Origin of the sequence: Moritella sp. 24, assembly GCF_018219155.1 — a bacterium.
Lineage (GTDB): Bacteria > Pseudomonadota > Gammaproteobacteria > Enterobacterales > Moritellaceae > Moritella.
The window spans coordinates 461,373-692,058 of record NZ_CP056123.1 but is presented as its reverse complement, the minus strand read 5'-3'; the positions used below and the strand labels follow the sequence as shown (position 1 = coordinate 692,058).

Annotated in this window: 208 protein-coding genes, 18 tRNA genes and 1 riboswitch (2 of these 227 only partly in view); of the genes, 72 read left to right on the top strand and 154 right to left on the bottom strand. The window is 40.4% G+C overall.

Features of this window, described 5'->3' with window-relative positions; all coding sequences use genetic code 11:
* The 14 genes from leuS to lipA form a co-directional block, all read left to right on the top strand.
* Window positions 1-1,389 carry the 3' portion of a leucine--tRNA ligase gene (gene leuS, locus HWV00_RS03230; protein ID WP_211684680.1) on the top strand. The gene continues 1,203 nt to the left of window position 1, outside the view, so the window shows 1,389 of its 2,592 coding nt (coding positions 1,204-2,592); the start codon falls outside the window, past its left edge; its stop codon occupies window positions 1,387-1,389.
* A gap of 153 nt (window positions 1,390-1,542) precedes the next feature.
* A complete protein-coding gene (gene lptE, locus HWV00_RS03225) occupies window positions 1,543-2,076 on the top strand; it encodes an LPS assembly lipoprotein LptE (protein ID WP_211684679.1) in 534 nt (177 codons plus the stop codon).
* Window positions 2,076-3,113, top strand: coding sequence for a DNA polymerase III subunit delta (gene holA / locus HWV00_RS03220; RefSeq protein ID WP_211684678.1), 1,038 nt, complete (start codon window positions 2,076-2,078; stop codon window positions 3,111-3,113). Before lptE ends, holA begins: the two co-directional genes overlap by 1 nt.
* A gap of 9 nt (window positions 3,114-3,122) precedes the next feature.
* Window positions 3,123-3,773 carry a nicotinate-nucleotide adenylyltransferase gene (nadD, locus tag HWV00_RS03215; RefSeq protein ID WP_211684677.1) on the top strand — a complete coding sequence of 217 codons (651 nt, stop codon included), beginning with the start codon at window positions 3,123-3,125 and terminating at the stop codon, window positions 3,771-3,773.
* 101 nt (window positions 3,774-3,874) lie between these two features.
* Complete coding sequence (gene rsfS, locus HWV00_RS03210) at window positions 3,875-4,204, top strand: ribosome silencing factor (protein ID WP_211684676.1); 330 nt, start codon at window positions 3,875-3,877, stop codon at window positions 4,202-4,204.
* Between the two features lie 4 nt (window positions 4,205-4,208).
* On the top strand, window positions 4,209-4,679 hold the full coding sequence (gene rlmH / locus HWV00_RS03205; RefSeq protein WP_211684675.1) for a 23S rRNA (pseudouridine(1915)-N(3))-methyltransferase RlmH: 471 nt from the start codon (window positions 4,209-4,211) through the stop codon (window positions 4,677-4,679).
* 5 nt (window positions 4,680-4,684) lie between these two features.
* The gene (gene mrdA / locus HWV00_RS03200; protein ID WP_211684674.1) at window positions 4,685-6,544 is read left to right on the top strand and encodes a penicillin-binding protein 2; all 1,860 of its coding nucleotides are present in this window, start codon (window positions 4,685-4,687) and stop codon (window positions 6,542-6,544) included.
* On the top strand, window positions 6,544-7,644 hold the full coding sequence (gene rodA / locus HWV00_RS03195; RefSeq protein WP_211684673.1) for a rod shape-determining protein RodA: 1,101 nt from the start codon (window positions 6,544-6,546) through the stop codon (window positions 7,642-7,644). Before mrdA ends, rodA begins: the two co-directional genes overlap by 1 nt.
* A gap of 9 nt (window positions 7,645-7,653) precedes the next feature.
* Window positions 7,654-8,649 carry a lytic murein transglycosylase B gene (gene mltB, locus HWV00_RS03190; protein ID WP_211684672.1) on the top strand — a complete coding sequence of 332 codons (996 nt, stop codon included), beginning with the start codon at window positions 7,654-7,656 and terminating at the stop codon, window positions 8,647-8,649.
* On the top strand, window positions 8,639-9,430 hold the full coding sequence (locus HWV00_RS03185) for a septal ring lytic transglycosylase RlpA family protein (RefSeq protein ID WP_211684671.1): 792 nt from the start codon (window positions 8,639-8,641) through the stop codon (window positions 9,428-9,430). Before mltB ends, HWV00_RS03185 begins: the two co-directional genes overlap by 11 nt.
* A gap of 145 nt (window positions 9,431-9,575) precedes the next feature.
* Window positions 9,576-10,742 (top strand): D-alanyl-D-alanine carboxypeptidase family protein, encoded by a 1,167-nt coding sequence (locus HWV00_RS03180; RefSeq protein ID WP_211684670.1) that lies wholly within the window; start codon window positions 9,576-9,578, stop codon window positions 10,740-10,742.
* Between the two features lie 93 nt (window positions 10,743-10,835).
* Entirely contained in the window at window positions 10,836-11,105 is a 270-nt protein-coding gene (ybeD, locus tag HWV00_RS03175; RefSeq protein ID WP_211684669.1) for a DUF493 family protein YbeD, read from the top strand.
* Window positions 11,106-11,188: 83 nt separating this feature from the next.
* Window positions 11,189-11,845, top strand: a complete 657-nt coding sequence (lipB, locus tag HWV00_RS03170; RefSeq protein ID WP_211684668.1) for a lipoyl(octanoyl) transferase LipB — start codon at window positions 11,189-11,191, stop codon at window positions 11,843-11,845.
* Window positions 11,838-12,803 (top strand): lipoyl synthase, encoded by a 966-nt coding sequence (gene lipA / locus HWV00_RS03165; RefSeq protein WP_211684667.1) that lies wholly within the window; start codon window positions 11,838-11,840, stop codon window positions 12,801-12,803. Before lipB ends, lipA begins: the two co-directional genes overlap by 8 nt.
* Before the next feature lie 133 nt (window positions 12,804-12,936).
* Here lipA and HWV00_RS03160 read toward each other — a convergent pair whose 3' ends face one another.
* From HWV00_RS03160 to gpt, 5 genes are all read right to left on the bottom strand, one after another.
* A complete protein-coding gene (locus HWV00_RS03160; protein ID WP_211684666.1) occupies window positions 12,937-13,668 on the bottom strand; it encodes a hypothetical protein in 732 nt (243 codons plus the stop codon).
* A gap of 96 nt (window positions 13,669-13,764) precedes the next feature.
* Entirely contained in the window at window positions 13,765-15,021 is a 1,257-nt protein-coding gene (locus tag HWV00_RS03155) for a glutamate-5-semialdehyde dehydrogenase (RefSeq protein ID WP_211684665.1), read from the bottom strand.
* Between the two features lie 10 nt (window positions 15,022-15,031).
* Window positions 15,032-16,135 (bottom strand): glutamate 5-kinase, encoded by a 1,104-nt coding sequence (proB, locus tag HWV00_RS03150; RefSeq protein WP_211684664.1) that lies wholly within the window; start codon window positions 16,133-16,135, stop codon window positions 15,032-15,034.
* Window positions 16,136-16,323: 188 nt separating this feature from the next.
* Complete coding sequence (gene crl, locus HWV00_RS03145) at window positions 16,324-16,734, bottom strand: sigma factor-binding protein Crl (RefSeq protein ID WP_211684663.1); 411 nt, start codon at window positions 16,732-16,734, stop codon at window positions 16,324-16,326.
* 271 nt (window positions 16,735-17,005) lie between these two features.
* The gene (gene gpt, locus HWV00_RS03140; RefSeq protein ID WP_211684662.1) at window positions 17,006-17,467 is read right to left on the bottom strand and encodes a xanthine phosphoribosyltransferase; all 462 of its coding nucleotides are present in this window, start codon (window positions 17,465-17,467) and stop codon (window positions 17,006-17,008) included.
* Window positions 17,468-17,791: 324 nt separating this feature from the next.
* Here gpt and HWV00_RS03135 point away from each other — a divergent pair, with 324 nt between their 5' ends.
* From HWV00_RS03135 to HWV00_RS03125, 3 genes are all read left to right on the top strand, one after another.
* The gene (locus HWV00_RS03135; RefSeq protein ID WP_211684661.1) at window positions 17,792-19,249 is read left to right on the top strand and encodes an aminoacyl-histidine dipeptidase; all 1,458 of its coding nucleotides are present in this window, start codon (window positions 17,792-17,794) and stop codon (window positions 19,247-19,249) included.
* Window positions 19,250-19,399: 150 nt separating this feature from the next.
* Window positions 19,400-19,840, top strand: coding sequence for a phosphoadenosine phosphosulfate reductase (locus HWV00_RS03130; RefSeq protein ID WP_211684660.1), 441 nt, complete (start codon window positions 19,400-19,402; stop codon window positions 19,838-19,840).
* A gap of 133 nt (window positions 19,841-19,973) precedes the next feature.
* Complete coding sequence (locus HWV00_RS03125) at window positions 19,974-20,375, top strand: hypothetical protein (RefSeq protein ID WP_255554887.1); 402 nt, start codon at window positions 19,974-19,976, stop codon at window positions 20,373-20,375.
* A gap of 72 nt (window positions 20,376-20,447) precedes the next feature.
* Here the strand turns inward: HWV00_RS03125 and HWV00_RS03120 are convergent, their stop codons facing one another.
* From HWV00_RS03120 to HWV00_RS03110, 3 genes are read right to left on the bottom strand one after another with little or no spacing between them, the layout of a single operon-like run.
* On the bottom strand, window positions 20,448-21,209 hold the full coding sequence (locus tag HWV00_RS03120; protein ID WP_211684659.1) for a phosphoadenylyl-sulfate reductase: 762 nt from the start codon (window positions 21,207-21,209) through the stop codon (window positions 20,448-20,450).
* Complete coding sequence (gene cysI / locus HWV00_RS03115; protein WP_211684658.1) at window positions 21,202-22,890, bottom strand: assimilatory sulfite reductase (NADPH) hemoprotein subunit; 1,689 nt, start codon at window positions 22,888-22,890, stop codon at window positions 21,202-21,204. Before cysI ends, HWV00_RS03120 begins: the two co-directional genes overlap by 8 nt.
* The gene (locus HWV00_RS03110; RefSeq protein ID WP_211684657.1) at window positions 22,890-24,686 is read right to left on the bottom strand and encodes an assimilatory sulfite reductase (NADPH) flavoprotein subunit; all 1,797 of its coding nucleotides are present in this window, start codon (window positions 24,684-24,686) and stop codon (window positions 22,890-22,892) included. Before HWV00_RS03110 ends, cysI begins: the two co-directional genes overlap by 1 nt.
* 242 nt (window positions 24,687-24,928) lie before the next feature.
* On the opposite strand from HWV00_RS03110, the gene HWV00_RS03105 reads away from it, so the two are divergent.
* Complete coding sequence (locus HWV00_RS03105) at window positions 24,929-25,702, top strand: enoyl-CoA hydratase (RefSeq protein ID WP_211684656.1); 774 nt, start codon at window positions 24,929-24,931, stop codon at window positions 25,700-25,702.
* A gap of 217 nt (window positions 25,703-25,919) precedes the next feature.
* Window positions 25,920-26,270, top strand: a complete 351-nt coding sequence (locus tag HWV00_RS03100) for a DUF3802 family protein (RefSeq protein ID WP_211684655.1) — start codon at window positions 25,920-25,922, stop codon at window positions 26,268-26,270.
* Window positions 26,271-26,351: 81 nt separating this feature from the next.
* Here HWV00_RS03100 and ilvN read toward each other — a convergent pair whose 3' ends face one another.
* The 5 genes from ilvN to HWV00_RS03075 all read right to left on the bottom strand — a co-directional run bounded on the left by ilvN (window position 26,352) and on the right by HWV00_RS03075 (window position 32,969).
* Window positions 26,352-26,846: an acetolactate synthase small subunit gene (gene ilvN / locus HWV00_RS03095; protein WP_211684654.1), complete on the bottom strand. Its 495-nt coding sequence runs from the start codon at window positions 26,844-26,846 to the stop codon at window positions 26,352-26,354.
* Window positions 26,843-28,570, bottom strand: coding sequence for an acetolactate synthase 3 large subunit (locus HWV00_RS03090; RefSeq protein ID WP_211684653.1), 1,728 nt, complete (start codon window positions 28,568-28,570; stop codon window positions 26,843-26,845). Before HWV00_RS03090 ends, ilvN begins: the two co-directional genes overlap by 4 nt.
* Before the next feature lie 373 nt (window positions 28,571-28,943).
* Window positions 28,944-30,539 carry a bifunctional diguanylate cyclase/phosphodiesterase gene (locus HWV00_RS03085; protein ID WP_255554884.1) on the bottom strand — a complete coding sequence of 532 codons (1,596 nt, stop codon included), beginning with the start codon at window positions 30,537-30,539 and terminating at the stop codon, window positions 28,944-28,946.
* Between the two features lie 267 nt (window positions 30,540-30,806).
* Window positions 30,807-32,615 (bottom strand): long-chain fatty acid--CoA ligase, encoded by a 1,809-nt coding sequence (locus tag HWV00_RS03080; RefSeq protein ID WP_211684652.1) that lies wholly within the window; start codon window positions 32,613-32,615, stop codon window positions 30,807-30,809.
* 204 nt (window positions 32,616-32,819) lie between these two features.
* Complete coding sequence (locus HWV00_RS03075) at window positions 32,820-32,969, bottom strand: 2-isopropylmalate synthase (protein ID WP_211684651.1); 150 nt, start codon at window positions 32,967-32,969, stop codon at window positions 32,820-32,822.
* Window positions 32,970-33,262: 293 nt separating this feature from the next.
* On the opposite strand from HWV00_RS03075, the gene leuA reads away from it, so the two are divergent.
* Both leuA and leuB read left to right on the top strand, forming a co-directional pair.
* The gene (gene leuA, locus HWV00_RS03070) at window positions 33,263-34,828 is read left to right on the top strand and encodes a 2-isopropylmalate synthase (protein WP_211684650.1); all 1,566 of its coding nucleotides are present in this window, start codon (window positions 33,263-33,265) and stop codon (window positions 34,826-34,828) included.
* A gap of 36 nt (window positions 34,829-34,864) precedes the next feature.
* The gene (leuB, locus tag HWV00_RS03065; protein ID WP_211684649.1) at window positions 34,865-35,962 is read left to right on the top strand and encodes a 3-isopropylmalate dehydrogenase; all 1,098 of its coding nucleotides are present in this window, start codon (window positions 34,865-34,867) and stop codon (window positions 35,960-35,962) included.
* A 114-nt stretch (window positions 35,963-36,076) separates the two neighbouring features.
* Here leuB and HWV00_RS03060 read toward each other — a convergent pair whose 3' ends face one another.
* Window positions 36,077-36,367 carry a PilZ domain-containing protein gene (locus HWV00_RS03060; RefSeq protein WP_211684648.1) on the bottom strand — a complete coding sequence of 97 codons (291 nt, stop codon included), beginning with the start codon at window positions 36,365-36,367 and terminating at the stop codon, window positions 36,077-36,079.
* Between the two features lie 183 nt (window positions 36,368-36,550).
* Window positions 36,551-36,664: riboswitch (TPP riboswitch) on the top strand.
* A gap of 38 nt (window positions 36,665-36,702) precedes the next feature.
* On the opposite strand from HWV00_RS03060, the gene thiB reads away from it, so the two are divergent.
* The 3 genes from thiB to thiQ are packed head-to-tail and all read left to right on the top strand — an operon-like array spanning window position 36,703 to window position 40,067.
* Window positions 36,703-37,716: a thiamine ABC transporter substrate binding subunit gene (gene thiB / locus HWV00_RS03055; RefSeq protein ID WP_211684647.1), complete on the top strand. Its 1,014-nt coding sequence runs from the start codon at window positions 36,703-36,705 to the stop codon at window positions 37,714-37,716.
* A gap of 13 nt (window positions 37,717-37,729) precedes the next feature.
* A complete protein-coding gene (gene thiP / locus HWV00_RS03050; RefSeq protein WP_211684646.1) occupies window positions 37,730-39,334 on the top strand; it encodes a thiamine/thiamine pyrophosphate ABC transporter permease in 1,605 nt (534 codons plus the stop codon).
* On the top strand, window positions 39,327-40,067 hold the full coding sequence (gene thiQ, locus HWV00_RS03045; RefSeq protein ID WP_211684645.1) for a thiamine ABC transporter ATP-binding protein ThiQ: 741 nt from the start codon (window positions 39,327-39,329) through the stop codon (window positions 40,065-40,067). The genes thiP and thiQ overlap by 8 nt, the downstream gene beginning before the upstream one ends.
* 114 nt (window positions 40,068-40,181) lie before the next feature.
* Here the strand turns inward: thiQ and HWV00_RS03040 are convergent, their stop codons facing one another.
* The 5 genes from HWV00_RS03040 to HWV00_RS03020 all read right to left on the bottom strand — a co-directional run bounded on the left by HWV00_RS03040 (window position 40,182) and on the right by HWV00_RS03020 (window position 43,022).
* Window positions 40,182-40,511, bottom strand: coding sequence for a hypothetical protein (locus HWV00_RS03040; RefSeq protein WP_211684644.1), 330 nt, complete (start codon window positions 40,509-40,511; stop codon window positions 40,182-40,184).
* A 15-nt stretch (window positions 40,512-40,526) separates the two neighbouring features.
* Window positions 40,527-40,895 carry a cytochrome C gene (locus HWV00_RS03035; protein ID WP_211684643.1) on the bottom strand — a complete coding sequence of 123 codons (369 nt, stop codon included), beginning with the start codon at window positions 40,893-40,895 and terminating at the stop codon, window positions 40,527-40,529.
* Window positions 40,892-42,115, bottom strand: a complete 1,224-nt coding sequence (locus HWV00_RS03030) for a sulfite oxidase (RefSeq protein WP_211684642.1) — start codon at window positions 42,113-42,115, stop codon at window positions 40,892-40,894. Before HWV00_RS03030 ends, HWV00_RS03035 begins: the two co-directional genes overlap by 4 nt.
* A gap of 12 nt (window positions 42,116-42,127) precedes the next feature.
* Window positions 42,128-42,430, bottom strand: coding sequence for a c-type cytochrome (locus tag HWV00_RS03025; RefSeq protein WP_255554883.1), 303 nt, complete (start codon window positions 42,428-42,430; stop codon window positions 42,128-42,130).
* Between the two features lie 328 nt (window positions 42,431-42,758).
* The gene (locus HWV00_RS03020; RefSeq protein WP_211684641.1) at window positions 42,759-43,022 is read right to left on the bottom strand and encodes a YihD family protein; all 264 of its coding nucleotides are present in this window, start codon (window positions 43,020-43,022) and stop codon (window positions 42,759-42,761) included.
* A 259-nt stretch (window positions 43,023-43,281) separates the two neighbouring features.
* Here HWV00_RS03020 and HWV00_RS03015 point away from each other — a divergent pair, with 259 nt between their 5' ends.
* Window positions 43,282-45,174, top strand: a complete 1,893-nt coding sequence (locus HWV00_RS03015; protein ID WP_211684640.1) for a methyl-accepting chemotaxis protein — start codon at window positions 43,282-43,284, stop codon at window positions 45,172-45,174.
* 139 nt (window positions 45,175-45,313) lie between these two features.
* On the opposite strand, the gene HWV00_RS03010 is transcribed toward HWV00_RS03015, so the two are convergent.
* The 12 genes from HWV00_RS03010 to HWV00_RS02955 form a co-directional block, all read right to left on the bottom strand.
* Window positions 45,314-46,198 carry an ABC transporter substrate-binding protein gene (locus HWV00_RS03010; RefSeq protein ID WP_211684639.1) on the bottom strand — a complete coding sequence of 295 codons (885 nt, stop codon included), beginning with the start codon at window positions 46,196-46,198 and terminating at the stop codon, window positions 45,314-45,316.
* Window positions 46,199-46,204: 6 nt separating this feature from the next.
* Complete coding sequence (locus HWV00_RS03005; RefSeq protein ID WP_211684638.1) at window positions 46,205-47,080, bottom strand: metal ABC transporter permease; 876 nt, start codon at window positions 47,078-47,080, stop codon at window positions 46,205-46,207.
* Window positions 47,080-47,820 carry a metal ABC transporter ATP-binding protein gene (locus HWV00_RS03000; RefSeq protein ID WP_211684637.1) on the bottom strand — a complete coding sequence of 247 codons (741 nt, stop codon included), beginning with the start codon at window positions 47,818-47,820 and terminating at the stop codon, window positions 47,080-47,082. The genes HWV00_RS03005 and HWV00_RS03000 overlap by 1 nt, the downstream gene beginning before the upstream one ends.
* Window positions 47,821-47,822: 2 nt before the next feature.
* Window positions 47,823-48,818, bottom strand: a complete 996-nt coding sequence (locus HWV00_RS02995; RefSeq protein WP_255554882.1) for a metal ABC transporter solute-binding protein, Zn/Mn family — start codon at window positions 48,816-48,818, stop codon at window positions 47,823-47,825.
* Window positions 48,819-48,881: 63 nt separating this feature from the next.
* On the bottom strand, window positions 48,882-49,499 hold the full coding sequence (locus HWV00_RS02990; RefSeq protein WP_211684635.1) for a hypothetical protein: 618 nt from the start codon (window positions 49,497-49,499) through the stop codon (window positions 48,882-48,884).
* Complete coding sequence (locus tag HWV00_RS02985) at window positions 49,496-49,825, bottom strand: hypothetical protein (RefSeq protein WP_211684634.1); 330 nt, start codon at window positions 49,823-49,825, stop codon at window positions 49,496-49,498. The genes HWV00_RS02990 and HWV00_RS02985 overlap by 4 nt, the downstream gene beginning before the upstream one ends.
* A 126-nt stretch (window positions 49,826-49,951) precedes the next feature.
* Window positions 49,952-50,818, bottom strand: coding sequence for a DUF4198 domain-containing protein (locus tag HWV00_RS02980; protein ID WP_211684633.1), 867 nt, complete (start codon window positions 50,816-50,818; stop codon window positions 49,952-49,954).
* 16 nt (window positions 50,819-50,834) lie between these two features.
* Window positions 50,835-51,404, bottom strand: coding sequence for a DUF2271 domain-containing protein (locus HWV00_RS02975; protein WP_211684632.1), 570 nt, complete (start codon window positions 51,402-51,404; stop codon window positions 50,835-50,837).
* 9 nt (window positions 51,405-51,413) lie between these two features.
* Window positions 51,414-52,037, bottom strand: coding sequence for a PepSY-associated TM helix domain-containing protein (locus HWV00_RS02970; RefSeq protein WP_255554881.1), 624 nt, complete (start codon window positions 52,035-52,037; stop codon window positions 51,414-51,416).
* Window positions 52,038-52,252: 215 nt separating this feature from the next.
* Window positions 52,253-52,513 (bottom strand): hypothetical protein, encoded by a 261-nt coding sequence (locus HWV00_RS02965; protein WP_211684631.1) that lies wholly within the window; start codon window positions 52,511-52,513, stop codon window positions 52,253-52,255.
* Between the two features lie 37 nt (window positions 52,514-52,550).
* Entirely contained in the window at window positions 52,551-52,940 is a 390-nt protein-coding gene (locus tag HWV00_RS02960; protein WP_211684630.1) for a Tfp pilus assembly protein FimT/FimU, read from the bottom strand.
* A 275-nt stretch (window positions 52,941-53,215) separates the two neighbouring features.
* Window positions 53,216-54,610 (bottom strand): PhoH family protein, encoded by a 1,395-nt coding sequence (locus tag HWV00_RS02955; RefSeq protein ID WP_211684629.1) that lies wholly within the window; start codon window positions 54,608-54,610, stop codon window positions 53,216-53,218.
* Between the two features lie 160 nt (window positions 54,611-54,770).
* On the opposite strand from HWV00_RS02955, the gene HWV00_RS02950 reads away from it, so the two are divergent.
* Window positions 54,771-55,196, top strand: coding sequence for a tol-pal system YbgF family protein (locus HWV00_RS02950; protein ID WP_211684628.1), 426 nt, complete (start codon window positions 54,771-54,773; stop codon window positions 55,194-55,196).
* 83 nt (window positions 55,197-55,279) lie between these two features.
* On the opposite strand, the gene HWV00_RS02945 is transcribed toward HWV00_RS02950, so the two are convergent.
* The 3 genes from HWV00_RS02945 to HWV00_RS02935 form a co-directional block, all read right to left on the bottom strand.
* Window positions 55,280-56,170, bottom strand: a complete 891-nt coding sequence (locus HWV00_RS02945) for a prenyltransferase (protein WP_211684627.1) — start codon at window positions 56,168-56,170, stop codon at window positions 55,280-55,282.
* Between the two features lie 236 nt (window positions 56,171-56,406).
* A complete protein-coding gene (locus HWV00_RS02940; RefSeq protein ID WP_211684626.1) occupies window positions 56,407-56,757 on the bottom strand; it encodes a RidA family protein in 351 nt (116 codons plus the stop codon).
* A gap of 116 nt (window positions 56,758-56,873) precedes the next feature.
* Window positions 56,874-57,677 carry a transporter substrate-binding domain-containing protein gene (locus tag HWV00_RS02935; protein ID WP_211684625.1) on the bottom strand — a complete coding sequence of 268 codons (804 nt, stop codon included), beginning with the start codon at window positions 57,675-57,677 and terminating at the stop codon, window positions 56,874-56,876.
* Window positions 57,678-57,883: 206 nt separating this feature from the next.
* Between HWV00_RS02935 and rcsF the strand changes: the two genes are divergently transcribed.
* Genes rcsF through HWV00_RS02920 form a run of 3 tightly spaced genes read left to right on the top strand, consistent with a single transcriptional unit; the run spans window position 57,884 to window position 59,653 of the window.
* Entirely contained in the window at window positions 57,884-58,270 is a 387-nt protein-coding gene (rcsF, locus tag HWV00_RS02930) for an Rcs stress response system protein RcsF (protein ID WP_211684624.1), read from the top strand.
* Between the two features lie 2 nt (window positions 58,271-58,272).
* Window positions 58,273-59,022 carry a tRNA (N6-threonylcarbamoyladenosine(37)-N6)-methyltransferase TrmO gene (tsaA, locus tag HWV00_RS02925; protein WP_211684623.1) on the top strand — a complete coding sequence of 250 codons (750 nt, stop codon included), beginning with the start codon at window positions 58,273-58,275 and terminating at the stop codon, window positions 59,020-59,022.
* The gene (locus HWV00_RS02920; protein WP_211684622.1) at window positions 59,015-59,653 is read left to right on the top strand and encodes a DapH/DapD/GlmU-related protein; all 639 of its coding nucleotides are present in this window, start codon (window positions 59,015-59,017) and stop codon (window positions 59,651-59,653) included. Before tsaA ends, HWV00_RS02920 begins: the two co-directional genes overlap by 8 nt.
* Before the next feature lie 60 nt (window positions 59,654-59,713).
* On the opposite strand, the gene HWV00_RS02915 is transcribed toward HWV00_RS02920, so the two are convergent.
* Complete coding sequence (locus HWV00_RS02915) at window positions 59,714-60,328, bottom strand: hypothetical protein (protein WP_211684621.1); 615 nt, start codon at window positions 60,326-60,328, stop codon at window positions 59,714-59,716.
* Between the two features lie 173 nt (window positions 60,329-60,501).
* Here HWV00_RS02915 and HWV00_RS02910 point away from each other — a divergent pair, with 173 nt between their 5' ends.
* The 5 genes from HWV00_RS02910 to HWV00_RS02890 all read left to right on the top strand — a co-directional run bounded on the left by HWV00_RS02910 (window position 60,502) and on the right by HWV00_RS02890 (window position 65,366).
* A complete protein-coding gene (locus HWV00_RS02910; RefSeq protein ID WP_211684620.1) occupies window positions 60,502-62,223 on the top strand; it encodes a proline--tRNA ligase in 1,722 nt (573 codons plus the stop codon).
* Between the two features lie 238 nt (window positions 62,224-62,461).
* On the top strand, window positions 62,462-63,004 hold the full coding sequence (locus HWV00_RS02905; RefSeq protein WP_211684619.1) for a Tfp pilus assembly protein FimT/FimU: 543 nt from the start codon (window positions 62,462-62,464) through the stop codon (window positions 63,002-63,004).
* A 118-nt stretch (window positions 63,005-63,122) separates the two neighbouring features.
* On the top strand, window positions 63,123-63,650 hold the full coding sequence (locus HWV00_RS02900; RefSeq protein WP_211684618.1) for a Tfp pilus assembly protein FimT/FimU: 528 nt from the start codon (window positions 63,123-63,125) through the stop codon (window positions 63,648-63,650).
* A 14-nt stretch (window positions 63,651-63,664) separates the two neighbouring features.
* Window positions 63,665-64,060, top strand: coding sequence for a DUF3465 domain-containing protein (locus HWV00_RS02895; protein WP_211684617.1), 396 nt, complete (start codon window positions 63,665-63,667; stop codon window positions 64,058-64,060).
* 178 nt (window positions 64,061-64,238) lie between these two features.
* Window positions 64,239-65,366, top strand: coding sequence for a patatin-like phospholipase family protein (locus HWV00_RS02890; protein ID WP_211684616.1), 1,128 nt, complete (start codon window positions 64,239-64,241; stop codon window positions 65,364-65,366).
* Window positions 65,367-65,368: 2 nt separating this feature from the next.
* Here HWV00_RS02890 and HWV00_RS02885 read toward each other — a convergent pair whose 3' ends face one another.
* A complete protein-coding gene (locus HWV00_RS02885) occupies window positions 65,369-67,333 on the bottom strand; it encodes a cation:proton antiporter (protein WP_211684615.1) in 1,965 nt (654 codons plus the stop codon).
* Window positions 67,334-67,562: 229 nt separating this feature from the next.
* On the opposite strand from HWV00_RS02885, the gene HWV00_RS02880 reads away from it, so the two are divergent.
* The gene (locus HWV00_RS02880) at window positions 67,563-68,438 is read left to right on the top strand and encodes a GGDEF domain-containing protein (RefSeq protein ID WP_211684614.1); all 876 of its coding nucleotides are present in this window, start codon (window positions 67,563-67,565) and stop codon (window positions 68,436-68,438) included.
* 57 nt (window positions 68,439-68,495) lie between these two features.
* Here the strand turns inward: HWV00_RS02880 and HWV00_RS02875 are convergent, their stop codons facing one another.
* From HWV00_RS02875 to rplU, 7 genes are all read right to left on the bottom strand, one after another.
* Entirely contained in the window at window positions 68,496-70,826 is a 2,331-nt protein-coding gene (locus HWV00_RS02875) for a zinc/cadmium/mercury/lead-transporting ATPase (RefSeq protein ID WP_211684613.1), read from the bottom strand.
* Between the two features lie 203 nt (window positions 70,827-71,029).
* A complete protein-coding gene (locus HWV00_RS02870) occupies window positions 71,030-71,656 on the bottom strand; it encodes an HD domain-containing protein (RefSeq protein WP_211684612.1) in 627 nt (208 codons plus the stop codon).
* 47 nt (window positions 71,657-71,703) lie between these two features.
* Entirely contained in the window at window positions 71,704-72,048 is a 345-nt protein-coding gene (locus HWV00_RS02865; RefSeq protein ID WP_211684611.1) for a helix-turn-helix transcriptional regulator, read from the bottom strand.
* Window positions 72,049-72,262: 214 nt separating this feature from the next.
* Window positions 72,263-73,612, bottom strand: coding sequence for an NCS2 family permease (locus HWV00_RS02860; RefSeq protein WP_211684610.1), 1,350 nt, complete (start codon window positions 73,610-73,612; stop codon window positions 72,263-72,265).
* Window positions 73,613-74,026: 414 nt separating this feature from the next.
* Window positions 74,027-75,208 (bottom strand): Obg family GTPase CgtA, encoded by a 1,182-nt coding sequence (gene cgtA / locus HWV00_RS02855; RefSeq protein ID WP_211684609.1) that lies wholly within the window; start codon window positions 75,206-75,208, stop codon window positions 74,027-74,029.
* 276 nt (window positions 75,209-75,484) lie between these two features.
* Window positions 75,485-75,742, bottom strand: a complete 258-nt coding sequence (gene rpmA, locus HWV00_RS02850) for a 50S ribosomal protein L27 (protein ID WP_019441736.1) — start codon at window positions 75,740-75,742, stop codon at window positions 75,485-75,487.
* A 16-nt stretch (window positions 75,743-75,758) separates the two neighbouring features.
* A complete protein-coding gene (rplU, locus tag HWV00_RS02845; protein ID WP_006034531.1) occupies window positions 75,759-76,067 on the bottom strand; it encodes a 50S ribosomal protein L21 in 309 nt (102 codons plus the stop codon).
* 316 nt (window positions 76,068-76,383) lie between these two features.
* Here rplU and ispB point away from each other — a divergent pair, with 316 nt between their 5' ends.
* Complete coding sequence (gene ispB, locus HWV00_RS02840) at window positions 76,384-77,355, top strand: octaprenyl diphosphate synthase (RefSeq protein WP_211684608.1); 972 nt, start codon at window positions 76,384-76,386, stop codon at window positions 77,353-77,355.
* A gap of 242 nt (window positions 77,356-77,597) precedes the next feature.
* Here the strand turns inward: ispB and HWV00_RS02835 are convergent, their stop codons facing one another.
* The 5 genes from HWV00_RS02835 to HWV00_RS02815 all read right to left on the bottom strand — a co-directional run bounded on the left by HWV00_RS02835 (window position 77,598) and on the right by HWV00_RS02815 (window position 82,655).
* On the bottom strand, window positions 77,598-78,896 hold the full coding sequence (locus tag HWV00_RS02835; RefSeq protein ID WP_211684607.1) for an adenylosuccinate synthase: 1,299 nt from the start codon (window positions 78,894-78,896) through the stop codon (window positions 77,598-77,600).
* Window positions 78,897-79,046: 150 nt separating this feature from the next.
* Window positions 79,047-79,229, bottom strand: coding sequence for a DUF2065 family protein (locus HWV00_RS02830; protein ID WP_211684606.1), 183 nt, complete (start codon window positions 79,227-79,229; stop codon window positions 79,047-79,049).
* Between the two features lie 122 nt (window positions 79,230-79,351).
* Window positions 79,352-80,677: a branched-chain amino acid transport system II carrier protein gene (gene brnQ / locus HWV00_RS02825; protein ID WP_211684605.1), complete on the bottom strand. Its 1,326-nt coding sequence runs from the start codon at window positions 80,675-80,677 to the stop codon at window positions 79,352-79,354.
* A 215-nt stretch (window positions 80,678-80,892) separates the two neighbouring features.
* The gene (locus tag HWV00_RS02820) at window positions 80,893-81,636 is read right to left on the bottom strand and encodes a tRNA1(Val) (adenine(37)-N6)-methyltransferase (protein WP_211684604.1); all 744 of its coding nucleotides are present in this window, start codon (window positions 81,634-81,636) and stop codon (window positions 80,893-80,895) included.
* Between the two features lie 50 nt (window positions 81,637-81,686).
* A complete protein-coding gene (locus HWV00_RS02815) occupies window positions 81,687-82,655 on the bottom strand; it encodes an inverse autotransporter beta domain-containing protein (RefSeq protein WP_255554880.1) in 969 nt (322 codons plus the stop codon).
* Window positions 82,656-82,976: 321 nt separating this feature from the next.
* Between HWV00_RS02815 and srmB the strand changes: the two genes are divergently transcribed.
* The gene (gene srmB, locus HWV00_RS02810) at window positions 82,977-84,242 is read left to right on the top strand and encodes an ATP-dependent RNA helicase SrmB (RefSeq protein ID WP_211684603.1); all 1,266 of its coding nucleotides are present in this window, start codon (window positions 82,977-82,979) and stop codon (window positions 84,240-84,242) included.
* A 1,499-nt stretch (window positions 84,243-85,741) separates the two neighbouring features.
* Window positions 85,742-86,770 (top strand): nitronate monooxygenase family protein, encoded by a 1,029-nt coding sequence (locus HWV00_RS02805; RefSeq protein WP_211684602.1) that lies wholly within the window; start codon window positions 85,742-85,744, stop codon window positions 86,768-86,770.
* Window positions 86,771-86,837: 67 nt separating this feature from the next.
* Here the strand turns inward: HWV00_RS02805 and HWV00_RS02800 are convergent, their stop codons facing one another.
* Complete coding sequence (locus HWV00_RS02800; protein WP_211684601.1) at window positions 86,838-87,509, bottom strand: general secretion pathway protein GspB; 672 nt, start codon at window positions 87,507-87,509, stop codon at window positions 86,838-86,840.
* Window positions 87,506-89,152 (bottom strand): ExeA family protein, encoded by a 1,647-nt coding sequence (locus HWV00_RS02795; protein ID WP_211684600.1) that lies wholly within the window; start codon window positions 89,150-89,152, stop codon window positions 87,506-87,508. The genes HWV00_RS02800 and HWV00_RS02795 overlap by 4 nt, the downstream gene beginning before the upstream one ends.
* 259 nt (window positions 89,153-89,411) lie before the next feature.
* Between HWV00_RS02795 and HWV00_RS02790 the strand changes: the two genes are divergently transcribed.
* Window positions 89,412-90,581, top strand: coding sequence for a multifunctional CCA addition/repair protein (locus HWV00_RS02790; protein WP_211684599.1), 1,170 nt, complete (start codon window positions 89,412-89,414; stop codon window positions 90,579-90,581).
* Between the two features lie 103 nt (window positions 90,582-90,684).
* On the opposite strand, the gene HWV00_RS02785 is transcribed toward HWV00_RS02790, so the two are convergent.
* The 3 genes from HWV00_RS02785 to folB all read right to left on the bottom strand — a co-directional run bounded on the left by HWV00_RS02785 (window position 90,685) and on the right by folB (window position 92,506).
* On the bottom strand, window positions 90,685-91,539 hold the full coding sequence (locus HWV00_RS02785) for an undecaprenyl-diphosphate phosphatase (protein ID WP_211684598.1): 855 nt from the start codon (window positions 91,537-91,539) through the stop codon (window positions 90,685-90,687).
* A 92-nt stretch (window positions 91,540-91,631) separates the two neighbouring features.
* Window positions 91,632-92,138, bottom strand: a complete 507-nt coding sequence (gene folK, locus HWV00_RS02780; RefSeq protein ID WP_211684597.1) for a 2-amino-4-hydroxy-6-hydroxymethyldihydropteridine diphosphokinase — start codon at window positions 92,136-92,138, stop codon at window positions 91,632-91,634.
* Window positions 92,138-92,506: a dihydroneopterin aldolase gene (gene folB / locus HWV00_RS02775; protein ID WP_211684596.1), complete on the bottom strand. Its 369-nt coding sequence runs from the start codon at window positions 92,504-92,506 to the stop codon at window positions 92,138-92,140. The genes folK and folB overlap by 1 nt, the downstream gene beginning before the upstream one ends.
* Window positions 92,507-92,695: 189 nt before the next feature.
* Between folB and plsY the strand changes: the two genes are divergently transcribed.
* From plsY to purD, 3 genes are all read left to right on the top strand, one after another.
* On the top strand, window positions 92,696-93,292 hold the full coding sequence (gene plsY / locus HWV00_RS02770) for a glycerol-3-phosphate 1-O-acyltransferase PlsY (protein ID WP_211684595.1): 597 nt from the start codon (window positions 92,696-92,698) through the stop codon (window positions 93,290-93,292).
* Window positions 93,293-93,680: 388 nt separating this feature from the next.
* Window positions 93,681-95,273: a bifunctional phosphoribosylaminoimidazolecarboxamide formyltransferase/IMP cyclohydrolase gene (gene purH / locus HWV00_RS02765; RefSeq protein WP_211684594.1), complete on the top strand. Its 1,593-nt coding sequence runs from the start codon at window positions 93,681-93,683 to the stop codon at window positions 95,271-95,273.
* 150 nt (window positions 95,274-95,423) lie between these two features.
* A complete protein-coding gene (gene purD, locus HWV00_RS02760; RefSeq protein WP_211684593.1) occupies window positions 95,424-96,716 on the top strand; it encodes a phosphoribosylamine--glycine ligase in 1,293 nt (430 codons plus the stop codon).
* Between the two features lie 92 nt (window positions 96,717-96,808).
* Here the strand turns inward: purD and HWV00_RS02755 are convergent, their stop codons facing one another.
* From HWV00_RS02755 to HWV00_RS02735, 5 genes are all read right to left on the bottom strand, one after another.
* Window positions 96,809-97,438 carry a DUF4136 domain-containing protein gene (locus tag HWV00_RS02755; RefSeq protein WP_211684592.1) on the bottom strand — a complete coding sequence of 210 codons (630 nt, stop codon included), beginning with the start codon at window positions 97,436-97,438 and terminating at the stop codon, window positions 96,809-96,811.
* A gap of 82 nt (window positions 97,439-97,520) precedes the next feature.
* The gene (luxS, locus tag HWV00_RS02750) at window positions 97,521-98,030 is read right to left on the bottom strand and encodes an S-ribosylhomocysteine lyase (protein WP_211684591.1); all 510 of its coding nucleotides are present in this window, start codon (window positions 98,028-98,030) and stop codon (window positions 97,521-97,523) included.
* Window positions 98,031-98,278: 248 nt separating this feature from the next.
* On the bottom strand, window positions 98,279-99,871 hold the full coding sequence (gene gshA / locus HWV00_RS02745; RefSeq protein ID WP_211684590.1) for a glutamate--cysteine ligase: 1,593 nt from the start codon (window positions 99,869-99,871) through the stop codon (window positions 98,279-98,281).
* Window positions 99,872-99,958: 87 nt separating this feature from the next.
* Window positions 99,959-102,862 (bottom strand): pitrilysin family protein, encoded by a 2,904-nt coding sequence (locus HWV00_RS02740; protein WP_211684589.1) that lies wholly within the window; start codon window positions 102,860-102,862, stop codon window positions 99,959-99,961.
* A gap of 39 nt (window positions 102,863-102,901) precedes the next feature.
* Entirely contained in the window at window positions 102,902-103,321 is a 420-nt protein-coding gene (locus HWV00_RS02735) for a YqaA family protein (RefSeq protein WP_211684588.1), read from the bottom strand.
* 258 nt (window positions 103,322-103,579) lie between these two features.
* On the opposite strand from HWV00_RS02735, the gene HWV00_RS02730 reads away from it, so the two are divergent.
* Window positions 103,580-103,747 carry a hypothetical protein gene (locus HWV00_RS02730; RefSeq protein WP_211684587.1) on the top strand — a complete coding sequence of 56 codons (168 nt, stop codon included), beginning with the start codon at window positions 103,580-103,582 and terminating at the stop codon, window positions 103,745-103,747.
* Window positions 103,748-103,784: 37 nt separating this feature from the next.
* Here HWV00_RS02730 and HWV00_RS02725 read toward each other — a convergent pair whose 3' ends face one another.
* The 24 genes from HWV00_RS02725 to murJ form a co-directional block, all read right to left on the bottom strand.
* Window positions 103,785-104,180: a DoxX family protein gene (locus HWV00_RS02725; protein WP_211684586.1), complete on the bottom strand. Its 396-nt coding sequence runs from the start codon at window positions 104,178-104,180 to the stop codon at window positions 103,785-103,787.
* 121 nt (window positions 104,181-104,301) lie between these two features.
* Window positions 104,302-104,393 (bottom strand) — tRNA-Ser (locus tag HWV00_RS02720).
* A 75-nt stretch (window positions 104,394-104,468) separates the two neighbouring features.
* Window positions 104,469-104,545: transfer RNA gene (locus tag HWV00_RS02715), tRNA-Arg, on the bottom strand.
* A 24-nt stretch (window positions 104,546-104,569) separates the two neighbouring features.
* A tRNA-Arg gene (locus HWV00_RS02710) sits at window positions 104,570-104,646 on the bottom strand.
* Window positions 104,647-104,722: 76 nt separating this feature from the next.
* Window positions 104,723-104,799: transfer RNA gene (locus HWV00_RS02705), tRNA-Arg, on the bottom strand.
* Window positions 104,800-104,868: 69 nt separating this feature from the next.
* Window positions 104,869-104,945: transfer RNA gene (locus HWV00_RS02700), tRNA-Arg, on the bottom strand.
* Between the two features lie 48 nt (window positions 104,946-104,993).
* Window positions 104,994-105,070 (bottom strand) — tRNA-Arg (locus HWV00_RS02695).
* A gap of 89 nt (window positions 105,071-105,159) precedes the next feature.
* Window positions 105,160-105,236 (bottom strand) — tRNA-Arg (locus tag HWV00_RS02690).
* A gap of 86 nt (window positions 105,237-105,322) precedes the next feature.
* Window positions 105,323-105,414, bottom strand: a tRNA-Ser gene (locus HWV00_RS02685).
* A gap of 201 nt (window positions 105,415-105,615) precedes the next feature.
* Entirely contained in the window at window positions 105,616-105,807 is a 192-nt protein-coding gene (csrA, locus tag HWV00_RS02680; protein ID WP_006033372.1) for a carbon storage regulator CsrA, read from the bottom strand.
* A 120-nt stretch (window positions 105,808-105,927) separates the two neighbouring features.
* Window positions 105,928-107,151, bottom strand: a complete 1,224-nt coding sequence (locus HWV00_RS02675) for an aspartate kinase (RefSeq protein WP_211684585.1) — start codon at window positions 107,149-107,151, stop codon at window positions 105,928-105,930.
* A 136-nt stretch (window positions 107,152-107,287) separates the two neighbouring features.
* Window positions 107,288-109,909 carry an alanine--tRNA ligase gene (alaS, locus tag HWV00_RS02670; RefSeq protein ID WP_211684584.1) on the bottom strand — a complete coding sequence of 874 codons (2,622 nt, stop codon included), beginning with the start codon at window positions 109,907-109,909 and terminating at the stop codon, window positions 107,288-107,290.
* A gap of 249 nt (window positions 109,910-110,158) precedes the next feature.
* On the bottom strand, window positions 110,159-110,497 hold the full coding sequence (gene glnB, locus HWV00_RS02665) for a nitrogen regulatory protein P-II (protein ID WP_006033375.1): 339 nt from the start codon (window positions 110,495-110,497) through the stop codon (window positions 110,159-110,161).
* A 116-nt stretch (window positions 110,498-110,613) separates the two neighbouring features.
* Window positions 110,614-111,042: a type IV pilin protein gene (locus HWV00_RS02660; RefSeq protein ID WP_211684583.1), complete on the bottom strand. Its 429-nt coding sequence runs from the start codon at window positions 111,040-111,042 to the stop codon at window positions 110,614-110,616.
* Entirely contained in the window at window positions 111,042-114,953 is a 3,912-nt protein-coding gene (locus HWV00_RS02655) for a pilus assembly protein (protein WP_211684582.1), read from the bottom strand. Before HWV00_RS02655 ends, HWV00_RS02660 begins: the two co-directional genes overlap by 1 nt.
* 9 nt (window positions 114,954-114,962) lie before the next feature.
* Complete coding sequence (locus HWV00_RS02650; protein ID WP_211684581.1) at window positions 114,963-115,403, bottom strand: hypothetical protein; 441 nt, start codon at window positions 115,401-115,403, stop codon at window positions 114,963-114,965.
* On the bottom strand, window positions 115,400-116,377 hold the full coding sequence (locus HWV00_RS02645; protein WP_211684580.1) for a PilW family protein: 978 nt from the start codon (window positions 116,375-116,377) through the stop codon (window positions 115,400-115,402). The genes HWV00_RS02650 and HWV00_RS02645 overlap by 4 nt, the downstream gene beginning before the upstream one ends.
* The gene (locus HWV00_RS02640) at window positions 116,374-116,817 is read right to left on the bottom strand and encodes a prepilin-type N-terminal cleavage/methylation domain-containing protein (protein WP_211684579.1); all 444 of its coding nucleotides are present in this window, start codon (window positions 116,815-116,817) and stop codon (window positions 116,374-116,376) included. Before HWV00_RS02640 ends, HWV00_RS02645 begins: the two co-directional genes overlap by 4 nt.
* A 245-nt stretch (window positions 116,818-117,062) precedes the next feature.
* Window positions 117,063-118,007 (bottom strand): 4-hydroxy-3-methylbut-2-enyl diphosphate reductase, encoded by a 945-nt coding sequence (gene ispH, locus HWV00_RS02635; RefSeq protein ID WP_211686292.1) that lies wholly within the window; start codon window positions 118,005-118,007, stop codon window positions 117,063-117,065.
* A 12-nt stretch (window positions 118,008-118,019) separates the two neighbouring features.
* Window positions 118,020-118,466, bottom strand: coding sequence for an FKBP-type peptidyl-prolyl cis-trans isomerase (gene fkpB, locus HWV00_RS02630; RefSeq protein WP_211684578.1), 447 nt, complete (start codon window positions 118,464-118,466; stop codon window positions 118,020-118,022).
* Window positions 118,456-118,968, bottom strand: coding sequence for a signal peptidase II (gene lspA, locus HWV00_RS02625; RefSeq protein ID WP_211684577.1), 513 nt, complete (start codon window positions 118,966-118,968; stop codon window positions 118,456-118,458). Before lspA ends, fkpB begins: the two co-directional genes overlap by 11 nt.
* 234 nt (window positions 118,969-119,202) lie before the next feature.
* Entirely contained in the window at window positions 119,203-122,022 is a 2,820-nt protein-coding gene (gene ileS / locus HWV00_RS02620; protein WP_211684576.1) for an isoleucine--tRNA ligase, read from the bottom strand.
* A gap of 60 nt (window positions 122,023-122,082) precedes the next feature.
* Window positions 122,083-123,015: a bifunctional riboflavin kinase/FAD synthetase gene (gene ribF, locus HWV00_RS02615; RefSeq protein WP_211684575.1), complete on the bottom strand. Its 933-nt coding sequence runs from the start codon at window positions 123,013-123,015 to the stop codon at window positions 122,083-122,085.
* Window positions 123,016-123,088: 73 nt separating this feature from the next.
* Window positions 123,089-124,648, bottom strand: a complete 1,560-nt coding sequence (gene murJ / locus HWV00_RS02610; protein ID WP_211684574.1) for a murein biosynthesis integral membrane protein MurJ — start codon at window positions 124,646-124,648, stop codon at window positions 123,089-123,091.
* 199 nt (window positions 124,649-124,847) lie between these two features.
* Here murJ and rpsT point away from each other — a divergent pair, with 199 nt between their 5' ends.
* On the top strand, window positions 124,848-125,108 hold the full coding sequence (gene rpsT, locus HWV00_RS02605; RefSeq protein ID WP_211684573.1) for a 30S ribosomal protein S20: 261 nt from the start codon (window positions 124,848-124,850) through the stop codon (window positions 125,106-125,108).
* A 94-nt stretch (window positions 125,109-125,202) separates the two neighbouring features.
* Here the strand turns inward: rpsT and nhaA are convergent, their stop codons facing one another.
* Complete coding sequence (gene nhaA / locus HWV00_RS02600; RefSeq protein ID WP_211684572.1) at window positions 125,203-126,414, bottom strand: Na+/H+ antiporter NhaA; 1,212 nt, start codon at window positions 126,412-126,414, stop codon at window positions 125,203-125,205.
* 157 nt (window positions 126,415-126,571) lie between these two features.
* On the opposite strand from nhaA, the gene HWV00_RS02595 reads away from it, so the two are divergent.
* The 4 genes from HWV00_RS02595 (at window position 126,572) to HWV00_RS02580 (ending at window position 131,231) form a co-directional block, all read left to right on the top strand.
* Window positions 126,572-127,597, top strand: a complete 1,026-nt coding sequence (locus HWV00_RS02595; protein ID WP_211684571.1) for a M14 family zinc carboxypeptidase — start codon at window positions 126,572-126,574, stop codon at window positions 127,595-127,597.
* Window positions 127,563-128,378 (top strand): alpha/beta fold hydrolase, encoded by an 816-nt coding sequence (locus HWV00_RS02590; protein ID WP_211684570.1) that lies wholly within the window; start codon window positions 127,563-127,565, stop codon window positions 128,376-128,378. Before HWV00_RS02595 ends, HWV00_RS02590 begins: the two co-directional genes overlap by 35 nt.
* Before the next feature lie 95 nt (window positions 128,379-128,473).
* Window positions 128,474-130,213, top strand: a complete 1,740-nt coding sequence (locus HWV00_RS02585; RefSeq protein WP_211684569.1) for a GNAT family N-acyltransferase — start codon at window positions 128,474-128,476, stop codon at window positions 130,211-130,213.
* Window positions 130,214-130,379: 166 nt separating this feature from the next.
* A complete protein-coding gene (locus tag HWV00_RS02580; protein WP_211684568.1) occupies window positions 130,380-131,231 on the top strand; it encodes a thymidylate synthase in 852 nt (283 codons plus the stop codon).
* Window positions 131,232-131,328: 97 nt separating this feature from the next.
* Here HWV00_RS02580 and HWV00_RS02575 read toward each other — a convergent pair whose 3' ends face one another.
* The 3 genes from HWV00_RS02575 to rppH form a co-directional block, all read right to left on the bottom strand.
* A complete protein-coding gene (locus HWV00_RS02575; RefSeq protein WP_211684567.1) occupies window positions 131,329-132,921 on the bottom strand; it encodes a bifunctional diguanylate cyclase/phosphodiesterase in 1,593 nt (530 codons plus the stop codon).
* A gap of 256 nt (window positions 132,922-133,177) precedes the next feature.
* On the bottom strand, window positions 133,178-133,993 hold the full coding sequence (gene lgt / locus HWV00_RS02570) for a prolipoprotein diacylglyceryl transferase (RefSeq protein WP_211686290.1): 816 nt from the start codon (window positions 133,991-133,993) through the stop codon (window positions 133,178-133,180).
* Between the two features lie 265 nt (window positions 133,994-134,258).
* Complete coding sequence (gene rppH / locus HWV00_RS02565; RefSeq protein WP_211684566.1) at window positions 134,259-134,765, bottom strand: RNA pyrophosphohydrolase; 507 nt, start codon at window positions 134,763-134,765, stop codon at window positions 134,259-134,261.
* 383 nt (window positions 134,766-135,148) lie between these two features.
* On the opposite strand from rppH, the gene HWV00_RS02560 reads away from it, so the two are divergent.
* The 3 genes from HWV00_RS02560 to mutH all read left to right on the top strand — a co-directional run bounded on the left by HWV00_RS02560 (window position 135,149) and on the right by mutH (window position 139,168).
* On the top strand, window positions 135,149-136,561 hold the full coding sequence (locus HWV00_RS02560) for an amidohydrolase (protein WP_211684565.1): 1,413 nt from the start codon (window positions 135,149-135,151) through the stop codon (window positions 136,559-136,561).
* A gap of 319 nt (window positions 136,562-136,880) precedes the next feature.
* Window positions 136,881-137,927 (top strand): hypothetical protein, encoded by a 1,047-nt coding sequence (locus tag HWV00_RS02555; protein WP_211684564.1) that lies wholly within the window; start codon window positions 136,881-136,883, stop codon window positions 137,925-137,927.
* A 563-nt stretch (window positions 137,928-138,490) separates the two neighbouring features.
* On the top strand, window positions 138,491-139,168 hold the full coding sequence (gene mutH, locus HWV00_RS02550) for a DNA mismatch repair endonuclease MutH (protein WP_211684563.1): 678 nt from the start codon (window positions 138,491-138,493) through the stop codon (window positions 139,166-139,168).
* 100 nt (window positions 139,169-139,268) lie between these two features.
* On the opposite strand, the gene rplS is transcribed toward mutH, so the two are convergent.
* The 5 genes from rplS to ffh all read right to left on the bottom strand — a co-directional run bounded on the left by rplS (window position 139,269) and on the right by ffh (window position 142,929).
* A complete protein-coding gene (gene rplS, locus HWV00_RS02545) occupies window positions 139,269-139,628 on the bottom strand; it encodes a 50S ribosomal protein L19 (RefSeq protein WP_211684562.1) in 360 nt (119 codons plus the stop codon).
* Between the two features lie 30 nt (window positions 139,629-139,658).
* Complete coding sequence (trmD, locus tag HWV00_RS02540; protein WP_019628943.1) at window positions 139,659-140,405, bottom strand: tRNA (guanosine(37)-N1)-methyltransferase TrmD; 747 nt, start codon at window positions 140,403-140,405, stop codon at window positions 139,659-139,661.
* Between the two features lie 24 nt (window positions 140,406-140,429).
* Window positions 140,430-140,957: a ribosome maturation factor RimM gene (rimM, locus tag HWV00_RS02535; RefSeq protein WP_211684561.1), complete on the bottom strand. Its 528-nt coding sequence runs from the start codon at window positions 140,955-140,957 to the stop codon at window positions 140,430-140,432.
* A 23-nt stretch (window positions 140,958-140,980) separates the two neighbouring features.
* Window positions 140,981-141,229 carry a 30S ribosomal protein S16 gene (gene rpsP, locus HWV00_RS02530; protein WP_006033748.1) on the bottom strand — a complete coding sequence of 83 codons (249 nt, stop codon included), beginning with the start codon at window positions 141,227-141,229 and terminating at the stop codon, window positions 140,981-140,983.
* A gap of 299 nt (window positions 141,230-141,528) precedes the next feature.
* The gene (ffh, locus tag HWV00_RS02525) at window positions 141,529-142,929 is read right to left on the bottom strand and encodes a signal recognition particle protein (protein ID WP_211684560.1); all 1,401 of its coding nucleotides are present in this window, start codon (window positions 142,927-142,929) and stop codon (window positions 141,529-141,531) included.
* A 218-nt stretch (window positions 142,930-143,147) separates the two neighbouring features.
* Here ffh and HWV00_RS02520 point away from each other — a divergent pair, with 218 nt between their 5' ends.
* Complete coding sequence (locus HWV00_RS02520) at window positions 143,148-143,939, top strand: inner membrane protein YpjD (protein WP_211684559.1); 792 nt, start codon at window positions 143,148-143,150, stop codon at window positions 143,937-143,939.
* A 70-nt stretch (window positions 143,940-144,009) separates the two neighbouring features.
* Entirely contained in the window at window positions 144,010-145,302 is a 1,293-nt protein-coding gene (locus HWV00_RS02515) for an HlyC/CorC family transporter (RefSeq protein ID WP_211684558.1), read from the top strand.
* Window positions 145,303-145,398: 96 nt separating this feature from the next.
* Here the strand turns inward: HWV00_RS02515 and HWV00_RS02510 are convergent, their stop codons facing one another.
* From HWV00_RS02510 to HWV00_RS21390, 3 genes are all read right to left on the bottom strand, one after another.
* On the bottom strand, window positions 145,399-145,683 hold the full coding sequence (locus tag HWV00_RS02510; protein ID WP_211684557.1) for an HU family DNA-binding protein: 285 nt from the start codon (window positions 145,681-145,683) through the stop codon (window positions 145,399-145,401).
* Between the two features lie 255 nt (window positions 145,684-145,938).
* Entirely contained in the window at window positions 145,939-146,523 is a 585-nt protein-coding gene (locus tag HWV00_RS02505; protein ID WP_211684556.1) for a YjaG family protein, read from the bottom strand.
* 75 nt (window positions 146,524-146,598) lie between these two features.
* Window positions 146,599-146,724, bottom strand: a complete 126-nt coding sequence (locus HWV00_RS21390) for a hypothetical protein (protein ID WP_255554879.1) — start codon at window positions 146,722-146,724, stop codon at window positions 146,599-146,601.
* 359 nt (window positions 146,725-147,083) lie between these two features.
* Between HWV00_RS21390 and traF the strand changes: the two genes are divergently transcribed.
* The 3 genes from traF (at window position 147,084) to HWV00_RS02490 (ending at window position 150,548) form a co-directional block, all read left to right on the top strand.
* Window positions 147,084-148,388, top strand: coding sequence for a conjugal transfer protein TraF (traF, locus tag HWV00_RS02500; RefSeq protein WP_211686288.1), 1,305 nt, complete (start codon window positions 147,084-147,086; stop codon window positions 148,386-148,388).
* A 247-nt stretch (window positions 148,389-148,635) separates the two neighbouring features.
* The gene (locus HWV00_RS02495) at window positions 148,636-149,814 is read left to right on the top strand and encodes a conjugal transfer protein TraF (RefSeq protein WP_211684555.1); all 1,179 of its coding nucleotides are present in this window, start codon (window positions 148,636-148,638) and stop codon (window positions 149,812-149,814) included.
* Between the two features lie 125 nt (window positions 149,815-149,939).
* The gene (locus HWV00_RS02490; RefSeq protein WP_211684554.1) at window positions 149,940-150,548 is read left to right on the top strand and encodes a PepSY domain-containing protein; all 609 of its coding nucleotides are present in this window, start codon (window positions 149,940-149,942) and stop codon (window positions 150,546-150,548) included.
* 127 nt (window positions 150,549-150,675) lie between these two features.
* On the opposite strand, the gene recA is transcribed toward HWV00_RS02490, so the two are convergent.
* Window positions 150,676-151,734, bottom strand: a complete 1,059-nt coding sequence (gene recA, locus HWV00_RS02485) for a recombinase RecA (RefSeq protein ID WP_211684553.1) — start codon at window positions 151,732-151,734, stop codon at window positions 150,676-150,678.
* A 178-nt stretch (window positions 151,735-151,912) separates the two neighbouring features.
* On the opposite strand from recA, the gene mutS reads away from it, so the two are divergent.
* On the top strand, window positions 151,913-154,480 hold the full coding sequence (gene mutS / locus HWV00_RS02480; RefSeq protein WP_211684552.1) for a DNA mismatch repair protein MutS: 2,568 nt from the start codon (window positions 151,913-151,915) through the stop codon (window positions 154,478-154,480).
* A 20-nt stretch (window positions 154,481-154,500) separates the two neighbouring features.
* Here mutS and HWV00_RS02475 read toward each other — a convergent pair whose 3' ends face one another.
* From HWV00_RS02475 to rlmD, 14 genes are all read right to left on the bottom strand, one after another.
* On the bottom strand, window positions 154,501-155,184 hold the full coding sequence (locus HWV00_RS02475; RefSeq protein WP_211684551.1) for an RNA polymerase subunit sigma: 684 nt from the start codon (window positions 155,182-155,184) through the stop codon (window positions 154,501-154,503).
* Between the two features lie 171 nt (window positions 155,185-155,355).
* On the bottom strand, window positions 155,356-156,315 hold the full coding sequence (gene rpoS / locus HWV00_RS02470) for an RNA polymerase sigma factor RpoS (RefSeq protein WP_211684550.1): 960 nt from the start codon (window positions 156,313-156,315) through the stop codon (window positions 155,356-155,358).
* Between the two features lie 69 nt (window positions 156,316-156,384).
* Complete coding sequence (locus tag HWV00_RS02465; protein WP_255554875.1) at window positions 156,385-157,350, bottom strand: peptidoglycan DD-metalloendopeptidase family protein; 966 nt, start codon at window positions 157,348-157,350, stop codon at window positions 156,385-156,387.
* The gene (locus tag HWV00_RS02460; RefSeq protein ID WP_211684549.1) at window positions 157,347-157,988 is read right to left on the bottom strand and encodes a protein-L-isoaspartate(D-aspartate) O-methyltransferase; all 642 of its coding nucleotides are present in this window, start codon (window positions 157,986-157,988) and stop codon (window positions 157,347-157,349) included. The genes HWV00_RS02465 and HWV00_RS02460 overlap by 4 nt, the downstream gene beginning before the upstream one ends.
* Window positions 157,985-159,040: a tRNA pseudouridine(13) synthase TruD gene (gene truD / locus HWV00_RS02455; protein ID WP_211684548.1), complete on the bottom strand. Its 1,056-nt coding sequence runs from the start codon at window positions 159,038-159,040 to the stop codon at window positions 157,985-157,987. Before truD ends, HWV00_RS02460 begins: the two co-directional genes overlap by 4 nt.
* A 65-nt stretch (window positions 159,041-159,105) precedes the next feature.
* On the bottom strand, window positions 159,106-159,585 hold the full coding sequence (gene ispF, locus HWV00_RS02450) for a 2-C-methyl-D-erythritol 2,4-cyclodiphosphate synthase (protein ID WP_211684547.1): 480 nt from the start codon (window positions 159,583-159,585) through the stop codon (window positions 159,106-159,108).
* Window positions 159,586-159,597: 12 nt separating this feature from the next.
* The gene (gene ispD, locus HWV00_RS02445; RefSeq protein ID WP_211684546.1) at window positions 159,598-160,293 is read right to left on the bottom strand and encodes a 2-C-methyl-D-erythritol 4-phosphate cytidylyltransferase; all 696 of its coding nucleotides are present in this window, start codon (window positions 160,291-160,293) and stop codon (window positions 159,598-159,600) included.
* Between the two features lie 9 nt (window positions 160,294-160,302).
* Entirely contained in the window at window positions 160,303-160,581 is a 279-nt protein-coding gene (ftsB, locus tag HWV00_RS02440; protein WP_211684545.1) for a cell division protein FtsB, read from the bottom strand.
* 125 nt (window positions 160,582-160,706) lie between these two features.
* Window positions 160,707-162,008: a phosphopyruvate hydratase gene (eno, locus tag HWV00_RS02435; protein WP_211684544.1), complete on the bottom strand. Its 1,302-nt coding sequence runs from the start codon at window positions 162,006-162,008 to the stop codon at window positions 160,707-160,709.
* Between the two features lie 70 nt (window positions 162,009-162,078).
* Window positions 162,079-163,716 carry a CTP synthase gene (locus tag HWV00_RS02430; protein WP_211684543.1) on the bottom strand — a complete coding sequence of 546 codons (1,638 nt, stop codon included), beginning with the start codon at window positions 163,714-163,716 and terminating at the stop codon, window positions 162,079-162,081.
* A gap of 152 nt (window positions 163,717-163,868) precedes the next feature.
* The gene (gene mazG / locus HWV00_RS02425) at window positions 163,869-164,663 is read right to left on the bottom strand and encodes a nucleoside triphosphate pyrophosphohydrolase (protein ID WP_211684542.1); all 795 of its coding nucleotides are present in this window, start codon (window positions 164,661-164,663) and stop codon (window positions 163,869-163,871) included.
* A gap of 203 nt (window positions 164,664-164,866) precedes the next feature.
* Window positions 164,867-168,088 carry an HD domain-containing phosphohydrolase gene (locus tag HWV00_RS02420; protein WP_211684541.1) on the bottom strand — a complete coding sequence of 1,074 codons (3,222 nt, stop codon included), beginning with the start codon at window positions 168,086-168,088 and terminating at the stop codon, window positions 164,867-164,869.
* Between the two features lie 349 nt (window positions 168,089-168,437).
* Window positions 168,438-170,684, bottom strand: coding sequence for a GTP diphosphokinase (gene relA, locus HWV00_RS02415; protein WP_211684540.1), 2,247 nt, complete (start codon window positions 170,682-170,684; stop codon window positions 168,438-168,440).
* Between the two features lie 45 nt (window positions 170,685-170,729).
* Window positions 170,730-172,064 carry a 23S rRNA (uracil(1939)-C(5))-methyltransferase RlmD gene (rlmD, locus tag HWV00_RS02410; protein WP_211684539.1) on the bottom strand — a complete coding sequence of 445 codons (1,335 nt, stop codon included), beginning with the start codon at window positions 172,062-172,064 and terminating at the stop codon, window positions 170,730-170,732.
* Window positions 172,065-172,183: 119 nt separating this feature from the next.
* Here rlmD and barA point away from each other — a divergent pair, with 119 nt between their 5' ends.
* Entirely contained in the window at window positions 172,184-174,919 is a 2,736-nt protein-coding gene (gene barA, locus HWV00_RS02405; RefSeq protein ID WP_211684538.1) for a two-component sensor histidine kinase BarA, read from the top strand.
* Window positions 174,920-174,995: 76 nt separating this feature from the next.
* Here the strand turns inward: barA and pdxJ are convergent, their stop codons facing one another.
* The 10 genes from pdxJ to rpoE form a co-directional block, all read right to left on the bottom strand.
* Window positions 174,996-175,733, bottom strand: coding sequence for a pyridoxine 5'-phosphate synthase (pdxJ, locus tag HWV00_RS02400; RefSeq protein ID WP_211684537.1), 738 nt, complete (start codon window positions 175,731-175,733; stop codon window positions 174,996-174,998).
* A gap of 89 nt (window positions 175,734-175,822) precedes the next feature.
* On the bottom strand, window positions 175,823-176,530 hold the full coding sequence (gene recO, locus HWV00_RS02395; protein ID WP_211684536.1) for a DNA repair protein RecO: 708 nt from the start codon (window positions 176,528-176,530) through the stop codon (window positions 175,823-175,825).
* 13 nt (window positions 176,531-176,543) lie between these two features.
* Complete coding sequence (gene era, locus HWV00_RS02390; RefSeq protein ID WP_211684535.1) at window positions 176,544-177,455, bottom strand: GTPase Era; 912 nt, start codon at window positions 177,453-177,455, stop codon at window positions 176,544-176,546.
* Window positions 177,452-178,123 (bottom strand): ribonuclease III, encoded by a 672-nt coding sequence (gene rnc, locus HWV00_RS02385; protein WP_211684534.1) that lies wholly within the window; start codon window positions 178,121-178,123, stop codon window positions 177,452-177,454. Before rnc ends, era begins: the two co-directional genes overlap by 4 nt.
* 2 nt (window positions 178,124-178,125) lie before the next feature.
* A complete protein-coding gene (gene lepB, locus HWV00_RS02380; protein WP_211684533.1) occupies window positions 178,126-179,040 on the bottom strand; it encodes a signal peptidase I in 915 nt (304 codons plus the stop codon).
* A 7-nt stretch (window positions 179,041-179,047) separates the two neighbouring features.
* A complete protein-coding gene (gene lepA, locus HWV00_RS02375) occupies window positions 179,048-180,844 on the bottom strand; it encodes a translation elongation factor 4 (RefSeq protein WP_211684532.1) in 1,797 nt (598 codons plus the stop codon).
* 92 nt (window positions 180,845-180,936) lie between these two features.
* Complete coding sequence (locus HWV00_RS02370) at window positions 180,937-181,416, bottom strand: SoxR reducing system RseC family protein (protein WP_211684531.1); 480 nt, start codon at window positions 181,414-181,416, stop codon at window positions 180,937-180,939.
* Between the two features lie 87 nt (window positions 181,417-181,503).
* Window positions 181,504-182,544, bottom strand: a complete 1,041-nt coding sequence (locus HWV00_RS02365) for a MucB/RseB C-terminal domain-containing protein (RefSeq protein ID WP_211684530.1) — start codon at window positions 182,542-182,544, stop codon at window positions 181,504-181,506.
* Window positions 182,545-182,559: 15 nt separating this feature from the next.
* Window positions 182,560-183,108 (bottom strand): sigma-E factor negative regulatory protein, encoded by a 549-nt coding sequence (locus HWV00_RS02360; RefSeq protein ID WP_211684529.1) that lies wholly within the window; start codon window positions 183,106-183,108, stop codon window positions 182,560-182,562.
* 41 nt (window positions 183,109-183,149) lie between these two features.
* Complete coding sequence (gene rpoE, locus HWV00_RS02355) at window positions 183,150-183,728, bottom strand: RNA polymerase sigma factor RpoE (RefSeq protein ID WP_211684528.1); 579 nt, start codon at window positions 183,726-183,728, stop codon at window positions 183,150-183,152.
* 235 nt (window positions 183,729-183,963) lie between these two features.
* Between rpoE and nadB the strand changes: the two genes are divergently transcribed.
* Window positions 183,964-185,568 carry an L-aspartate oxidase gene (gene nadB, locus HWV00_RS02350; protein WP_211684527.1) on the top strand — a complete coding sequence of 535 codons (1,605 nt, stop codon included), beginning with the start codon at window positions 183,964-183,966 and terminating at the stop codon, window positions 185,566-185,568.
* Window positions 185,569-185,634: 66 nt separating this feature from the next.
* Here the strand turns inward: nadB and HWV00_RS02345 are convergent, their stop codons facing one another.
* The 4 genes from HWV00_RS02345 to HWV00_RS02330 all read right to left on the bottom strand — a co-directional run bounded on the left by HWV00_RS02345 (window position 185,635) and on the right by HWV00_RS02330 (window position 188,840).
* The gene (locus HWV00_RS02345; RefSeq protein WP_211684526.1) at window positions 185,635-186,156 is read right to left on the bottom strand and encodes a PaaI family thioesterase; all 522 of its coding nucleotides are present in this window, start codon (window positions 186,154-186,156) and stop codon (window positions 185,635-185,637) included.
* Between the two features lie 66 nt (window positions 186,157-186,222).
* Complete coding sequence (locus HWV00_RS02340; protein WP_370630478.1) at window positions 186,223-188,154, bottom strand: alkaline phosphatase D family protein; 1,932 nt, start codon at window positions 188,152-188,154, stop codon at window positions 186,223-186,225.
* Window positions 188,155-188,197: 43 nt separating this feature from the next.
* Window positions 188,198-188,611 (bottom strand): protein YgfX, encoded by a 414-nt coding sequence (locus HWV00_RS02335; RefSeq protein WP_255554874.1) that lies wholly within the window; start codon window positions 188,609-188,611, stop codon window positions 188,198-188,200.
* Window positions 188,589-188,840, bottom strand: a complete 252-nt coding sequence (locus tag HWV00_RS02330; protein ID WP_211684525.1) for a succinate dehydrogenase assembly factor 2 — start codon at window positions 188,838-188,840, stop codon at window positions 188,589-188,591. Before HWV00_RS02330 ends, HWV00_RS02335 begins: the two co-directional genes overlap by 23 nt.
* A gap of 120 nt (window positions 188,841-188,960) precedes the next feature.
* On the opposite strand from HWV00_RS02330, the gene ygfZ reads away from it, so the two are divergent.
* Window positions 188,961-189,947 carry a tRNA-modifying protein YgfZ gene (ygfZ, locus tag HWV00_RS02325; RefSeq protein ID WP_211684524.1) on the top strand — a complete coding sequence of 329 codons (987 nt, stop codon included), beginning with the start codon at window positions 188,961-188,963 and terminating at the stop codon, window positions 189,945-189,947.
* A 134-nt stretch (window positions 189,948-190,081) separates the two neighbouring features.
* On the opposite strand, the gene lysS is transcribed toward ygfZ, so the two are convergent.
* The 6 genes from lysS to xerD form a co-directional block, all read right to left on the bottom strand.
* Window positions 190,082-191,590 carry a lysine--tRNA ligase gene (gene lysS / locus HWV00_RS02320; RefSeq protein WP_211684523.1) on the bottom strand — a complete coding sequence of 503 codons (1,509 nt, stop codon included), beginning with the start codon at window positions 191,588-191,590 and terminating at the stop codon, window positions 190,082-190,084.
* Between the two features lie 17 nt (window positions 191,591-191,607).
* Window positions 191,608-192,706 (bottom strand): peptide chain release factor 2 gene (gene prfB / locus HWV00_RS02315; protein WP_211684522.1). Its coding sequence is split into 2 segments (ribosomal slippage): window positions 191,608-192,630 and window positions 192,632-192,706, totalling 1,098 coding nucleotides; the frame shifts between segments, so codons are not numbered across the junction.
* A 317-nt stretch (window positions 192,707-193,023) separates the two neighbouring features.
* Window positions 193,024-193,437 carry a CBS domain-containing protein gene (locus HWV00_RS02310; RefSeq protein ID WP_211684521.1) on the bottom strand — a complete coding sequence of 138 codons (414 nt, stop codon included), beginning with the start codon at window positions 193,435-193,437 and terminating at the stop codon, window positions 193,024-193,026.
* 133 nt (window positions 193,438-193,570) lie between these two features.
* The gene (gene recJ / locus HWV00_RS02305) at window positions 193,571-195,301 is read right to left on the bottom strand and encodes a single-stranded-DNA-specific exonuclease RecJ (RefSeq protein ID WP_211684520.1); all 1,731 of its coding nucleotides are present in this window, start codon (window positions 195,299-195,301) and stop codon (window positions 193,571-193,573) included.
* The gene (dsbC, locus tag HWV00_RS02300; RefSeq protein WP_211684519.1) at window positions 195,298-196,101 is read right to left on the bottom strand and encodes a bifunctional protein-disulfide isomerase/oxidoreductase DsbC; all 804 of its coding nucleotides are present in this window, start codon (window positions 196,099-196,101) and stop codon (window positions 195,298-195,300) included. The genes recJ and dsbC overlap by 4 nt, the downstream gene beginning before the upstream one ends.
* Before the next feature lie 106 nt (window positions 196,102-196,207).
* Window positions 196,208-197,098, bottom strand: a complete 891-nt coding sequence (xerD, locus tag HWV00_RS02295; RefSeq protein WP_211684518.1) for a site-specific tyrosine recombinase XerD — start codon at window positions 197,096-197,098, stop codon at window positions 196,208-196,210.
* A gap of 238 nt (window positions 197,099-197,336) precedes the next feature.
* Between xerD and fldB the strand changes: the two genes are divergently transcribed.
* Window positions 197,337-197,858 (top strand): flavodoxin FldB, encoded by a 522-nt coding sequence (gene fldB / locus HWV00_RS02290; protein WP_211684517.1) that lies wholly within the window; start codon window positions 197,337-197,339, stop codon window positions 197,856-197,858.
* A 117-nt stretch (window positions 197,859-197,975) separates the two neighbouring features.
* Here fldB and hflC read toward each other — a convergent pair whose 3' ends face one another.
* The 8 genes from hflC to tsaE form a co-directional block, all read right to left on the bottom strand.
* The gene (gene hflC / locus HWV00_RS02285) at window positions 197,976-198,851 is read right to left on the bottom strand and encodes a protease modulator HflC (protein WP_211684516.1); all 876 of its coding nucleotides are present in this window, start codon (window positions 198,849-198,851) and stop codon (window positions 197,976-197,978) included.
* A gap of 3 nt (window positions 198,852-198,854) precedes the next feature.
* Window positions 198,855-200,018 carry an FtsH protease activity modulator HflK gene (gene hflK / locus HWV00_RS02280; protein ID WP_211684515.1) on the bottom strand — a complete coding sequence of 388 codons (1,164 nt, stop codon included), beginning with the start codon at window positions 200,016-200,018 and terminating at the stop codon, window positions 198,855-198,857.
* 49 nt (window positions 200,019-200,067) lie between these two features.
* On the bottom strand, window positions 200,068-201,357 hold the full coding sequence (hflX, locus tag HWV00_RS02275) for a ribosome rescue GTPase HflX (RefSeq protein ID WP_211684514.1): 1,290 nt from the start codon (window positions 201,355-201,357) through the stop codon (window positions 200,068-200,070).
* A gap of 59 nt (window positions 201,358-201,416) precedes the next feature.
* Entirely contained in the window at window positions 201,417-201,659 is a 243-nt protein-coding gene (hfq, locus tag HWV00_RS02270; protein WP_211684513.1) for an RNA chaperone Hfq, read from the bottom strand.
* 84 nt (window positions 201,660-201,743) lie between these two features.
* On the bottom strand, window positions 201,744-202,634 hold the full coding sequence (gene miaA, locus HWV00_RS02265) for a tRNA (adenosine(37)-N6)-dimethylallyltransferase MiaA (protein ID WP_221344647.1): 891 nt from the start codon (window positions 202,632-202,634) through the stop codon (window positions 201,744-201,746).
* Window positions 202,635-202,659: 25 nt separating this feature from the next.
* Window positions 202,660-204,717, bottom strand: a complete 2,058-nt coding sequence (gene mutL, locus HWV00_RS02260; protein WP_211684511.1) for a DNA mismatch repair endonuclease MutL — start codon at window positions 204,715-204,717, stop codon at window positions 202,660-202,662.
* Between the two features lie 7 nt (window positions 204,718-204,724).
* Window positions 204,725-206,074: an N-acetylmuramoyl-L-alanine amidase gene (locus HWV00_RS02255; protein WP_211684510.1), complete on the bottom strand. Its 1,350-nt coding sequence runs from the start codon at window positions 206,072-206,074 to the stop codon at window positions 204,725-204,727.
* A gap of 13 nt (window positions 206,075-206,087) precedes the next feature.
* A complete protein-coding gene (tsaE, locus tag HWV00_RS02250) occupies window positions 206,088-206,564 on the bottom strand; it encodes a tRNA (adenosine(37)-N6)-threonylcarbamoyltransferase complex ATPase subunit type 1 TsaE (protein WP_211684509.1) in 477 nt (158 codons plus the stop codon).
* Between the two features lie 209 nt (window positions 206,565-206,773).
* On the opposite strand from tsaE, the gene queG reads away from it, so the two are divergent.
* On the top strand, window positions 206,774-207,916 hold the full coding sequence (gene queG / locus HWV00_RS02245) for a tRNA epoxyqueuosine(34) reductase QueG (protein ID WP_211684508.1): 1,143 nt from the start codon (window positions 206,774-206,776) through the stop codon (window positions 207,914-207,916).
* 104 nt (window positions 207,917-208,020) lie between these two features.
* On the opposite strand, the gene HWV00_RS02240 is transcribed toward queG, so the two are convergent.
* The 13 genes from HWV00_RS02240 to orn all read right to left on the bottom strand — a co-directional run bounded on the left by HWV00_RS02240 (window position 208,021) and on the right by orn (window position 212,430).
* Window positions 208,021-209,367: a sodium:proton antiporter gene (locus HWV00_RS02240; protein WP_211684507.1), complete on the bottom strand. Its 1,347-nt coding sequence runs from the start codon at window positions 209,365-209,367 to the stop codon at window positions 208,021-208,023.
* Between the two features lie 325 nt (window positions 209,368-209,692).
* The gene (locus HWV00_RS02235) at window positions 209,693-210,184 is read right to left on the bottom strand and encodes a DUF4442 domain-containing protein (protein ID WP_211686279.1); all 492 of its coding nucleotides are present in this window, start codon (window positions 210,182-210,184) and stop codon (window positions 209,693-209,695) included.
* A 210-nt stretch (window positions 210,185-210,394) separates the two neighbouring features.
* A tRNA-Gly gene (locus tag HWV00_RS02230) sits at window positions 210,395-210,470 on the bottom strand.
* A 58-nt stretch (window positions 210,471-210,528) separates the two neighbouring features.
* Window positions 210,529-210,604, bottom strand: a tRNA-Gly gene (locus HWV00_RS02225).
* A gap of 58 nt (window positions 210,605-210,662) precedes the next feature.
* Window positions 210,663-210,738 (bottom strand) — tRNA-Gly (locus tag HWV00_RS02220).
* A gap of 79 nt (window positions 210,739-210,817) precedes the next feature.
* Window positions 210,818-210,893, bottom strand: a tRNA-Gly gene (locus HWV00_RS02215).
* Between the two features lie 71 nt (window positions 210,894-210,964).
* Window positions 210,965-211,040 (bottom strand) — tRNA-Gly (locus tag HWV00_RS02210).
* 71 nt (window positions 211,041-211,111) lie between these two features.
* A tRNA-Gly gene (locus tag HWV00_RS02205) sits at window positions 211,112-211,187 on the bottom strand.
* Window positions 211,188-211,245: 58 nt separating this feature from the next.
* Window positions 211,246-211,321 (bottom strand) — tRNA-Gly (locus HWV00_RS02200).
* 71 nt (window positions 211,322-211,392) lie between these two features.
* Window positions 211,393-211,468, bottom strand: a tRNA-Gly gene (locus tag HWV00_RS02195).
* Window positions 211,469-211,539: 71 nt separating this feature from the next.
* Window positions 211,540-211,615, bottom strand: a tRNA-Gly gene (locus HWV00_RS02190).
* A gap of 33 nt (window positions 211,616-211,648) precedes the next feature.
* A tRNA-Gly gene (locus HWV00_RS02185) sits at window positions 211,649-211,724 on the bottom strand.
* Window positions 211,725-211,863: 139 nt separating this feature from the next.
* Window positions 211,864-212,430 carry an oligoribonuclease gene (gene orn, locus HWV00_RS02180; protein WP_211684506.1) on the bottom strand — a complete coding sequence of 189 codons (567 nt, stop codon included), beginning with the start codon at window positions 212,428-212,430 and terminating at the stop codon, window positions 211,864-211,866.
* Window positions 212,431-212,559: 129 nt separating this feature from the next.
* Between orn and rsgA the strand changes: the two genes are divergently transcribed.
* The 4 genes from rsgA (at window position 212,560) to mscM (ending at window position 219,125) form a co-directional block, all read left to right on the top strand.
* A complete protein-coding gene (gene rsgA / locus HWV00_RS02175; RefSeq protein ID WP_211684505.1) occupies window positions 212,560-213,600 on the top strand; it encodes a small ribosomal subunit biogenesis GTPase RsgA in 1,041 nt (346 codons plus the stop codon).
* Window positions 213,601-213,783: 183 nt separating this feature from the next.
* Entirely contained in the window at window positions 213,784-214,644 is an 861-nt protein-coding gene (gene asd, locus HWV00_RS02170; RefSeq protein WP_211684504.1) for an archaetidylserine decarboxylase, read from the top strand.
* 219 nt (window positions 214,645-214,863) lie between these two features.
* A complete protein-coding gene (locus tag HWV00_RS02165; protein ID WP_211684503.1) occupies window positions 214,864-215,721 on the top strand; it encodes a DMT family transporter in 858 nt (285 codons plus the stop codon).
* 71 nt (window positions 215,722-215,792) lie between these two features.
* Window positions 215,793-219,125 carry a miniconductance mechanosensitive channel MscM gene (mscM, locus tag HWV00_RS02160; RefSeq protein WP_211684502.1) on the top strand — a complete coding sequence of 1,111 codons (3,333 nt, stop codon included), beginning with the start codon at window positions 215,793-215,795 and terminating at the stop codon, window positions 219,123-219,125.
* A gap of 76 nt (window positions 219,126-219,201) precedes the next feature.
* Here mscM and epmA read toward each other — a convergent pair whose 3' ends face one another.
* Window positions 219,202-220,176: an elongation factor P--(R)-beta-lysine ligase gene (epmA, locus tag HWV00_RS02155; protein ID WP_211684501.1), complete on the bottom strand. Its 975-nt coding sequence runs from the start codon at window positions 220,174-220,176 to the stop codon at window positions 219,202-219,204.
* Between the two features lie 254 nt (window positions 220,177-220,430).
* Window positions 220,431-220,997 (bottom strand): elongation factor P, encoded by a 567-nt coding sequence (efp, locus tag HWV00_RS02150; RefSeq protein ID WP_211684500.1) that lies wholly within the window; start codon window positions 220,995-220,997, stop codon window positions 220,431-220,433.
* Between the two features lie 105 nt (window positions 220,998-221,102).
* Between efp and epmB the strand changes: the two genes are divergently transcribed.
* Window positions 221,103-222,083: an EF-P beta-lysylation protein EpmB gene (gene epmB, locus HWV00_RS02145; protein ID WP_255554872.1), complete on the top strand. Its 981-nt coding sequence runs from the start codon at window positions 221,103-221,105 to the stop codon at window positions 222,081-222,083.
* Between the two features lie 96 nt (window positions 222,084-222,179).
* On the opposite strand, the gene HWV00_RS02140 is transcribed toward epmB, so the two are convergent.
* Entirely contained in the window at window positions 222,180-223,475 is a 1,296-nt protein-coding gene (locus HWV00_RS02140) for an NAD(P)/FAD-dependent oxidoreductase (protein WP_211684498.1), read from the bottom strand.
* A gap of 308 nt (window positions 223,476-223,783) precedes the next feature.
* Between HWV00_RS02140 and HWV00_RS02135 the strand changes: the two genes are divergently transcribed.
* From HWV00_RS02135 to HWV00_RS02115, 5 genes are all read left to right on the top strand, one after another.
* The gene (locus tag HWV00_RS02135) at window positions 223,784-224,131 is read left to right on the top strand and encodes a hypothetical protein (protein ID WP_211684497.1); all 348 of its coding nucleotides are present in this window, start codon (window positions 223,784-223,786) and stop codon (window positions 224,129-224,131) included.
* 547 nt (window positions 224,132-224,678) lie between these two features.
* Complete coding sequence (locus HWV00_RS02130) at window positions 224,679-225,905, top strand: OmpP1/FadL family transporter (RefSeq protein ID WP_211684496.1); 1,227 nt, start codon at window positions 224,679-224,681, stop codon at window positions 225,903-225,905.
* Window positions 225,906-226,485: 580 nt separating this feature from the next.
* Window positions 226,486-227,733: an OmpP1/FadL family transporter gene (locus HWV00_RS02125; protein ID WP_211684495.1), complete on the top strand. Its 1,248-nt coding sequence runs from the start codon at window positions 226,486-226,488 to the stop codon at window positions 227,731-227,733.
* Between the two features lie 155 nt (window positions 227,734-227,888).
* On the top strand, window positions 227,889-228,524 hold the full coding sequence (locus tag HWV00_RS02120; protein WP_211684494.1) for a TetR/AcrR family transcriptional regulator: 636 nt from the start codon (window positions 227,889-227,891) through the stop codon (window positions 228,522-228,524).
* Window positions 228,525-228,675: 151 nt separating this feature from the next.
* Entirely contained in the window at window positions 228,676-229,671 is a 996-nt protein-coding gene (locus HWV00_RS02115) for an MDR family oxidoreductase (protein ID WP_211684493.1), read from the top strand.
* 71 nt (window positions 229,672-229,742) lie between these two features.
* Here HWV00_RS02115 and HWV00_RS02110 read toward each other — a convergent pair whose 3' ends face one another.
* Window positions 229,743-230,686, bottom strand: partial view of a bifunctional UDP-sugar hydrolase/5'-nucleotidase gene (locus HWV00_RS02110; protein WP_211684492.1) — the 3' portion only. It continues 1,051 nt past the right edge of the window; 944 of the gene's 1,995 nt are visible here — the last part of the coding sequence; the start codon falls outside the window, past its right edge — the gene reads right to left on this strand; it ends in the stop codon at window positions 229,743-229,745.

The window sequence follows — 230,686 nt, the reverse complement described above, 5'->3', positions numbered from 1 at the left end:
ATCGCGGCTAAATTAGAAGCAAACGGTCAAGGCACGAAGAAAGTAAACTTCCGTCTACGTGACTGGGGTGTTTCTCGTCAACGTTACTGGGGCGCTCCAATCCCAATGCTAACGCTTGAAGATGGTACTATGGTTCCAACACCAGCTGACCAACTACCAGTTATCCTACCTGAAGATGTGAAAATGGACGGTATTCAAAGTCCAATTAAAGCAGACAAAGAGTGGGCTAAAACAACATTCAACGGTCAGCCTGCACTACGTGAAACAGATACATTTGATACCTTCATGGAATCATCTTGGTACTATGCACGTTACTGTAGCGCGACATCAGAAACTGAAATGCTTAACCGTGAAGATGCAAACCACTGGTTACCAGTAGATCAGTATGTGGGTGGTATTGAACACGCATGTATGCATTTATTATATGCACGTTTCTTCCATAAATTGCTACGTGATGAGCAAATGGTTGATAGTAACGAACCGTTCAAACGTCTACTTTGTCAAGGTATGGTACTTGCTGACGCATACTACTACACGAACGAAAATGGCGGCCGTGTTTGGGTTTCTCCATTAGATGTAACTGTTGAGCGTGACGAAAAAGGTCAACCAACTAAGTATATCGACAATGAAGGTAACGAACTTGTTTATACAGGCATGACTAAAATGTCTAAGTCTAAAAACAACGGTATCGACCCGCAAACAATGATCGAACGTTTTGGTGCTGATACAGTACGTCTATTCATGATGTTTGCAGCTCCAGCTGACCAAACGCTAGAATGGCAAGACTCAGCAGTAGAAGGCGCACACCGTTTCCTACGTCGTATCTGGACACTTGCTTACAGCCACATCAGCAAAGGCGAAGTTGCAGATCTAGACGTTGCAGCACTTAACGGCAAGCAAAAAGAACTACGTCGCGAGCTTCATAAGACAATTGCTAAGGTATCTGATGATATCGAACGTCGTCAAACGTTCAACACGGCGATTGCTTCTGTAATGGAACTAATGAACAAGCTAACTAAAGCACCTCAAGAAGCAGAGCAAGATCGCGCACTACTTCAAGAAGCATTAGTGGCTGTTATCCGTCTACTTGCACCAATCACTCCGCACATCTGTTTTGAACTGTGGGGCAAATTAGGTCAAGAAGGTAACATCGACGAAGCACTATGGCCTGTAGCAGACCAAGCTGCAATGGTAGAGTCTGAAAAACTAATCATCGTACAAGTAAACGGTAAGCTACGTGCTAAATTAACAGTACCAGCAGACGCAACTCGTGAAACAGTTGAAGCACTTGCTAACGCTGACGAAAACGTGACTAAATTTACTGATGGTAAAACAGTACGTAAAGTTATTTTCGTACCAGGTAAACTATTAAACATTGTTGCAAACTAATAGTTGCTAACTAAGCTAGCAAACTAAAACGTTTTATAGACAAATTGTAAGCCCTATATTCTGCTTTTATTCTTATAGTAGAGTATAGGGCTTTTTTGTTTTTAGATTACGTGTAAAATTACCTACAATTAATTTATATATTTTGTAGGCATTATGATCGCATCCTCACAGTATCAAGGTTTTACTCGACTAATTTGCATCTTTTTATTCACCGCTATGCTTGGCGGCTGCGGCTTTCATTTAAAAAATAGTGAAGCTATCCCGAGTGAATTAAGCGAGTTGACATTAGTTTCTACAAAATATTCAGAACTAACAAGACTGATTAAAACGCAACTGCGCTACAACCAGATTAACTTGACCACGTCACCTACGCTTAATACTCCAATACTCAAAATTGTGTCAGAAACGACAGATACACGTACCGTATCATTATATTCTGATGCGACCGCCGCTGAGTACGAGTTAAGCTATGTACTTAAAATGGAAGTACGCTTACCAGATCAAGACCCACAATTTTTCACGATTGCCCTACAACGCGATCAATTAAACAACTCACAAGAAGCATTAGCCCGTTCACGTGAAGCTGAATTGCTAAAACAAGAGTTACGTGAAGCAGCTGCACAGCAAGTTGTTCGAACATTAAGCCAAGTGATTATTGAGCCAAAAACAGAGTTTGAAACTAACTAATGCGCGTTTATCCAGAACAACTCGAACAGTACTTAAAGACTGAACTCAAACCCTGCTATTTAATATTTGGTGAAGAACCATTATTAAAAATGGAAGCGATTGAGCAAATTAAAGTCGCCGCGAAAAAAGTCGGTTTTGATGAACATCATAAGTTTCATGCTGAACCAACAATGGATTGGCCTGCCGTGTTTAACGCATGCCAATCGATGTCACTGTTCTCTAGTCGTCAAACCGTCGAACTTATCTTTGATAAGCGACCGACTAAAGAAGATATCAGCCAACTGAATGATTTATTTAAACTACTAAATCCAGATCTGATTTTAATTTTTAGTGGCCCGTATTTGACCAAAGCACAGCAAAGCGCGAAGTGGTTTACCCAGTACTTCAAAAACGCACTTTACATCCCAGTCGGTCATCCCGAAGGGCGCTTTTTTGCCAACTGGATGCGTCATCGTCTTAAGCGTGCCAATTTAGATGCACCCGCAGATGTAATCACCCTACTTTGCCGCAGTTTTGAAGGTAACTTACTGGCTGCAAAACAAGAAATAGATAAGCTATCACTGCTTCATCCGGGGCAAACATTAAGCCTTGCGCAATTGCAGCAATCGATTACTCAGCACTCGCACTTTAGTAGTTTTCAACTGGTTGACGCGCTACTTGCAGGTAAGGTAAATCGAGGCCAGCGGATCCTGCAACAATTACAAGGTGAAGGGGTTGACCCGATAGTCATCAACTGGGCATTAAATAAAGAAATAAATCAGCTTTATAATTACAGCCTACTACAACAGCAAGGTCTATCTGTCATTGATGAAATGAAAAAGCAGCGTTTATGGACAGGTCGCCAGCAAATAATTAACACCTGCTTAAGCCGTTTATCATTAAGTAAAATAGAGCAAATGTTAGTGCTATGTTCAAGTGTCGATAGCGCAATTAAGACCAGCACGACGATTAACCCTTGGTTATCATTACAAATGCTTTGTATTAGTTTTGCCGATTCAACATTATTGCCAAACTACCATCATTCCGAAATTAATTAACGGCTATTTATGACTGACTTTATTCCTACTCGCGCCATTGGTATTTTAGGCGGTACATTTGACCCTATTCATTATGGTCATCTACGCCCTTGCTTAGACTTATTACAACAGCTCAATTTGGCTGAAGTAAGATTAATGCCCAATCATATTCCGCCACACCGCGCTGCACCAGGATCGAATTCAGAACACCGATTAGCGATGGCTTCATTAGCTGTCGCCCATTGTGACGATTTGAGTATTGATACCCGTGAGTTAACGCGTACAACGCCTTCTTATACGATTGATACCTTAATTGAGCTTGCAGCTGAAAACCCAAACACACCCGTGTGCTTTTTAATTGGTCTTGATTCACTTAATAGCTTACATACTTGGTACCGTTGGGAAGAGTTACTCAACTACTGTCATCTCGTCGTTAGTTATCGTCCTAACTACGAATTAACATTAGCACCAGAAGTGCAAAAAATATTGGAACAAGTACAAACAACTGATGTCGAAGCCCTACAGCAGCAAAAACAGGGGCGTATTTTGCTGTGGCCAAGCACACAGTTAGAAATATCGGCGACACGGATCCGTCAGTTAATTGAAAATCAGCAAAGTCCTCAATATCTACTACCCGATAATGTGCTGTCTTATATACAGAAAAACAATTTGTATACGTAAACGACTGTAGATACTAGCTCAAGAACAAGCTAGGTATATATTTAGACATTATTCGCTGTTATAATTCGCGGTTAACTCGATAAAGTTCCTCTGGAGGACCCTTGCAAATTTCTGAGCTGCAAGCATTTGTACTAGATAAAATTGAAGACATGAAAGCCCGCGACATCCAAGTTGTTGATGTTAAAGGTAAATCACCAGTAACAGATTTAATGATCGTATGTACTGGCACGTCAAAAACTCACGTGAAATCAATTTCTAACCACCTTTACCTAGAAGCTAAACGTCACGAAGTATACGTGATGGGCATTGAAGGTACGGAAGATAGTGAATGGGTTTTAGTTGATATGGGTGATGTTGTTGTACACATCATGCAACAACAAACGCGTGATCTATACCAACTAGAACAACTTTGGCAGTCTGCAGGGGCATAGTCAAATGAAGATTCAGCTAGTTGCAGTTGGCACTAAGATGCCAGCATGGGTAGAAACCGGGTATAAAGAATATGCACGTCGCTTCCCTAAAGATATGCCTTTTGAATTACTTGAGATCAATGCTGGTAAGCGTGGTAAAAACGCAGACATCAAGCGGATCTTAGAACAAGAAGGTGTAAAGACGATGCAAGCGATTCCGAAAGGTAATCGTATCGTTACTCTGGAAGTTACCGGTAAGCCTTGGACTACTGAACAACTAGCCGTTGAACTAGATAAGTGGAAACATGATGGTCGAGACGTTAGCCTATTAATCGGCGGCCCAGAAGGACTTGCACCAGAATGTATCGCGGCATCTGAACAGCGCTGGTCGCTGTCACCACTAACACTACCACATCCGATGGTACGTGTAGTGGTAGCCGAAGCGTTATATCGCGCTTGGAGTGTTACAACAAACCATCCTTATCATAGAGAGTAATATTGGTGGCAAGGAAGCGTATAACCTTACGAGACCATTCTGCGGAAACAGCATTATTTAGCCGCCGCATCTTGGTCTCATTTATTTTTGTCCTCTGTATAATCTGTTTATTATTAAGTAATCTTTATTACTTACAAGTAGACTCATATCAAGCTTACAAAACCCGTTCGAATGAAAATCGAGTCAAATTAGTTCCTATCCCACCTAACCGTGGACTTATCTATGACCGTAACGGTATTTTATTAGCTGAAAATAAACCCGTCTACAGCTTAGATATGGTACCGGAAAAAATTACCGATATTGACGCGACAATTATCAAATTAACCACCTTATTAAACCTGACTGAAGATAATATCGATGATTTTCGTACTCGCTTAAAGCGCCAACGTCGTTTTAAACAAGTTTCGATATTAACCAACCTGTCTGAAGTACAAGTCGCCCTATTTTCAGTACAGCAACATAAATACCCCGGTATTTCAGTTAACGCACGTTTAAAACGTTATTACCCTTTTGGTGATGCACTAACGCATGCCCTTGGTTATGTTGCTCGAATCAACAGTAATGATCTTAATCGTTTAGAAAAAAGCGGTTTACGTACAGCCTATGCTGCTACACATGATATCGGCAAGCAAGGTATCGAACGTTATTACGAAAACACGTTACATGGCGAACCAGGCTTCAAAGAAGTCGAAGTTAATAACCGTGGCAAGATCATACGAACACTCAAAATAACACCACCAGTACCCGGTAATGATCTGTACTTGAACATCGATATTCGCTTGCAACTTAAAGCACAAAAAGAACTTGCTGGTCGTCGTGGTGCGATTGTCTTACTTGCACCAAAAACAGGTGAAGTACTCGCGATGGTTTCAAGCCCGAGTTACGATCCAAACTTATTCGTGCATGGCATTAGCAGCAAAGATTACAACCGCCTCTTACAATCAAAAGATCGCCCGTTAATTAACCGAGCAACACAGGGCCGCTACCCGCCAGCATCAACGGTTAAACCACAGTTAGCGATCTTAGGATTAGAAGATGGGGCAATAACACCAAGTACCATTATTAATGATCGCGGTTGGTTCCAGATCCCAAATACCAAACGTCGATTCCGAGATTGGAAACGCTGGGGACACGGTAAGATCAATGTCTACAAAGCCATTGAACAATCATCAGATACCTTCTTTTATAACCTCGCTTATAACGTCGGTATCGATAAGATTCATAGCTTCATGACCGAATTTGGTTTTGGTGAATATACCGGTATTGACGTAAAAGAAGAAACAAATGCCATTATGCCTTCACGAGACTGGAAACGAGGTCGCTACAATCAACCTTGGTATCAAGGTGATACGATTTCAGTTGGTATTGGTCAAGGGTACTGGTCTGCAACACCAATCCAACTTGCCAAAGCCACTGGTATTGTTGCGAGTCGAGGTTTACGCCCAGTACCGCAGCTAATCAAAGATATTAAATATACCAATGGCGACATTTATAAACCGGTTGTGGAATTACCACCAATCAAGTTGAAAGATCCAAGCAACTGGCAAGTGGCTAAAGATGGCATGCATGGTGTGGTAAGTAAAAGTAACGGTACCGCACGTCGAGCGTTTGCTAAAGCAAACTACACAGCGGCAGGTAAATCGGGGACAGCACAGTTATACCAACTCGGTGAAGAAAAATACGACGCCAGTAAGATCCGAGAACGATTACGTGATAATGCCATGTTTGTTGCTTATGCACCGTTTGAAGAACCGGAGATATCAGCAACTATCATTCTTGAAAATGCCGGTGGTGGTAGTTCACAAGCCGCGCCATCAGCACGTCGTTTATTTGATGTCTACTTTGACAATAAAAAGGAAAATTAATGCCAGATCGTCGTCATAATCAAAGTATTTGGTATAAATTACACATCGATTTTCCGTTACTATTTGGCTTATTAAGTCTCATGGGCGTAAGTCTCGTGGTACTTTATAGCGCAGGTGGTGCAGATATAGCGCTTATGGAAAGACAAGTTATTCGAATGCTACTCGCGCTCGGAGTCATGTTTGCACTAGCACAAATTTCACCCTCGACTTATCGACGATGGGCTTTCCCCATTTTTGTCATTGGTACTATTTTATTAATCGCAGTATTGTTATTTGGTCACGTTGGTAAAGGTGCGCAGCGCTGGATTGATCTTGGCTTTACCAAGTTTCAGCCTTCCGAGATAATGAAGGTTGTCATGCCATTAGCAGTAGCTCGTTACATGAGTAACCAACCTATTCCACCCAGCTTTAGAACCATTATCACCGCATTAATCATGGTTTTGGTTCCGACACTATTGATTGCTAAACAGCCCGACCTAGGTACTTCGTTACTGGTCTCTATCTCAGGTATCTTCGTTATTTTCTTAGCGGGTATGTCATGGCGGTTAGTGATGATTGCATTTGGACTGGTTTCAGGCTTTGCACCTATTCTTTGGTTTTTCTTAATGCACCCTTATCAAAAACAACGGGTGTTAACCTTCCTCAACCCAGAGACTGATCCATTGGGTTCTGGTTACCATATTATTCAATCTAAAATTGCGATCGGCTCAGGCGGGTTCTGGGGCAAAGGTTGGTTATCAGGCACCCAGTCACAATTAGACTTTTTACCAGAGCGTCACACCGATTTTATTTTTGCGGTATTCAGTGAGGAATTCGGTTTATTCGGCGTGATCTTACTGCTGTCACTTTATTTATTTGTAATCTGCCGCGGCTTAATTATTGCGATGCAAGGCCAGCGCGTGTTTGAACGCCTTATTGCTGGCAGTATCACCATGACATTCTTCATTTATTTGTTCGTAAATATCGGAATGGTAAGCGGATTGTTACCTGTAGTGGGCGTACCACTGCCTTTAATTAGCTATGGTGGCACTTCGATGGTGACATTGATGGCTGGTTTTGGCATTCTAATGTCTGTAAGAACACACCGTCGCTTAAGTTGAGGAATTCAGATGCTAGGTAAAAAAGTATTATTTCTGCTAGGTTTAGCAGCGTTTCAAGCTAATAGTGCTGAGTTAAGCAGTGAGCACAAGACTTGGGTTGAAGAGCTAAGTACAAAATATGACGTATCAGAAGAAAAGCTTACCGATGCCATCGGCCAAGCAAAATTTGATGAAAACGTATTAACCAAAATTCAAACACCATGGGAAAAGAAACCTTGGTATAAATACGCACCGATCTTTATTACTGAAAGTCGTATTAACAAAGGCGTCGAGTACTGGAAACAATACGAAGATACGTTTGCTAAAGCCGAAGCTGAATACGGTGTCCCAGCACAAGTTATCGTGGCAATTATGGGCGTTGAAACCTTCTATGGTAAATACAAAGGCAACATCTCAGTATTAGATTCACTCTATACGCTCGGTTTTAATTATCCATCCCGTGGTAAATTTTTCCGCCAAGAGTTTGCGCAATACATTAAATTAAGCGAACAACAGGGTTGGAAACTAACTGAAACACAAGGTTCATATGCTGGAGCAATGGGCTTAGGTCAATTTATTTCATCAAGTTATACCCATTACGGTGTTGATTTTTCTGGTGATGGTAAAGTTGATATGATCAATGATCCTGTTGATGCTATTGGTAGTATCGCCAATTACTTTAGCAAGCATAAATGGACGACTGATGCATCCGTCGCTTATCCAGTCAAAGCAGACAGCGAAAAAGTGGCAGCATTACTGAGTTCATCATTAAAAATCAAACACACATGGGCAGATCTAACAGCTGCGGGTGTCGAATTAAAAGAATCAGATGATCGCGTACCAAGTATCACGATAGAAGACTCAAGCCCTGCAAAACTACTCAAACTGCAACAGCTTGATAGTGATGAATACTGGGTTTACCTAGATAACTTCTACACCATCACGCGTTATAACCACAGCCCATTGTATGCAATGGCAGTATTCCAACTAAGTGAAAAGATTAAACAAGCTAAACATGCGCAATAAACAACGTTTAACCCTACTTTGTATCTGCGGCCTATTGGCCGCATGTTCTTCTTCTCGTTATGAGTACAGTGATGATCACGCACCAGAGAATATTCCTCAGCTTGAGGATATTGCTGATGCAGTGCCAACACCACAAACTTATAGTCGCTACGCGAATCGTGACTATCAAGTACGCGGTATTGATTATGAAGTATGGCGTGATATAAAAACCTTAACGCAAGAAGGTAAAGCATCTTGGTACGGTAACAAGTTTCATGGTCATAAAACCTCTAATGGTGAGATTTATGACATGTTCTCTATGTCTGCTGCACACAAAAACTTACCACTCCCTAGCTTTGTTAAAGTAACCAATTTAGGGAATGATAAAACAGTTATTGTACGCGTTAATGATCGTGGTCCTTTCCATCCAGAACGTATCATAGATCTGTCTTACGCTGCAGCCTATAAACTCGATATGCTGCAATCAGGTACCGCTAATGTACGTGTTGAATTAATTATTCCCACGACTGATAACAGCAGCTTATTTACGCCTAAACCACAATGGTTTATTCAAGTATTAGCATCGAGCAGTGAAACTAAAGCACAGAAAATTGCCGATACGTTGGGCACTCAATACAGCACTGAAAACCGCTTGGTCATCAGTGGTAAGTTCCATCGCGTTCAACTTGGCCCTATCACCGACAATGATAAAGCACAGGCACTTTTAGCTAAAATCCAAAAAAATCATAAGAATGCTTACTTATTGAAGGAACTTTCCAGTAAAACTGTATCTAATAAATAAACTTTAAATAATAAGACATAGAAACAGCTAGTTTGATAGACTAGCTGTTATTATCGAATAATCTTGATCAACAAGTGCTTGATTAAGATTATTTAATTAAGTTATCAATAACTTAATTCCAACTTTAATCATAGTGAAGTGAAACGTGGCCAATCAATTAAAAAAACTTATCTTAACGAGCCTAGCAATGGCGAGTTTTTCATTAAGTGCAGCACCGAGTGTTATCCCAGATACTCCAGTCGTTGCAGCTAAAGCATTCATATTAGTTGATTTTGACTCAGGTAAAGTAATTGCAGAAAAAAATGCTGATGATTCATTAAAACCTGCCAGCCTAACTAAAATGATGACAAGTTATGTTATTGGTCAAGAAATCCAAGCCGGTAATATCAGCCTAGATGACGAAGTTACCATCAGTAAAAATGCATGGGCTAAAAATTTCCCAGACTCATCAAAAATGTTTATCGAAGTTGGCAAGACAGTTACGGTAGAAAAACTGAATCAAGGCATTATTGTTCAATCAGGTAATGATGCTTGCGTTGCAATGGCTGAACACATCGCTGGTACAGAAAGTGCGTTTGCACAATTAATGAATTCATGGAGCAAACAGCTTGGTATGGATTCAACGCATTTTGCTAATAGCCACGGTCTAGATAGCAAAGAGCAGTACACTACCGCACGTGATATGGCGACATTAGGACAAGCACTTATCCGTGATGTACCTGAAGAATATCGCATTTACTCACAAAAGAAATTTAGCTACAACGGCATCACCCAATATAACCGTAATGGCTTATTGTGGGATAAGAGCATGAACGTTGACGGTATTAAAACCGGTCATACTTCGGGCGCGGGCTTTAACCTAGTGTCTTCAGCAACCAAAGATAACATGCGCTTAGTTGCTGTTGTACTTGGTACTAAAAGCTCAGATGCACGTAAAGCTGAAAGTAAAAAACTACTTAACTTTGGTTTCCGCTTCTATGAAACAGTAACACTACACGAAGCAAACTCGAGCATCGTTGAAGAACGTGTATGGATGGGTGAGCAAGAGCAAGTTAAACTAGGTCTAGCAAATAAATTAACGCTAACAGTGCCACGCGGCCAAGCGAAAAACCTAACAGCTGACTTTGAAATTGAAAAAGAGCTAAGTGCACCGATTGCTAAAGGCGATATCGTCGGTAAAGTGTTCTATAAATTGAACGACGAAGAAATTGCACAAGCTGATTTAATCGCGCTTGAAGACGTTGAACTGGGTAGCTGGTTTAGCCGTTTAATTGATTATTTCAAATTATTATTTGCCGGTTGGTTTGGTTAATCCTTTCCCTGACACCGTTACCCGATTATAATGACGAATACAAAGGAGGCAATTGCCTCCTTTGCCATTATTTCTAAGGTACGAGAAAAACTAATGTCTTTAAATACCAAATTCGACGAATTACTTGATTTCCCTTGTCTATTTAACTTTAAAGTTATCGGTAATACCGATCCAAAACTAGAAGATAATATTGTTGCTGTTGCCCAAAAGCACGTGTCAGGTAACTATGCTCCGACATCTAAAAAGAGCAGCAAAGGCACTTATAACTCTGTAACTATCAAAGTTAAAGTACAAGACAAAGATCAAGTAGAAGGCTTATATGTAGCTTTCGGTGCGATCCCAGGTGTGATCCGCGTTTTATAATAAATAATACTAATATCAAAAATCTAATCAGCTTTGCTCATTAGATTTTTGTCGTTGGTGTGAATCACATAGAGGAGCATATTTTGTCAGAACATAGCATTATTATTCGTCAACTTAATCGCCAATCTTACAGCACTATATTTGACGCGATGAAATCGTTTACTGATAACAGAGACGAGAACACTGAAGATGAACTTTGGTTTGTTGAGCATGATCCTGTATTTACACAAGGTCAAGCAGGTAAAGCTGAACATATACTCGCCACTGGCGATATTCCAGTCGTGCAAGCCGATCGTGGTGGTCAAGTTACTTACCATGGTCCGGGTCAACAAGTAGTCTACTTCTTACTCGATATTAAACGCCGTAAACTGGGTGTGAGAGAACTTGTTACCCATATCGAAAATGGTATTGTTGCTTCGCTGGCAGAATCAGGTATTGAAGCCTACCCACGCGCAGATGCACCCGGTGTTTATGTTGCTGACAAAAAAGTTGCTTCATTAGGTTTAAGGATCAGAAAAGGCCGCTCATTCCATGGTTTAGCACTTAATGTAAACATGGACTTATCGCCTTTCCTGCGTATTAACCCTTGTGGTTATGCGGGTATGGAAATGACCCAAACAAGTGATCTTGGTGGTGCTACCAGCTTAGGCGAGATACAACCTAAGCTGGTCGAGCACCTATGTTCCCTGCTAGAATACACCCAATTAACTTTCAAAGATGGATTAACAGAGCATGAGTAAAACCGTTCGATTAGAGCCTGGCGTTAAACTTCGCGACGCAGATAAAATGGCTAAAATTCCAGTGAAAATCATTGCTACTGATAATGATGAAATCCTGCGTAAGCCATCGTGGATGAAAATCCGTCTACCGAAAAGCTCTGCTCGTATCCAAGAAATTAAAAATGTGATGCGTGAAAACAATCTGCATTCAGTATGTGAAGAAGCATCATGTCCGAATCTTTCGGAATGCTTTAACCACGGTACAGCAACCTTTATGATCATGGGCGCTATCTGTACGCGTCGTTGCCCATTCTGCGATGTTGCACATGGTAAGCCATTACCACTTGTTGCCGAAGAACCGCTAAAACTTGCACAAACAATTGCAAAAATGAAGTTAAAATACGTGGTAATTACGTCTGTAGATCGTGATGACTTACGCGACGGTGGTGCACAGCATTTTGCCGATTGTATTCGTGAAATTCGCCTATTAAACCCTGAAATCAAAATCGAAATTTTGGTGCCAGATTTTAAAGGACGTATGGATAAAGCATTAGATATCTTTAAAGATACACCACCAGATGTATTTAACCACAACCTAGAAACTGCACCGCAACATTACAAAATGGCGCGTCCAGGTTCAGATTACCAGTGGTCTTTACGTTTATTAAAACGCTTTAAAGAAATGCACCCAACTGTTCCAACTAAGTCAGGTCTCATGATGGGCTTAGGTGAAACAAACGAAGAAATTGCACAAGTAATTAAAGATCTTGCGGAGCACGGTGTAACGATGCTAACACTAGGTCAATATTTACAACCTAGCCGCCATCACTTACCAGTGAAACGCTACGTTCATCCTGATGACTTTGATGCACTAGGTGTACTTGCGAAAGAAGTTGGCTTTGAGCATGCAGCTTGCGGCCCGTTCGTTCGCTCTTCATACCATGCAGACTTACAAGCACAAGGTAAAGAGGTTACTTAACCCTTTCCAGTGTTTTATCAAAGCTAGCACGGAATTTCCGCTGTTAGCTTTGATTACTGACTCAATATCAAACATAAAAACACCCTAGCATTCGCTTATAGCACCTCAGAAATCCTCTGCAACGACTCTATTTTTATTCACCACCTTTTTCATCGCCTTCAAAATAAGTACCTGGTGCTGTAAATAATCGCTTCGTCGCATCAACCGGCATTTCTAAAATACCTTTAATGGCACCTTTCGTCGCACCCTTAGACGCATTTTCACCAATCTTATCACTGGCTTCAACCAAAGCTTCGACACGTGTTAGCGTTGGTGGTATATCCAGACGCACTTTTTCAACTTGCGCTAAAATAGGTGGGACTAATTTGTTAATATCATCCACCCGCTTGTTCACCTCATCAACTCGCGTCAGGACCGCAGGGATCCGATTATTGACTGCGTTAACTTGTTTTAACAACGCCGGTAACTCAGCCCTTACTGCTGCCACTTCAGCGAGAATAGGCGGCACCGCTAAACGAATCGATTCAAGTTCTTGTAACATTGGCGGAACACTCACGCGGACAGATTCAACCTCAGTTAAGATACTTGGCACACTATCCCGTACGGCGGCAACTTCAGTTAATATATTCGGAATGCTTTGTTCATTAATCAATTCTACTTGCGCAACTATCGCTGGGATTTGCACAGCAATATCATCAATTTCCTGCAATATATCAGGCAACGCTTTACGTACTTCAGACACCTCTTTGGTCAAATTCAGTACCGCATACGAAAAATAACTTAAGCTCGCAGCAATTAAACCTGCAGCTAAGACTGCTGAAAAATTAAATCGTGAAGCCGCTTTATCTACCGCTTGTTGAGCCATAAGCCCTCCGTATTTAATTACCCGAAATATAAAAAAGGCAGCCACACATTACTGGACTGCCTTAAGACTTAATCAAATTAACGACATGCTAAACGCTTATGGGCGAATTAAACCATCGCCAATCGCGATCCATTTATACGTTGTTAACTCTTCTAAACCCATTGGGCCACGCGCATGTAGTTTCTGCGTTGATACAGCGACTTCAGCACCTAAACCAAACTGACTACCATCGGTAAAGCGTGTACTTGCATTCACGTAAACAGCTGCTGAGTTAACCGCATTTAAGAAACGTGTCGCGTTCGTTAAGTTATCCGTTAAGATCGCATCAGAGTGCTCTGTCGAATGCTCACGGATATGGACAATCGCTTCTTCAACGTCATCTACCACTTTCACACCTAGAATAAGCGCTAGCCATTCTTGGTCAAAACAATCGGCAGTTGCAACATGCAAGTTTTTAGCATTTACATTAGATAGTGCAATGTGTGCTTTCGGCTCGGCACGTAATTCCACACCACTTTTTTCCAAACGTTCAGCAACGAGTGGCAAAAATGTGTCTGCAATATTCTTATGTACTAATATCGTATCCAGCGCATTACATGCTGAAGGACGTTGTACTTTTGCATTTTCAATAATCGCAATCGCATTTTCAACATTAGCAGAGGCGTCAACGAACGCATGACAAATGCCCATACCACCCGTAATAACAGGGATAGTGCTTTGCTCTTGGCATAAACGGTGTAAACCTGGACCACCACGCGGGATGATCATGTCGACATATTTATCCATTTTCAATAATGCTGTCACCAATTCACGGTTAGGATCTGCAATAACTTGAATGGAATCTTTTGGTAGTTTAGCCGTTTCTAATGCCGCTTGAATAACATTAACTAATACAACATTCGAATGAACCGTTTCTTTACCACCACGTAAAATCGCAGCATTACCTGTTTTTAAACTTAATGCCGCAATATCAATCGTCACATTTGGACGGGCTTCATAGATAACACCCATTACGCCGAGTGGAATACAACGCTTTGATAAACGTAAACCGTTTTCTAGAACCTTACCTTCAGACTCTGCGCCAACAGGATCTGGTAAAGCAATAACGCTACGCACATCAGCAATAATTGCAGCAAGTCTTGCTTCTGTTAATAATAGACGATCAAGTAGCGCATCCGTTAAACCATTTTGTTTACCGGCATCAATATCTTTCGCATTAGCAAGTAAGATTTCTGCTTGGCTATTTTCAAGCTCGCAAGCAATACACTCTAATGCATTATTTTTTTGTGCGGTTGTTAGCGTTGCTAATTCATAACTCGCCGTTTTTGCTCTTTTTCCTAATTCTTGTAACACGGTATCTTCCTTAAAATAAAACTAAATCATCGCGATGTATCGCTACAGCACCATAGCCGTAACCCAACTTGCTTTCGATGTCACATGAATGGCAACCTGCAATCGTCGTTAACTCATCACTGGTATAGCGACAAATACCACGACCAAGTAGTTTGCCTTGTAACGTTTGTAGCTGTACAACATCACCACGTTTGAAAACAGCTAACACGTCAGTAATGCCTTTCGGTAACAGGCTACTGCCTTTTTGTTTCACAGCATTAACAGCACCATCATCAATCACAATAATACCTGATGGTGGTGGCCCCGCAAGGATCCACTGTTTGCGGCTTTCTAATGGGGTGATATTTGAAGGAAATAACGTACCAACACGCTTACCTTCAGCTACACGTAATACCACATCTTCAGCAACACCCGCTGCAATAACAACATCAATGCCTGAACGACATGCGATTTCTGCAGCTTGTAATTTCGTTGCCATGCCACCAGTGCCTAAACCACCCACTGTACCACCTGCTAATTGACGTAATTCGTCATCAATAACATCAACAACTTCAATTAATTTTGCGTCAGGATTACTGCGAGGATCTGCCGTAAATAAACCATCCTGATCCGTTAACAACATCAGTGTATCTGCATTAGCTAAAATAGCTGCAAGTGCCGATAAATTATCATTGTCACCCACTTTAATTTCAGTGGTTGCAACAGCATCATTCTCATTAATAATCGGTACAATGCGGCTATCAAGTAATGCACGCATCGTATCGCGTGCATTTAAAAATCGTTCACGATCATCAAGGTCTGCACGTGTTAACAGCATCTGACCGACATTTAAGCCGTAGATATTAAATAGACTCTGCCAAATAAAAATAAGCTGACTTTGACCTACTGCGGCCAACATCTGCTTATTTGCCATGGTGGGGGCTAATTCAGGCGCACCTAAATGCTCACGTCCAGCAGCAATCGCCCCTGACGTTACAACAATAATGTCATGCCCTTGTTTGTACAATTGTGCACACTGACGAACCAATTCAACCATATGCGCACGGTCTATTTTAGACGTGCCACTGGTTAATACACTGGTTCCTAACTTCACCACGATGGTTTTCTTAGTCATTTAACTCATTCTCGTTACTTACTTAACAAGTATTTTGACCTGAGAATTGAATTTATACAATAGGGAAAGCTTGATAGGCGGGGAAAGTACAGCGAAACACTGCACTTTTACTCGATCCAACGTTACATTTGTTACCAAACCGTAGGATCAAGCAGAGTTAACTAAAAATAAAGTACTAAGGCATTACATTAAGCGGCAGATAAAACCAAGGTTTTAGCTAGAATAGAGGACGGTTTAAGGTTGAATTTTAGCTGCTCAGTTAAACAAATTGATAACTTTTCATAAAATTGATTGAGCGTTTTTGTCACATCGTGCTGATACTGTTTTGGTATGGGTTTTTCCACCCAATTACCCGCTTTATTATAAACACCAAATTGATAATGATACTCGAATGTTTCATTGACCAATTCCATCTCTAACCACCAACCATGAAATTCACGCTCTTCAGGTTCAATATTTGCGTCAATACAAATACTAAAGCAATCAAAATAAAAGGACGTAGGCTGGCAATTGTTTTCTCTTAAATAAGGACCAAGTGCATTTAAAATACGAATTCGTTTACGGAAATAGATCAGATTTGGATCATTCGGTATTGGCATAATGATTTCTCTTATTTGCTTGTAGTTACGAATTAAAAGCGGTAATACCAACGCATTAAATAAACGCTCTATTTATTGTAAATTGGTATAGATGAGTCACTATAAATGTCAGGAATAACTGTTAAGCATAGCTAACAATCAAATTTGGTCAAATAATAAAACTGAAATAGTACTATTTTGCAGAATATAATATCAAGAAATGACAGCGTTATAATTTACAACGCTGTTTAATAACGAGAACACAAGCTGAAGTGCATTCTCGATATGTTAATTAACCTTGTTTGCAGATTGGATCTACAAATTCAATAGCCATATCCCAAGGTAATTCAATCCAAGTATCTTGGCTAATCGCAGTAACAAAATCGTCTACTAGAGGCTCGCCAAGTGGCTTAGCATATACAGTAACGAATTTACCTTTAGGGTACATTTGGCGAATTTTCTTCGCTGTCTCACCACTATCAACTAAATCATCAATAATAATAAAGCCTTCACCGTCACCCGGTGCTGATTTTAGTACTGTCATATCACGCTGATGATCGTGGTCGTAGCTTGAGATACATACAGTATCAACATGACGCAAATCTAGCTCACGAGCAAGAATTGCTGAAGGTACTAGACCACCACGGCTAACCGCAATAATACCTTTCCATTGTGTCGCAGGAAGAAGCTTACGAGCAAGTTTACGCGTATCACGCTGTAAATCATCCCAAGATACTATAAATTTATCACTCATTTAACCAACCTCTATATACACTTAGCGAACAAACTAAGGCATAGCTATTTAAAATCATCAACGAAGGGTTTACGTACAAAAACACTGAATATTGTACACTCAATTTGTAACCCGTAAAGATACCAGCACTTGACTCTCAGGACAAGTTATTGACCACTATTTACTCCTTATTGAGTACCGATATAGTGAAACTTGTTTACAGTATCGCATAACCATATATTAGCACTGTATCTTTGGAACATTCCTCTTTACTATCTTAAAAAACTAGAACATCCTTTGTATCATGCTAAATATAATAACTAATTCCAATTAAGGAGCTACCAAGTGGCAAATTTAAGTAATTTAGAACCGCAAGTTGTTTGGAATATTTTTGAGCAAATGTGTGCAAACCCACGCCCTTCAAAACACGAAGAAAAAGTATCAGCGTGGATCCAACAATTAGCAAAAGATCACAACGTTGAATGTAAAGAAGATAACGTTGGTAACCTCATCTTACGCAAAGCTGCAACCGCAGGCATGGAAGACCGTAAAGGTGTCGTTCTACAAGCACACATGGACATGGTTCCACAAAAAAATTCAGATACCGAGCATGACTTTATTACAGATCCAATCGATGCTTATGTTGATGGCGAGTGGGTAACTGCACGCGGTACAACACTTGGTGCCGATAACGGTATTGGTCTTGCTGCAAGTCTAGCTGTTATTTTCTCAGACGATATCGAGCATGGTCCACTAGAAGTACTAGTGACTATCGATGAAGAAGCAGGTATGACTGGCGCATTTGGTCTTGAAGCGGGTTGGTTAGAAGGTGAGATCCTACTAAACACGGATTCAGAAGACGAAGGCGAAGTTTACATGGGTTGTGCTGGCGGTATCGATGCCACAGTGTCTTTCCCTATCGAGCGCGAAGACACACCAACAGATCACCAAACATTTGAAATATCTATTTCTGGCCTAAGAGGCGGTCACTCTGGTGTTGATATTCACCTTGGTCGCGGTAATGCGAACAAACTACTGGCTCGTTTCTTAAAAGAAGCTGGTCGCGATATGGGTGTTCGCCTTGTTGAGATTAATGGTGGCTCACTACGTAACGCAATTCCACGTGAAGCTTTTGCAGTTATTACTGTTGCACCAGCACAACGTGAAGAGTTTAAAGCATGTTTAGAATTCTTTGCTAAAACAATTAAAAAAGAGCTTACAGCGACAGAACCTGATTTCTCAATCTCACTGTTCCCAGTTCCAAATGAACCAACAGTGATGACTCAAGATTGCCAAACTCGCCTTGTTGCAGCACTTAACGGTGTCTTCAATGGTGTAATGCGCATGAGTGATGAAATCGAGGGCGTAGTTGAAACATCATCTAACCTTGGTGTTATTCAATCACGCGGTAAAACGGTACATATTCAATGCTTGATCCGTTCTTTAGCTGACTCTTGCCGTCTTGATGCACAAGAAATTATTGCATCGGTATTTGAACTTGCGGGTGCCGACGTAAAATTTGATGGTGCTTACCCAGGTTGGAAACCAGACACAACTTCACCAGTGATGCAGATCATGCGTGACGTATATGAAAAAGAGTTTGGTTCTGTACCAAAAATCATGGTTATCCATGCTGGTCTAGAATGTGGTTTATTCAAAACTTCATACCCAACCATGGACATGGCATCATTTGGCCCAACAATCTGTTTCCCACATTCTCCAGATGAGAAAGTGAACATCGAAACAGTTGGCATGTTCTGGAAATACTTACTTGCGATCTTAAAAGCGATCCCAGCTAAGTAAGCTAAAACACGCTATATCGATTAACTCATTTACGTTGAGTCTTCGAACCGTTATCACAAAGCCAAGTCTCGTACTTGGCTTTTTTGTAGCTAACATACTAATATAACGTCAATATCACCTTCTTAAAAAATCCATTAGCGGTGTACACCTATGAATGAGATCCTCGAACTGCAGACTAATCAAGTTTCTTTTATCAGTGGTTTAATGGCTGGTTTCTCTTTATCTATTGCAGCGCAAATTTTACGACATCAACGTAAAAGTATCTATAGTACGATTACACTTTTAATGTTCACACTCACGTCGTTATTATTCGTTGTCGCGCTATATATTGATGTTCGCCTCAGTATTGAGGTCGCAACGATCACGACGTTCTCCCCAGCAGTATTAGAACAAATCAGCCAAGTACGTGCGATCGGAACAACCTCTGCGAGTATCGCCCTATTTCTCTTTATTATCGCAATAGGTATGCTGACGTGGCTACAGGGTAAAATAGCAGGTATATGTGGAACAGTACTCGCCTTCACAACCATATTGTTGATCATTATCGCTAAATACCAAATAGATGCGATAGCACAACGGCTACACATGTAACATTCATCCTAGCAGCAACAAGCATGCCCTTATACCCATTGGGGGATGCCGTATTGATGCAATATTTGTTACAATTTAACAGTATTAACGATTCTATTTATATTAGTTATCCTATTTAAAGAATAAGCGAGTGATGATGAAAAAAATTTCCATTTTAATAATCAGCCTAGCAAGTTGCTTTTCGACATTTGCAGCTCAAGCAAACAGCGCAGATGACGCATGGGATGCTTCTAAAGACGCAATGGGAGAAGCATGGAATAAAACCAAAGAAGCAACAGAAAAAGCAATGGAAGCCGCGAAAAGTAAAACGGATGAGCTATTAGAAGATAGTGCGGATAACAGCGATGAATGGCTTGAATCCTTAAAACAAGGTGCAGAGGCAGGCTGGGATAAAACCAAGAAAAAAGTAGAAGAGTTGCAAAAAGAATTAGATGAAGCCAAAAAATCGTCATCAGAAGATGAAACAAAAGAGACACAGCCAACACCAGAAGCAGCGCCGATTGATAACGCTATTCCTGAATGGCAAAAAGCTTAGTTCCAACGTATCAGAACTAAGCTTTATTAACGTAACGATTGAAAGTCAAAAATCGCTACAGCAGATTAACGGTTAAATACCACTGCCACCGACTTCATCATTGTCTTCATGTAAACCACACTCACGCTTCAAGCCAAAGAAGCGTGTTTCTTCTTCCGACATGCCTGCTTGTAATGGCTGAGATGTTTGCACATCGCCAACAGAAACATAATTTTGTTCCCATAACGGATGATAATTCAACTCGTTATCTTTGAGATAATAATGAATGTCTTTATTCGTCCAATCAATAATAGGCAAAAATTTAAAACAGCCATTTTGAATGGATAAAACCGGTAATGCTTCACGACTTGATGACTGACTGCGGCGTAATCCGGAAAACCATACTTGCGCATTCAATTCTTTTAGCGCGCGTTTCATCGGCTCTACTTTATTAAGCAAGTTATATTGCGTTATACCTTCAACACCCTGCTCCCACAATTTACCGTAACGAGACTCTTGCCACGCAGGTGACTGTGGTGCGGTATATATTTTCAAGTTAAGGCTAAGCTGCTGCGTTAACTCATCAATAAACTGATAAGTCTCAGGAAATAAATACCCAGTATCCGTTAGAATCACCGGAATATCAGGCTTAAACTGCGTTAATAAATGCAAACAAACCGCTGCTTGGATACCAAAACTTGATGATAATACTAATTTATCGCCAAGTTCGGTTACCGCCCAATCGACACGTTGCTGCGCAGTCATTTCCTCTAGCTGAGCATTAACCACAGCTAAAGCTGCTTTCTGGCTCGCTTTATCTAACGTTAATAATTCATCTAGGTTCAATTTAGCCATGAAAATCTCTCGACGCAATAATGACAGGTTTAATCACTTCACTGCGTACAACGAAATCACCAAAACGTTCGTCTGGTAGTCCACTTGTTGCCCACGCTGCAATTAATTCATCTAGAATCGTTAAGATCTCAGTTTCACCGATATTCTCACGATACATTTTGTTTAAACGCATGCCGTTGTTTTTCGCACCCAAATACATATTGTATTTACCTGGGCCCTTACCAACAAAACCAACTTCCGCTAGGAATGGACGGCCACAACCATTTGGACAACCCGTCATTCGCATCACAAAATGCTCTTCTGGAATACTATGTTTCGCCAGTAAACCTTCAACTTTCGTCACTAATGATGGTAAATAACGCTCTGCTTCAGCCATAGCTAACGCACATGTAGGTAGTGCAACACACGCCATGGAGTTTAAACGCTGTTGGCTTAACTCATCAGAATACAGACCATATAAGCGTGCAAGACGCTCTATTTGTTCTTTATCTTGCTCTGCAACACCTGCAATGATTAAGTTTTGGTTTGCTGTCATTCTAAAATCACCATTGTGGATCTTAGCAATTTCAACTAAACCTGTTTTAATCGGGTGTGTTTCAGTGTCAACAATACGGCCATTTTCAATGAACAGGGTTAAATGCCATTTATTATCAACGCCTTTGATCCAACCAAAACGATCACCACGCGTGGTAAATTCGATTGCTTTTGGCGTTTCAAATTTGATACCTGAGCGTAGTTCAACTTCAGCGCGGAATTTATCAACGCCGTTGTCTTCCATTGTGTATTTCAAACGCGCTCGTTTACGGTCAGTACGACAACCCCAGTCGCGCTGTACTGTCAGTACCGCTTTCGCGATTTCAACAGCGTCTTCGGGTTTAACAAAACCTAAGTCATCCGCTAAACGAGGGAAGGTATTTACGTCGCCATGCGTTGTACCCATGCCGCCGCCAACTAATACATTAAAACCAGCTAATTTACCGTTATCACCAACTGCAACAAAGTTTAAATCATTGGCATGAATATCCACATCATTGTGTGGTGGGATAGCCACTGCAATTTTAAATTTACGGGGTAAGTAAGTTGGCCCATACATAGGTTCAACTTCATTACTTGTTACTTTTTCGCCATCTAGCCATAACTCTGCATACGCATTCGTGTTTGGTAATAAATCATCACTTAAACGAATTGCCCATGCATAAGCTTCTTGATGCAATTCTGATTCAACTGGATTTGGCGTACACATTACATTACGGTTCACATCACCACACGCGGCAATAGAATCAAGGTTAACCGAGCCTAATGCTTGAATGAGTGGTTTCACCTGTGGTTTCAAAATGCCGTGATACTGGAACGTTTGACGCGTCGTTAGACGAATGCTGCCATAAATAGTCAGGTCACTGGCAATACGATCTATCTCTAGCCATTGCTCAGGCGTGCAAATACCACCTGGAACACGTGCTCGTAGCATGAAACTATGGCGAGGTTCTAATTTTTGTTTCTGACGTTCGGCACGAATATCACGATCATCTTGTTGATAAAAACCGTGGAATTTTGTTAATTGCATATCATCATCTGACAGTCCGCCAGTGATTTGATTTGCAAGACCTTCAGCAATGGTGCCACGTAATAAATTACTTTCCGTTTTGATGCGTTCGTTAACCGCTAATTTCTTGTCGCTCATCAGTAAACATCCCTCTGATAACGTTTATTTCGACGTAGTTCAGCTACATACTCTTCAGCTTCACTGCGCGCTAATTTACCTTGCTCTGCTACAATTTCGATTAATGCTTCGTTCACATCTTTCGCCATTCTGTCGCCATCACCGCAAACATAGACATGGGCACCTTGTTCTAACCAACGATATACTTCAATCGCATTCTCACGTAAGCGATCTTGCACATATACTTTCTCTGCTTGATCGCGAGAGAAGGCTACATCCATCTTGGTCAGCACACCCGATTTTAGATAGTCTTGCCATTCAGTTTGATATAAGAAATCATCTGTAAAGTGCTGGTTACCAAAGAACAACCAGTTGCTACCAGACGCTTCTCGAACATCTCGTTCCTGAACAAACGCACGGAATGGCGCAATACCAGTACCAGGACCAATCATGATCACTGGTGTTTCATCATTACTTGGTAAACGGAAATTATCGTTATGCTCAACAAAGACTTCAACTTCAGCGCCTTCTTCAAGTCGTTGAAGGAAGCCAGAAGCACCACCAATACGTTGCTCACCACCTTGCTGATAATCAACAACTGCAACAGTTAAATGAACTTCACCCTCCGCTTCATTCGGACTTGATGCGATAGAATAAAGACGAGGGGTTAATTTACGTAAACCACTCAGCAGTTGTTCTGCCGTTAATTTTGCTTTCTTTTCATCAATGACATCTAAGATTTGGCGTCCATAACAATAGTTACGCAGCGCTGCTTTATCATCGAGTAATTTAGCTAATTTTTTCGAACCTGACAGCTCAGCATATGCTTGAATAAAACTTGGGTAACTCTGTGTTAACTCAAAACGATTAATCAATGCTTCACGTAAACTTTCTGTTTCGTTAGCCACCGTCACGATTTCAGCACCATCGAGTTCTAACTGATCTAAAATTGCATCAACTAGAACAGGATCATTTTTAAACCAGATCCCTAATGCATCACCTGCTTGGTAAGTAATGCCTGAATCTTCTAATGCTATCTCAAAATGACGGATGTCTTTACTTGAGAAACGACCCGTGATCTTTTGATTCACGAGTAATTCTGTTTTAAATGGGTTCTTTTTTGAATACGTATTAGCGACATGGTTAGTTGCGACAGCTGCAATGGGTGCAGCGGCTGACGTCGCTTCTTTTAGCGTAGCTTTTACAGCTGCAAGCGCTAATTCACTCCATGCTGTTACTGCATCATCATAATCAACATCACAATCAGCGCGAGCAACAACAGCTTCGCCGCCTAGAGCAGCTAAACGTTCATCAAACTCTAAGCCAGTCTGACAATAAAATTCATAACTAGAATCACCTAATGCACATACGCTGTATTTTAGCTCTGGTACTTTAGGTGCTTTTTTAGAGGCTAAAAATTCATGGAAAGTAATAGCATCATCAGGCGCTTCGCCTTCACCATTCGTACTTGCGACAATCAGCAAGTGTGATTCTGTTTTAAGTTCCTTGGCTTTATAATCAGCCATGTTCACAAGTCGAGCGGCGATACCTTGCGCTTGCGCTTGCTCATAAAGCTCTTCAGCAACACCTTTGGCATTACCGGTTTGTGAACCAAATAAAATAGTCAAACGTTGACCAGGTTGCGCAACGGCTCCCTGCGTCTGTACTTGACCTCCAGATGCTTGACTTATCCCTGCCAAATACCCACTTACCCACGCAGTTTGCGTCGGTGACAAATCATTAAGTGCTAATTGCAATTGTGATAATTGCATTTCACTCAATGGACTTGTCAATGATGATAGTTCCTTTAATAGCATATTACGGCTTCCACTGTGCTGAATTAACTAAAGGTTAACGACTGTTAAGGATAACCACAAAGAATAAATAACGATTTTTTATTCCATTTAGTTATATAACAACAAATATCTTAGTGCATGTATAACCACTACACCCAAAAGCCATTAACACAAGCACCACTTAACATTAACATTTATCATTCAAATTAGAGGCTTTACATGGCAAAATAGTTGTTTCAAAAAACCATCATCAGGATGATAAAATGGCTACTTATTTACTAACACAACTAAATGAACAAGGTGTATTAACCTTAACCCTTAATCGATTAGATAAGCTCAATGCATTCAATGGTGCTTTTTATACTGAACTCGCCGATGCTTTTCGCCAAGCAGATGCTAATCCAGCAGTAAGAGTGGTGATATTGAGGGGTTCAGAAAGTTGTTTTTGCGCTGGTAATGACATGGCTGATTTCATGAATGGCATGGATTTTTCTAAAGACCAACCTCTTGTTCAGTACATGCTCGCACTATTACATTTTTCAAAGCCAGTGATCGCTGCGGCAGCGGGGCCAGCAGTGGGAATTGGAACCACAATGTTAATGCATTGTGATTTAGTTTACCTTGCCGATAACACCGTATTACGCTTACCGTTTACCGACCTTGCTGCTGTACCAGAATACGCAGCAAGTCTTATATTACCACGTATAGCGGGCCATCAGCGCGCGTCAGAACTCATGCTACTTGCCGATAAGTTCGATGCTCAGACAGCATTAGAGATTGGTCTAGCGAATAAAGTATTACCCGCAGACGAATTATTTGCGATGGCAGAAAAAAGCGCATTGAAATTAGCAGCAAAAGCACCGGCATCACTACGTAACACGAAAAAACTAATGAAAGCTGAGCTAATTAGCCAAATAGAAAAAGTTATCCATGTTGAGCTCGAGCACTTTTCTGCCGCGCTGGAAAGTGAAGAATCAAAAGAAGCCGTTAGCGCATTTATGCAAAAGCGCAAACCAGACTTCTCAAAATTCAATTAACTGCGGGACTTAAATACCACGTAATACCTAAAAATAAATGACCAATATAGAACAGAAAATAGCACTTTATTTTCTGTTCTACTTTACCTATCGACACGGTCAGCGCATAATCAAGCCTTATACATGTTTATACCCCAATAGAACCACAACACCTTAAATTGTTAGTTATATTCGGTGCAATAGCATGTCATCCTTATATTTAAATCGGTAAATACTTATGATTACAAACAGTGATGGTTATATTCAGCTAATCCACTTTTTGGCTAATAACTTGGCTATTTTTGAACACCACACTCAGCAAAAAGTGTCTATTACTGACACCATCGGAGATATCTTTTCAGAGCATATCGCGAGTAATACCATGGCAGTTTGTAATCAACATAAACAACTCACAGAAAAACATCGTTTTGTTATTATCCGCGAAATCGATGCTATTGTTGGGGATTTAGAAGAAGTATTGTCAAGTGTTTGGGACGTTTCGCCAAGTAACCAGCAGATGGAATTTATCGAAGAGTTTACGGGTTTAATGAAAAACTTATTTGATAGTGAAATATCTAAATTAGTCTAAAGCGACTCAAATATAAAATAATGCCAAATAAAAAGCCAGCTCATAAGTGAACTGGCTTTTTTGATTCATACAAAAACTAAATTATGCTTTTAAACAACGATCACCGCGGGCGATACCACAAACACCACTTCGCACCACTTCTACAATCTCGGTATGCGACGCTAATGTTTGGATGAAGGCGTCAAGCTTATCGCTATCACCTGCAAGTTGTACTGTATAAAGAGAATCTGTAATATCAACAATTTGACCACGGAAGATATCTGACGTGCGTTTTACTTCTGCACGAACAAAACCAGCCGCCTTTACTTTAATCAGTAGCAACTCACGCTCAATATGTGCGCCTTCAGTAAGATCACTTACTTTTAACACATCAATAAGCTTGTTAAGTTGCTTCATGACTTGCTCGATAACAGCACGGTCACCGTTTGTTACCAGCGTCAAACGCGATAATGTTTCATCATCCGTTGTTGAAACGGTTAATGATTCAATGTTGTAACCACGTTGTGAGAACAGACCAACAATACGTGACAAAGCACCAGATTCATTTTCTGTTAATATTGAAATTATACGTCTCATGATGTGGTTTTCTCCGTCTTACTTAAATACATATCGTCCATTGCACCGTATTTGATTTGCATCGGATATACATGTTCTTCTGGATCAATAATGATATCCATGAATACAACACGGTTTTTATTTTCTTCCGAGAAACATTCAGCAAAGGCTTTATCAAGATCTTCAGGTTTACTAACTTGAATACCAACGTGATGATAAGCTTCAGCTAATTTAACAAAGTCAGGCATAGACTCCATATAAGAATGAGAGTGACGACCATCATAGAACATCTTCTGCCACTGCTTAACCATGCCTAATGCACCGTTATTCAGGGTTATAATCTTAACGGCAATACCATACTGTAGACACGTTGATAACTCTTGGATGTTCATTTGAATAGAGCCATCACCCGAGATACAACATACTACTTTTTCTGGGTGTGCAATTTTAGCACCCATTGCAGCAGGGAAACCAAAGCCCATCGTACCTAGACCACCAGAGTTAATCCATTGGCGCGGCTTATCATACGGGTAATACAAAGCACCAAACATCTGATGTTGTCCAACATCCGATGCAATAATAGCTTTACCATCAGTATGCTTATACAAGGCTTGAATTGCAGCTTGCGGCTTAATTGATGTGCCAGTTTCATAACTTAAGCATTGCTTAGTACGCCAGCCATCAACTTGTTTCCACCAAATCGCACGTTCTTCTTCATTCGCTACTACGTCTAGCTCGTCAATAATATCAAGCATCTGCTCAACAACGACGTCGATAGAACCTACAATAGGAATATCAGCATGTACTGTTTTAGAGATTGATGTCGGATCAATGTCAACATGGATGATTTTTGCTTCTGGGCAGAATTTATCAATCGCATTCGTTACACGATCATCAAAACGTGCACCTAAACAGATAATTAGATCTGAGTTATGCATCGTTTTATTCGCTTCGAACGTACCGTGCATACCTAACATACCTATATTCTGAGGGTGTGTGCCAGGGAATATACCCAGCCCCATCAAGGTATTTGTAACGGGTAGATTTAACTGCTCTGCAAATTTCAATACTTGCGTTTCTGCATTAGCAAGTACAGCACCACCACCAACGTATAACACTGGTTTTTTAGCAGTTGAAATTGCTTTAACAGCTTTACGTACTTGCCCTTTATGACCCGATTTAACTGGGTTATATGAACGCATAGAAACGTTTTCAGGGTACTTGTACGGAAATTTAGCTAACGGGTTTTGTGTATCTTTTGGCAAATCAATAACAACTGGCCCAGGACGACCTGTTGACGCGATGTAAAACGCTTTTTTGATTGCATCAGGAATATCAGCAGCTGTTTTACATAAAAAACTGTGTTTTACGACTGGACGAGATACGCCCATCATATCTGTTTCTTGGAATGCATCATTACCGATCATTGATGTCGGAACCTGACCTGATAATACAACTAGAGGAATTGAATCCATATACGCTGTTGCAATACCAGTAATACAGTTTGTAGCACCAGGTCCTGATGTTACAAGGACGGTACCAACTTTCCCTGTTGAACGTGCATAACCATCTGCAGCATGTACTGCAGCTTGCTCATGACGCACTAAAAAATGTTCAATTTGACTTGATTCGAATAACGCATCATAAATATCAAGAACAGAGCCACCAGGATAACCGAAGATATGCTCAATACCCTCATCTTCCAGTGAGCGGATTACCATTTCGGCACCAGACAACATTTCCATAAGCAGGCCCTCCCGGCCCATATCCTAATTCTAGTTTGACAACTGTTCACATTGTAACAAATTGATTACAACTTTAAACTTCCCATTGAATTAGATTTAACTTTATTTTTATTGGTTTATTTATAGAAATTAACAAAATAAAATCATCTTTAAAAGTGATATGAGAAATTAAATATCAAAAAAAATCGTCATTATCACTAATAACGATATTTTTCAGTCTTAAATATGGGGTAAATCAACAAAAAAAAGATACCAAGCAATTGATTTTAAATAAATAATTCTCACCATTGGTATATCAAGCACAACATGATGAGACATAAATAAAAAAGGTCATTCAAACTATCACTAAAATATGAAATATATTTAACGATGTTTACGCTTGATCAATAACATCAATGGCAACATTTTCATTTCTATTTGCTAACCACATGTTTAATGTCGGCAATGACATCGGTTTTGCATACCAATAACCTTGCACTTTAAAACAACCTTGCTTTAATAAAAATTCAGCTTGCTCAGGTTGTTCAATTCCCTCACCAAGTAATTCAAGCTTCAATGCATCCCCCATAGCACAAATACCTTTAACGATATTTTGACTACGTTCCGAATCGACAACCCCTTCTATGAAACTGCGATCTAGCTTGATCCCATAGAATTGGAACTTGTGTAGATAACTAAATGAAGAGTAACCAGTACCAAAATCGTCAATCCACAATTTAATACCTAAATTATTTAATTCACGTAACACACCTAAATTATCACTGTCAGCATTCATTAATGTCGTTTCAGTAATCTCAAAATGAATCTGTTTCGGTGATAAAGAATGGCTAGCCAAAATACTTCTAACATGATGTACAAAGCCATGATCTGCCAATTGTTGAGGAGCAATATTAATCGCGATGTAATATTCCGGATTCGTTACCTGCAATAACGATAAATCGCTACACACTTGCTGAATGATCCACTTGCCCATAGGAACAATCAATCCCGTTTGTTCTGCAACAGGAATAAAATCATCAGGCGGCACAAGTCCTCTAACAGGGTGATGCCAACGAATTAACGCCTCAAAGCCAAGCTCTTTCTCTGTCGCAATATCAATGACAGGTTGGTAATAAATTTCAAATTCGCCACGTTGAATCGCTTGCGTTAGCTCTTGCTCTAAATGCACTCGATATTCTAGTTCTCTAAGGTATTCAGGTTTAAAAAATGCAATGCCATGCTTTCCAGATTCTTTCACCTTATACATCGCCATATCGGCTTTTTTCAATAGCGAATCGCTGCAAGTCCCGTGTTCAGGACTAATACTGACCCCTATACTGACCCCAACCGATATCCTCTCACCAGATAATTCGATTTTACGACGGATGTTTTTAAGTAATTTTTTCAATATAGGAGCGATATCTTTAGCACCTGAAATGCCATTAATAAGAATGGCAAATTCATCTCCACCAATGCGGAATATATGCGTTTCAAAGATGTCTGCACTGTCGTTATGTTCTAACGACAGTTTAATTCGCTGCGCGATAATAGAGATAACTTGATCGCCAACATGGTGACCGAGTGTGTCATTGATATTTTTAAGGTCATCTAAATCTAAAATACACAGGGCCGTATTCCCTTGCCCTTCCGCCATTGCCGTATCAAGCATTTCTAAAAATTTAAATCGATTAGCCAACCCGGTGCCATTGTCTAAATAGGCAGACAGGTCCAACTCTACAAGCTGCCCTTGCAACCTGTGTAACTCTAAATTAGTTTGACGTAGGACTCGCCGATAGTTGTACGTCTTGTAGATATAAATAACACTGAACACACTGACGATCGCGGTAATAACAAGGTAAGTAGGCGTTTCAATAACGATGTGACGTAACTCCAGCAAAAAGAACCACAAAGTATCGCTTGAAAACGCTAAAAAATAGACGCAAGAAAATAGAACAAGTAACCCACTACCTATAATTAAGGTTCGTATCACTGTATTCCATTGATGTGAAGAGTTTCTGGTATTAAGCCTGTTCATATTAGCACTATCCGTTGTTACCAATCTGCTTACCCATATTAGGTTAAGGTTAGTCCAGAAAAATAACAATGGCGTGAATAATTGACGACGCTTAGTAATAAACAGAGGAAAGTGTTAGGGCTATAAAGTTTTGCTCAGTAAGAAGTGTGATCCCTGAAATAAAAATCCCGCTGTCATTCAATAAAAATGCACAACGGGATTATATAGAATAAATACTAAGGCTTAATGCTTGGCATTTTTTCCTTTTTTAACAGTGCTATACATACTTTCAATTAAACTACTGTAGCGCTGTTGAATCACCTTACGCTTTAGCTTAAGTGTTGGCGTTAGCTCACCTTTCTCATTTGTAAAAGGCGATGCCATCAACTTAAATTTCTTCACTTGCTCAAACTTAGCAAGCTCTTTTTGCATCTCTTTAACACGCTCATCAAGCAATTCAACAATCTTGGTATGCTTGAGTAACTCAACATATGATTCATATTTCAAATTAAGTGTTTTTGCATGCTCTTCGATCGCTTCCTGTGCTGGAACAATCAAGGCTGACGCATACTTTCTTGCATCAGCAAATACAGCAACTTGTTCAATGAAACGATCGCGACCCAATGTGCCTTCAATTAGCTGTGGTGCAATATACTTACCGCACTCTGTTTTCATTAAGTCTTTTAAACGGTCAGTAATATACAAATAACCATTTTCATCAATCGCACCCGCATCACCCGTTTTTAGCCACTCACCCTCGAAGGTTTTTGCTGTTTCTTCAGGCTTGTTAAAGTAACCACGCATTACAGTCGGGCTTTTGATCAGAATTTCATTTTCATGACCTAATTTGACTTCAATACCCGGTAACACAGAGCCAATAGACCCTAATTTATAATTTTTAGAATAACAACTAACTGTCGCAACAGTTTCTGTCATGCCGTAACCATATTTAAGATGAATACCAATCGATTGGAAGAATAAATTTACTTCATCATCAAGCTTCGCACCTGAACAAGGGAAGAAACGTACCTTGCCACCAAATACAGCGCGTAATTTGCTGAAGACTAACTTATCAGCAATCGCATGCTGCAGTTGTAATAATGGCGAAACAGACTTACCTGCTTGCTTAACTTCAAAGCATTTTTTACCAATACCAACAGCCCAATGGAATAATTTTTTACGTGCTGTCGGGGCATTTTCTACTTTATTCATCATCGTAGTATGAATTTTTTCATACAGACGCGGAACTGCACACATCACTGTTGGTTGTGTGTCTGTTAATGCTTTTTGAATACGGGCTGGATCTTTCAAATATGTATTTTCAGCACCCCAAAATAACGCATTAAACGTCCAAATACGTTCAAACACATGACTTAGCGGTAAAAATGCCAATGACACATCATCTTCTTCTAAACGCGTTTCAGGTTCATTAAATGCTAACGCAGACTGGATATTTGTATAATCAAGCATCACACCTTTAGGTTCGCCAGTAGTACCTGATGTATAAATCAAGGTAACTAGATCATCCTTTTTAGCTTGTTCAATACGCAGTGAAAGTGCCATTGATGATGAGCTACCAGGCGTAAACTCGAGCATATCAGCATACGCAACAACACGCGGGTCATCAGGTAACGTGACAGCCGAAGAGAAAACAATAAGTGACGTTAATGATTCACATTTATCTAATAATGGCAGTGCTAGTTTTAGCTCTGCTTTATCACCAATAAACATACAAGTAATACTCGCATCATTAATGATATATTCTGCTTGTGATGACGTGCTACTTGGATACAGTGGCACAGATACAGCACGACACTGCTGTAGAGCTAGATCGGCAATAGTCCACTCTGGTAAGTTGTTTGACCAAATACCCACTTTTTCTTGAACTTGAAGGCCGCGGCTTAATAGATTATTTGCAAGCCCTTCTATTCTTTCACCCATCTGCTTCCAGCTGATACGATCCCAGCCAGCTTTAGTCTTACTCTTAAGGGCTGTTTTGTCTTGGTACTTTTCAATCCTATCTAGGATCTGATTTACGAAATGCTGACTCATGTCTATTTCTCATGTTAATGCTGGCGCGAATTCGACTCGGCTTACAGTTGTAAGCCCGAGAGGGTAGCCTGTAAAATATCATTTGTAAAATAAATGAGGATTTTATAACCTATTTAACACAAAAAAAGCGAATAATAACGGCATTTTAATTAAAAACGAGAACTTATCGCCGCAATTAACAACATTTTGAGGCATTAATCATATCTAATGATTAGCTAAATGTGACCAACTATCGAGTGGCTCATCGCAGTCATTCTCTACTAAGGAAATATCAATCCCCATCTCGGTTAACTCTTTCAATGTTAAGTCATCGGCAAGCTCAACCATTTCACCATTTTCATTTTTAAATAACATAAACCACCTCATGATCAAAAACCTATTTTAAGTGTGGCATAGATCAAGAAAAGGTCTAATATTCCGGCATAATAAAGGCAATGTGAAATTACCCCTATAAAAACAAGCTTTTTCCCCTATCTGTACATATACGAGCTCAAACTAAGTCACCCCAACACCCAATATCAACCACTCACTTCGCCATAAATTAATTGACAAAAAACAACCAAGCCTGTAAAGATTAAGACATAAAATTAATTTATACATATAGATGGCTAAAGCACATTTATATAACGGCAATTGAAGGATTCATAATGTCAGACCAGGTTATTATTTTTGATACGACCTTAAGGGATGGAGAGCAAGCATTATCTGCAAGCTTAACCGTAAAAGAAAAATTACAAATCGCCTTCGCGCTTGAGCGTTTAGGTGTTGATGTAATGGAAGTTGGTTTTCCAATTTCATCACCTGGTGATTTTGAGTCAGTACAAACTATCGCACGTAATATTAAAAACAGTCGCGTGTGTGCACTGTCTCGCGCTCTTGAAAAAGATATTGATGCTGCAGGCCAAGCGCTGTCTGTCGCGAAAGACTTCCGTATTCACACCTTTATATCGACTTCTGATATCCATGTACAAAGTAAGTTAAAGCGTAGCTTTGATGACGTACTAGGGATGGGCCGTCATGCAATCAAACACGCACGTAAATATACTGATGATGTTGAATTTTCGTGTGAAGATGCAGGTCGTACACCAATCGATAACTTATGCCGCATGGTAGAAGAAGCGATTAAAGCAGGTGCTACCACGATTAATATTCCAGATACTGTTGGTTACACTGTGCCATCACAATTTGGTGGCATCATTACTAATCTATTTAATCGCGTTCCTAATATAGATCAAGCTGTTATCTCTGTGCATTGCCATGATGATCTTGGCTTGTCTGTCGCAAACTCAATTGCAGCAGTAGAACAAGGCGCACGTCAAATTGAATGTACTATCAATGGCATCGGTGAACGAGCAGGTAACTGTTCGTTAGAAGAAATTGCGATGATCTTGCATACACGTCAAGATTTATTAGGTAAAACGACTAATATCAATCCACAAGAAATTTACCGTACCAGCCAGCTTGTTAGCCAGTTATGCAACATGCCAGTACAGAGCAATAAAGCGATTGTCGGTGGTAATGCATTTTCACATTCATCAGGTATTCACCAAGACGGCATGTTAAAAGCTAAAAATACCTATGAAATCATGACTCCAGAAAGCATAGGCTTAACTCAAAATAAACTAAACCTGACATCGCGTTCAGGCCGTCACGTCATCAAACACCGTATGGCTGAGCTTGGTTATAGTGATAATGATTATAGCCTTGATGAACTATACGAAAGCTTCCTGCAGCTTGCAGACAAAAAAGGTCAAGTATTCGATTATGATCTTGAAGCCTTAGTTTTCTTTAATAATTTACACGAAGATGAAGAACACTTTAAATTAGATTATCTCAGCGTCCAGTCTGGTTCAGGCGTAACAGCGACAGCTACTATTTGCTTAAAATCGCAATTAGCCACAAACGACGAGACGCAATCAACAACCGAAGCCGCGATTGGTAATGGTCCTGTTGATGCAGTTTATAAATGTTTAAGCCGTATCTCTGGCTTTGATATTGATATCGCTGATTACCACATTACCGCAAAAGGTGAAGGTAAAGACGCATTAGGTCAAGTAGATATAGTGGCTACATATGAAGGTCGTAAATTCCACGGTATCGGTCTAGCGACAGATATCATTGAATCTTCTGCGCTGGCTTATATTCACGTAATGAATAATATCCATCGCGCAAATGCGGTAGAGCAACAGAAACTTAAAAAACAAAATCAATAATAGTAATTTAATAATAAATAGAAAAGGCGGCTAAGGATGACTGTAACAAAACACAATATTGCTGTATTACCAGGTGATGGTATCGGTCCAGAAGTAATGGCAGAAGCAATTAAAGTACTTGCTGCTGTGCAAAGTAAGTTTAATTTAGAACTAACCTATGACTTTAATGATGTTGGTGGTATTGCGATTGATAACCACGGCACACCATTACCAGCAAGCACACTAACAGCGTGTGAAAACTCAGATGCGATCTTATTCGGCTCTGTCGGTGGTCCAAAATGGGAAGGACTTCCACCACAAGAACAACCTGAACGTGGCGCATTATTACCATTACGTGGTCACTTCAAATTATTCTGTAATCTACGTCCAGCAAAAATTTACGCAGGCCTAGAGAAATTCTCACCACTACGCGCAGATATCTCAAATAACGGCTTTGACGTAGTTGTAGTACGTGAGTTAACAGGTGGCATCTACTTTGGTCAACCAAAAGGTACTAAAGGCGAAGGCGCTGATGAAACAGGTTTTGATACGATGTTATATAGCCGTGCGGAAGTTGATCGTATTGCTCGCATCGCCTTTGAAGCAGCAAAACTACGCGGTAATAAAGTAACATCTGTTGATAAAGCAAATGTACTAGCAACATCAGTATTATGGCGTAAAGTGGTACTTGAAGTAGCACAGGATTACCCTGAAGTTGAACTAGAACATATCTATGTAGATAATGCTGCAATGCAGTTAATCAAAGACCCATCGCAATTTGACGTGCTACTGTGCGGCAACTTATTCGGCGATATTATCTCTGATGAATGTGCAATGATCACGGGTTCTATGGGCATGCTACCGTCAGCAAGTATGAATGATTCTGATTTTGGTTTATACGAACCAGCGGGCGGTTCTGCACCAGATATCGCAGGTAAAGGCATCGCTAACCCAATTGCTCAGATCTTATCTGCTGCAATGATGCTACGTTATTCTCTAAAACAAGAAGAAGCTGCACAAGCAATTGAACAAGCAGTTTCATTTGTATTAGAAGAAGGCTATGCGACTGGCGATCTACACAGCGATACAAATGCTAAACCAGTACAAAACACATCACAGATGGGTGATTTAATCGCGGCTAAAATCAGCGCTTAATTCCCTCTAGATTAACGCCGTCAATTTCATTTCGATTGGTGTTAATCGCAAAAAGGCCGATAGATGATATATTCACTATCGGCCTTTTTAGTATTCTAATATCAATAATTTTCATTATGTGAAATTAATAAATTCGACACCTATTTGATAAACATCGCTACTGTGTTCAATGCGCGTGACTTTTGCTTCAGCCTGCAAAGGTGGTACTCGCGTATCCCCTGTAGGTAAAAAGATACTGACATTGTCATTCAAAGAGAAATAACTATCAGATATATCTAAAGACATCCCACTGGCACTTAAATCACGGCAGATAGCAGTTACATTTTGTTGTTCATCGGTTATTTGAACTGGCGAATCGATTAACATTCGATGATAACTGCGTCGTTCCAAGTTAGCTTTTAGCACATCAATATCCCTCTTGTTGCTATAGTTTATAAATGATTCGAATCTATGACTAATTCGTCTCTTTTTATTAGTATAGTCATCATTTATTAACTCGGGCTATTGAAGAGTAATAATGCGATCAACATAGCTATTTTCGCCCTAATAATTAACTAGCACTTTAGAACAAATAAAAATACAATGTGCGCTCACTCATCGGGGTGCTACCAGACTTTTCATTGAAGAGTCAGCGTGGCTGAGATAACACCCGTAATAACTTGAACCAGATAATGCTGGCATAGGAATGAGATTCGACCAACTGAGTCATAAGTTCTATGCTTCACATTCTAGGAGTAACCGTGAAGCACACTATCAAAAAATTAACTCTTTGTACTGCCCTGCTATTACCCGCACTAACAACACCACTGGCTAACGCAGCCGATAAGCCTGTATTAAATGTGTATACCTATGATTCATTTGCGTCAGATTGGGGACCGGGTCCAAAAGTAAAAACAGCATTTGAGGCGGAGTGTAATTGCGAACTTAATTTAGTTGCGCTTGAAGATGGTGTGAGTATTCTTAACCGCGTAAAACTAGAAGGTAAGTACACCAAGGCTGATATATTATTAGGTCTAGACAACAACCTAATGGCTGAAGCAGAAAAAACTAAACTGCTTGCACCGCACCAGCAAGATACCAGCGTACTATCATTGCCAAATGCATGGACAAATAAATACTTTATTCCATTCGATTATGGCCACTTTGCATTTATCTACGACAGTGAAAAACTAGCAAATCCACCAGCGAGTTTGGCTGAACTGGTTGAGCGTAAAGATCTCAACATTATCTATCAAGATCCACGTACCAGCACACCTGGTCTAGGGCTCATGTTATGGGTTAAAGCCGTTTACGGTGATAAAGCACCACAAGCATGGCAACAAATTGCAGATAAAACAGTGACGATCACAAAAGGTTGGAGCCAAGCATACGGCATGTTCTTAAAGGGCGAAGCGGATATGGTATTAAGCTATACCACATCACCGGCTTACCACATGGTTGCAGAGAAAGAATTCAAATATAAAGCAGCAGAGTTTAGTGAAGGTCACTACCAACAAACAGAAGTTGTAGCTCGTTTGAAAGATGCAGCAAATCCGAAACTTGCAGATCAATTTATGGCATTTGTACTAACGCCAGCATTCCAAGATGTGATCGCAACAGGTAACTGGATGCTACCAGCAAAACAAGCGGCAGCACTACCAAGTGAATTCGATAAATTAATCACCCCAGCAAAAACCCTTGAATTCACACCTGAAGAAGTGGCTGAATCACGCAAATCTTGGGTTAAAGAATGGCGTAATGCTGTTACTCAGTAATTAGCAAATTGATATGATTTCCAATTCACATAAATACTGGTGGTGTAGCGCTTTGCTCGCCATCAGCATCATTTTAATTCTTGTAGGCGGTAGCTTTACCGCCCTCCTTAACTTTTCACAAGCAGAGTTAGACTTTAGCAGTGTACTTGCTGATTCTTACACTCAGCATGTTATCCGCTTTAGTTTTTATCAGGCTGCATTATCCACGGTATTGAGTATTGGCTTAGCCATCCCTCTTGCACGTGCATTTTCCCGCAGAGAGTTTATTGGTAAACAATTCATCATTAAGCTATTTAACTTGTCGTTAGTCTTGCCAATTATTATCGCGATCTTTGGCATTGTGGCTGTACATGGTAAAAATGGTTGGGTAAACCAACTGCTTAGTTTTGTTGGTCTCGATGCAGGTCATTACATTTATGGATTAACCGGTATTTTACTCGCGCACCTGTTTTTTAATGTACCGTTAGCCACCCGTATTTTATTGCAAACATTAGATTCCATTCCGAGTGAATCTTGGCGATTAGCCAGTCAACTTAACTTACAATCTCGCCATATATTTATCACCTTAGAATGGCCAAAGATAAAGCAACAACTCCCCTCGTTAATCAGTCTTATTTTTATGCTGTGCTTTACCAGTTTTGCGATTGTTATGTCTCTCGGTGGTGGTCCTGACTTTGCCACGCTTGAAGTTGCTATCTATCAAGCCCTCAAGTTTGAATTTGATATAGAGCAAGCCGTGGCACTGGCGATTATTCAGGTCGCGATTACTGTCGCGTTGATGATTTTTAGTGCCATTTTCTTAAAATCGCAACCGATGTCAGCACCTTCAGGTAATTACTTTCGTCGTCCAGATTGCCACGCGTTAAGCAGCAAAATTAGCGATGGAATTAGCTTTCTACTTGCAGCCTGTTTGTTAGCACCACCTATACTGGCTATTCTGCTCAGTGGTATTAATAGTAATACACTCTCGGTTATTCGCGACCCCATGTTATGGCAAGCCACTGGTATCTCGCTGCAAATAGCAATAAGTTCTGGCTTGTTAAGTTTGCTACTGGCCTGCGCAATCTTATTTTCGACACGTATCTTAAAAGTACGTTTTAAGTTAATGGCGCTGGCTTATGGTATCGAAAATATTGGCGCTATTATTTTAGTCGTGCCCGCATTGGTACTTGGAACGGGTTTGTTCCTATTATTACGCCCGTTCGTGGATGTATTTAGTATTGCGGCTTGGCTGGTAATTTTAGTGAATGCCTTAATGTCGTTACCTTACTTACTGCGTGTATTGAATCAACCGATCCAAGATAGCTTCGCATCATACGACAAACTTGCCGTCAGTTTAGGTCTATCACGTCTGCAACGGCTACGTATTATCGAATGGCCGTTATTACGGAAACCGGTGGCGATGGGACTAGGACTCGCCTGTGTTTTATCATTAGGTGATTTAAGTGTGATTGCATTATTCGGAAGTCAGGACATACAGACATTACCCCTCATGCTGTATCGTCAACTGGGCAGCTATCAACTCGATGCTGCGGCAGTGACGGCTATTTTTCTATTGACGCTCTGTGGTGTTATTTTTTATCTGTTTGAACGCATTATTGGAGGCAAGCATGCCTAATACAATCCCCCTTGATCGCGCTGATAAGCAAGTGTTATTACAGGTAGACAACATTACCTTTGCCTATGAACAAATGCAGATGCAATTTGACTTAACGGTGAATAAGGGAGAAACCTTGGCAATTCTGGGGGCGAGTGGTTCTGGTAAATCGACCTTGCTTAACTTGATTGCCGGTTTTAATCATCCCTTGTCTGGTGATATTCGATTTCAATCAGACTCAATCATTAAACAAATGCCTGCACAGCGACCAATAACAACTTTATTCCAAGAGCATAACCTGTTTAATCATTTAACGGTAAAGCAAAATATTGCCATTGGTTTAGCGCCAAACATGAAATTGGATAAGCACCAACAAACTGCGCTTGAAAAAGCCGCACAGCAAGTGGAGATAACCGAATTACTAAACCGTCTTCCTGGTGACCTGAGTGGTGGCCAGCGTCAACGCGTTGGTATTGCCCGCTGTCTCGCACGTAAACAACCTTTACTACTGTTAGATGAACCGTTTAGTGCGCTCGACCCTGCATTACGTAAAGAGATGTTACGTTTAATCGACAAATTAAATAACGAACATGACATTACCGTACTGATGGTGACACATAACCCGGATGATGCCCTGCAGATTGCAGATAATATTGCGTTTGTAGAAGACGGTAAGATAGCACTTCATGCACCCGCGGCTATTTTAGCTGATAACAATGCGCCTGAGATGTTGAAACGTTATTTAGGGAAGTAATCGATAATAGATGTAGATTGTAGATTGTAGATTGTAGATTGTAGATAAGATTCGGATGAAACGAGCCTATACGCAATGTATAGACTCGTTGCATGTGAGTCTTCTTAGCGGTGATTACAGTTTCTTTGGCTGAACGCTAAAGAAATAGGCAACATCAACCATATCTTGGCGAGTTAGATACGCGACTTCGCCTTCCATAAATGGACTTTTACGTAAGCCCAATTTAAAGTTATTCAATTGGCGAACGATGTATTTATACTTCTGCCCTTCCAGATACGGAAAGTAATTAAACTCTTCCAATCGGCTCTCGTTGTGACATGCTAAACAACGCTCAGAAAGCTGTTTGCCATTAGCTAAATTAGGCTTAATGATATCAGCATCAGATGCCATCGCAGTTGCAGAACCCAACAATAAAGCAGCAGTGAATGCTATTTTTTTGATCATGATTTAGTACTCACTCTATTTTGCCACAGGGGGTTGATATTCAACCGCTAACGGTAATCGTCTAAACGTGGTTAAGTCGATTTCTTGCTGGTTATAATAAGTCGATAAATAGTCTAATACCGGTTCCCAAGTATCACTTAAATCCCACAACCCTTGGCTATCAACCATCCACTGGATAGTTTCTCGCCATTCTTCTTTATTACCTTTATTCTGAGTAATAATTAAGCTGGTGTGACAAGCATTACATTGTTTATTAACCACTTCCCAGCCTGGTGCCATGATCAGACCAGACTTTTCATCGACTAAGTAATTTTCAACTTTTGCCGCGGCAGTTGTACTCGCGCCGAGCAAAAATAATAATATTAAATAGCGGAGTTTATTCATTTTTGCACCCGAACCGCAATACGGTGACAACCGTTAAACATGTAACCTTTTGGATTCCACTGTGGTTGTACTACAGGTTGCGTCTTACCTTCGCTATCGGTCGCTTTTGACCATATTTCGTAATAGCCGTGTTGTGGTAAATCAAGTTCGATTGACCAATCTTGCCACGCCATTTTATTTGGCTGTTTTTTCAAATCCGCAACATGCCAAGTCGTGCCATAGTCGTAGCTGACTTCCATCTTAACAACCTCAAGTGGACCCGCCCAAGCATGACCACGAACAGCTGTCTTCTGACCTAATTTAAATTCACTGCCTGTTTGTGGATGCGTGATTAATGATTTAACGATCATGTGTTCAATGATTTCAAAATCATCTAATGGCACTTTCTCGCCCGGTGCAACTGGGTATTTAGGGACACGATAAGCAGGTGATTCCATTTTCTTACCATCATGTTCAACATTACGAATACTGATACCCGTTGCTGCTTTTGATGAGATAGACGCAGGACGACCACCAAATACGATACGTAACGGATAACCGTGCATATAAGGAATTTCGTCACCGTTCATCGACCAAGCAATCAATGCATTATCTTCTAATGCATATTGAATTGGTACACCACGCGAAATCGCATCACCTTTACCACTTAAATGGCGATCAATACTGTGATGGCCGGTATAGACTGCATCGTCTTTAATACCACAATCTTTTAATACATCACTCACCAATACCCCTGTCCACTCAGAACAATAAACAGCAGAGTCAGTCCACTGATTACCTTTCGCTGACGGGTAGAAGTTCTTACGGCTGTTACCACCACACTCTAGCGTTAACGCATAAGTATGATGTTTAAATTTGCTTTTCAAATCTGCAATCGTATATGTTTTTGGCTGCTCACAAGATTCACCATCAACAGTGAATTCCCAAATTTTTGGGTCCATCGCTTTAAAGTCAGGTAATAAACCATTCCAACGTACAAACGGTACATTCGCAGGAGTCACCGTTGGATCTAACATATGATCAGCGACATAAGCATTTAGCGGGTTACTGTTCAGCACCTTATAATACTCAGGTAAGTCAGTTACCGACGACCATGTTAGCGAATCCACTTCCAGTGGCGATAGGCCTTTTGGTAAATTGCCAGCAAATACCCAATTAACCGGTAACATAGCACTCGCGCCGACAGCAAATGTGCCTTTAATAAAATCTCTACGTTTCATTGCTTATAAACCTTACTGTTCACTGAAGTATTTGGTGAGCTTATTGATGTCATCATCAGAAAGTAACTGTGCAACTTTGCTCATCGTTATATCTTGGCGTTCGCCATTTTTGAAAGCTGCCATCTGATTTCTCAAATAAACTAAGCTCTGGCCTCGCAGATCGGGAATTGACTGATAAGGATTAACACCGTTATCGCCATGACATGCCATACACATGTTTTGCAGTTTATCTAGATCTGCAGATGCCGCTGAAAATGACATAATGCACAGATAAAAACCCGTCAAAAAATATCGAGAGACTCGCTTGTTCATCATTTACAACCGCTATTAATTTCAAAAAAAAGGAGTCTATCAAGTGACTTTTTTTGCTGCAATACAGAGAAATACAGGAACACACAAAACAATTTAAACGTTTGATTTAAGTAGAGTAGTTTTTATGTATTTAATTGGTTTTTATTAACTTAATTGGTATAAATTAACCGATGAGGACGTTGATTCAAAATAACAGGGGATTGATGTAGATCAAACAAGGCGAGAAAATAATGACCAGAATATAAATCTACAATGAATATTCTAGTCCAGTACCACGGCATTAATTTCAGTTCATTCAGCAACGATAGTAATGTGAATATAACGATTTTTATTACATAAAACCACGTGCTTTAAGTAGTGCAGTTTTAAAATCATCTTCTTGGTCTTTAGCTAACCCAGGAATCATTGCATCTTTCGCACTATTGCGCATTTTAAGATGATAAATAAGGGCATCATCAGTCAATGTTTCTAGCTGACCTTCTAACTTCATTTCTTCAGCAAGTGTCACTAAGAATTGCAGTAAATCTACATCTGGAGTTTTCTGCCATTCAGGTTGTAATAATTCGATAAGTTCATTAATACGATGGTACTTCACGCCATAACCTCATTATAAATAAGGTTATTATACCTACTCGTAGGCATAAGTGTAAGACCATGATGCAGTAATAAACCATATCACTACAAAACAACTAAAAACAATATAATATTCAATGGAACAATATCACTTTATCTGTTTGAAAAGATTCACTTTAAATTATTATTTTTTCCTATACATTGCTCAAGTAAATGCTTGTTCTGCCGATAAAAAACGAATAAATATAACATTGCCAATATGTGTTTCAAGAGGTAACGAAGTGACGTTAAAAAATAAATTCGCATTAATTAATTCAATATTACTGATTATAGTTGTTATGGTTTTATCAACCTCAAGCTATATGAGTTTTAGAAAATCAAGTGTCCAAAATTTTGAATCTAAATTATATGAAAACTCAACACTAGTAGGTCGAGCATTAGATGAAAAAATAATGCGCTACTTTGATGTACTAAACTCAGTAGGTAATTTTTCACTTAACTTTGATGCTGAAGGTTACTTAATGGAACCAGATAAGATCGAACTTTCTCTTGCAAGACTACAGAAAACACTGGGTGTTGATCGTGTATTCATCGGCCTACAGTCAGGTGAAGCATTTATCGATACTGGCTATATCGCAGGTTTTAATGCCAGAACATTAAACCGTGATTGGTATAACCAAATATTTAGGCAAGGTCTGGACAACGTCATTACCGAAAATTATAAAAATACATCGAATCGTGATGTGATCGCACTTGCAGTGCCTATCATTAAAAATGGCTCAACAGTCGCGACAATTGCACTTGAATTACAAATCTCTGAAGTAACGCGTTTTATCGAAACATTATCAGAGAATAACAACATGTTTGTATTCCGTAATAATGGTTTTATCATTGCAGCGAGTGATGTTAATCATATTACTAAAAACATCTTTCAACTCCGCCCTGACTATAATGCATTTAAAACCCCTGAAAGCGCTGATATCCACTATACCGCACCAACGGGAATCGAATATTTTGCAGTAAGTAAAAAAATGCATGCGTTCCCTTGGACCGTCGTTAATTACGAAACGGTTGAAGTTGTTGAACAAGATAGCCAAGACACGCTTGGTTCAACCATTATCATCTCACTCGTTTCAATCATGATATTCTTATTATGTACCTATGCCATTGTAACCAAATTAGTATATGGACCTATTGGTGGTGAACCAGAAGAGATATCAAAATTAGTACAAAGAGTGTCGAATGGTGACTTAACAATGCGCACGACTACTACAGGTGGCGAAACTGGCATCTATTACAACGTGCTTATCATGATTAATAATCTAAGAAGTATGATTGAAGAAATCAATCAGACCACAAGTGAGTTAAATCAATCATCACAAACGCTATCATCATCTGCAACAACAATCAGTGATGGTTCTAAGCTGCAAACCGAACAGCTAGAGCAAACTGCAACAGCAATGAATGAAATGACAGTAACCGTTGATGAAGTGGCCCGTAATGCACTACAAGCATCTGATGCAGCGAATGATGCTAACGAGAGTTCTGCAACGGGTATTTCTGTTATAGAAGACATGAACGATAACATCCAAACACTCGTTTCTAACATCGGCAATGTAAGTGATGTCATCATGAACTTGGAAAAAGAAACGGAAAGCATCGGCAGTATTCTTGATGTGATCAGAGGCATTGCTGACCAAACCAACCTACTCGCACTTAACGCTGCCATTGAAGCGGCACGCGCTGGTGAACAGGGTCGTGGTTTTGCCGTGGTAGCTGATGAAGTACGTAGCCTAGCAAGTCGAACTCAACAAAGTACCGAAGAAATCCAAGTGATGATCGCTAAGCTACAATCAGAAGCGAAGAAATCTGTCGACTTAATGATTAATAATTCCAATGATGCCAAAGTAACATCAAGCAAAACATCGGAAGCACAAACAGCATTAAGCGCGATTTTAAACTCGGTATCGGTGATTCAAGACATGAATAATCAAATTGCGACAGCAGCTGAGGAACAAAACCATGTTGCCGCAGATATTAACCGCAGTGTAGTAGAGCTTAACGACTCAGCCAAGCAATCGCACACAGATTCTGAGCAAACAACCGTATTAGCGAGAGAACTCGGTGGTATGGCGAATAGACTTGACGGTATTGTTAGTCAATTCCGTTTATAAGTCTTTAATTTAACAATATATAAAGTAATAGATAAAATAATAGCTAAAACAAAACGCCCCGTATGATCGACTTAATTACAGTCTGATTATACGGGGCGTTTCTTTTCTAAAACCATATCAGTAACGAGATATTAAAACCCTAGAGCGTTAACTGCCAGCGTTGTAATGGCTTGTCAGCCTTAATCCCTCGGCCCCAACGGTCGATACTATCAATCGTTAAAATACGAGCTGGATTAGGCACTAATGCTTTAAGTTGCTTGCTCGCTCGTTTCGATGTCAGCACCCATAAACTATCATCTTCAGTTAACAGTTCAACAAACTGCTGTTTATCTTTTGCAGTCCATTCCAATTCAGGTTTGGTTAAACGTTCAACCACAAATAACTGGTTACCCGACGCAAAATCTTCTAACTCCGTTGATAACAACACAACAGAATCAATTTCATTATCTAACAACATAGCTTGTTGTTGATTAATCAAATGGCGTACCGACATCATCAAAGCTTGTTGATTACTGGCAATTGTAGCCGCTTCTTGTGGCCATACTTGTTGTAAATCCTGACTCACAATCGCAGTCATACGGGTTAAATTAGTTGGATTAAGCCAAGTATAAGGCGAGATACTACCATCCTCTAAACGCAGTGCTGCAACCCCTTGAGCACGAGGTGAAATAGCTTGTGACGCATCCACTTCAATCATGCGAATATTGCCTTTACGCGCATGGACAAATAATGGGTCTTGCGACCAAACAGCACCTAGGGTAATACTCACTTGTGCATCAACTGCCGCTTTTTCTGTTAATGCCGCCCCTTTCGAACTAAACCAGTTCGGTAAACGCGATAAACCGTAACGCTTTGGAGGCAAATACTGCGTGGTAATATCTGTACCTTTAGTTAACTCTGTCGCTAACATATAAGTTACGGGTGTCGCTGTAAGAATATCAGCGGCACTTACCTTTTGGCTAAAACCAAGCATTGATGTTAGCAACAATACAGCGGTGCTGACGGTTAATAATCGAGAAGTCATAATCAGTTATCCTTTGCGTACAATACGGTAGCAAGTTGCCGTTAAGAAGAAGCTGGTCGACACAATAATAATTGCGGCACCAGAAGGAATAGGCAGTTTTAATTCCATTGGTAAAACCGTACCGACTAAGCAGCTTATCGTGGCTAATAACGCAGACATAAGTACAAAGCTACCCATATTTTTTGTGAGTAAACGGGCTGTCGCACCGGGGATCAATAGCAATGCGCCCACTAATACCGCACCGACAATTTTCACCGACGCGATCGTCACTAGCGTGATCATCATGACAAAAAGATAATCATAAAAGTTAGTCGCGTAACCACGTACTTTGGCAATGTCAGGGCTGATACAGGTTAATAAAATACGGTTAAAGGTCGGTATCAAGACCAATAAAATAACCCCGCAAGTAACAGCTAAGATCAATAAGTCATAATCGGTGATCGTTAAGATCGATCCGAACAACACATTCTCTAACATATGAATGTTAATCTTACGGGCCACATACATGAGTAATGCTGCGCCGACTGCTAATGCAAAGGCAAGGAATACGCCAACTAAGGTATCGTAAGGCACGTTTGTACGATTACGAACAAAGTGCAGCAGTAAAGCGAAGATCATACAAAAACTGAATAAGCCAATAATCGGGTTTTCTGCTGGTTCGCCTAATAATACGCCTAAGGCAATACCCGTTAATGCCGCATGACCTACCGCTTCGGAAAAGAAAGCTAAACGCTTAGCAATCACTAACGTACCTAACCCACCAAGTAAGGGGCCAAGTAATAACGCTGCGACAACCGCATTCACCATAAACGAATAAGAGAAGCTCTCACTCAACCAACCAGCATCAACACCCAGTTGTGCCCAATGACGAATAGTATCCATTATTTAACTCCTTGAGCAGAATTAATGTCAGAGATATTACCGCCGGTATAATGATTGAATAAACGCTCGATCTTATCGTCTCTTAACACATCAGACACAGCGCCAGAATCAACTAACTGACGATTCACCACATGTACTTGACCATCTAAACGGCGCACAGCACTCACGTCATGATGCACAGCTAAGATGGTTTTATTTTCACGTACTAACTCGTGGATCAACGACTCAAGGTAACGAACACCTTGCTCATCCATGCCCGTTGTTGGTTCATCAAGTACGAGCAGATCTGGGTTATCTAATAATGACTGAGCGAATAGCACACGCTGCTGCTCACCACCTGATAACTGCCCCATACGACGGTCAGTACGATTTGCCATACCGACGCGATCGAGCTGTGCCAGTGCGTGATCTTGTTCTTTTTTACGCTTTCGCCAAAATAACGGATTACGGCTCTGATTTAGCAAAATAAAATCCATCACCGTAAACGGTAAACTCGACTCAAACGTGGCTTTCTGCGGTACATAACCGATATTGCCTTTATGCTTAGGCCATTGAATATCAATATTACCAGTGAAAGGAGTCAGCCCTAAAATAGAGCGCAACAATGAGGTTTTACCACCACCATTTGGCCCCATGATCACATGGCACTGACCCGCTTCTAGATAATGTGAAATGTCTTCTAAAATGACATTATCACCATATTTCAAACCAACATTTTGTAAACGTATTGCAGGACCCACGATTAACTTCCTTGCTTGATATTTGTAGCTGTATTAAGTGCAGCGTTAGTCGTTGATTCATCTGCGTCAGCAAGCGAGCGTTTAGCCGCAAACTTCATTGCTTCTACTAATGTTGTCAGGTTATTTTTCATTTCAACCGCTACTTTGCTTTCTTCATATGCACCATGTGTCATGTGTGAGAAACGGTAAAGTTGTACACCTGTTGCCGCTTCAATCGTTTCAACATAACGACTTGGCATATTTAATTCGTAGAACAACACATCAATCTTTGACGCGCGGATCTTCTCAATAGTTTCTTGTAACTGGCTCGCACTTGGTTCAACACCGTGAGCAGGTTCAATCACAGCCGCCACGTCTACACCAAACTCTTGCAAGATATAACCGTAAGCATTATGTGTTGTAGCCACCAGCATGCCCGAGGTATCTAAATCCCCTAACGTTAACATCGCTTGGCGTTTCATTTTACGGAATTCTGTTGCGTATTTACGGGCATTTTTACGATAAGTACGGGCATTGTCAGGGTCAATTTTCGATAACTCAGTGGCGATGGTATATACCTTCTGAATTGTCGTTGATAGGCCAACAAAGGTATGCGGGTTTACAGCGCCTTCACCAACAGATTGACCAATAGCAGGTAATAGCGGCACATCTTTATTGGCTTTTATCACAATAAGATCATCACGGTTTGCTGCTTTAATCACTTTTAAAGCAAAATCATCATGGCCAATCGCATTCACCACGATCACATCCATCTGTTTAAGACGGCGTAAATCATTCGGTTGTGGCTGGTAGTTATGCGGGTTAAAGCCTTCATCAACCAGCGGTAATACATCCGCCTTATCACCCACAACCGCTTTCACATAGCTGTAGTAAGGTTGCAGCGTAATACCAATAGTCAACTTATCCGCCGCTTGAACTTGCAAGCTCATTAACAATACAGCCGCAGTCGTGCATGCAGTGATTAGTTTTTTACACATGTGACTGATTACGTTATTCATTCTGCTTCTTTTCATCATTACAGTTTTCATTGTTACAACTCTCATTATCACTACCGTCGAGCCTTAATGGCTGTCGTTATCTGCGTGTTCTGTATTTTCTGACGACGCATCACCAGCAAATACCACTTGTTTCCAGCCCGCATTAATCAGCGCTGTCGTATCAAGTGATCCAGACTCATTTATAAGATCGTTTTCTACCACCGGGGTTGGTACCGGCATATCAAGTGCTAACCACACATCAGGTCGTGTGTCTTGGCTATTCAATAACACAGCAGCGCTACCCGTTGTTAATGCTGGTATACCTTGATATAGAGCCGGAGCAACTTTACGCCACGCATGCTTACCTTTACGTTCCCAGCTTTTATCAATGATAAATGGCGCTAACCACAACTCATCTAATTCAGCCATATCGGGCCAAACATCGACATTTTCTAGTTCAAGACTGTCTTGATGAATATTGCGGATCTCTTCGTGCGCTAAACGTAATTCAGCGATCATAGCCAGCTCAACCGAAGGTAAATCTTTAATTGATACTTGATGACTCGCCAGTTCTTGCTCGCTCGATGCGGTTTGGTGATAAGGTAAAAGTAGCGCGGCAGTAACAAGAATGGTGATGATGATTAACGCCACCCACTTACCTTCACGACCGCCATCATCTGGATGGACTGATTGACTGATCATTTTTCACTAATCTCAACAACGTCAACTTCAACTGGGTTTTCATGGCCCGCATCGAATACTAAATAAAAATCAGTATCCGGTTTGCTAAATTCAGCTATTGAGCGCTTATCTGTCATGCCTTTTGCAATTAAGTTATCGTCGTAGTCATACATGTTTACAGCGTAATCTACAGCGGTACTAGCATCACTGTAACCAGCTTCGCAAACTACGTTGTCAGACTCGAACCAGCAGGTCATTAATGGAAAATGAGCACGCGCGGTACCTGAGAATAAACCAGTGATTAATGAGAGCGCGAGTAGGGTCGGTTTGATTGCCATTTTTGTCATGAAAACCTCAATACGAAATAGACTCATACAAAATAGATAAGTCGTGAATAAATAGAGCGAAAAAGCCTGTAATCAGCTCAGGTCTCATTACAGGCTAGTAAGATAAGGAATTAACAATAGTCAGTACTACTGTAGTAACGCCTCAAACGTGAAGTGGACGTTTACACTTGCTTTGTCAGCCATTGGATCATTTTTCAACTCACCTTTGTAGTTGGCTTTCATCAAGTAACGGCCAGCCACATTTGGTGTGAATGTCACTTTACCGTCTTTATCACTTACAACATCAATTTGCTCTTGATGATTGCGGTATAACGTACCTTCACGGGTAATATCAGCAGTAACGCCCGCTTGTGGTTCGCCGTTAAAGAAGAACTGGAAGCTTACCTCTTCGCCTTCAACAATGTCTGACGGGTGTGTCAGTGGACGCATTTCTAGGTATTTACCTTCGATTTCTAATGCTTTTTCCGTTGGCATACCAACCGTTACATAACTTTCTGCACGGGTGTAGCTTAATTGCGTGCTAACGTCGCGTGATTTTTCAGGAATCAAATTTGCGCGTTCAGCTTTGTTCGCTTTTACACGTTTAATTGTGTCACGACGACCCGCTTTATACGCTGTGTAGTAAGACGGTACATTGTTGATAGCCACTTTATGCGTACCTTCTTCCTCAAAGTAGAAGTCAAAGATAGAACGACGCTTACCGCGGATCACAAAGTTAGGACGTTCTTTACGACCATCTGGCATTGTCACTTGTGCAAACTCGCTGCCCGCAGGTTTATCAAATACGAATGTTCCGTGTGATGCAGTTACGTCGAACGTTAACCAGTCACCACCTTCTTTCGATACAGTGAAGTGTGATGGTAATACCCAACGTGGATGTGCGTTTGCCGTTGTTGTTGCCGCTAATCCAGCGATAACCGTGCAGGCTAAACCTAATACTTTAAATTTGCTTATTTTTAAATTCTTTTCTTTAAAAGACTGAACTGTAGACATTATCTTTCTCGCTATATTATTTAATTAGGTAGTTGATGCGGATATCGCCAGTTTCTTCTGTCGGCGCAATGCTGTGACTAAATGGCTTATCGCCTAACGTCATTTTTTGGCGGATATAATTACGCCCACCATGTTCACGTACCACTTCAACATAAAATGTATAATTACCCGCTTCAACGCGGTTGCCATCATTATCTAAACCATCCCAAGTGAAACGATAATCACCTGCTGGTCGTGTTGCTGATGTCACGCCGTCAACTAAAGCGCGATCATAACGACCCACTTTTCGCCACCAGCTACGTAAGTCCTTTAGCCATTCATCTTTACCAACCCACAATTCGACAGTACGTACTGATTTACGCTTTGAGTTCTCGATCCATATCGCGACATAAGGGCGCGCATACATAGTGGTATCAATCTTCGGTAAACTAAATTCAACAGCCAGTTCAGCGTTCGCAGGGATCGGTGCCGCGCTTGCCGAAAAAGTCGGAATGAGCAGGCCGCTTAATAATGCAATAGATAATGCAATAGATAATGCAATAGATGGTGCAATGCACTGACTAAAACGTTTAAATAACAAAGTCATACTATATCCTTAAGGGACGGCTACGACAAAAATAGCCAAAGTAACGAGCGAACCAAACAAGGTCCATTTTAATGAGGTTGCAAAGGTTTTCTTTTTCGGCACCAATAAACACACACCGGTTAATACAAAGAACACCATCAACAGTGCCGTGATATCGATAAATAGCTTCCATACATCACCACTGTTACGTCCTTTATGCAGATCATTTAATACTGCGATAACACCGTAATCGGTTTTCTCAATCACCGCTTCAGTCGTAGTCATGTCGATAAATACAGCCACGTTGTAACCCGGACCTTTGTAGTCCATGGCGATCTCACCTTCGATTAATTCACCGTCTTCAACTTCAGTAAACACGTCTAATGCAGAAGGTTGACCAGAAAGTTTGGCGTGTTCGGTCAGGTAATTGACAATGCCTACTTTATCTACAGCAACATTGCCATTGGCGTCACTAAATAAGACTTGTGGTAAGGTCAGAATGGTTTCTTGAATATCAGGCTGGCTGCTAACAAATAGACTTGGACGGTTTAGCGTAATACCCGTGATTGAAAAAAATAGCACCACCAGCAACAGCGCCATCGAAATATAGATATGCAGACGACGTGCCCATAATTGCACTTGCTTGTTTTTCAAAAACGTTTTGTTTTTTGATTTTATTTTTTGGTGTTTCGATCTTGTAGGTGTCTGGGGAAAGGGTTGACTAAGAGAAGACATGATCGTAATAACACTGCTTGGTTTATGGGATTAAAGTACAAGCAATGTAATTGATAATGGTTTTCATTGGCATTGAATTTACATTATTTACGTTAAATCAATGCCTTCATCATTAAAGGCGCAATAAGACCTTATCATTCTTCATCATCGATAAATAGATCACTATCAATGATCTCACAATACGCCTTTACTTCGGCTTCGGTATGTTCAATTTTTGCAGCATCAGCAAGTTCCCATGAACGTTCACAGGTTTGGGTTCGCTCACACCATAAATACCCCGCAGCTGGCAAGCATCCATGTTCATCTCGATCGCCTCCGATGGGCTCTGGTTCAGAATGGCTACATGCCGTGATCGTCGCTAATAATAAGATGTATAAACTATTCCTAAAAAACATTGTATGCTCCTGCAATTATCTCTGTATTAATATTGGTTCACAGTGATGTTCCTTGCATAATAAATGTCATACTTTTAGCAGAATCTATATGCTTTATCGTACAGGTTACAGCCATACTACTAGCAATATCCATTGGCGTAACGCTGTAGCCAAGTGGTAATGACGAACCAGTTAACAAACTACCTGCATCATCACAATTATCAATAGTGACTACCTCATCTGTCGATAGTCCCGATCTAGAGATAAAACTAGCCGCATAATTTAAGGCGCTTGCGCTTTCAATACCCCGCGCAATATTAACGACACTGACATCTAATGCGGCATCAGCAAGATCAATAAATCGAGGAACAGCCATCGCACCCAATATAGAAGATATAACGACAACAGCACTTAATTCAACTAACGTAACGCCAGCTTGTTTCTTCATTTTTTAGACCATCCATGATCACGATTCCATTATTTTTTCTGCTGGTAAAGATAGACAGCAAAAGCTCACTGCCAATTACGATATTAAGGGACAAAATACGCTAACGACTAAGAGTAAGACCTACAAAACAACAAAGCATAACCATTGATATATAACTGGTTTTATACCTAGTAACTGTAGTTATACAATTTTTGTTTTGCATTCTAAAATTAAAAAAAATCACAAAAAAACGGGCTAAAAAGCCCGTTATCGGTATCATTAAATCTGATTATTAATTACATATTATGCTCAGCAAAAGAAGCTAAACGGCTACGTTGCACTCCTTTAAGGAACACATTCGCACTACCATCGAAATTTTTGAACCGCTCTACAACGTAAGTAAGGCCCGAAGTCACTGCGGTTAAGTAACTGCTATCAATTTGCGATAAGTTACCTGAACACACAATTTTAGTCCCTTCACCGCAACGTGTAATAATAGTCTTAAGCTGTGCAGCGGTGAGGTTTTGACATTCATCCAATAACACAAAGGCATTTTGAATAGACCGACCACGCATAAAGTTCACCGACTTAAATTGTAAGTTCGCTTTCTGCTTAATGTACTCGACAGAACCATCCTTACATTCATCGTATTTATGCAATACTTCCAGTGTATCTGTTACAGCCGCTAACCAAGGCAGCATTTTTTCTTCCTCTGTACCGGGTAAGAAACCAATACTTTCAGCAATTTCAGGGGTGTTACGTGTAACAATCACTTTGTCATACATCTTCCGCTCAACGACTTGTTCTAACGCCGCTGCCATGGCTAAAATGGTTTTACCACTCCCCGCTGGCCCAGTCAAAATGACCAAATCGATATGCGGATTCAATAACGCTTCCATCGCCATACCTTGGTAAATATTTTTAGGGTGGATACCCCAGGCTTTTTTCGACATCAAGCGTTCACGACCTAAATCAACAAAGCTAATTTCACCATTTTGATTACCGACGACCCGTGCAGCAAAGTGGTCAGTTTCATCAATCAGGTATTGGTTAACAAAACTGTCTTTCAGTAACTCTGTTTCGACCGTGTGAATGGTCTTTGAGCCCATCGTTTCACTTTTCATGCTTTCGCTGTGGCACTCTTTAATTTCCTGCCAAAAATCACCGCTAAATTTATGAAAACCTGTCGCCAGAAACTTAATATCGTCAATCAATTGATCTGAACGATAATCTTCAACACGATTAAGCCCTGCTCCTTTCGCTTTCAGTCGCATATTAATGTCTTTCGTCACTAATACCACTTCGCGATCTGACTTGTTTTGTAAGTACAGCGCTGCATTAATAATGCGATTATCAGGCTCATTATCGGTAAAGAAAGCATCTTGCTTCATTACGCTATGATCAGCAAAAATTGAAATTTTACCCAGCTTATTTTTACTTTCTACTTTTTGAAGGGGAACACCTTGGCTGATTTCATCAGGAGTTGCATTAGAAAAAATATCTTCTAACGCACGAATTGCGACACGTGCATCCCGACTGACATCCCTGCCTCTATCCTTAATATTATCGAGCTCTTCTAGAACTGTCATGGGGATCATGACATCGTGCTCTTGAAAGGTGAAGATAGACAAAGGAGCATGTAACAACACATTGGTATCGAGAATGAAAACTTTACTATTGGTACTTTCCATAGAAACACCTCATTAAGTTCGGTTAGCCATTAAAGCGTAACCGTCGACCTTGTTGATTTCATTTTTAGCCATTTTTTTACAATATCTGTGCTGCAATACGATATACTTACAAAATACATATCTCTGATGACCCTATCAGGCTTTTATTACGGAAATAAGAATGACAGCAACCAAGACAGCACTTGACCCTAAGCTATTTAAAAAAATCGAAATCATTTGTGAAAAAGGTGAAGAGCAGCTCGAAGCTGAAGACTATAAAACTGCGATCGAAACCTTTATGCAAGCTTATGATCTTGTTCCAGACCCGAAGATCCATTGGAACGTTTCAACATGGATCCTAACTGCACTAGGTGATGCTCACTTCATGCTAGGCGACTGGGCATCATTAGAAGAAGCAACAGGTTTTGCAATGTTATGCCCTGAAGGTGCCGTAAATCCTTACTTACACCTACGTTTAGGCCAAGCACACTTTGAACTAGGCAATATGGAACCAGCTAAAGAGCAATTAACAAAAGCGTTTGAAGCTGAAGGCGAAGAAATATTTGGTGATGATGATCCAAAATATATCGCTCTTGCAAAAAGCTAAATAAAACAATAATGCTACCACCGACTATAACAATTATAGTGGGTGGTTATTATTCTGACCAAGATATCAATACGACTCGATCACTAATCTAAAATTAATGTTAATCCTAATAGCGCTGGCGTCGCCACTGTCGCAATTAAGTTAGAACGTAAAAATTTAGGTTGTTGGGCGATATTCTTACCAAATTTAATCCCACCATATAACGCATAAAATGCTAACGGCATCGGTATTAGCGCAATCAGACTTAATACAGGCAGATAGCCAATGACCACATACAAGATAATCATTAACGTTGCTAATGTCGCAAATACGGCATAAACATAATTACTGACTTTGATCCCATAGGCCATTGAGAAATCACCATGACCACTCTCATCAGCAGACGCCTTCATGTCACCGTAATTATTTAACAACCAAAGATTATTTACCAAGAAAAATGGGATCATCGCAATCACCCAGACCAATTGCGTGTATTGCCCTACTAAGACATATTCTGTACCTAATGCAATTAATAACGCAAAACCAAATCCAGGTGCTAATAATGAATAAATAGGGTGCTTTTTAATAATGCTGCTGTAGCTCAACAGCACCATCAAACCTATAACGCCTATCGGTAAAATGCCTAAACCAAATTGAACCACTAAAAATAAACCACATGACAAACTCACGATAAGCGCAACAAGTCCGGCTAGGAATGCAGAGTTCACCTGATCTCTCGCTCGAGGATGACCATGATGCTTTTTACTGTTTAGTTTAAATGCCCAGGTATGTTTTAAATCTGAATATTCGTGAAATGTACAAAGACTGAAGTGACCAATAAATGCAGCAACACAGGCTGCAATTAATAAATAACCATTTACATCACCATGATTTGCTATCACAGCGCTAAATCCTAAAAAAATACAAACAACCGTTAACAGTAAATACGATAAATTTATCGTTCGTAATACTGCTTTAAACCTGAATGCCAACATAATTACACCCTCAAATTACTCACTTAGGGTTATTTTAGCGTAACTAAAAGCAGCTGAATTTGATCTAAATCTAAAGATGCTCCGGATTTAAATTTAGTTGTAAGGAAGACGTCTCGATAACAGTTTATAAAGAAAAGTGTTATCTGGCAGGATAAGAAATAAATAGATAGGGATAAAAGAGCAGTTAATACTAAAAATAATCAACATATCGCTGCCCTTAATATTCGCGTTAGCGTTTATACAATCTCAGCAGCAACCACTGAAATTTCAACTAATAACGCTTCACGCGCCATGCTTGCTTGCACACATGCACGTGCTGGTGCATGACCTGCAGGTACCCATGCATCCCAAACTGCATTCATTACAGCAAAGTCTGCCATGTCTTTAATATAAAGCGTTGCCGATAACATGTGCTCTTTATCACTGCCAGCTTGTGCCAATAGATCCGTCACTTTTGCTAGCATCGTTTCTGTTTGCTCTTTGATACCTTGTGTTGCATCTGCACATACTTGGCCACATAAGTAGATAGTGCCATTATGTTTAACAATACGGCTCATTCTTGGTTTAGTTTCCATACGTTCAATCATGCTAAATTCTCTTCGTTAAATAGTTTAGGTAAACACCCAGCCTGTGGGCTAATCGGTTAGTTTACCTTGTCTTACCGATAAATGAAGAGTTAAGGGGATGATGAACAGCCTAAACTTTAGTAGTTATGCTCCAAACTCCATTTACGTAAAATTTTGTTTTCGTATTTAGGCTCTATTTGCATAATCGCCTTGTCTAATATTTTACGTAACATGGCTTGGTCTTTACGTACGCCAAAACGATAACGATTTACATATTTAGTGCGTCCAGAAACGGTCAAGTTCTTTAATCCGAGCTTGGCTATTTTGTAACGTAATACAAATAATGACTCTATTGTAGCGACGATCTCACCATTGGAAGTTTTTCTTAGTGCATCATCCGTGCTGTCGACTCGACTGACGATCACTCTTGGGTAGTTATTACGTAAATATTCTTCATAAACATACCCTTCTACAACGGCGACTGTTTTGCCTCTCAATGATTTTAAATTACGGATACCGTGTACATTTTTTTTCGTTGCCAGTGCCGCTTCAGCTTCAACATAAGGTGCTGTAAATATCAGCCACTGTGAACGTCTTGGGGTTTGGTTAAGAAAAGACAATACGTCACACCCTCCATTACGGGTGACATCTAAGCTTTGTTGCCATGTCTCTGTTTCTCTTACTTTAAACTCAACATCTAACATCTGAGAAAACACCGCTATATAATCCGCTGCAATACCTATGTAACCACGCTTAGGATCCCACGCTTCATAAGGCATCCAATTAGGATCGATACATAGTTTTATCGGGGCTCGCGCAGAAAGATAAGTCCGCTCTTCTGCAGTAAGACGGATTTTATCAATACCTGCATGGGCAGATAGACCAATACTGGCTAAACTTAGTGAACATAATACAGCGATAATACAGCTCGTTTTTGTCATCGTCTTGCTTACCTCATATTGCGTTTATCCAATATAAGTTAAGACTATAAATCTCTAGCTATCTAGTAAAACATCACAATTATTCATCTGTAATGCTTATATCTTGCCTCATAGAAGTAACTAACAACAAAATCAGCCCAAAAATAAATGTCTTTAAGTCAGTGATAGAATTATAATTAAAGCAAATATCATTCGATCAAAATGCCATGAAATATTTAATATTACTGACCATACTACTGAGCGGTTGCAGTAAATATCCGCTACAAACAAATCTAGATAAAGATAACTTTACCAACTATTTCTCTGTTTCAAGTGTTGAATATTATACCCCAAGTGAGCTGCAAAACTATCAGGTAGAAAAACTGGGATTAGTAGAAGGCGAGAGCTGCCAAGATGCTGCCAACCTACCACCAGCAGAAGAAAAACAAGCACAAATTGCCGCAAAACGTAAAGCAGCGGCGCTCAATGCAAATGGCATTATTATTCGTTCGTGCATTGCACCACCTGCATCAAAAGCCTGCATCAGCAGCTACATTTGTTATGGCGATGCAATCACTGTAATACCTTTAATCAACCGTGATGACAGTAACTAACCATGAGTATACAGCTAGAAACCGTTGGTATTATTCATACCCCTTATAAAGAAAAATTTGCGGTTCCCCGTCAACCAGGCTTAGTGTCGGCAGCAAAAGCACAATTGATTCTTAGCCCACCATTTGATGAAGCTGACGCATTACGTGGACTGGAACAATTTAGTCACGTTTGGCTTATTTTTGCGTTTCATGAAACCATGGACAAAGGTTGGAATCCAACGGTACGCCCACCACGTTTGGGCGGTAACGAACGCTTAGGTGTCTTTGCAACACGTTCCACTTTTCGCCCTAACCCATTAGGTTTATCAGTCGCGAAACTTGATGGCATCACGATTAAAAACAATCAGTGTATCTTAAATTTGTCCGGCATTGACTTAGTCGACGGCACACCGATTTTAGATATCAAACCTTACGTGCCTTATGCCGACAGTTTACCTGATGCGCAAGCCGGTTATGCCAGTGATGTACCGATTGCCGATATGCCAGTATTATTTTCCGATGAAGCAGTCACCCAAATTACAGCACAGCATAGGAAACACCCAGAATTACGAGATTTTATTGCACAGGTATTAGCGCAAGATCCACGTCCTGCTTATAAAAAGAATAAAACCACTCGTCAGGAGTACGGGGTTAAGTTATACGATTTTAACGTACGCTGGGTAGTCGAAAGTGATATCACCACAGTCGTTTCTGTCATTAGAACCGCAGATGAAGTAACGACAGTAACGGAATCGGAAAGCAACAATGATTGATTATATCGCTCAGCATAAACGTCGATTAGCTTGGATGCCGGGTTTATATTACAAGTTAAAACCCAAAGCATTAAGCTGGGCAAGACCTTGGCAAGCAGAGTTACAGTCTTATTTAATGGCAGTGGAAACGGTCGAGTTTGGTGACAACTGTTTCATTGCCCCTGATTGCCACATCTTTGCTGAACCAGGACGTAAAATCACCACTGGCGATAACTGTTTTTTTGCTTCAGCAAGTTTTATTCATGGTCCGATGACTCTCGGAAACAACGTGGCAATTAACCATAGTTGCTCTTTCGATGGTGGGAAAAACGGCATTAGCATTGGCGATGATACCCGCATCGCCAACAATTGCCGTATCCACGCATCCAATCACGGTATGCATCCTGACCAAGTTATCTGGCAACAAGCATCGACCTCACAAGGAGTGACGATAGGTAAAGATGTATGGATTGGCGCGAATGTCGGGATCGTCGATGGCGTCACGATTGCGGATAATGCAGTGATAGGCATGCAGAGTGTGGTGACGAAAGATGTGCCTCAGTGGGCGATAATGGCTGGTAATCCCGCGCGTCAAATCGGTGATAGACGGGATAAAAAAGACAGTCTGCTAAAACAAACTCAAGCCGAATAACTCATCATAGAAAGAAGAAAATCGGCCTGAATGCTATTCATTTAATATACGTATTCAGGTCTATAAGAAGAATAAGCGCCATAGCCAGTTAGAATCTAAATCCTCTTTACAGGTACGATATTGACCTGCATAGCGTAACGAACGTTGATCAACTTTTTTAGCGACTTTCTTCAACCAAGGTTTCTTGTTATAGCTTTTATTCTTATAACCGCCCCACCCTTCGTGGTAATTCAAGTATTGCTGTTCGGCACTCCACTTCGATACGCCATTGATTTTTTGAGTTTTATTCATAAACCAACCCATGAAATCCATGGCGTCATGGAAATTAGAACGACTTGACCAGCTATTACCTGTTTCCCTCACGTAATCATCCCAGGTCATGGTTTTTGCTTGTGCATAACCATAAGCAGAACTCGCGCGACCCGTTGGAATGATCCACCAATACTGCATCGGCGGCTGTGCATTATGTTTAAATGAACTCTCTTGATACATCATTGCCATTGGCACATGTACAGGCACACCCCATTTTTCGTTGCTGTCCATGGCGGCTTCATACCAATCGTATTTTTCAATAAAGATATCGCAAATATTTTCCGGATTACTCGGTTGTGAAGCACAACCAAACAATACGCTGCTAACCATTATAAGTGCAGCTAATCTCAGTATTTTTTTCATTTTAAATAGCACAAATCCAATTTTGGCAGCCAGTATATGACCTCCGAGAAACGAATAAAAGGACAGCAGTCAAAAATAAATAAAACTAATCACTAACTTTTACTGTTTACTCTGGCTGTGCCCTGTTAAAATCGCTCCCTTATATCGATTTTATTAGTAAATAAAGGAACGTTATGCGCAGCAGCAATTACTTGCTTTCAACTTTGAAAGAAACTCCAAATGACGCAGAAGTAATTAGCCACCAGCTAATGCTTCGTGCAGGTATGGTTCGTCGTCTTGCATCAGGTCTATACACTTGGTTACCGACAGGCTTACGAGTTTTACGCAAAGTAGAAAACATCGTACGTGAAGAGATGGACAAAGCAGGTGCTGTTGAAACTCTAATGCCAATGGTTCAACCAGCAGATTTATGGCAAGAAACAGGCCGTATCGATAAGTTTGGTCCTGAACTGTTACGCATTAACGATCGCCACAACCGTCCTTTTGTTTTAGGTCCAACGCACGAAGAAGTAATCACTGACATCGCGCGTAAAGAAATCAACAGCTACAAACAACTGCCGTTGACGCTTTACCAGATCCAAACTAAATTCCGTGATGAAGTTCGTCCTCGTTTCGGTGTGATGCGTTCGCGTGAATTCCTGATGAAAGATGCTTACTCTTTCCATTTATCAGATGAATGCCTAAACGAAACGTACAAAAAAATGCACACAGCATATTGCAACATCTTCGAACGTATTGGCCTAGAGTACCGTCCAGTACTTGCTGATACTGGTTCAATTGGTGGTGCAGTGTCTCACGAATTCCACGTACTTGCAGAAAGCGGCGAAGACGATATAGTATTCTCTGACGGCAGCGATTACGCAGCAAACATCGAAAAAGCAGAAGCACTAGCACCTGCTGGCGAACGTCCTGCAGCAACGCAAGCATTAACAGTTGTTGATACGCCAGATGCACACAGCATCGAAGACGTTTGTAAATTCTTAAGCGTTGACGCTACACAAACAGTGAAAACACTGCTTGTTGCTGCTGAAGCTGAAGAAGGCGAAGCACAAGGCGTTATCGCTCTTGTACTACGCGGTGATCACGAGCTAAACGAAGTGAAAGCAGAGAAAATTGCAGGCGTTGCAGCACCGTTAACATTTGCTAACGAAGCACAAATCCAAGCAGCAGCAAACTGCGATGCGGGTTCTATCGGTCCTAAAGGTCTGAACTGCCCTGTTGTTGTTGATCGCAGCGCGGCACACCTAGCAGACTTTGTTTGTGGTGCTAACGTTAATGGTCAGCACATGACTGGCGCTAACTGGGATCGTGATATTGCAGAATACACAGTTGCAGATATCCGTAACGTTGTTGAAGGTGAAGCTAGCCCATGTGGTAAAGGTACACTTTCTATTAAACGTGGTATAGAAGTAGGTCATATCTTCCAACTTGGTACTCAATACGCAGAATCTATGGGTGCTGGCGTACTGAATATGCAAGGTAAGCAACAAACGATGACAATGGGTTGTTATGGTGTTGGTGTTTCTCGTATCGTTGCTTCTGCAATCGAACAGAACCACGATGAAAACGGTATTATCTGGAACGAGTCAATCGCACCATACAAAGTATCTATCATCCCAATGAACATGCATAAATCAGCAGAAGTTAAAGAAGCAGCAGAGAAAATCTACGCTGACCTTCAAGCAGCTGGTATCGAAGTATTGTTTGATGATCGTAAAGAACGTCCAGGTGTTATGTTCGCAGATTCTGAACTTATCGGTATCCCACACAACATCATCATCGGTGATCGTAGCCTTAAAAATGGTCTAGTTGACCACAAACTACGTACAACTGGTGATAAGACTGAGATCGCACTGACAGACATCGTTGAACACGTTAAAAGCCTACTAGCATAAGCTAATACGCGATTAACTGACTCAATATGTGAAGTCAGATAGTGAATATTAAAAGCCAAGCAGATGCTTGGCTTTTTTGTGCCAGTAAAACGTCGAATACCATTCCAAATAAATACACAGTCAAGCTTTTACCGCGACTTATGCCGGAACCGGACTAAACTCGCACTTTACATTCCGCATTAATTTACCACCTTAATTTGGGTTGTTAACATCTTCATTCGACAATAAGGCGGATGTGATGAACAAGCAGCAAGGATTTACATTAATCGAACTAACCATAGTAACTATCATACTCGGTATACTTGCTGTATCTGCAATACCAAAATTCACTAATTTATCATCTGATGCTCGCCTCGCTACACTGAAAGGCATGGAAGGCGCACTACGCAGTGGCGTAAACTTAATTCACGCTAAGGCAGTCATCACTCATCAAGATGTTAACCCTATAAAAAATAAGTTCATTGTCGCTAATATAGACGGTATTAAAATGACATTACACAGTGGCTACCCCGATGGAAATTGGATTAACGGTGTTCGCTACGCCATTAGCTTAGATGACGTTGATTTCTTAAGCTCTCCGAATCTTATATGCGATGCTGACTGGTGCGGCAGAGGTGATCAAAAACGATTGCCCAGTACTGGTGAGGTCATCATCCACGGACAGATAGCAAAGGTTTATCCACGAGGTTATAGCTGGAATAACCAATGTGGTGTTTACTATATTAATCGTTACGACGGTTCTAAACCTGAAATTGGCTTAGAAACAAAGCATTGTAAATAAGCTAAATAGATCATGACGCCAAGTTTTCGCTTGGTTATTTACTATCTCGCTGATAGCTAATTTACAGTATTACGTTGTGCTGTTAATATTCAAGTATTACATAGCAATGGCGAATACGATGAATAAACAGCAAGGTTTTACATTAATCGAATTAGTAATCGTGATTATCGTCTTAGGTATACTCGCTGCCGTTGCAATACCAAAATTTATCAACTTATCGTCCGATGCTCGTATTGCCTCTCTAAAAGGAATGGAAGCAGCAATGCGCAGCGGAGCCAATCTAATCCACTCTAAAGCAGTGATTAATAATCAAGATGTGGGTTTGATCATGACCGATATTGGCGGTGCTAAAATACAGTTACACAGTGGTTACCCTGTCGGTAATTGGATGAATGGTATTCGTTACATTGTTAACTTAGATACTGTCGAATTTTCCAAGAACAACGCAATATGCACAACGGATTGGTGCGGTATGGGTAATGCGAGGACGATACCGAGTGGTATTATCAGCACGACGCTTCCCGGCCGTATCGGTAAAGTATTCCCTCGCGGTTATCGCTGGAGTGATCAATGTGGCGTTTATTACGTTAATCACGAAGATGGCTCTAAAGCTGAGATTGGCTTAGAAACTCAAGATTGCGAGTAATAGAGGAAAGCATAATGAAACGGACTTTTACTCACTTCTTCATATTGTTAAGTTTATTATCTTGCTCCGTATGGGCCAATGATAGCGTCTTGAAACATGCCTATGACGCTCGCCAAAGTGATATTCAAGTTCAAGGGTCGGGTAAGGTAACGCGTATACTTGCCGATGATAATAAAGGCTCCCGCCATCAGAAATTTCTGTTACGTTTGAACAACCGCCAAACTATCTTAGTTGCGCATAATATTGATTTAGCACCACGTATTAATGATTTAAACGTCGGTGACACAGTGCAATTCTATGGTGAATATGAATGGAATAGCAAAGGTGGCGTTATCCATTGGACCCATAAAGATCCACGTAATAATCATCAACACGGTTGGTTGAAACATCGTGGTCGGATTTATAACTGATAGACTTCAGTTTCCATGACGCGAATTATCAAAGCCAAGCACTTGCTGGCTTTTTGCCCTCAAACGCCCCCTCAATACCACACGATTAACTTGGCGAAGCCGCCAGTCTTTAACAATAATTAATAAAGGACATTTCATCTTTGATTAAATAGGATTTTACCTATGAGTTTAAACGGTAATGGCAGGGACTAAACAAGGATTGTTACTCACAGGCGGTGGCGCGAGGGCTGCGTATCAAGTCGGTGCGTTGAAAGCCATTGCGGAATTCTATCCCCGTAATCACGGTTCACCTTTTAAAATCATCACGGGAACATCCGCAGGAGCAATCAATAGTTGTGCAATAGCTTGCTATGCCAGTTGTTTTCGCTTAGGGGTAAAAAAACTCGAATATATCTGGAATAACTTTCACGCTAATCACGTATTCCAGTGTAGTTTTAATGAGATATCCCGACATCTGCTACTGACTTTTTTATCCAAATTTCAATCACCGCACATGGTACGACAGCCAGTATCTCTATTTAACAATAAACCTTTGCACCAATTATTAGATCGGTATTTAGATATGCGCCGTATCGACCTTAACATTCAACGCCAACACCTCGATGCGATTTCGATCACTGCATCGGATTATAACAGCGGTGATTCAGTTAGTTTTTTTGAAGGTAATCAACATCTGCAAGAATGGCAGCGTGCTCGTCGTTGCGGTCGTCGAACACGCTTAAATACCCTACACCTATTAGCCTCAGCCGCAATACCGCTGGTATTCCCTTGTGCTCAAATAGGTCAGGATTTTTATGGTGACGGTTCAGTACATCAATTATCGCCATTGAGTCCCGCTATTCACCTTGGGGCCGAAAAACTACTCGTGATAGGCGCAGAACAACCCCCACAACAGCTGAAACCGGGAGCGTTACGCCAAACCCCATCCGGAGCGGATATTGCTGGCCATCTGCTTGATACTATTTTTACTGATACCCTAAATTCGGATATCGAACGACTAAACCGCGTCAATGAAACCCTCGCACTGACTCCAGAAACACAGCGACCCGCTTCAAGCATGAAGTATATCGAGTTATTCCGCCTCGCTAATGAACATGATATTAATGCCATTGCCGATGAGTGTTTCTACGAATTACCGATCACTATCCGCTGTCTATTACACGCTATTGGTGTAAATCAACACAGCCAGTCTTCAATCACTTCATACTTAATGTTTGAACAAAACTGTACTCGACGATTAATTAATTTAGGCTATCAGGATGTGCTCAAACAAGAACAAGCATTAAGACAATTTTTAAATATATAACACTAGCCAGCCCAACCGCCTAACAAACAATGCTCTGCACGTTTCACATAACGTGATGGCCCACAGATAAGTACCACATCTCCAATTTCAAAAATAAAATCCTGATGTACTTGAGTGAGCTCTATGCCTTGCCGACGTACCGCACGATAACTGACTTCTTTTAATTTTATCTCTACAACTGATTTACCAATGGCATAAGCACCAAACTCAAGTCGAATAGCGTGTAATCGTTCGAGTACTTCGCTTTCTTCAAAAGACACATTACTTTCACCACCAAAATAAAAGCCGTGTAAATGGTTATAGTGGCCCTGACGTTCATGCTGCAAGCGCTTTAAAATCCGTTTAATCGGTACACCTGATATCGCTAATACATGAGAGACCATCATCAAACTGCCTTCTAGTGATTCAGGCACGACATCACTTGCTCCTGCATTATGCAATTTTTGCATATTGCTATCATCAGTAGTCCGAACCAATACTTTAGCGTCAGTTAAGGGTTTAACAATCTTTAACAGTTCGATAGCTTTTTCGGTATCTTTAAAGGTAATAATAATTGATTTAGCTTTCTCGGCACCCAGCATCATCTGAATTTCACGACGGCTGGCATCACCAAATTCAATTTTTTCCCCACCATTCAAGGCTTCCTGCACTCGAACAGGGTCACGGTCGATAACAATATAAGGAATGCCTTCAATTTTTAAGAATCTCGCGATAGTTTGTCCGCCCCGACCGTAACCACACACAATAACATGATCAATGTGTTGCCCCGGTAGAGGGGGTAATAATCCACTTTTTCGTCGAGGCTTCGTCTTGAATAATAATCGCCTAACAATATCTTGATGACATTCGATTAGCCAAGGAGTCATCGCCATGCTTATCACACCCACACCAACCAACGTCGAGATGAGCTCTGCGGGCAATAACTCAAGCTTGCCGGCTAACGCTAATAATACAAACCCAAATTCCCCCATTTGCGCGAGAACTAAACCAGTACTCAAAGCATTGCTGTTACTCTCGCCTAAAAGCTTAGCGAGAATAAAGACTAAGGTGATTTTACTCAGCATCATCACTGTCAATATAATGAGTAAACGTGGCCAATCCACCAATAGGTCTGCCACATTGAGCAACATACCGATAGTGATAAAGAAAAGTCCCATCAATACATCACGGAAAGGGCGAATATCCGCTTCAAGTTGATGGCGATAAGGCCCCTCACCTAACATCATTCCGGCTAAAAATGCGCCCAAGGCCATCGATAATCCTAACCAATGAGTCATCAACCCTGCAATCAAGGCCACGAGTAATGTCGACATCACAAACAATTCATCAGAGCGGGTTAATGCGATCTCTTTAAATACTGTCGGCAATATCCAACGGCCTACCGATAAGATCAGAAACACAGCGAGTAAGCCTTTAACCAGCGCCCAGCCCATTTGCTCTGCAATAAACACAACGTCGCCATTTTGCTGAGCCAATAAAGGGATCATGATCAAGAAAGGAACAACGGCAATGTCTTGGAATAACAACACACTGATCGACAGCTTAGACATGCGTGTATTAAGTAGTTTTGATTCAGCCAGTTGCTTAATCACAATAGCGGTAGAGGACATTAACATCGCGGAAGCGACAACAAATGCTTGCGGCCAATAGAGCGACGAAAAAAGCCCGAGCAACATAAATAACACGCCAACACAGAGAACTTGCCCACCACCTAACCCCAATACCAAATGGCGCATCGACAATAACCGCGGTAAAGAAAACTCTAACCCCAGCGAAAACATGAGGAAAACAACGCCCAACTCGGCAAATAGCTCAATATCAGCTTGCTCGACAATTAATTGAAAACCATAAGGCCCAGCAATAACCCCCGTAGCAAGATAAGCCAAAATAGGTGGTAGATGAATACGTTGGAATAACGCCACAAGTCCAACCGCAAGGGAAAGCAATAAGATGATATCAATAAACAAAATATTACCTCCGACGTGATCTGGTGAGCGGCGTAAATAAAGTAACTAAGATAATAAAAAACAATGCTTCTAAAGAATACGTACTAGCGCACAATTTAACAAGTTGTCACCTTTATGTTCGGTATTGAACACACAGGGTTAATTAACCATAAAGCTTTTTAAATATGGTACGAAACGTGCATAAATTAATACTACACTGAACTATGTAATTTTTTTGACAGAGGTACAAATGGATAACGTAAGCATCATCAATACCCCTAAAATGCATACTAATTATGGACTTGCGATGCCAAGACGGCAACAAAAGTTAACGTCTGCACAAACCATTGCGACCTTAAAAAAATTACAAACTAGTTTAGACGTCGAATCCTTGTTACATAACTTTGCCGCCATAGCGGCACAACATGTCCAATTTACCGGTTTAAGCTTTACTGATGCGGTAAACAATATCCATATTAAGACAGATCAAACCGCCACGTTTCAACAAAATTATCATTTGTCGGTACAGGATAAAGATCTCGGCACGCTACTTTACAGCTCAACAAAACCATTAAAAATTAACGAACTCAGTTTATTAAAAGAACTACATCAACTATTAACAACAAACTTGATGCATGCGTTAATGCTGCAAGAAATGCAAATTCGCATTATGAAAGACCATTTAACAGGTCTTAATAATCGCGCGAGCTTTGATGAGAACATCCAACGTTCTTACAGTCTGTGTCAGCGTCATAAATCTAATATGGCACTACTCATTACAGATTTAGATGATTTCAAACGTATTAATGATACTTATGGTCATCAGTTTGGTGATCGTATTTTGAAACATTATGCGTATGTATTACAACGTAGTATTCGCAACAGTGATCTTGCATTTCGATTAGGCGGCGATGAGTTTGCGATTATCTTACAACCCGCTTCATCACAATCAACGGCATTAGTAATAGAACGTATTTATACCGAAATTAAAAATGACGTATTACTTAGTGAGTTCCATATTACCTCTGCGATTGGCTCGGCAACATGGCGATCTGGTGAAACGATAGAGAGCTTATTTAAAATTGCTGATGAAGATCTTTACAACAGTAAATTGAATAACAAATAAAAAAGCTCACCAAATTAAATTTGATGAGCTTTATAAGTATAGAGTAAAACGGTTTAATTATTTACGTAATAGTCTTAATGCATTCGCTGTCACTAAGGCAGTCGCCCCTGAATCAGCTAAAATAGCAACCCACAGACCTGTAAAGCCTAATAAAGTCGTCACTAAGAATACCGCTTTAAGTCCAACCGCTAAGGTAATATTTTGCTTAATATTAGCTAATGTAGCCTGACCTAAACCAACCATTTGTGGTAATTCAACTAAGCGATTATGCATTAAAGCAACATCCGCCGCTTCTAACGCAACATCCGTACCACCGCCCATCGCAATACCTAATTTCGAACTCTTCATCGCTGGTGCATCGTTAATACCATCACCAACCATCGCGGTATCTTTACCTTGATTAAGTTCACCGACAATACGCGATTTGTCTTCCGGTAATAGCTCTGCACGATATTCCATACCTAACGAATCAGCTATCACTTTAGCAGTACGACGGTTATCACCCGTTAGCATTACAGTGTTAATACCCAGTTTTTGCAATTCTTCAACAGCCTGACGCGCATCTTCACGGATACTATCAGCCAGTGCAACCAAGCCAATAACCTGTTCATTTTGTAGTACAACAACCGTTGTATTTCCGCCATTTTCAAGTTCTTCAATTGCACTACGTACTTCTGGTAATTGTGCTAACAAAGCAGTCATATGATGAGGTGCTAGCAGTTTAATGAGTTGCGTTTCACCTTCATCTTGAACTTCACCTTGCACACCCAAACCAGCTAATGTTTGATCATTCGTCACTGTTAATAGCCTAACTGACTTTTGTTCAGCATGCGATAATATCGCGGTTGCTAATGGGTGATTTGACGTTTGTTCAATGCTTGCTGCAAGCTGTAAAACCTTATTTTTATCATCAATAAAGCTAACCACACTTGTGACTTCAGGAACACCTTGCGTTAATGTACCGGTTTTATCAAAAGCAATCTGCTGAATGCGACCAATTTGCTCTAGTGCTGCACCGCCTTTCACTAATACACCACGTTTACTGGCTGCAGATAATGCCGATGTCACTGCAGCAGGTGTTGAAATTACTAATGCACAAGGACATGCAATCAAGAGTAATGTCAGACCTTTATAAACCCACTCAGTCCAATCTCCGCCAAATAATAATGGAGGCACAATCACAACAATTAATGCTAATAACATCATTGCAGGTGTGTACCAACGACTGAATCTATCAAGGAAACGTTCGATTGGGGCTTTGTTTTCTTCTGCTTCTTCAATCAGGTGTAAGATACGATCAATGGCGTTGTTACCAGACTCTGACACCACGCGTAATTGCGCAAGTCGGTTAACCGCTAGGCTACCCGCCATCACGATATCTTCAGCTTGATGTTCAACAGGAACAGATTCACCAGTTAATGCGCTTTCGTCAAAACTAATACCTGAAGATAATAAAGCGCCATCAGCTGGTAGACGATCTCCCGGTTTAATTTCAATAATATCACCCGGTTGTAGGTCACCAGCAGCAACGAGTACACGCTTGTCACCGACAATTTTAGTTGCCTCTTCCGGCACTAATGACATTAATGATTTAACACCTTTACGTGCCTTACCTGCGGCAAACGATTCCAGTTTCTCACCAATCATGAACAGTACTAATACCATCGCAGATTCAGCTGTTTCACCTAGAATAAGGGCACCAACAGTCGCCACTGACATTAGTGTTTCGATAGCAAACGGTGTACCTGAACGCGCTAATTTAATCGAGCGGTTAATAACAGGAATAACACCGAAAACGCTGGCAAAAGTAAATAACCATTGACTAGCATCACTGTTAAATTGAGTAAGGATCGCAGCAATAACGATAGCGCTCACGAGCGTTATTGCATGCCAATGCTCACGTAAGTTTTGTGATAGAGAATTATCTTCTTCAATGTTTGCCGCTTTTTTTCCCACTTCTTGTAACTTGAATCCAGCACTCACAACGGCATTAATCACGTCTTGCTTTATGCTATCAAGTGTATTGGTATTGCTATCTTTTTCGATATCAACAAGGAGCTTTTCGGTGGCAAATGCGACGCGGCATTGCTTAACTTGCGGTAATGCTTGAACGGCTTTTTCTACTTTACGGGCACAACTTGGGCAGTCCATGCCTGTAACTAACCAGGATAAACGAGCGGTTAAACTACTGGACTCAGGTTCCTCATCGTCAGCAATAACCTCGTTAGATTCTGAATTGGCACAGCAGGAATCACTACTTGCAGATGCAACATGATGCTCATCTGTATGTTGATGTTCGTGTACGTGTGTTTTGCTGTGATCACTGCCACAACATCCTTGATTTGATTTTTGTGCGACTGCTGTTGCAGTATTGCCTTTACATGACATGGGTTTATCCTCGTAAATAGAATTGAAGTTAGTAATATAAATAACAGTTAAAGCGTTCAAGCCAATTAACTTACATATAAATATATATTCATATTAACTTTCATTCAAGTGTCTTTACAAAAAAAAGCTAACCCATTCGTTATCCTTCACGAAAAATGAGTTAGCGGTCATGTTGTTAAACTATATATTTAGGTGTTAATACCCTACTCTTGCGTCAATAATTCTGACTGCAACTGCACTAAGAAATCGCGCATATAGATACTGCGTCGTTGTGCTTCTGCCTTTGCTGCCTGTGTTTGCATACTCTCGCCCAATGTAAGCAACTTAGTGAAGAAGTGATCAAGAGTATACACATCATCATTCGGTTCACGATCAACACACAATGGATCAATGCTGCTATACAACTGCCGATTAAGCTTGCCACCAACTAAAATACAGCGGGCAATACCAATCGCGCCCAGCGCATCCATACGATCAGCGTCTTGCAATATTTTAGCCTCAAGGCTTTCAGGTCTTATATTGGCGCTAAAGCTGTGTGCGACGATGGCATGATGAATTGCGCTAAGATATTGCGAGGGATAATTAATCTCTTGTAAGAACTCAACAGCGCGATCTGCGGCTAATAAAGATGCCTGCTTACGTTGCGGATGGTCTTTGGCAACAGAAACACAATCATGTAGCCAAGCTGCGGGTTCTAATACCGCTAGTTCAGCCCCTTCTCTTTTGCCAAGCTGTCTTGCTGTCGCAACAACACGTTCAATATGATCGATATCATGCGCACGATCAGCGCTACCAAGTTGTGTTAAAAATTCGATAAACAAATGTCGCATGATTCACTCTTTAAAATTAGGTCTATTAGATTAGGTTTAGGTAATTTTTAATGCTCAGTAACGTGACAGGCAAGATCGTGCACAACATGACGAATATGGTGATCATCAAGTCGGTATAATATCTGTTTACCTTGACGCTCCGAACGTAAAATACGCGCTTCACGTAGGTGGCGTAAATGGTGGCTGGTAAGCGATTGTGACATACCCGTTGCCGCAGATAGATCTGATACCGCGACAGGCCCGCCCATACAAGCAAGCACTAAACGTATACGTCCTTCATCGCCTAATAAGTGAAACAAATGCGCCAGTGAAGCAATGTGCTTATCATCTAACGCGGGTAGCTCTGCACTACATTGCGGTTCAGGGCAACATTGAGATTCTAATTTTGGCATTATGCCTCGCTTATAATTATTTGAAGTATCTGAAAGTGTAACACTTAAGATCCTAGGGGCAAGATCAAAAAATGCCAGCGTCATACAGGCGAATGGCGCGTAATCAGCTGGCATTTTTTCATATCAACGCTTCTATTACATTAGCGCTATCATATTGACAGTATCATCGTACTGTTGGCAAAGGTATTACCAACAGCAGAGATATAGGTTCAAATTAGATAAACGCTAGTTTTGCAATAAACACGATAGCAAGTACATTCATACCTAGAGATACGTCAGCAGAACGACCAGTAGCATGTTTAATGATAGCGAATGATAGGAAACCTAAGATGATACCATCAGCAATAGAGTACGTTAACGGCATCATGATTGCTGTGATTGCAGCAGGAACGTAGTCAGTGAACTCATCCCAGTTAACTTTATGCAGGCTACCAACCATTAAGAAAGCAACATAGATTAACGCGCCCGCAGTTGCGTAGCTTGGTACAATCTGAGCAATCGGTGCAAAGAACATTGCCGCTAAGAATAGTAGGCCAACAACAACAGCTGTTAAACCAGTACGACCACCTTCAGCAATACCCGCGTTACTTTCAATGTAGGTTGTTACTGGTGGGCAACCAATTACTGCACCTGCAACACTTGCAACACTGTCCGCAGTTAATGCTTTGTTTAGGTTTTCAATTTTGCCGTCTTTGTTATACATTTCTGCTTTTTCAGCAACACCAATCATGGTGCCAGCCGTATCAAACATGTTAACAAATAGGAATGCTAGGATGATACTCACCATAGATACGTCTAACGCACCCATCACATCCATTTGCATGAATGTTTTTGATAAGCCAGTTGGTAGTGATACTACTTGCTCAGGTAGACTAACTAGTCCCATTACCGCACTGATTGCAGTTGTAATAACAATACCGATTAATACCGCACCGAACACTTTACGTGTTGCTAAAATAGCGATAATTAAGAAACTTAGTGCACCTAAGATAACTTTAGGGTCATGGAAATTGCCTAGTGTTACCAACGTAGCTGGGCTTGCAGTGATGATACCCGCCGCTTTAAGACCGATGATACCTAAGAACAGACCAACACCTGCAGTCATTGCATAACGTAAGCTGCTTGGAATACTGTCGATGATCCAACCACGTAATTTAGTCACACTCATTAATACAAATACAATACTTGAAATGAATACTGCACCTAATGCAACTTCCCAAGTGTATTCCATGCCTTTTACAACGGCAAACGTGAAAAATGCGTTTAGACCCATACCCGGTGCTAGACCTACAGGCCAGTTCGCGTATAAACCCATAAAGATACAGCCAATCGCAGCACTTAGTGCAGTAGCAACGAATACCGCTTGGTAATCCATGCCAGCAATAGACATGATGTCAGGGTTAACAAATAGGATATAAGCCATGGTAACGAAAGTCGTTAAACCTGCCATTACTTCTGTTTTGATCGTGGTGTTATGTGCTTTTAGCTTAAACAACTTTTCCATTAAAGTCGCAAAAGCAGAAGTGTTCGTTGATGCAGGGGTAGACTGACTTGCAGAATTCATTAAGGTACTCACTTTTGGCTTTGTTCATCTTACTCACTGTAAACAGCGGCTGTTTGTACTTATTGCTCTTTCATGCAACTGATAGATACAAACTAAGATGACTGGCTTTTAGTAAATGGCTGTCGCGTAGCGGAAAAGTGGTAAGTTCTAAGCTGACAATTACTAAATAACCGGATTTAAAATAATAGGTAATCATTACCTGCTTGGTTCATATTATGAACGGGCCGGATTATCTGCTAATTGAAGCTAAATTGGAAGTTTTTTGTCAAAAAACTCTAATCTTATTAGGTAAAACCATGATTTCAGAGCATTTAGTGTAGCAAGTGCCTAAAAGTATAATTTTAGTTAAAAAAATACCAGCGCTAGGCTGGTATTTTCAATGTAAAATCTTATAAGATCAATGTCTTAGTATGATTAGTCACGAGCATAGATAACGTGGCCGTCATCTTCTTCGTCCCAATCATCCCAGTCATCATCATCATCGCCGTCTTCGATAACTGCGTGATTTGCAATTTGATCTTTATGGTATTCATCCCATAAGAAACCAACATCGCCATCATCTTCCACAGGCATTTCGATTTTCGGACGAGGCATAGATTCAATTTGTTCCATCATTGCGCGAACAAGATCTTTCGTGCCAATGCCACTTGAAGCAGACATTGTATGAACTTCGCCTTCCCAATTAATCGCTTCCACAACGTTTTTAATTGTTTCTTCAGCTTCGTCATCTAATACAAGATCGGTTTTGTTAAATACTAACCAACATGTTTTAGCAGCAAGTTTAGTGCTGTATTTTTCCAATTCGCTAACAATAACTTTTGCGTTGTCTACTGGATCACTCATGTTCTCAGGTAATAGGTCAACAATGTGAACCATTAAACGACAACGTTCTAAGTGACGTAGGAAACGGATACCTAGGCCAGCACCATCAGAAGCACCTTCAATAAGACCTGGAATATCGGCAACTACAAAGCTACGCTCTGGACTTGCACTTACTACACCTAGGTTAGGTACTAATGTTGTAAACGGATAGTTTGCTACTTTTGGTTTCGCAGCAGAAATTGCACGAATAAAAGTAGACTTACCAGCATTTGGTAAACCTAATAAACCAACATCAGCAAGTAGCATTAGTTCTAAACGTAAGTTACGAACTTCACCTGGCGTACCTAGCGTCTTTTGACGAGGCGCGCGGTTTACACTACTTTTAAAACGTGTGTTACCAAGGCCGTGGAAACCAGCTTTAGCAACCATTTTACGTTGACCGTGCATAACAAGATCGGCAATAACTTCACCAGTATCGTCATCTGCTACACGCGTACCAACAGGAACACGTAAAGTGATATCTTCACCACGAGCACCAGTTTGATCTTTTGGACGACCATTCTCACCACGTTCAGCTTTATGGAAGCGGACAAAACGAAAATCGACTAGCGTATTTAAGTTTTCATCTGCAATCATATATACATGACCGCCATCGCCGCCGTCACCACCATCAGGGCCGCCACGAGCAACATATTTTTCACGGCGGAAGCTTACACAACCACTGCCGCCATCACCGGCTTCAACTTTGATTCGGGTTTCATCTACAAATTTCATTTCGCTATCGCTCCTACAAATTAGGAATGCAGTTAGTTGCACGGATTAACTAATCAAACACAGATGTCATACTCACCATCAGGTGAATTAATTAATCCGTGCAACTATCAACTTTTAATGGAGTCTAATGACTAAGCAAGCTTAACCAGCTTGTATGGGCCAATAATCTCTCTCAATGTTTACTATTTTATTATCTTTTATTACTAATATTAATTTTAGCAATAAAAAAACCCCGCCATATAGGCGGGGTTTTAAAATTCTTAGTTTGTACTGAAATTATTCAGCTACAATGCTAATGAACTTACGGTTTTGTGGTCCTTTAACTTCGAACTGCACTTTACCGCTAGCTTTAGCGAATAGAGTGTGGTCACGACCACAACCTACGTTTGTACCAGCGTGGAATTTAGTACCACGTTGACGAACTAGAATGTTACCCGCAAGAACTGATTCACCACCAAAGCGCTTAACACCTAAGCGTTTACTTTCTGAATCACGACCGTTGTTGGTACTACCACCAGCTTTTTTATGTGCCATCTTTTAGTACTCCTAATTAAGCGATTTTAGTAATCTTAACTTCTGTAAACCATTGACGGTGACCCATCTGTTTACGAGAGTGCTTACGACGACGGAACTTAAGGATTTTAACCTTGTCCGCACGACCATGAGATACCACTTCAGCAGTGATTTTCTTACCTTCAAGGTAAGGTGCGCCAACTTCGATATTCTCGCCGTTAGCTACCATTAATACTTCGTTAAATTCGATGCTTGAACCAGCTTCAACGTCTAGAAGTTCTAGACGAAGAGTTTGACCTTCAGCAACACGGTGTTGTTTACCACCGCTAAGGAAAACAGCGTACATGTTTTCTGACTCCGATCCGTGTCCAACTTGCCTTAGGCAGCGACACGTCATAATAATTTATAACAATGGCGCGAATTCTACTCAAAACTTCCCGGTTAGGCAAGCGCATTTTCAAAATAAATATAAATAAGCTAGAAACTAGTGCATCCCTGTCGCTTAATCCTTTCGGCAATTATAATTTAGTGTACAATTACGACATAAATTTGACGAGGATTTTACCTTACCAGACACTACCAAAATAGAGTTACGGTTCTATATAAGTATTGATAGTGTTTAAAGTCGTCATACAACTATAAAAGCACGGAACTTATTACACATGGACATAAAAGCCATTCAAGCGTTATCGAAACAAGATATGGACGCTGTCAATGAACTCATTTTAGATCGACTGCAATCGGATGTTGCCCTCGTAAATCAAGTGGGTTATTACATTGTAAATGGTGGCGGTAAGCGCATTCGTCCACTAATCGCAACGTTAAGTGCTCGCGCATTAGGTTATCAGGGGCAACAGCATGTTGATGTAGCTGCTATCATCGAATTTATTCATACTTCTACATTACTGCATGATGACGTCGTTGATGAATCAGATATGCGTCGTGGTCGTGAAACTGCGAATGCTGCATTTGGCAATGCCGCAAGTGTATTAGTTGGTGACTTCCTATACTCTCGCTCTTTCCAAATGATGGCGAAACTTCAAAACAGTAGAATTATCGATATTTTATCTGATGCAACCAATGTGATTGCTGAAGGTGAAGTATTACAACTAATGAATTGTAATGACGCAGACACTGACGAAAAACGTTATATGGATGTCATCTACTACAAAACAGCCAAGCTATTTGAAGCGGCGACTCAGCTTGCAGCGGTTATCTCAGATCAGCCAGCAGACATCGAACAAGCGATGATTGATTATGGTGTACATTTAGGTGCTGCATTCCAACTTATCGATGATGTGATGGACTACACTGCCGATGCACAAGAAATGGGTAAAAATGTCGGTGACGACCTTGCAGAAGGCAAACCAACATTACCGCTTATTCATGCAATGCAAAATGGTACTGAGCAAGAAGCATTGATGATACGAGAAGCTATCGAAAAAATGAATGGCATGGATAACCTTGATGAAATTCTGGCTATTCTTGAGCGTAACGGTTCTCTTAACTATTGCTTTGATAAAGCACAACAAGAAGCTGAATTAGCCGTTAAATCAATTGCTGTACTACCTGAATCAGAATACAAGCAAGCGCTTATCTCATTGGCCTATATTGCAGCAAACAGAAATAATTAACACACCCATTATTAACGCGAAGAAACAAAGTTAATCTGGAAGTAATCAGTTTAGATACTAAAAAGCCGCATGAATTATCATGCGGCTTTTTTGTATCTAAAATTCAAAAAACTAAACTTATCCGACCGTAAAATCATTAGCTCATAAAAATAACTAAATCATCATGCCGCTAACGTTAATAAATTCAGGTATAAAAAAGGCCGCAACAGCGACCTTTTATTTATCAGTTTAACCAGACAGACTTATACGTCGTATGGGTTAACTAATACCATTGTTTCGTTACGATCTGGGCCAGTTGATACGATATGAATTGGCACGCCCGTAATTTCTTCAATGCGCTTGATGTAAGCGATTGCAGCTTCTGGAAGTTGCTCTAGAGAAGTAGCACCGTATGTTACGTCGCTCCAACCAGGCATTTCTTCGTATACAGGTTCAACAAGTTCATAACCGTCAGCAGCCATAGGTGGCACGTCAAGGATTGAACCGTCTTGTTGCATGTAGCCAGTACAGATTTTCAACGTTTCTAAACCGTCTAGTACGTCTAGTTTAGTTAAGCAGAAACCTGTGATGCTGTTTAACTGGATTGCACGTTTCATTGCAACTGCGTCAAACCAACCACAACGACGTTCACGTCCTGTAGTTGCGCCAAACTCATGGCCTTTAGTACCTAGGTGGTTACCGATTTCATCGTCAAGTTCAGTTGGGAATGGACCAGAACCAACACGTGTAGTGTAAGCTTTAGTAATACCAAGAACATAATCGATGTGACATGGACCAAAACCACTACCAGTAGCAACGCCACCTGCAGTTGTGTTTGATGATGTTACATACGGGTAAGTACCGTGATCGATATCTAGTAATGTACCTTGAGCACCTTCAAACATGATGTCATCACCGCGGCGACGTGCATCATCAAGAAGTGAAGTTACGTCTACGATCATGTCTAGTAGGATAGGTGCAACTTCGTGCATCTGTGCTAGAACATCTTCGTAGCTTACTTCAGGTTCATTATAGTAATGCTGTAGTTGGAAGTTATGGTATTCCATTACTTCTTTCAATTTAACAGCAAATTGTTCCATGTTGAATAGATCGCCAACACGTAAACCACGACGCGCTACTTTATCTTCGTAAGCTGGACCGATACCACGACCAGTTGTACCAATAGCTTTTTTGCCACGTGCTTTTTCACGAGCAGCATCTAAAGATACATGATACGGTAGGATTAGCGGACACGCTTCACTGATAAGCATACGCTCACGAGCAGGAATACCACGCTCTTCAAGCATTTTAACTTCAGTCATTAACGCATCTGGCGCTAGAACTACACCATTACCAATGATACATTTTACGTTTGAACGTAAAATACCAGATGGAATTAAGTGAAGAACTGTTTTTTCACCATTGATTACTAGTGTATGACCAGCATTGTGACCACCTTGGTAGCGCACAACATATTTAGCTCTGTCAGTTAGTAGATCAACTACTTTACCTTTACCTTCGTCACCCCATTGAGTGCCGAGAATAACTACATTCTTTCCCATGATACCGTCGCGGTTGTTGGTTAAAAGAGGATTCTAGCAAAATTTAAATCAAAATGTTTAAAAAATTTGATATCAATCTCATTAAAATCGGAAAATATAACTTTACTTATTGTTCTGCTGTACAAAAATTTGTTCTGCTGTACAAAAAAATTACAACATAAACAATAATATGGTGCCAGTTACAACTAAGCAACCAGCATATTTACGTACTTTGTCAGCAGGTTGTTGGCTAATGATAGTAAGCATTTGCTGCCACTGTTTAGGTACCAACATCGGCATTATACCTTCGATGATAAATACAATCGCTAATGCTAACCACAGTTCATTACCCATCAAACCACCTCATTATAGTGCGACTAAACGTAAGCACCAAAAAAAAATCATAAAAAATCCGCTCTCTCAGGAACGGATTTTTAATTAGCCTAACCAAATCTCATTTAGAGCATATGTTCAAACTATTTTGCAGTCGCTGTATTCACACTTGTTTGTGGGCGCATTACAAAAATCGACACTATGATAGCAAGAGTTGTAGGTAATACCCAAGCTAAACCTTGATCAAATAGTGGTAAAAATTCAAAACCGCTCATTGCCAAGCCTGCTACCTTCATGCCATCTAATACACCAAACATGAATGCAACAACCATCACTAAACGGAATGCAAACTGTGGATTAGGGAAACGCTCTTGCAATAAGATAAGCGCAACAATCGCAATCGCAAGTGGATATACAGCAAATAATACCGGTACAGAAATACTGATCAGTTGTGATAAACCAACATTCGCAACAATCGCGCACACGATGCAGTTAATGATAACTAACATTTTGTATGACCATTGTGGCTTTAATTCGTGGAAGAACTCTGCAACCGCACTTGCTAGGCCTACAGCCGTAGTTAAACACGCTAATGTCACTACTGCAGCCAGAATGTATTGACCAGGCATACCAAATAACGCTTGAACATAAGTTGCTAAGATCATAGCACCATTAACGTCAGCACCAACGGCAATAAGAGATTGGCTCGTCGCACCTAAATAGAACAGTGAAATATAAACAAATGCAAGACCAGCAGCAGCGATAGAACCAGCCATCACTAAATACTTAAATTGACCTTCTTTATCCGTTACGCCTTTGCTTTTAAGTACGTTGATAATCAACATACCAAACATTAACGACGCAAACGTATCCATGGTGTTATAACCTTCAAGGAAACCTTTAGTAAATGGGCTCTCGATATACGCTTCACGTGCAAGACCGATCTCACCTTGTGGCATGATAAATACCGCAATAGCTAAAACAGTTAATAATGCAATTAATGCCGGAGTTAAAATCTTACCGATATTATCAATTAACTTACCTTGGCTCAGTGAGAAGTAAGCAGTGATAATGAAGAACGTAATAGAATACAACGCTAATGTTGTATCATTAGCCGCATCACCTAGGAAAGGTTTAATACCCATCTCATAAGCAACAAGGCTCGTTCTTGGCGCTGCAAACGCAGGACCTATAATGACATAAATCGCCACAGCAATTGCAGTTGCAGCCATTGCAGGTAAAAAACGTGTCATGGTAATTAAACCACCACCCGCTTTCGCGACTGCAATTATCGTAATCAGTGGCAAACCTACAGCAGTGACAAGGAAACCAAACATTGCAGGCATAAATGATTGCCCAGCAAGGTTACCTGCTAAAGGTGGAAAAATGATATTACCAGCGCCCAAAAAGAAGGCAAATGTCATAAAACCGATGGCTAAAACATCAGCTGTTTTTAACTTTATAGTCATTAATATACTCTCTGCTTAGATATTGTTGTGTGTTCATTTATCAACTTCTTCCGTGAAGTAAGCATGGAGAAATCAACTCCCCCAGCCGGTGTAGCACAAAGTATTATAATTATATTCTTTTGAAGAATTTTGTATTAGCCACTCACCCGTTAATGATTGATACTAACAATCTGGTAATTAAGTGCAAGCGTAAATCCGACCTAGATATAATGAAACTACATGTTTAAATAAAAATCTTTAGTGATTAATTGATAATCATTCGAGTAGCTACCGTCGGGATTATGAACAGTAAGCGACTGTTCTTCCAGTGTAGAATTACCACGACTGATACTCATTAGCATGCGTTTGTAAGGCTTTGTAGGCGTGGTTTTTATATTTAGGCAACTTATTTGTAAATTACCCAATTGTTGGCAATAAGTAACAAGTTCACAACCTGAATCATAAGGCAATACAAGCGCAATACGACCATTAGGTGCTAATAACTCTAGCGCACAACTAACCAATTCTTGGTGGGTTAAACTGCCTGTATGTCTCGCCGTTTTACGGGCGTCATCAGCAAAATATTGGCCGTGAACAAAATAAGGAGGGTTAGAAACAATAAGATCAAATTTAGCAGCTTCTACTTTATATTCCTGAGTGAAAGCCTGCAACGCAACATGTTTAACTGTAATTAATGAAGGCCATGGTGAGTTATCTACATTGCGTTTAGCTTGCTGACATGCAGACTCATCGATATCAATTGCGACTGCTTGTATATTGCCTTCGCAACGTTGGGCTAACATCAAGCTGATAAGGCCCGAACCAGTGCCAATATCAAGTGCTTTCAATGGCACTGATGATGGCATGTTTACCTTAGTCCAGCCACCGAGTAAAATACCATCAGTGCCGACTTTCATCGCACAATCAGCATGTGAAACATGAAATTGCTTGAAGCTAAACCCGTCATTTTTATTTGTCACTGTGTTCCCCACACTTTATCTGCGCGTATAACGATGACGGGTACTTTACACTAGTTTCCAGTACGCGGAAGTACTTTAGAACGCGAGAATGGAATCATTTGATGCATAGAAAAATCACTATCTAAAATAAGTTCGAGCTGTTCATTAAATGGACGCCACGGATCATAATTGAAGTAAAGGTAGACACCATAGCCAACTTCATGATCTTTCACTTTTGTCGCTTCAACACCAAATTGTAATAATGGGATTGGCGTGTAATCAAGCCCCGCAGTCAATTTATTACTATTATTCGTTGGGTCATAATCCTCAGTCACTTGAATATCATCACCAAAAAAGTATTCAAACGAACTATGGAATTGTAAAGTGGGAGTAATTGCCCCTTCAGCACGAATATCCATACTGTTAACTAAGTCATCTTCACTGCCTTTACCTGATAATGGAAAATAAATATTCGATGACAGATTGAAGATATAATTCGGATCATCATATTTAGCACCCACCGATAAACGATGATTTCCCGAGTTTAATTCTACGTCCCAAAATGCGTTAACACCCACACCGATAAGGCTATCTTCAGGTAATACACCAATGCCGTTAGAAATTAACACATCATCATTTTTGTAATCTACATTTGCTTGCCAAACGAGATCATCGGTAAAAACATTATCGACAACGTAATCTATACCAGGATTATTAGCTAAAGAAGTACCATGTCTATCATAGTCTTCATAGTTACTGTGTAACTGTAAGCCAAAGCTAATATTAGAATAAAGAGGTTCAGGAAATAGAAAGGGTTCAAATGCAGGTTCTTCTGGCTCTTCTACAACAGGTTTTGGCTTTCGCTGCTCTTCACCGCCAAGATGTCCACGCTGTTTACCCCAGTAACCTTTGTTGGAAATTTTATCGTCATTTTCAGAATAGTATTTATCATCAGCGGCATGAATCGGAATAGATAAAACAGAAAATAGCACAATAGAAGATAATGCAACTAGCCGAGGGATACCAAGTGAGAAAATCAATCTGAACACCTTAAATGTAATTAATATAGAGTAAGATAGCACCAATGAAAATATCAGGCCAATGAATAATACCAACAAGTAAGTAGGCAATATTCAATAATAGACATGATTAACCTAAAGCACGGGTTAACTTACTTAAAAAGAAAAATAAACAGTATTATAATAACAATTATTTAAACGCTAGAGTAGAAAACAAATACCCTCAAGCCTCCATATCTGCCATAATGGCTGATTAACGATCAAAAATTTGACGTGTCATTGTTCCAATATTGTAAATGATAACTTCATCTTCCTTTTTAACCTCTTGTTATACGGTGTTTTATGGACTTCGAAAGTCTCGATCTAGACCCTGAATTAATTGCAGCACTTACTGATAATAATCTTGTTCAACCAACATTGATTCAACAGCAAGTATTGCCAACTGCCATGGAAGGTAGAGATATCCTTGCATCTGCACCGACAGGTACAGGTAAAACGCTGGCGTTTTTATTACCAGCTGTTCAGCATCTGCTTGACTTTCCACGTCGTGAATTAGGTCCTGGACGAGTACTGATTTTGACGCCAACGCGAGAACTCGCGAGTCAAGTATTCCAACAAGCTAAAATGCTAGCTGCCTATACTGATCATAAAGTATCGATGGTAACGGGTGGTGTTGATTACGCACTACACGCTGAAGTACTAAAAAATAGCCTTGATATTGTCATTGCTACACCAGGTCGCTTACTAGAATACATCCGTCGTGATGCATTTGAATGTGCAGCCGTTGAAGTACTAATCTTAGACGAAGCCGACCGTATGTTAGATATGGGCTTCTATGAAGACGTGAAAAAAATCACTGATGAAATGACTCGTCGTCAACAAACAATGCTATTTTCTGCAACCCTAGAAGGTCGTGGTATTGAGCGTTTTGCTGAAGAACTATTGAAAGAGCCAGCTGAATTTACAGCGAATCCTTCACGTAAAGAAAAAGCAAAAATTCATCAATTCATGCATTACGTTGATGACCACGCACACAAGCAAGCTTTGCTAGTGCACTGGTTACGTGATGAGAGCACAACTCGTTCTATCGTGTTTGTAAAAACCCGTGAACGTTTAGCTGACTTAGTTAGCTACTTACAATCTCAGGGTATCCCGTGTGCTTATTTACGTGGTGAGATGGATCAAGCAAAACGTACTCGTTCATTAAATCAATTTAAAAACGATAAAGTAAAAGTACTGATTGCTACTGACGTTGCCGCTCGCGGTATTGACGTTCAGGATGTAAGTCACGTATTTAACTTTGATTTACCACGTAGTGCTGAAGTGTATGTTCACCGTATTGGTCGTACTGCACGTGCTGGTAAAAAAGGTACAGCAATTTCATTAGTTGAAGCGCATGATCTACGTATTTTTGGTAAAATCGAACGTTACACTGAAGAAACGATTAAACGTCGTGTAATTCAAGGTTTGAAACCAAACAATAAAATTGCAGTATCGAAAACGAAGAAAAAAGCAAAAGTAGCCGCAACTGGTAAAAATAAAGCATCAGCAAAAGCGAAACTTAAAGCTAAGAAACGTATCAAGAAGAATAAGTCTAAAAGTAAATAGTCGCTCCAAGAACGATAATTTAAATTAGCAAAATCAAAAGGCGTTAAATTTGTTTAACGCCTTTTTTATATCTACATTTTACATCTAGATATTAAATGTAGATATTAATGGCTAACGATCTGAGGTTAGTTATAAAGCTAAACATACAATGAATTCTGTCATGTATAGGCTAATAAGAAGTATCAATAATGGGAGATGTCGTAGGCAGAACGCCAAAATAAACGATTTATTAAATTCCAGATATAGAAAAGGCGGCACACTGTGCCGCCCTAAAGTCTATACTTTCAATCCGTGAAACTTGTAGCAACCCTGCTAAATCCTGACTCTATTTATTCCGTTAAATTTCCACTTCCCAATCCGTCGGAGTGTCCTTTTGCCTTCCTAGCACAACAAATCGATCCTGATTTATTTCTGTGTTACATCCTATAACATAATCCTTTGGTCTTCTTCCTGAAGCTGTCCTTGTGTCGCATCCTGCAACTTAATCCTTTAATCTTCTTCCTGAAGATGTTCCTTGTGTCGCGTCCTGCAACTTAATCCTTTGGTCTTCTTCCTGAAGCTGTCCTTGTGTCGCGTCCTGCAACTTAATCCTTTGGTCTTCTTCCTGAAGCTGTCCTTGTTGTCGCGTCCTGCAACTTAATCCTTTGGTCTTCTTCCTGAAGCTGTCCTTGTGTCGCCTCCTGCAACTTAATCCTTTAGTCTTCTTCCTGAAGCTGTCCTTGTCTCGCGTCCTGCAACTTAATCCTTTAGTCTTCTTCCTGAAGCTGTCCTTGTGTCGCGTCCTGCAACTTAATCCTTTAGTCTTCTTCCTGAAGCTGTCCTTGTGTCGCGTCCTGCAACTTAATCCTTTAGTCTTCTTCCTGAAGATGTTCCTTGTGTCGCATCCTGCAACTTAATCCTTTAGTCTTCTTCCTGAAGATGTTCCTTGTGTCGCATCCTGCAACTTAATCCTTTGGTCTTCTTCCTGAAGCTGTCCTTGTGTCGCATCCTGCAACTTAATCCTTTAGTCTTCTTCCTGAAGCTGTCCTTGTGTCGCGTCCTGCAACTTAATCCTTTGGTCTTCTTCCTGAAGATGTTCCCGCCTCGTCCTTGTGCTTATAAATATACGTTAATAATGCTGATCAACAACCGCGAAAAAATGATTAAATTACATAATTTTACAAAGAATAAAACGACCACATACATAAGCCATTGATAATTATGAGTATACAATATATTTAAGAGTGTAAGACTAGGCACGATATCGAGATAAGCATAGGTACGTAACGACTATATCCCGACACCTCAATAGTCGATGTCTTACACGTGAAATTGGGGTTCCGTAGTAGATAATATGGTGGATAAAAAATACACAGAATATACCCAAACTAAAGTTGTGATCGTTAAAATTTTACGATAAATAATTTTGTTAAAAATAAACATACCATTAACATCTGTATGTATTAGTGTATTTATGCTAGTTTATTTTTCCAACCTTCTTGCATCTTTGGGATAAAGTGATGAAAACACGGATTACAGAATTATTAGGCATTGAGCACCCTATTGTCTTACCTGGTATGAGCTGGATATCAAAACCAGAACTAGTTGCTGCCGTTTCAAATGCCGGTGGTTTAGGTATTCTTGCAACAGGCCCTCTAAGCCAAGAAGAAACCCGAGCTTCAATTAAAAAGATCCGTGAACTAACAGATAAACCATTTGGTATTGGTGCAACACTACTAATGCCGGGTGCAAAAGAGAATGCAAAGGTCGGAATTGAAGAACAAGTACCTGTGATTAACTTTTCATTAGGTAAAGGTGATTGGATCGTTGAACAGGTACATGCTTACGGTGGCAAGGTGATTGCCACTGTCGTCAATGAAAAGCATGCTAAATCAGCACAGGCAGTTGGCGCTGATGCCTTGATGGTAACAGGCCATGAAGCAGCTGCACACGGCGGAGACGTTACCTCACTTGTGCTTGTACCAGCCATTGCGAGAGCTGTCGATATTCCCGTTATTGCAACTGGTGGTTTTGCCGATGGACGCGGGCTAGTCGCCGCACTCTCTTTAGGCGCTGATGCTGTAGCCATGGGGTCTCGCTTTGCGACAAGCCAAGAAAGTGCATTACACAATGACGTTAAGCAAGTGATCACCAGTAAATCAGAAAACGATACTATCTATTCTAAAAACTTTGATGGTCTTCATGCTCGTGTACTTAAAACACCAGCCTCAATCAAAGCAACAAAAAAACCAATGAATTTTGTTTTAGCATTACTCAAGTCAGTGAAAGCTGCAAAAATGGTTGATTTACCCTTCTGGAAATTAGCAGCCGGTGTTTTTATACAGTTCGATAAGATAAAACAATTGTCTTACTTCGGTGCTGCAACTGAAAAGCTTGAGGCCGCGACCATCAATGGGGATTTAACTACTGGGGTGCAATTTATTGGTCAATCACAAGGACTGATTAATGATGTGCCAAGCGTGGCCGTTATCGTTGAACGAATTATCTCTGAAGCTGATGAAGTGATAAATAAGTTAGCTAAACAGTAATATGGTCGATAAGGGAGTTCGAGACTCCCTTATCGACTATTTAAACGCTTCGTTAACTAATCAATAATTAAGCCGACCAATCAGATAACGCTTTAAGGCTAAAGCTCTGCGCACCAACACGCATTATCACTTCATTTTGTAATATCTCTAGTATTTCAACATCATCACTTAACCAACTGCCTTCACGTAAATCTCTATTATTAAGGCGAACACTGCGGTTTCTTGATTTTGATGAATACACATGAGAACTATAACTAATATCAGGAATTTGCGCACGTAAATGCGCTGGTAGATCAGCAATTGGTACAGCATTAAAACTTTCTTCTTCAGCCTCATTCACTGGGGCATTATCTGTATTACTTGTCGCCGTTAATGCACGATTAAATTTAGCGAGTAAATCAGCAGATACCTGCTCATTCGCTAATTCATCATTCATGGTTAGTCGTTCTGATTTACTCGCAGCCTTAAGAGGTGTACTTGGCACGACAATCGCTGCGATATCATTAGCAGAACGCGAAGGAATATCCACCTTATCTGGTATAGTCACAATAGAAAGGGAGTGCTCAAATTGAATATCAGGTAACTTTAAAATAATTAAAGGATCTGTTTGTTCAACACCCGATGAAATAGTCGTTACGGTACCAGCATTCGCAAATAAGATTGGAGACCAGAGAACACTTGCAATAACGCTCATACTTACCGTGAACTTGCTTAACGCTTTACCTGCTACAAAGTTCATTTCACTTCCCCTAAGTGTGTCGCCACATTCAATTTTGGAACAGTACTGTCAGCATGGTGAACAACTGTCATCATCGTTTGAGGGCCTACGATACCATCCGCTGTTAGATCTGATTGTTGCTGGAAACGCATCACCTTTTTCATTAATACCGAATCAAACCTCGTGCCTGATAATGCCTTTTCGCCTAGCGCAGCACTTACATTGCGATCTAACCAACGTATTAATTCGCCTTTATCATTTTTCTTTAAGCTATTCTTAAATCGACTTGGTGCAGTCCAAAGTAAGGTAAAATCACCACTCCAGTATTTTTCAAACCATGCTTGGCTTACCAATATATGGCTTTTGTTTACTTGCAGTTCTACACCTGCAGGCGTAACACTCAATAATGTCGCATAGTAGCCTTCACCAAGATTATCTAACAAACGAACAACCGCAGGTAAATTATATTGGACTAACTGTGCATAGTTTCCTTGTCGCTGTAGGCAACGTAAATTAGCGTATTGTGCATTACGACAAGTCGCATCTTTTAATGCAATATTATAGCCCCACTCTTTATATAGAAACTGGGTTGCAGCATCACGGTGTCGTGTCGACTTAATCTCCGCTAGCAATGCCTTATCTGACATCACTTTATCAGTCGCCATACTAGTATCAATATTATCGACATGACTATTCGCAATAACAGGGACTGCGTTATCAACTTGCGCAGCGACCACTTTATCCTCTGGTAAATTAATCCAACCAAGCTGAAATGCCGTAACGCCAGCACCCAGTAATAACAAGGTAGCAAGAGCTGTAAAGACTCCAGACTTACTCGATGTTGGTTTATGCGACTCTGTAACAACGACAGCCTTAAGTGCATCTTGCACATGCTGATACGTGATTCTATCCGCTCTTGCTTTAAACGCATAATACAGCGCTTTATCACAAACAAGATTAACTAATCGGGGGACACCTGCAGTATGCTGATGAATACGTTTCAATATTTTAGTACTAAATAACCCAGGATTTCCCGATGCGATACTTAAACGATAAGCCACATAACTGGTCAACTCGAGTTCGGTTAAGGGTAATAAATGATAGCGGGCTGTAATGCGCTGTGCGAGTTGACGTAACTCCGGTTGTTTTAGCTTTAGCTGTAATTCAGGTTGGCCAATCAGTACGATGTGTAGCAACTTTTTATGGTCAACATCAAGGTTTGTTAACAAGCGTAACTGTTCAAGCGCTGCCGTTGATAATAGCTGTGCTTCATCAATGATCACAACACAAGGTTTTCCTTGTTTGCAATGATTTAAAAGGTAATGATGCAGTGAATCAAACAGTACTTTTAAACTTAAACTCTGCTTATCATAATCAAGCTTAAATTCATCGCAAAGTGTGGCTAATAATTCAAGTTCACTCATTGCTGGGTTATGAACATAACCAATAATTGTGTCCTTGGGGAGTCCTTGTGCTAAGGCGCGTGAGACAGTTGTTTTACCAGTCCCAACTTCCCCGGTTAGCATGACAAAACCACCCGCACCTTGTAAACCATAAGTCAGGTGTGTCAACGCTTCTTTATGACGATCGCTCATAAAAAAGAAACGCGGATCAGGCGCAATAGAAAAAGGCACTTCTTTTAAATGAAAAAACTCAGTATACATCTATGATTATCATCCTATGATTGATGCTTCACGTTAATAGTTAGACAACTAAATGTCAAAAATAGGCGATAAAAATAGGACTTTATTCATGAATAAATCGCCTTATGGTAATTAATCATCCACTAAACCTGAATTACAGCGGATTAACAACGACTGCTAACCAGCAAATATCGAGTTTCTAAATAGTTAAGGTATAATTAACAGATATCATGTGATCATCTTAAAGCCATCATTAAAGTAAAGTAACAGGGGGTATTTAGTGCAAATATATTTAGTCGGCGGTGCTGTTCGTGACAAACTATTATCTTTACCGGTAAAAGATAAAGATTTTGTTGTTGTTGGTGCGACACCAGCTGAAATGCTTGAACAAGGTTACCAGCAAGTCGGTAAAGACTTCCCTGTATTTTTACACCCAAGCAGTAAACAAGAATATGCACTGGCGCGTACCGAGCGTAAAAGTGGTTCGGGCTATACTGGATTTACGTGTTATGCAGCGCCAGATGTAACCCTTGAGCAAGATCTTGTGCGTCGAGACCTCACAATAAACGCGATGGTTGAAGACGAAGATGGTCAATTCATTGATCCACTCAATGCCAAAGATGATTTAGATAATCGAGTACTCCGTCATATATCAATAAGTTTTAGCGAAGATCCATTACGAGTCTTGCGCGTGGCGCGTTTTGCAGCTCGCTTTCACGACCTTGGCTTTACCATCGCAGATGAAACATTGCAGCTAATGCAAGACATGACTCAAGCTGGTGCTCTTGCAGAGTTAACACCAGAGCGTGTATGGCAAGAAGTTGAGAAAACATTATCAGCAGCGAACCCAGCTGTATTTTTTCAAGTATTAAAAGACATTGGGGCACTAGCCGTCATTTTACCTGAACTTGACGCCCTCTTTAATCTCGCACTCGATATAAACAGCGAAGTCGAAAATGACGTTAATAACCTTGGTCAACAGGCATTATGCCAATTAAAGCACTCTGCATCCTGCTCCCCTGATTTAGCCATTCGCTTTGCCGCATTAATGCAGCAACTTAATAATCACCAAACCAATATTAAAGCCCTCGCTAAGCGCTGTAAAGTACCAAACGAGCACCGCGATTTAGCATTATTAGTGAGTGCGCAACAAAGTAATATTCATCGTGCGTTATCCTTAACACCAACAGAAATTATCAGTTTGTTCGATAATACGGATGCATGGCGTAAGCCAACACGTTTTCAACAAATATTACTGACCTGTTCAAGTAGCCAAGTTTGTCAGTTAACCGATGAGTATCAACCGACTCAGCACCTAACAAAAATGCTGATTGCCGCTTGTGATATAGCAGTACAACCTATTATCGCAGCTGGATTTCGAGGGGCTGAAATCAAGCAGCAATTGACTGCACAACGTATTTCAGCATTAACAGCGTTGCAATCTCAATAAGTAGGCGTCGTTAATAAGATCAAAAAAGGGCTGTTATCGATCTGATAACAGCCCTTTCTACTTTCTACTTTCTACTTCAATTGAATCATCGCGAATCGAGAAGTTAAAGCGCCTGGGTATAAATTAAATAAAACAGACCAGTACCGAGTAGTAAACGGTAGATAACAAACGGGAACATGCCCAATTTTTCTAGTACTTTCAAAAATACATGGATACACGCAACAGCACTAAAGAAAGAAACAACGATGCCTAATCCCATCGCAAACCAATCTACAGGACGTACGGTTGTAATGATTTCACCAGCTTGTAGTGTTTCAACAACATCACCATTAAGCACTAATTTAAGCGTTAAATAACCACCCGCCATTGCAATAATAGGAATCGACATCAAGAATGAAAAACGTGCAGCAGCACTACGCGTTAGACCTAGCATTAAACCAGCCGTAATAGTAACACCCGAACGAGAAGTACCCGGGATTAACGCTAGCATCTGTGCAAAACCAATGATTAGCGCGCCTTTCCAACCCGTTTTATACTCATCTTTTATTTGTATCGCTTTAGCATCTGCCCACCACAACAATAAACCAAAGATGATTGTAGTCGTCGCAATCACAGTTGTACTACGCAAATATAACTCAATTAAGTCTTTACCAAAGAATCCAAATAACGCAGCCGGTATCGTCGCTAATACAATGCACCATGCCAACTGACTATCTTTAGTATGGTCACCTTTAAATAAAGAGCGCACCCAAGCAACGGCCATAGTACCCACTTCTTCACGGAAATAAATAAGTACTGCAAGTAATGTACCTATATGCACGGCAACATCAAAAGCAAGACCTTGGTCTGCCCAACCTAATAATTGTGACGGTAAAATAAGGTGAGCTGAGCTTGATACTGGTAAAAATTCAGTTAATCCTTGAATCAATGCCAGAACGATCACTTCCAAAGTACTCATTAATATGTCCTTTATTGTAATAATGGGAAATAAGATAATTAGTTAATAAGGCGAATATTATACGCACTAATATTCGCCTTTCTTTTGTATTGTTAAGCTAATTCAGTAATTTGTGGCCATTGCCACTCAGCAAGCTTTAATACCTGCGTCGATTTATCAAAATCGTGCCATAGTTGCGCCATCGAAATACCTAATTCAGGATGTAATAAATCAGGCGCAAATTCCGCTAACGGCCATAACACAAATGCATGATGAAGAATTTCGGGACGAGGTAAAATAGGGGCTGTTGATTGGATGATATTATCAAACAATAATAAATCCAGATCTAACGTTCTTGGTGCATAACGACGGTCCGTCGCTTTACGTCCATGTGTGATTTCAAGATCTTTTAAACGCTGCATTAAAGCAGTAATCGATAACGACGTGGTAAATTCAACCACTAAATTATAATAGTTATCGCCACTGCAGTTAACTGCTGCACTTTCGAAAATCGGTGAAATACGGCAGTTATCAAAAATCTGTTCAAGATCTTGCAGCGCATTCGCTACATGATACTCTTTATCAATATTACTGCCGATGCCGATATACACTAAAGCCATTACGCTAGCGTTCCATCGCGCTGACCACGTTCAATATATACACCTACGGTTGCCGCATTTGCGACTGCTCCGGGTTTACTCAATTTGAGGCTAATCCAAGGTATACCAAACGTCTTCATTAATAGTTCAGCAACTTGCTCTGCCATTGTTTCAACTAATTCAAAGATATTACCCTGTGCAAAATCAGTCACTACTTTAGATACAGCTGAATAATCAAGTGCTTTGGTAATATCATCCGTCAGTGCTGAAGGACGGTTATCATGTGCCATTTTCAAATCAAATACTAATCGCTGAATGATCTCTTTTTCCCAATCATATACACCGATCGTCGTAAAAACTTCCAATTTTTCAATAAATACAATGTCCATGAACTCGCCCGTAATAAACTTAATAGAGGTCGGATACCCTCGCGAATATAAAACGCGTATGATAGGTTTCTCAATTTTTATTTATATCCAAGATAAACTACGAATTTGTAAGCCTTCTTACAGCACGTAATTTATTAATCGATATAATAATGCAATAATACAGCAAACCTAGAGAAGAATTAATCAGTAATGACCCTATTGAGCTTAATCTTTATCATTTTCGCCTATCTACTAGGTTCGATTTCTTCCGCTATTCTAATTTGTCGGCTATTTCGCCTGCCTGATCCACGGAAATATGGATCACTCAATCCCGGCGCAACCAATGTATTACGTTCAGGAAATAAAATAGCCGCTGGATTAGTGCTGTTTTTTGATATGCTAAAAGGCGCATTACCGGTATGGTTGGCGTGGTATCTCAATTTCACCCCCTTTTATCTTGGACTTATCGCAATAGCTGCATGCCTAGGTCATATTTATCCAATCTTCTTTCACTTTCAAGGTGGTAAAGGTGTCGCAACTGCATTTGGTGCACTGTTAACTATCGGTCTTGATCTTGGCGCATCCATTGTCGTTAGCTGGTTATTATCATTAGCAATTACAGGTTACTCTTCAATTGCAGCTATTTTCACTGCGCTTTTTGCACCTGTTTATACCTTGATATTCAAAGCCCAATATACGTTGCCTGTCGCCATGCTATCTTGTTTAATTATTTTACGTCACTACGACAACATCATACGTTTGTTACGCGGCGAAGAAACTAAGATTTGGCATAAAAAGAAAAAATAATACAGGTAACAATTTACGATTAATCGATGCAACACGTTGTAATAACTGACTTACAAGTCAACTATTATTAATTGTACTTACCTGCTATACAATGTTGTACTCAGCCTATCGTTTGATTGTATTTTGATTGTGCTGAGTTAATTCAATTCAAAATATAAACATACTGTTCGTGAATTTTTTATGAAAAAATCGACACAATGAATTAATTTTCAGTTAGAATGCCCCCCATCTGCGGTACGTTATATATCTAGAACACTTTAGCAAGCAAATTGCTGCGTAAAGTTAGTAGGTATAGAAGGAACATAGTGCAGGATGTTTCCGTAAAAGGCCGAGCTGACCTTTTCCGAAAACATCCTTCTATATAAATGTACTTTGAGGTAATCGTAAAATGGACAACGCTCGACCTATTCGCCGTGCACTTATCAGTGTGTCTGATAAAACTGGTATTGTAGAATTTTCTCGTGGCCTAGTAGAACAAGGTGTCGAATTATTATCGACTGGTGGTACTGCTAAATTATTAGCTGAAAATGATATCCCAGTAATAGAAGTTTCTGACTATACAGGTCATCCAGAAATGATGGATGGTCGTGTTAAAACGCTGCATCCAAAAGTACATGGTGGCATTCTTGGCCGTCGTGACATTGATGTTGAAGTCATGTCAGAACACGGTATCAATCCAATTGATATTGTCGTTGTTAACCTTTACCCATTTGCCAACACTGTTGCCAATCCAGATTGCAGCCTTGCTGACGCCGTTGAGAATATCGACATCGGTGGTCCAACTATGGTTCGCTCTGCAGCTAAAAATCACAAAGACGTGACAATTGTCGTTAACGCGAGCGATTATGACCGTGTATTAAGTGAAATGTCTGCAAATAATACCTCACTGACTCATAAAACACGTTTCGATCTTGCTATTGCAGCATTTGAGCACACAGCTGCTTATGACGGTATGATCGCAAACTACTTCGGTACTATGGTTCCTAGCTATGGTGACAATACTGAAGGTGACGAAGCATCTAAATTCCCTCGTACATTCAATTCTCAGTTTATCAAAAAACAAGACATGCGTTATGGTGAAAACAGCCACCAAGATGCAGCATTCTATGTTGAGAAAAACACAACTGAAGCATCTGTTGCAACTGCGACTCAGTTACAAGGTAAAGCATTATCTTATAACAACATCGCAGATACAGACGCAGCATTAGAGTGTGTGAAAGAATTCGATGCTCCAGCCTGTGTTATTGTTAAACACGCAAACCCATGTGGTGTTGCTATTGGTGAAGATATTTTAAGTGCTTACGACAGTGCATTTAAAACAGATCCAACATCAGCATTCGGTGGCATCATTGCATTCAACCGTGAACTTGATGCAGTAACGGCACAAGCAATCGTTGATCGCCAATTCACTGAAGTAATCATTGCGCCATCTGTAAGTGCTGAAGCTAGCGCTATCGTTGCAAGTAAGAAAAATGTACGTTTACTTGAATGTGGTGAATGGACAGCTAAAAACGGCGAGTTCGATATCAAACGTGTAAACGGCGGCATCTTAGTACAAGATCGTGACCGTGGCATGGTAGGCCTAGACGACTTAACGGTTGTATCTGAGCGTCAACCAAGTGAACAAGAACTAACTGATTTACTATTCTGCTGGAAAGTGGCTAAATTTGTTAAATCAAACGCGATTGTTTACGCAAAAGACGGCGTAACTATCGGTGTAGGCGCAGGTCAAATGAGCCGTGTTTACAGTGCTAAAGTTGCTGGTATTAAAGCGGCAGACGAAGGTCTCGTTGTTGAAGGTTCAGTAATGGCATCTGATGCATTCTTCCCATTCCGTGACGGCATTGATGCTGCAGCGGCTGCGGGTATTAAATGTGTTATCCAACCAGGTGGTTCAATCCGTGATAATGAAATTATCGATGCGGCTAACGAACACGGTATGACAATGATCTTCACAGGCATGCGTCACTTCCGTCACTAAGCCTGTAAGAAAAAACACATACATTAAAATACAATAAGGGTAGCGACACACACAGCCCTTATTGTACTGCTCTCATTCAATTATAAATCTTGATAAGTATCGTAGAGTACCCCCAAGATTAGCGCATAAAGTAAAAGGAATAACATCATTATGAACGTATTAATTATTGGTGGCGGTGGTCGTGAACACGCCCTAGGTTGGAAAGCGGCTCAGTCTAAAAATGTTGAAACGGTATTTATCGCACCAGGTAATATCGGTTCTTCACTAGAAAACAAATGTAAAAATGTACCAATCCAAGTTGAAGATATTCCAGCATTGGTTGCATTCGCAAAAGAAAATAACGTTGAATTAACGATTGTAGGCCCTGAAGTACCACTCGTACTTGGCGTTGTTGATGCATTCCAAGCAGAAGGTCTTGCTATCTTTGGCCCAACACAAGGTGCAGCACAACTAGAAGGCTCTAAAGCATTCTCGAAAGACTTCTTTGCACGTCATCATATTCCAACAGCGGCATACCAAAACTTCACTGAAATCGCACCAGCAAAAGCGTATGTAAGTGAAATGGGTTGCCCAATTGTAATCAAAGCAGACGGTCTAGCTGCAGGTAAAGGCGTAATCATCGCTGAAACTGAAGCACAAGCATTCGATGCAATTGATGACATGCTGGAAGGTAACAAGTTTGGCGATGCTGGTGCTCGTGTTGTTATCGAAGAATTTCTAACAGGTGAAGAAGCTAGTTTCATTGTGATGGTTGATGGCGAGAATATTCTTGCGCTAGCAACGAGTCAAGATCATAAAGCGCGTGACAATGGCGATAAAGGTCCAAACACAGGTGGTATGGGTGCTTACTCACCAGCACCAGTGGTAACGCAAGCTGTTCATGACTTTGCAATGAATGAAGTAATTCGTCCAACTGTTGATGGTATGAAAGCAGAAGGTAATACCTATACAGGTTTCCTATATGCTGGCCTGATGGTTGCACCAGATGGCACTGCAAAAGTATTAGAATATAACTGCCGTTTTGGTGACCCTGAAACACAGCCGATCATGATGCGTTTAAAATCAGATCTTGTTGAACTTTGTCTTGCTGCCGTTGCAGGTAAACTAGACACAGTGACTGCAGATTATGACGAACGTGCAGCGGTTGGTGTTGTGATTGCGGCTGGCGGTTATCCTGCTGACTACGCAAAAGGCGATATCATTACAGGCCTACCACAAGCTGACTCAACGGAAAGTAAAGTTTTCCATGCTGGTACAGCATTGCAAGGCGATAACATCGTGACAAGTGGTGGTCGTGTTCTTTGTGCGACAGCACTGGGTAACACAGTGACAGAAGCACAAGAAAATGCATATAAGCTAGCAGCTCAAATCAATTGGGAAGGTGCTTTTTACCGTACCGATATTGCTTATCGTGCAATTGCGCGTGAAAACCAGAATAAATAATTCGCGTTATACACGGTTATAATGTTATAAAAAAATGAGCAGCCTAGGCTGCTCATTTTTATTTCTAAAACAACGTATTCTTTATGACCATGTTACATATTGTAATGGGTATTTCGTTTCACCGTTTGCTTTGCTTCAGGTGGGAACTTAACTAAAATACTCTTTACCACGTCTGCAACTAGCTTATCCATTTCAGCCGCATCTGCCGATTCAGGTAAACGTTTACTACCAATACCGCGCCAAATTAATTCTAAGCTTGTTGGATCGATAATATCAATGATTAGACTACCTTGCTGATAGTCGTCAATGCGAGTTTCAGTTTGTGTACTGAAGGCCATACCGCGATGGCCATAACCGACACCCCAACCCCAACTCGGCCCATAACCTGAATAACTGTCATAGGTACGAATATCCGTTTTATTTTTTGAGGTAATATTATAGTTCACATAAAAATCAGGGGCTGTCGAAAAAGTAAATCCTTGAGCAACTAACTGCTTATCAACCGCCTTGGTAATACGGACATCCATAATACGATTATTAAGATAGGCACTCTCTTTTTCAAGCTTTTCTGTTTTTGGTAACCAATTAAACCCTTTTAGCGCAGTAAAATCGGCACTCTGATCATAATCAGTGCTCACCTTAACTGTTGAACATGCAGTTAATACCAAGCTAAATAGTGCAACTAGACAGCCCTTTTTATTCAGTAAATACTTCGCTTTCATAACACTCTCCATTTCATTAAATACTGTCTATTGAAAGGAAACTGTAATGATAAAAAAGGCGACTCAATGGTCGCCTTTCATATTACAGTTTATTCAGAATTTCATCTGCTAACAGCAAGTCATTATTTTTGTTCACACCAATACCAGCACTGATGATTACCTGTGCTATTTGCTTTGCTTCGTCTAATGAATGCATCACATAAGTACCACACTGGTATTCATTCAATTCTGGAATATCACCTTGGCTTTTAACGGCAAGAACATCCTGCATTGATGCTAACCATGCGTCAGCAACTTGCTGTTCTGTTGGCGCGCCAAGTAAGCTCATGTAAAAACCAGTACGGCAACCCATTGGCGAAATATCAATAATTTCTACCGTTGAAGAATTAAGGTGGTCACGCATGAAACCAGCATAAAGATGTTCTAAAGTATGAATCCCTTTTTCGCTTAAAATATCTTTATTTGGTGCACAAAAACGCAGGTCAAACACAGTAATCGTATCTTTACTTGGTGTAGACATGGTCTTGGCAACACGCACTGCAGGTGCATTCATGATGGTATGGTCAACCGTAAAACTATCCAGTAATGGCATTATTAACACTCCGTTGAAATAATTTAGTAAACAAATAATAATTTTATGAACCATTGCTTAATGCTGTAGTCAGATTAAGTGCAAGAGTTGTTTTTTCATTTTTTGGGAGCCCTATTAAGGCTCCTTTTTTTTATCTCTTTTTCAACTTTTACAAATATTTATGAACCATACTTCAATCTAGTAGTCTGATTCATTGCAAGAGTTGTTTTTTCATTTTTTGGAGCCTTATTTGGGCTCTTTTTTTTTGTCTATTTTTTAATATTAGAAAAATAGTCAGCTAAAAACGCATCGAAATCGACGGTATCAGCAGCTTCAATTTTTTGTTGCTCTGCGACTGAGTCACGTTGCATCTGGTTGAAGTAAACATCATCCCAATGCTCATAGTCTGTCGCAATCAATTCCTTCTTATATTTATTTGCTAAATTTAAAATGAAATCATTATGCTCCAAACCTTGCTCTTTCATTGTAGCGAGCACCTGACCTGACAATAGTGCATCAGGGTTATTAATTAATGCTTGTTGAGCACAAACAGCGTCAGCGAAATTACTCGCAGCTGTATTTGTCGCTAACTGAGCACCATCTAATAACTGTGCAACCTGCTGAACTTCAGCAAGGATATGAGTCGCTACATCAGTCAGAGATTGAGGCTTATCATCTAACATTAATGTTAAACCAGGCTTACGCCCTTCCATCACCACTTTCGTGCTGTTATCACGGCATACCGCCATTTCATCAGCAGTCATCGGTGCAGATGGTTGTAATGCCATCCAAACTAACAAACTATCTAATACTGACATCTGTGCTGTCGTGATACCCGTAGCTGTAAATGGATTTACATCTAAAGAACGGATTTCAATATATTCGATACCACGCGCAGCAAGTGCTTCAGACGGTTTTTCGTTTGATTTAGCAACACGTTTGGGTCTAATAGGTGCATACAACTCATTTTCGATTTGCAGCACATTGTCATTGAGCTGACGGTATTCACCATTAACTTTAATGCCAATATCTGCAAATTCAGGCGCTTTGCTTTTAATTGCTTTTTTCAAACTATTCGTATATTTGTCTAACGTATTATGACAAATCACCAAATCGTCTTGCGCATTGTTCGTATAACCCAAATCACTCATACGTAACGATGTTGCATACGGCATGTATATCGTGCTCTCACCTAATGACGAGAATGATTCTTGCTTTTCTGCTGGTAAAAACGAACGATTTAACGCAGGTGATGCACCAAATAAATAAGGTACTAACCAACCATAACGATAGAAATTACGGATCAATCCCATATAACTATGAGAAATAAAGTCTTGTAACTCGCCAGTTTCACCTTTGATATCATACAATTTTTGCCACAATGCCATTGGTAATGACACATTATAATGCAAGCCAGAAATGATCTGCATGCTACTACCATAACGGTGTTTTAAACCAATACGGTATGTATGCTTCATTTTTCCTGTATTCGATGTACCGTATTTAGCGAGCGGTATATCGTTTTCATCATTAACCTGACAAGGCATACTTGAAGGCCAGAATAACTCGCCGTCCATATTTTTTGCTACATGGCGATGAATATCACTCAGTTGCTGTTGCGCTGTTGCGGCACTATCGCTAACAGGCGTAATGAACTCTAATAAGCTTTCAGAATAGTCTGTGGTAATGTGCTGATGACTTAATGCCGAACCAAACGCTGCTGGGTGATCGCTCTGAGATAAATCTCCGGCTTCATCAACACGTAAACACTCACGTTCGATGCCGCGAGTAATACCGTTTAGTGACTGTATATTGCTTGGCTCTGATAATTTTGAGATCAGAGATTCAAATGTAACGTTCAAATTAAATCCACCAATGAACTATATAAAAGTAGCACCTTAAAGATAGCGCAGTCTTTGAGCCTATCTTTAAGGGTAACTGAAGGTCTATTATTTATCTAACAGGTCGAATATTTTAATATCGAAACCAAAATCTTTCACCTGCTTTTCAATCAACTGACGATCTCCGACCACAATAACAGAAAATTGATCGCTCGATAAGTAAGTCTTTGCTAATGCCTGTATTTCAGACTTATCCATAGCTTGAATTATGTCTGCTTGTTGGTCGACAAAATCAGGCGATAAATCCAATAATAATAACTGCATTAAGAAATTAGACTTTTGCGCAGGTGTTTCATAAGACAAGGCTTCTTGTTGTGAAACCGCACTCTTCATGTAATCCAGTTCTGAATCACTAATACCTGCATCCGTGTAACCTTTTAATTCTGCTAATGTTTCTTTAATCGCATCGCCGGTCACCTCAGAACGTACATCTGCAGATGCTGAAAAATAACCATACTCTCGGTCAGCATAAAATCCTGTAGTCGCACCGTACGTGTAACCTTTATCTTCACGTAGATTTTGATTTAAACGACTATTAAAATTGCCACCCAAATTAAAGTTCATCAGGTTTGCTTTAAAGAAGTTACCTGTTACATCGTACGAAATTGCAGGTGATACAACCTTAATGACAGATTGTACGGCGTCAGGTTTATCAACAATATAAAGCGTATTAGGCTGCCATTTTGGTGCTTTTGCTAACGCAGGGTAAGTGACGGCAGGTAAATGCGCCCCTTGCTGTAAAAAGCCTAACGATTCTGTAATGTTTTTTTCGCTAACATCACCCACAACGACAACTTTAGCCTCTGCCAAATTATAGTACAGTTGGTAATATGTCTGAACATCATCGCGTGTTAATGCTGCTTGGTTTTTTAACGTGCCTGATGATGGATTACCTGTTACTCGCTCATCACCGTATAAGATACGCTGTGTAGCAAGCTGCCCTAACCAACCAACGCGTTGTTGATTTTGTAACGAAGCCTGTCTTGATTGCGCTTTAATACGTGTGAAATCAGTATCGATAAAGCCTGGTTTAAATAACTTTTCTTCTAATATAGCCAATGTTGCTGGCAAATTTTTAGCTAAGCTATTCACGCTAATCACAGTCCCGTAAAGCCCTGCAGAGAAATTGATACTACTGCCCAGTGATTGTAATTGATCATTAAGCTCTGCAGATGAATGTAACTCAGTAGACTGATTCATCATTGCCGCAGTTAACCTCGCAATCCCCTGCTTATCTAAACTCTCTACACGTCTTCCGCCTTTCAAGTTTATCTGAATACTCACCGTTGGAGTTTCATCGTAAACAGTGCCAAGTACTTGAATATCATTCGCTAATGATTGACGCCAAAGCGTCGGCAATGTTTGTTGTGGGTTGCTACCAGCTTTAGGCATTACCGAACGGTCAAACACATCTTTCGTCTCTCGCACACTCAATGTTTGAGTCAATTTAGTTTCTTGTTTATCAATATCACGCGGCGCGGGTGTGAATGTCGATGTGTGCGCAACATATTGTAGCTGGCCTTTAGGCACAACACTCATGATCACCTTTGGTTTGTTCTCAAGGTATTTTTTATATCCAGCAAGTCCTTTCTCTGCGGTTATCGTACTAAAACCCGCTAAACCTTTAGTTAAATAGTTCGGATCATTCATCAAAGTTTCACCGAGAGCGAGTTCTTTCGCTTTACCAGCCACACTTTGCATGCCAAATACCGTCGAACTTTCAATAATTGAACGTAGTCGCGTTATTTCAGAGTCTGCAATGCCTTTTTCAGCAAGTTCTTTTATGGATGCATTCACTTTTTCTAATAACGGTGCTAATTCCATCCCTTTCGCCGGGTTAGGTTGTGTATAGATATCAAAACTACAGCTTAATTCACTGCAACTATGGTATGCAGCCACCGTTGTTGCATAACCCGTTTCAACTAAATTTTTATATAACAGTGAATTTTTACCACCGCCTAATGCATACGCGAACAAATCCAATGGTGCTTCATCTTCATGACCCATATAAACCGTTGGGTAGCTCATATAGAGCATAGGTTGAGGTACATTATCTTCTAAGGTTATGTAACGATCTTTATCAAGTGTCACAGGCTCTGGTTCAACGTCTTTTACTTCAGGGCCGGTTGGAATAGTTGAAAAATACTTATTAACCCAAGCGAGTGTTTCTGCTTTATCAAATTTACCCGCAATCGTCAGCGTTGCATTGTTAGGACCATACCAACGCAAGAAAAACTGTTTTAAATCATTAACATCAACACGATCCAAGTCTTCAACATAACCAATTGGCTGCCAAGAATAAGGATGGTCTCGTGGATATAATGCTTCGCCAACACGCTCACCTAATAAGCCATAAGGACGGTTGTCGACACGCTGTGAACGCTCATTCTTAACCGTTGCACGTTGGATTTCGAATTTACGTTGATCGACCGCATCTAATAAGAAGCCCATACGATCTGCTTCTAACCACAACATTTTTTCTAATTGATTTGCAGGTACTGTTTGATAATAGTTGGTGCGATCTTGATTGGTACTGCCATTCATCGAGCCGCCAGCTTCATTTACAATTTTAAAATGCTGCTGATCACCGACATTTTTACTGCCTTGGAACATCATATGCTCAAAAAAATGGGCGAAACCTGATTTTCCAATCTCTTCGCGCGCAGAACCAACATGATAAGTCATATCAATGTAAGTTAAAGGATCTGAATCATCTTCATGTAAAATCACTGTTAAGCCATTACTGAGCTTATATTTTTCATAAGGAATCAGTAAGCTATCCGCTATTTTTTCTTGCTGAGCAACGAATGTCATTCCTGCTGGTAAGGATAAGGTGCTCACATCATCATCTGTGTTCAATAAAGAACAACCACCAAGTAGCGTAATAGACGTACTCAGTACGATTATCGAAGATCTTCGTACTAGGGCACGATAAAAATAATTAAAACGCATCAAACATTCCTCGTTGGATTAAAGTTAAATATAAAATCATTAGCTAATAGCACCCATAAACCAAATAATAACGGCATAGCGAACTGACTTGCCTAACATAATTGCGATAAAAGACAGAACCGGATTTAAACGTAACCAACCCGCTAATAAACAAAAAACATCACCAAAAACAGGTAGCCAACTAAATAGCAAGCTACTCCAGCCCCAGCGTTGGATCACGCCATGTACACGGCGGTAATGCTTATTCTCAGAAAAATCGATTGGTTTTTTCGCATAAATAAAATACCCCATATAAAATGTCAGGATAGATCCTAATACATTACCACTCGTGGCCATCACAAAAAGTTGCCAGTGCGACCATGAACCTTCAACTAACATCGCGGTTAATAAGATTTCTGAACTACCAGGTAAAATAGTCGCAGACGTAAAACTGCTTAAAAATAATAACCAAAGACCCATCTAACCCTCTATATTTCATTTACCTACAATATTATTCGCACTCGTCAGCAGTAAGAGAATTAAGTCACACTATATATTGAAGTTAGACGTATAATCAAAGTTAAGCATGCTGACGCTATGTCTTGGCATATCTGTGGGTACACTGACTGATAACATTTGCCTGATATGCAAATATTAAGTGCATAATTAAAAGTGGTAGGACAGTTTAGCTACTATATAATTCAATAAACAGTGATTAATCGCTATGTTGGGGAGTTTATGTTTAAATTTTTTCTATTACCTTTAATACTGAGTATCTTGTGGTTTGGGTTCTTGCAATATAACAACTGGACCATACAGCAAGGTAAAAAAGGCTTCATCTATATTATTGGCGGCACAACAGCCATCATCCTATTCCTCAGTTTAATGATGTACCTTACTCGTTGACCTGACGAAAGTAGCGCCTTATATACTCATTGCCTTATTACTTCACTTTATTATCTAACGAAAAAGCCCCTGCACCGTGGGCAACTAAAAATAAAAAGCCTCCGGCAAGCGCCATATTTTTAGAAAACATGATCATCTGTGTCGTATCGCTAAAATCAGCATGGAATAACACGGCTGTTAATACACAAAAACCAGCTAAGGCAAAAGCCGCTATTCGGGTATGATAACCAAGGATCACAGCGAGTCCACCACCGATTTCGGCGATGATCACTAAGGGCAGCAATATGCTAGGTACGCCCATGGCAAGCATATAGTCAGCAGTTCCCGCATAAGAAAAAATCTTTCCTAACCCAGCTTGTACAAATAAGATACCAATAAGAAAGCGACCAAGCGGTGCTGAGAAACGTTGAATTGTGTGCGTTAATTGAAACATGATAAACAAGCCAATAGAATAGAGTGTTTTTTAAGTTTAGATTAATAACGCGACGAGCAGATAGTTGATGAGGTAAATTTTAGGCATAAAAAAACCGCTATTAAGCGGTTTATTTATTTAATGGCGGAGAGGGAGGGATTCGAACCCTCGATGGGATTTAAAGCCCATACTCCCTTAGCAGGGGAGCGCCTTCGGCCACTCGGCCACCTCTCCACACAAACCCTATTATTATGAAAAACATCGACAATGTAAAGACTTACATCGGAAAATTCATAATAATATAATAAATGGTGCGGATGGGAGGATTCGAACCTCCGACCGCCTGGTTCGTAGCCAGGTACTCTATCCAGCTGAGCTACATCCGCACAAAATTTATATTATAAAATAGATGGTGCGGATGGGAGGATTCGAACCTCCGACCGCCTGGTTCGTAGCCAGGTACTCTATCCAGCTGAGCTACATCCGCACATTTCTATTTTAAGAACTTGTTGTATTTTACCGTTTAACGAATTAAACCATAAAAATTAATCGTTTTGAACAAATGGTGCGGATGGGAGGATTCGAACCTCCGACCGCCTGGTTCGTAGCCAGGTACTCTATCCAGCTGAGCTACATCCGCACATAATTTGTTCTGTTAGGTTTACGTTCTACAACGTCTAGTTTTAAATCTCTAGGTGATTTGAATAAATGGTGCGGATGGGAGGATTCGAACCTCCGACCGCCTGGTTCGTAGCCAGGTACTCTATCCAGCTGAGCTACATCCGCACATAATTTATTCTGTTGTTTGCCGAGCAAACGTTGTGTTAAAACCAATGGTGCGGATGGGAGGATTCGAACCTCCGACCGCCTGGTTCGTAGCCAGGTACTCTATCCAGCTGAGCTACATCCGCACATATTTGGTCTAACGTATAATTTTTATAACTAGATTAAGTGTTTTCAACTTCTACTAATTACTTAGAATTAATTCTAATCGAAATAATGGTGCGGATGGGAGGATTCGAACCTCCGACCGCCTGGTTCGTAGCCAGGTACTCTATCCAGCTGAGCTACATCCGCACAACAACTATTTCTTACAACGTCCAAAAAGCCGACCAAAACACTATAACACATTTTACAACATGTGATAGATATTAGGACAACAATGGCGGAGAGGGAGGGATTCGAACCCTCGATGGGATTTAAAGCCCATACTCCCTTAGCAGGGGAGCGCCTTCGGCCACTCGGCCACCTCTCCGTGTTGTTGGCGCTCATAATACGGATACTGAAAAATAAGTCAAATATTAATTAACAGCACTCTAGCAACTGTTTAAGTTTCAAACAACAAAACTACTATTGCAGCAAAAATGGGATAAACGTCCCAATTTTGTCAAAAAACAGATAAAAAAAGGGCTTAGCCAACGCTAAACCCAATCTGTAATAATTTTATTATTCTAATTTAGAAGTTGCCTTCAGGGCTTTCGCCTTTTTCTGCTTGAATTCGCATGTAGATCTCTTCACGGTGAACAGATACTTCTTTAGGCGCATTAACACCGATACGAACTTGATTACCTTTAACACCTAATACAGTAACTGTAACTTCATCACCGATCATAAGTGTTTCGCCAACACGGCGCGTCAATATTAGCATTAATTTATTCCTCAACTAATTTATTATATTTTTGTTAAGCCGCTTATTATTCTATTAAAAGCTTCAATGTAAAACAAGAAAAGAATGATTAAGACCTAATTTGTTGTTAATTCACTCAGTTTAAGCCACATCTAAGTTGAATGCAGCGTGCAACGCACGAACGCCAAGCTCTAAATACTTTTCGTCGACGATAACTGAGATCTTAATTTCAGAGGTTGAAATCAACTGCATGTTGATTCCTTCATTGCCTAAAACTTCAAACATTGTTTTAGCGACACCTGGATGATTCCACATACCGACACCTACAATAGAAATTTTAGCAATACGATCGTTACCTTGCACATCTTTTCCAGATAATTCTTCGCATGTCTTTACCAATAGCGCTTTTGCTGCTTGGTAATCATCACGATGAACAGTAAAGGTAAAATCAACAAGGCCATCTTTGCCGTGTGCATTTTGGACGATAACGTCAACATCAATACCTGCATCACCAATTGGCGTTAGGATATTAGCTGCGACTAAAGGTTCATCAGGGATACCTGATATTGTTAAACTTGCTTCATCGCGATTAAACGCAATGCCAGATATGATTGCTGATTCCATTTTTTTTACGTCCTCGTAAGTAATCAATGTCCCTTCACCCTCTTCAAATGAAGATAGTACACGTAAAGGTACATTGTATTTCCCTGCAAACTCGACTGAACGAATTTGTAATACTTTGGCACCTAAGCTCGCCATTTCAAGCATCTCTTCAAAAGTGATGCAATCTAATTTCCGTGCGCGCGGTTCAACCCGAGGGTCGGTGGTATAGACGCCATTAACGTCAGTATAAATCTGACATTCATCAGCTTTCAGTACAGCTGCAATTGCAACTGCGGTAGTATCCGAGCCACCGCGTCCTAACGTCGTGATATTATTATCTTCATCACGACCTTGGAAACCTGCGACTACGACCACTTTACCTTCATCTAGATGACGTTGTAAGTTGTCTGTTTCAACGGTTTTGATGCGAGCCTTACCATGGCTGTTATCGGTTTTCATTTGAACTTGATCACCCGTCATTGATATCGCATCGACACCTGCTTTTTGCAGGGCAATGGTTAACAATGCAATAGTAACTTGTTCACCAGTTGAAACTAATACATCCATTTCTCTGCGATCTGCGTGCTCATCGAGCTCTTTAGCCATGCCAAGTAAACGATTCGTTTCCCCTGACATTGCTGACACAACCACAACTATTTGATTTCCCTTTTCACGAGATTTTTTCACTCGCTGAGCAACTGCTTCTATTCGCTCAATTGAGCCAACGGAAGTGCCACCATATTTTTGTACATACAACGCCACAACAAACTTCCCTTAATAACCTTTAAATTTATCACCGCCTGTGCTTAGAACAAGAAACAGGATTGTCTGCCTCTTGCCATAACACTGTTTATTTAAACTTAGTGAGCAATGATCAATTACTCACTAATATACTGATTTATAGTTTTTCAGTTAACCAAGGTGTTACTGATTCTAGTGCTGCAGGTAATGCTTCAGGATTTGAACCACCCGCTTGCGCCATATCAGGACGACCGCCACCTTTACCACCTACTTGGACAGCAAGGTAGCTTACTAATTCACCGGCTTTTACTTTACCGATTAAATCTTTAGTTACACCCGTGATCAGGTTAACTTTGCCTTCACCTGGAATACCAAGAACAATAACACCGCTTTGCAGTTTGTTCTTCAGCTCATCCATCGAACTACGTAACGACTTAGGATCTGCACCTTTTAGGTTAGCAACAAGTACTTTAACACCGTTAATCACTTGCACCTGGTCGATCAAGTTAGCATTTGCAGCACTGGCTACTTGTGCATTTAACTTCTCAACTTCTTTTTCTAGGCTACGGTTACGCTCAAGAACTTGCGTCACTTTTGCCGTCACTGTATTTTGGTCTGCTTTCACTAAGCTTGCAGTTTCTTGCATTTTAGCAACAAGATCGTGAACATATGCTAATGCAGAATCACCCGTCACAGCTTCAACACGACGTACGCCCGCAGCAATGCCGCTCTCAGACAAGATTTTGAAGAAACCAATATCACCAGTACGCTTAACATGCGTACCACCACATAGCTCGATAGAGAAGTCACCCATACGTACTACACGTACTTCATCATCGTACTTCTCACCAAATAACGCCATTGCACCCGCTTCACGCGCTGCATCAATGTCCATTACTTCAGTTACAACTTCGTGGTTAGCACGAATTTGTGCGTTAACCAGACGTTCAACTTCAAGCAATTGTGCTGCTGTTACGCCTTCAAAGTGTGAGAAATCAAAACGTAAACGTTCTGGTAATACTAGTGAACCTTTCTGCTGTACATTTTCACCAACAACTTTGCGTAAAGCTGCGTGTGCTAAGTGAGTTACAGAGTGATTAAGGCCAATAGCCTTACGACGATTAACGTCAACATCGGCAATAACGTGGTTATTTACTTCGATAACACCAGAGATAGTACCGAAATGAACCGTTGCGTTACCTACTTTCTTAGTATCTGTAACCGTAAATACAGCATCGCCTACTTTAATGATACCTTGGTCGCCAGATTGACCACCCGCTTCCGCGTAGAATGGCGTTTTGTTTAATACAATAGCGCCTTCTTGACCGTCATTTAAGATTTCAACTTCAGCGTTGTCTCTTACTAAAGCAACAATTTGTGCATCAGATGTTAGCGTTTGATAACCTAAGAATTCAGTATCAGCATCAATTTTTAGCATTTCGTTGTAATCAGTACCAAAGTTAGAACCTTGGCGAGCACGATTACGCTGTTCTTCCATCGCAGCTTTAAAGCCATCTTCATCAATTGTTAACTCACGCTCACGCGCGATGTCAGCCGTTAGATCTGATGGGAAACCATAGGTGTCGTAAAGTTTGAATACCACATCACCCGGAACCACTGTGCCGTCTAATTGTGACAATTCGTTGTCTAGAATGTTCAGACCACGTTCTAATGTTTTACCAAATTGCTCTTCTTCGATAAGTAATATTTTTTCAACAATCGCTTGTTGTTTTACTAAATCGTCAGAAATATCGCCCATTAGCTCAACCATCTTAGCAACAAGTTTGTTGAAGAATGGGCCTTTAGCACCTAGCTTATTACCGTGACGCACTGCACGACGGATAATACGACGTAGTACATAACCACGGCCTTCATTTGATGGCATAACACCGTCAGAGATCAGGAAGCTACATGCACGAATGTGATCGGCAATTACGCGTAGTGATTTGTTTTCTAAATCTGTCGTACCGATAAGTTCTGCAACGTGCTTGATTAAGCTTTGGAAAATATCGATTTCGTAGTTTGAGTGTACATTTTGCATAATTGCAGAAATACGCTCAAGGCCCATACCTGTATCCACAGATGGTTTTGGTAACTCTTCCATTGTGCCGTCAGCTTGACGGTTGAACTGCATGAATACTAAGTTCCAGATCTCAATGAAGCGATCGCCGTCTTCTTCAGGAGAACCCGGTACGCCACCCCAAATGTCTTCGCCGTGATCATAAAAAATTTCAGAACATGGACCACATGGACCTGTATCACCCATTGACCAAAAGTTATCTGATTCAAACTTCTTCTCTGGAGACTTGTCACCAATGCGAATAATCTTATCTTCTGGCACGCCTACTTTATTAGCCCAGAATGAAAATGCTTCATCATCACTTTCATACACAGTAACCAGTAATTTTTCTTTTGGTAATCCCAATACTTCAGTTAAGAATTCCCATGCAAATAAGATCGCATCTTCTTTAAAGTAATCACCAAAGCTGAAGTTACCTAACATTTCAAAGAATGTATGGTGGCGAGCTGTATAACCTACGTTATCTAGATCATTGTGTTTACCACCAGCACGTACACAGCGTTGAGACGTTGTTGCACGAGTGTATGAACGTTGTTCTGCACCTAGGAATACGTCTTTAAATTGGTTCATGCCCGCGTTTGTGAATAACAAAGTTGGATCATTAGCAGGAACAAGTGAGCTACTTGTGCCTTTGTTGTGCCCTTTACCGGCAAAATAATCAAGAAACGCGTTGCGGATCTCAGCTGTAGACATTGTCATGTAATTGTCCTGGGTGCTTGAATTATGAGCGATTGTTTAGATTAAATAATATAAACGGATCTGTTAATGAAGTGATTATACCCAAACTGCGTCAAAATGCTAACTCAGAGAAGCCCTCGACGCGCTATTTATGTACGGTTATAACGCGAACATTCAAGCGTATTCAGATAAAAAAAAGACACCGAACATAAATGCTCGGTGTCTTGTAGAAATCGTGACGATATTAACGGTTAATTTCGCTAATAATGATCAAATAGCTTCTTCGTTTTCTTCGCCTGTACGAATACGAATAACGCGCTCAACAGCAGTAACAAAAATCTTACCATCGCCGATTTTGCCCGTGTGCGCTGTTTCTACGATAGAGTCAATACATGCATCAACATCATCGTCTTGCACAATAAGATCGAGTTTTACTTTAGGTAAAAAGTCCACCATATATTCAGCACCACGATAAAGTTCAGTATGACCTTTTTGACGGCCAAAACCTTTCACTTCAGATACTGTCATGCCTGTAATGCCAATTTCTGCAAGAGCTTCACGTACATCATCCAGCTTAAACGGTTTAATAATCGCTTCAATTTTTTTCATGTTCAGTCCCTGTTAGCCCTTAAATATAACTATTAGCATACATAAGCAAATCTAAATTGCCAATCAGACAAGTAATTAAATCGATGAAATAGCTAAGCTTATCACTTTATTAAAAATCACCAACAACCCGTTGTCACTGTATTTGCACTATTCATCGATGTCGTAGTCCCAAAATTATCAATGCTAAAAGCAACACAATCTGTATCTGAAATTTGCACACTTGATGTTTGAGTTTTAGCGGTTATCTTATATTTACTGCTGCCAAGAGTCTGATCAATACTAAAACTGTAATAGTCAGAATTATCACTCCAGCCTGACAATGTATTTGACGCACCGTTAGTTAATGAAGTCGCATATTGGCCATTATCTAAATAGAACTGCTCTTGTAGTAACTGCGCTTTATATAATGCCGTTTTAGCATCATTGCGATTGTTATCAATAATGTAAGCACGATAAGAGGGATAACCAATACCAGCTAAAATACCAACAATCGCAACGACGATCATTAATTCAACGAGCGTAAACCCTGTGTTTTTATAATTCATTATTGTGCTGCCTCATTAAAGTAACGGTAGGTTGAGCTCGGCTCTAACAGCATATTTGTATCTACAGTCCCTTTATTGAACGTGACCCCCTCAACAGTCTTGCTATCGCCTTTGCCCGCACCTAATAAGCGTAATACAGATGCGCCATTACTTGATGCTGCATGAACAGCCAAATCTTTAGCAATAACGTTCGGCAGTTTTTGATAATACTTTGTTGTACCTGTATTTAAATTAACTTGATAGTAATGACTATTACCCGATTGGTTAATCACACATTGGCCATTTTCGATCACATAGCCTTTAGCAAAAGGAGTGTAGGTATTAAAGTGAACAACACCATTTATCACCACGGCGCTACCAAGAGATTTTTCGCCCCCTTGGCTCGAACCATCGACAGCATCCGCTTGATTTAATTCATAACGCCATCCCGCAAGTGTAGCGTCATCGACAACCCCCGCGAGTGTATCGGTTCCTGAAAGGCTGCTATATTTAATCACAGATAAATTCGCGATTGTGATTGCTGACGGTATCGGTTTTTCTCCATCCCCCTCACCCCAAACTTCAGGATAGATATTGCTATCCTTAATCGTAAAGAAAGAATTCTGCGTGATAATGTTTGAATTAGGACTGGTAATATCACCACTGCCTAACAGCAGTCCATCATAAGAGGCACCATCAATATCTCTTGCTCTAACAATGGATGGCGCACTAAAGAATCGTCGGTCATTACTCCCCAAACCACCAAGACTCGCTAGCTTAAACAATTGCCATTGACTGGTTTCCATAATGAACTTGTTTTTATCTGCATCAAATATCTTTGGCATATCAATACGGTAAATATTACCCGCTGTATCAGGTGCATAAATGCGATCGGCATAACGATCACCATCGCTGTCCATAACCGCTAAACGACTGGCAATACTGTCGCTAATACCATTTTCAAATGATTTAATTAAAGAACCTGTATCAGCGTCGACAATATAAACACCACGTCCCATTGTATCAGCACAAGTCTTGGTACTATTATTTGCACCACAATCATCTTTCTTGGCATCATAACCACCACCAAAAATTAATACTGGTTTATCGTTTGTCGCGATATTGCCTCTGAATATTTTACTGACCACAGGTGTAGACCAAGTCTGACCCAATGTTGAATAGCTATTGTTGTCAGTATTAATCACCCAATTAAGCGCTGGTTTGGTGGTATTTACCGTTGTACTATCAAGGTCGACACTTAGCGAAAAGTATTGATTACCACCACGACGTAAACCAAAGGTAATAAGGTGTTTAAGATTACCAGCACTATCGATATAACTCGCATCGACAGCACTACCGTCAATGCCATAAATACGATTTTCGGCTTTGGTGACTTGTAGGTTTAACTTGAGTGCAGTAGCCAGATTTTCTTTCGGTATAAATGCCCATTCTTCTTCAACGCTACGGCCATTGTCTTTAAATGCATGAAAAAAACCGGCATTTGTACCAATAAATATACGGGATTTTTCTAGTGTATTTACATTTTCAGAATCCGGGAACTCGACAATTAAAGGTTCTGCATGCATAGGGTCACCAAAAATATCATCACGGTACTCACCCGCTTCATTCTTCCCTTGTAACCAACTAATAGCGGAATCTAAATTCGCCTCAGATACGCCAAGTTTACTTGCTAAATCAGCATCGCTTGTCACTAATAAAGCACTCTTCAAGTTATCTTTATCTAAGGTTAGCAGTGCGGTGTTATCGGCATTAGTCATGTAAATCTGGCGAACCGCGGTTGATGGTAGATTCGAAAATGCTTCAACAACACCTCCTTTTTCAATATCATTTAAGCCCTGCTGTGAGCTCCAACCTGAGTACAAGTTATCATTAAAAAAAGAAGTGTTATCATCTTTCAAGGCCGGAGCGATCGCAGACTCTGTTGATGCAGCATCACTGGCCGCTTGCGTCCACGCACTTAGCACACCATCACCCGTTACTTTCAGTTTACGCAGGTTCCCCTGCCACTTACTTGTTTGATTAGGTTGGAACATTGAGTAATAAACAAATTCGTTACTCTTGCTTGCATTACTGCTGTTAATAGAGGTACCGACAGATGATGCAACACCATTTTGTCTGGCAATAATATCAGCAAACGCCATTTCCAGTTTCTGACGTAATTCATTTGCATCCAACGCATTATAAAATTGCCCATCACCATACTCGGCTGTTTTTTCTAACAAATTACGACGCCCAGCATCAAGATTACCAATACCTACGGTGTAAGTAACAATGCGTTCTTTCACATCTGTCGTCTTTTTATTTATGTCATTTTCTGCTAACCAACCAGAAAGTACGGGGAGTAAGTTTTTATCGCAGGTAGTATCTGCACTATTCACTTGTACCGCTCTATCTTTAATATTTTGGGCAGTCATTCCCGGCAGTTTTTCAATTAATTCATTTGCCTTACTATCATGATCAAATGCATCAATTCGAATTAAGTCATTAAAAATACCACCACAAGGAACAATATCAGCGATGCGTGGGCTAACATCATGATACCCCGCAGTAACCATGATAATATACGCTTCTGTTTGGCAGCTATTTACCCAATCCATAGGGCTAATGTAAGTACCACCACTTTCAGCCGTTTTATCAGCCTTTGGTTTTGGATCGATTAATACGTCATCTCCATACCAAACATCTTGACCATATAAATACCGGTACCCTTCATACAAGCTTTCACATAAAGCGGATTTGGACATACTCGTCGTAAAAATGTCTTGCACCTGACTTTTTAGCAACTTTTTTTTATTTACATAATCATTCGTCGCGGCATCGTAATCATCAGGGTCATAAGAGCTGACCTTAGAAATAATTCGCCCACCGTTATTACTTAAAATATCGAGTTTAGTAATAGAGTTATTCGGATTGAAAATTTCCAGCCCTGTATTAATCTCTTTCGTATCAAGCATCATATCTAGCACAACTTTTTTGGCTATCTGTAAATTAGATAGTTGGATTGTCGTGCCACTCGTTGGCTTTAACGCAGCCCATTTAACTAAATTATCCGAATACAAATATGCTTTATTATTGCTATCACCATTAAATCGTCCTTGCGCTTTATCCTCATAGACATTCCAGTAATACTCCGGACCATTAGATGGAAAACCTTTTCTCTTTGGGTTTTCAACATAGCCATCAGCTGAACCATCATCTGATTCGCCATCTTCATTAACTTCTTCAGCCTTAATGACACCGCTATGTTCGTAACCAGGATTTCGGTCTTCACCCGTCGCTATATCTTGATCACAATCAACAAACTTTCGCCCAATACTGCTTTTACTGCCAATTGTGCGCCATTCATACGGGATCCCAACAACTCCATCACCAAGCACAATTTTTCCAGGTAACCACTGAGCAACATAGTCTTGATAAGCACCAAGATCACCTTGGAAGTCTGCGACGGCTGAATAACAATTCATTTTAGAAAAATCGAGTTTACTACTACTTCCTCGAGTCGGAATAGTCGTAACAAAAGTATCATACTTTACTTGCTCATCCCCTGTTAACGCCGCACCACCAGCATATGTATCAACCGCTTTTTCAGCAATACGACGTAATTCACTATGCTCAAGCGCTTTAGCCTTCGTGCTATTATTATAATAAAATTGCTCTCCACCATAGAGCCAGCGGTAAATGATATCTTCAGCATTGGTATCTGGCGTCGGAGGGTAAGCAATATGCGGATCGTAATATTTAGGATAAGGGAAGTCAGCTTCCTCTTTCATGTGTGCTGAAGTATCTAAAATAATAAGTACTTGAGGTTTCCCATTTAAGCTGACGGAATAAATCTCACCTTCATCAGCTCCAACCTGTAATGCCATTGCCCCTGCTAGAATAATACTGGCTTGTTTGAAAATCCTTTTCATTGCCTATCCCTAATTATTTTTAGCCGCTAAAAATGGCTGTTCAATACCCGACGTCATACTATTCCCTTGTACACGTCGTGTATTGTCTTGTTGATTAAAGTCGATCCTGACATGCCGACATTGAATTAAATTAATGCTAGAGGCTGTACCACTGCGCTTACAGTAACCTTCACCACGTAGTGTCATTCTTGCGTTGGTATTAAACGAATATGCAGACAGGCTAATATCGCTATCAGCACTCATTCCCATAATGACGCCCACTAACCCAGCATCACTAACAATACTTTCTACACCACTTAAGATGTCCTGCTCATTGGCGAGTTTTTCTTTCGTCAAACCAATCGAGTGCTGCCCTAATCGTGTTTCAGTAATAACAGCAGCGGCGAGAGACGTCGCAACCACCAATATGATTATCACGATAAATAAAGTAACGCCTTGCTGATTTTTCATTGTGTCACCGCCATCATGTTATTCTTAATTACCACTGTTGTTGCTAATAAAAAACGGCGATAATTATCATTATTAGTTGGAGTAAAAGGCAAAAATCTGACGTTATAGGCTGCGTCATTATTAAACGTCATATCTTTATTTTTCGCGCGCGCAAGAACATAAATACGCGCAGAAACGATTTGATTCATTCTCCACATCTGCTCCGTGATGTTAGCACTCATATTATAATTATCAGCTCGGCCATCTTCATTATTATCAACACCGAAATCAATACGGATCTGCTCTATATTACCAACCACCATATCGGTAATAAAATCACCATCAGTAAAGCTAAATCGGCTTAACCGCGGACCATCAATAGCATGTGACTCTACAATGTAGGTGTGCTGGACATAGGGATAAATTTCGACATTGTCTATATTAGTTGCCCCGTTAGGTGCTCGTCCTTCAAATAACTGCGCTTGCTGAGGGGCAATGGCGACATAGTAACTATCCGAATTAATATCACTTACCGCTGTTATCAAGCCTCTAACTCGTGCGATTGAAACAACATCACTACCACCAGAAATAGTGTAGCCAGGAGCAAGACAAGCATTCGCAACATTCACATTACCAACACCAACAACACTTGAACTAAGAATCCAGTTAGCAGTCACAGGGATATGTGCGTTACCAGCATTCACCGCCCCAACAGCAGGTACGATACTGCAATTTACTCCGGCAATATTAGGGACTTGAATATCAGCAAGATCCTCACCTGAAAATTCAGCCCAACTGCCTATACTCCGTACATCATCAACGAGTACTTGCAAGGCTAGCTGCGCCTGTTGTTGTAGGTTAGATACAGTAGAGGAACGGTTCGCTGATACTTTAGTATCTACAAACATCGTGGTGATAGACGCCATCAGAACAATACCAACAACAAGGGCAATCATCAGCTCAATCAAATTAAAGCCAGCTTGCTTAGCGGTCATATAGCCTCCGTTATTAAGCTCGTAAAGATCACTTGTCGACGGTTATCAATAACTAATCCACATCCAGCATCATTACCAGCAGGCGCTGTAATAGTCGCGTTCTGAATTTGCCAACTGACTGCAATGGTGACGTTTCCTGCCACGTGACGACATAAATCCAGATTACTGCGAGAAGCAAAATCGATAGAGTTAGCAATAATCGCGTCGATGAGTACATCTTGGGCCGCTAAGGTGGGAGCTGATAGCCAGCTCGTATCCGCCCGCATTTCTTGCAACGCCGTGCGCGCAAGAAATGAAGCTTCAATTTGCTTGTCTGTATCTGCTAATGATTTCTTCGCAATCCCTTGCAATGCCACAATACCAAGTAGGCCTACGGCAAGTATGAATGATGTGATCATCACTTCAATGAGACTGAATCCAGAATCCTTTCTAGATTTCATAACTAACTCACTTAAATAACTTGTACACACATGTTACACAAATGTTTATTTTATGTAAACACAGCGGTATTTCATTCTGTGAAGACAGCCTTAAATTAGATTAAACATTCACATGATAGAAGTTATAAAAGGTACGAGATATGAAGAAATAGCAAGTTTGTAGCAAGAGAGTAATAGGAGAGCGTTCGTCGGGTTAATATAGCTCGTCTAGTCAATGACTAAACGAGCTACTTTAACGATGATGTTTAATCGACTTGTTTGATACGTAATTCAGCAGGTACTTCAAATGTTGTGTTTTCTGGGCGACCTTCTACTTCAGTCACCAATGTTCCACCACACGCTTGTAGTTTCTCTACCACTTGATCGATTAAGATCTTTGGTGCTGATGCACCAGCAGTAACACCAATTTTCAGTTTACCTTCCAATAATTTAGGATCAATATCTCCCGCATTATCAATCAAATAAGAAGGTACACCGATATTTTCAGACTTTTCACGTAAACGATTTGAATTCGATGAGTTCTTAGAGCCTACAACAAACATAATGTCAGCCATATTCGCTAATTTAGATACTGCATCTTGACGATTCTGTGTTGCATAACAAATATCATCTTTACGTGGTCCCTTAATTTCAGGGAAGCGCTCACGTAATGCATCAATGATACCTGAGCAGTCGTCTACCGATAATGTAGTCTGCGAGCTATAAGTTAGGTTTGTTACATCTTTAACTTCTAATACCGCTACATCAGCAATCGACTCAACCAGATACATACCACCATCGGCATTATCATACTGGCCCATAGTGCCTTCAACTTCAGGATGTCCTTTATGACCAATTAATACACATTCAATACCACGACGACTTGCGCGTGTTACTTCCATGTGTACCTTCGTCACTAATGGACAAGTCGCATCAAATACTTTCAAGTCACGACGTTTTGCTTCAGCTTGCACTGCTTTAGATACACCGTGTGCACTAAAGATAACAACACGACCGTCTGGCACTTCATCAAGTTCTTCGACAAAAATAGCACCGTTCTCTTTTAAGCCATCCACCACATAACGGTTATGTACTACTTCATGACGTACATAGACAGGGGTTTCAAACAACTCAAGCGCACGTTCAACAATGCTAATAGCACGATCAACACCTGCACAAAAGCCACGAGGATTAGCGAGTAAAATTTCCATCATAAACCTTATTTATTCTGCATTAATTTCTAAAATTTCAACTTCAAACGTTACTACTTGTCCAGCTAACGGATGATTAAAGTCAACAGTAACCGAATCGCCAATCACTTCACGGATCATGCCCGGTAATTCAGCGCCATCAGGCTGAGTAAAACCAACAATCAAGCCAACTTCGGCTTTCACTTCCGTAAACTTAGCGCGGTCTAAATAGTAAATATTATCAGGGTTAGGCTGTCCGAACGCATCTTCTGGTTGCAGTTCGAACTTATTTTTATCACCAACCGTTAACCCTAATAAACAGTTTTCAAAATTGGGTGTTAAACTGCCATCACCAATCACTAACTTGGCAGGTTTTCCTTGTAATTCAGTACTATCTGCAACAGAGCCATCTGCTAAAGTAATAGTGAAATGCATGAGTACTTGGCTTTCATTACCAATTGTTGCTACGTTAACTGTCATTTGATGATTCCTTGTCATTTTTACTTTCCATAATGGCTTCTATGATTAACATCGCTGCGCCAATACAGATCCAAGTATCTGCTAAATTAAAAATAGGGAAATGGCTTGTATCCCAATACACATGTAGAAAATCAATTACATAGCCGTGAATAATACGATCATATAAATTGCCTAGCGCACCACCTAAGATAAGGGCATAAGCAATATTGCTCCAATATTTATTGGCTGCTTGCTGCTTTAACCAATAAATCAATAAACCAGACACTGATACGGCAATCACGCCAAAGAACCAGCGTTGCCAGCCACCCGCATCTGCAAGCATACTGAATGCTGCGCCATAGTTACGTGCATAAGTAAAATTAAACACAGGCAATACATTCACTGATTCGCCCAGCTGAAAATGGCTTACCACAAAAGACTTGGTGCCTAAATCAATGAAAAATGCGACAACAGCTAGCCATAGCCAGATTAATCCTGTTCTCTTCTTTGTGCCTACGGTCATTATTACCCTCTGCGATACGTTAGCTTGATGACGAAAATACAATGCGACGAATAGATTGTTATCAATCATATCATTTTAGTCACACTGGTTAAGCATTAATCCATAAAAAAATGCCTACTGTGTTTATGCATATTCAGATGAACAGCATACAGTAGGCATTCTATGTGAATGATAATTACAACTTAATTGCAATTACCCTTCTTTACTCAAACTGCGTTATTAACACAATCGTGATTAAGCAAATTGACGTTTTTCGCCTTCGCCATCGATGTTGTCTTCACAACGACCACAAATAGTAGGGTGCGTCTCAGACTTACCTACAGTGTCGTTATGGTGCCAGCAACGCTCACACTTCTCAGCTTCACTCTTAGCAACGCTAATCCATAAACCCTCGATTGTGCTTGCTTCAACGCCTTCAGGCGCATCTGTAACAGCAACAACTTTCGTGTTTGATGTTAGTAGTAAGAAACGTAACTCGTTACCTAGCTTATCAAGGTCAGCTGCAAGTTCAGCATTCGCATATAAAGTAACGTCAGCTTGTAGAGAACCACCAACAACAGCGTTGTTACGTGCTAGTTCTACAGTTTTGTTTACTTCACTACGAACAGCTTGTAGCTTGCTCCAGTAAGCGTTGTTTAGCTCAGTATCATCAGCAAGTGGTGTTAAACCTGTGTACCATTCTTCAGTAAATACATACTCAGAACGTTCACCAGGCATTGCATTCCAGATTTCAAACGCTGTAAAGCTTAAGATAGGAGCAGTCCAACGAACCATTGCTTCTAAGATATGGAACATCGCAGTTTGACAGCTACGACGTGCAATACCGTCTGATTTTGCAGTGTATTGACGATCTTTAATGATGTCTAAGTAGAAACTACCCATTTCAATTGAACAGAATGTCATTAGCTTTTGCGTTACATTCTGCATTTGGTAGTTTTCATAATCCGCTAAGATTTCAGTTTGTAGTGCGTGTGCACGACCCACAGCCCATTGATCTAATGCAACCATGTCTTCTGCTGCAACGATATCAGTTTCAGGGTTGAAACCTTCAAGGTTAGACAGTAAGAAACGAGCTGTATTACGGATACGACGGTAAGCGTCAGCACTGCGATCTAAGATCTCATCAGATACTGTCATTTCACCCGTGTAATCAGTACTTGCAACCCACCAGCGAAGAATATCACCACCAAGACGATTCATTACATCTTGTGGTGCCATTACGTTACCGATAGATTTAGACATCTTACGACCTTTCGCATCAACAACGAAGCCGTGTGTTAGTACGTCTTTATAAGGTGCTTTGCCATGAATAGCCGTTGAGATCATCAATGATGATTGGAACCAACCACGGTGTTGATCAGAACCTTCAAGGTAAAGATCGATATCTGCGCCGTCGTATTCTTTACGTGCATCAACAACTGAAAAGTGTGTTGAACCCGAATCGAACCATACATCTAATGTGTCAGGTGCTTTCGTGTAGTTAACAGCATCATCACCAAGTAAGTCAGCAGAATCAAGATCCCACCATGCTTGGATGCCTTTCTGTTCAACTAAGTTAGCAACATCTTGCATTAGTTCAGCAGAACGCGGATGCGGTTCTTGTGTTTCGTTATGCACGAATAAAGAAATCGGCACGCCCCAAGTACGCTGACGAGAAATACACCAGTCAGGACGGTTCGTTACCATGCTTTCGATACGCTCTTGACCCCAAGAAGGAACCCATTGCACATCTTTAATTTCTTTCATTGCAGCGTTACGCAGACCATTCTGCTCCATGCTGATAAACCATTGTGGTGTAGCACGGAAAATAATTGGCGTCTTGTGGCGCCAGCAATGTGGGTAGCTGTGTTTTAGCACTTGGTGGTTTAGTAACGCACCTTTTTCAGTCAGTACTTCAAGTACGCTATCATTTGCTTTAAATACATGTTGGCCAGCAAATAAAGGCGTATCTTCAAGGTAAACACCGTTGTTACCAACAGGATTTGCAATTTCTAGGTTATAACGTAGACCAGCCACGTAATCTTCTTGACCGTGACCCGGTGCAGTATGAACAACACCCGTACCCGCTTCAGTCGTTACGTGATCAGCTAAGATAGCTGGAACATCGAAATCGTAGAATGGGTGGTTAAAGCGTAAGTTTTCTAGTGCAGCGCCAGTACAAGTACCTAATGTTGCGAAGCTTTCAGGTGCAAATGCAGCCATGCAAGTTTCAACTAGGTCTGTCGCTAGGATTAACTGTTGTGAACCAGTTTCAGTTACCATGTTAACTAATGAGTATTCAACTCTTTCAGCTAATGCAACCGCGCGGTTAGCAGGTAATGTCCAAGGTGTTGTAGTCCAGATAACTGTTGAAACTAAACCTTCAACATCACTACCGAATACAGCTTTAACAGCTGCTTGATCTTGCGCAGTGAAACGTACGTAGATAGCTGGTGATTTCTTATCTTCGTATTCAACTTCTGCTTCAGCTAGTGCTGAACCACAGTCTGTACACCAATGAACAGGTTTAGAACCTTTTTGTAAGTGACCGTTTTCAACGATTTTACCTAAAGCACGGATAATGTTTGCTTCAGTGCTGAAATCCATTGTTAGGTACGGATTCTGCCAATCGCCTAATACGCCAAGACGGATGAAGTCTTCACGTTGACCGTTAACTTGTTTTGTCGCATATTTACGACATTCTTCACGGAACTGTGCAGCTGTAACTTTACGGCCTGGTTTGCCCACTTTCTTTTCTACCATTAATTCAATTGGTAGACCGTGACAATCCCAACCTGGGATATAAGGTGCATCAAAGCCAGACAAGCCTTTCGCTTTAATAATAACGTCTTTCAGGATCTTATTAACTGAGTGACCAATGTGAATGTTACCATTCGCATAAGGAGGACCATCATGCAGAATAAAGGTTTTTTTACCTTTCTTAGCGGCACGGATTTTTCCGTATAAATCATCAGTAGTCCACTGCTTCAACATATTTGGTTCGCGGTTCGCTAAGTTAGCGCGCATTGCGAAGCCAGTTTTTGGCAGGTTCAGCGTTTTTTTATATTCGCTCATGTATCCTAATTCCGTTATTGTCTTATACTTATTACGTAATGTAATGGGTATGATTTAAAATTAAACTGACAGGCCAAAATAATTCTTGGCTGCAATGACATCTCTTTCTATTTGCTGACGAAGTACATCGAAAGATGCAAATTTTTCTTCACCGCGTAATTTTCTTTTCAGTACAACCTCTAACTGTTTACCGTAAAGGTCGCCATCAAAATCAAATAAATTTACTTCCAGCTGTGTACGTACGCCACCCACTGTAGGACGTTTACCTATATTGGCAACACCCTGTACCGCAGTATCTTTGATACCAAACACTTCAACGACATAAACACCATTGATTGGGTCTACGCAGCGTTTAAGTGGTATATTTGCGGTTGGAAATCCTATCGTACGACCTAATTTAGCACCGTGAGAAACCTTACCAAAAATGCTAAATGGTCGGCCTAATAATTCAGTCGCTAAATCAAGTTTATCTTGTGCTAATGCGTTGCGGATCATGGTGCTACTAACACGAGCTTCTGCAACACTAAACGTATCCATGCTCACAACATCAAAGCCATATTTAGCACCAGCAGCTTGCAGCATTGCAAAGTCACCTGCGCGTTTATGGCCAAAACGGAAATCATCACCGACAACTAAATATTTAACACCCAGCTTTTTCACTAATAACTGCGTAATAAAATCTTCGGCAGAAAGCGCAGCAAACTTAGCATTAAAATTAACACATAATAGTTGATCAATATTTTGATCTTTTAACGCAACGTATTTATCACGTAATCGAGTTAACCGCGCAGGTGCTTTATCGCCAATGATCATCTCTAGTGGTTGCGGCTCAAACGTCATTACCGTTGCAGGTAAATTCAACTGACTCGCTTTTTCGATCAACTGCCGTAATACCGACTGGTGCCCTCGATGAACCCCATCAAAGTTACCAATAGTTAAAACGCACCCTTGATGGTGGGGCTTCAGATTGTGAATGCCTCGAATCAGCTCCATGTTTTTGCCAACTATTCCACTAAAACGACAAATTATATCTTAGTCAACGCACAGGGTCAGCAACAATTTGTACTCAGTCGGTAATTTTAAAATGTCGAGGGCGTAAACCAAACACCAATAAAGCCATAAAATAGCTTATTGCAGCCAATCCGATTAATCCGAATAGGCACAAACTACTATCTAATAGACCCCAAGCATACCATTGCTGCATATCGGGTTTAGCGTATTGCACCAATCCGGCCATCAAACCTGCAGATAAGAATAGTTTAGTAATCACAATACCCGTATCGCTATTTACCTTATATACACCTTCTTTATGTAAGCCCCAGTATAATAAGCCTGCATTTAATGTCGCAGAACCTGCCGTCGCCAGCGCAAGGCCCACATAACCGAATGGAATAGCAAGCACAATATTAAAGCCCATATTACTGATCATCGCGACAATACCGAATTTAACCGGTGTGCGCGTGTCTTGACGTGCATAATAGCCCGGTGCAAGCACTTTAATCAGCATGAAACTCAGCAAGCCGGAGCCATAAGCCATTAAACTCATCGACGCCATTGATACATCGTCAGCACCAAATTCACCACGCATAAACAACACTTTAAGCATTGGGCTTGCAAGTACAATCATGCCCATCATCGCGGGTATACCCAGCAATAGCACGACTCTTACCCCCCAATCCATCGTTTGCTTAAACTGGCGATCTGAATTAGCAGAATGAGTACGAGATAAAGCAGGTAAAATAACCGTCGCGATCGCAATACCGAATAAGCCAAGGGGAAATTCAAGTAAACGGTCGGAGTAATACAACCAACTGATCGACCCCGTCATTAAGAAACTGGCTATAAATGTATCGAACAATAGATTGATTTGGCTTACTGATACACCAAACATGGCCGGTATCATTAATTTACGAATTTTCGTCACGCCTGGATCTCGCCAACCCCAACGTGGTTTCACTAACATTTTTTGTTTTGCTAAAAATGGAATCTGGAATAAAAACTGAATTGCACCGCCTATAAATACACCAATGGCAAGACCAACTTCAGGCTGTTCTAAAGTCGGTGCAATGAACAATGCAGCGCCAATAATCGCGATATTTAAAAACACAGGCGTAAAGGCTGCAACCGCGAACTTACCCAAAGTGTTCAAAATTGCACCAGATAATGCGGTAAAAGTAATAAACCACAAATAAGGAAAAGTTATTTTTAGCATAAATGAAGCAAGTTCAAACTTGTGGGCATCGGGTCCATCATTAAGCCAATCAACAAACCAACCAGCACCAAAGAGAATAGTAATTAATGGTGAGCCAATTACCCCGAATAAGGTAACAATTGTCACGAGTACACCCAAGGTTCCGGATACAGATGCGATCAATTGTCGTATCTTTTGTTTATCACCAGTTTGTTGATATTCGGTCAGAACTGGCACAAAAGCTTGTGCAAATGCACCTTCAGCGAAAAGACGGCGTAAAAAATTAGGGATTTTATTGGCAAAGAAGAAAACATCCGCTGCGGCACCCGCGCCCATTAGATTTGCAACAATAACATCTCGAACTAAACCTAAAATACGCGAGATCATGGTCATTGAACTGACTATAAGGCCAGATTTTATTAATTTATTACTCAAGAAATACCTTTTATGTCAATCAAACCCTGTTCGTCGGGCGCATTTGCTGCTAAAATATGTCCCACATCTTAACTGTCATTGCAGTTAGTTGCCAATATTTTGCCTGTTATTTACACAAAAATATTGACAAATTTCGTTAGGCAAGGCATATTCCTCGCCTTTATAAAATTAACGTCTTTAGACATTTAGGAGTAGGACCTTGGCTAATATCAAGTCTGCTAAAAAACGCGCGATCCAATCTGAAAAACGTCGTCAACATAACGCTTCACGTCGTTCAATGATGCGTACACTTACAAAGAAAGTTATCGTAGCTATCGCTGCTGGTAACAAAGAAGAAGCGACTGCTGCATTTGTTGCTGCACAACCGATTCTTGATCGTATGGCTTGTAAAGGCCTGATCCACGCAAACAAAGCTGCTCGCGTTAAGAGCCGTCTTTCTGCGAAGATCAAAGCACTTTAATTATTGCTTTAATACGATAATGAAAAAACCAGCCTAGGCTGGTTTTTTTATATCTAAAAAAGACTGTTTTGCTGTAAATTACACTAAATCGACTCTATTCATGTAGTTCCCTTTCAATTTTAACCTCATCGCTAACAGCCGTTGCACAAGCAAGTAGATAATAACCAATCACCGCAGCCAACGTTGACCCCATCAATATACCTAAACGCGCCAAATCAGCCATGCCCGGATCCGTAAAGGCAAGCGACGTAATAAACATCGACATAGTAAAACCAATTCCACATAACACAGACACAGCGAAAATCTGCTTAAAATTAATCCCTTCCGGGAGTGTCGCAATTTTTAGTTTCACCGCAAGCCAACTAATCGTAAAAATACCGAGTGGTTTACCAATGAATAAACCTAAAGCAACACCAATGGGTAACGCTGAGGTCATATCTGAAAGTTGAATATTAGTTAACGATACGCCAGCATTCGCAAATGCAAACAAAGGTAAGATATAGTATTTAGTCCAAGGGTGTAGCCAATCCGCGAGCGTCTTTGCGGGAGAGTGAGGATTTTCAACATCATTTTTATTGTCTTTACGATACATCGGAATAGCAAAACCAATAACCACGCCAGCTAGCGTCGCATGCACACCAGATTTAAGCACAGCAACCCACAATAAACCGCCAACGATTAAATAAGGCGTTAACCGCATTACATTATATCGATGCATTAACCATAAAACACTGATACAAGCACAAGCTAAACTCAATGAGAGTATCGACATATCTGCGGTATAAAACAGCGCAATAATAATAATAACGCCTAAATCATCCATGATAGCCAACGCCAGTAAGAATACCTTAAGATTAAGTGGCACCCGCTTGCCTAATAACGACAGCACACCTAATGCAAATGCGATATCCGTTGCTGCTGGAATAGCCCAACCTTTTACCGCTTCAGGATCAGCACTATTAAAGGTTAAGTACACCAGAGCAGGCGCGAACATACCTCCGACAGCTGCAATAATAGGAAACAGTGATTTTTTTCGACTTGCTAACGCCCCCTCCACCAGCTCTTGCTTTACTTCTAGACCAATCAATAAAAAGAATACCGCCATCAAACCATCGTTAATCCAATGGCTAAATGATTTATTAATATCAATATCAGCAACACGTACTTGTATTTCGGTGTGTAGAAATCCCAGATAGAGTTCTGAAAAGGGAGAATTAGCGATAATCATCGCGAGGGCTGCAGCAATAATAAGTAATACGCCACCAGCTGATTCAGTGCGTAAGAATTTCGTTAAGGATTTATACAAATTAATCTCCTTGCTATATCAGGTATTTATATTCAATAAATAATCAAAAGCATCGAACTAGTATAGAAACTTCACAAAGGTTTAACCTTTAATTTTTTTAATTTCGCTATATTGGTATGCATTAATCGTTTCGTTCATCTTATTTAGGTAACCGTTAATGTCATTAAAAAACCAGCATCAGCAATTATTACCAGAATTAGTTCAGCTAGAAAAATTGATAGCACTCGGCGGTAAGCACTTACGCCATCAGATATTAACGCGTGTGCCTTATAAAAAATCGAGCTATCCGGTGTATTCAATTAGCATGGGGGCTGAAGATCCAAACGCGCCTGTCATCGCCTTTATCGGAGGGATTCACGGCGTTGAACGCATAGGCACTCAAGTCATCCTTGCCTTATTTGAAAGTCTTATTCGTCGACTAAAATGGGACCAATCACTGCATCAAGAACTCAGCCAAGTAAAACTGCTGTTCCTGCCATTAATGAATCCAATTGGTATGCTTAACAATAGTCGCGCCAACGGTAACGGTGTCGACTTAATGCGAAATGCACCCGTCGATGCTGTTGGAAATGTACCTTGGTTGGTTGGCGGTCAACGCATGAGTAATATATTGCCTTGGTATCGCGGAAAAAAAGGCAAAGCCATGCAAGATGAATCCCGTGTCTTAGTCGAACATATCAACCAACAATTATTAACGGCACCATTTAGTATTGCATTAGATTGTCACTCCGGCTTTGGTTTTGATAATCAGATTTGGTTTCCCTATGCCAAATCAAAACAGCCAATTCCTCACTTGGCCGAGATATTCAAGCTGCGAAAAATGCTCACCGAAACCTATCCTCATCAAGATTATGTGTTTGAACCGCAAGCTCGTAATTATATGACGCACGGTGATTTATGGGATCATATGTACGACCAATCCCTTAAACTAGATACAACTTTCTTACCATTAACATTAGAAATGGGCTCATGGACTTGGATAAAAAAGAACCCGATGCAAATATTCAAGTCCACCGGGATCTTTCACCCTATTCAGCCCCACCGTATTAAACGAGTATTGCGACAGCACCATGTACTCATGGAGTTTTTAATCAAAGTAACAGGGTCCTATCACCATTGGTTACCCCAACTCAACAAGGAACGTAATCATGCCGATGCAACCTCTCTCTGGTATACCGAATAACTCGATGCAGTCACCAACAAGCAATGACAAGTCAGCATCTATCTGGTTATTAATACGCGGTCTCTGTCGTCAAAAACGGCACTGGGAGGACTTCCCAATACAACTTGCTCAACAACTTAACAGTCAGGTGCTCTGTTGCGATATTCCGGGTACTGGCGATGAATGGCAGCAATTAACACCGCTCTCTATCACCGATATCACCTTACAACTCAGGGACACATTTAGATTACAAAACCCCGATGTAGTTTATCCAATCCGTTTATTGGGTATTTCAATGGGAGGCATGATCGCGACTGAGTGGGCTAAACATTTCCCCAACGAAATTGAACACATGGTTTTTATTAATACCAGCTTCAAACAATTCAGTCCGATTCATCATCGTCTAAAACCGAATAAAATAACCACACTCCTACAGATATTATGCAGAGAATCTTTACAGCAAGAACAACTCATTTTAAACATGACCAGCCATACTCAACACCATAATCACGCATTAGCTCGACGCTGGCAGCACTATGCAATACAACAACCTGTAAGCCGTAAAAATGCACTGCGCCAACTGTATGCGGCCAGTCGTTTTAATCCCCCTCCACAGCCACCAATCGAACATATTTTATTACTTGCAAGTAAGCATGATCAGTTAGTTGATGTACGTTGCAGCAGTACCATCGCAACACAATGGCACTGTCCTATCCAATATCATCCTACCGCAGGTCATGATTTACCCCTCGATGACGGTCTGTGGGTTTGCCAAAAAATAGCGAGTTGGATCACAAAATAAATTTAAAACAGTCATCCAATGGCAATAAAAAACCACTAAAAATGTCATCGCTAACTTTTATGATAGAGCCAATAATAATCTAAAGGATGAAGATTATGCTTAACGTAGAAGCGGAAATAAACCAACGTTACCCTGACTTTTTTCAGAAGAAAAGTACTCGTCTCATTGCCAAACCAATGCTGGCAACACTCAGGTTACTCTTTCATGAACGTGAATTACGTCAGTTTGGTGAAACCTATGCTCATCTCACTGGTATCGAATTTATCGAACAAGTATTCGAGCACTTTAGCTTTAGCTACTCGGTACGTCCTAATGAAATAGAACGTATTCCGGCAAAAGGAAAAGCAGTTATCATCGCTAACCACCCCATTGGCACTCTCGATGGCATGGCCCTGCTAAAAATGGTCAGTAAAGTCCGTCCAGACGTGAAAGTCGTGGCCAATGACATGCTCATGATTATCAAGCCAGTAAGAGATTATTTATTACCGGTAGATAACATGAATGGCGGCACCGCTAGCGATCGGTTACAAGCAATAAAAACGCATCTCAAGGATGAAGGTGTGATCATTATGTTCCCAGCGGGCGAAGTCTCACGCATTAGTCCACAGGGTGTAAAAGACGGTAAATGGCGCAATGGTTTTTTACGTATTGCGAGCAGCGTTCAAGCCCCTATCATTCCCATTTATGTTAATGCTAAAAACTCACTGTTTTTCTATAGTCTGTCCATGCTCTCTAAACCGATATCAACCTTATGGTTAATTCGTGAAATGTTTAAGCATGCGCATAACTCGGTATCGATTCGTATTGGTGAACAAATTAATTATCAAACTTACCAATCTCTCGACTTACCCATTAATACCAAAACGGCATTATTCCGTAAGCATTTATACCGTTTAACCAAAGACAAACCGTCAATTTTCAATACCCAATCCGCCATTGCGCATCCCGAAAATAAAGCACTGTTACGTGAAGAAATACGTGCCTGTCAAAAAATCAGTGAAAGCCGAGATGGTAAACAAGTCTATTGCTATCGTCATCAAGCAAACTCCACCATCATGCGTGAAATAGGCCGTCTACGCGAAGAATCATTCCGATTAGTCGGTGAAGGAACCGGTGAGCGTCGTGATGTCGACATTTACGATAATTCCTATATACACATTCTGCTGTGGGATGATAAAGAGCTTGAATTAATCGGCGCTTATCGCTTGTTAGAAACCAATAAAGTTGATTTCGTCAATGTCCAACAGCAGCTCTACAGTGCAACGTTATTTGATTATCATGCAGCAATGACACCGTATTTAGCCGGTGGTATAGAGCTTGGGCGTAGCTTTATTCAACCAAAGTACTGGGGTACCCGCAGCCTAGAGTATTTATGGCAAGGGATCATGGAATACATTATTCAGCACAGTAGCTGCCGCTACCTGTTCGGCACAGTCAGTATCAGTAATAGCTACTCACAACCAGCTAAAGAGCTCTTAGTTTATTACTACCAGCACTTCTACGGCAACAATAACAATGTCGCTAGTGCCACGATGCCATTTCGATTAGCAGAAGAAGCGAATACACGGTTAACAGACCTATTTGCTGATGTCGATGCAGAAGAAGGTATGCTTATCCTCAAAGCACAACTCAACCACATGGGGTTTAGTGTACCTACCTTGTTTAAACAATATACCAAATTATGCAAACCCGGTGGCGTGCAAATTTTTGACTTCAATATCGATCCAAACTTCAATCATTGTATTGATGGCTTAATCGTATTAGACCTCGCTCAATTTACAGACAAGAATAAAAAACGCTTTAATTCACAAGCGTTGAAACTCGAGCAGCCTTAATTCCGCTAGCTAATGCACAGCCTTCATTATCGCTGATATCAGGTCAGCGATAATTGGTTATCTTTCGTAAATCCTATTTGTAACCCCCGCTAATCTATGTAAAGATCCTGCCCATGCAAATAATGCACAATAATTAATGTATAACAATAAGAGTGGGTAGTAGTCGATGAAACAGTATCTTGATTTATGTAACCGAATAGTGAATGAAGGCGTTTGGGTTGAAAATGAACGTACTGGTAAACGCTGTTTAACCGTAATCAATGCTGACCTCACTTATGACGTAGCAAATAATGAGTTTCCACTCGTCACCACACGTAAGAGCTTCTGGAAGTCAGCGATTGCCGAGATCATTGGTTATATCCGAGGTTATGACAATGCAGCAGACTTTCGCGCATTAGGTACTAAAACTTGGGATGCGAATGCCAACGACAATCCTGTTTGGTTAGCAAGTCCACACCGTAAAGGTGAAGACGATATGGGTTATGTGTATGGTGCATGTGCACGTAACTGGGTCAAGCCACAAGGTGGTACTGTCGACCTATTGCGTCAAATCATTGATGACCTATCAAACGGCATTGATAACCGCGGTGAGATCTTAACCTTCTTCAATCCGGGTGCATTTGAACTGGGCTGCTTACGTCCTTGCATGTATAGCCACCATTTCTCATTACTTGGTGACACGCTATACCTAAACAGCACGCAACGTTCATGTGACGTACCGCTAGGCTTAAACTTTAACATGGTACAAGTGCATGTATTATTAGCGCTAGTAGCTCAAATAACAGGTCATAAGGCCGGTCAGGCGTACCACAAGATCGTGAACGCACACATTTATGAAGACCAACTCGATCTGATGCGTGATGTGCAGTTAAAACGTGAGCCATTACCACTACCAAAATTACACATAAACCCAAAAATTAAGACGTTAGAAGATTTAGAAACGTGGGTAACGATGGATGATTTTGAAGTAACTGATTACCAGCATCATGATGCGATTAAATATCCATTTTCGGTATAGTCGTTATCACAAATGATTAAGGAAAGTTCATGACCAAGGCTGTGAGCGATTGATAAAGAGAGGGCGTTAACTTTGCCGGTTAACGCCCTCTTTCTCATTACTGTTCCGATACCGGCCAGCCTTCCTGCTCACAATAAGGTAATATTGACCTTAGCGGTAAAGCTCGACAATAGTAATAACCTTGCAAGTAATCACACTTCAACTGTATCAGTTCTTCTGCTATCGCTTGTGTTTCAACACCTTCAGCAACGACACTACAGCCCAAATTTTGTGCTAAGAATATGATTGATCGCACTATCGCATTGTTCGTGTTATCAGCATGCATTGCCATCACAAAAGAACGGTCTATTTTAATTTGATTAATGGGCAGTTCTCTTAGAATTGATAACGACGAAAAACCCGTACCAAAATCATCTAAGCTAATATGAAACCCTTGTGTTGATAACTGAGATAAAACTTCACGCACCTGATTCACATCAGACATGATCGCAGTTTCGGTGACTTCTAGCACTATTTGTGTTGGTGATAATTGCCCTGTACGTACAAGCTCAGAAAGATGTTTCGACAGCGTATCATCTTGCAGGTCACGAGCCGATAAATTGATATGTATACAAACATCCAGCTCACGCGCTGCAAACAAGGTTAAATCATCAATGATTTGCATTAACACCCAATACGTAATATCACGAATCAAACCATTTTGTTCCGCCAATGGAATGAATTTATCCGGTGGTATATAACTACCATCCGTTTGTGGCCAACGTAACAAGGCTTCAAAATGATGTCGCTTTGTTGCTTTGTCTTTCACTAAAGGTTGATAGAAAAGCTGAAATTGATTTAATTCTAATGCCAAATGAAGCTGACTTGAGATCATTAGCCGCGTATGCGCATCATCATCAAGACTTGCGTTATAGAGCATATAGGTGAGCTGCTTTCTCTTTGATACATACATCGCCGTATCTGCTTTTTGTAACAAAGGCGCGATCTCTTGAGCATGTGCAGGGAATAAACTAATACCAATGCTGACCCCAACATTCATATTGTAATTATTAATATCAAAAGGCGTAACGAGTGCGTCAGTAATAAGCGTCGTTAACGCTTCAATATCATCTTTAATGACAACATCTGTAATCAAAATGAATTCATCACCACCAACGCGTGAAAAAAAGCATGACTTTGGCAGTGCTTTTGCCATTCTTCGTGACAACTTAATAAGTAATTGATCACCATAATAATGACCAACAACATCGTTAATTTGTTTAAAGTCATTAAGGTCGAGTACAAAAACAGAAAATGGCGTCGCCAGTTCAATCCTCGATGACACCTCGCCCATAAAATGTAAGCGATTAGGTAAACCCGTTAATGAATCATGTAATGCATTGTGACGTTCTTTTTCGGCAATTAAATTGAGGTCTTCAAGACTGCGTAAACTAAATTTAATCACCATCAATACGAAAATACTGCCACCAAATAGGATTATCGCCAAACATGTTTCGACAATAGATACGACTGTGATGGTGGTCAGATAATAAAGAAAAGCAAAATAGCCAAAAACAAAAAAGATAATTAATAGCAGGAGTGATTTCCAGCCAACACTGCGGTCTTGCTTACAGATGTTCACCGCTGGTTTTAAGCTAGTAGACAAAAAGAACAGTCCAAACGCGACCAAAAAAATGGAGAGAATTTTCATATTGCAGTATTACTCATTGCTAGGCTAGCAGCATACTGAACAGGGATACGCTACTCTATTAAACCGTATAATTAGATAGACAAGTAACAGAGTCAATATAAAGTCATTGATTATAAACAATCCGGACAAAGGCCGCAGTTTTCATAAAATAACTTATTTACAGGGTATTAACGATAAAAGGTAGGAGTAATCAACCTGTAGGACCCCATCAACTAAGCATAGTATATAGCGGTCACTACAGGTGGGTATTTTCTATTTATGCACTGTGTTTACCAGCAAACAATGTTGGTTTCTTATAGGCAATAAACATAATTAGCGCACCCAGGAAAATCATCGGTGTAGATAAAATTTGTCCCATGCTAATCAAATCAAAGTACAGACCCAACTGAGAATCTGGTTGACGGAAGTATTCTGCAACAAAGCGGAAAATACCATAACCGAATAAGAATAGGCCAGAGATAGCGCCTACAGGACGGGGTTTACGTGCAAATACTTGTAAGATAATAAGCAGTAATACACCTTCCATTGCAAACTGATACAGCTGACTAGGATGACGTGGTAAGTCTCCACCAGTAGGGAAAATCATCGCCCAAGGCACATCTGTTACACGTCCCCATAGCTCACCATTAATAAAGTTACCAATACGGCCAGCGGCTAACCCAAACGGTACCATCGGCGCAATAAAGTCGGCAATAACGAAAAATGAACGCTGTGTTTTACGACCAAAATAAGCAAACGCTAACAATACACCAATCAAACCACCATGGAATGACATACCGCCATCCGTGATACGGAATAAATACATTGGATCATCAAGGAATAAACCGAAGTTATAAAATAGAACATAACCAATACGTCCGCCTAAGATCACGCCAAGGAAGCCATAGAATAATAAATCCCCAACCTCCTCTTTGTCCCAACGGCTTCCCGGTTTAGCGGCTTGACGATTACCCATCCAATTAGCAAATAAAAAGCCAAGTAAATACATCAAGCCATACCAATAAACATTGATAGGACCGAGACTGATCGCAACGGGATCAATTTCTGGATATTGTAGATATGTCTGCGACATCATTGAGTTCCTGAGTAAAAGAAAGTGCTTACCTATGCTAAGGCAATAAATTACGTTATAGAAAGACACCTTACACCAAATACTAGCCGCAATATAGAAGTAGCAACAACAGAATCAGTAAAGCAAGGTAAATTAAACCAAAGTATTAGAAAGAGATACAAAGTTCAAAATCATGCGGAATGCTAAGAATAGAAGTTTGAAGTGAATAAGTAATGCCTTTGTATTGAATCACGTAAATCATTCAATACGCAGGCACTATTTAACATTAACGTCGTTTACGTTTAACGTCTTTGCGTATAAAAGGTAATGCTACAGGGGCAAACTCTTTCATTACACGACGATAAACGTCTTTTTTAAACGATACAACCTGACGTACCGGATACCAATAACTGACCCAACGCCAGTCATCAAATTCTGGATGCCCAGTGCGTTTAAAGTCGATCTTACTGTCGTCCGCTTCCAAACGCAGTAAAAACCATTTTTGCTTTTGCCCAATGCAGACTGGTTTGCTATCCCATCTGACTAATCGCTTTGGTAATTTATATTTCAACCATGTTTTAGAAGAGGCCAGAATCGAAACATCTTTCGGTTTTAATCCGACTTCTTCGTACAGTTCTCGATACATTGCTTGCTCTGCAGACTCTCCATTATCTACACCACCTTGCGGAAATTGCCAAGAATGTTGCCCACAACGTTTAGCCCATAAAACTTGACCTTCACGATTACAAATTAGGATGCCTACATTAAGACGATAGCCATCGCTATCAATCACATTAGCACCTTAAGGGTAGAACTTAGTTAACTTGATTGTTTCATATAAATCAATGGGCAGCAAATTTACAGGTTCAGTTTTGCCAAAGATCCCTTTACAAAGCCAAAATACCGCCTATTTCCTCTAAATCCGGTACTTGGAGGCCCTATTTATCAGGTCGGACAATCAACACTAAGTTCGCTAAAAAACAACCAGCATAATAAAGAGTCACTAAGCACAATATGTTTAAGCACTATTATGTAAAATCTACTACTACTAATGGGGTTATTTAAAGCTATTTGGTTGCCATTAGTGGCTAATGCGTTTATAAAGCTCTGGAAAATCGTGTAATTCGACTTTCCAGAGTGTTTTCTGTCCTATTCATATAAAATTGAGATTTAAACATGTTTGCTAGTAAGAATTTTTTTAACAAGACATTAGTTGCCGCTTCTATTATTTTTGCAACTTCAGTTAATGCAGCAGAAAAAGTAGATCTAATGATCACTGATGCTACCGTATTAACGATGAACAGTGATAAAGCCATTTATGAAAATGGTACCGTTGTTATTAAAGGTAATAAGATTATTGCCGTTGGTGATGCGAAACTTGCACAGCAATACGAAGCAAACAAGGTAATGGATGTTGATGGCGACATCGTTATGCCTGGTTTAATTAATACTCATACTCACGCTTCAATGACCGTATTCCGTTCATTAGCTGATGATGTTCCAGGACGTTTACACCGCTATATCTTCCCACTAGAGAAGAAACTAGTAAGCCGCGACATGGTTCGTATTGGCGCTAACCTTGGTAACCTAGAAATGGTTAAAGGTGGCGTAACAACCTATAGCGACATGTATTACTTTGAAGATGAAGTAGCAAAAACCGTTGATAAAATTGGTATGCGTGCAATCTTAGGTGAAACCGTAATTAAATTCCCTGTTGCCGATGCTCAAAATGCACAAGAAGGCATTCAATACGCGCTTAACTTTATCGAAGAATACAAAGATCACCCACGTATTACCCCTGCATTTGCACCACATGCACCTTATACAAACACAACTGAAGTGCTACAACAGATCACTAAGTTAGCAAAAGAGCATAACGTACCAGTATTAATTCACTTAGCAGAATCTGAACGTGAAAACGAAAAGATTGCTAAGCGTGCTGACGGTAAATCACCTGTTGAATACATGGATAGCATTGGTTCATTAGACGAACGTTTAGTGGCTGCTCACATGATCAACGTAAGTGAGTCTGATATTGAATTAGTGAAAAAAGCGGGTACAGGTGTTGCGCATAACATGAGTGCAAATATCAAATCAGCAAAAGGTGTATCACCAGCACTTAAAATGTATGACGAAGACGTACGCATTGGTTTAGGTACCGATGGTCCAATGTCTGGTAATACACTAAGTACGATTGATGAATTTAACCAAGTAGCTAAAGTTCACAAACTTGTAAACCATGACCGTGGTGCAATGCCACCAGTTAAAGTTATCGACATGGCAACGATGGGCGCTGCAAAAGCACTGCACATGGAAGACAAAATTGGTTCTTTAGAAGTGGGTAAACTGGCTGATGTTATCGTAATTGATACAAAAGCACCAAACATGGTACCAATGTACAACCCATACTCAGCACTTGTGTACTCAGCAAACTCTGCAAACGTACGCCACTCTATCGTTGCTGGTAAAGTGATCATGCAAGATCGTGACATGCTAACTGTTAACGAAAAAGAAATCATTGCTGAAGCAATGGAGTTCACTAAAAAAGTACGTCAAACAGTTATCGAAAATGGTGAAAAGGTTATCTAAACAGGTTGTTTTAACCTAAAAGTGATAGTTTTAACCTGAAGATGCTAAAAGCCAAGATTTTTAATCTTGGCTTTTTTATTTCTGTTTTAAATCATAATGTTAGTTATACCACTTCATATCATAAAAGCACATCTGCTTATTAATCAATCAGTCGTTTAATTTCGCTTAAATAAGCCTAGTCATCTTTCACTATTGGCGGGTATTATGGCGCCGATTTCAGGACGAACATCTAATTATCTACAGACGGCATTGTATTTATACTCATAAATTAGTACTAAGCACATAAAATAATGTGCATCTATATCAACGGAGTCATATAGTGAAAAAGCAACTTTTAGCAACAGCAGTAACTGCAGTTCTAGCAATGGGTACATCAACAATAGCAAATGCAGGCAATATTACTGATAAAGTAAGCCTAGGTGCATTTATGGAAGTTGGCGGTTATATTGGCGGTGATACACGTCAATCAATCGATGCTTACCACTTCAATGAAAAATCTGACGAAGCGACATACCATACAGATACAGCTGGTTCTATCCGCGTTAAATACAAAGACGGTCAAGTATTCGGTGGTATCGAAGTTGATGCATACATGAATAAAGATGCTAACTTAGACAAAGCGTTTGTGGGTTTAAAATTTGAAAATGGTGTAACTGTTAAAGGCGGTTTAATCGACTCTGTATTTGATGCACGTTCAAGCTACGGTGATCTTGCGGTTGAGTTTGGTAAAGGCGCAGTTGAAACAGGCGCAGGCGGAGATGTTAACGGTATCACTGCTGAATATAAAAATGACAAGTTATACGCTGGTGTTACCGCTATCCATGATTCAAATAGCCAAACAGGTTCTTTCAATGGTGCTGTAGATTTCAAACCAATGGAAGGTCTATTAATCGGTGCAGGCTTTCTACGTACTGATGGTACTTTCTGGGGTAAAGTAAATGACTCTTACTCTTGGAATATTGGTGCTGAATACCAAGCTACTGAAAAGTTAAAAATTGGTGCTCTATATAATCAATACCGCGTTAATGAAAATGATGAATCTGTAGATTTAAACGCATCTTCAGCATCATTTAACCGTAACTCTGTAGATATGGACCAGTGGGAAATTTCAGCGCGTTATAAGCTAGTTGAAAAACTAACTGTTGCAGCGCAAGTATCATCTCGTGATTACACGTTAGAAGATGCTGACTATACTGTTGATGGCGAAACTCATAATGATGCTAACACTTTATCTGATGCAGGTATGTTCTATGGCTTCGGTGCTTTCTACGATTACTCTAAAAACACACGCTTCTCTGCTGACTACCAATACGGTACAGCACTAAACGAAAGCATGGGTTACATCAAAGCAGCATTCTACTTTTAATTAACCCTCACGTTAGTTAAAACACTAAATAATAAGATACCGAGTCACTGTACTCGGTATTTTTATATCAACAGCCCCCGACTTTATCGCACTATCTCACACCATCTTGCAGGCATTATCCCCTACGCCAATTGATGAATAAAACATCAATATAGCCACTATTTTAGTCCTCATCCACAATATAAGTACTTATGCACATATTGAGTGTGGAAAAGTAACAAAACCTTAGTTAAATGGTCTAATTAATGGTCATAGTCGATGTTTATTAACAAAACAAGCGTCTACTTTTGTAAGTTATCCACCATTTCTGTGGATAACCTTGTGAAGAGTTTACGTTATTACCATTTAACATAATAAAACAGTGATGAAATTATCCACAACTTCTCCACTTTAGATAAAATCCATTTAAAAACAAAGGCTTACACAAACACTTTCAGGCGAAACATCTACGTAACATAAAAATGAGATCAAAGTCTCATTCTGTATGAAAAACGACCGTTAACAGCTAGATTTAAAAGTGTTATTCTGCTAGTAGAAACCTTGAAATATAAGAAAAATTTAATATGCCAGCACAGATTACCGAACCCCGTGATATTAATGAACTAATGCATCGCGCACAAGAAATCGCAGGATTCAACCTACAGCAAATAGCTGCACTACATAATCTCACCGCACCCAATGATCTGCGTAAAGAAAAAGGTTGGATTGGCCAATTATTAGAGCTACACCTTGGTGCGACGGCTGGTAGTAAACCGATTCAGGATTTCCCAGCATTAGGTGTTGAGTTAAAAACAATTCCGATTAATGCACAAGGAAAGCCACTTGAAACAACGTTTGTTTGCGTGGCACCGCTAACCGGTAATCACGGTATTACATGGGAAACATGTAACGTCGCAAACAAGATTAAGCAAGTATTATGGATCCCAGTACTGGGCGAACGAGATATTCCCGTAGCAGAGCGTATCGTCGGCTCACCATTACTGTGGCAGCCAGACCCACTTGAGAATGCACAGTTACAAGAAGATTGGGAAGAACTAATGGATATGATTGCGCTTGGGCAAGTTGAACAGATCACAGCGCGTCATGGTAAGTATTTACAGCTTCGTCCTAAGGCAGCAAACAATAAAGTACGTACAAAGGCTTATGGCAGCGAAGGGGAGATCATTCAGGTGCGACCACGCGGCTTCTACCTTAAGAAAGCCTTTACTCATCAGCTACTCAAAAAACATTTTAATATCTGATCACAGGGGCATGAAGTGGCGTGTTATTTAATGGATTTCTAAAAATTAGGCAAAAAAAAGGCCCGTCATATGACGGACCTTAAACTGCATGAAAAATGGATTACTTACGTTTACCCAATTTTTCTTTAATACGTGCAGCTTTACCAGTAAGACCACGTAGGTAGTATAGCTTAGCTTGACGAACATCGCCGTGACGCTTAACAGTGATGCTTGCTACCACTGGAGAATGTGTTTGGAATACACGTTCCACACCTTCACCGTTTGAAGTGATTTTACGTACTGTGAATGCTGAGTGCAGACCACGGTTACGTTTAGCGATAACTACGCCTTCAAAAGCCTGTAGACGTGATTTATCACCTTCAACAACTTTAACTTGAACTACAACTGTAGCACCTGGTGCAAAAGTTGGTAGATCTGTTTTCATTTGATCTTGTTCGATCTGTGCAATAATGTTGCTCATTTTCTATACCCTAGAATAAACTGAAAAACTCTACTTTAACTCGCGACTTTCGCGAACGATCTCAACAAGAAGTTTCTCTTGCAGATCAGTCAGAGCTAGGTTACTTAATAAATCAGGTCGTCGTTCTAACGTTCGAGCTAAAGACTGTTTCTGTCTATATTGGCTAATTTTACTATGATTGCCACTAAGGAGAACCTTAGGAACAGCCATACCATCTAACACTTCCGGACGCGTATAATGCGGACAATCTAAAAGACCATCTGCAAACGAATCTTGCTCCGCGGATGCCTGAGTGCCTAAAACACCCGGTATCATGCGTGAAACAGCATCAATCATCGTCATTGCGGCAAGTTCACCACCGGTTAACACGAAGTCACCGATAGACCACTCTTCATCAACTTCCGATTGGATGATACGTTCATCGATACCTTCATAACGACCACAAATAAAAATCATCTTTTCATTTGTTGCCAAGTCCAGTACGCCAGCTTGATCCAATTTACGTCCTTGCGGTGAAAGATAAATAACTTTCGCCTCACCACCTGCTGCCTGTTTTGCTGCATGGATAGCATCTCGTAATGGTTGAACCATCATCAACATGCCAGGGCCACCACCATAAGGGCGATCATCGACCGTCTTATGTTTATCGTGGGCAAAATCTCTTGGGTTCCAAGTTTGGAACTTAAGCAGATCGCGTTTTATTGCTCGACCGATGACTCCTTGCTCAGTGATGGCATCAAACATCTCTGGAAAAAGGCTTATAACCCCTAACCACATACTAGCCTCCGCTGACAATGAGTCTTAAAAACTCGGGTCCCAATTAACAATAATTTTTTGAGCTGTAATATCAACATTGATAATTACTTGCCCTTCAAGATACGGGATTAACCGTTCTTTTTTTCCAAAAGCATCTGTTGCATTCGCTTTAATTACTAATACGTCGTTAGAACCGGTTTCCATCATATCTGACACTTTTCCTAACGTATAACCTTTGTCTGTCTCAACAGAGCAGCCAATGATGTCACGCCAGTAATATTCGTCGTCTAATGCTGGAAGTTGATCTGCGTTAATAGCAATTTCAGCACCCGTAAGGGCCTGCGCTTCTTCACGAATATCAACACCTGCTAACTTAGCAATTAAACCTTTGCCATGGCGTTTGCAATCTTCAATCGCCACTTCAACCCATTCGCCTTTTTGCTCGATGAGCCAAGGTGAATAGTCAAAGATTCCTTCTGGAATATCGGTAAAGGAGTTGATTTTCATCCAGCCTTTAATGCCGTAAACAGCACCAAGACGACCAACTACCATAGGTTTGTCAGTTGAACTCACAAGATCTCCTTACCTTAAGATAATTAAGCAGCTTTAGCAGCGTCTTTGATTAACTTAGCAACTGTGTTTGAAACTGTAGCGCCTTTAGCAACCCAAGCTTCAATTTTCACGTTGTCAAGACGAACACGTTCTTCTTGACCAGCAGCCATTGGGTTAAAGAAACCTAGCTTCTCGATGAATTTACCATCACGAGCGTTACGGCTGTCTGTAACAACAACTGTATAGAAAGGTGATTTCTTAGAACCACCACGAGATAAACGAATAGTTACCATATCGTCCTCTTTATAAATTAAGTGTGTATTCAGACCTTGCACTGACAAGGTCCCATTTAGTTCAAATAGTGCTCACGAATGAGACGATTCGAAGTCGCGCAATTTTACTCTTATTTTAATTAAAAGCAACCTTATTGTGTTCCATGGCGAGTTTAGTTGCTGCTATTTATACTATAAGCAATCATTATGTTGTAATTGCGCCGATCAAAAACAAATTAGCAAAAACAAAAAAGCCCTGCTATTTACTAGCAGGGCTTAAAATAAAATGACTATATATAGAAGGGATTTAAAATGGGGTATTAACCAAACGGTCCTTTACCACCGCCCATACCACCCATGCCGCCGCCCATTCCTGGTGGCATCATGCCTTTCATTTTACCCATCATTTTCTTCATGCCGCCTTTACCCGACATTTTTTTCATCATCTTTTGCATTTGCGTAAACTGTTTAAGCAGTTTATTCACATCTTGAATCTGTGTACCAGAACCAGTTGCAATACGGCGCTTACGCGAACCTTTAATAATTTCAGGACGTTTACGCTCTGCTGGTGTCATTGAATTAATAATCGCTTCCATACGATTCGTTAATTTATCATCCATTTGATCTTTGACAGCGTCAGGAACCTCGTTCATGCCCGGTAACTTATCCATCATACCCATCATGCCGCCCATGCTTTTCATTTGCACAAGTTGGTCACGGAAATCTTCGAGATCAAAGCCTTTACCTTTCTGAACTTTTTTCGCCAGTTTTTCAGCTTTGTCTTTATCTACTTTACGTTCTACTTCTTCGATCAGTGATAGAACATCACCCATGCCTAAAATACGTGACGCAATACGTTCTGGATGGAAAGGTTCTAACGCATCAATTTTTTCGCCCATACCGATAAACTTAATTGGTTTACCTGTAATGTGACGAATAGAAAGTGCAGCACCACCACGTGCATCACCATCCGCTTTAGTTAAGATGATACCCGTTAATGGTAAGCTCTCATTAAATGCAGCTGCTGTGTTTGCCGCATCTTGACCAGTCATGGCATCAACAACAAATAATGTCTCAATCGGGTTGATAGCTGCATGTAGATCTTTAATTTCTTGCATCATGTCGGTATCGACATGTAAACGACCCGCGGTATCGACGATCACAACATCAATAAATGACTTACGTGCGTGCTCGATTGCTGCGTTAGCAATATCTACCGGTTTCTGTTCGATATTACTTGGGAAGAATTCAACATCAACTTCGCCAGCTAATGTTTCTAGCTGTTTGATTGCCGCTGGACGATAAACGTCGGCACTTACAACCAATACTGATTTCTTTTCACGCTCTTTTAAGAAGCGAGACAGTTTTGCTACAGAGGTGGTTTTACCCGCACCTTGTAAACCAGCCATCATTAATACAGCAGGCGGTTGCGCAGCAAGGTTTAATGTTTCATTCGCTTCGCCCATCGCAGATTCAAGTTCAGATTGAACAATCTTGATGAAGGCTTGGCCTGGGTTCAGACTTTTCGATACGTCTTGGCCTAGGGCTTTTTCTTTTACATTTTTAATAAATGCGCGTACGACAGGTAAAGCAACATCGGCTTCGAGTAACGCCATGCGCACTTCACGTAGTGTGTCTTTGACATTATCTTCAGTCAAACGACCACGGCCACTGACGTTTTTCAGTGTTGCCGATAAGCGATCTGTTAAATTCTCAAACATGACGTTATCCGTTATAAATTAGATTAAATGCAATAATTACTTATGATTATAACCTTATTTGAGGGCAAAAATCACACTCTCAAGGTGTGCCTAGGCATTGTTTTATAAAAAAATAATATTTTCCTTTCCAAATAATGCATTTGAATATAGCTCTATAGGTAGAGCAAGCGTATACTGGACTGCATAACTACCTATAAATCAACATTAAAGTGAGCCCTATGGAACTGTTTGCTCTCGGTGCTATTATTTTCTATATAGCTGCAACTTATTACTGCATTAAAGCCTTAACGGCAACGCAGCAGCCGAGTATACGTACTATCTTCATGTTAGGTGCGGGTGCAACGCTTTGCCATTTGTTCTGGTTAGGGTTCGATATTGTCACAACAGCAGGTATTAACCTGAGTATCATTAATGTTGCAACACTGATCAGTTTATTCATTTCGATCATCATGACGCTCTCGATCAATAAATTTAAAATATTACCTTTATTACCTATCGTTTATGGTTTTTCGATCATTGTGATTGCCATCAGCTATCTGTTACCGACGATCTACATCTCCAATCTAAGTGATAATGCCCCACTTGTTGTACATATAGTGGTGATACTATTTGCCTATGCCGCATTCATTGTCGCGAGTTTATTAGCGCTGCAAATGGCTTATTTGGACTATCAACTTAAACATAAACGTCCGATTGCGATGCACCCTGCACTGCCATCATTAATGACGATAGAAAAACAGTTAATCAGATTATTAAGTATAGGCTTAGCATTATTATCGGTAGCGATACTGACTAGCTTTATCTTTTTTGAAGATGCATTTACCCATACACAAGCGCATAAAACCGTCTTGTCTATCTTAGCTTGGTTGTTCTATGCAGTATTACTGTGGGGACACTTTAAGCAAGGTTGGCGTAGCAATAAAATTGCATTTGGCACGCTATTTGGTTCTATACTGCTGTCACTGGCCTATTTTGGTTCTCGCTTTGTAAAAGAGGTTCTCCTCCATTAATACTTAGCGACACAAATAACAAACACCTATTAATTATTATACATACACTCGCGTAATCAAAGGATAACACTTGGACGACATATCAACGGGGACCTTATTTGGTCTCCTGACTATTTTAATTCTTATATCTGCTTATTTCTCTAGCTCAGAAACCGGCATGATGTCCCTTAATCGTTACAGGCTTAAGCACCTGGTTAAAAATAACCATACGGGTGCGAAACGTGTAGAAAAACTCCTCAACAGACCGGATCGCTTGATTGGTCTTATTCTAATTGGTAACAACCTAGTCAACATTTTGGCCTCTTCCATTGCCACCATTATTGGTATGCGTTTATTTGCAGACAATGAAGCACTTGGTCTCGCTGTTTCAACTGGTATGTTAACAATTGTTATCCTGATTTTTGCTGAAGTAACGCCTAAAACCTTAGCCGCATTACATCCAGAAAAAGTGGCATTCCCAAGCTCAATTATTTTGCGTCCGTTATTAACCCTGTTTTATCCACTCGTTTGGTTGGTTAATATCATTTCTAACGGCTTGTTACGCTTGTTCCGTGTCAATGTGAACAATGATGATAATGGCGCATTGAGTTCGGAAGAGCTACGTACAGTCGTACATGAAGCCGGTGCAATGATCCCACAGCGTCACCAAGACATGCTTATCAGTATTCTTGACCTTGAAAAAGTGACCGTTGACGACATCATGATCCCGCGTAATGAAATCATCGCAATTGATATCAATGATGATTGGGAGATTCTATTACGCCAATTACGTAATATTTCCCACACCAAAGTATTGCTGTACCGTGACACAATTGATGATGCCGTTGGCTTTGTACATACCCGTGATGCATTACGCCTATTGCTTAAAGAACAGTTTGATAAGACCAGTCTATTAAGAGCGGTAAAAGAACTGTACTTCATCCCAGAAGCAACACCACTTAACGTGCAACTATTGAAGTTTCAACGTAAAAAAGAGCGTATCGGCTTAATCGTGGACGAATATGGTGATATCCAAGGCTTAGTGACACTTGAAGACATCTTAGAAGAAATTGTAGGTGACTTTACGACAACGATGGCCCCCTCTGCAAGTGAAGAGATTGATGCGCAACCAGACGGTAGTTATATTATTGATGGCACTGCAAACGTACGTGACATTAATAAAGAAATGAACTGGCACTTTCCAACGGATGGTCCGAAAACATTGAATGGATTAATTTTGGAGTACTTGGAAGAGATCCCAGAGTCTAACATCAGCCTAAAAATTGCTGACCATACGTTAGAAGTACTTGAGATCGAAAACAATGTCATTCGACGTGTTCGCGTTCAACCTGCGGAGAAAAAGAAGCCTGAGCTCACCCCTTAGTCTACTTATATTTTATAATTACAGAAATCGCAGATAATAAAAAAGCACCTAATTAGGTGCTTTTTTCATTACATTTTAAATTAATAAAATTAATGTTTATTTGTTTGCGTTTTTAACTGCATCTTTCAGTGCTTTACCAGCAACGAATGCAGGAATTGTAGCAGCAGAAATCTGAATTTCTTCACCCGTTTGTGGGTTACGGCCAGTACGTGCAGAACGTTCGCTTACTTTAAAAGTACCGAAACCAATTAGCTGTACAGCTTCTTTTTCTTTAAGGCTATCAGTGATCGCATTTAGGATCTCTTCTAGTGCTGCTTTAGCTTGTACTTTAGTTAGATCTGCTTTCGCTGCAACTGCATCGATTAATTGAGTTTTGTTCATAAGAATGTCCTTTCCACTATTCAATAACATTAAACTGTTAAACACTCTATGCAAAAACACCGTTGACCGCAAAGGATTTATCGCCTTAATTAAGTTAATTGCTGAGAGAATAATCAACAAATGAGGCTACGCTCACACTAATCTCACTCTATGTACAAAAAAACATCATCAAAAAGCGGTTTACATCTCCTTGCCATCAAGCCACGACGGCCCTTATCATCAGGGCTGACGCCTGTTCAATTGCATTTCAAGTGATTAATCTAAGGTAATACCAATGTTAGAAATACCATCGTTTTTAGCAAACTGACGTAATGCTTTGATGCTTTCTGGTGATTTTTGTACTGTTAAAAGATCCAATACTGCTTGTTGAAATTCCATCTCGCCTTTCATTAACTCGTCAGCAAAGATAACATCTTCGTCAAGTTCTTCACCCGCTAATGCTTCTAAATAACTTGCAACAGTACCTATCGATACACGCGATGCATTCACCGCTTCGTTCACATCCGGATCTGGTGCAACTAAGCTATTAAACGCACTGTTTAATGTGACACATGCATCCAGTGCAGGGTAAACACCATACACATCGAACTTATCTAGATCAGGGATAATTGGTTCGAAGCGATCAAATTGAATAGCAAAATTGATTTTGCTATTTTTAACCGTTAATGATTCCCAAAATAGGTCTAATGATAAACGGAATTGTTTTGCATCACCGGTTTCACACGCTTCAGAAAATAATTTGTAGTTAGGAAAGCTGCGTTCAGCAAGTGACGCAATAAAGCTCACTTTCTGCCAAGGTAATAATTTCGTTAGTTGCAGTTCATAGTTTGCTTCAAGCACAAAAATAACCTCTTATTTATTGTTTTTATTCTTTCTATAATAGGTGAATATTTTCGACTTAATAAAAATATTCACCTAAAGATAAATGCCACAGTGGTCTACAGACGTCTTATTCACATCACTACCATCGCTCACGAAGAGACTAACATCGATACCCATGTGCAATGTTGATTCAGCAACAAGAAGGTATGAAATATTCATCTCATACTTTGCTACTTTAATTACCTACCAACAAATAACACGACCCTATTTTTATTTTATAAAATGTAGTTTCTCACTATGATTCCAGCTATTTATACTCGCTATATTAGAGAGATACAAGGCTGACTAATCCAATCTCATTAAATCAACATCAATTCTGATGAAAAGATCAGGATCACACATTCATTCTCACAATCTAGTACTTAACATCAAACTTAAGTTCATCTTGTCCAGTGCTACTATTTGTTATCAAACAGCCAACATCATTAGCGGTATATCACAGCGAATAACAGCTGTCGGTTAACGGATTAACCAACATGTTATCGCGTCAATATATGCATCAAAAATCAGGGATTGATATGAAACGTTTACTTGTTATTTCAGCACTAACGTGTGCGATTGCACCGACCTCCTTTGCTTCTCAACTGTATTTTGATGCCCGTAATGACGCAATGGGTGGTGCGGGTGTCGCCTCTTCCGACTTTGTCACCGCCGCATTTGTTAACCCTGCACTGTTAGGTCAAGGCAACGCTGATTATATTGGTGTCATTCTGCCTGCAATTCCATATAGCGATAATGGTCACACCCGCTATGCGCCAACATCAATCGGTGTTCAAACAGAAACATCAGATGCGTTCTTAGGTGCTTTGGATAACGTTAAAACAGCGCAAGATGCTTATGACAATAATAGAAGTCCATTAACTGCTGCGGCTTATGCAAATGCGCTAAGCCAATTTGATGGTCAACGCATGGACGTCAATGTAGGTACAAGTTTTGCGATTGCCTTACCAAGTAGTGCATTATCAGTCGCTTTCTTTGGTAACTCTTATATGACCAGTGTCGCGACTGCGAAAGTAAGCCAAAGTGATATCGACCTCGCTAACAATCAAACACTAGATGACCTTGATAGCAAGGTCAACCTAGCGGGTGTATCAGTCTCCGATCTTGGCCTTGCGTTATCGATGAACTGGGATGCTAATATTGCTAAAGTCTCGATTGGTGTATCACCGAAATACCAACGTATCGACACATATAGTTATGACATATCAATTAATAGTGATGGCTTGCAAGAGTTTGAAGATGCGTTCCTTGATGGACTCGATAAGCAAAGTCATTTCAATCTTGATGCGGGTATTGCATTTGATTTTTATGACACTTTCCGCGTAGCTGTCAGCGGCCGTAACATGTTAAAGAAAAACCTAGAAGTAGAGACAACTGCATATAAAGGTATCGGACAAGCAGATGAAAAAATGGTATTCACGTTAGCGCCATTAGTTACCGCAGGTTTTGCACTGCACCATGATTTCGCTACATTAACCGCGGAAATGGATTTAAATGATGCGATAGGTTTTGAGAGCAACAGCGAATCTCGCTATGCCCGCGGTGGTGTTGAAGCAAACCTATTTGATTTTTTACAGTTACGCGCAGGTATTCGTCACGACTTAAATGATGTAAGAGATGATCTTTACACCTTTGGTTTTGGTATATCTCCAATGGATTTAGTGCATATTGACCTAGCTGCAACCATCAGTAAAAACGGTGCTTATGGCATTTATCAAGATGGTGAATTTAAAGATAGCGGCCTGAACGCAGCAAATAGCACAAGTGATGAGCCAGTCTATGGTATTGACGGTTTCGTCTTACAAGTATCAGCTAAATTCTAATTTATTGATATTTATCACATAAATAAAATAGTCTAACATAAAACAATAACTCTGATATATTTCAACACCTTACATTAGAGTATGTTAAAAGCACCTTTTAAAAGGTGCTTTTTTGTTATATATCATCGATTAATTCACCTCAAAAAATATATTTTTGCTTATCCTCTATAAGTACACCGGTCGATTTAGATAATGCCGTACTGCATCGAGCCACGCGATAATTTTCTCGAACTTGTAAGGATACATCATGAAAAAGCATACGCTGTCGGCATTAATTAGTCTCTCCCTCTCTGTCGGATATATTTCATCAACCAATGCTGGTCAACAATATTTTCAATCCCGCAGTGATGCAATGGGAGGTACTGGTGTTGCATCAGCCCACTACCTGAGTGCACCACTAATGAACCCGGCATTACTCGCTCGTTTTTCACATACTGATAATGTGGGAATATTACTACCAGCAATAGGCGCTCAAATAGATGATAATAGCGATACCATTGATAGTATCAATACGGCGTCAGATCTAATCAATGAATTAAATAAATATAACTCTAACTCACCACAAGCGCGTGCCACGGCTCGTCAACTTGCGAATGAACTTGAGATGTTAGATAACGAAAAAATCCCCGTACAAGTTGGGCTAGCGGGTGTCATCGCAGTGCCCAATGAAACAGTCTCTTTTGCGTTATTCACCAATACCTATCTTGATCTACAAGTCGCTGCTGATATCAGTGATAGTGATATTCAAGCCTTAAGAGGACAAAACCCAGCTGCAATCGACGAGCTTGATTCAACAATCACGCTTCATGGTGTTGGTGTAACGGATCTCGGTATATCATTAGCCTCTAAATTCATACTGGGTAACACACCTGTTTATGTCGGCTTATCCCCTAAAGTGCAAGCGATTGGCTTTTATCAATATACCGATAGCATCGATAACTTTGACGCCAGTAATTTAGAAAAAGATGGCACTATGGATGATGATGTGGCCTTTAATATCGATGCGGGTTTTGTCGTCGAACCCAATAAACATTTTACTTTTGGTTTAGTCGCCAAAAACATGCTTGAGCATCAAGTTTCTAATGCCTCAGAAACGTTTCGTTATGAAATAAAACCACAAATCACGACCGGCTTCGCACTCCATAGTGAGTGGCTTACTGCCGCTGTCGATATCGATATTACTCAATCAGATACTCTCAGTAACAAAAAGCCATCTCAATACACCCGTCTGGGGGCTGAAATGGATGCATGGGGTTGGTTACAGTTTCGAGGCGGCTTCCGCTATGATTTAAACGACAATGACAGTAACCAAATTACCTTTGGCATGGGTTTATCGCCCTTTAGTATTCTCCATATCGACTTAACAGGCATGTTAAGTGAAGATGAAACCTATGGGTTCGTCGCACAAACAGCGCTGACCTTCTAAATGCTAGTCTATTAAACGTTATGCTATGGTTAATAATAAAAAGCACTTATAACAACCACCTAAACTGGTCTTTTTATTATTAAACCGTAAAATAGCGATAACGAAATTTTATTTAATAGACTGCAATGAATACCTATACACTACACCGTTATCTCGGTTATTTACTCATATTACCCGTGACACTCTGGGCATTAACAGGCGCATTTTTTTTGGTTAAACCCGGTTATGAAAATGCCTATGAACAATTACAGGTAACCACTTACCCGCTTAATTCGACAATACAAATATCCCCAAAGCAAAATTGGCAAGAAATTGCGATTAACCGCTCTATTTTAGGTAAGCATTATCGCGTCAAAATCGATAACAAATGGCAGCATATTAACCCTGTAGATAATCAAGCAGTATCAGAGCCTCGCGCGCAAAACATAGTTAATTTATTACAAGATGCCGTAAAACATAATCCCGATCGTTACGGATTAGTTTTAGACTATAAAGACGGTATTGCGATGACAGATACCAATGTAAAACTCATGTTTGATTGGTCGCGCTTAACCCTACGTCAGCAAGGTGCGGATAGCCGTATTTTTAATACCATGTATGACATTCATTATCTGCGCTGGACAGGCAATAAAACGTTTGATCAGTGGTTTGGATATATCGGTCTAGGATTATTGGTATTAATGGCGTTAACGGGTGTTGTAATGATAAAAAGAACATCAATGAGAGCTAAATAAAAAAGGCAGGTATGTTACATACCTGCCTTTCTTTCATCATACTGATTCATTCGTACATGCTAATTAATGATTCACACTCGCGATTAAACGAAGTGTGATAAATTAATTAAACGATATGAAACTATGATTAAAATTCGTTTTCAGCTTCAGTTGTCGCAACAGCAACCACTTCTTCATCTTTATTGCCAAGTAAATTAGCACGGATAAGACCGTCAATTTCTGTAGCAATAGCAGGGTTATCGATAAGGAATTGTGTTGATTTCGCTTTACCTTGACCGATCTTATCACCCTTGTATGAGTACCAAGCGCCTGCTTTTTCAATTAGTTTTTCTTTAACACCTAAATCGATTAACTCACCGTTACGGTTAAAGCCTTTACCGTATAGGATTTGGAATTCAGCTTGTCTGAATGGTGCTGCAATTTTGTTTTTAACAACTTTCACACGTGTTTCATTACCCGTGATCTCGTCGCCATCTTTTACTGAACCAATACGACGGATATCTAAACGAACTGACGCGTAGAATTTAAGTGCGTTACCGCCCGTAGTCGTTTCAGGTGAACCAAACATTACACCAATCTTCATACGGATTTGGTTAATGAAGATACACATAGTGTTCGTTTGCTTTAAGTTACCAGTAAGTTTACGCATTGCTTGCGATAACATACGTGCTTGTAGACCCATGTGGCTGTCGCCCATGTCGCCTTCAATTTCAGCTTTCGGTGTTAGTGCAGCAACAGAATCGACTACGATAATATCAACAGCACCTGAGCGTGCTAGCATGTCACAAATTTCTAGCGCTTGCTCACCTGTATCCGGTTGCGATACTAATAACTCATTAATATCGACGCCTAATTTACCTGCGTAGATAGGGTCTAGAGCATGCTCAGCATCAATAAACGCACAGATTTTACCTTCACGTTGTGCTGACGCGATAACTTCTAGTGTTAACGTTGTTTTACCACTTGATTCAGGACCATAGATTTCTACGATACGACCCATTGGTAAGCCACCAGCACCCAACGCGATATCAAGAGAAAGTGAACCAGTAGAAACTGTTTCTACGTCCATGGTACGGTTGTCACCCAGCTTCATGATAGAACCTTTACCAAATTGTTTTTCAATTTGTCCAAGTGCTGCAGCTAAGGCTTTTTCTTTATTCGCGTCCATTTTATTCCCCTGAGGCATAATCGAGTATTTAATTTTATAGCTTAAGTATACTGTTCGTTCATACAGTATCAAGCAATAAAATCATATTTTTTGAAAAATTATTCATGGCTCATATTTATCCACAAAAAAATACAGTCGCCACCTTGCTTTAGCATTGTTATTATAGCCGCAATTATCTTTTTAGAACCGAGCCGCTATGCAACCTGACTTTCTTGCCCCTCAAGACTTAACGAATCACACACCGATGATGCAACAATTTTTTAAGTTAAAAGCTGAGCAACCAGATATCCTATTGTTTTATCGTATGGGTGACTTTTACGAGTTATTTTATGATGATGCTAAAAAAGCGTCACAACTATTAGGTATCTCGCTGACCAAGCGTGGCAAGTCAAACGGTAACCCGATTCCAATGGCAGGTATTCCTTACCATTCATTGGAAGGCTATCTAGCAAAGCTAGTACGTAGTGGCGAATCGGTTGCTATCTGTGAGCAAATCGGAGACCCAGCAACATCAAAAGGGCCCGTAGAACGTAAAGTCGTACGTATTGTCACACCCGGTACAGTCAGTGATGAAGCCTTATTGACAGAACGTAATGACAATTTATTAGCGGCATTATTTCATGACGGTAGCAACTTTGGTTATGCCACCCTTGATATGGGTAGCGGCCGCTTCTTGATCAATCAATTTAACTCTGAAGAAACCTTGCTGGCAGAACTGCAACGTACTGAACCAGCAGAGCTACTTTATTGCGAGTCGTTTGAATCAGTTCAACATATTAAACACCTTAAAGGTCTACGTCGTCGCCCAGAATGGGAATTTGACTTACAAACAGGTCGCAATGTGTTATGCCAACAGTTTGGTACTAAAGATCTGGTAGGTTTTGGTGTAGAAAGTTCGCCCGTGGCACTATGTGCGGCAGGTTGTTTAATGCAGTATGTTAAAGAAACACAGCGAACAGCGTTACCACATATCCGAGCGATCAAGCTTGAACAAACCGAACAAATGGTTGTTATGGATGCGGCAACACGTCGTAATCTAGAGCTAACACAGAACTTGTCTGGCGGTGTTGATAATACCCTTGCTGAAATACTTGATCACACTTCAACGCCAATGGGTAGCCGTTTACTAAAGCGCTGGTTACATCAGCCTATCCGCGATAGCTTGGTATTAGAACAACGTCAGTCAAGTATTCAATCGCTACTTGATGTTGGCGCATTAAACGATATCCAGCCAGTGCTACGCACTATTGGTGACATCGAACGAATCATTGCGCGTTTATCACTGCGTTCTGCACGTCCACGTGACCTAGTACGTTTACGTAATGCATTCCAACAACTGCCTACGCTGCAAACCCTGCTTGCAGAACACAATGCGGACCACTTAAACTCGCTGCAGCAACTGGCTGGCGAATTTAGTGAACTTGAAGCATTATTGAGCTTTGCTGTTATCGACAACCCTCCTGTGTTAATTCGTGATGGTGGTGTTATTGCACCCGGTTACAATCAAGAACTAGACGAATGGCGCGCACTAAGCCAAGGCGCAACCGATTATTTGCACGCTTTAGAAGAACGTGAAAAACAGCAGACAGGAATTCCAACATTAAAAGTTGGTTATAACAGAGTACACGGCTATTTCATCGAAGTAAGTCGCCTGCAATCAGATCAAGTGCCTGCCACTTATATCCGACGTCAAACGCTTAAAAATACTGAACGTTACATTATTCCCGAACTGAAAGAGCACGAAGATAAAGTACTTAGTAGCCAAGGTAAATCACTGGCGCTAGAAAAACAGCTATACGAGCAACTATTAGATAAGTTATTACCTTACATTCCTGCACTACAAGACAGTGCAGCTGCATTATCAGAATTGGATGTATTATGTAATTTTGCTGAACGTGCAGAAACCTTAAACTACTGCCGTCCAACAATCAGTGTTAAACCGGGTATCGACATTACCAATGGTCGTCACCCTGTGGTTGAACAGGTGATGACAGAACCGTTTATTGCCAATCCAGTGCAGCTTAACCCTGAACGTCGCATGTTAATTATTACTGGCCCGAATATGGGTGGTAAATCGACATATATGCGTCAAACAGCATTAATCACGCTAATGGCGCACATCGGTAGTTTCGTACCTGCAGAGCAAGTAACAACATCATTAATCGATCGTATCTTTACACGTATTGGTGCATCGGATGATCTGGCATCAGGTCGCTCAACCTTCATGGTAGAAATGACTGAAACAGCAAATATTTTACATAATGCAACCGCGAACAGCTTAGTATTGATGGATGAAATTGGCCGCGGTACAAGTACCTACGATGGCTTGTCATTAGCGTGGGCTTGTGCAGAATATCTAACGAATAAGATCCAAGCTTATACCCTCTTTGCAACGCACTACTTTGAACTAACGACGTTAACAGAGCAGCACCCTAGCTTGGTGAATGTACATCTAGATGCGGTTGAACACGGTGACTCAATTGTGTTTATGCATGCAGTGCAAGATGGCGCAGCCGATCGCAGTTACGGACTACAGGTAGCAGCATTAGCCGGTGTACCAAAGCCCGTGATTCACGCAGCGAAAGTGAAGTTGCATGAGTTAGAACTAAACTCGCACCAACCAACTGCGGCAGGCGAAAGCCCACAAGTGACAGCTGAACCACTACCGCATCCTATTATCGATGACCTCAATACGTTGAATATTGATAATATGACGCCACGTGAAGCATTGGATGCTTTATACCGTTTAAAAGAACTACTTTAATGGTTAGTGAGAAATAAGCGTTAGTTTAATTTAAACAGCTCACGATAGATTAGAAAGCCCAAATTATCTAAGTCATGTAAAATGGCGGCATGGTTATTTGGGCTTTTTGTTACATACGTAACGACTCGCTCTAATGCTTTTCGTTGTGTCGAGTAAATTCCTGCAATCACTCTGTATTTAATCAGTCTACCAGCTTGCGACACCCCCATACTGTCGATATGGGCTATCGCGATATAGTCTGGTATATCGGACCACTGATAAGCCTGCTTTAGCCATTGTCCTAAATAATAAATATCGTCATCGAGCTCTCTAAATTTACTGCTTGCTTCGCCATCATCAAGGTCTAATTGGTATGCATCGGTATAACTAAAACAATCAAAGTCGGTCACAAGTCTATGCATTGCATGACTCATTTTCCAAGACACATCGCTAAAACTATGATGCTTTAATCGAGACTCAAGTTGAGGGGTATCAATAGCAAGTTCATTAAAAGCAGACTTGAAGGATTGATAAAAGATAGCTTCTTTTTCAGCTCTTGCACCCGACAATCCATGAATATCAGTTGGCAATACAAGAAACTCCGCATCACTCGGTATGGCAGGCAGGTCGCTATTAACAAATAATCGAGGCGTAGAGCAGCCTGTGATCAGTAACCCGCTACTAATTACAAATAACAAGTGAACAAAACAACGAAAAAATGACATAACCGTCCTTAAACAATCCATGTTTGCAGAGGTTTATTAAGATACTAAAAACGAATGAATAGTATGACTGATTTTAATAAAATAAGCAGAAAGGCTGAGTTAATGGCTAATCATTAAGACGAGTAACAACTTAATGATTAACTGCTCAATAGTATTACGTTTAATGAATTGTTATAACCTAAACAATGCCTCAACAGAGAGTCCTTGCTGCCCTAACAACTCCCGTAATCGTCGTAATGCTTCGACTTGTATTTGACGAACACGTTCGCGCGTTAAACCAATTTCACGGCCGACATCTTCGAGTGTGGAGGCGTCATAACCAAGTAATCCAAAACGTCTTGCCAATACTTCCCGCTGCTTTGGATTTAGCTCTTCAAGCCAACGAACGATACTAAATTTAATATCATCGTTTTGCGTGCAGCTTTCAGGCCCATCTCCTTTCTCATCCGAAATAATATCTAATAACGCTTTTTCTGAATCCCCACCAATCGGCGTATCAACAGAGCTAATACGTTCATTTAAGCGCAGCATTTTACTGACATCAGCAACGGGTTTATCTAATTTATCAGCAATATCTTCCGCGGTCGGTTCATGATCTAACTCGTGGGCAAGTTCACGTGCGGCGCGAAGGTACACATTGAGTTCTTTAACGACATGGATGGGTAAACGAATAGTACGGGTTTGATTCATGATAGCGCGTTCGATGGTTTGTCTTATCCACCATGTCGCATAAGTTGAAAATCGAAATCCGCGCTCGGGATCAAACTTCTCAACAGCGCGGATCAAACCGAGATTACCTTCTTCAATTAAATCAAGTAAAGCTAACCCACGGTTATTGTAACGTCTTGCAATTTTAACCACTAAACGTAGATTACTTTCAATCATACGCTTTCGTGAACTCGCATCGCCACGTAAGGCACGACGTGCATAAAAAACTTCTTCTTCTGCTGTCAGTAACGGTGAAAAACCAATTTCCCCAAGATAAAGCTGTGTTGCATCTAAGCTTTTTGCATCGTTAGGGACGAGTTGCTCATCGTCAAATATACCCATCCCTGGTCGTGCTTTTTTATCGTTTTCAGATACATCATGATCTTCAACGTCTAACTTCTTTGCATCAGTTATCTTGCTCATTACGGTTAGTCCTCTGACTGAAGTAAATCGCTTATTAAGATTAGTCTAATAAACGACTTTCAGTCGGGCTTAACGTTTAGGCAAATAACGCATAGGGTTAACCGGCTTGCCGCGATAGCGAATTTCAAAATACAGTTCAGCACCCGAATTAGGTCCCGTGTTACCCATACTTGCAATCTTCTGACCAGACTTAACCCACTGTTGTTCTTTCACAAGTAGCTTTTGATTATAGGCATAAGCACTTAAATAATCATCATTATGTTTGATGATGATTAGATTGCCGTAACCACGTAGACCATTACCAGAATAAACCACGCGACCCGCTTCTGAAGCCAATACATTACGGCCTAATGAACCCGCGATATTGACCCCTTGCTGTCCTGTCTTACTGCTCGAATAAGTGCTAATTAACTTGCCTGATGCCGGCCACGCCCATGACAATTTATTATTATTCACAGCCTTAGGTTTCGATACTTTAGCAACAGATGGCTTCGGCGCTTTAACAACTGGAGGCTTCGCCTTTACCGGTGGTTTTGTTTTAACCGGCGGCTTAGCTTTAGCGACTACAGTCTTTGTCGGTGCAGGCTTCGCTAATGGGCGAGATGGCGCTTTAACACTCGTTTTAGTCGGTTTTTTACTTGCTGTTTTTGCTGTTTTTGCTACTTTTACCGGTGTCAGTTTTTTATATGATGACTTCGGTATTTTACCCGTTAGCTTGAGCACTTGCCCTGGATAAATTTGATATGGATTGGGAATGTTATTCAATGCAGCTAAATGCTTGAAATCTTGATTACTACGCCACGCAATCGCATATAAGGTTTCCCCTTTTTTAACGCGATAAGTAGACGTACTAATACGTGACTTTAATTCTGTTTTATAACCCTGAACGCTAGTAACAGGTGCAGGACTATAGTTAGCTGTAGAACAACCAACTAACTGAGTTAAAAAAAAGTAAGCCGCTATGCTATGCCATAACTTCCATCGGCGTATATTGCGTAAACCTCTATGAGTGGAGTTTTGCCTCCATGTTTTCACGCCAACTCTCCATTAATTAGAGGAACAAAACGCACGTTTTCAATATTTTGACTTGTATAGATGTCACCGTTACGCGTAATCACTTGTAATACTTGAGATTCGACACCTAATGGTAGAATTAGTTGCCCGCCATCGACCAATTGCGTTAATAATGCTTGTGGTACGCTCGCTGGAGCAGCAGTCACAATAATGGCATCGAAAGGCCCTTTACTCTGCCAGCCTTGCCAACCATCACCATATTTCATTACGATATTATGTAGATCAAGGTTTTTTAATCGACGTTTAGCTTGCCACTGCAAAGCTTGAATACGCTCTACAGAATAAACACGGGGAAACACTTGCGCCAAAATAGCCGTTTGATAGCCAGAGCCAGTACCAATTTCTAATACACGCTGTGGTTTAGTCTGCAATAACAACTCGGTCATACGCGCTACAATATACGGCTGAGATATAGTTTGCCCAGCACCAATTGGCAACGCTTGGTTACCCCAAGCCTGCAACGCGAATGCTTCTTCAACAAAATAGTCCCGAGGGGTATCTTGTATCGCAGTTAATACACGAGGATCTTTAATCCCTTGTTGTTCGAGCAACGATTTTATACGCTGCCCTGCAACACCTGTATTACCAAGTTCGATCATAGGGTTCCTGATTTAGGCTCTTGGTCAAAATGACGGATAACAACTTTTTCTTCAATCAATTCACGTACAACACTTGTCGCGAAACAACCTGACGGGAGATAGAAACTCACTGTTAAGCTGTTATCAGCCAGTTCATAACTAAAGTTTTGTGGACGTAATAATAAGGCTTTGCGTTCTTGACGTAGACCCGCAGCAATTAAGCCTTCAAGTAGCTCTGGATACTCTTCAACAATGCTTTGTTCAAAAGCAAGTGCATCACTCATCGCACTGCTATTACCTTTACCTACTAACGGTGCAGATAGCTGTAATGCGCCTTGTGCAACACGTTCGACAATATCATCACTTAATGTTTCTTCAGCGAAGAAAGAGTTCGAACCTTGTAAGATAAAGCAATCGCCTGGCATTGCAGTTTGCCATTTATCTTGACTAATACGGTCACTGACTACGCGATTAAACAGTAAACTACGGGCAGCTGAAATGTAAAAACTACGCTTATTACGGTCTCTAATTTTTTTGCCTGCAAACATCTCTTTTGCATACGTGATATTGCTACCATTACGACCGAATCGTTGCTCACCAAAGTAATTTGGCACACCTGTCGTTTTGATATTCTCTAAACGTTCAAGCAGTCCATCGGTACTGCTTAAATCGGTCAATTTTAAAGTAAACTGATTACCTTTAAGTGCGCCTGTACGTAATTTTTTGTTGTGACGCACAACTTTTAATACTTTAATCTGATCCGTTTCAACAACCGAGAAATCAGGTGTTTCTTTACCCGGCATGTGGATACCAAACCATTGCTCAGTGATCGCATGGCGATCTTTAAGACCTGCATAACTCACGTGCTTATCTGCTACACCTGCCGCTTTCGCTAATGCACGAGCAACATATTGGGTATTTTCGCCTTCTTTACGGATAGAGATGAAGATATGTTCACCTTCTCCCGTCAATTCAAAACCAAGGTCTTCAATAACCACAAAATCGGCAGCTTCCTGCTTAATAAAACCTGTTACGCTAGGTTTGCCATATAGATATTCAAATTCAGGAAGCATTGTTCTCTCCACATTAGGGTTAGTTTGCATTAATTGGTTTCGCTTTTGTATTCTTTCTTAATAACTTAAGTATTTTTCATTAATAGTACGACAGCTTCACATGCAACGCCTTCTTTACGTCCTGTAAAACCAAGTTTTTCTGTCGTTGTCGCTTTTACATTTACGGTTGATATATCTGTTTCAAGATCATCACTTAACACAGCACGCATTGCTTGAATATGCGGTGCAATCTTAGGTGCTTGTGCAATGATGGTGACATCTAAATTACCAATGCGATAACCCAGTTCCTTCACTTTACTAAACACATCTCGTAATAAAATACGGCTATCAATGTTTTCAAATTCTGCAGATGTATCAGGGAAATGGTGACCAATATCGCCAAGAGCCAGCGCGCCAAGTAAGGCATCACAAATCGCATGTAAAGCAACATCACCATCAGAATGCGCCAAGAAACCTTGCTCATAAGGGATCGCAACACCGTTAATCATCACAGGACCTGCATTACCAAATTTGTGAACATCAAAACCATGACCAATTCTAAACATTAAATACCTTCCCTATTTATTATCATTCGTTGATTGTTGTAAAAACAATGTTGCTAGCGGCATGTCTTCTGGGCGTGTGATTTTAATATTATCAGCACGGCCGATAACCATCTTAGGCATTAGCCCTAAGAGCTCGATAGCTGACGCTTCATCTGTAATATTGGCATTATCAGCTAAGCCCGTCGTTAACGCTTCTGTTAGTAATTTAACAGGGAACATCTGCGGTGTTAATGCATGCCATAACAAATCACGATCGACAGTCGCAATAATATTACCTTGTGCATCAGTACGTTTCATCGTATCGCGAACCTGACACCCTAAAATAGCACCGTATTCTGATGTTAACGCGCTATCAATAAGACTATCGACATCAGTGTGATTTATACAAGGTCTAGCCGCATCATGTACAAGTACCCACTTGTAATCCTGACAAGCCTGTAAACCGGCTAATACAGAGTCAGCTCGCTCTTTACCACCATTAACACGGATAATTGCGGGGTCATTAGCAATAGTAAGATCGGCAAACCAACCGTCCTCAGGACCGAGTGCAACCACGACTTGTGCAATACGTGGGTGGCTCAATAGTGCCGTTAACGTATGCTCAATAACGGTTTTACCTTGTAACATCAGATATTGCTTAGGAATGTTAGCGCCCATTCTGGCACCAACACCAGCGGCAGGGACAACCGCAATAAATTGTTCAGTCATCTCTATTACCTAGTTATCGTCATTAATAATACGGTAGAAAGTTTCACCTTCTTTGATCATACCCAGTTCGTTACGCGTACGCTCTTCGATTGCATCATTACCATTGCGTAGATCTAAGATCTCATTCTTTAAGGCTGTATTGCGGTCGATTAATAATTGATTATTTGTTTGTTGGACGGCAACTTCACGCTCGATACGTTTATAGTCCATCAAACCGTTGTTACCGGCAATAAAATGGTAAATCAGCAGGCTGAGAATTGAGATTAATATAAGATAAAGCAGGCGCATGACAATCATCCCGTAAATGAATCAGTTATTGTCACATATAATGCAGAGATTGGTTAGCGTATAAATAAAAAAAACCCGCTAAAAAGCGGGTTTTTTAATCTATTCAGAATTAACAGTTAAGCGGATTAAGCTTGACCCTTAACCTCTTTAAGACCGTTGTATGGTGCTTTTGAACCTAGTGCTTCTTCGATACGTAGAAGTTGGTTGTACTTAGCAACACGATCAGAACGGCTTAATGAACCAGTTTTGATTTGGCCAGCACATGTACCAACAGCTAGGTCAGCAATTGTTGAATCTTCAGTTTCACCTGAACGGTGAGAGATAACAACTGTGAAACCAGCATCTTTAGCCATTTTGATTGCAGCTAACGTTTCAGTTAGTGAACCAATTTGGTTAAATTTGATTAAGATTGAGTTAGCGATACCGTTGTCGATACCACGCTTAAGAATCTTAGTGTTTGTTACGAATAGATCGTCACCAACTAATTGGATTTTATCACCCATTAGTTTAGTTTGGTGTGCGAAACCATCCCAATCAGACTCATCAAGACCATCTTCGATAGAAACGATTGGATATTCTTTAGTTAGATCTTGTAAGAAGTAGTTGAACTCTTCAGAAGTGAATTTCTTACCTTCACCTTTAAGATCGTAGATGTTTGCTTCTTTGTCGTAGAACTCAGATGCAGCACAATCCATCGCTAAAGTGATGTCTTTACCTAGTTCATAACCCGCGTTTGCAACAGCAACTTTAATTGCAGCAAGTGCAGCTTCGTTTGACGCTAGGTTAGGAGCGAAACCACCTTCATCACCAACAGCTGTTGAGTGACCGTCAGCTTTAAGTACTTTAGCAAGGCTATGGAATACTTCAGCACCCATACGTAGACCTTCACGGAAGTTTTCAGCGCCAACAGGTTGGATCATGAATTCTTGGATATCTACAGAGTTATCCGCATGCTCGCCACCGTTGATGATGTTCATCATTGGAAGAGGCATAGAGTATTCACCAGAAGTACCGTTTAGATCAGCAATGTGAGCATAAAGAGGAACTTTCTTAGAGATTGCAGCAGCTTTAGCTGCAGCTAAAGAAACAGCTAAGATCGCGTTTGCGCCAAATAAAGCTTTGTTTTCAGTGCCATCTAGATCGATCATGATTTGATCAAGCTCAGCTTGTGCAATTGCATCTTTACCAGCTAGTGCTTCAGCAATTGGACCGTTTACAGCTGAAACAGCTTTAAGTACGCCTTTACCTAAGTAACGCGCTTTATCGCCATCACGTAATTCAAGCGCTTCACGAGAACCAGTTGATGCGCCAGATGGTGCAGCAGCCATACCGATAGAACCGTCAGCAAGATGAACTTCTGCTTCTACCGTTGGGTTACCACGTGAATCCATGATTTCGCGACCTAGAACTTTAACGATCTTAGACATTTTTGATTTCCTTAACTATTAAAAATTTAAGTATGCCGCGTTACCGCGGCACTAATATTAAAATCTCTGATTAGCTAGTTGATGATTTTTTATTTTCACCAGCAGCATTAATGAATCCTTCAAATAATGCGTGACCATCTCGTGGTGTTGAAGTGAATTCCGGGTGGAATTGAGCAGCAACAAACCAAGGATGATTCGGATTCTCAACAATCTCTACTAATTTCTTATCTGCAGATAAACCTGTTACTTTTAGGCCTGCTTTTTCGATTTTAGGTAGAAGGTTGTTGTTAACTTCATAACGGTGACGATGACGTTCTTTAATCGTCGCACTACCGTACATTTCTCTTACTTTACTACCCGCTTTAAGATGACATAGTTGTGCACCTAGACGCATAGTACCACCCAGATCTGATGTATCTGTACGCTCTTCAACGTTACCTGATTCATCAATCCACTCTGTAATTAGACCAACTACAGGGAACTTCGTTTCTGGGTTGAATTCTGTTGAATGTGCGCCTTCTAGACCAGCAACATTACGTGCGAATTCGATTAACGCTACTTGCATACCTAAACAAATACCGAAGTAAGGTACCTTGTTCTCACGTGCAAATTTTGCTGCAAGGATTTTACCTTCAACGCCACGTTCACCGAAACCACCTGGTACCAAGATACCATCAACAGTTTTCAGAATATCTGTGCCTTTCGCTTCAAGATCTTGTGAATCAATATATTTGATTTTCACGCTGAAACGGTTTTTCAAACCACCATGTTTAAGTGCTTCATTTACTGATTTGTAAGCATCTGGTAGTTCGATGTATTTACCAACCATACCGATAACAAGTTCATCAGTTGGGTTAGCTTCTTCGAAAATTACCTGTTCCCACTCAGCTAGATCGGCTTCTGGTGCAGTTAAGCCAAAACGCTTAACAATTAGCTCGTCCAAACCTTGTGATTTTAATAGCGCAGGAATTTTATAAATACTGTCTACATCTTTCAGTGAGATAACGGCTTTTTCTTCTACGTTACAGAATAACGAGATTTTAGCGCGTTCGTTCGCTGGTACATTACGATCAGAACGACAAATTAGAATGTCAGGCTGAATACCAATTGAACGTAACTCTTTTACTGAGTGTTGTGTTGGTTTTGTTTTAACTTCACCAGCAGCACCTAAGAAAGGTACTAATGTTAAATGCATAAACATTGTGTGGTCACGACCTAGTTGCACGCCCATTTGGCGTAATGCTTCTAGGAAAGGTTGAGATTCGATATCACCTACCGTACCGCCCACTTCTACTACAGCAACATCAAAGCCTTCACTGCCCGCGATAACGCGTTCTTTGATCTCATTTGTAATGTGTGGGATAACCTGAATCGTTGCACCTAAGTAATCACCACGGCGCTCTTTAGCAAGCACTGATGAATACACTTTACCTGTTGTAAAGTTATTACGTTTAGTCATGTGAGTACGAATAAAGCGCTCATAGTGACCTAAATCTAGATCTGTCTCAGCACCATCGTCCGTTACGAATACTTCACCATGTTGAATAGGGCTCATTGTGCCCGGATCAATGTTAATGTAAGGGTCTAGTTTCATCATTGTGACTTTTAAGCCACGCGCTTCTAAAATAGCTGCTAATGATGCTGCCGCAATACCTTTACCTAATGAGGATACTACCCCACCAGTAACAAAAACGTACTTAGTTGTCATACATAACCTGAAGTTGTTAGGGATTAAATGTGTATTATTGAATATATACCAGAAGGGACGACATTATAAACAAATCCCCCTCATCCCACAATGTTGACAAGTATACCATTGCCGTTTTTCTATAACTGTGCGGTAGATCATATGTTGTAATTTTATTTCACTTTTTGCCAAAACGACTCCATTTCACTTATAGAACAGTCACTTAACTCCTTACCATTCTGTAATGCAAGTACTTCTACCTGCCTAAATCTTTTTTCAAACTTTTCATTTGCCTTACGGAGTGCTTGCTCAGGGTCTTGCTTTAAATGCCGTGTCACATTCACAACAGAGAACAGTAAATCACCGAGTTCCTCTTCAAGTTTTTCCATATCTACAATACTAGCATCCGCTTCTTCAACAACTTCATCAACCTCCTCATAAACCTTTGATAATGCTTGCTTATAATGTTCGAAATCAAACTTAACATCAGCAGCACGCTGTTGTATTTTTGCCGCTCGAACAAGGGCTGGTAATGCGTTTGGAATATTATCTAAAGCACTGTGATGAGTCGTTTTATCATGACTTTCTAAACGCTCTTTTGATTTTTGTTTTTGCCATGCATCAATAATTTCGGACTTAGACTGTAGTTTTATTTCACCAAAAACATGAGGGTGACGCTGGATTAATTTCTCAGCGAGTTGTTGAATTACATCATCAAAGCTAAATAAGGCTTGTTCTTGTCCTAACCGTGCGTAATAAAGAACATGGTAAAGTAAATCTCCCAACTCCCCTTCTAACCCTGAAGTATCATTATTCTCTATTGCATCAACAACTTCGTACGCTTCTTCTAGAGTAAATTTAGTGATCGATTTAAAATCCTGCTGCAAATGCCAAGGGCAGCCTGTATCTGGGTTACGTAATTGGTCAACCATATGACGTAAATCATTAATCGTGTACTTTTCTTTCAAAATAAGTCCTATTAATTCAATTTAACAATGTAATCCCGAGCTTCAGCCCCATTAAATTAAACGGGGCCATAAACTGAGACTAAATGATTTATCAGTGAGTATATAATGATATTCATTACGTTTGGAGGGGGCTAAATTAAAGGAGAGCAGTTTATAACACGCAGTAAATCATCTAGAAGATGACTCACCGCGCGTTCTCATAATTACGAAGCAGTTAAATATCTGTTTGAATCATCCTCACTTATCTGTTCAGGCTGCAAATATTTGTCTAAATCAATTTCATCGAGTTGCTCCGGCTTCAGGTATTCCTGCGCATATTTAACATGCGTACCACTTTGTAAAAATAGTTTAAATAACTCGATATCCAAATGTTGGTCCAAGGCCATCTTGTACATGATATCAACCGCGACACTGACAGGTTTTGCTTTCTTATAAGGACGGTCAGACGCAGTCAGAGCTTCAAAGATATCCGCGATCACTAAGATACGTTCTGGAATTGAAAGGTCTTCTCCTGTCAATTTACGTGGGTAACCCGTGCCTTTTAACGTTTCATGATGCGTTGAGGCATAGCGTGGAACCCGACTCAGTTCAGGTGGAAATGGGAGATTTTCTAACATTTTAATTGTACTGATCATATGCTCGTTAATCTTATACCTGTCTTCAGCCGTTAACGTACCGCGACTAATCGTTAGGTTGTACACCTCACCTAAATTATATTGATGCTCAGGCACATCCATCTTAATACCAAATTTAGGGTCAAACTCCACTTTTCTATCACGCTGAACAATATGTTCTGATTTGTCTGAAAGCAGTTTTTCAACCACAGGTAGAGCTGCATTTGACGACGTCTTTTTCACGAGTTCTTCAACTGAAGAAAGGCCCAAACTATCATCAAAGTGGCGTAACCATGTTTGCTCTGATAACACCTTCACACGGGCTTTTTTATCATCACTCATAAACTCACCGCCAACATTTGATGCCGCTATAAATGCGAAATCATCGGTCAGTTTTTGTTGCTTCTTCTTCAGTTCTATATCAATCACGAGTTGCTGTTCAGGTGTTGCTATTTGCTGCTTTAATGCTGCAATTTCAGCATCACGCCATAGCACTTCAAATCGCGTACGAACTTCGTGAATACGGTTATAATTTGCCTCTAACTTAGTGCCTTTATCAACGATATATTCAGGGGTCGTGATCTTGCCACAGTCATGTAACCAAGCCGCTATTCTAAATTCACGCTTTTCATCCGCATTGGCAAATTTAAAGTCTTTGAACGGTGCCGTGTCACATTGCTCTACGACATCCGCAAGCATCATGCCGATCTCAGGTACACGGTTACAATGGCCAGCCGTATATTTAGACTTATCATCAATCGCTTGTGCAATAAGTTTAATAAACGCTTCTAAGAATTCATCTTGTGCCGTTTCATATTGTTGTAAATCGTTCGCCATCGCGACCATGGCTTCAGATAATTCCCAAATTTCTTTGATTGGCGTATCCACAAGTTGCACATCATCATACTGTCGTTCTTGTACTTTCCTTGTTTCAAGGCGCAATTGTCGGATAGGCCTCACCACTGGAGAGCCAAATAACCAAGCTAACGGGAGCATTAATAAAATGAAAATGACTGTCACTAAAATAGATATTTTTATTCGTTCATTCACCTTTTTGTAAATCACTTTTTTGGGGATTACAACAGCGAAAAATTCTTCGGAATTAGCGCCCGCTTTAACTGGACTGATATAAACTAAACTTTCTTGTCCATTGATAGCACGCTCAATAATCTGATCATGATTGCCTTGCAATACCGTTAGCGATACTAAGTCTTGGTAAGGCACCATCATATTATCCCGTATCCCTTTTCCCCCTAACCATTTACTCGCCAATGCAGTTCGTTGCTCATCACTAATATTTGCAATTGCAGCATTAATAATAGGTATAAGATTATGCATCTCTGGTTTCAGTAAAATGTAAAACATCGAAGGAAGCAGCTCAGTGAGGTCAGCAATATTATCGTTCAGTTTAAGGTTTTTATAGAAGTATTGGGTAAGACCAGAAATGAGTACCGGCTTTAAATCAAGAAATGCATCAGTGCTCCCCTCCGAAACAGATTTAAATGCCGCATTTCGATCATCAAACTCAATCAGTTCAATAGTGGGGAAATTTTGACGTAACTTAGCAGCAATAGCCCAGCCCGATAGAATAGCCACTCTTTGCCCTGCTAGTTCGGCATAGTTTTCAACATCCGTACTACTTCTATGCCTCACTAAAGCAAAGTTAAAACCGTAAATAGGTTCGCTATAGATACCAGAGGGGTTATTACGCTGGACTTTCAATAATGAATGCAATCCATCAAGAGAGCCATTGTTATACTTATCAAGTAGCTCGAACCAAGAAAAGCCATTAATAAACTCAAAATCAATACCCGTCATTTCCTCTATCAATAATAATATATCGATGGCATAACCCTGTGGCTTTCCAGATACAGAAAAATCAATCGGCGCCCAGTCATTTTGATTTGAAATCTTTATTTTAGCGGCTGTATTAATCGCACGCTGCTGCAGTGCAGTTAATTCCAATATATTCGATTCTGGGATAGCAATATGCTTAGCAGCTTGAAGACTCGAAGATATAACCTCACCCGATTTTGTATATAGGTAAGATTCAATTTCACTTGTATCATCAAAATCGAATGAATTATTCGACAATTTTTCCGCAACAGACGACAGTACGATATCAATACCTAAAATACGACTGTGAGGTTGCTCTGAATTGTGGCTATGGCTATCTTTCAATTTAAGTGAGTAAGTTTGACCCGTTATTTTTAAATGCTGAAATAAGTAGGGTTTAGTTTTAAATACCGAATCTGTATTCGCGGCCTCATACCAAGGTCTTTCGGTTGGAAAGTAGTTACTTTTGGTCGTCTTTACCTCTCGTAATACAAACTCACTATCGTAATAATACGTTTCACGAATTCGCTTCAGCCGATCGCCTGTTATCTTAATAACAACCCAGCGGTCATTGCTACTTGCTGTGATCTTTTCCCGTACAATTGGCGAAGATTCGAGATTAATCACTTGATAAAAATCATCGTTATCTGAACCAATATAGATACTGTAAAACAATCTATTTTCGGTCATCACCTCGGCGAGAATATTACGTAAATCGGCCTCATTAGACTGAATATCAAAAATATGGCTAATGGAAACTAATAAGCGCGCAGTATTAGCAGCATCCCGCTCTAAGGTTTGCATATATTCAGATAACTCAGAAGAGGCGTTAGATAAACGTTGTACTGTGTGCTCTATCGCCATCTTTTTACTGAAGTGGTATTGCAGAGACACTGCGACTAATCCAGTAATGAGGGTCGCGACTATAAACATAGTGCCGACAGTAAAGCGAACTGAAAATGTCTTTCGTTTCATTAATATTCTTCCTTGAATTTAATTATGTCTTATCGGTCTAGTGCATAAAAAACCATGCTCTTTAACAAGCTACATCAAATAAACACAACACTTCGTTGCATTATAAAATATAGCAAATAAAGATGAAGAAATTTAGAGGTATATCAAATTAAATTATTGATAAAAGTTAACTGGGTAGTTAGGTATGAACGACTGGGTATTTATATATGCAGGATTGAAGTCAATGTTGTCTACAGGCTATTGGACTATTTTCAATAAAATAAAGGGAAGTAGATAGCTACTTCCCTTTCGGTTTTCTCACTGCACACCTTGAAATAGCTTGGCTATATAACAAAGCAGCGTTATCTCTTTATTTTAAACGCTTCGCATAGATCACGCCTTTCACTTGAGTCATGCGATTAATCAAGTGGCTGAGGGTATCAATATTATAAAGCTCAATATTGATTTCTAACGTGGCAGTTTGTAACTTCGGATCCGAACGCGTAATCATACCAACAACATGAATACGATCATTTGCAAAGATAGTGGTTAAATCGCGTAACAAGCCGCTGCGATCACTCGCATGTACAACCAATGTCACAACATAGCCACCGCTAAAATCACCACCCCATACCGCGTCAATAATGCGCTCTGGTTGACGATTACTTAAATCCGCATACTGTAAGCAGCCATTACGGTGAATCGAGATACCACGACCTTGAGTGATATAACCAACAATGTCATCTCCGGGAATTGGCTGACAACAATTGGCAATATGCGTCATCAGATTTCCCATACCTTCTACAACAATATGGTCTTTATTACGTTTTTTCTTCGTCTGGTTTTGTGATTTCTGTACTTGCTGATCAACCAACTCTAATGCGAGTTTGTCTTCTTCTTCCGCACTTGGCTGTAATAGCAATACTTTGATATGGTTAATAACTTGATTAAGACGTGCATCACCACTACCAACCTGCGCTAATAAATCATCCATTGTATTGGCATTAAAGCGCTCAAAGGCACAGCTTGCATCAGACAGGTGTAGTTTGAGCTTATGCAACTCACCTTCTAACATGTCTTTACCAGCAGCTACATTCTTGTCGCGATCAAGACGCTTAAAGTAAGTATTAATCTTGGCACGTGCGCGTGCAGACTTTACATAACCAAGGTTTGGTAATAGCCAGTCGCGACTTGGGTTCGGGTTTTTCTGAGTAATGATCTCAATCTGATCACCCGTTTGCAATTCGTAAGTAAACGGAACAATACGTCCACTGATCTTGGCACCAATACAGCGATGACCAACCATGCTATGCACATAGTAAGCAAAATCAAGCGGTGTTGAACCTTGTGGCATATCAACCACATCACCTTTTGGCGTAAACACATACACACGATCATCAAATACCTGACTGCGTAGCTCATCAACCAAGCTACCGCTTTCAGCCATGTCATCTTGCCATGCCAGTAGTTTACGTAGCCAAGCAATTTTCTCTTCGTAGCTACCTTTCTTGGTCGTATCTGCGCCTTCTTTGTAACGCCAATGTGCAGCAACACCTAACTCAGCGTCATCATGCATTTGTTTTGTACGGATCTGCACTTCAACGGCTTTATTTTCATCACCAACCGCAACAACAGTATGAATAGATTGATAACCATTGGCTTTTGGATTTGCCACGTAATCATCAAATTCACTTGGAATGGGACGGAATAAGTTATGAATAACACCTAAAGCAGCATAGCAATCTTGCAACTCTGCAGCGATCACACGTACTGCTCGTACATCATAAAGACCAGTGAAGTCTAAGTTCTTCTTCTGCATCTTTTTCCAGATGCTATAGATATGCTTAGGACGGCCATATACTTCAACACGACCACCAGCAGCTTCAACACCCGTTTTAACTTGCGATACAAAGCTATCAATAAACTCTTCACGGTCGATACGGCGTTCAAGTAATAACTTCGCAATTTGCTTATACGTATCTGGATGCGAATAACGGAATGATAAATCTTCCAGCTCCCACTTCAATTGACCAATACCTAAACGGTTGGCTAATGGGGAATAAATATCGGCAATTTCTTTTGCTGCTAATACGCGCTCTTCTTCAGAGGCATTTTTTACCTGACGAAGATGACAGATACGTTCAGCTAGCTTGATCACAATTGCACGTACATCATCAACGATCGCCATGAGCATACGGCGTAAATTATCGATTTGCGTTTCTGATGGTTTTTGTGATTTCGCTTGTAGCGTACGGATTGCATCCATTTCGACTACAGCAACTAATAGGGGTAATAACTTGCTACCAAATAACGTTTCAATTTCTTCGTTATCATATAATTTGGCATCGAAAAATGGATACAACAAAGCTACCTTTAAGGTCTCCATGTCCATATCCATCGTCATTAATATTTCGATCATTTCCACCCCGTAAGCCAATAACGGGTAACGGAGCTCAGCCTCATCCTCAAGGGATTCAGCTGCTTCTTTTAATGCTAATTGAGAATATAACTCAAATAATTCATCTTGCTCTGTCGAGGTGAGTGCTAGCGAAGACGTCCAGGTCTTCGCATCAAAGTCTTCCGGGTTGGTCAAATGAGAATCACGTACCGCAACCATGTCTTAATTCCTAACAAGATTAAACCAAAATACACACGTCTATCTCTAAACGCGTTCAAATAACGCCATTGACTCAACATGCCCCGTTTGTGGGAACATATCAATCATACCAAGGCGTGTTAATTTATAATGCTTTTCCATCAACAACTTCGAGTCTCGCGCTAATGTCGCTGGATTGCAAGATACATAGACAATTTTCTTCACTTTTAGTTTATGTAAATATTGCACAGTTTCTGCGGCACCCGCTCGAGCAGGATCTAATAATACTTTATCAAAACTGTTTTTTGCCCAAGGCAGTTTAGAAAAATCAGCTGATAAGTCCGCTTGGTAGAATTTAGCATTATCGACATTGTTCGCAGCTGCATTGACTTGTGCCTGTCGCACCATTTCATCAACGCCTTCAACACCAACAACAGAATGACATAAACGCGCAATAGGTAAGCTAAAGTTACCACCACCACAGAACAGGTCTAAGACCTTGTCTTCCGGAGTAAGTTCAAGCCAATTAATTGCTTGCTCTACCATCTGGTTGTTCACAATTGGATTAACTTGAATGAAATTACCCGGTGTAAAGCTTAACTTAAACTCGCCATCCGCTAACTGATACCATGCAGCGGGAGTGTCTGGAGTTAGCTTAAGTACCGACTCAGGCTCTGGCTGTAAATAAATACTTAACTGCTGTTCACTGGCGAATGCTTGTAATAGCGCCAGATCTTTATCGTTTAATGGTTTTAAAATACGGAACAAACAAATAATGCCAGAATCAACAGCAAACAATTCAATATGGCCTAAATCACGACGCACAGTAAGCGTAGCAAGTAATTGACGTAATGGCTGGATCAATGCAGATAAGGCTGGTTCTAATACGGGACATTCATTAATCGAAACCAATGATTTACTGTTACGCTCACGGAAGCCAAATGCCAATTTCTTTGCCTTACGATCAAACATCACACTTAAACGTGCGGTGCGACGGTATTGCCAAGGTTGTGACAAAATCGGTTCTGCAAACTCAATATCATCATTTTTACTGAAATTTTGTAATAAACTAAACAAGGCCGTTTGCTTATAATCGGCCTGATCGTCGCACGCTAATGTTTGTAAACTACAGCCGCCACACGTTGCATAATGTGGACATGCAGGCTCAATTCGCTGCTCTGATGGCGTTAATACTTTTCTTAAGGTTGCTTTCGCATATTGCTTTTTTTGCTCAATAATATTCACTGATACTCGCTCGCCAGGTAGTGCACCTGCAACAAATATCGCTTTGCCATCAAGACGACCCAAACCTAGACCTTGGTGATCTAGCTTTTCAATAGTGATCTCGACCGCTTTACTCGGAGTTTTTTGTACTTTTTTTGCTTTAAAAATTTGCGCCATATTGATATACAACTATTGCCTATGTCATCATTAGGGTATTATTCTAACCTGCTTTCCCGCTTTATACTTTAAATAACTTCTGCAGATGGCATTAAACCCGATACCAATAAGATGACTTTATGACTAAATACGGACTTCGTGCCAAAGTAATGTCGCTGACTATTTTCCCGACCATTTTGATCGGTACATTATTAGCCAGCTATTTCACCTTTAACCGCTATCAGCAGTTAGAGACAGTGCTTATTGAACAGGGCATCAATATTATTGAGCCACTGGCCATCGCAAGTGAGTACGGGATGTTGCAAAACAGCCGAGAATCACTTAAAAAACTCCTCGGTTTAACTCACCGTAAGTTTGCCCCCACGATTAAAAGTATTGCGATTTTTGATACCAATAATAAGCTTTTTGTCACCAGTAATTATCACCGTAATTTCTCTGTTCTAAAAAATCCCGATAAGAGCAAAATGCCGGAGACGACACAAGTCGAGGTACTGGATGATTATATTATTCTTCGCTCCCCTATTATTGCTGAAATCGATACCAATAATTTTCCGTTAAGCTTAGAAAACCCAGAACAAATACTCGGTTATTTATCGATTCAACTTATTCGAGATAAAGCCATATTACTGCAATATCGTGATACGACCGTTTCCGTATTCATTGTATTACTGGGCTTTTTTACCGCCCTTATCTTCTCGTGGCGATTAGTTAAAAACGTGACTCAGCCTATTACCGACATGGTTACTGTCGTGGATAGGATCAGAGAAGGTCGACTTGATGCCAGGGTAACTGGTGAGCATACCGGTGAATTAGCACTACTCAAGAATGGTATTAACTCCATGGCTAAGTCGTTGTCGGCTTATCATGAAGAGATGCAGCAGAATATTGATCAAGCAACATCTGATTTACGTGAAACCTTAGAGCAGATTGAAATTCAAAATATTGAATTGGATATGGCAAAGAAACGTGCACAGGCTGCTGCGCAAGTTAAGTCAGAGTTCTTGGCCAACATGAGTCATGAATTAAGAACCCCACTCAATGGTGTTATTGGTTTCTCTCGTCAGCTATTAAAAACATCATTAAGTCCAAATCAAACCGATTACTTGCAGACCATTGAAAAATCGGCGAAGAACTTACTCAGTATTATTAATGATATTCTCGATTTCTCTAAACTTGAAGCGGGTAAATTAACCCTAGAACAAATCCCTTTCAACTTACGAGATACCATTGAAGAAGCCGCCATATTACTTGCACCAACAGTGCATGATAAAGGTCTTGAGTTGTCGCTACACGTTGATAAAAATGTGCCTGACGGCATAATTGGTGATCCGTTCCGCTTCCAACAAGTGATCACTAACTTACTCGGTAATGCGATCAAGTTTACTGAAACAGGTAATATTGATATTCATATTGAATTGCTTGAATGGGCAGGTAATAGCGTCACTATCCAAACAAATATTCGCGATACCGGTATTGGTATTTCAGAGCAACAACAAGCGCAGCTATTTGAAGCCTTTAACCAAGCCGACACCAGTATTTCACGTCGCTATGGCGGTACAGGGTTAGGACTGGTGATCACACAACGCTTAGTTGAATTTATGGGTGGTGAAATATCATTGGACTCTGATTTAGGCCAAGGTTCTAATTTCAAATTTTCACTCAAATTCAATGTTACCTCAAATTCAGTGTCTGAACCGTTACCAGTCAGTGACTTTAAAGGTAAACAAGTATTACTCTACGAAGCTGATAACTACTCTGCACGCTCATTAATATCACTGCTTAATAGCTGGGATCTTGATGTACTCCATTGTGCGACAGAAGCAGAGTGGCAGCATTACATCAATCAGCCTTATCACTGTGTTGTGATTGCTCAGAATGATGAAACCAAGTTAACACCTATGTATAACAAGATGAGTCAGTGTCATGATCTGGATGCCGCAGTGGTGGTATTAATTAACTCTTCAGACCCTTGCTTACAAGAAGAAATTATTCGCGTAGGCGCAAGACACTGCCTGACTAAGCCATGTAATCATCGTAAACTAGTGAATGCATTAGCTTATTTAGACAAGCCAGCAGAGCAGCCAATACCACAGCTGAAAATAGAAAAACCAAAGGCCAAGGTTGATATCTCTATTTTAGCGGTTGATGATAACCCAGCAAATCTAAAATTAATTAGCGCGATGTTAGCGGATTCGGTCACTAAGATAGAAAGCTGTAGCAATGGCGCAGAGGCTGTTGCTAAAGCTAATCAGATGGACTTTGATATTATCTTTATGGATATTCAAATGCCCATTATGGATGGTATTAGCGCCTGTAAAGCCATTCGTTCCGGTTCGCGTAACCAGTCCACTCCAATAATTGCAGTTACGGCACATGCGATGAGTGGCGAGCGTGACCGTCTTCTGAGTAAAGGCATGGATGATTACTTAACCAAGCCGATTGATGAATCTATTCTTAAACGTACACTACAACAGTGGAGCAGTTCGTCACATGATCATAGTACAGTGCAAAATCATATTTTAGATTGGCCACTGACTCTACAACGTTCAATGGGTAAAGAAGACCTTGCCATGGATATGCTAGAGATGTTTATCAATAGCCTACCCGAGATAAGTGAGCACTTAGAGCAAGCGCTTGCACGTAGCTTATCACGTTCCGAGTTTAAGAAGATCATCCATAAATTCCATGGTGGTGCCGCATGTTGTGGCGTATTACCAATTCAGAATTTGGCGGATCAAATTGAGCGAGGATTACGTAAAGGCGCCGAAATTGAAGATGTTGAACCTGAAATTTTCGAGCTGCAAGAAGCCATTGAAACGGTAATAAAAGAAGCCCAACCTTATTTACCGAGCTAGGCTGTAGAAAGAAAAATTAAATCATGAAAAAAGGAGCCGCAAAGGCTCCTTTTTATTGGCTAATATAGCGTTTAGCTTAGCTGTTATTACGCGCTTCTTGCATAATAACCTGCATATCTTTTACCGCTTTACCAAGACCATCAAATGCTGCACGAGCAATGATTGAATGTCCGATATTTAACTCATAAATTTCTGGAATAGCCGCAATTGGTTGCACGTTATGGTAATGCAGACCGTGACCAGCATTCACCTTTAATCCCGCTTTATGCGCATAGCTAACGCCTGCAGAAATCTTTTTCAATTCCGCTTGTTGCTCTGATTCAGAGTCGGCATCTGCATAAGCGCCTGTATGCACTTCAATGTACGGAGCACCCGTTGCAACAGCAGCATCAATTTGTTCTTTATCTGCATCAATAAATAGTGATACTAAAATGCCAGCTTCGCTTAAACGAGTAACCGCTTTCGTGATCTTGTCTTGCTGACCAAGTACGTCTAGACCGCCTTCAGTCGTCAACTCTTCACGTTTTTCAGGCACTAAACAAACAAACTCAGGTTTGATCTCGCAAGCAATATCTAGCATTTCTGCCGTAACAGCCATTTCTAGATTCATGCGTGTTTGAATGGTTTCTTTTAACACTCGTACATCGCGATCAACAATGTGGCGACGGTCTTCACGTAAATGCACCGTAATACCATCTGCGCCGTTTAGTTCAGCTACTGATGCAGCATGTACAGGATCAGGGTAAGTCGTGCCTCGTGCTTGGCGTAGGGTTGCGATATGGTCAATGTTGACACCTAAAAAGATCTTATTCACGTTTCATTCCCTTATTGATAAATAGTTATCTACTTTATAGTGGCTATTAATAAACAGCTATCTGGTTCTTATCGCTTATTAATAAAAAGTTATCTGTTTTTCACAGGCTTATTAATAAACAGTTCTCTGCTTTTCAGCGGTTTATTGCCCAAGTAGGGTAACAAAATTTGACGACAAAAGCGTTTTGCAGCCGCTAAATTCTCTTGGTTAAATTGTCTTTGCTCGAATGCCAGCAAATCTTTTCCTAAAAATGAGCTACCCACAGCCACTTTATAAATCGATGGCACTATCCCAACATGTGGTACGTACTTATACATACGATCAGGAAAAACAGCATCCATGGTATCAGCACAATAGCTTAACGCACCAATGTTACCTAAACATTGCATTAAATTGAGTTCGAATTCACGCAATAAAGGTTCAAGGGGATCTCGTTTGGCTAACGCTAATAAAGCATGTTGGTAATGAGAGAATAGTTCGGGGTTTGCTTGTTCGCTGGCGAGTAAACGATAGAGCAATTCGTTTAAATAAAAACTGGCGTAGAGATGCTTACCTGAGAGCGGTAATGAATTAGATACCGCCTCGACCTGACGCATGGATTTTAATCCACCTTTGCCGGCATAGGCGATATTAAGTAAGGTAAACGGCTGTAATATTGCACTTTGACTGTTTTTACGCCCTCGCCCTGCTCGTCCCACTAACGAAATTTTACCATCGTTAATGGTAAAGAAGTCGATTAATAAACTCGACTCCTTAAAGGGACGACGGTGCAGTACAAAGGCGTTTTGTAAGTCCATGCAATAAAGCTATTTACACTTCATCTCCGTAACCTAAGCTACGAAGTGCACGTTCATCATCAGCCCAACCTGATTTCACTTTAACCCAACATTCTAGGAATACTTTATTATCAAACAAAGTTTCCATGTCACGTCGTGCTTCAGTACCAATCGTTTTTAGCTTCGAACCTTTATTACCAATAACCATACGTTTTTGGGTATCACGTTCAACTAAAATTAGCGCATTGATATGGAATGTGCCGTTTTCACTTACTTTAAACTGCTCGATCTCAACCGTAGTAGAGTAAGGCAATTCTTGACCAGTGAAACGCATTAGTTTTTCACGAATGATTTCAGATGCCATGAAACGTGAAGAACGATCCGTTACGTAATCTTCAGGGAAGTAAAAATCACCTTCTTGTAATTGCTTTGAACAAATACCACGTAGCATTTCTACATTGGTACCTTTCGTTGCAGAGATAGGGATGATTTCTGCGAAGTTAAACTTCTCAGCCAATACCTGTAGATGAGGCATTAATTCTTCCGCTTTATCTTTGATCGCATCGGTTTTATTAACAGCCAAATAAATTGGGCATTTAATATCACGTAGCTTGTTCAATACCATGTCGTCATCTTCGGTCCAACGTGTACCATCAACAACAAATACCACAGCATCAACATCAATATCTTTTAGTGAACTGCTTGCAGCACGGTTCATTAAACGGTTGATTGCACGTTTTTCATCAATGTGTAGACCTGGAGTATCAACAAACACAGTTTGACGATTTTCTTCAGTATCAATACCTAGAATACGGTGACGAGTCGTTTGTGGTTTACGCGAGGTAATACTTACCTTTTGTCCCAGAATGCGGTTTAGTAACGTTGATTTGCCTACGTTAGGACGGCCAACGATAGCAACAAAGCCGCTATAAGTCATATCACTCATTGTAATTGCTCCAATGCTTTTTGAGCTGCTTCTTGTTCTGCTTTACGACGACTAGTACCTTTACCTGTAACAGGTTGCTCTAGGCCTTCAATAACGCAATGAATAGTGAACTCTTGATTATGAGCTTCACCTTTAACTTCCACTACTTGATACAGTGGAAGAGCTTGCTTACGTCCTTGCAACCATTCTTGTAACTGTGTTTTTGCATCTTTCTGGCCAATGCCAGGTTTGATGTCTGCTAAACGTGTTGCATACCAAGCCAGTACGCGTTCACGTGTAGTCGTAATATCGCTATCAAGATACATAGCACCAATAAGCGCTTCAACAGTATCTGCTAAGATAGATTCACGACGGAAACCGCCGCTTTTTAATTCACCAGGACCTAAGATCAAACATTCACTTAGTTCAAACTCACGCGCAATTTCAGCTAAAGTAAGACCTTTAACTAGGGTTGCACGCATGCGGCTTAAATCGCCTTCTGGTACCTCAGGAAACTTATCAAATAATGCATCCGAGATAATAAAGCCAAGTACTGAATCACCAAGAAATTCAAGACGTTCATTATGCTTGAAGTATGCACTACGGTGCGTCAGTGCTTGTTGTAGCAAGCCATCATTTTTGTACTGATAGCCTAATACGTTTTGTAATCTTTCTAATAAAATTGTCATAATTATTTTAACTTGCCAATACGACTAAAGCGTATACCAGTTGGTATCCAACTCGGTAATAAAGAATCTTGGTCGCGTTCAAATTCGAAACTAGTCCAAATGAACACAGCCTTGCCGACTAAGTTTGCTTCTGGAACAAAACCCCAAAAACGGCTATCAGCACTATTATCTCGGTTATCACCCATCATGAAGTAATGACCGTCCGGTACAACCCATTCATATTGACGGGTTGGCGGATTATCTTGCTGATAAAAATCACGCGCTAAATCAGGGCGGCTAGGGTTAATTAAAATGTTATGTTTAACATCCCCAAGTTGCTCTGTATATTGCTGTAATTCAACCATTTGATCTTTAAACTTACCAATTTCTACTAAGTTAAGATCGAGTTTTTTAAACCCTGTGCAGTCTGTTCCAGAACATGCTTTTTGAACGAAAACCTGTTTTCCACGATAAGCGATACGATCACCCGGTAACCCGATTACACGTTTAATGTAATCAACGGTTGGCTGTGGTGGGTATTTAAATACTGCCACATCGCCACGCTCAGGCTTACCTGTTTCGATAAGTGTAGAACGTAATACCGGATCTTTAACGCCATAACTAAATTTTTCAACCAAGATGAAGTCACCAACTAATAATGTCGGCATCATCGAACCTGATGGAATTTGAAATGGTTCGTATAAAAATGAACGCAAAATCATTACCGCTGCAATCACAGGGAAGATCGATTTTGCATTTTCAACAACAAACGATTCTTGTCCTAATTTAGCAATTGCCTCAGCAGGTAATTCAGCTTGAGACTTAGCAAATGCGACTTTCTCGGCACGTGCTTTTTCCCAAACCAGTTTATCTAACGCCCAAATAATACCGCTAACAAACGTAACCAGTACCAATATCAATGAAAAATAGGTTGCCATTATTTATCTAGTCCTTTCCGATATGCAACACAGCTAAGAAGGCTTCTTGAGGAACCTCAACATTACCAACTTGCTTCATACGTTTCTTACCGTCTTTCTGTTTCTGTAGCAGTTTCTTCTTACGACTTACATCACCGCCATAACATTTTGCAATTACGTTTTTACGCATTTGCTTAACAGTACTACGAGCAATAACTTGTGAGCCGATAACCGCTTGAATCGCGATGTTGAACATTTGACGTGGAATTAAGTCTTTCATCTTTTCAACTAATAGACGCCCACGGTTCATCGAATTATCACGGTGTGTGATCATTGCTAATGCATCAACGCGGTCGCTATTAATTAATACGTCAACACGTACCATATCGGCAGGATTGAAGTATGCGAAAGAATAATCAAGTGACGCATAACCACGGCTTGTTGATTTCAAACGGTCAAAGAAGTCCATTACTACTTCACCCATTGGGATCTCGTAAGTTAATGCAACTTGCTTACCGTGATAATCCATCTTAGTTTGTACACCACGCTTATCAATACACAGGGTAATTACGTTACCTAGGTATTCTTGTGGCACTAGAATGTTACATTCTGCGATTGGTTCACGAATTTCTTCGATATCGTTTAACGCTGGTAATTTAGCTGGGCTATCAACGTAAACAATTTCACCTTTTTTGGTTTCAACTTCGTAAACAACCGTTGGTGCAGTCGTAATCAAATCAAGATCGTATTCACGTTCTAAACGCTCTTGAATGATTTCCATGTGTAGTAAACCTAAGAAACCACAACGGAAACCAAAACCAAGTGCTGTAGAGCTCTCTGGTTCATAGAATAACGACGCATCATTTAGACTTAGCTTACCAAGTGCATCACGGAACGCTTCATAGTCGTCAGAGCTAATTGGGAACATGCCCGCATAAACCTGAGGTTTAACTTTACTGAAACCTGGTACAGGTGCGTCAGCTGGGCGACGAGTATTTGTTAGCGTATCACCTACTGGTGCGCCTAAAATATCTTTAATACCACAGATAACGAAACCTACTTCACCGCAATGCAGTATGTTGGTATCAGTTTGTTTTGGTGTGAAGATACCCACTTTATCAACAAGATGAGATTCACCCGTTGACATAACAGTGATTTTATCGCCTTTGCGTAATACACCATTAGTAATACGTACCAAAGATACAACACCTTGGTAGTTATCAAACCATGAATCAATGATCAGAGCTTGTAGCGGTGCTTCTTCAGAACCTTCTGCTGGACATGGAATTTCTCTTACAATTGTTTCAAGTACGTCTTCGATACCTAAACCCGTTTTTGCAGAGCAACGTGTTGCTTCCATTGCATCGATACCGATGATATCTTCGATTTCTTCTGCTACGCGATCAGGATCGGCCGCAGGTAAATCGATTTTATTCAGGATTGGCACAACTTCCAGATCCATTTCCATCGCTGTATAACAGTTTGCTAGGGTCTGTGCTTCTACGCCTTGACCAGCGTCGACAACAAGTAAAGCACCCTCACAAGCTGCTAATGAGCGAGAAACCTCATAGCTGAAGTCCACGTGTCCTGGAGTATCAATAAAGTTAAGTTGGTAAGTTTCACCATCCTTTGCCTTATAGTTCAGTGTTACGCTTTGTGCTTTAATTGTAATGCCACGCTCGCGCTCAATATCCATTGAGTCAAGAACCTGTGCAGCCATTTCACGGTCGGATAAACCACCGCAATGCGAAATCAAACGATCAGATAAAGTTGATTTACCGTGATCGATATGAGCAATAATTGAAAAGTTACGAATGTGTTTCATGAGTTAGATAATATCCAATACTTAGTAGATATGACACGTAATGAGGCGGATTTTAACGGATTTACGGGATGACTGCTATCTTTCAATTGCTTTTAATCAACACGCCATTGCCCTATCACTTCCGATTGAGTCACTACACCTATCATTTTAGGTTTAAAATCAAACCGTTGATCGAATTTAGCGCTTAATTTACGGGTACAACTAAAACCAAGGCCTCCCCCGATAAAAGCGGCGAGAATAACCAAACCTTCACCTTCAAATTGTAAAGTTTGTGATAAATATTGACCAAGGCCAAGAGAGAGTAAAATTGTCGCTAATGGTAATAAATAAACCAACATTGCGCTGGTGACAAGGTTCTTCTCAGGTAAGCCAATTTCGATTTTATCACCGGTAACAACACCTGCTGTTTTAGTGACAGTGAAACTGTGTATTCGATGCGGGAATGCTTTAGCGACGGTACCCGTGCCACAGTTATCGCTGGCATGGCAATGGTTGCACGCGGACTGGCTTTCACATTGCACCGAAACTTGATCTCCAGTAACATTTTTAACAACCGCTGTTTCAATAATCATATCGGTGAAACCTTGTTTAAAACAATCGTGACTGATTTAAAAATACGCGTATGTATTCTTAAACCCAGTCACGATTATTAGCATAAATTAGTTATCAAGATTTCGAACGACGGAGTCCGCTATTTTTTTAGCTGTCATACTCGGTACTTCTCCGACAACGACAATCTCAATATCATCAGTGATCTTAGATTGTAAACTAATTTGCCCTGATACACCTAATCCTTGACTTAAACTACCTGCTTTCGCATTGGTGTTGATGTAAATTGAAATATCAACAAGCCCATCGGAAAACTGCATATAATCAATAGTCTGATTAATACCTGCTATCTGATGTTTATTACTCACAATCAATTTAAATCCATTCGGTATCCAAGCTGCTTTCCATTCCGATTTAGTCGGTTCAGGCATTAAGGCTTGTGTTTGCATTGCAGATAAAACAGGGGGTAATTTCACTGCATTTAACTGCTCTAACCACGGTGTTACATCTGGAAATTGATATAACGAAATGGCCATCACTTGGAATACGACTTCGCCACTGTCTTTGATCATATCAATACGTAGCGGTAAATTGGTTGTTAAATCTACCCAAATTAAATAACCAAAACGGTATTTATCATTCGGCACCACACGAACAACTTGGCTTAAGCGCCCTGTCACACGTGATTTACCACCGACATAGATCGCTTGGTATAAACTCTCATCAAGCGTTAATTCTGTCGCCATTAAATTAAATAATAGCCCAGGAATCGCCGTTGATGATAATGAGTAACCAGCTTGTTCGGCTTCAAAAAAGCTCGTGATGTTGCCACGGCGTAAATATTCTCGTGGATTACCATTTAATGACAATAAGTGTCCGACAGACACGCCATCAATTAACCCATGGCTGTAACGCATAGGGGTAATTCTTCCACGTTCAATTTCGACATAAGAAAGATCATAATTTAACTGCTTAAAAGCCGCTTTCATATTATCTAACAATGCGTCAGCAGATAATTGCTGTTCCGCTGGAACATTGTGCTTAGCCACACTGTTATCGTCATTATCATTGGCTGGAGCGACTGCACTCCAAACCATTGGCGTAAAAAATGAAGACAACAATATCCACACACCAACACTTTTTTTGAACATTACTGGCTCACTATATTATTGCTGGATGCGTTTTTGTAATTGATGATCAAGTACAAACGCATTAATACGACGTACTTGTTCTACTTTTTCTTCATCGGTAAATTCAGGCTGCACTTGACGTGAATCAGGTGATTCAACACTAAAACTTACTGGCGATGCAACACCTGCAAATGGCATTACGTTTAGCGCAGGTTCAAGCCCAGTGATCGGTGCTTCAGTATTACTGTATTGCACACCTGTAATAACCATTAGCGCGACCGATGCTGCAATGGCAAATTGACCACCGGTTTTCAACCAAGGCTGTATTACTTTTTGATAAAAAGAGCTGTCGTTAGCACTTTCTTTCGGCATAGTAAGTACCGGTTCTTGTGCAATGGCGTCAGTGATGGCACGGGTTAGATCTAAATTAACCGTTGCAGGTGTTTCTCCACGCATCACATCACCAATGAGATGGTAATGTTGCCAACTTGAAGAAAGTGCCTTATCTTTACCCAATTCATCGAGTAGTGCTACATCAATATTTTCATTGTCTACTATGGAGGATAAACGTTCTTTTTCTATCATAATAAATACCTAAATTTACTCGTCCGTAATCTGTGTTTAACTTACTGTTGAAGTAAGGGTTTCAATTTCACTTCAATCGCTTCACGCGCTCGAAAGATACGTGAGCGAACAGTACCCACTGGGCAGCCCATGACAATACTAATATCGTCATAACTCATGCCTTCCATTTCACGTAGTGTTATCGCGGTACGTAACTCATCTGGTAACCCATCAATAACTGAAAAAATAACTGCTTTCATTTCTTCCGCTAAAATAACGCGTTCGGGTGTTGATGATTCACGCATTCCATCATTGCCTTCATAGAACTCCGCATCTGCCGCGTCAATATCATTCGCAGGTGGTCGTCTACTTTGTGCAATTAAATAATTCTTAGCTGTATTACTGGCAATACGATATAGCCAGGTATAAAACGCACTGTCGCCCCTAAAGTTAGGTAAGGCACGATAGGCTTTAATGAACACTTCCTGAGTCACATCCGCAACGTCACCGCTGGCTGAAACATAACGTGAGATCAGGTTCGCAACTTTTTGTTGGTATTTAGTCACCAATAAATTAAATGCGGCCTTGTCACCGCCTTGAACTCGCTCAACTAATTGCAAGTCCGTTTCTTTTGCACTCATTAGTAACTCATAACCTCTTATTATTCTGATGACACTAGTATTACTAATGCGTAATTTTCAGACTGCGTTATATAAATAAAGTTCGTTTTAACACCAAATAAAGTTAGTCATCGCGCTAAATAAATCAAAATAAGGCTAAATAAATCAAAATACCTTTTTATTGCCCGAGATTTAAAGCTTATAATGCCTACTTAAGAGTTAGTCATAACAGCATACTACAAATAGAGCGGAAACTATGAGAACAAATGCGGAATACCAAAGCGATGTACTGATTATCGGCAGTGGTGCCGCAGGACTCTCGCTGGCCTTAAAATTAGCAGATCACGCTAAAGTCACAGTGTTGAGTAAAAGCAGCCTAACAGAAGGTTCAACGCTCTATGCCCAAGGCGGTATTGCCGCTGTTTTTGATGAATCTGACAGTATTGAAGGCCACGTTGCCGATACGCTTATCGCGGGTGCAGGCTTATGTGATGAAGAAACGGTTAGCTTTACAGCGAGTAGTGCTGCTACCAGTTTAAACTGGTTAATTGATAAAGGGGCACCTTTTGATCAAGTCTCTGACGACAATGGTGACCAGCAATACCACCTCACCAAAGAAGGCGGCCACAGCCATCGCCGTATTCTGCATGCCGCGGATGCAACAGGTAAAGCAGTACAAACAACCTTAATTGATAATGTTAGCCAACACCCTAACATTACCTTAATGGAACGCTTTAACGCGGTTGACCTGATCTCGACAAAACAGCTAAACCAAGCAACCAACCGTATTGTTGGTGCCTATGTTTGGAACCGAGAAGCCGAAAAAGTAGAAGTAATTAAAGCACGCTTTGTTATTTTGGCAACGGGTGGTGCAAGTAAAGTTTACCAATATACCAGTAACCCCGATGTATCGAGTGGTGATGGCATTGCAATGGCATGGCGCGCAGGTTGTCGTGTGGCAAACATGGAATTCAATCAATTTCACCCTACCTGCTTATTCCACCCAGATGCAAAGAACTTCTTATTAACAGAAGCATTACGTGGTGAAGGCGCTTATTTACGTCATGCCGATGGCACACGTTTTATGCCTAGCTTCGATGAACGAGCAGAGCTTGCTCCTCGTGACATTGTTGCCCGTGCTATCGATTTTGAAATGAAACGTCTTGGTAGTGACTGTGTTTATTTAGATATCAGCCACAAACCTGCTGAATTTATTATTAACCACTTCCCGACTATTTATGAACGTTGCTTAAAGTTAGGTATTGATATCACGACAGATCCGATACCAGCCGTACCAGCAGCCCATTATACCTGTGGTGGTGTCATGACTGACTTAACAGGTCAAACTGACATGCGCGGCTTATATGCGATAGGTGAAGTTGCTTATACTGGCTTACACGGTGCAAATCGTCTCGCGAGTAATTCATTATTAGAGTGTATTGTTTTTGCACACGCGGCAGCAGAAGATATCCTGTCTAAGTTACATAAACAGCGTAAAAATTACTGCATTCCAGCTTGGGATGAGAGCAAAGTAACTAACTCTGATGAAGAAGTGATTATTCAACATAACTGGCATGAGCTGCGTCTGTTTATGTGGGATTATGTTGGGATTGTAAGAACAACGAAACGTCTAGAGCGTGCGCTGCGTCGTGTGAATCTATTACAACAAGAAATTGATGAGTACTATAGTAACTTCCGCGTCAGCAACAACTTATTAGAATTAAGAAACCTCGTCACAGTTGCAGATTTAATTATCCGTTGTGCATTAGAACGTAAAGAAAGTCGCGGCTTGCACTACACACTTGACTACCCAGAGCAATTTGACGAACCAGAGCCAACGATCTTACAACCTAAGGTATAGCTTGCGGCTAATTAGTCATGAGAATAAACACAAAAAAGCAGCTAACTAGCTGCTTTTTTTTTCATATTAAGCTGCAACCTTATTTATGTCGGTTGATTGCTTCATACTTTTCAATGACAACATTAAAGTAAATGCGGCAACAGGTTCATCGCCACTACTCTCAGGGCAAGTCGCAATAATCTTAATCGGTCTATTTAATCGCTCGCCAGTAATCACCGCCTCCTTTACATACTGGGCAATATCAAGTCCTTGCTCACAAGTAAAATAAGTATCCCCCTCTGCACGTTTAATAAAATCGACCTGCATCGATTTTAGCGCAAAAGCCACCTTAACGCCTTTCATCTGAGTTTTGTGCATTGCTGCTAATACACCCGCACAGTCAGCGCCACTTGCAAGCACCCCCACAAACATCGAATTCATGTGATTCTTATTACGTCTTTTAAACGGGATCTTAATAGTACAAATACGTTCATCAAGTTGATGAACTGAAGGTCGAACATAAAATAACGAGGGTACTTTAAGAAGTGTGAATAATCGTAGGAATAGTGTGTATTTCGTTGTATCTGACAATAAGTTGAATAGCTTCATCCATTTAGCCCTTATAATGCATTGAAAATAAAGGCTAACACGAATGAAATTTAACTAAGTATGAATTTAATCATGTTTTGGCGGTATAAATAGAGTTTCGGTCATATCACTGTGCAATACAGCTATCTTGTTTGGTGCCCCGTTATCAGCAAAACTCACCATGCCAATACCACTGTGATTAACTAAGCGTTTATCCTTATCATGGTTCGGTCTACAACCACGAATAGTCATACGTTTACGTTTAGTAAAGAAGTTTAACGGTGAATAATAACCATATAACCACGCATTTAATTTATCGAAATACGGAAGTAATTGTTCAGGGAACTGATTTTTTAAACCGCTACACGTAATTTGATATATCTGCGGCCCACCATGACGAAAACGGATCCCAATTTCATAGGCAAATGAGTAATGAACATCTCCCGATAGAATCACAAACTGCTGTGGTGTCTTACGGTGCATAAAGATACTCAATAATGTGTTCGCCGTACCAGGGTGAGCCATCCAGTTTTCAGCATCAACCAATAGTGAAGCACCACACATCGTCGCAATACGTTGTACCGTTTCAATCACCTTAACACCGTACATTGGCGCTGGTGATACGATGATAACCTTATCTTCCCCCACTAACTCATGTTGAAACTCCATCATCGCTTCCCAATCCATTAATCCAGATGGTTTAGCCAAATTGGACTCACTACGCCAGCGTCTCGTTCGTGTATCCAGCACCACCAATTTTGGCGAAGTGGCTAAGGTATAGTGCCATTGTTCGTATTTTAATAACGTCGCAACAAGCTGATCTTGAGTATCATCAGTCAATTGAGAGAAATACATATCTAACTCTTCACCGAGGTTTTCAATCATAACCTGTGGGTTATTACCTAAGCCTTGAAATAAGGCATAACCGATCAGGGCATTACCGATGATCCGTTTTGAAAAAGCATGACCATAAGCCGCTTCTTCCCATTTCGCAGTTAAGTTCCAATCATCCGTTACGTCATGATCATCAAATATCATATACGTTGGTAAATGCGCCATCAGGCGGCGAACTTTAATCAGGCCAGCTTTGAACGCCAACAGGTTATCCCATTGCTGCTGCCACCGTTTTAAATTTTTTGTACTTAGTCCTGTCACATCTCGTGGGATAGTGACTAATTCCCATAACTCCGGCGACCACGACAACAAATATAAAGCCATAATTTCACTAACACTCACCAAATGGTTTTCTGCCGATGAAGACGTGAAAATAGCATGGTTCACATACCAATTATGCAGTGCTGTTTTACTTAGATACTCAGTACTCGGCAACAGGTTTATATGCCGTTGATACATGTCTTCGGGTTGATAGCTTAGTTCACGACTGTTATTAATACTTGCAGCCGTAAACCCTTCTTCTGGTAGGCCTAGCAGATCAATGACCTGTCCGATAGCATGTAGCATAGGTCCGGCAATATCATCCACATAGACTTGGTCACCACTCAACATCAGTAATGCAGGCCGCTCATCTAACGATGATAATTGCTGTAAATGCGTATCTGCGGCCACCAATGCATCATCACTATGATGGTGCGGTTGACGACAAGAGCCGTGCAATAAATCACTAATTTGTGGTTTCACGAGCACACTAGGCTGTGCAGGTTCAACATTATCGACGCAGTGTGAATTCGGATAACAGAGTTCATCAACTTGCGCGAATACGTCTCCTTGAATAGCATCCGTCAGTTGGTATTTAACATCCACATTCGCAGGTAATAACGCATCTTCCGCCACATTAACCAGATATTGATAAGCATGCTTACCCAATTTAACAGTATGTACTTCATCATTGGTTAATTGGCGTGAAAAATCTGCACCTTGCAATCTCAAGCTAAGTTCAGACAAGGGAGTTGAACTCACAAACCACAGCGTGAAATGGCGAGTATCACAATGACGTAAGATTGGGCCAGCAATAACAAGTGGCAGTAGGTCTAAAGTAGTAGTGGACATCGGTGTTGGCATTTATCACTCTTAATCAAAAATGAAGTTGTTGCGGTTATGCTGTTTAGTTTAATATTTTGATGGTGCGCACTAAACGACGATAATCAATATCGTCAATGGCATCTCGCATAATATATAACGACTGAGACTGGCGACATTGTTTGTTCAAACTAGAATAACTCAATTGAATAAAAAGGTCGGCACTACGTGAATATTGGTTAATGGCGAATAACTCTCCACCCGTATCAAATTGAATATAACCATTGGTAAAATAGATAAAACGAGGACGGCGTAGCCAATGCTGCCGACAGTGATAAAAACACAAAGCAATAATGACTACGGAATAAACCAATTGTAAAGGTATAAGGGTTAGCCAAGTAAGCAGCAAACCAAGTACACCACTATGTATCGTTATACACAGTAACAACCAGTATTTAGATGGACGTAACGTGACGCTACACTTTAACTCTTGAGACAATTTTATCCATCATGTAGGCTAATTCTGGATCTTCACACTTTTCATGGCCCATTGCCCAAGCAAATAATTGTGGATCTTCGCCTTCTAACAAGCGTTGAAAAATAAATTTATCTTCGTCTGATAAATCATCATAAGCTTCATCCACAAACGGACGAAATAATACATCTAATTCAAGCATGCCACGACGACAAGCCCAACGTAAACGTGCTTTTGAATCTAACTTAGTCATTTTTTTCCCTTATCCTGCTATCCATATAATTATTCTATCATAAAAATAAATAAGATCTTCTAAAGACAAACGCCTGCGTTCACTCTACCATAGAGAAAACAAGCCAGAGAAGAGTAAATTATGACGCAATTTAATAAACTGACCCTATCATCAACCGATACATTACCAAATGTGATCGTAAGCGAATTATCACAATGGGGATTAATGACGGCAACGGGTGAGCAGCGTTTAAGTTACTTACAAGGTCAATTAACCTGTGATCTGGTTGGTTTAGAAGATCAACAAACAACTTGGGGTGGTCATTGCGATCCCAAGGGCAAACTATGGTCAACATTCCAAGTTGCTAAAAAAGGCAATTCGTTTTATTTCATCATGCGTAAAGACGCATTAGCGATCACCCAGCCTGAACTAAAAAAATACGCGGTATTCTCAAAAGTAGAACTCACCGATGCCTCTGCATTTTGTAACCTTTACGGTGTCGCTGGCGAACAAGCAGAGCAGTGGTTGAATAAGACTTTTGCAATTACGTTAGGCGAAGAAGCTGTTACTCATTTACCGAATGGTTTTGTGATGCGACTTATTGGTGAAACCCCGCGCTTCTTAGTGTTATTACAAAAAAGTGATGCCTCGCTACAACAGATCAGCCAACACTTAGCTGAAGCTGCAACCGATGATGGTTCATTCTGGGATGCCCTTGATATCTTAGCAGCAGCACCGATTGTGAGTGCTGAAATGAGTAACGTACAGATCCCACAAGCATTCAATCTACAAGCATATGATGGCATTAGCTTTAAGAAAGGTTGCTACACAGGACAAGAAACTGTCGCTCGCGCTAAATACCGTGGTACCAACAAACGTGCGATGGCGATCTTAACTGGCGCGACAGCGACTGACGTAAACAGTGGTGATAATATTGAATTACAACTGGGTGAGAACTGGCGTAGTAGCGGTAAAGTAAACTTAAGCTACCGTTATAGCGATGGCGTGCAAATCATTTCGAGTGTTATGCCAAATAACCTTGAAGCAGATAGCGTGTTTAAAATTACCGATAACGAATCAACATTAGCCTTCATGCCATTGCCTTATTCATTAGTAGAAGTAGATTAATTAACAAATATGCCAGTGCAATAGAGTGTATAGGTAATAAGATAGAAAATAAAAAAGGCAGACACATTACGTGACTGCCTTTTTACTATCGTTAATTATGCGAGCTAATTAAATAGCTCGCAGATAACAACTAATTAGCTATTTGCTTGCGGACGCATAGCAGGGAATAGGATAACGTCACGGATAGTATGTGTATTCGTAAATAACATAGCTAGACGGTCGATACCAATACCTTGACCTGCTGTTGGCGGTAAACCATGTTCTAGTGCAGTGATGTAATCTGCATCGTAGTACATCGCTTCATCATCACCCGCATCTTTCGCGTTTACTTGTGCTTTGAAACGTTCGTCTTGATCTTGCGCATCGTTAAGCTCAGAGAAACCATTTGCAACTTCACGGCCGCCGATGAAGAACTCAAAACGGTCAGTGAAGAATGGGTTGTCATCGCTACGACGTGCTAGTGGCGAAATATCAGCTGGGTAGCCAGTGATGAATGTAGGCTGAATCAGTTGTGGTTCAGCAGTTTCACCAAAGATCTCTTCCAGTAATTGACCACAAGTCCAGAATTTCTCAACAGTCATGTTTAATGATTTAGCAATAGAAACCATTAATTCACGATCTTGAACACCTTCATTAGTCAACGCTTGAATAACTTCGTGCTCAGGGTTGTACTGTTTGATTGCATCTAGCATGCTAATACGTGTGTATTTACCACCAAATTCAACAGTCTCATCACCGTAAGGCATAGATGTAGCACCTAACACTTCAACCGCTACAGTACTTAGCATTTCTTCAGTGAAATCCATAAGATCATTATAATCAGCGTAAGCTTGGTAGAATTCCATCATAGTGAATTCAGGGTTGTGACGCGGTGATAGACCTTCGTTACGGAAGTTACGGTTGATTTCGAATACACGATCAAAACCACCAACAACTAAACGCTTAAGGTATAGTTCAGGTGCTACACGTAGATACATTTCTTGATCAAGTGCGTTATGGTGCGTGATAAATGGACGCGCTGTTGCGCCACCAGGGATCACATGCATCATTGGCGTTTCAACTTCCATGTAATCTTTTGATACCATGAAGTTACGGATAGCTGTTACTAGCTTAGAACGAACGATGAATGCATTACGCGATTCAGCATTTACAATAAGATCAACATAACGTTGACGGTAACGCATTTCTTGGTCAGTTAGACCGTGGAATTTTTCTGGTAATGGACGTAGTGCTTTAGTTAGTAGCACATATTCTGTCATTTCAACGTAAAGATCGCCTTTACCAGACTTGTTAAGCGCACCAGTAATACCAACGATATCACCGATATCTAGACCGCCAAGCTCTGCTTTTTGTGCTTTTTGCACATCTTTTGCAGCGTATGCTTGAATACGACCCGTTGTATCTTGGATAGCAAGGAAAGGACCACGTTTAGCCATGATACGGCCTGCGATGCTTACCACGTGCTGCATTTCAATCAGCTCTTCTTTTGACTTTTCGCCAAATTCAGCCTGTAAATCTGCCGACTTATGTTTTACGCGGAAGTCATTAGGGTGGCCATTTGCTTTACAGTTTGTGCGGATATGATCTAGTTTCGCGCGACGTTCTGCAATCAGTTTGTTTTCATCTTGTAACTGTTCAGTCATTGTTTAACCCTATTTTTTTACAGGCCTGATTTCAGGCTGGCTTCAATAAATTTGTCTAAATCACCGTCTAAAACGGCTTGTGTGTTGCGTGTTTCAACACCAGTACGTAAATCTTTTACGCGTGAGTCATCCAGAACGTATGAACGGATCTGACTGCCCCAACCGATATCTGACTTAGCGTCTTCTGCGATTTGTTTTTCAGCGTTTTGTTTTTGCATTTCATACTCAAACAATTTCGCTCGCATTTGTTTCATCGCTGCATCTTTATTCTTATGCTGAGAGCGATCATTCTGGCATTGTACAACAAGATTGGTTGGTAAGTGAGTAATACGTACCGCTGATTCTGTTGTATTTACGTGCTGACCACCCGCGCCAGAAGCACGGTATACATCAATACGTAAGTCCGATGGATTTAAATCAATCTCAATGCTGTCATCAATCTCTGGATATACAAATACAGAGGCAAATGATGTATGACGACGGCCACTTGAATCAAATGGTGATTTACGCACTAAACGGTGAACACCCGTTTCGGTACGTAACCAACCATAAGCGTACTCACCACCCAAACGGATAGTCGCACCTTTGATTCCGGCTACATCGCCGTCTGATACTTCGATCAGATCAACTTTAAATTTGTGTGCCTCACCCCATCGTAAGAACATACGTAGTAGCATGTTTGCCCAATCCTGAGCTTCAGTACCGCCTGAGCCAGATTGGATATCAAGGTAGCAATCATTTGAATCTTGTTTGCCAGAAAACATACGACGAAACTCAAGCTTAGCAAGCTGTGCTTCCAAACCGATAATTTCATGTTCAGCTTCTGCAAATGTTTCTTCGTCTTCAGCTTCAACTGCCAGTTCAACCAAGCCTTCAACATCATCACAACCCGTGCCTAGATCATCAATCGTTTTTACAACCAATTCTAATGACGCGCGTTCCTTACCTAATTCTTGTGCTCGCTTAGGATCATTCCATACTTCTGATGACTCTAATTCCGCAGTTACCTCTTCTAGACGCTCTTTACTGGCATCGTAGTCAAAGGTACCCCCGAAGCAGCTCAGCGCGTTCGCCTAGCTCCTTTAATTTATTTAATACTGGATTTACTTCAAACATGATTCTGCTCTATTTTGGTTATACTTAGCAACTTGCTAAAGATATTGTACTTAGCATGATATGACGAACATCAAATAAGGATATTCAGCTCAACATTCAGCTAAGTATATTGTTCTAACTATGGGATTTTACGCAACAGCAAATTTTACCGAATTCACTAGAGGATAAATAGAGGAAGATTAAGAAAATAGCAAATTAATCGATAATATAAGCAAATAAATGAGAATAAATAAAAACTGGGGGAGATATGCAGAAATAATTTAGTCAAAAACCACGCAAATTGAGCGTGGCTTTACATGGTAATAGCACCGGAAGACTTAACCGACTTTGCTACATTGATTATTATTTTCTGCTAATACTTTCAGAATATCACCGCGACTGATAATACCCACCAGCTTGCGACTTTCAACAACAGGATAGATACTAAAATTATCTTTGGTCATACGAATAGCGACATCAATTATATTGTCTTGTGGTGATACGCTGACAACATTACTCGTCATTACATCGTTAACAATCGCAGGTTGATCACAGTGATAGCTGCCACTAATTAGCGCTTGTATACAGTCAGACTCTGAGACAAAACCAATCACTTCATTTTCAGAATTCACAACAGGCACGGCATTAATCTTATACTTAGTAAATAAGTCAACGACAGCGACAAGTGACGTACCACAGGGAATACTCGGAGCATTAATTTTCATTTTATTCATTACGCGTTGCATAGTCATTGTCTATATCCTTATCTTAAAGCAAGATTACTGTAGAAGAGGTAATAACTATAACGCCAAAATCACAATAGCTAAAGACGATTAAACTTAAACATTCAATCGTCTTTAGCTATCGAAAATAATCCAAATACAATTAACGTAATGGCTGTAAATGCTCAACCATAAACTGCAAGCTACGTTTACCACGGAACTCATTTACATCCAGTTTATAAGCAAGTTCAATTTTTTGTACCGACGCATCAGGCCACACTTCTAAATCAACATTAAAAGCGATGGCATCAACGAGTGGCCCACCTAACTCTGGTTCCAGCATCATTTTTAAATGCTTTTTACCAACAAGGCGTTGTTCGCGTAATCTAAAAATACCATCAAAGATCGGCTCAGGAAACATTTGTCCCCATGGCGCAGCTTCTTTAATTAACTCAGCCGTTGGCAGTGAAAGATCCGAACTTGGTAATTCACCATCACTTAATACCACACCAGTTAGCTGTTCTTCCGTTAACAACTCTTGTACCAATGTATTAAACTGATTTGTAAACTCTTCATAACAATCAAGGCGTAGAGACAAGCCTGCTGCCATTGCATGACCACCAAACTTAAGAATCATGCCCGGATTTCGAGTATCAAGCAGCTCTAAAACATCGCGTAAGTGTAAACCAGGAATTGAACGTGCCGAGCCCTTGATCTCACCTTCTCCAGCATCAGCAAAAGCAATAACCGGACGATGGAAGCGTTCTTTGATACGAGAAGCAACTAAACCAACAACACCTTGGTGCCAATCATCTTGAAACAAACAGATACCAAAAGGAACTTGTCCAGCATCAAAATCAACACTTTTTAGTATCGATAATGCTTCTTGCTGCATCGAACTTTCAATTTCTTTACGTTCTTCATTAAGGCTATCAAGCTCGCCAGCAAAACGACGTGCGTTATTGAGGTCTTCACATAATAACGTCGCAACACCAACTGACATGTCATCTAAGCGACCTGCTGCATTCAATCGAGGTCCTAATGCAAAACCCAGATCACTTGCGCACAGTTGCGCTTGATTTCGGTTAGCAATTTCGATCAAGGCTTTAATACCTGGACGGCATTTATCAGCACGAATACGCTGTAAACCTTGATGCACCAAAATACGATTATTTGCATCTAAAGGCACAACATCAGCCACTGTACCTAATGCAACAATATCCAGTAAACAAGCTAAATTAGGCTCAGCTAATCCTTGTTTCGCAAACCAATCTTGCTCACGTAATGCACCGCGCAATGCCAGCATAACGTAGAAGGCAACACCTACACCCGCCAAATTTTTACTTGGAAATGTACATCCATGCTGATTAGGGTTAACGATCGCGTCAGCATCTGGCGCTTCAGCACCCGGTAGATGGTGATCGGTCACGAGCACTTTGATGCCAAGCGCTTTTGCCGCAGCAACACCCGCAATACTCGAGATACCATTATCCACAGTCATGATCACTTGCGCACCATTTGTCGCGGCAAGATCAACAATTTCAGGACTTAAACCATAGCCAAATTCAAAACGGTTTGGTACTAAGAAATCAACATTACGATAGCCCAACATTTTGAAACCAAGCATCGACAACGCAGTACTTGTTGCGCCGTCAGCATCAAAATCACCCACAATAATAATGCGTTGATTTTGTTCTAACGCGGTGACTAATAATGCACATGCTTCGCTCATGCCTTTAAGCTGATTAGGGCGTAATAAGTTCTTCGCCCCCTTATCTAATTCTTGATCCGTCTTCACGCCACGACTTGCATAAATTTGACGTAATAACGCAGGTACTGCTGCTGATATGCCGCCACTATCGACGTTCTCGCGACGTTTAATTTGTTTGTTCAAGATTTATCCATCTTTTCTAGAATACTAATAAGCTGGTTAGCAGGTACATAACCCGGTTGCATTTGTCCATTGTCAAAGACAATCGCTGGGGTACCAGTCACCCCTAAACGTCGACCAAGGTCATATTGCTGTGCAACGGTATTTGTACACATTTCAGGTACAACTTTACCACCACGTTTCGCATTATTCATCGCTTCAGCACTGTTTTCAGCACACCAAATAGAAGCCATGTCTTGATACGTTTTAGAGTTTAAACCACCGCGTGGGAAGGCTAAGTATTTAACACTAACACCCAATTTATTAAGCTGTGCTATTTCGTTATGTAACTTACGGCAGTAGCCACAATTAATATCGGTGAACACAGTGATTGAATACTTTTCATTTTCAGCAGGGTAATTAATCGTATCGTCAGCAAATTTTTGCATTGCCTGTTGACGTACTTTACCCATTGCTTGTTCTGTTAAATCCGTAACGCCGTTCTCATCAACTTGATAAAGCGAACCCTGAATAAGATTAGAGGCATCGGCATTAACGTAAAAAATACCTTGCTCAGTCACTACTTCAAACAACCCTGGGATAACACTATCGCTCACACTGCTCACTTTAAAGTTAAGCTTCGCGGCTAATAGACGTGAAATATCTTGCTGTTCCGCTGATGAGGCTATATTTGTAGATACCTGTTCTGTCGGTGTGATCGCAGCAGGTGTACTCACCTTTTGCGCAGATGCACCACTGACACCTAATACAAAACTACCAACTAAACCTGCAGCCATTGCTGTAATTAATATTTTCTTTAACATCTGCTCTCCGCTCCTATCCTTAATGGATATCTATGATCGATAAATTAACAGAATTCGTTATTTATCACTACCCTTAATCCTTGTTAATGCTGTGTCATCAGCGTAATCACGCGCGAGGATGATGCTCACTATGCAGTTGCTCTAATCGCGCAGTTGCAACATGCGTATAAATTTGTGTTGTCGATAAATCGCTGTGCCCCAATAACATCTGTACGACACGTAGGTCTGCGCCATAGTTCAATAAATGGGTAGCAAAAGCATGGCGTAATGTATGAGGAGATAGATGAGTTGTCACCCCTGCCACTTGGGAATAATGCTTTAAGCGATGCCAGAACGTCTGACGGGTCATAAAATTGCCTCGTCTTGATGGAAATACCACATCTGATGTTAAGCCCTTCAATAAGGTCGCACGCCCTTCATCAATAAAGCGTTCGGTCCAATAAATAGCCTCTTCACCCATAGGTACTAAACGCTCCTTGCCACCTTTACCGGTGACACGCACTAAACCTTGTCGCAGACTCATCGATTCCATACTCAGGCCAACAAGTTCCGATACCCGCAATCCCGTTGCATATAACAGCTCCATCATGGCTTTGTCACGTAGTTGGATTGGATCATCTAATTCAGGCGCAGCCAATAGTGCATCGACTTCCGCTTCGGATAAATCACCGGGTAAACGCTGAGGTAATTTGGGACTGATAAGTAAGGCCGTTGGATCATCACCACGTAATTGCTCACGATAAAAGTATTGATAAAGACGACGGATAGCACTCAACTGACGTGCAGTGCTACTGGCTTTATAGCCCAAGTCAAAACGACTCGCCATGAACGCTTGGATCTCAAGGCGGTCAACGGTCAATAATTGTTGTTTATGTTGCACTAACCAATGATGATATTGGTTTAAGTCATTACGATAAGACGTCAACGTATTATCTGATAATCCGCGCTCATGCCACATCACATCTAAAAACTGTTCAATTATCTCAATCTTTTCCAAGCGTATGCCCTATGCTGTTATACCCTATACTTTTATGACGATTTCTTTACAAGTAGCAATAGCACTCGTCATCTCTATTTCGCAGTATAACAACACTGTATAAATAAACATGAATTATAGTACAATTATCTCATGTTACTATGCATAGCGATGAGCAAGTGATCGCTCAGAGCATGATTAACACATAGCATTTATCAACATATAGTTTGATTCGCAACACTGTCTTTGGATGTAGATAATGAAAATCGGTTTATATTACGGCTCTACTACTTTTTATACCACCATGGCTGCGGAAAAGATCCAAGCTGAAATTGGTGAAGAACTTGTCGACTTACATGACATTAAAGACACGGGTTTTACTGATATAGAAACCTATGATGTCGTTCTATTTGGTATTTCAACTTGGGATTACGGTGAACTTCAAGAAGACTGGGGCGACCTATGGTCTGATATTGCAGGAATTAACCTGGCTGGTAAAACAGTTGCGCTATTTGGTCTTGGTGATCAAGTTAACTATAGCGAATGGTTTCTTGACGCAATGGGGATGCTATTTGACGAACTGCAAGGCAAAGGCATTCACTTTATCGGTCAATGGCCAAATGAAGGTTATGAATTTGTCGCATCAAAAGCATTAACAGAAGACGAGAGTCAATTCTTAGGCTTAGCACTCGATGAAGACAGTCAGTACGACCAGACTGATGAACGTATTTCAGCTTGGACATTGCAAGTGTTAGAGCAAATTGAAGCGCACTATTCGTAATCGCTAATCCCGTGACCGAAAATTAGCGCCATTCTGCTAGCACGAAATCGACATATAAAAAAAGCCGCGACTATCAATGATAATCGCGGCTTTTTACTGTTCATTGACAAGCAATGACTATTTTAACGAAGTGCCTTTCATGTAATTAAAGAAGTCACTCTCAGGAGAAACAACTAATACATCAGACTTACTGCTAAAGCTCTTAGAGTACGCTTCTAGACTACGTAAGAAGCCATAGAACTCAGCATCTTTATTGTATGTGTCAGCATAAATTCTCGCTGCTTTCGCATCACCTTCACCACGTAGTTGACGTGCTAAACGATTTGCATCAGCAAGCATAACGGTTACTTTCGCATCCACTTCTGCTTTTAAGATTTCAGCTTGCTCATAACCTTGCGAACGGTGTTCTTTCGCTACAGCATGACGCTCTGCACTCATACGTTGGAAGATACTGTTACTTACTTCCTGCGGTAAGTTGATCTGCTTAATACGTACATCTTCAACTAGGATACCTAGCTCTGACGAACGTGCCATACGTTTCAATGCTGTTTCCATTACCTGACCACGTTGGCCTGAAACAATATCTTTAATTGTACGGTTACCGATCTCATTACGTAGACCATTGGTAATTTTACGTTGTAGTAAAGACTCAGCTTGAAGGAAGTTACCGCCATTCGTTGCAAGGTAAAATGTTTCAAAGTCTTCAATACGCCATTTCACGTAAGAATCGATAATTAAATCTTTCTTTTCAGACGTAACGAAACGGTCAGCTTGGCCATCAAGTGTTTGTAAGCGAGAGCTTAATACACGAATCGAATCAATAAATGGTACTTTAAAGTTCAAACCAGGAAGGTAAACCTTCGCTGCATCATCCGTTTTAAGAACTTTACCAAAACGAACAACGAGTGCACGTTCACCTTCATTTACCACGAAGAAAGATGAAAAACCAAGTAATAGCACAAGTACTAAAATAACTGCTTTTAATTGATTCATAGCTTAGTTTCTCCCTGTGCTAAAACGGTCAGGACGAACATCACTACTATTCGTATCTGGGTACTGATAACGGTTGTTTGATTTTGCTGGTTGTTGTGGTGCTGGCACTGAGTTTGCTGAACGAGCTGGTGTATTATCACCTGCGTTAGCACTCATGATCTTGTCCAACGGTAGATACAGCATATTACCCGTACCTTGAGTATCAACAACAACTTTCGTTGTGTTTGCATAAACTCTTTCCATTGTTTCTAGATATAAACGCTGGCGTGTCACTTCAGGTGCAAGTTGATATTGTGGTAACAGACTTTCGAAACGTGCTACTTCACCTTGAGCTTTCAATACGATTTGCTCTTGGTATGCTTTTGCTTCTTGTCCAATACGTTTCACTTGACCACGTGCTGTCGGTTCAATTTCACGCGCATAAGCTTCTGCTTCACGAATATAACGTTGTTCATCTTCTTGTGCTGCAATTGCATCATCGAATGCATCTTTAACTGCTTCCGGTGGACGTGCAGACAAGAAGTTAACATCAACAAGTTCAATACCCATGTGATATTCATCAATGATAGATTCAATATTCTCACGGGTACTTTGACGTACAATTTCACGACCAGTTGTGATCACATCATCCATTGTTGTATGACCAACAACAAAACGTAATGCACTATCAACAGCTTGATGTAGGCTATCGTCTGGATTTGTTACGCTGAATAGATACTCACGCGGGTCAATAACGCGATATTGAATATCCATTTTTACGTCTACAACGTTTTCATCCATTGTTAACATTGAACCAGCCGCAGGCATAGAGCGGATGCTCTTAACATCAACTGGAATCACACGATCAACAAACGTCGGTAACCAAGATAAACCCGGCTCAACCGTTTTAGAATACTGACCTAAGCGTAATACAACACCACGTTCAGCTTCTTTGATTGTGTAGAAACCACTGACAACCCAAATAACAGCAAGTACACCAAGTACCAGTGAGACACCAACTTTATTAAAGTTAGAACCGCCTGAAAACTTACTGCCTTTACCGCCACCGAATTTGCTGGTTAGCTTTTTAAATACTTCATCAAGATCAGGGGGTCCCTGCTCTTTCCCTTTTTGTCCCCAAGGGTCGCGATCTTTATTACCGCCATTTCCGGGCTCATTCCAAGCCATTTGCATCTCCATTACCAGATAGTTTCGGGAAAATATTAATTATATCAGCCTACTGCTGAAGGATAAAATCTTCAATGTTATTACATTTGTGTTTTTTCAAACGCTGCCAATCAATCATAGTCATTCTAATGTCGAGTAGCCAGTCACCATTTTCAGCAAACGCTTCATGCTCAATACAATCGAGATTATATAAGTGGCTAACGATGTTACCCTGCATTGGTGGTAACTGTAGTTTGACCACTTTCATGGTACTTGCCAATAACTCTGTTAATGCTTGGTATAAAAACTCTGTACCTTCGCCTGACATTGCAGATAGCCAGACATTAACTGGTTTACCTTCATCATCATAATCAATACGACAACGGCCATCATCAAGCTTATCAACTTTGTTATATACCATTAATACAGGTACTTCGCCTGCATCAATTTCTGTTAATACCGAATTTACTTCTATAATATTACCGCGCATATTTTCATCTGCACAATCAATTACATGTAAAAGTAGATCCGCTTCTCGCGTTTCTGTTAATGTTGCCTTAAAAGCCGCCACTAAATCATGTGGTAAGTGACGAATAAAACCAACGGTATCCGCTAAAACAACTTCACCAACATCAGCGACCGCAATACGGCGTAATGTCGGGTCTAACGTCGCAAATAATTGATCCGCGGCATACACTTCAGAATCGGTTAAGCGATTAAACAGAGTCGATTTACCCGCATTGGTATAACCCACTAACGAAATTGTCGGTATTTCACGACGTTTACGTGAGCGACGACCTTGATCGCGCTTGGTTACCACTTTGTCTAAACGACGCAAAATACTGTCGATACGAACGCGTAATAAACGACGATCTGTTTCAAGCTGAGTTTCACCTGGACCACGCATACCAATACCGCCTTTTTGGCGTTCTAGATGCGTCCAACCTCGAATTAATCGGGTCGACATGTGGCGCAGTTGCGCTAATTCAACTTGTAACTTACCTTCATGGGTACGTGCACGCTGAGAAAATATATCTAAAATAAGGCCAGTACGGTCTACAACACGACATTCAATTAACGCTTCTAAGTTACGTTCTTGACGAGGTGCTAATGCATGATTAAAAATAACAATATCAGCATTATAGAGCTTAACAGCTTCAGCGATTTCTTCCGCTTTACCTGTACCAACAAAATATTTAGGGTGTGGTCTTGAACGCGAACCTGTTACGACAGATAACGCATTAACACCAGCAGAGGAAACCAGCATTTCTAACTCATGCAGATCTTCTCTGTTGCCTTCATCATTAAAGTTAACGTGCACTAATATGGCACGTTCACCTGCTTCATGGCGATCAAACAACTGGACGACTCCCTATGAGTATATGACTCACAAGATTTTTTGTTTTAAATTTCAAAGAATTATTTATCACTTTCACTTTCAGTTTGAATTCCGTGTGGTAACGGACGAGCCGGTACAACAGTTGAAATAGCATGTTTATATACCATTTGGCTCACTGTATTTTTTAACAAGATAACAAATTGGTCAAATGACTCGATTTGTCCTTGTAATTTAATGCCGTTAACTAAATAAATTGCTACAGGAATCCGTTCGCGACGTAATGCATTCAAAAACGGGTCCTGTAATGATTGTCCCTTAGCCATCAATAGTTTCCTTTTTAAAATTAGATTTTTATTATAATGAAAGATATAACTAATTATTACCAGTATACAACTTAAAAATAGACTCTAGCCAACTGATAATAAAACTTTTTCTAAATTATCATTAGCTTTGGAGTCCAACCAAGTTAGATCGTTCCAACTTTTTAACCACGTCATTTGACGCTTTGCTAATTGTCTTGTCGCAACAACGCCACGAAAGATCATTTCATCATGATCCATTTGACCATCAATGTATTCCCACATTTGACGATAGCCAACACAACGCATAGAAGGTAAATCTAAGTGCAGATCATCACGTTGATATAAGGCTTGTACTTCCGCTTCAAATCCACCATCGACCATGAGCTTAAAACGACGTTCAATTCGTTCGTGTAAAACGGCTTTGTCAGTAGGTGCAATGGCAAACTGGGCAACATCATAAGGTAATGCGTCACCTTTTTGCTGCGTTAATTCTGTCAATGATTTACCTGTTAAACGATAGACTTCTATCGCACGACACACGCGTTGTGCATCATTTGGATGTAACCGTGCTGCGGACTCAGGATCATACAATGCAAGTTCTTGGTGTAATGATTCCCATCCACGTAACTTCGCTTCAGCTTCAATTGCTTGGCGAATCTCCGGTACCGATGTTGGTACTGGCGATAATCCTTCGAGTAGTACTTTAAAATAAAGCATAGTGCCACCGACCAGTAGCGGAATTTTTCCCGCTTCTGTGATCGCTTGCATATGTTTTAATGCATCAGCGCGAAAATCAGCAGCTGAATAACTCGTCGCAGGATCAATAATATCAATTAAATGGTGTGGTGCTTGCGCCTGCTCTTCAGCCGTAGGCTTTGCACTGCCTATATCCATGCCTTTATAAATCAGTGCTGAATCAACACTGATAATTTCGCATGGCAGGCGTTTTGTTAACTCAATAGCAAGATCCGTTTTACCTGACGCCGTTGGCCCCATTAAAAAGATTGCTTTTGGTAACGGTTTATTTTGCTGCTGAGTCACAGTTAAATCTCTCTATTACAGACATATAGTCAAGTTTCTCAAATAGTTTAGAACGATATTGCTGTTGTACACAGCTATCTTGTTCAATAAATTGGCTATATATTTGAGTCGCTTGTTCCCAAGTAAATTTGGTCAATCCGTGACTACCTTGTATTGCAAGCCAATGGCACAAGGGGGCAACATCAGAGGCGGTAGCCTTTTCGGATAGATGGACTATCTGTTGCAATAATTCCGGTAACACAGCAGATAGATTCGCTTGGCGTAATTGTGCAGGCACCTTCCTAACGATAATGGTGGCGGCATTGCTATAATTCAACTCTAAACCCAAACGATTAAGCAAAATTTGCTGATTTTTTGCTGTTTCAACAAAGTTTTTGTCTAACTTGATCGATATTGGTAATAATAGCGGTTGTGATATAACCCCTTGTTCCCAAGTCGCCAGCAGCTGCATTTTGCAGTTAATCTGCCACATAGCCAATACATCAGCGAGTAATAACGCGCCATCATCTTGCAGTAATAAGTAGTTATCAGCGAGTAAACTAAGCAATTTTACAGGCGCCGATGTTTGCTGTTCAACCTGATGCTGTCCTTGCGAATGACGATTTTGATTCACAGTCCCTCTAGTCGCTTGGTTTAGCTCTGCAATTTCAGCCTTGCTTGGCTGTAACAAATGGTTGTATTGTTTAATCGCACCAGCCGACGGTTTATCTGGCATATATTGATGTTGTTGCCCAAAGCTCGATTTCTTTTGAGCAGCACTATCGCGCAGCGAGTCTCTAGCACCACTATTACTGTCTGGTGTCACACCGTAATGATGCTGTTTCTGCATCGGTGCTGCACCATTATATGTGCTGACTTTTGCACTCTCTGTTATTCCGCTCGGTACTCTATCTTGTCTACTCACATCGTGCCCAGCGCTCTCATTTACATACTGAAGGCTGTTCACTTGTTCTGTTCTATTTGGCAACTCTTGACTGCTTAGTTGCCCTGGATAATTAACGACTTCCTGAGCTGGTAACTCAGCCGCTGGCATCGATGGACTGATACCTTCGGTGATCGCTTTAAATATGCCTTGGAAAATAAAGTCATGCACTAATCGCGCTTGGTGAAAGCGAACTTCATGTTTAGCGGGATGAACATTTACATCCACCTCTCGCACAGATACTTCAATAAATAAAACATAGGCAGGCGGCGCAGCGATACCAGTCGCTTCTTCATAAGCCTGACGCAATGCATGATTAATCAGTTTATCTCGCATCATACGGCCATTCACATAGCTGTACTGCACATCCATCGGTGCATTATCATGTGGTAAACCAACCCAACCCCACAATTTTATATCATTGTGTTCGCAGTTCAACGCCATGCAGTTTGCCATGAAGTTGTTACTGGTAATACTCGCCACACGGCGTTCTTGCTGCTCAATGGTGCTCGCAGGGCGATAACTGCGAATAACTTTACCGTTATGTTTTAAGGTGATTTGTAAATCAAAACGACTTAACGCGATGCGCTTAACCAGTTCATCAATGTGATTGAATTCGGTTTTATCAGTACGTAAAAATTTGCGACGCGCAGGGGTATTAAAAAATAAATCAATCACCTCAACTGTTGTACCGATGGGGTGTGCAGCAGGTTTCACTTGCACCTGCATGTCGCGCCCTTCTGCATAGGCTTGCCATGCTTCTGTTTGCGCTTTGGTTCGAGAGGTGAATGTAAGTCGAGATACAGAGCTAATACTGGCTAGCGCTTCCCCACGAAAACCTAAGCTATCAATGGCTTCAAGATCGTCTAATGTCGCAAGCTTGCTGGTTGCATGGCGACTTAGAGCCAGACCAAGTTGGTCTTTCTCTACGCCTTTGCCGTTATCACGCAATCGGATCAGCTTTGCGCCACCTTTTTCAATATCAATATCAATGCGCGTTGCTCCCGCATCAATACTATTTTCAATTAACTCTTTTACCACTGATGATGGGCGTTCTACCACCTCACCAGCAGCAATTTGGTTAGCTAATCGAGGTGGTAAAATTTGAATTTTCATGACACACCTAACCCGTTGGTATTTTCAATTTTTGGCCGATAAATACAGTATTCTTCGTTAAATTATTGAGCTGTTTAATACGTGTTATCGAAGTCCCATAACTGTTAGCAATAACAGAAAGTGATTCCCCTTTTACGACGATATGCGTGGTATTTTTCATGTACGCTAAATACGTATCTTTGGGCGGTGAATTACGAAAATGCTGATAAGTACCTTGCGCGATCGCATTTGCAATTTTACGCTGATGACTACGCGTTGTGAGTTTTTTACCTTCTTTATAATTCGTCACAAAACCCGCTTCAACCAACAAAGAAGGAATATCAAGAGACTTTAATACCGCTAAGCTTTGCTCATACGGTTTTGATTTATGCATTTTCGTCACTTTAGCTAATTCATTATGAATTAATGACGCAACGCTATAGCCTGCACTTTGTGAATATTGCTGACCAAGGTCAAGAAACATATATTGTAAATCATCGGTGCCAGCACTGTTTTTAATTGCATCACCTACGCCACCGAGCAGCCCATCGACATTATCGTCACGTAGCTTTTTCTTAAATTCATACTTAGCACGACCTTGTGACAAAATCAGTGTTGAGGCACCAGCAGGTTTAGATGACGTGAAGCCATCCGCATGCACAGAGACTAGCAATTCGGCTTTATATTTACGGGCTATCGCAGAGCGCTCATTGAGTGAAATATAACGATCATCTTTACGAATCAAGACCGCTTTAATGCCTTTTTTCTGATTTAAAATAGCGACTGTTTTCTTCGCAATTGCTAAGTTAATATCTTTTTCAACAAACTTTTTAAAACCAATTGAACCTGGATCTTTACCGCCATGTCCCGCATCAATCGCGATCACAACATCCCTTTTCGGATGTTTAACAACTGGCTTTTGCGTGACTTTTTTAACGCTAGGTGTTGTTTGTTTCTTAACGACAGGCTTTGCCGACTTCGTCGGTTTTACAGGTAAATCAATAACTAATCTATCTTTAGCCGTTCGACTGCCCGCTAACTCAAAAAATCGGTATTTAATTGGCTTCGCAAGATGAAAAATAATACGTAGATCAGTCGATTTAGCAGACTTCGCTTGTTCTACACGGATGATATTACTACTTAGTCGCGCTAATTTACTGACGCTAGCTATATTTCGCGTATGCGCAAAGTCGACCACGATCTGTGTTTTTTTATTACGCGCGTAAACATTGAATAGTGGCTTCTTCGCCAGATCAAAAACAATCCTTGTTTTATCTGCATGCTCGACGATACGAATAGCATTAACTGTATTGGCCGCATAACTTAATGGCATAAAGCAAAAGTACAGTATGCTTAATAATAAAATCCGTTTAAACATTGTTATCCTAGAATTACGTTATAGATAGGTTAGCTAATTTATTTACAATCGTTGCACCTAGCTCACTGATACCTTCAACAACGACTTCACGTTGCTCACCAACATATGTAAGCGTAATTTGAACATCTTCAACCGGTAGGAAACCCTCACCACGTTGTGGCCACTCGATTAAACACAGGCAATTTTCAGCAAAATAATCTCGAATACCCATGAACTCTAATTCTTCAGGATCCGCTAGACGATAAAGATCAAAATGGTACACATTCCAATCTGCTAATTCATACGGTTCCACTAATGTATAAGTTGGGCTTTTAACATTACCTTGATGACCCAGCGCTTGTACAAAACCACGGGTTAATGTCGTTTTACCAGCACCCAAATCACCGTGTAAAAAAATGGTCGTTGCGCTATCGCATACACGCGCAAGACTCGCACCAAAAGCAACGGTTTGTGATTCATCAGCTAATAAAACTTTTACTGTATTTGTCATCTAATTTGAATACCTTAAACATTAAAATAAAACGCGATATTGAGTCGTGTTAAATACACGTACTCATGCCCGAACAACCAAATGTGCTTTTAACAAGCGACATACTTATAAAATTGGACAGGTATGTAGATTCTACAAATTGTCGAGCCCAAAGAAAACCACAATATGATAAACTTTACCTCAATTTACTAATAGACAGATAATAAACCATGCCTCCGATAGACTATCAACAACTTACACAACAAATTAAAGTCTGGGGCGCAGAACTTGGTTTCCAACAGGTCGGTATTACGGATACTGATTTATCAACATATGAGCCGCATTTTCAAACTTGGTTAGATAATGGCTACCATGCTGATATGGATTACATGTCTCGTTACGGTACGATGCGTACCCACCCAGAAGAACTCTATCCAGGTACGATCCGAGTTATATCTGTACGCATGGATTATCTCCCTCCAGACGCACTAATGGCGACCACCTTAAAACAAAAAGATAAAGGTTATATTAGCCGTTATGCACTCGGTCGCGACTACCATAAAATTATTCGTAAACGCCTTAAAAATCTAGGCCAAAAAATCAGTGAACATTGTGAAACGCTCGACGCTCGTCCTTTCGTTGATACAGGTCCATTACTAGAGCGCCCTTTAGCTGAAAAAGCCGGATTAGGCTGGACAGGTAAACATTCATTAATTTTAAACAAAGAAGCCGGTTCGTGGTTTTTTCTTGGCGAAATATTAATAAATTTACCACTACCAATCGATAAGCCAATTGAAGATCACTGTGGTAAGTGCACGGCTTGCTTACAAATATGTCCAACACAAGCCATTGTTGAACCTTACAGCGTTGATGCAAACCGTTGTATTTCATATCTGACAATTGAATTGTTTGGCGCTATTCCTGAACAGTTTAGATCTTTAATTGGTAACCGCATTTACGGTTGTGATGATTGCCAATTAATTTGCCCGTGGAATCGATTTGCAGCGCTCACTGATGAGCAAGATTTCCACCCTCGTTCAAACCTACACTCACCCGATCTATTAGCGTTATACGCATGGGATGAAACCTATTTCTTAAAACAAACTGAAGGTTCACCGATTCGTCGTATTGGTCATGAGCGTTGGCTACGTAATATTTCAGTTGCCTTAGGCAATGCAGCTTACTCTCAAGAAATTGTAACAGCACTAGAAGCTAAATACCCAGACACAACTGAAATGGTACAAGAACATATTACCTGGGCACTGCAACAACAACAGGAAAAATCAGACAACATCATTCCTGTATTACAGATAGACAAAACTAAAGACAAACTGATCCGCATGGTCGAAAAAGCCCTCCCTCGCGATGCCTAATTAACTGTGCCCTGAGTTCGGAATTCCAATTCCTGAGTAATAAGTAATAAAAAGCGCATATAAGACAATCTTATATGCGCTTTTTATTACAAGTAAATTAACGGTTATTTATCCGTTTTACTCACGTCTTCATTGGTGTTAACAGCTACAACTTCATCCGCTGATTTCTTATCAAGTTGCTCTGCTTCCCATGCTTTTGCTTTATGAATTAAGCCTGTGATACTTGAACCTTGAACCAAAATAGAGAACACAACTACCGAATAAGTCATGACTAGAATAATTTCTCTCACATCGATATTTTTCTCAGGAATAACAAATACCCCCGCAGGAATTGCCAGAGCCATCGCCAATGCTAAACCGCCACGTAAACCACCCCAAGTCAGGATCTTCACTGATAACGGATTGTAGCTACGAAAGCGATTGAAGAATAAATAAGAGAACTTCACACTTAAATAACGCGCAATCAAGACTAATGGAATAGCAAAAACCATTAAGATCCAATCTTCTTTATGGAAGCTAAACAACAACATAGCCATACCAATTAGTAAGAATAGAATACCATTGAGGAATTCATCAACTAACTCCCAAAAGTGATCCAGATGGTACTCACTTTCCGGTGAAAAGCCTTTTTGGCGTGTCCAGTTGCCGATCATGATACCAGCAACCACCATCGCTAATGGACCTGATACATGGATCACGTCAGCAAACACATAACCAGCGGTTGGGATAGCAATTGTCAGCAAGAGCTCCATCGAGTGGTCATTGGTAGAGCTGATTAAGTAATGGAATACTAAACCAAGTGCAAAACCATAAATAATACCGCCAATGGCTTCATGTAGGAACAGCTGTGTCACGCTACTCACCGTTGGTACTTCTGTACCAAATGCGACAGTGAAAAGCGTCATAAAAATCACTAAACCAAAGCCATCATTAAACAATGATTCACCTTCAATTTGTGTCGAAATACGTTGTGGCGCATCCAAGTTTTTAACAATCGCCAATACAGCAATCGGATCGGTTGGAGAGATAAGTGCACCAAATAACAGGCAATAAATGAAATCTAATGGAATACCAACCAGTTGACAGAAACCCCATAACACACCGCCAATAAAGGACGTTGAAAACAAAGTCGCAACGAGTGCCAGTACGGTAATTTCCCATTTTTGGTCTTTCATATGGGCTAATTTAATACCCAAACCACCCGCAAATAGTAAGAAACCAAGGATGCCTTTTAATAAAAAGCTCTCAAAATTAATACTATTTAATTGCTCTGTCGCGATTTGCTCTAAATGAAACCAGCCATTTTGACCAGCCACCACAATACCTAAAGAAAGTATTATAGATCCTGCTGTGATCGCGATTGTTGTTTGCATTTTGCCAATTTTGCTATTGATAAAAGCAATAAATATCGCAACTGCAGCGAGAAAACATAAGGTACTGTATACCGACATGCTACACCTCTGATTGAAGTAAGTTTGATTAGATTGACTGAAGATTATTTTTACGAGCTACACAATGTTCTTGTTAAACATAAAAATCAAGCACTTTCAGCAATATCAGTATCAACGACTAAAAATAGAGTATTTAACCTATAAATAATACCTAAAATTATATAGTTAAACCATCACTATAAAGTATTTTAAAGGGAGGGTTAGCAAAAATAAAGAATAGAAGATTGTACTAAATAGAGGTTCGATGGGAATATACCTAAACCACACCTTATTGTGTAGTTTAGATCTAGATAAACTAAAGCAGTGTCGATATACGATAAAACACTTAGCGTTTTTTCGGTACCCAAGCCCAAATAAATTCAGCATTAATCGGCTCATTACCTTTGCTGTCCGTGATCACGACTGGCACTGAAATATCACCTTTTTCTGTATTACGAATATGGCTAATTTGTTCATCACTTAATGTGGCGATAGCAGTAAGATCGCCCGCAGCACGGCGAACATAATCAATATTCATATTTTTCAATAATGGAATTCGATCATCAGGTACATGCATACCAATTAAAAAACCTGTCGCAGATTCACCAAGTAGTGCCATTGCTGCTGCATGAACACCACCAATGTGATTTTGCACACGCTTACGATTTTTCAAACTCAATTTAGAACCTGAAAAATCTAATTTTTCTACACGTACTTTTGATGTACCAGCAAATTTAATGACGCTACCAAAGACCAACGAAAGTGCTGATGCATGGCAACCCTTTGGAAGATATGTCACTTTTTTTACGATTTTACTGAGTTTATTATCTGCTTTCATGTCAATCCCTGATTTCATAAGAGGTTCCAAAACAATTACTTAGCTTATATTAATACAATAACAAAGCATAAATGATTAAGTACTATAACACTTAATAAATAACTGCAATTGGTCTAAATGACATGGAATAAAATTAGCGATGATAGATAGATAGATATTTTAAAATAATAGGGATGATAAATATAGTAAGGATATTATAAGATAGGAAATTGGAGCGGTACAAGAGGCTCGAACTCTTGACCTCAACCTTGGCAAGGTTGCGCTCTACCAACTGAGCTAGTACCGCTTCATTTTGATTTAGAGTTTCTCAACTTATCCTTTCATCATTGGTATGATAAAAGAATTGGAGCGGTACAAGAGGCTCGAACTCTTGACCTCAACCTTGGCAAGGTTGCGCTCTACCAACTGAGCTAGTACCGCTTCATTTTGATTTAAAGTTTCTCAACTTATTCTTTCATCATTGGTGTGATAAAAGAATTGGAGCGGTACAAGAGGCTCGAACTCTTGACCTCAACCTTGGCAAGGTTGCGCTCTACCAACTGAGCTAGTACCGCTTCATTTTGATTTAAAGTTTCTCAACTTATTCTTTCATCATTGGTGTGATAAACTTTTTATTTTAAAATACCAATAATTTGGAGCGGTACAAGAGGCTCGAACTCTTGACCTCAACCTTGGCAAGGTTGCGCTCTACCAACTGAGCTAGTACCGCTTCATTTTGATTTAAAGTTTCTCAACTATTCGATTCACTCGAATGAATTAACATTCCAATCAATCTGAATTTGGAGCGGTACAAGAGGCTCGAACTCTTGACCTCAACCTTGGCAAGGTTGCGCTCTACCAACTGAGCTAGTACCGCTTCATTTTGATTTAAAGTTTCTCAACTATTCGATTCACTCGAATGAATTAACATTCCAATCAATCTGAATTTGGAGCGGTACAAGAGGCTCGAACTCTTGACCTCAACCTTGGCAAGGTTGCGCTCTACCAACTGAGCTAGTACCGCTTCATTTTGATTTAGAGTTTCTCAACTTATTCTTTCATCATTGGTGTAACAAAAGAATTGGAGCGGTACAAGAGGCTCGAACTCTTGACCTCAACCTTGGCAAGGTTGCGCTCTACCAACTGAGCTAGTACCGCTTCATTTTGATTTAAAGTTTCTCAACTATTCGATTCACTCGAATGAATTAACATTCCAATCAATCTGAATTTGGAGCGGTACAAGAGGCTCGAACTCTTGACCTCAACCTTGGCAAGGTTGCGCTCTACCAACTGAGCTAGTACCGCTTCATTTTGATTTAAAGTTTCTCAACTATTCGATTCACTCGAATGAATTAACATTCCAATCAATCTGAATTTGGAGCGGTACAAGAGGCTCGAACTCTTGACCTCAACCTTGGCAAGGTTGCGCTCTACCAACTGAGCTAGTACCGCTTTGTCATTCTACTTGGTATTCTAAGATAAGATTGGAGCGGTACAAGAGGCTCGAACTCTTGACCTCAACCTTGGCAAGGTTGCGCTCTACCAACTGAGCTAGTACCGCATCTCATCTTAGGGGCCGAATTATATAGAACCGACTGGTTTTTGCAAGCGTAGACCTAGGTTTTATTATAAATAAACCTGTTATTGCTGAATATTTCTACTATAAGCTCGCAAATTTATCGAACCAGTCGTAGGTGTGATTAAATTTTAAACATATGTTGACGATAGTGCTGTAATTCACCGATTGATTCACGAATATCATCCAGTGCTAAATGCAAACCTTCTTTGTGGAAACTAGACACAACCTCAGGGCACCAGCGACGACCAAGCTCTTTAATCGTGCTCACATCCACATTACGGTAGTGAAAGTAATCATTTAACTCCGTCATGTACTTCACTAAAAAGCGACGATCTTGACCAATACTATTACCGCATAACGGGGATTTACCGGCAGGAACCCACTGATGCAAAAAGGCTAATGTTTGCGCAACAGCCTCTTTTTCAGTGACTTTACTTGCTAAAACACGTTCAACAAGACCGGAGTTTGTATGGTGCGTAGTACACCACTCATCCATCTTATCAAGCTCAGCTTTATCTTGGTGAATAGCTAATACAGGTCCTTCTGCAAGAATGTTTAATTCACTATCAGTCACGATAGTAGCAATTTCAATGATCAGACATTTTTCAGGATCAAGACCTGTCATTTCGAGGTCAATCCAAACTAAATTATTTTCATTAAATTGCGCTGCTTTGTCGGCAAGTTGCATAGACGGGATCCTAATAGTTGTCGTTTAATCGTATATTTAAGGTTATTATACTCAATCGACCTCGAAATGCGATGTTCAGCAACAGCTGTACTACAATACGCTTGTTACAACTCAGGAATTAAATTACCCGTGGCTAAAAAGAAACATTTAACCCAAGGTCAAATACGTCGCGTACGTAGCAACCAGACTAAACGTTTAGAAAAGCAAGATACACAAGAATGGGATGATGCACTTCTCGGCAAAAAACAAGAAGGTGTGATCATTAGCCGTTTCGGTCAACATGCTGATGTAGAAGATGAAAATGGTGTTATTCACCGCTGTAATCTACGTCGTTCTATTGCGAGCTTAGTAACAGGTGACCGTGTAGTTTGGCGCTTAGGTAATGAACAGTTACAAGGCATTTCTGGTATTATTGAAGCAGTACACGAACGCAGAACCGTATTAACCCGCCCTGATTTCTACGACGGTATTAAACCTATCGCGGCAAATATCGATCAGATCGTGATCGTATCTTCTGTGGTACCAGAGTTTTCAACTAACATCATTGACCGCTATATCGTGGCTGCCGAAGATGTAAAAATTCGTCCTGTTATCTTATTAAACAAAATCGACTTATTAAGCCAAGATGAATTGTTTGCCATTAATCGACAATTACAAACTTACCGTGATATCGGCTATGAAGTATGGCAAGTATCGTCTCTCGAAGGTAAAGGTTTGTCTGATCTACAACACCTGTTGAAAGATAATACTACTATCTTTGTTGGTCAATCAGGCGTAGGTAAATCATCGTTAGTGAATGCACTGATGCCTGAGCTAGATGTAGAAGTAGGTGGTGTATCTGAGAAATCAGGTTTAGGTACTCACACAACAACCACTGCACGTTTGTATCATTTCCCATCAGGTGGTGATTTAATTGACTCACCAGGTGTTCGTGAATTCTCACTTTGGCACATGAAAGCAGAAGAGATCGCGAATGGTTTTATCGAATTCCGCGACTTCTTAGGTGAATGTCGCTTCCGTGATTGTAAGCATAAAAACGATCCCGGTTGTGCGCTGCAAGATGCGATAAAACAAGGCAAGATCAAAAAAATACGTTTTGACAACTACCTACGTATTTTAGAAACCATGCTAGATAATCGCCCTACTCGTCATATCCCTGTACGTAAATAACTTACACACGATGACAAAATAATAACCAGAACAATGTTATCTTGCTAGCATAAATAGCAAGATAACCTTTACCTGGTTAATCTAATCACGCAAATTCTGACAACAGCTAATTCTGACAACAATAGTCAAAGTTGTTACAATAGCGTTAATTCTAACTCATTCAACTATTTAAGAGGCTCTAAGGTGCTAGACAAGCTTAAAGTTATTGCCCAATACTGCTTTCCTCAACACGGTTTATCTCGTCTTATTGGTTTATTTGCAGCTGGTGCTCACGGCAAAGTAACAACAAATGTAATTACTTGGTTTATCAAGCGTTACAATGTGAACATGGATGAAGCAAAACACTCAGATCCTGCACATTTCCAAACGTTTAATGACTTCTTTACCCGTGAATTAAAAGAAGGCGTTCGTCCAATCAATGCTGACGACAACATGTTATGCCAACCAGTTGACGGTGCGGTAAGCCAAGCAGGTCCAATTACGCAAGGTCGTATTGTGCAAGCTAAAGGTCATGATTACAGTGTGTGCGAATTATTAGGTGGCGATCGCCAACTAGCAAACAAATTTGAAGATGGTGATTTTGCGACGGTTTATTTGTCGCCACGTGATTACCACCGTATTCACATGCCAATTACAGGTACGCTAAAAGAAATGATTTTTGCACCGGGCGAGCTGTTCTCTGTAAATCCATTAACAGCACAAAATGTACCTAATCTATTTGCACGTAACGAACGTGCAATCGCTATCTTTGATACCGAAGTAGGTCCATTTGCAATGGTATTAGTTGGCGCAACAATCGTTGCTTCAATCGAGACGATTTGGCACGGTACTGTAGCACCATCAAAGAATAAAGAGATCGTACGTTGGACGTATGAAAACCAAGCGCCAATCGTTATCGAAAAAGGCGCAGAAATGGGTCGCTTTAAACTTGGCTCTACTATCGTTGCAGTTTTTGCTAAAGACGCGGTTGAATTTGTTGATGAACTACAACCAACAACACCAACGATAATGGGTGAAGCATTTGCCCGTATCAAAACTAAATAAGGTTAGCTTCAACAGCTAACCTTATATTCCCGTTACAGTCCTTATCATTGTAACGGGAACATCCCCTTCTCTCATTAACTTGCCAATACAATCCCCATTCGTAAATACACCCGTTATAATCCATAAATAAAATATTCCATTATTGTTTCTAGACAACTGTTATAGTCATTATTCACAATGCCAATTGAACTGGCTCAAATTGCAAGGATGTAGCAATTAATGGAACAACATAAACAAGGGCTATGGGCTCTACACTCAGCGACGCTATTAATGGGTGGCACCACTTTATTCTCTAAGCTGATCCCGTTAAGCGCGCTTGATATCACCATTATCCGTTGTGTTATTGCCAGTATTGTTCTGTGTTTATTATTAAAAATAACGAAGCAACCTTTACGGTTAAATAAGCTAACTGACTATTTGTGGGCCTTGTTACTGGCTATGTTAGTGGGTGCTCACTGGGTCACCTTCTTCCTCGGTATGCAACTGTCTACCATTGCGATTGGCGTTATTGCCTTCTACACTTATCCTGTCATGATCGTATTTTTAGAACCACTCTTTAATAAAGAAAAAATACATATTAAAGATGTTTTTTCAGCGATCGTCGTACTCATCGGAATCAGTTTATTAGTACCTGAATTGTCTTTAGAAAATGACGTAACGCTCGGCATTATTAGTGGTATTAGCTCCGCATTTCTGTTTACTTTAAGAAATATACTCTACAAACGTAAGCTATCGCATTACAGTGGTCCCCACACAATGTTTTATCAAACATTATTCACCGCGTGTATGCTTTCGCCATTTTTGAGTGTAAACTTAGCGGATATAAATAATGACAGTTGGACGTTATTAGTTGTGTTAGGGATCTGCTTTACGGCAATGCCGCACACACTGCTAGTTACAGCATTGCGTTACCTTAAAGCAAAAACAGTAGGTCTTATTTCCTGCTTACAGCCGCTTTATGGTAGCTTGCTAGCGATCCCTTTTCTAGGTGAAATCCCCAATGCTGCAACCATAACGGGAGGCGTATTAGTGGTTTCTGCCGCCCTTTTTGAAACATGGAATGCAGGAAAAAAATAGTTCGATAAGCGCAGTTTGAAAATGGATAATCCGATATTCAATTGCATTGTGACTCGAACTTATGAAATATTATGATGACTAAAAATTATGTAATTTTACTTATTCTATTTTCATTATTTATTAATCCAGTTTACGCACAGCCTAGTTATGGTGAAGCCCAGCTTAACAACACTATTGCTCAGCTAGAAGAACTGGAACCAACCCCTTCAACTAAATTACAGCTAAAGTATTATCAGCAAGCATTAAAAGATTTAACCGAAGACAGTAATGCTCGCCATACTGCAATTAGCTACCAAAAAATTATTGATGACTACCCAGTTACCTCTCAAAAATTAAAAGCAGAAATTGCAGACTATCAACAGACTGAATTTTCAGATCCAAGTGACTGGTCGTTGAATAAAGTTGAGCAAGAAATTGCCAAGCAAAACTCTAGCCATACAGATTTAAAAAAACAGCAACAACAGCGCAGCAGTGAACTGACAGCGATAGGTACTCGAATCAGTTCATTTCAAACTGACATTGAACGTTTACGTAGCAAGTTAACCAGCACACAAAAAGATCATGACAAGTTAGTTGATGCTGGTAACGGTAATTTAAACAGCGAGCAAGAAGCGCTGCGCATTTCTTTACAGATAAAAGAATCATCACTCTCTACACAGATTCAGATGTTAGAGCTTGAGCAACTCAGTGCCAGTAATCGCAGTGAATTAGCCCAACTTAATCGCCGTTTAAGTCAATTAGATCAGAAAGGGGTAAGTGAATACTTAGCCACATTAACAGACCTACGTAATAGTATCTTACGCAAAGAAGCCGAAGACGCGATAGCACGCAGTAAACAAATAAATGATTCATCACTCATTAGCTCGCCATTTTTACAACTGCAATTAGAAATCAATCAAGAACTGTCGAAAGAGCTCGAAATTATTTCGACAAAGAATGAAACGATTCAAGGTAAGCAACAATCAGTAACACAACAAGTTGATGCGCTAACAACCACGTTAATTAATTTTAATGAGCAAGTTGAATGGCTAAAAATAAGCTCCGCATTTGGTGAAAACCTACGCGCTCAGGTAAGTAGTTTACCCAGTGAGCCACCACTCGAAAAATTAGAAGATGAAATTGTCGAAAGCCGCTTAGCACGTTTTCGTTATCAAAAAATGCTCACCCAGTTAGACGGCCTACCGCTAACAACAAAAATTCTAAACGAAGTAGAACATGACAGCTTATTACGCTTTATTGAACTACGTCGACTCTTGCTTAGCCAACTTATTTCAAGCTTAGATAACCACATCTACGAACAAGCCAAATTAAAAGTCAGCTATAGTAAAATGAACAGCACATTAGTGCAGATAAAACAGCAAGCTGACGAGCATTTATTTTGGGTACCAAGTTCACCGCCATTAAATACCCAAACGATATCAGACTTGTTCACGAGCATGCTCTGGCTTACATCGATTGATAATAGTATTACGATCCCTCAAGCTTTAGTGTCGCTACCTTTAGGCACTTTAGGTCTCGCTATTTTCCTTATTTTTGGTTTCGCTTATTTACGTTCGCCATTAAATAAATACTTCGCTAAACACATCGCAATAACACACCCGAAAGTGGGTAAAGTAACACAAGACAAATTTACTTATACGTTACGTAATCTTGCATATTCATTAGCTGATGCATTGATTTTACCTGTCTCACTGCTGTTGATTTCCGAAATGCTCATCAGTGCATGGGAATTTCCATTTGCGGTCAATATTGGTCATGCATTACAAGAATCATTATTCTTATTAGTCATATATCTATTTATGCGTAATCTCACGCGTAATAAAGGACTACTGCAAATTCATCTTAAGATAGATAAAGATCGTATTGCCAAAATTTGGAGCTATTACAACGTTCTATTTTTAATTTCTTGGCCTTCTTATATTATCCAAGTGCTTTGCTACCAATACCCAGAGCAGGCTTATGATGGCTCATTGGGTCGCCTTGCCTTTATAATTACGTGTGGTGCATTGGTACAATTTTATTACCGCCTGTATCGTGAAAAGCTCCCACTTACTTACCAGAAAAAGAATAATGGTAAGCCGCATATTGTCCACCATACCATCTGGACCATCTTTATTATGGCGCCAATCGCGTCTGCAATAATGGCGATTATGGGATATTTATATACAGCTCAAGTATTGCTAAAACAGATGGAATCATCGCTGTTAATGGGGCTGTTCTTTTTATTAAGCTATTATTTAGTTCGCCGTGGCATGCACTTACAAAAACGTCGTTTAGCATTTGAGCGCGCAAAAGCAAAACGTATCGACATCATTGCCCAACGTGCGAAAGAAGTAGAAAAAGGCGAACAAAACACCAGCCAAGAAAGCCATTTTGACATTGAAGAACCCGAGATAGATTTAGATCAAATCAGTGCGCAATCACTCGGCTTATTACGTACTTTATTAACGTTATTATTTGTCGCATTAAATGCGTTGTTTTGGTCCGAAATTCAAAGTGCATTTATCTTCTTAGATTCAATCACCCTTTGGGATGCATCAAATACCTTAAATGGAGTTGAATATATTGACCCCATTACCCTAAAAAGCTGCTTGTTAGCCATCATTATTTTTGTGCTCACGATGGTATTGGTACGTAATTTATCGGGTGCGCTTGAATTATTAATCTTGCAGCATCTCGATCTTGCAGCCGGTACAGGCTTTGCGATCACCACCTTAGCTAAATACATCACTATTTCGGTTGGTATTGTCGTTGGCTTTAACTTCTTAGGCGTTGATTGGGCGAAAACACAATGGTTAGTGGCTGCATTAACCGTCGGCTTGGGCTTTGGTTTACAAGAAATTTTTGCCAACTTTGTATCCGGTTTAATTATCTTATTCGAAAAGCCAATCCGTATTGGTGATACGGTCACCATCCGTGACTTAACGGGTAGTATCAGTAAAATTCAAACCCGCGCAACGACCATTGTTGACTGGGATAGAAAAGAAATTATTGTGCCGAATAAAGCCTTTATTACAGAGCAATTTATTAACTGGTCACTGTCTGATTCCATCACCCGTGTGATCATTAATATTGGCGTTGAGTTTAATTCAGATATTGAACTGGTGACAAAACTGCTATTAGAAAGCGCGGAAGAAAATAGCTTAAGCCTTGATAATCCAGGACCTGAAGTATTCTTTATTGAATTTGCACAACACGCATTACGCTTTGAAGTACGTTGTTACGTATCTGAAATGGGCCACCGCTTGACCATGACTCATGAACTGAATACTCGCATCACTCACGTATTTAAAGAACACAATATTCGCATTGCACTACCACAGTTAGATTTACACGTAAAAAATGGCGTTAAAGTCAGTGATAGTAGCCATATAATGAGCATGAAAAAAGGCAGTTTAAGATAAACTAAAAATAGAAAAGGTGAGTAAATCCCGCTTAAATTCATCACTAAGCGCACTCACCTTTCTTTTTAGCGCGAGATTATGCTCTCGGTGTTGGAAAGGCGATTACCTCATCCAAGCTATTCGCACCTGTTGCTAACATCAGTAATCGATCAATACCAAGTGCTACACCAGCACAATCAGGAAAACCAGCAGCCAGCGCATCAATTAAATAATGATCAATAGGTTGTTCAGGTAAATCCATTGTTTTACGCTTGTTATTATCCGCGGTAAAACGAGCCAGCTGCTCTTTCGCATCCGCTAACTCATGAAAGCCATTCGCCAGTTCGATACCTTTGAAATACACTTCAAAACGCTCGGCAACACGACTATCTTTACCACTAATACGCGCAAGCGCTGCTTGTGAAGCTGGAAAATCATAGATAAAACAAGGCACATCTTGTCCTATTTGACTCTCAACGCCCACATAAAACAATAACTGTAAGATAGTATCGCGGTCAGGTTCATTCTCTAACACGTCATAAACCCCGTACGGCTTTGCCGCTTGGCGTAATTCATCCATCGATGCGGTTAACGGATCTAACTGTAAGAATTGCTTAAATGCATTCTGATAAGTGAAGCGCTGCTCTTTACCAGAATCAAGTACTAAGGTGAGTAGCTCAGACATTTCATCCATTAATTGAAAGTGATCAAAACCAATACGATACCACTCTAACATGGTGAATTCGGGATTATGGTGACGGCCAGCTTCTTCATTACGGAACGATTTACTCATTTGGTAAATACAACCACTGCCTGCTGCTAGCAATCTTTTCATGTGAAATTCAGGTGATGTTTGCAGATATAAGGGCAAACCTTGGCTATAACCAGGGCCAACAAATACCGTGCTGAATGCATCTAAATGTACATCGGTAACAGCAGCTTGACTCATCGCTGGCGTATCGACTTCGAGTACATCTCGTTGCGCAAAAAACTCACGGATGACATTCAATACTTTAGCTCGAGCACGCAGTGCATTAAAACTTGCACTCGGTTGCCAATTTAACTCACTCATACCCACTCCGGTTCTAATTACTTAAAATATTAACGCTATGCCATTATGTATCATCAGATAATATTAATTAAAAATGTCCGGTGCGCTATGAAGGAGCTGAGATGGTATTTCAGTCAGCACAGTCGACTCACTTTAATTAATGCTATCAATATTGTTTTTCGAAAGGTTTTACTCATTTCACAAAAACTAAAATGCCAGTCATAGACTGGCATTTTATCGTTTATTAACGCTAATTAGATTAGCGTAAAATCAACTTATTTTACACGGCCAACATATTCGCCAGTACGTGTATCAACTTTAACTACTTCACCGATTTGGATGAATAGTGGTACACGAACAACGGCACCTGTAGTTAGTGTTGCAGGTTTACCACCTGTGCCCTGTGTATCGCCTTTTAGGCCAGGATCTGTTTCTGTTACTTCTAATTCAACGAAGTTTGGTGGTGTAACAGCAATCGGGTTATCGTTCCACGTAGTAATAACGCAGATATCTTGTTCAACTAACCACTTAGCCGTATCGCCAACTGCTTTTACATCAGCTTCAACTTGCTCAAACGATTCATTGTTCATAAAATGGAAGTATTCGCCATCGTTATATAGATACGCTAATTCTATTTCCATTACGTCTGCTGCTTCAACAGTTTCACCAGACTTAAATGTTTTTTCTAAAATTTTACCAGAAATTAAACGACGAACTTTAACACGGTGAAATGCTTGGCCTTTGCCTGGTTTTACATGATCATGCTCCATGATTGAGCAAGGCTCATTATCAAGCATGAATTTTAAGCCGCCTTTAAAGTCACTGGTTTTGTATGTTGCCATGTTATCCTCATGAAAAAATAGATTTCAATAATTAGAATTGAATAATTAGAATTCAATAATTAGAGTTCAATAATGCCGCAAATGATAACCCGAAATGGAGCAAAGATGCAGGAAAATTGGAAAAAAGACTTAGCAAGTGCCATTTCAGATCCCAGAAAGCTACTTTTTATACTAGAACTTCCCGAGACAAGTTTCAAATCTGATTACGCGGCAAGGCAGCTATTCCCTATGCGCGTACCGCAATCGTTTGTCGATCGCATGGAAAAAGGTAACCCAAAAGATCCGTTATTCTTGCAGGTCATGCCCAAGCAGCAAGAGTTCATTCAAAAAGCCGGATTCATTAAAGATCCACTTGATGAGCATGAATCAGCCGTACCAGGATTACTGCATAAATACACCAACCGCGTATTATTTATTGTCCGTGGTGGCTGTGCAATCAATTGTCGCTATTGTTTCCGTCGCCATTTCCCTTATCAAGACAATAGTAATAACAAACACGAATGGCAACAGGCCATTGACTATATTCGCTCAAAGCCTGAGATCATCGAAGTTATTTTTAGTGGTGGTGATCCACTCATGGCAAACGACAATCAGCTAAGCTGGCTCATTGAACAATTAGAGCAGATCCCGCACCTGAAACGTCTACGCATACACACTCGCTTACCCGTAGTCATGCCAAGTCGTGTCACTGATGAATTTGTGGCGTTATTAAAACAGTCTAGCCTGCGTTGCAGCGTGGTATTACACATAAACCATCCCAATGAATTGGCTGCAGAATTACCAGCAGCATTAGCAAAAATGACAGCTGCAGGCATCACCTTATATAACCAAGCCGTATTATTGGCCGATATTAATGACAATGCTGATGATTTGGTCGAATTACACGAACGCCTATTTGATAATCGCATTCAGCCCTATTATCTGCATTTATTAGACAAAGTCGAAGGCGCGAGCCATTTTGATGTGTCCGAAGAAAAAGCGGTTACCTTAATGAACGAACTGTTATTACGTTTACCCGGATTTTTAGTGCCAAAGTTAGTACGAGAGATTGGTGGTGAAAAAAGTAAAACGCCTATTTCGATTTAGTACCGATAAGCCGTTAATAAAAAGAACCTAATAAAAAAGGAATGACTGCAAAGCCATTCCTTTTCATTGTCTTATTCTTTATAACCTAAATAACAATTAATGTAATTTAAGTGTTGGACGTAATACGCGGTTTAAACTACCAACCAACATCATTAGGCCTGTTTTTACATAACCGTGTAACGCAATTTGGTGCATACGGTATAGCGAAATATACACCATTCTAGCAATGCGCCCTTCTACCATCATGCTGCCTTTAGTTAGGTTGCCCATTAAGCTCCCCACAGTACTAAAGCTACTCAATGAGACCAACGAACCGTGATCATGATAAACAAACGGTTTTAGCGTTGAGCCGCCTTGCATCAAGGTCATAATATTTTTAAATGCTATCGTTGCCATCTGGTGCGCAGCTTGAGCGCGTGGCGGTACAAATGAACCATCCGCTTGCACACAAGAAGCTAAATCACCAATCACAAAAATGCTGTCATCACGGCTTGCTTGCAAACTGTCTTTAACCACAATCTGATTAATACGATTTGTTTCTAGCCCTGCGATATCTTTCATAAAGTCAGGTGCTTTAATACCCGCAGCCCAAACCATTAACGATGCAGGAATTTGTTCACCATCTTTGGTCACTAATCCTTCACTGTTCGCTTCTGTTACCATGGTTTCAGTACGAACATCGACACCAATTTTAGTTAATTCATGGTGTGCAGCCGCAGAAATACGCGCAGGTAAAGCAGGTAAAATACTCTTGCCAGCTTCAACTAATGTTACGTTTAACGACTCTTGATTTACATTCGTAAAACCATAAGCCGATAATTGCGACGCGGTATTATGCAATTCAGCAGAAAGTTCAACACCCGTCGCACCAGCACCAACAATAGCAATATTTACTTTTGCATCTTTATCTTTATTAGCGCCGTGTAACAAAAAGGCATTTAACAATTCTTTGTGGAAACGATGAGCCTGATCAGGGCTGTCTAAGAAAATGCAGTTATCTTTAACACCTTTAGTATTAAAGTCATTACACATACTACCAATCGCTAATACTAAATAATCATATTGCAAAGTACGCTCTGCAATTAATAACTCGTTATTTTCATTATACAAAGGCGCGATAGTCACCGTTTTCGTTTCACGGTCTAAACCTGAAAAGCTACCTAACTGAAAATCAAAGCCTTGATTTTTCGCATGTGCAGCATAACTTAACGCATCAATACCTGTATCAAGTGAGCCAGTAGCCACTTCATGTAATAACGGTTTCCATAAGTGGGTTTTATTACGATCAACCAGCGTAATGCTCGCTTTACCTTTTTTACCCAATTTACGACCCAGTTGCGTAGCAAGCTCAAGCCCACCAGCACCGCCTCCGATCACAAGAATTTTTTTCATCTTAGTACGTCCTCATAGATATATCAGTTAACAGTACTCGAACAGCCCTTAATCGTGACGACTCCCATGACTGTTTCAAATGATTGTTAACTGATACAACTAAGCAGATGCTAGTCTTGCTAATTCATTCCGTTGACCGAACATTAAAGCATAATTTTAAGGCTGAGATCTAGCATAATTGAGCTAGATCACATTTAGTCGATCAATGCGTAAGCGAAGTGTCGCTGAATATAAACAAAAATGTGATATCCAATTGTCATCAAGATGCTTATAATAACGACCCATTTATCGATAAGAATACCGGCGCTATGACAAATCAAGAACTTCATGAACAGCTAACTGCACAGCTTAAAGGCTTTTACCACCCAGCGATTGAGGCTGATGAGTTTTTAACGTTATTAAGCAAACGTAAAATGGGTAAATTTAGCGCTATCTTTGCAGAAGACAGTGGCTTTAAAGCAAATTCAAATCGCTTTCTTCCTTACATGGAAGAGTTAGTTGAAGATCAGCAAGCATTACCAAAAACGGATGAAGAAGGGTTTGACGTAGCAATTGCAGCATTCCTTGGTAAATTACAACAAATGCACACAGTACTAGGTCAATTTTCAGAACAATTAAAAGAAAAGAAAAGCACACCGAGCAATATCGGAGAATAACGACTTACCATAGCGTTAATCACTATTAATAATACCTATTAAAATAAGAAGCGACACTCGTCGCTTTTTTTATATCTTAATAAACAGAAATAAATATAGCCCTCACCACAGCGATATTTATCCTTATGATAAATAACATAACTTTACATATATTCTATTGATTTTATTGAAAGCAGGTAAAACAACTATTTAAGCCCCTAAGATATAGAGTTAATACTCTACAATTAAAGATTTAATTTAAAATTTATTAAAATACATAAAGATTACAACCTGTAACATTAAGAACCTCACTGTTAATATAAAGTTTCAATAAATAACAACAGCTTACAAAGATTTTAAAAACCTACCATAAGCCTTTGATGTAATTGAATAATAATTCTAAAACACAAAACTAGCCATTAACAAAATCAACATTTTAAAAACATATTTACGAGGTAATACTAAAGGGTTAGATTCACCTCAAGATTTCAGCACCCTACAAACAGGCAGTTGTAGTCAATTAACAATCATATTCAGTATTTTAATTTTCGTTGAAGAGGTGGGACCCATGAGAATAAATAAAGTCGCTTTTGCAGTTATAACACTAATGACTGCAAGCCAAGTGAATGCTGCAGGCTTTCAAATTAATGAACATTCTGCATCGGGATTAGGCCGTGCATTTGCTGGTGAAGCGGCAATTGGTGATGATGCTGCATCGCTGGCACGTAACCCTGCATTAATGGCTACTTTCGAACGCGCCCAACTGTCTGTTGTTGGTACATATGTAGTGCCTGATGTAAATATTACAGGTAGTAATGACAAAAATAGCGCTCAAGATGTTGCTCCTGCAGCAGTTGTTCCATCAATGTATTATATCCAGCCGATCAATGAGCAATGGGCATTTGGTTTAGCCATGTACTCTAACTTTGGTACAGGCACTGAATATGCAGATGATTATGTAAATAATACAGCGGCTGGTAGTACACATATTGTCAGTGCCACCTTTAATCCAAATATCTCTTACCGTATTAATGAACAGTTTAGTATCGGTGCAGGTGTTAGTGCTATATATACAACAGCTGAATTAAAAAGAAGTATGCCTGTTCCCTTTTCACCAAACTCCCCTCAAATAACAGTTGCAGATATGGAAGGTGACGGTATCAATTTTGGTTGGAATATTGGCGCATTATATGAAGTAAACGAAAATAATCGTTTTGGTATCAGTTATAAACACAGTTCTGAGATGGAGTTGGAAGGTACTTTTTCTGGTCAACATGCAACAACAGGTGCATTTGTTAACGATATTGATGGCACGATGGATAACACCTTACCTTCAATTTTAGAACTTTCTGGTTATCATAAACTAACAGACAAATTTGCCGTATCTTATAGTTGGCAATATATTACATGGTCCGATTTCGGCAATATCGTGGCGCATGATTTAGAAGGTAATGAAGTATTAAGAAAGAATGAAAACTTCAATAATTCAAATCGCTACTCCATCGGCACTGAGTATTATGTGACAGAAGGCCTCACACTACGTGCTGGCTATGCGTATGATGAACAAGCAGCTGAATCAACATTAAGTATCCCTGATTCAGACCGCCAGTGGTATACAGCTGGTATGACATATAAAATAACAACATCTCTGTCATTTGATTTAGCAGCCGCTTTTGTGGCAGGTAAAGAAGTCACTTTCGAAGAAGAGATTCCAGATCTTTTTCCTACAGACAAAACATTCTCCTCTAAAGGTGATGCATGGCTGTATTCAGCGCAGCTGAACTACAGTTTCTAGCCTCATTATATTAGCATTACGCTTATGCCATTCAAGCTATTGAATGGCATTATTGCGTATTAACCTTACCCAAATAGCACGCTCCAACCTTTATAAATCACTAGATTTACCCACAAATAAAATATAATTAATTACATATAAAACTTAATTAGAACATAAAAAATAATATAGATACCCCTAAATATATAACAGGTTGTTATAAAGATGAAAAAAGTGGCTATTTTATAGAGTCTTAGCTCTACATATTAGCCTGTTACTTAGTAATATTTTTCATATTTGCAAACAGATCAGATGAGTTTTTTTTATCAATATAAAGTATTTTATATAGTCTTATTTTACAGATAAATAACAACAACTTACACTAAAGTGATACACGTAAAAAACACCTTGTTAAATCATTGTTAACTGTAATTAATATTATATAAACCATTAAAAAACCAAAAAGTAGTATAAAAATGTCTTTACGGACTAATACGAAAGAATTAGATTTTAATACAAGTTTAAAGGGCATTTAAAAAGTTCATTTTATTTAAACAAACATTTTGCATTCATTTATCTCTAATTTTATACGGTGGTTTTCATGAGAATTAATAAAGTTGCTCTAGCAGTTACAGCATTACTTGCAGCAAGCCAAGTTCACGCAGCGGGTTTCCAAGTTAGTGAACATTCTGCGTCAGGTTTAGGCCGCGCATTTGCTGGTGAAGCAGCAATCGGCGATGATGCAGCATCTCTTGCACGTAACCCTGCGTTAATGGCAACTTTTGATAAAGCACAGCTTTCAGTTGTGGGTTCTTATGTATCGCCAGACATTGATATAACTAGCACTACCACTGAAGGTGCAAGTGATGTAGCTCCAGCGCAAGCCGTTCCAGCGATGTACTACATTCAGCCAATCAATGATAAGTTTGCAGCTGGTTTAGCTATCTATTCAAATTATGGTACAGGTACTGAGTATGCTGACGATTATATAAATGGTACAGCAGCAGGTACAACACACATTGTTTCAGTTAATTTCAATCCAAACGTATCTTACCGTGTAAACGAGCAATTAAGTCTAGGTGCTGGTGTTAGCTTTGTTTATGCTACAGCCGAGTTACAAAGAAATATAGGTACAAATCCTCTTGGTGCACCAGAAAGTAGTAGTGTGGCTGATATGGAAGGCGATGGTTATGGCTTCGGTTGGAACTTAGGTGCGTTATATGAATTCAATAAAAATAACCGTGTTGGTATTAGCTATAAATCTAAAGTAAAAACAGAATTAGAGGGTGAATATAAAGGTACCGAATCTGCATCGAATCCAGCGGATCCAATTGGTAGTCAGCAAACGATTGACGGTACTTTAGACATCAACCTTCCTTCAATCTTAGAGGTTTCTGGTTACCACAAATTAACGGATAAATTCGCAGTATCATATAGCTGGATGTACACAACTTGGTCTGACTTCGGTAATATTGAAGCGATGGATACAAGCGGAAACATCCTTCTTGAAAAAGAAGAAGATTTCAGTAATTCAAGTCGTTACGCTGTGGGTGCTGAGTACTACCTTTCTGAAGCCTTCACATTACGTGCAGGTTATGCATTTGACGAGCAAGCTGGTAAAGCAACGCTAAGTATCCCTGATACAGACCGTAGCTGGTACACTGCAGGTGTAACCTACAAAGCGTCATCTGCATTATCATTTGATTTTGCTGCAGCATTAGTTGCGGGTAAAGAGATTACATTCGATGAAACTGTTCCAGGTGCTTTACCTGTTTTTGATAGAACAGAAACATTCACTTCAAGTGGCGATGCGTGGATCTACTCTGCACAAATGAACTACAGCTTCTAATTCAAGCCTAAATCATCTCTGCATAAAAAAGACAGCTTCGGCTGTCTTTTTTGTTTTCTGATCAAAATCAATAAAAATCCAGTTTAAAAATCTTTCTCACATCTACGCATTGCATTTAATTAGACGACCAGTCTATAATTCGATTTATGGAAAATATGATAGATGATAAGCCTAAACCTCGTCGAGGTCGGCCACCAAAAGTAGCCCGCGACAACACTGACACACGTGCATTGTTAATTCGTAGCGGTGTTGAAGTACTAACAGAAAGTGGCTTTGCCGCCGCAGGTATCGATGGCATCTTAAAAAAAGTCGGTGTACCCAAAGGATCTTTTTATCATTACTTTAAAAGTAAGGAAGATTTTGGTCAGGCAGTCATTGATAACTATGCTAGTTACTTTGCAGCAAAGCTGGATAGATGTTTACTTGATGAGTCTATCGCACCGTTACAACGCATAACTAAATTCGCAGATGAAGCAAAACAAGGCATTGTTCGATTTGAGTTTAAGCGCGGCTGTCTGGTTGGTAACTTAGGCCAAGAAGTGGCTATTTTACCGCAAAGTTATCGCTTAGTTCTGCAAGCTATTTTTGCAGTTTGGCAAGCCAAAATGCAAGCGTGCTTAGAAACGGCGCAGCAACAAGGTGACATCAAACAAAATATCAACTGCGAACAACAAGCTGAATACTTTTGGATTGGCTGGGAAGGCGCTGTAATGCGCGCTCGACTCGTACAATCAGTACAACCATTAGATTTATATATTGCGACGTTTATTGCGAGCATCGCTACTGTCTAAAACGATCATATATGCCTTGTTATTTTGAACTTTAATACGACATTAAATTTATTATAAGCAACTGACAAGGCATTGTTTCCAACTCACTATTCGTTTCATTAAAAATTTTTTACATTTAAATAGACGACCAGTCTATATTCGGAGTTAGCATATGTCACAAGACACGTTTAAAGGCATTTTAATCGAAAAAAACGACGACCAATACACAGCGTCAGTACAATCAATTAATGAATCACAACTACCAGCAGGTGATGTGAGTATTGATGTTGCTTACAGCACGCTTAACTTTAAAGACGGTTTAGCAATCACAGGTAAAGGTCCTGTTGTTCGTAGTTTCCCGATGGTACCAGGTATCGATTTGGTAGGAACAGTAACAAACAGTGATAGCGAACGCTTCCAAGCTGGCGATCAAGTACTATTAAACGGCTTTGGTGTTGGTGAAAAACATTGGGGTGGTCTAGCTGAGAAAGCCCGTCTAAACAGCGATTGGTTAATCAAATTGCCTGCTGGTTTATCAGCGAAACAAGCAATGGCAATCGGCACAGCGGGTTACACTGCCATGTTATCTGTTATTGCGTTAGAACGTCACGGCATCACACCAGACAAAGGCGATGTATTAGTCACAGGCGCTAACGGTGGTGTTGGTAGTTTTGCTATTACACTATTATCTAAACTTGGTTATAACGTTGTCGCATCGACAGGTCGTACAGAAGAAGCGGATTACCTAAAAGCATTAGGCGCAGCAGAAATCATTGATCGTGAATCACTGTCGGCACCAGGTCGTCCAATGGTAAAAGAACGTTGGGCTGCAGCGATTGACTCTGTTGGTAGCCATACACTAACAAATGTGTGCGCAGGTCTTAAATACGGTGGTGTTGTGACTGCATGTGGCTTAGCACAAGGCATGGACTTTCCAGCAAGTGTTGCACCCTTCATTTTACGCGGTATCACGTTAGCGGGTATCGATAGCGTAATGCGTCCACTTGCAGACAGAGAAGAAGCATGGGCTCGTTTAGCTGAGTTATTAACAGATGGTGACTTTACATCTATCGGTACAGAGATCAGCTTAGAAGATGCTGTTGCTACAGCGCATGATCTAATGGCAGGAAAAGTGCGTGGTCGTGTGATGGTTAACTTATCTAAATAACCTCACTGAAAATAATAAAGGCGCATCTTTTGATGCGCCTTCGTGTTTATAAATCTATATTAATTCACTAATTACTGCGCGCGATTAAACGTCACAACCTCATAGCTTAAAGGCGTTAATGTATTACGCTCGCTATCAATATATTCAATTACCGCTTGTGCATCGGTATTACATACAGTGTTAGCCGCTTTACAGTTTGGCGCTTCACCTTGGTAATTTACTTTGTACTTTTTACCAACTTTAGCGATGTTCTTCACTTTAAAGCCTGTTAGCTTACCGTCAACGTATGCTAAATCAACACGTCCAGTGCTGTTCTTCTGCGCTTCATAAAGCGGTGTCCAGCCATCGTTACCCGTTGCATTGTAATTATTTAATGCTACATTGTACGTCTTGCTGTCTTCAATCGCAGTCCATAATGGCGCATCTTCAGTGCCTGTCATCACTTCAACAAAATCAACTTTACCCGCTTTGTTCGCAGTCGTTTCTGTGTAGCTATAACGGATGTGACCACCGTAAGGGAATTTACCCGCGTGTGAACCCGCAGCAAGTGTTGCGCTAATCGTGTCATTTACTAACGTTTTAATTACTTTACCAGACACTGGAACCACAGACATAAAGTTGGCAAATGGAAGCATTTCTAATGCCACGTTACCTGAACGGTATTCGCCAGCTTCGATGTTAGTACGAATACCACCAGCACCAATTAGCGCAAAATCAACTTTCATGCCTGTCACTTTTTGAACTTCACTCGTGTTTGCCCAAAAGTACTGTCCTTCCGCTAGGATAGGTGCAACATCAGAACCGTGCTTATCACTACCACGATCGCCCGGACGACGCTCATGCTTAATTTCTACAGGTACTTGTGCGATCGTTTTACCATACGCTTTATCAACAGCAGGTTTATAATTCACATCAATATGTTGACGCATTGCCGCTTCTTCGTCAGTAATAGTAATGTTGTCTTCTTGCTCAATGAATTCAACCACGCCTTGAGTTGCTGCTGTATCAAATTTCT

Bases quoted from the DNA above. Each gene is read 5' to 3' on its own strand.
- leuA (WP_211684650.1), top strand. From the start codon at position 33,263: ATGTCAGACCAGGTTATTATTTTTGATACGACCTTAAGGGATGGAGAG.
- hfq (WP_211684513.1), bottom strand. From the start codon at position 201,659: ATGGCTAAGGGACAATCATTACAGGACCCGTTTTTGAATGCATTACGT.
- purH (WP_211684594.1), top strand. From the start codon at position 93,681: ATGGACAACGCTCGACCTATTCGCCGTGCACTTATCAGTGTGTCTGAT.
- HWV00_RS02725 (WP_211684586.1), bottom strand. From the start codon at position 104,180: ATGTTTCAATTAACGCACACAATTCAACGTTTCTCAGCACCGCTTGGT.
- HWV00_RS02345 (WP_211684526.1), bottom strand. From the start codon at position 186,156: ATGAAGCTATTCAACTTATTGTCAGATACAACGAAATACACACTATTC.
- HWV00_RS02460 (WP_211684549.1), bottom strand. From the start codon at position 157,988: ATGATCGAACTTGGTAATACAGGTGTTGCAGGGCAGCGTATAAAATCG.
- HWV00_RS03030 (WP_211684642.1), bottom strand. From the start codon at position 42,115: ATGAAACGTAGAGATTTTATTAAAGGCACATTTGCTGTCGGCGCGAGT.
- cgtA (WP_211684609.1), bottom strand. From the start codon at position 75,208: ATGAAATTTGTAGATGAAACCCGAATCAAAGTTGAAGCCGGTGATGGC.
- efp (WP_211684500.1), bottom strand. From the start codon at position 220,997: ATGGCAACATACAAAACCAGTGACTTTAAAGGCGGCTTAAAATTCATG.
- HWV00_RS02740 (WP_211684589.1), bottom strand. From the start codon at position 102,862: ATGCGTTTTAATTATTTTTATCGTGCCCTAGTACGAAGATCTTCGATA.
- HWV00_RS02255 (WP_211684510.1), bottom strand. From the start codon at position 206,074: ATGTTTAAACGGATTTTATTATTAAGCATACTGTACTTTTGCTTTATG.
- HWV00_RS02960 (WP_211684630.1), bottom strand. From the start codon at position 52,940: ATGAAGAAACAAGCTGGCGTTACGTTAGTTGAATTAAGTGCTGTTGTC.
- HWV00_RS02755 (WP_211684592.1), bottom strand. From the start codon at position 97,438: ATGAAAGCGAAGTATTTACTGAATAAAAAGGGCTGTCTAGTTGCACTA.
- HWV00_RS02165 (WP_211684503.1), top strand. From the start codon at position 214,864: ATGGAACAACATAAACAAGGGCTATGGGCTCTACACTCAGCGACGCTA.
- cysI (WP_211684658.1), bottom strand. From the start codon at position 22,890: ATGAGCGACAAGAAATTAGCGGTTAACGAACGCATCAAAACGGAAAGT.
- HWV00_RS02590 (WP_211684570.1), top strand. From the start codon at position 127,563: ATGCCGATGCAACCTCTCTCTGGTATACCGAATAACTCGATGCAGTCA.
- ispB (WP_211684608.1), top strand. From the start codon at position 76,384: ATGGACATAAAAGCCATTCAAGCGTTATCGAAACAAGATATGGACGCT.
- HWV00_RS02430 (WP_211684543.1), bottom strand. From the start codon at position 163,716: ATGACAACTAAGTACGTTTTTGTTACTGGTGGGGTAGTATCCTCATTA.
- ribF (WP_211684575.1), bottom strand. From the start codon at position 123,015: ATGGAGCTGATTCGAGGCATTCACAATCTGAAGCCCCACCATCAAGGG.
- recA (WP_211684553.1), bottom strand. From the start codon at position 151,734: ATGCCTCAGGGGAATAAAATGGACGCGAATAAAGAAAAAGCCTTAGCT.
- ygfZ (WP_211684524.1), top strand. From the start codon at position 188,961: ATGACGCAATTTAATAAACTGACCCTATCATCAACCGATACATTACCA.
- HWV00_RS02360 (WP_211684529.1), bottom strand. From the start codon at position 183,108: ATGATAGAAAAAGAACGTTTATCCTCCATAGTAGACAATGAAAATATT.
- HWV00_RS02650 (WP_211684581.1), bottom strand. From the start codon at position 115,403: ATGAAAAATCAGCAAGGCGTTACTTTATTTATCGTGATAATCATATTG.
- HWV00_RS02895 (WP_211684617.1), top strand. From the start codon at position 63,665: ATGAAACGGACTTTTACTCACTTCTTCATATTGTTAAGTTTATTATCT.
- ftsB (WP_211684545.1), bottom strand. From the start codon at position 160,581: ATGCGCCTGCTTTATCTTATATTAATCTCAATTCTCAGCCTGCTGATT.
- proB (WP_211684664.1), bottom strand. From the start codon at position 16,135: ATGACTAAGAAAACCATCGTGGTGAAGTTAGGAACCAGTGTATTAACC.
- rlmD (WP_211684539.1), bottom strand. From the start codon at position 172,064: ATGGCGCAAATTTTTAAAGCAAAAAAAGTACAAAAAACTCCGAGTAAA.
- HWV00_RS02560 (WP_211684565.1), top strand. From the start codon at position 135,149: ATGTTTGCTAGTAAGAATTTTTTTAACAAGACATTAGTTGCCGCTTCT.
- HWV00_RS02140 (WP_211684498.1), bottom strand. From the start codon at position 223,475: ATGAAAAAAATTCTTGTGATCGGAGGCGGTGCTGGTGGGCTTGAGCTT.
- luxS (WP_211684591.1), bottom strand. From the start codon at position 98,030: ATGCCATTACTGGATAGTTTTACGGTTGACCATACCATCATGAATGCA.
- HWV00_RS03005 (WP_211684638.1), bottom strand. From the start codon at position 47,080: ATGGATACTATTCGTCATTGGGCACAACTGGGTGTTGATGCTGGTTGG.
- rpoS (WP_211684550.1), bottom strand. From the start codon at position 156,315: ATGAGCAAGATAACTGATGCAAAGAAGTTAGACGTTGAAGATCATGAT.
- crl (WP_211684663.1), bottom strand. From the start codon at position 16,734: ATGCCAATACCGAATGATCCAAATCTGATCTATTTCCGTAAACGAATT.
- HWV00_RS02660 (WP_211684583.1), bottom strand. From the start codon at position 111,042: ATGAATTATAAAAACACAGGGTTTACGCTCGTTGAATTAATGATCGTC.
- HWV00_RS03090 (WP_211684653.1), bottom strand. From the start codon at position 28,570: ATGGAAATGTTGTCTGGTGCCGAAATGGTAATCCGCTCACTGGAAGAT.
- rlmH (WP_211684675.1), top strand. From the start codon at position 4,209: ATGAAGATTCAGCTAGTTGCAGTTGGCACTAAGATGCCAGCATGGGTA.
- lgt (WP_211686290.1), bottom strand. From the start codon at position 133,993: ATGTCGCAGACATATCTACAATATCCAGAAATTGATCCCGTTGCGATC.
- epmA (WP_211684501.1), bottom strand. From the start codon at position 220,176: ATGAGTGAGTTAAATTGGCAACCGAGTGCAAGTTTTAATGCACTGCGT.
- lysS (WP_211684523.1), bottom strand. From the start codon at position 191,590: ATGACTGAACAGTTACAAGATGAAAACAAACTGATTGCAGAACGTCGC.
- nadD (WP_211684677.1), top strand. From the start codon at position 3,123: ATGACTGACTTTATTCCTACTCGCGCCATTGGTATTTTAGGCGGTACA.
- mutS (WP_211684552.1), top strand. From the start codon at position 151,913: ATGCAACCTGACTTTCTTGCCCCTCAAGACTTAACGAATCACACACCG.
- HWV00_RS02310 (WP_211684521.1), bottom strand. From the start codon at position 193,437: ATGACTATGCAACGCGTAATGAATAAAATGAAAATTAATGCTCCGAGT.
- HWV00_RS02490 (WP_211684554.1), top strand. From the start codon at position 149,940: ATGAATACCTATACACTACACCGTTATCTCGGTTATTTACTCATATTA.
- HWV00_RS03125 (WP_255554887.1), top strand. From the start codon at position 19,974: ATGATGAAAAAAATTTCCATTTTAATAATCAGCCTAGCAAGTTGCTTT.
- traF (WP_211686288.1), top strand. From the start codon at position 147,084: ATGAAACGTTTACTTGTTATTTCAGCACTAACGTGTGCGATTGCACCG.
- HWV00_RS03040 (WP_211684644.1), bottom strand. From the start codon at position 40,511: ATGATCAAAAAAATAGCATTCACTGCTGCTTTATTGTTGGGTTCTGCA.
- HWV00_RS02865 (WP_211684611.1), bottom strand. From the start codon at position 72,048: ATGCCAAAATTAGAATCTCAATGTTGCCCTGAACCGCAATGTAGTGCA.
- HWV00_RS03080 (WP_211684652.1), bottom strand. From the start codon at position 32,615: ATGAGTCAGCATTTCGTAAATCAGATCCTAGATAGGATTGAAAAGTAC.
- HWV00_RS03075 (WP_211684651.1), bottom strand. From the start codon at position 32,969: ATGTTATTTAAAAATGAAAATGGTGAAATGGTTGAGCTTGCCGATGAC.
- HWV00_RS02645 (WP_211684580.1), bottom strand. From the start codon at position 116,377: ATGACCGCTAAGCAAGCTGGCTTTAATTTGATTGAGCTGATGATTGCC.
- folK (WP_211684597.1), bottom strand. From the start codon at position 92,138: ATGGCTTTAGTGTATATCGGCATCGGCAGTAATATTGATAAAGAGTAT.
- HWV00_RS02945 (WP_211684627.1), bottom strand. From the start codon at position 56,170: ATGTTGGCATTCAGGTTTAAAGCAGTATTACGAACGATAAATTTATCG.
- thiQ (WP_211684645.1), top strand. From the start codon at position 39,327: ATGCCTAATACAATCCCCCTTGATCGCGCTGATAAGCAAGTGTTATTA.
- HWV00_RS02520 (WP_211684559.1), top strand. From the start codon at position 143,148: ATGGAACTGTTTGCTCTCGGTGCTATTATTTTCTATATAGCTGCAACT.
- HWV00_RS02240 (WP_211684507.1), bottom strand. From the start codon at position 209,367: ATGTCGGTATACAGTACCTTATGTTTTCTCGCTGCAGTTGCGATATTT.
- srmB (WP_211684603.1), top strand. From the start codon at position 82,977: ATGGACTTCGAAAGTCTCGATCTAGACCCTGAATTAATTGCAGCACTT.
- HWV00_RS02975 (WP_211684632.1), bottom strand. From the start codon at position 51,404: ATGACTTTGTTATTTAAACGTTTTAGTCAGTGCATTGCACCATCTATT.
- HWV00_RS02795 (WP_211684600.1), bottom strand. From the start codon at position 89,152: ATGTATACTGAGTTTTTTCATTTAAAAGAAGTGCCTTTTTCTATTGCG.
- tsaA (WP_211684623.1), top strand. From the start codon at position 58,273: ATGAGTATACAGCTAGAAACCGTTGGTATTATTCATACCCCTTATAAA.
- HWV00_RS02915 (WP_211684621.1), bottom strand. From the start codon at position 60,328: ATGAAAAAAATACTGAGATTAGCTGCACTTATAATGGTTAGCAGCGTA.
- lspA (WP_211684577.1), bottom strand. From the start codon at position 118,968: ATGACCGTAGGCACAAAGAAGAGAACAGGATTAATCTGGCTATGGCTA.
- HWV00_RS02940 (WP_211684626.1), bottom strand. From the start codon at position 56,757: ATGATTGAACGTATGGAAACTAAACCAAGAATGAGCCGTATTGTTAAA.
- rpsP (WP_006033748.1), bottom strand. From the start codon at position 141,229: ATGGTAACTATTCGTTTATCTCGTGGTGGTTCTAAGAAATCACCTTTC.
- HWV00_RS02990 (WP_211684635.1), bottom strand. From the start codon at position 49,499: ATGATCAGTCAATCAGTCCATCCAGATGATGGCGGTCGTGAAGGTAAG.
- HWV00_RS02595 (WP_211684571.1), top strand. From the start codon at position 126,572: ATGTCATTAAAAAACCAGCATCAGCAATTATTACCAGAATTAGTTCAG.
- rplU (WP_006034531.1), bottom strand. From the start codon at position 76,067: ATGTACGCTGTTTTCCTTAGCGGTGGTAAACAACACCGTGTTGCTGAA.
- HWV00_RS02830 (WP_211684606.1), bottom strand. From the start codon at position 79,229: ATGGGTAATGAACTGTGGTTAGCATTAGCGATTGTATTTATCATCGAA.
- HWV00_RS02985 (WP_211684634.1), bottom strand. From the start codon at position 49,825: ATGACAAAAATGGCAATCAAACCGACCCTACTCGCGCTCTCATTAATC.
- HWV00_RS03025 (WP_255554883.1), bottom strand. From the start codon at position 42,430: ATGATGAACAAGCGAGTCTCTCGATATTTTTTGACGGGTTTTTATCTG.
- HWV00_RS02580 (WP_211684568.1), top strand. From the start codon at position 130,380: ATGAAACAGTATCTTGATTTATGTAACCGAATAGTGAATGAAGGCGTT.
- HWV00_RS03100 (WP_211684655.1), top strand. From the start codon at position 25,920: ATGATTACAAACAGTGATGGTTATATTCAGCTAATCCACTTTTTGGCT.
- tsaE (WP_211684509.1), bottom strand. From the start codon at position 206,564: ATGACAAATACAGTAAAAGTTTTATTAGCTGATGAATCACAAACCGTT.
- epmB (WP_255554872.1), top strand. From the start codon at position 221,103: ATGCAGGAAAATTGGAAAAAAGACTTAGCAAGTGCCATTTCAGATCCC.
- plsY (WP_211684595.1), top strand. From the start codon at position 92,696: ATGACCCTATTGAGCTTAATCTTTATCATTTTCGCCTATCTACTAGGT.
- ileS (WP_211684576.1), bottom strand. From the start codon at position 122,022: ATGAGCGAATATAAAAAAACGCTGAACCTGCCAAAAACTGGCTTCGCA.
- HWV00_RS02370 (WP_211684531.1), bottom strand. From the start codon at position 181,416: ATGATTATTGAAACAGCGGTTGTTAAAAATGTTACTGGAGATCAAGTT.
- ispD (WP_211684546.1), bottom strand. From the start codon at position 160,293: ATGACTGAACAATTTATTGCGGTTGTCCCTGCCGCTGGTGTTGGTGCC.
- HWV00_RS02910 (WP_211684620.1), top strand. From the start codon at position 60,502: ATGCGCAGCAGCAATTACTTGCTTTCAACTTTGAAAGAAACTCCAAAT.
- HWV00_RS02340 (WP_370630478.1), bottom strand. From the start codon at position 188,154: ATGCCAACACCGATGTCCACTACTACTTTAGACCTACTGCCACTTGTT.
- rnc (WP_211684534.1), bottom strand. From the start codon at position 178,123: ATGACAATTTTATTAGAAAGATTACAAAACGTATTAGGCTATCAGTAC.
- HWV00_RS02995 (WP_255554882.1), bottom strand. From the start codon at position 48,818: ATGAATAACGTAATCAGTCACATGTGTAAAAAACTAATCACTGCATGC.
- HWV00_RS02860 (WP_211684610.1), bottom strand. From the start codon at position 73,612: ATGAATTCTGCAAGTCAGTCTACCCCTGCATCAACGAACACTTCTGCT.
- ispH (WP_211686292.1), bottom strand. From the start codon at position 118,007: ATGGAAATTTTACTCGCTAATCCTCGTGGCTTTTGTGCAGGTGTTGAT.
- hflK (WP_211684515.1), bottom strand. From the start codon at position 200,018: ATGGCTTGGAATGAGCCCGGAAATGGCGGTAATAAAGATCGCGACCCT.
- lepA (WP_211684532.1), bottom strand. From the start codon at position 180,844: ATGAAACACATTCGTAACTTTTCAATTATTGCTCATATCGATCACGGT.
- leuB (WP_211684649.1), top strand. From the start codon at position 34,865: ATGACTGTAACAAAACACAATATTGCTGTATTACCAGGTGATGGTATC.
- recO (WP_211684536.1), bottom strand. From the start codon at position 176,530: ATGGACTTACAAAACGCCTTTGTACTGCACCGTCGTCCCTTTAAGGAG.
- trmD (WP_019628943.1), bottom strand. From the start codon at position 140,405: ATGTGGTTAGGGGTTATAAGCCTTTTTCCAGAGATGTTTGATGCCATC.
- thiP (WP_211684646.1), top strand. From the start codon at position 37,730: ATGATTTCCAATTCACATAAATACTGGTGGTGTAGCGCTTTGCTCGCC.
- HWV00_RS02805 (WP_211684602.1), top strand. From the start codon at position 85,742: ATGAAAACACGGATTACAGAATTATTAGGCATTGAGCACCCTATTGTC.
- HWV00_RS03110 (WP_211684657.1), bottom strand. From the start codon at position 24,686: ATGCTATTAAAGGAACTATCATCATTGACAAGTCCATTGAGTGAAATG.
- HWV00_RS02875 (WP_211684613.1), bottom strand. From the start codon at position 70,826: ATGTCATGTAAAGGCAATACTGCAACAGCAGTCGCACAAAAATCAAAT.
- HWV00_RS03120 (WP_211684659.1), bottom strand. From the start codon at position 21,209: ATGGCTAAATTGAACCTAGATGAATTATTAACGTTAGATAAAGCGAGC.
- HWV00_RS02735 (WP_211684588.1), bottom strand. From the start codon at position 103,321: ATGGGTCTTTGGTTATTATTTTTAAGCAGTTTTACGTCTGCGACTATT.
- miaA (WP_221344647.1), bottom strand. From the start codon at position 202,634: ATGGGGCCAACGGCGTCAGGTAAAACGGATCTTGCTATTGAGTTAACA.
- HWV00_RS02120 (WP_211684494.1), top strand. From the start codon at position 227,889: ATGATAGATGATAAGCCTAAACCTCGTCGAGGTCGGCCACCAAAAGTA.
- rodA (WP_211684673.1), top strand. From the start codon at position 6,544: ATGCCAGATCGTCGTCATAATCAAAGTATTTGGTATAAATTACACATC.
- ffh (WP_211684560.1), bottom strand. From the start codon at position 142,929: ATGTTTGAGAATTTAACAGATCGCTTATCGGCAACACTGAAAAACGTC.
- nadB (WP_211684527.1), top strand. From the start codon at position 183,964: ATGAGAACAAATGCGGAATACCAAAGCGATGTACTGATTATCGGCAGT.
- brnQ (WP_211684605.1), bottom strand. From the start codon at position 80,677: ATGACTATAAAGTTAAAAACAGCTGATGTTTTAGCCATCGGTTTTATG.
- HWV00_RS02135 (WP_211684497.1), top strand. From the start codon at position 223,784: ATGACAAATCAAGAACTTCATGAACAGCTAACTGCACAGCTTAAAGGC.
- HWV00_RS02835 (WP_211684607.1), bottom strand. From the start codon at position 78,896: ATGGGAAAGAATGTAGTTATTCTCGGCACTCAATGGGGTGACGAAGGT.
- HWV00_RS02420 (WP_211684541.1), bottom strand. From the start codon at position 168,088: ATGAAACGAAAGACATTTTCAGTTCGCTTTACTGTCGGCACTATGTTT.
- HWV00_RS02640 (WP_211684579.1), bottom strand. From the start codon at position 116,817: ATGAAATCTAGAAAGGATTCTGGATTCAGTCTCATTGAAGTGATGATC.
- mutL (WP_211684511.1), bottom strand. From the start codon at position 204,717: ATGAAAATTCAAATTTTACCACCTCGATTAGCTAACCAAATTGCTGCT.
- lipA (WP_211684667.1), top strand. From the start codon at position 11,838: ATGAGTAAAACCGTTCGATTAGAGCCTGGCGTTAAACTTCGCGACGCA.
- fldB (WP_211684517.1), top strand. From the start codon at position 197,337: ATGAAAATCGGTTTATATTACGGCTCTACTACTTTTTATACCACCATG.
- rcsF (WP_211684624.1), top strand. From the start codon at position 57,884: ATGAAATATTTAATATTACTGACCATACTACTGAGCGGTTGCAGTAAA.
- truD (WP_211684548.1), bottom strand. From the start codon at position 159,040: ATGCTTCCTGAATTTGAATATCTATATGGCAAACCTAGCGTAACAGGT.
- HWV00_RS02935 (WP_211684625.1), bottom strand. From the start codon at position 57,677: ATGACAAAAACGAGCTGTATTATCGCTGTATTATGTTCACTAAGTTTA.
- orn (WP_211684506.1), bottom strand. From the start codon at position 212,430: ATGCAACTTGCCGACAAAGCAGCGCAATTTAATGAAAATAATTTAGTT.
- mutH (WP_211684563.1), top strand. From the start codon at position 138,491: ATGCCAGCACAGATTACCGAACCCCGTGATATTAATGAACTAATGCAT.
- gpt (WP_211684662.1), bottom strand. From the start codon at position 17,467: ATGAGTGATAAATTTATAGTATCTTGGGATGATTTACAGCGTGATACG.
- HWV00_RS02950 (WP_211684628.1), top strand. From the start codon at position 54,771: ATGACAGCAACCAAGACAGCACTTGACCCTAAGCTATTTAAAAAAATC.
- purD (WP_211684593.1), top strand. From the start codon at position 95,424: ATGAACGTATTAATTATTGGTGGCGGTGGTCGTGAACACGCCCTAGGT.
- HWV00_RS02800 (WP_211684601.1), bottom strand. From the start codon at position 87,509: ATGAACTTTGTAGCAGGTAAAGCGTTAAGCAAGTTCACGGTAAGTATG.
- HWV00_RS02510 (WP_211684557.1), bottom strand. From the start codon at position 145,683: ATGAACAAAACTCAATTAATCGATGCAGTTGCAGCGAAAGCAGATCTA.
- HWV00_RS03010 (WP_211684639.1), bottom strand. From the start codon at position 46,198: ATGACTTCTCGATTATTAACCGTCAGCACCGCTGTATTGTTGCTAACA.
- HWV00_RS02235 (WP_211686279.1), bottom strand. From the start codon at position 210,184: ATGAAAGCAGATAATAAACTCAGTAAAATCGTAAAAAAAGTGACATAT.
- HWV00_RS02585 (WP_211684569.1), top strand. From the start codon at position 128,474: ATGCTTAACGTAGAAGCGGAAATAAACCAACGTTACCCTGACTTTTTT.
- relA (WP_211684540.1), bottom strand. From the start codon at position 170,684: ATGGTTGCGGTACGTGATTCTCATTTGACCAACCCGGAAGACTTTGAT.
- HWV00_RS02965 (WP_211684631.1), bottom strand. From the start codon at position 52,513: ATGTTTTTTAGGAATAGTTTATACATCTTATTATTAGCGACGATCACG.
- HWV00_RS02475 (WP_211684551.1), bottom strand. From the start codon at position 155,184: ATGTCATTTTTTCGTTGTTTTGTTCACTTGTTATTTGTAATTAGTAGC.
- csrA (WP_006033372.1), bottom strand. From the start codon at position 105,807: ATGCTAATATTGACGCGCCGTGTTGGCGAAACACTTATGATCGGTGAT.
- HWV00_RS02365 (WP_211684530.1), bottom strand. From the start codon at position 182,544: ATGTTCAAAAAAAGTGTTGGTGTGTGGATATTGTTGTCTTCATTTTTT.
- rpoE (WP_211684528.1), bottom strand. From the start codon at position 183,728: ATGAGTGCAAAAGAAACGGACTTGCAATTAGTTGAGCGAGTTCAAGGC.
- HWV00_RS03130 (WP_211684660.1), top strand. From the start codon at position 19,400: ATGAATGAGATCCTCGAACTGCAGACTAATCAAGTTTCTTTTATCAGT.
- queG (WP_211684508.1), top strand. From the start codon at position 206,774: ATGCCTCCGATAGACTATCAACAACTTACACAACAAATTAAAGTCTGG.
- folB (WP_211684596.1), bottom strand. From the start codon at position 92,506: ATGGACATTGTATTTATTGAAAAATTGGAAGTTTTTACGACGATCGGT.
- mltB (WP_211684672.1), top strand. From the start codon at position 7,654: ATGCTAGGTAAAAAAGTATTATTTCTGCTAGGTTTAGCAGCGTTTCAA.
- hflC (WP_211684516.1), bottom strand. From the start codon at position 198,851: ATGAATCAATTAAAAGCAGTTATTTTAGTACTTGTGCTATTACTTGGT.
- HWV00_RS03105 (WP_211684656.1), top strand. From the start codon at position 24,929: ATGGCTACTTATTTACTAACACAACTAAATGAACAAGGTGTATTAACC.
- HWV00_RS03185 (WP_211684671.1), top strand. From the start codon at position 8,639: ATGCGCAATAAACAACGTTTAACCCTACTTTGTATCTGCGGCCTATTG.
- HWV00_RS02890 (WP_211684616.1), top strand. From the start codon at position 64,239: ATGGCAGGGACTAAACAAGGATTGTTACTCACAGGCGGTGGCGCGAGG.
- HWV00_RS02125 (WP_211684495.1), top strand. From the start codon at position 226,486: ATGAGAATTAATAAAGTTGCTCTAGCAGTTACAGCATTACTTGCAGCA.
- HWV00_RS02330 (WP_211684525.1), bottom strand. From the start codon at position 188,840: ATGACTAAGTTAGATTCAAAAGCACGTTTACGTTGGGCTTGTCGTCGT.
- HWV00_RS02730 (WP_211684587.1), top strand. From the start codon at position 103,580: ATGTTTAAATTTTTTCTATTACCTTTAATACTGAGTATCTTGTGGTTT.
- glnB (WP_006033375.1), bottom strand. From the start codon at position 110,497: ATGAAAAAAATTGAAGCGATTATTAAACCGTTTAAGCTGGATGATGTA.
- fkpB (WP_211684578.1), bottom strand. From the start codon at position 118,466: ATGACAGTTAACGTAGCAACAATTGGTAATGAAAGCCAAGTACTCATG.
- barA (WP_211684538.1), top strand. From the start codon at position 172,184: ATGACTAAATACGGACTTCGTGCCAAAGTAATGTCGCTGACTATTTTC.
- HWV00_RS03035 (WP_211684643.1), bottom strand. From the start codon at position 40,895: ATGAATAAACTCCGCTATTTAATATTATTATTTTTGCTCGGCGCGAGT.
- dsbC (WP_211684519.1), bottom strand. From the start codon at position 196,101: ATGTTAAAGAAAATATTAATTACAGCAATGGCTGCAGGTTTAGTTGGT.
- HWV00_RS03160 (WP_211684666.1), bottom strand. From the start codon at position 13,668: ATGGCTCAACAAGCGGTAGATAAAGCGGCTTCACGATTTAATTTTTCA.
- HWV00_RS02870 (WP_211684612.1), bottom strand. From the start codon at position 71,656: ATGCGACATTTGTTTATCGAATTTTTAACACAACTTGGTAGCGCTGAT.
- rpmA (WP_019441736.1), bottom strand. From the start codon at position 75,742: ATGGCACATAAAAAAGCTGGTGGTAGTACCAACAACGGTCGTGATTCA.
- holA (WP_211684678.1), top strand. From the start codon at position 2,076: ATGCGCGTTTATCCAGAACAACTCGAACAGTACTTAAAGACTGAACTC.
- ybeD (WP_211684669.1), top strand. From the start codon at position 10,836: ATGTCTTTAAATACCAAATTCGACGAATTACTTGATTTCCCTTGTCTA.
- HWV00_RS02130 (WP_211684496.1), top strand. From the start codon at position 224,679: ATGAGAATAAATAAAGTCGCTTTTGCAGTTATAACACTAATGACTGCA.
- HWV00_RS02880 (WP_211684614.1), top strand. From the start codon at position 67,563: ATGGATAACGTAAGCATCATCAATACCCCTAAAATGCATACTAATTAT.
- eno (WP_211684544.1), bottom strand. From the start codon at position 162,008: ATGTCTAAGATCGTTAAAGTTCTAGGTCGCGAAATCATGGATTCACGT.
- HWV00_RS02495 (WP_211684555.1), top strand. From the start codon at position 148,636: ATGAAAAAGCATACGCTGTCGGCATTAATTAGTCTCTCCCTCTCTGTC.
- rplS (WP_211684562.1), bottom strand. From the start codon at position 139,628: ATGAGCAACATTATTGCACAGATCGAACAAGATCAAATGAAAACAGAT.
- HWV00_RS21390 (WP_255554879.1), bottom strand. From the start codon at position 146,724: ATGAATATTTCATACCTTCTTGTTGCTGAATCAACATTGCACATGGGT.
- HWV00_RS02900 (WP_211684618.1), top strand. From the start codon at position 63,123: ATGAATAAACAGCAAGGTTTTACATTAATCGAATTAGTAATCGTGATT.
- lepB (WP_211684533.1), bottom strand. From the start codon at position 179,040: ATGGCAACCTATTTTTCATTGATATTGGTACTGGTTACGTTTGTTAGC.
- lptE (WP_211684679.1), top strand. From the start codon at position 1,543: ATGATCGCATCCTCACAGTATCAAGGTTTTACTCGACTAATTTGCATC.
- era (WP_211684535.1), bottom strand. From the start codon at position 177,455: ATGAGTGATATGACTTATAGCGGCTTTGTTGCTATCGTTGGCCGTCCT.
- HWV00_RS02655 (WP_211684582.1), bottom strand. From the start codon at position 114,953: ATGAAAAGGATTTTCAAACAAGCCAGTATTATTCTAGCAGGGGCAATG.
- HWV00_RS02955 (WP_211684629.1), bottom strand. From the start codon at position 54,610: ATGGAAAGTACCAATAGTAAAGTTTTCATTCTCGATACCAATGTGTTG.
- mscM (WP_211684502.1), top strand. From the start codon at position 215,793: ATGATGACTAAAAATTATGTAATTTTACTTATTCTATTTTCATTATTT.
- ilvN (WP_211684654.1), bottom strand. From the start codon at position 26,846: ATGAGACGTATAATTTCAATATTAACAGAAAATGAATCTGGTGCTTTG.
- alaS (WP_211684584.1), bottom strand. From the start codon at position 109,909: ATGACAATGTCTACAGCTGAGATCCGCAACGCGTTTCTTGATTATTTT.
- HWV00_RS02115 (WP_211684493.1), top strand. From the start codon at position 228,676: ATGTCACAAGACACGTTTAAAGGCATTTTAATCGAAAAAAACGACGAC.
- ispF (WP_211684547.1), bottom strand. From the start codon at position 159,585: ATGTTTAGAATTGGTCATGGTTTTGATGTTCACAAATTTGGTAATGCA.
- HWV00_RS02905 (WP_211684619.1), top strand. From the start codon at position 62,462: ATGAACAAGCAGCAAGGATTTACATTAATCGAACTAACCATAGTAACT.
- HWV00_RS02785 (WP_211684598.1), bottom strand. From the start codon at position 91,539: ATGAGTACTTTGGAAGTGATCGTTCTGGCATTGATTCAAGGATTAACT.
- HWV00_RS02980 (WP_211684633.1), bottom strand. From the start codon at position 50,818: ATGTCTACAGTTCAGTCTTTTAAAGAAAAGAATTTAAAAATAAGCAAA.
- HWV00_RS02920 (WP_211684622.1), top strand. From the start codon at position 59,015: ATGATTGATTATATCGCTCAGCATAAACGTCGATTAGCTTGGATGCCG.
- HWV00_RS02575 (WP_211684567.1), bottom strand. From the start codon at position 132,921: ATGAAAATTCTCTCCATTTTTTTGGTCGCGTTTGGACTGTTCTTTTTG.